Source organism: Streptomyces sp. NBC_00094 (assembly GCF_026343125.1).
In the GTDB taxonomy this organism is placed as follows: Bacteria; Actinomycetota; Actinomycetes; order Streptomycetales; family Streptomycetaceae; genus Streptomyces.
Window position 1 is genome coordinate 4,127,009 of the sequence record NZ_JAPEMB010000001.1, and the last position, 230,686, is coordinate 4,357,694.

The window sequence follows — 230,686 nt, forward strand, 5'->3', positions numbered from 1 at the left end:
CTCGCCGCCAGGGCCGGGGTCTACGTCCTCCGGGTCCGCTACACCAAGCAGTCCATGGGCGAGTCCTTCGCGGTCGCCGACGGCGGCACGCACCACCACATGGCGGCCGTCGGCATCGGCTCGTTCGTGAAGCGGAACTTCCCGTCCGTCCTGCTCAGCAAGGACAGCGCCGACCGGAACGCCCCGGACGCGGCGGGTCGGTGGACCGTGACCGGGCCGCTGTGCACGCCCAACGACACCCTCCTCAAGCAGGTCGGCCTGCCGGCCCTGGAGGCCGGTGACCTGCTCGGGGTCGAGCGGTCGGGGGCGTACGGCCCCTCCGCCTCGCCCGGCCTGTTCCTCAGCCACGGCTATCCGGCGGAGGTGCTGGTCATGGACGGCGTGGCCCACCTCGTGCGCAGCCGGGACGAACCCGACGACCTTCTCCGCAAGCAGCACCTGTTCGACCAGACCCGTACCGACGACCTCCAGGGAAGTTGACCCACATGAACCGCACCGACGTCATCGAGCACATCCGGACCGCCCTGTCGGGCGTCCTCAACCGCGAGGTCACCGGCATCAGCGAGGAGGTCCGCCTGTTCGAGGACCTCGCCCTCGACTCCACCAGCGTCATCGAGCTCCTGATGGGGCTGGAGGACACGGTCGGCCTGGAGATCGACCCCGACGAGCTGGAGCCGGAGGTCTTCCAGACCGTCGGCACCCTCACCGACTACGTCATCGCCGGCCTCACCAAGGTCTCGGCCTGATCCGATGGTGCTGCAGCAGGCGACGCAGGCCGCGGAATCCGGCGGCGGCGCTCCGAACCGGACCGGAGTGCGGCTGTCCCACGTGGCCGGCACGGTGTTCACGGAGCGCGGCGAACCTCTCGTCGGCTGCGCCCCGGGGCTGATGGAGGTCGCCCTGGCCTCCCATCGGCTGTCCGTCGACGACGAGCTCCTGGCGCGTCGCGGCAACGGCTTCATCACGATGAGCGAACGGCTGCTCGGGGGGTGGGAGGGCACCTGGCCGGAGACGGACGCGGTGTTCCTCACCTACCGGGCGCCGGACCTCGTCACCCATGACGTGGCCGGCTGCTACCTGGCCGAGCGGCTGCCGGGCACTCCGGTGCCGCTGGCCGTCGCCGACCAGGGAGTCGGCGCCCCGTTCACCGCGCTGCGCATCGCCGACGCGATGGTGCGCTGCGGCGAGCTGTCCCACGGCGCGCTCTTCGTCCTCGACCAGAACGCCACCGCCGACTGGCACGACCCCCTGGGGGGCGCCGCTCCCCGTGACACGGACGCGGCGGTCCTCATGGGCCTCGGCTCCACCGGCGGGGCGCGCGTGGAACACGTACGCGAGAGGACCGTCGACGATCCGCGGCAGGGACTGCGGGACCTGCTCGGGGAGTTCCCCGGAGTCCGCGTGGTGGCCGGGGACGCACTCCTGGCCGGTACGGATACGGAGACGGGGTCGGGTTCGGGGACGAGCACAGGGTCCGGTTCGGGTTCGAGCACAGGGTCCGGTACGGGGACGAGCACAGGGCCGGGTACGGGGACGAGCACAGGGCCGGGTACGGCGGCGGATGCCGAGTCGGGCGCGCTCGGGGCCGTCTCCGGTGTGCCCGCCGGCCACGACTGCACCGGGGTCTGGGCGGCGCTCGCCGCGCGGTGGCCCCTCGCCGAGGCGGTCGTCCTCGCCGACTACGAACCGGCCGCGCGCCGGCTCTACAGCTGCCTGGTCACCCCCGAGGTACCGGGGGACCCGACATGAGCGCCACCCCGCCCGCGGTCGGCCTGTCCCGGGTGGCCGTACGTCTCCCCCGGCACACGGAACCGGTGGACGAGGTGCTGGCCAGGACCGGGCACAGCATCACCGAACGGCGGATGTTCTCGCGGTTCTACGGCCTGCGGGACAGCACCGTGCTCGGCCCCGGGGAGTCCCTGGAGGACCTCCTGGCGGAGGCCGGGGCCGCCGCGCTCGACGGGGTCCCGCCGTCCCTGATCCTGTACGGACACACCCTGCTCGTGCAGGAGTTCGGGACCCGGCCGGGCTTCGCCACGCGCATGCGCGCACGGCTCGGAGCCCCCGACGCCGCCTTCCACGGGGTGTCACAGGTCGGATGCACCTCGGTGCTGCGCTCCGTCGAACTGGCCCGGCGCTATCTGGGCCGGCCCGGGAGCCTGCCGACCGACCGGGTCCTCGTCCTCGGCGGGGACCAGGGCAGCATCCTGGACGGCGCCCGGGTGCTGCCGCGCACCACCGTGGCCTCCGACACCGCGGTGGCCGCGGTGGTGACACCGGAACCGCCGGGTGGGGGCGGGCGCCCGATCCGCTACCGCCACCTGTCCACCGCGAACGCCCGGGACACCCGCTTCCACCGGAACCTGCGGATGTCCGAGGCGGAGTTCGCGGCGTACGGAAAGGTCTGCGGCGATCTCGTCCAGCGGGTGCTCGGCGAGGCGGCGGACCGGGCGGGGCTCGCCCTGGCCGACGTCGACCTGGTCATGCCCCACATGTCGAACGCCGTCTTCTGGAAGGCCGTCTGCCGCGCCACCGGCATCCCCCGTGAGCGCGTCTGCCTGGAGCTGCTGCCCGAGCGCGGCCACGGCTTCGGGACGGACGCGCTGATGGCGCTGGAGCACGCCGACAGCACGGGCCGGCTGCGCCCCGGCGACCGGTGCGCCCTGGTCTCCATCGGCCAGGGCGCCTATTTCACGGCGATCGTCGTCGAGGTCTTGGAGGAATCGTGACAACCGATCTCAGGGAGTGCGAGGAGGCGGCCCGGGCGCACGGTCTGGCGAAGGGACTCGACCGCGCGCTCGACGGCGTCGACGTGCGCCTCGCGGCCCCCGGACCGTACGCCGCCGTCCCCGCCGGCCGGGCCGGGGGAGCGGACGTCCACCGGCACCGCCTCGCGGAGCTGGAGGGCGTCGTCTTCGTCCGCCGCGACCAGGACGGGCCGCACGACGCGGAGGCCTGCGCGCGCGTCGGCCGACGGCTCGCCCACACCCGGCTGGGGCTCGCCCGTCGTCTGCTCGACCAGGCGACGGTCCACCTGTCCGCCCGTACCGGCGGCGGCGAGCCGCTGTCGCGCAAGCAGATGGTGATCGGCACGGTGGCCGACGTCATGAGCGGGATCGAACTGCTGCGGCACTACGCGCGGTCCCAGGACAGCCGTCGGGCCCTGGTCGATCTGCACCACCGACTGGACGTACTGGGATGGGAGATCGCCCGGCTCTTCGGAGCGGCCGGCTACATCGCGGACAACGAGGTGCGCGCGCTCCACGTCTCGGCGCTGGCCGCCAACACCTGGATCGACGGAGAGCTGAGCGATGATCGAGTTTGACCGGCGGCTGCGCGAGATACGGGGCACCGCCGCCGAGGCGGGCGCCGACCTCCGGGAGCGGGCCCTGGCCGTGGACGCGGACCCGCACTCCATGGAGCAGCACTTCGACTCCCCCGGATTCCACCTGATCCGGACCATCACCACCCCCGTCGAGCACCGGCCGAGCGCGGACCGGGGGACGGCGGGCTTCACCCCCGGCAGGAAGTCCCTGGAGACGGCCGTCTCCGTGGTGGAACTGGCCCGCGGCGACGCCGCGATGCTGCTGGCCTGCCCCGGTCCCGGACTCGCGGGCGTCATCGTCGACCTGCTCGGCGACGACGCCCAGCGCGAGCGGTTCTACGGGCGGCTCGCGGACGGGCGGACGTGGTCGTTCTTCGCGATGACGGAGGCCGAACGGGGCAACGACGCCACGGCCATGGAGACGCGCGTCGACTCCCGGGACGACGGTTTCCTGCTCACCGGGCGGAAGCGGTACATCGGGAACGCGGCGCGCGGCGGGATCGGCGTCGTGTTCGCGCGGACCGGCCGCTCGCCGATGTCGATCAGGGCACTACTGGTCGAGCCGGAGGCCGGGACCGGTGCCGCGGGCGGGACTGGGACTGGGGCCGGGACCGGGACTGGGACCGGGGCTGGGACTGGGGCCGGGGCCGCGGGCTGGCACCGTACGCCCCTGGAGATGGTCGGACTGCGGGGCGCGTACCTGAGCGAGATCGCCATGGAGAACGTCCCGGTCGCCGAGGACGCGTTCCTCGGCAACCACCTGCCGGTCACCCGCCGCGGCATCTGGGGCGCGGTGAAGACCTTCAACGAGATGCGGGTGCAGATCGCGGCCCTCGCCGTCGGGACCTCGCTGGCGATGGCCGAGTACGTCAGGGACCACAGCGCCGGTACGTCGCAGCCCGCCGGCCTGGACCTCGTGCTGGCCCGGGCCGAGGCCGCCCGTCACCTGGTGTACGACGCGGCGGCGTGCGTCGACCGCGACCCGGAGCGCAGCTACCCGTCGTCGGTCGCCAAGCTGGCCGCCAACCAGCTGGCCATGGACACGGCCCGCTGGTCGGCGCGCGCCCTCGGCCCGGCCGGGCACCTGACCCACCCCCTGCTGGAGAAGTGGGCCCGCGACGTGTGCGGCTTCGAGTTCATGGAGGGCACCGCCAACATCCAGCGGCTGCACGTCGAGAAGGGCTACCGCACCGGAGACGCGGATGCCTGACCTCTACGTCGACGCGGTACGCGTCGCCTGCCACGACCACCCGGTCCACGTACCGGCGGTCGCCCTTCCCGAGGACGACGACCGGCGCTGGCTCGCCGGGTTCGTCGCCCGGGTGGCCGGGGTGCCGCTGGAGGACCTCGGGGTGCTCGACCCGCTCGCATCCGGGCAGGGCGACGAGTCCGCGTTGTGTCTGCGGGTCCTCGACGCCCTCGGTCCGGCCGCCGCTCCGCAGCCGCTCGTCCTGGTCCGGTCCGGGCCCGTCCTGGACCCCAAGGTCTCGATGCTTGCCGGGCTCGTCCACGCCACGGACTGGGCCGGCGACGACCTGGGCCTCACCCACCTCGACGAGCAGGGCGGCACCGCCGTACTCGACCTGCTCGCCTGGACCCTGCCCGACGACGGCGGCGCGACGGTCCTCGTCATGGACGCACCACCGGTACGCCTCCTCGCCGAGCGCGGTCGTCGGTCGTCGGTCGTCGGTCTCCGGCTGACCCGCGGATCGGGCGCCCTGCGCTACCTGGACGGTGGCCGGGGTGACCGGACGCCGGCCCCGGGAGCGGCCCTGGAGTTCCGTGGCACCGGACCCTGCGACGCCTGGATCGCGCTGAGCGAGGCGCTTGCGGCCGGGGTCGTACGGGCGGGGGACCGGCTGCTGCTGAGCACCGGGTCCGAGACGTCGCCCGAGACGGGCTGGGTGCTGCTCGAAGCGGCCGAGCCGCTGGGCGGCGTCGCGGTCCACGGGCCGGCGGAAGGAGCCGTCGTCCGATGAAGGGCCACGCGGCGGAGTCGTACCGGCACATCCTTTCGACCGGGATCCCCATGGTGCTGTCGTCCGCGGCGGTCATGGTCTCCCAGCTCGTCATCACCGGCCTCATCGGCCGGATCGGGGACGGGGCGCTGTACCTGCGGTCCGTCTACTCGCCGGTCTCGTTCCTGCTCATCGCGGTGACGACCGGTCTCGCGGTCACCTTGCAGGTGGCCGTCGCCCGTGCCGCCGGCCGCGGCGAGGAACGGGACACGACCGGTCACCTGGCGAGCGTCGTCCGGGCCGGCGCCTGCGCGTACGCGGTGTCCGGCGCGGTCCTGCTCGCCCTCGGCGGCGTGCTGGCGGACGCGGTGCACACCACGCCCGCCCAGCGCGACGAGTTCCGTGACTTCCTCGCCGCCATGGTCGTCGCCACGTTCCTCGGGATGCTCGGCGAGCTGTGCGCGGCCACCCTGCGCGGTCTCGGCAGCGCCGGAACGGCCGCGCGCGTCACCGGCGTCACGCTCGTCGTGCACCTCGGGCTGATCGCCGTCTGCGGACTCGTCCTCGACGGGGGCCTGATGGTGGTGCCCGCGGCGGGAGCCGTCGCGGCGGTCGTCGAGGTGGTCCTCGGGCTGCGCGCCCTCGCCCGCCTCGGGGTGTTCCGCCGGGAGCAGCTCACGCGGTGGCGTCCGGAGACCCTTCCGCTGCTGCGCGGGGTCGGGCTGCCGGTGGGTGCCTCGTACCTCGTCCTCTTCGTCGTCAACCTGCTCATGCTGCGGATCGTCGCCCGGGGCGGCGAGGACGTGGTGGCCGGCTTCACCGTCGGATACACCCTGCAGACGGCCGTCGTCGTCCCCGCCGTCGCCTTCGGCTCGGCGGTCGCCGTCCTCATGAACCAGCGGCTGGGCGCGGGAGATCCGACCGGCGCCCGGGACGTCTACCGACGGGGGCTGCACCTCGCCCTCGGCGCGTACGGGACCGTCACGCTGGTCCTCGTCGTGGCGGCGGGGCCGGTGGCCGACGCCTTGGCGGGAGGCCCGGACGTCGCCGCCGCGGCACGCGACTTCCTGACCGTCGCGGGCCCCACCTTCGGCTGCACCGGTGTGGCGCTGATGCTCCTGACGGTCCTGGAGCAGATCGGCCGGGGGCTGGTGGCGATCGCGCTGAACGTCCTGTACTTCGCGGTCCTCGTGGGTGTGGGGCACGTGCTCGTGGAGAGCTCCGGGGACGTCACCCGGCTCTACTGGGTGATGTGCGTCGCCGCGGCGGTCGCGGTGGTCACGGTGGTGCCGTTCGTCGGACGGGTCGTGGCCCGCCCGGGCCGGCTCCTCGTCGCGAGCGGTGCGAGTGGTGCGAGCGGTGTAGGTGCCACGGGTGCCACGGGTGCCACGGGTTCCTCCGGTGCCTCCGGCGCCACCGGGCAGGAGGCCCGCCCATGAGGCTCGGTGTGGACCTGCAGTCGGTGTCCCGGTTCCGACGGATCGCCCAGCACCCCCGTATGCGGGGCTGTCTGTTCACCGAGCGGGAGCTCGCGCAGGCGGAGGGGCTGGCCCCCGAGCGGTACGCGGAGAGGCTGGCCGGGCGGTTCAGCGCGAAGGAGGCCACCTGCAAGGTCCTGGGGCGCGGATTCGGCCAGGGCGTGCGGTGGCGGGACATCGAGATCGTCAGCAACGAGTGGGGGGCACCGCTGGTGTTCCTGAGCGGCGGCGCCCGGGCCGTGGCCGACCGGGCGGGCCTGACCCGGTTCCAGCTCACCCTCAGCCACCAGGCGGACCTGGTGATAGCGGTCGCCGCGGCAGAAGAGCTGCCGGAGCGACGGCCGGACAACGGTTCCGGCGGCAAACCGACCCTGAAGAGAGAGGTATCACCCATCATGAGCACGCCCACCCTGAGCAACGAGACGTCCCGCCTGCACGAGATCGCGACGATCGCCGCGGACCTGTTCACCGTCTCCGTCGACGAGGTCAAGGAAGCGGAGTCGTTCGTCAACGACCTGGGCACCGACTCCCTGCTCGCCATCGAGCTGCTGTGCCAGCTGGAGAAGCGTTTCGACGTGCAGATCGACGAGGGCCAGGCGCCGCTCATGGTCAACCTGCGCGGCACGTACGACGTCGTGGCCGAGATTGCCGGCTGGTGATCTCGCCGTGAACCGACGCATCGTCATCACAGGGATCGGCCCCGTGTCGGGCATCGGCACGGGCGTGGCCGAGTTCACCCGGGGGCTGCGGACCGGACGCAACGGCGTCGTCCCCATCAGTCGCTTCGACTCCGCGGGCTTCGAGCGGAAGGTCGCCGGCGAGGTCGGCGACTTCCGGCCCGAATCCCTCCTGCGCCGACTCGACGTGGACGACTGGGGCAGCACGTCCCTCTTCGCCGCGGCGGCGGCCAGACTGGCCGTGGACGACGCCGGGATCGACCTCCCCGCCTCCCGGACCGCGGTCGTGATGGGAACGACGAACGGGGAGATCGCCCCGCTCGTCGACATCACCGCCGACTGGTTCCGGGACGGGCCCGCCGTCCCGGACCGGGCGTCGGTTCGCAAGCTGCCGGCCTCCCGGCTGGGTCTGGCGGTCTCCCGTGAACTCGGCCTGCGGGGCGAGGCGACGACCCTCGCCACCGCCTGCGCCGCGGGCAACTACGCGCTGGGCCACGCCTTCGACCTGCTGACCCTGGGCGAGGCCGACGTCGCGATCGCCGGCGGCGCCGACTCGGTCAACCGGTTCGTGCACGCGGGGTTCCACCGCATCGGTGCCCTCACCGCGGACCGGTGCCGCCCCTTCGACGCGGACCGCACCGGCATCGCGACCGCGGAGGGCGGCATCGCGCTGGTCCTGGAGACGCTGGACAGCGCGCGGGCCCGGGGCGCGCGCGTCTACGCGGAGATCCTCGGGTACGGCATGTCGTGCGACGCGATCCACCCCGTGGCCCCCGACGCCGACAGCATCGCCCGGGCCATCCGGTCCGCCCACAAGCGGTCCGGCATCGCGCCGGACCAGGTCGACTACATCTGCGCGCACGGCACCGGTACGCGCGCCAACGACGTCGTCGAATCCACCGCGGTACGCGCGGTGTTCGGAGCCGTCCCGCCGCCGATGAGCTCGGTGAAGTCGATGCTCGGCCACACCATGGGGGCGGCCAGCGGCTTCGGCGCGGCGGCCTCCGCGCTCAGCATCCACCACGGTTTCCTGCCGCCCACCATCAACCACGTCACCCCCGATCCCGAGCTGCAGGACATCGACATCGTGCCCAACGAAGCGAGGGACGCCGACGTGTCGATCGTCCAGAACCACGGCTTCGCGTTCTTCGGCAACAACGCCATCATCGTTCTCGGGAGGCCCGAGTGAGCTCGGTCGTGATCACTGGCACGGGCCTGATCACCCCTGACCCCGGTGGGCCCGTGACCGGGCTCCCGGAAGGGGCGAAGCCGTCCGTTCCCGCCCCGTCGACGCAGGCCTTCCAGGCCCGTTCGTTCGACGCCGTGGAGGAACTGGGCCGCCGCACCGCCCGGTTCAACCACCGCACCACGCTGCTGACCATCGCCGCGTGCGGTGCGGCGCTGCGCGACGCGGGGGTCGAGGTCACGGAGGCCAACCGGGAGCAGATCGGCGTCACCGTCGGCACGTTCTGCGGCAGCGTCAGCGGCTCCGTCGACTTCGGCTGGGACACGTACGCGCAGCCGCGCCCGGCCATGGTGAACGCGGCGGCGCTGCCCAACCTCGTGATCAACGCCGCGGCCGGCGCGGCGGCCATCCACCTCGGTCTGCGCGGCGCCAACACCACCGTCACCGGCGGTCCGATCGCCGGGATCAGTGCCCTGCGGCACTCCGCGATCACCGTGCGGGCCGGGCACGTGGACATGGTCCTCGCCGGCGCCACCGAGGAGTTCGGCAGCCACGAGGCCTGGGTCGCCGCGGCCGCCCGGCCCGCCGCCGTGCCGGGTGAGGCGGCGGCCGTGCTCGTCGTGGAGAGCTCGGACACGGCGGAGCAGTCGGGGCGCAGGCCACTGGCCCGGGTCGCCGCCACGCACATCCGGACCCTCGGCGAGGCCGGTGGGACCAGTGGGACCGATGGGACCGGCGCAGTCCGTGAGCAGGAGCTGACGGAGGTGGTCTCCGAAGCCCTGCGGGCCGCCGGGGTCGAGCCCCACCAGGTGGTACGGGTCGCCCTGCGGGTCACCGGGGTGGCGGCGACGGACGCCGCCGTGGCCGCCGTCGCCCGGATGTTCCCCGTACCGCCCGACTACATCGAGGACAGGGTCGGCGACACCCACGCGGCCCACGCCGCCGTCCAGCTCGTCGAGACGGTGCGGACGGCCGTGGACCGGCGGTGGTCCGAGGACGACGCCGGTGTGGTGATCGGTGTCGACCCCGACGGGGTCGCGGCGGTCGCCGTGCTCACGGGCCCGCCCGCGGCGGCCGCCCGATGACCTCCCGTACCGCGCCCCTCGTCACGAAGGACGGCCATGGCACCGATCGCACCTCCTGACACGTCGTACCGTCCTCCCGCGGCGGACGCGGTGCTGCACGACTGGTTCCGGCGCGGGCACGACCTGGACCCCGGCGCGGAGGCGCTCAGGATCGGTACCTCCCGGTACACCTACCGGGAGGTACGGGACCTCGCCCTGGCCCTGGCCGGCGATGTCGTCGCCGCCTGTCCCGAACGGCCCCGCCGGATCGGCCTCCTGGCCTCCCGGAGCGCCCAGGCGTACGCCGGGGTGCTCGCCGCGGGGTACGCCGGGGCGACGGTGGTACCGCTCCATCCGGACTTCCCCGTGGAGCGCACCCGGTCGATGATGACCGAGGCGGGGATCGACGCGCTGATCGTCGACACCGCCGGACGCCGGGTCGTCCCGCACCTGGCCGACCTCCTGGACGGTGTCCCCGTCGTCCAGGAACCCGTGGGGCAGCCGCTGGACGCCCCGCTGCCGGTGGCGCCCGACGACGTCGCGTACATCCTCTTCACCTCGGGGTCCACCGGGCGCCCCAAGGGGGTCCCCGTCCGGCACCGGAACGTCGACGCGTACCTGCGCTTCGTCCACGACCGGTACCGGTTCGGTCCGGACGACGTGTTCTCGCAGACCTTCGACCTCACCTTCGACCTGGCGATGTTCGACCTGTTCGCCGCCTGGGGGAGCGGCGGCACCCTGGTCAGCGTGCCGCCGCACGCCTACGCGAGCTTCCGCTCGTTCGTGGAGAACCACGGCATCACCGTGTGGTTCTCCTCTCCCAGCGTGATCGGGCTGCTCCGCCGGCTCGGCGAGCTGGCCCCGGGGACCCTGCCGGGCCTGCGGTGGAGCCTGTTCTGCGGCGAGCCCCTGCTCGGGCGGGACGCGGGCGACTGGCAGGCGGCGGCGCCGTTCTCGTCCACCGAGAACCTCTACGGACCGACCGAACTCACCATCTCGTGCAGTGTGCACCGATGGGATCCGGAGACGACTCCGGAAAGGTGTCTCAACGGGGTCGTTCCCATCGGGACGATGCACCCCGGGATGCGGTACGTGCTGCTCGACGCGGAGGGGAATCCCACCGTGGAATCGGGTGAACTGTGCGTCACCGGGGACCAGATGTTCCCCGGGTATCTCCAGGCGGAGGACGACCGGGGGCGTTTCGTCGAGCACGCGGGCGAGCGCTGGTACCGGACCGGGGACCTGGTGCGCCCGCTCGACGGCGGGGAGGACGGAGCGCTGGCCTACATCGGCCGCTGCGACCACCAGGTGAAGATCCGTGGCGTACGGGTGGAGCTCGCCGAGGTCGAGTGGGGGCTGCGGCGGTGCGAGGGCGTCGAGGAGGCCGTCGTGGTCGTGGTGCGCGACGAGCTGTTCGCCTTCGTCAAGGGAGCGCCCCGGACGACGGCGGAGCTCGTCGGGGAACTGGGCCGTTTCCTTCCGCGTGCCATCATTCCCCGGCGATTCCACCAGATCGACGAATTCCCCCTGAATGCCAATAGGAAGACGGACCGTCGGGAGCTGTCCCGTCGCGCTTCGGTCATCGTGGAATCCGGCTGACCGGATCAATCGGACAGGTACGGAAAAGAGATACGGAATGATGAAGCCCCCGGCGGCGGCGAATTACGCCCACCGGGGGCTTTTCCGCGCCTTTCGCAGTCCGGTCCCGACCGGGAAGTCCTGACCCGGATGTTTGGTGCGGGATGTCCATGGTGGGGCCTGTTCGCGCAGGTCGCCCATGACATCGGAATTGAGCTCTCCGCTTTACTGACCGGATGTGGCCAAGTCCACTTGAGTCCATCCGTCATCCCTTTCGCGGTCTCCGTCGAAACTGCAGAATCATCAGCGCAAAGGCGGGCCCGCCGGCACGGGCCAGGGGAGATCCGGTCGATATTCGCAAGGTTCCTTCTCAATTCCTGCCGCCTTCATTTCCTGCCCGTGAGTTCACCGCACAGAAAGGGTCCTCGCCATGTCGGCCCGTACGTTCCCCCTCTTCCCGCGCCACGGCTTCGCTCGCTACCCGCTGATCGCCCTCCTCGCCCTCGCCTTCGCCTTCGCCCTCGCGTCGGTGGCGGCGGCCCTCACGGCGCCCGCCGGGACCGGGGCAGGGACCGGGACCGCGGCCGCCGGGGCGCCGCTGCCGGAGAGCGCGGACCGCCTCGACGACATGGGCTGGCAGTGAGGTGACCCAGGACCGTGGTGAGACCGGCACGCCGGCCCCCGGTGCCTGGGCGGCGGCCGGTACGGACGCGGGGCCGCCCCGGATCAGCGTGGCCGTGATGCACCACCCGCACCGGGGCCCGTCCGTGACGGACCTGGTGGCGTCCTGCCTCCCGCTGGACGCCCGGGTCGTCATGGACCCCGATCCCGCCGGACCGCCCAGCCCCCTGCGTACCGCCAAGCTGGCCTGGGCGGCCGTCGGACCGGAGGCCACGCACCACCTGGTGCTCCAGGACGACGTCACGCTCTGCTCCGGCTTCGCCGAGCAGCTCACGGCGGCCGTCACCCAGCGGGACGACCACGCCCTCGCGCTGTACACGAACTGGAACAGCCCCCACAACGCCTACCTGGTGCGCTGCGCGGCCGTGGCCGGGCAGTCCTGGGCCCCGCTGGGACACCACGAGTGGGTGCCGACGCTCGGTCTCGTCCTGCCGGCCGAGGCGGCCCGGCAGCTCGCCTCCTACCTGGAACGCTTCCCCGACGACTTCCGCGACGACGACGAGCTCGTGGTGGGCTTCTGCGCGCAGGAGGGATACCCGGTGACCGCCTCCGTTCCGCACCTCCTCGAACACGGCGCCGGCCCCAGCCTCGCCGGCAACGACTCCCACGGACCGCGCCACGCCACCGTCCCGGTCGGCGACGCCACGCCGCCGGTCGAGCACTGGCGCCGGCCCGGGCCACGGGTCTTCCCGCCGCGTACGGGCACGGTCGAACGGCTCTACGCGGTGGAACTCCGTGACTCCCGCTGCTCGTTGAGGCTTCTGCGGCCGGAGGCGGAGGAGCCGCTGGAGCACCCCTTCGGCTGGGACTGGTCCGACTGGGCCGGGTGGGCGGGCGCCGACCCGGACCGGATGCGGTCCGATCTCGCCGCCGTGGAGGGCGGGTTGGGCCCGGACTCCCCGAAGGTCCTGTCCCGGCCGGCCCGCACCGAAGTGGCCGCCGCCGCCTGGCTCCTCGGCCACGACGTCTCGCGCACCGCGTGGGGCCGCCCGCCGGGCCCGGTGCGCACCCGGGACCGCGACGAGGCGCTGCGCTCCTGGATCCGTTCGGGGCTCGCGCCCCACGACACCGCCGGGATGACCCCCGAGGTGCTGGACGGGACCGTGGGGTGGGCGCTCGGCGCGCTGGACCTCGGCATGCGCGCGGGCGAGGGCTCGGGAGCGCGGGGCCGAGGCGGGAGCGGGAGCTGTTCCGACCGTCCCGCGCGGACGCGGGGCGAGGTCACGGTCACCGACCTGAACGTGTGGAACGCCGTGTCGGAGATGGCCGTCCGGGAGGCGACGGTCCTGACGGGATCGGCGTCCCAGCCCCCGCCCACCTGGGCGCTCGTCCACGCCTGCCCCTGGTGCGGGGCCACCCCCGTGGACCACCTGCCGGACCTGGCGGCCCGGCACTCGGGAGGTGGCGCGCTGTCGTACCTGGCCGCGTCGGACACCCTGGACATCACCGCGCTGCCGGGCGCCGACGAACAGGCCGCCGTCGTCGAGATGCTGGCGTGCGAACGGCCCACCGTGCGCGGCCTGCTGGCCCTGGCGCACGGACTCCGCGAGCACGGGATCACCTGGTACGAGAGCCGCAGCACGGCACTGCTGACGCTGCTGTCCGGCGCGTCCGGCGCGTCCGGCGCGTCTGGCGCGTCTGGCGCGTCCGGGGCGTCCGGCGGTCTCTGCGACTCGTTCTCCGCGGACCCGTCCCGCGTACTGGACCTGCTTCCCGGTCTCGCACGGGCGGAGGCCGTCTGGTGGGACTCGACCGATGCCGGGCGGCCCGCAGGGAAGGCCGTCCTGCCGGTCTCCTTCGGCTCGGCCGACGGAGAGTCGGACGCCGGACCCAGCCGGTTCCTGACGGCCCACGCGACGTCACCCGTGCTGGACGCGCTGGCCCGGACGTACCGCCGTATTCGTTTCGACGCAGCGAAAGGGAGACTGTGATGCCCGGGCCTCCGGACCCCACCGGCAGATCGTGGTCCGTCAGGGCCTTTCTGTTCGACCTCGACGGCACGCTCGTCGACTCCATGGCGGCGATCGAGCGCCACACGGTGCGCTGGGCACAGCGCGTCGGAGTCGCTCCGGAGCCGGTGCTGTCCCTCTCGCACGGCCGCAGGGACGAGGAGTTCATCCCCCTCGTCGCCCCCTGGGCCGACGCCGAGGAGGAGCTGCACTGGCTGCACCGGCTCTCCGTCGAGGACACCGAGGGCATCTCGCCCCTGCCCGGGGTGCGCGAACTCCTCGCCGCGCTGGGTCCGGAATCCTGGGCGGTCGTCACCTCGGCGGCGCGTGAGGTCGCCGAGAGCAGGCTGGCCGCGGCCGGTCTTCCCCGTCCGGTGCACTTGGTGTGCGCGGAGGACGTCACCCATGGGAAGCCGGACCCTGAGGGCTTCCTGCGAGGCGCCGCCCTGCTCGGCGTTCCGGCCGCCGCCTGTCTGGCGGTCGAGGACTCCAAGGCGGGGGTACGCGCCGCCCAGGACGCGGGGGCGTACGTGCTGGCGGTCGGCGAGGCCGCGGAGCACGCCGACCACGGCCGGCACCTGCGGGACGTGACCGTCCGGAGCCGGGCGGACGGCGGGCTCCAGGTGTGTACGCCGCTGGGCGGGACGACGGCGTACGAGGCCTGCCGCCCCCGCTCGTGACCGCCTGGCGCCGAGCGCCGCGGACAAGCACCTCCGTGCACGCCCCCCGTACAAGCACCTCCGTGCACGCCCCGTACAAGCACCCCCGTGCACCCCCCCCCGTACAAGCACCCCGTGCACGCCCCCCGGACGAACCTGACCAGAAACGGACTGCCTGATGTCTTCCGACGTCCCGCACAGGCCCGTCGCCCGCCGTCTGACGCTTCCCTTCACCGGGCCCACCAGCGGCCGTGGTCCCGCGACATGGGGCCAGACGGCCATCCGGCGCGCGTTGCGCGCGCTGGAACCCGACGACCACCAGTTCAACGTCGACTGGGGCGGCCCGGTCGACGGCGAACTGCCGCTCGACACGGCCCTCACGGCGCTCGCCGGCCTCATGGGCGTCCATGACTCGCTGCGCACCCTGCTGCACGAGATGCCTGACGGGACCTACGCGCAGGAGCTGCACGCCGGGGGCGAACTGGACGTCCACGTGGTCGAGGCGGACGACGCCGAGGACGTCGTCGCCGCCGTCGCCGATGCCCTCCATCAGGAGCTGTACGGGCGGCCTTTCGACTACGCCCGGGAGTGGCCCCTCCGCGCCGGCCTCGTCACCCGGGGCGGTCTCGTACGGCACGCGGTGTTCACCGTGTCGCACACGGCGGTGGACGGCTGGGGGCTGCCCCGCCTCCGGGAGGACCTGGCAAGTCTCGTCGCCGGAGCCGACGCCGTACGGCTCCGCGAGGGACGCGCGATGTGCGGGCCGCTGGAGGAGGCCGCCCACCAGCGGAGCCGGACCGCCCTGCGGCGCGACGAATCGGCCCGGTCCTTCATCCTCCGCAACCTCGCCCAGGCCCCGGCCCGCCTCTACGGCGAACCGGCCGACGCCCCCGCCGACGGGCCCCGTTACCGGCAGGCGGTGCTCCACTGCCCCGGCCTCGACGCGGCCGCCGACGCCACCGCGGGCCGCCTGGGCGTCACGTCCTCGACGGTCCTCCTCGCGGCGGCCTGCGCGGCCTCGGCGCGTTCGGCCGACCGCTCCGACTTCGTCTTCCAGGTCATGGTCAACAACCGTTTCGTGCCGGGCCTGGCGGACGTGGTCGCCCCCGTGGCTCTGGAGAGCGTGCTGTACGTACCGGACTGCACCGGTCCGATGGAGGCGCTGGTGCCCCGGATCTGGAAGGCGTCGGTCAACACCTACCGCTTCGCGTACTACGACAAGGACCGGCTCACCGAACAGCTCCGGGACGTCTCCGCAGCGGACACGACCTGCTGGTTCAACGACCGGCGCGGGGTGGCGGTCCTGCCGTCGGGAGCGACGGATGGAGCGGGAGAAGGAGCGGGGGAAGGGGCCGGCGGAGAAGGCCGTCTGACGTGGAGCGTTCCGTCGGACCGGCAGGGCGGTACGACGCTCGCCCTCCACGTCCTCGACGCACCGGGCGGCCTGGACCTCTCCCTCACGGCGGACACGACACGGCTGACGCCCGAGACCATGGCGGAACTGCTGCGGACGATGGAACGCCTCGTCGTGTCGACGGACACGAGCGCCCCGGCCGACGGGACGGTGCCGCGGTGACGGCCCCGATAGCCCCGGCAGCCCCGGTTGTCCCGGGAGTCCCGGCAGCCCTGGGAGCCCCGGTTGTCCCGGCAGCCCCGACAGCCCCGGTTGTCCCGACAGCCCCGGCCACCCCCGACTCGCTGGCCGAGGCGCTCTTCGGCGCACGCGAGGCCGCGTGCCTCACGCAGGAGGAACTGGCGGAGGTCTCGGGACTGAGCGTGCGGGCGATCCGGAACCTGGAGACCGGCCGCACCGCCCGCCCCCGCAAGCAGTCGCTGCTGCTCCTGGCCGAGGCGCTCGGGCTGCCGCCCGAAGAGGCCGGACGCCTGCTCACGCTCCCGCACGACAGGAGCCCGGCGGGCCCGCCCGGCGACCCGTGCGTCCCGGCCGAGCTGCCCGCCGCGCCGACGCAGCGGCTGGTCGGGCGGGAGACCCTGGTCCTGGCGCTGCGGACCTTCCTCATCGAGGGCGACGCGCACCGGGGGCGGCTCGCGGTGGTGGTCGGCGCGCCGGGCGCCGGGAAGACCTCGCTGGTCAGCCGTACCGCGCACCTGGTGCGCGACCACTTCCCCGACGGGCAGGTCCACGTCGACCTCGCCGCCCACCGCCCGCCCTCCACCATCCCCGCTCCCGGCCCGCTCACCCCCGACGCGATCGTCCGCCGAGTGCTCCGTTCGCTGGGATGCGCGCCGGAGCAGGAGTACGGAGAGGAGCGCGGGGAGGAGGCCGGCGCGCGGCTCCGGGACGTCCTCAGCCGGCGGCGGGTCCTCGTGGTCCTCGACAACGTCGACAGCGAGGCGCAGGTCCGTCCGCTGCTCGGGGGCGGGGCCTCCAGCGCCGTACTGGTCGCCGCGCGCCGCGAACTCAGCGCGCTGCCGGGCGGGTTCGCCGTCTCGGTGGGCACGCTCGCCCAACCCGACGCGTACCAGCTGCTCGAAGACCTGGTCGGCGCGGACCGTACCAGCGCGGAGCGGTCAGCGGCGCTGAGCATCACGCAGTCCTGCGCGGGCCTGCCGCTCGCCCTGCACCTCGCGGGGCTCTGGCTCACCTCCCGACCGCACCGTCCGCTGCGCGACCTCGCCGACCGTCTGGTCTACGAGCAGGACCGCCTCCGGCTGCTGCGGATCGGCGACCTGTCCCTGCCGGCGAGCGTGTCCGCCTGCCACCGGCTGCTGCGGCCGGCCGAGCGGGCCCTGCTGAGGAAACTCGGCGCGGCGCGCGGCGACTTCGGTCTGGACGACGTGCTGGCCCGGTCCGCGCTCTCCAGGGACGTGGCGACCGACCTCCTGGAGGAGCTGCTGCACCGCCAGATGATCCACCTCAGCCGGACGGGTCGCACGGGACAGATCCGCTACCGGTTGTACGACGCCGTGCGCCTGTACGTCTCGCACTGCGCCGTCCCGGACCCGCGGTCGGTCACCGCGGGAGAAACGTCCCTCTCTCAGGAATTGATGGTGTCATGAACGCTCAGACAGTCCGGCCCTCGGGCAGAGGCTTCCTCCTCTTCGACTCGCACCCCGCGGGCTGCGCGCGGTTCGTCGACGACCTGGCGCTCCAGGCGGGTGCGCCACTCCCCGTCGACCGGGACCGCGCCGACCGCGACCGTGCCGACCGGGACCGCGCCGACCGCGACCGCCCGGTCGTGCTGATCATCGGGGCCAGCGCCGGCTACGGTCTCGCGGCCACGGTGACCGGCATCGTCCAGCACGGCGTGAACGGTGTCGCGGTCTCCCAGGAGCGCCCGGGCCGAGGCCGGCGTACGGCCACCGCGGGCTGGTACCGGACCGCCCGGACGGCCGAACTGGCCGCGGAGCACGGCAGCGACCTCACCTTCGTCAACGCCGACTGCTTCGCCCGGGCGACCAAGGACGAGGTGCTCGACCTCGTCGCGGAGCGGTTCGGCCGCGTCGACCACCTCGTCTACAGCGTGGCCGCACCCCGCCGTACGGACCCGGCCACGGGTGTCACCCACGAGTCCGTGCTCAAGCCGATCGGCTCCCCCTACCTCTCCCGGGCGCTGGCCTTCGACGAGGACGCGAAGCCGAAGCTGAACGAGTCCGTGATCGAGCCGGCCTCGGACGAGGAGATCGCCGCGACCGTCGCCGTCATGGGCGGCGAGGACTGGGAGGCCTGGGTGCGGGCGCTGGTCGAACGCGGTCTGACGGGCGACCGGTTCAGCACCGTCGCGCTGTCCTACCTGGGCGCCGAGCCGACGGCCGCGATCTACCGCAAGGGGAGCATCGGAGCGGCGAAGGAGCACCTGGAGCGGACGGCGCACACCCTCGACGCGCTGCTCCGCGGCACCGGCGGATCCGCGTTCGTGTCGGTCAACGGCGCCACGTTCACCCAGGCGTCGGCGGCGATCCCGGGCATGGCGCTCTACCTCGCCCTGCTGCACCGGTCCCTGGCCGGTGGCCTGCAGACGCCGGTCGAACAGCTCACGCGCCTGTGGGGGCACCTGACCGGTACGAGCCCGCTGCCCCTCGACGCGGAGGGCCGGGTCCGGCTGGACGACTGGGAGCTGCTGCCGGACGTGCAGGCCGCGGTCGGCGAGGCGTGGCAGCGGGTGCGGTCGGAGGACGTCGCCGAGCACGCCGACACGGAGTGGGTGTGGAGGGAGTTCCGGCAGCTGCACGGCTTCGACCTCGACGGCGTGGACTACGAGGAACCGGTGCCGATCGACGTGGCCTGGCCGGCGCCCGACACGGCGGATTCCGTCCGCGTGGGGTGAGGCGCCCCGCCTCCGGTCCGGGCCGCTCCGCCGTGCCCGGACCGCCTTTTTCCTCTGTTTCCCCCGCGCTGTTCCCTCGATTCGGACACCCCCCTATTGGTCTAGACAATGGGATATCGTGCGTCCGTGCTCGATAAGGAACAGCATCACTTGTTGGCGGCCTTGGGTGTCACCGAGGACGCCGAGTCCGTGTATCGGTTGCTTCTGGAACACCCTCTGCGCACCACCAAGGCGCTGGCCGCCGAGCTGGCCCTGCCCCAGGAGCGGGTCGACGCCGCCGTGGCCGAACTGAGCAAGGACGGCCTGGTACGCAACTCCGCGGAGGACGCCTCGGCCTGGTGGCCCGTCCGCCCCGACCTCGCCCTGCACGTCCTGGTCGAGCGGCAGCGCGCGGAGATGGACGCGCAGCGGTCCCGGCTGTCCCGCTCCCAGACCGCCGTCGCCACGTTCGTCGCGCACACCGCGCGGCAGCGCTGCGACGAGGCCGCGGACGGGATCGAGACCCTGCGCGGCATCGACCGCATCCGGGAGTACCTGCGGGTGCTGACGTCCGAGGTCCGCAGCGAGATGATGGTGTTCGCGCCGGACGGCGCCCAGACCACGGACAACATGGAAGCGTCCAGGCCCCTCAACGACGAGCTGCTCGGCCGGGGCGTCGTGATGCGCACGCTCTATCAGGACAGCGCGCGGAACAACCCCGCGACCATCGCGTACGCGCGGTGGATCAGTGAGCGCGGCGGCAGCGTCCGCACCGCCCCGATCCTCCCCACCCGGATGATCATCGTCGACCGGAGCAAGGCGATCCTGCCGCTGGACCAGGAGAACTCGGCGGAGGGCGCCGTCGTCATCTCCAGCGCCTCGGTGCTCTTCGCGCTCTGCTCGTTCTTCGATCTGGTGTGGATGTCGGCGCGCCCGCTGACGGACATCCGCAGCCGTGACGAGTCGGGCCTCTCCACCCAGGAGGTCGCCGTGCTCCGGCTCCTGGCCGAGGGGCAGACCGACGAGGTCGTGGCCAAGCGCCTGGCCATCTCCACCCGTACGGCCCGGCGCATCGTCTCGGGACTCACGGAACGACTCGGCGCCCAGAGCCGCTTCGAGGCGGGGGTCCGCGCCGTGCAGTGCGGCTGGCTGCCGACGGTCGCCGGCGAGGAGTCCGCGATCTCGGCCTGAGCCGGCCGAACAGGGTCAGCGGACTTCGGGGTCGCCGGGCTTCGAGGTCGCCGGGCTTCGGGGTCGCCGGGCTTCGGGGTCGCCGGTCGAGCGGGTCAGCGGACCCGGGGGTCAGCCGACCCGGGGGTCAGCCGACCCGGGGGTCAGCGGACCTTGCCGTTCAGCCAGGGGGTGAGCGTGCTGTTCGGGATGAGTTCCTTGTACGTCGTGTCCCCGGGGAGCGGGACGACCAGCCACCAGCCGGGCGGGAAGAAGCGGCCCTTCACGTGGGCGAGGCCGCCGAGGACGGAGCGGAGGAAGGCGGGCACCGCGTCACGGGGCACGTCGGCGAACTCGACCCCGTCCACGATGATCTTCGCGTCGTCCTCGGGGAACAGCTGGACGGTGAGCACGGGGGAGCCGCCCAGCTCGACGTAGGCCTCGTGCGGCAGGGAGCCGTCCGGGTCGAGGACGGCGAACGCGCCGGCGGAGGTGCGCCGGGAGGTCCGGTCGGCGCCGATGTCGTCGGTCACCGTCATCTCCAGGTGGAACTCCTGGGCGATCTCGCGGATCGCGGTGACGGCCGATTCGGTGGTGGGCAGGTCCGGGTGTGCCATGGGAACGATCATGCCTCAGCCGCCGTGCCTCAAGGAAGGCGAAGGAACTCCGGCGGGACGGCGTCGGTCAGCCAGACCCCGTTGGCGCTGACGTGGAAGACGTGGCCGGCCCGGTGCATGGCTCCGGCGTCGACGCTCAGCACGACCGGCCGGCCGCGGCGGGCCCCGACGCGGGTCGCGGTCTCCCGGTCGGGGGAGAGGTGCACGTGGTGGCGGGCCATGGGGCGCAGCCCCTCGGCCCGGATCGCGGGAAGCCGGTCCGCGACCGTGCCGTGGTAGAGGTACGCGGGCGGCTCGGCGGCCGGCAGGTCGAGGTCGACCTCGACGGTGTGGCCCTGGCTCGCGCGGATGCGGGTGCCCTCGATCGCGAAGCGCTTCTTGTCGTTGGTCGCGACGACGTGGTCGAGCTCCTCGCGGGTGATCGGGAAACCGTGCCCGGCCGTCGCGCGGAGGAGCGCGTCGATCTCGGTCCAGCCCTGTGGGTCGAGGACGAGACCGATGCGCTCGGGCTGGTGGCGCAGGTGCTTGGAGAGGTACTTCGACACCTTCACCGTGCGTCGTTCGTCCATGGGTTGTCGTGTCATGCCGTCAGGATGCCGGAGCCGGTATCGCCGGACCAACGAATTGTCGTGAAGGTGTTTGATCCACAGCCAAGGCGACTTATCCACAGGCTAGTTGGCGATTCTGTGGACAACACGGCGACACGTACCGGCACATCGGGCACGTTAGCCCGTTATGTGCTGATTCGAGGCAAGGGTGTCCAATGTTCTCTTGTGGAGCTCTCGTTCGGTGGCTGCCATGACGAAGGCCGCCACCGACTCCGCGCCGACCAGGTTCTGTACGGCCCGGATCGTGTCGGCCGGCAGGGTCACCGCGCGGGGCTCGTCGTCCTTCGCCGGCGGGGTGTCGGGGGACAGATGGAGCTGGAGGTGCCGGGTGGCCAGCAGGCGCATCGCCCGGGCCAGTTCGGCGTCCACTGTCTGCTGGGCGAGCGGCCGGAGCCGCCGCACCATCGTCGCCGCCTCGGCGGCGTCCGCGTCCGTCGGCGGCCGGTGCTCCAGGTAGCGCGCGAAGACGTGCTCGGTCGTGAACTCCAGGAACCGTGAGGCGATGTGCTCGACCTGGTCGCGAAGCTCCCGCAAGTGCCCGGTGATCGCGGGGAGCGGGACCCCCGCCGCGTACAACTCGACCGCCACGGCGAGCTCTTGCGGGCTCGGTACGAGGTACTCCTCCGCCTCCCGGTCGGGGAGCCGTTCCAGTACGCCGAGCTCCACGGCCTCCCGGATGGCGTCCTCGTCCGGTGTGCCGCCGAAGCGGGCGTCCAGCTCCGCCCGGGAGATCCGGTCTGCCTCCTCGTCGGTCCACGGCCCGTGGACCTCCGCGACCAGGCCGAGTACCCCGCCGAGGCCCCGGCCGGTGTCCCAGGCCTCCAGGAGCTCCTTGATCGAGGCCAGGGTGTAGCCGCGGTCGAGGAGGTCGGCGATCTGCCGCAGCCGGGCGAGGTGCGCGTCCCCGTACACGTTGGACCTGCCGCGCCGCTCGGGGCGGGGCAGCAGACCGCGGTCCTGGTAGGCGCGGATCGTCCGGACCGTGGCCCCGCTGTGGTGCGCGAGATCCTCGATCCGGTACTCCGGCTGTGCTGACTGCTCGGACAAACCCGCTCCCACCGACCGCTTCCCGCCCCCCGTCGCGGCGAGGCCCCTCCTGGGAGGGATCGTACGACCGCCGGCCCTCCCCCGTTCCCCCGCGTGCGACATCCACGGACGGCACGACACCCACGGCCGTCCCTGCCCACACAGCCGCCCCGGCCTAAGCGACGGCCCTGCCGACACGGCCGATCCCGCGTAGGCGACGGCCCCGCCCACACGGCCGCCCCCGCCCACACGGCCGCCCCTGCCCACACGGCCGCCCCGCCTACGCGGGCGGCTGCCAGCGGGCGAACGCCCGCAGTGTGCCCGGGCTCAGCCGGGAGAGCGCGTGGATGCCCCGGGCCTCGGGGGTCACCGGGACGACGGCCCGGTCGTGCAGGACGGCCCCCAGGATCGCGTCCGCGACCTTCTCCGGCGGATAGTTCCGCAGGCCGTAGAGCCGGGACGCCTTCTTCTGTCGCCGCTTCTCCTCCGCCGCGTCCGTGACGCCCGCGAACCGCGTGGTCGCGGTGATGCCGGTGTTGACGATGCCGGGGCAGATCGCGGACACCCCGATGCCCTGGTCGGCCAGCTCGGCACGCAGGCACTCGCTGAGCATCAGCACCGCCGCCTTCGACGTGCTGTACGCGGGCAGGGCCCGGGACGGCTGGAAGGCCGCGGCGGACGCGGTGTTCACGATGTGGCCGCCCTGGCCGCGCGCCGTCATCTGCGCCCCGAATATCCGGCACCCGTGGATCACGCCCCACAGGTTGACGTCGAGGACCCGCTTCCACTCCTCGCTCGTCGTCTCGAAGAACGAGCCCGTGAGCCCGATGCCCGCGTTGTTGACGAGGACGTCGACGATCCCGTACTCGCTCGCCACCTTCGCGGCCAGCTTCTCCATCGCCTGCTCGTCGGCGACGTCGACGGTCTCGCCCCAGGCCTCGGGTGCGCCGATCAGCCGGGCCATCCCGGCCGTACGGGCAGCGCCCTCGGTGTCCCGGTCCACGGCCACGACCCGGGCGCCGGCCTCCGCGAAGGCGAAGGCGGTGGCCCGCCCGATGCCGCTGGCCGCCCCGGTCACCAGGACCAGCTGCCCGCCGAACCGCTCCGCGTACTCCGGCTTCACCCCGCTCTTCGCCGCCGTCGAGGCGACAGGACGGCGAAGACCTGACGCCTTGGCCGCCGGTTCCTCGTTGGCCCGGACGAACTCGGCGATCCAGGCCGAAAGCTGGTCCGGCCGGGTGCGCGGCACCCAGTGCTTGGCGGGCAGCGTGCGCCGGGTCAGGTCCGGCACCCAGGTGCCCAGGTCGTCGTAGAGCCGCTCGGAGAGGAAGGCGTCACCGGTCGGCGTGATCAGCTGCACGGGCACGTGCGCGAACGCGTCGGGGCGCGGCCTGCCGAGACGGGCGCGGACGTTGTCCCGGTAGAGCCAGGCGCCGTGGGCCGCGTCGTTCGGCAGGGAGGGCGTCGGGTAGTCGCCGGCCGGGACCTTCTCGACCCGCTCCAGGATCCTCGGCCAGCGCTTGCCGAGCGGCCCGCGCCAGGCGAGCTCCGGCAGCACGGGGGTGTGCAGCATGTACACGTACCAGGACTTGGTGCCCTGGCCGAGGAGCTGGCCGACCCGGCGGGGGGTCGGCCGGGCCATCCGCTGCTTGATCCAGTGCCCGAAGTGGTCGAGGCTCGGCCCCGACATCGAGGTGAAGGAGGCGACCCGTCCCTCGGTGCGCGCGACGGTGGCGAACTCCCAGGACTGCACCGAGCCCCAGTCGTGGCCGACGAGGTGGACCGGGCGGTCCGGGCTGACGGCGTCGGCGACCGCGAGGAAGTCGTCCGTCAGCTTCTCCAGGGTGAAGCCGCCGCGCAGTGGGGCCGGTGCCGTGGACCGGCCGTGGCCCCGGACGTCGTACAGCACCACGTGGAACTCCTCGGCCAGCCGGTTCGCGACCTCCGACCAGACCTCCTTGGAGTCCGGGTAGCCGTGCACGAGCACCACGGTCGGCCGGGCCGTGTCGCCGAGCTCGGCGACGCACAGCTCGATCCCGCCCGTGTGGACCCACCGCTCCCGCGCGCCCTTGAGCCCCGAGCCCTTGAGCCCTGCCATCAGACCGCCCCCTCGTTCCAGCGCCGCACGTGCGGCAGATCGTCGTCCAGCCAGAACGCGCTCTGCTCGGGGTCCTTCGAGTCGGTGACGACCAGGATCTCCTCGAACTTCGCGCCCGTCCCCCGGAACCCGAGGTGCGGCTCGACCGCCCACAACCCTGGCACGGGCGGGTGGTCGGAGAACGTGTAGGGCGACCAGAGCGGCGACCAGCCGTCCCGGTGGCCGTGGACCGCGTCGCTCGCCAGGCCCTTGATCGCCTGGGTGCCGAAGCCGAAGAGCGTCGGTGACCAGCGGCGCTCCTTCACCCGGTCGATCTTGTGGGCGATGACGCCGAAGGGGTAGGCGCGGTGCCGGTTCGCGTACCCCTGGCGGACCATGAGCCGGTCCACGTCCTCGTATATCTCGCGCAGCGTGCGGCGCTCGCGCACCTCGCGCAGGATCAGCTCGCGGTGGTCCCGGAGGTCGGCGAGCAGCTTGTCGTGCAGGGGGTTGAGCCCCAGGCAGCCGCTGTAGCCGATGTCGGCGGTGTGCCCCTTGTAGACCGGCGCCATGTCGAGGATGAACGGCATCCCCGCCTCAAGGCGCCGGTTCGTCGGGAAGAACTGCAGGGGGATCTTGAAGTCCACGAAGGCCGTGCGGTCCCCGAACCAGGCGAACGGCCGGTGGAACCAGTCCCGCACCCCGCGCTCGTACAACCACTCCCGCTGCATCCGGGCGGCCTCCCGCTCGGTCACCCCCGGCCTGAGCTGCGCCGCGACGGCTTCCGCGCACTCGTAGGAGAGCCGCTGCACTTCCCTGAACCCCCGCAGCTCCGCGGAGAGTTCGCCTGTCACTGCTGAGCCCATGCCATCCGCCGTCCCGTGTGAGCGCCCGATCGCACTACGCGTCCGTAACTTGACACCGATGAATGTGACAATGCTCGGCGGCTGAGTCAAGAGGTCGGACGCCGGCCTGTGGAAAAGGTCGGGGCAGGGCCTGTGGAAACAACTTTCGTCGCGACTCCCTTACGGGCTTGTACTCCTCTGGTCGGAGAAGGATCGAGCCGTTGGGCTGACGACCGCTGTGGCGCGCACCACTACCGTCGACAACGTGACTGTGATCGCGACCGAAAGCCTCAGCAAGCGGTTCCCCCGGGTGACCGCTCTTGACCGGCTCTCCCTGGACATCGGGCCCGGTGTGACCGGACTCGTGGGTGCCAACGGAGCCGGCAAGTCCACCATGATCAAGATCCTGCTCGGACTCTCCCCCGCCACGGAGGGCCGCGCCGAGGTGCTCGGCCTCGACGTCAGCACCTCCGGCGCCCGGATCCGCGAGCAGGTCGGCTACATGCCGGAGCACGACTGCCTGCCCCCCGACGTCTCGGCCACCGAGTTCGTCGTCCACATGGCGCGGATGTCGGGCCTGCCCGCGACCGCCGCCAGGGAGCGGACCGCCGACACCCTCCGCCACGTCGGCCTGTACGAGGAGCGCTACCGCCCCATCGGCGGCTACTCGACGGGCATGAAGCAGCGGGTGAAGCTCGCGCAGGCCCTGGTCCACGACCCGAAGCTGGTCCTCCTCGACGAGCCGACCAACGGCCTCGACCCGGTCGGCCGCGACGAGATGCTCGGACTGATCCGGCGCGTCTGGACCGACTTCGGCATCTCCGTCCTCGTGACCTCGCACCTCCTGGGCGAGCTGGAGCGCACCTGCGACCACGTCGTCGTCATCGACGGCGGTCAGCTGCTCCGCTCCAGCTCCACCAGCGACTTCACCCGGATCACCACGACGCTCGCGGTCGAGGTCACCGACTCCGACACCCACCCCGACGGCACGGCGGCGCTCCGCGCGGCCCTCACCGACGCCGGCGTGACGCTCCACGCGGGTGTCGAGGACGGCCTGCCCGGCGCCGGCCACATCCTGCTCCTGGAGGCGGCCGGCGAGGAGACGTACGACCTCGTGCGGGACACCGTCGCCGGTCTCGGCCTCGGACTCGTCCGCATGGAGCAGCGCCGCCACCACATCGCCGAGGTCTTCCGGCCCGAGACGCCCCCGCGGCACGAGGAGGTGCCGGCCCGATGAGCACCCAACCGCCCCAGCCCTCCCAGGCCGCTCCCGACACGACGCAGATCCACAACATCGGCTACCGGTCCTACGACGGCCCGCGCCTCGGCCGGGCCTACGCGCGCCGGTCGCTCTTCTCGCAGTCCCTGCGCGGTGCCTACGGCCTCGGCCGCAGCGCCAAGTCGAAGGTGCTGCCGATGCTGCTCTTCGCGGTGATGTGCGTCCCGGCGCTGATCATCGTCGCGGTCGCGGTGGTCGGGAAGCAGTCCAAACTCTCGATCGAGTACACGCAGTACGCGATCTACCTCCAGGTCGTCATCAGCATCTACCTGGCCTCGCAGGCACCGCAGTCCGTCTCCCGGGACCTCCGGTTCCGGACGGTGCCGCTGTACTTCTCCCGCCCCATCGAGCGCGCGGACTACGTCCTCGCCAAGTTCGGCGCGATGGCCTCGGCGCTCTTCGTCCTGACCGCGTCGCCGCTGCTGATCCTGTGGATCGGCTCGCTGCTCGCCAAGATGGACTTCGCCGAGCAGACCAAGATGTTCGGCCAGGGGCTCGTCTCCGTGGCGCTGCTCTCGGTGCTCTTCGGCGGCATCGGGCTCGTCATGGCGGCCCTCACCCCGCGCCGCGGCTTCGGCGTCGCCGCCGTGATCGCCGTCCTGACCGTCTCGTACGGGGCGGTCTCCACCCTCATGGGCATCGCCTTCGCGACGGACAACGCGGGCGCCATCCAGTGGCTCGGCCTCTTCTCGCCGATGACCCTCATCGACGGCGTGCAGAGCGCGTTCCTGGGCGCCCCTCCCGGCTTCCCCGAACTCGGGGGCCCGAGCACCGGCGCCGGCGTGATCTACGTGCTGGTCGTCCTCGCGCTCATCGCCGGCTCGTACGGCATCCTGATGCGCCGCTACCGAAAGGTCGGGCTGTGACCACGCTCCACATCGACCACGTCTCCCGCTGGTTCGGAAACGTCGTGGCCGTGAACGACGTCACGATGACGGTGGGCCCGGGTGTCACCGGCCTCCTCGGCCCGAACGGCGCCGGGAAGTCCACCCTGATCAACATGATGGGTGGCTTCCTCGACCCCTCCACGGGCAGCGTCACGCTCGACGGCGAGACGATCTGGGGGAACGAGTCGGTCTACCGGCAGATCGGTGTCGTCCCCGAGCGGGAGGCGATGTACGACTTCCTCACGGGACGCGAGTTCGTCGTGGCCAACGCGGAGCTCCAGGGCCTCGGCGACAAGGAGGCCCAGGAGGCCCTCGCCACGGTCGAGATGGAGTACGCCCAGGACCGGAAGATCTCCACGTACAGCAAGGGCATGCGGCAGCGCGTGAAGATGGCCTCGGCCCTCGTGCACCAGCCGTCCGTGCTCCTCCTCGACGAGCCGTTCAACGGCATGGACCCGCGCCAGCGCATGCAGCTGATGGACCTGCTGCGGCGGATGGGCGCGGAGGGCCGCACCGTCCTGTTCTCCTCGCACATCCTGGAGGAGGTCGAGCAGCTCGCCTCCCACATCGAGGTGATCGTGGCCGGGCGCCACGCGGCCTCCGGTGACTTCCGCAAGATCCGCCGGCTCATGACGGACCGGCCGCACCGCTACCTCGTCCGCTCCAGCGACGACCGGGCGCTGGCCGCCGCGCTGATCGCCGACCCGTCCACGGCCGGCATCGAGGTCGACCAGGTGGAGGGCGGACTGCGCGTCCAGGCGGTGGACTTCGGGCGGTTCACGGAGCTTCTGCCGAGGGTCGCGAAGGAGCGGGGGATCCGTCTCCTGACGGTCTCGCCTTCGGACGAGTCCCTCGAATCGGTCTTCTCGTACCTCGTCGCGGCCTGAAAGGAGCCTGACCGATGTACAACCCCACAGTCGCCCGGCTCACCTACCGGGCCCTTCTCGGCCGCCGGCGGGCGATGATCCTCTTCCTGCTCCCCGCCCTGCTGGTGCTCATCGCGGCGGCGGTCCGCGCGTTCAACGGGGCGGACGACCAGGTCGCCGCCGACGTCCTGGGCGGCTTCGCGCTGGCCACGATGGTGCCGCTGATCGGTGTGATCGCCGGGACGGGCGCGATCGGGCCGGAGATCGACGACGGCTCGATCGTCTATCTGCTGTCCAAGCCGGTGAAGCGGTCCTCGATCATCTTCACGAAGCTCATCGTGGCGATCGCCGTGACCATGGTCTTCTCCGCGGTGCCGACCTTCGTCGCCGGATTCATCCTCAACGGCAACGGCCAGCAGGTCGCGGTCGCGTACACGGTGGCGGCCCTGGTGGCCTCCATCGCCTACAGCGCCCTGTTCCTGCTGCTCGGCACGGTCAGCCGGCACGCCGTGGTCATCGGCCTCGTCTACGCGCTGGTCTGGGAGACCCTCTTCGGCTCCCTGATCTCCGGCGCGAAGACCCTGAGCGTCCAGCAGTGGTCGCTCGCCCTCGCGGAGAAGGTCACCGGCGACGGCCTGATCGACTCCGAGGTCGGACTCACCACGGCGACCGTCCTCCTCGTGGCGGTCACGGTCGCGGCGACCTGGTTCGCCGGCCACAAGCTGCGGACGCTGACCCTGGCGGGCGAGGAGTAGGCCCAGGGAGCGGGACGACCCGGCGGCGGTACGACTCCGAGGGTCGTCGCCCCGGCTCCGGGAGGCCCTCCCGGAGCCGCCCCGCCCCGCCCACCGTCAGACCGTGCGGTCCCGGGCCGCGAGGAGCCCCACGGCGAGGGCCGCCGCGCAGACACCCAGGACCAGGGCGATCGGCAGGGTCCAGGAGCCGGTGGCCTGATGCAGGGCGCCGGCGGCCAGCGGCCCCGCCGCCGCGACCAGATAGCCGACGGTCTGCGCCATCCCGGACAGCCGGGACGCGGTCACCGCGTCCCCCGAGCGCAGCACGATCAAGGTCAGGGCGAGGCCCAGCGCACCGCCCTGGCCGACCCCGAGCAGCGCCGCCCAGAGCCAGGCGCCCTCGGCCGGCGCGACGAGCAGACCGGTGTATCCGGCCGCGACCAGCATCGTGACCAGGACGATCAGCCGGCCCTGGCTCCGCGTCCTCCCCGCGAGCAGCGGCACCGCGAAGGCGCCCACGATCTGGGTCAGGGTGTTGAAGGCGAAGATCACCCCGGCGGCGGAGCGGCTCATCCCGTGGTCGGTGAAGATCGTCGGCAGCCAGGCGATCAGGACGTAGGACCAGAGCGACTGGCAGCTCATGAACAGGGTCACCTGCCAGGCCAGCGGCGAGCGCCAGACGTTCACCCGGCGGGCGCTGCCGGCCGGGACGGCCCGTACCTCGTGCCCCGTAAGCCCCCTGCCGATCACCACCTGCGGCAGCCAGGCCACCGCCGCGACCACGGCGAGCAGCGACCAGAAGCCGAGCGAGGCCTGCCAGCCACCACCGAGGGCCTCCTCCAGCGGCACCGCGGCCGCCGCCGCCACCGTCGCGCCCGCGATCATCGCGCCCGTGTAGACGGAGGTCATCGCCGCGGCCCGGTCCGGGAAGTCCCGCTTGATCAGCCCCGGCATCAGCACGTTGAGCAGGGCGATCCCGGTGCCCACGAGGATCCCGCCGGCGTACAGCGCGTACCCGGACGGCAGGACGCGCGCGAGGATGCCGACGGCGAGCAGGAGGAGCGCGGCGAACAGCACCCGCTCGGCGCCGAAGCGGCGCCCCAGCCACGGCGCGACCAGCGCGCCCAGGCCCAGGAAGAGCACCGGGACCGAGGTGACGAGCGAGCTCGCCGTCGACGAGAGACCGAGGTCGGCGGAGATCTCGCCGACCAGCGGCGCCACGCTCGCCAGCGCGGCCCGCATGTTCAGCGAGGCCAGCACGATCCCGACGAGGAGCACCACCGGGTGCGTGAGCAGCGCCCGCCGGGCCGCCACCCCTTCGGCGGCCGGGGCACGGACCCCGGCCTCGACGTCGGCCGGCACGCGCGCCGGCACCGCGACGGAAGCCCCGCGGCCCTCGTCCGCCGTCCGTATCTCGGCGCTCACGGGTTCGAACCCGACTGCCCCGACTGACCTGACGGCCCCGACTGCCCTGACGGCCCCGACTGCCCCGACTGGTCGGTCTGGCCCGCCCGGTCGCTCTGTCCCGCCCGATCCGACCGCCCCGGCTCGTTCGTCAGCGCCGCGACCGTCTCCATCGGCACCCGCAGCAGCTCCCGGGCCTGACGCTCCGCCTCCTCCGGGTCGCCCGCCTCGACCGCCGCCACCAGGGCCTCGTGCCCGTCTATGTCGACCGGCGGCATCTCCCGGTCGCCGAGCGCCTCCACCAGCACCTCGTGGACCTGCGCCGAGAAGAAGCGGTACACCTCCACGAAGGCCGCGTTGTGCGTGGCGCCGACGACCGCCAGATGGAAGGCGAGGTCCGCGTCCGCGTTCCGGTCGCCCTCCGCCCGCAGGGTGGTCAGGGCCGCCCGCAGCCGCAGCAGGTCGTGGGTGTCCCTTCGTACCGCCGCGAGCCGGGCGGCCTCCGCCTCCAGGGCGGCCCGCAGTTCGAGGACGTCCGCCGCGCCCGCGTGACGCATCCCGCGCAGCACGGCGGCCGGATCGGCGGTCGACCTGACGAAGGTGCCGTTGCCCTGACGGGACTCCAGGAGCCCCGCGTGGACGAGGACCCGGACCGCCTCGCGGACGGTGTTGCGGCCCACGCCGAGCTGCTGCGCGAGCTCGTGCTCGGTGGGGATCCGGTCGCCGACCGCCCACTCCCCGCCCGTGAGCTGCGCGCGCAGCTGCTCCACGACGGAGTCCACCAGCGAGGTCCGTCCCGCCGCCTTGAGTGCCATGCCGTCCGACCTCTCCATTCGCCCGGTTGCCCGGTCATCCTACAACTGACCGTGCGAGGGACACCGGACTACTGTGGGGCCGTACGCGGACCGAACACCCTCACCACCTTCGGGAGTCAGTCATGTCAGACCGCTTCGACGTCGTCGTACTCGGAGCTGGCCCCGGCGGCTACGTCGCCGCCATCCGCGCCGCCCAGCTGGGCAAGCGGGTCGCGGTCGTCGAGGAGAAGTACTGGGGCGGTGTCTGCCTGAACGTCGGCTGCATCCCCACCAAGGCGCTGCTGCGCAACGCCGAACTCGCCCACATCTTCAACCACGAGGCCAAGACGTTCGGCATCAAGGTCGACGGCACCGTCACCTTCGACTACGGCGACGCCTACCGCCGCAGCCGCTCGGTCGCGGACGGCCGCGTCAAGGGCGTCCACTTCCTGATGAAGAAGAACGGGATCACCGAGTTCGACGGCCGGGGCACCTTCCTCGACGCGAACACCCTCCAGGTCGCCAAGTCCGACGGCACCTCGGAGACGATCACCTTCGACAACTGCATCATCGCCACCGGTGCCACCCCGCGCCTGCTCCCGGGCACCGCCCGCAGCGAGCGCGTCGTGTCGTACGAGGAGCAGATCCTCGCCGAGGACGCCCCGAAGTCGATCGTCATCGCCGGCGCCGGCGCGATCGGCATCGAGTTCGCGTACGTCCTCAACAACTACGGCACCAAGGTCACGATCGTCGAGTTCCTCGACCGGATCGCCCCGCTGGAGGACGAAGAGGTCTCCAAGGAGCTGGCGAAGCAGTACCGCAAGCTCGGCATCGACGTCCTGACCTCCACCCGCGTCGAGGCCATCGACGAGTCCGGCCCGCAGGTCCGCGTCACCGTCACCGGCAAGGACGGCGTCCAGAAGGTGCTGGAGGCCGACAAGGTCCTCCAGGCCATCGGCTTCGCCCCGAACGTCACCGGCTACGGCCTGGAGGCCACCGGTGTCGCGCTGACCGAGCGCGGCGCGATCGACGTCGACGGCCGCTGCCGCACCTCCGTGCCGCACATCTACGCCATCGGCGACGTCACCGCGAAGCTGATGCTCGCGCACACCGCCGAGGCCATGGGCGTCATCGCGGCCGAGACCATCGGGGACGCCGAGACGATGGAGCTCGACTACCCGATGATCCCCCGCGCCACCTACTGCCAGCCGCAGATCGCCAGCTTCGGCTGGACCGAGGCGCAGGCCCGCGAGAAGGGCTTCGACGTCAAGGTCGCCAAGTTCCCGTTCGTGGCCAACGGCAAGGCGCACGGTCTCGGCGACGCCACCGGCTTCGTCAAGATCATCGCCGACGGCACCCACGGCGAGATCATCGGCGCCCACCTGATCGGCCCCGACGTCACCGAGCTGCTGCCCGAGCTGACGCTGGCCCAGCAGTGGGACCTCACGGTCCACGAGGTCGCGCGGAACGTCCACGCGCACCCGACGCTGGGCGAGGCCGTGAAGGAAGCGATCCACGGTATTGCCGGACACATGATCAATTTCTGAGGTTTCTCCCGGCTTCGGGTGATAGGCACTGAAAGGTGCCGAAAACGGAATCCCCAGACAGCGACACCTCACCGGGTGGCGAACCGTCCCGACCGATCAGGTCGTGGGTGCGTTCGTCACCCGGTACGCATGTCTGGCTGCTGGTCATCGCGCTCACGAGCCTCGTCATCGCGCTCGCCCCGGACGGCCTGGAGACGTATCTCCTCCACCGCAACAGCAGCAACCTCTACCAACTCGCGCACCACCCGATGCGGGCCCTGCTCGGCAGCGCGTTCTGGATCGAGAACCCGGCCGACCTGGTCCTCTACGCGGTCCTCTTCGAGCTCTTCCACGCTCCCGTCGAGCGGTGGCTCGGCACCCCCACGTGGCTCTTCACCGTCGCCACGGCGCACATCGCGGCGACCCTCGTCAGTCAGCAGGTCGTCCTGCTGGCCATTCGGACCCACGACGTGCCGCGCAGCATGGCGCACGTCGTCGACATCGGGGTCAGCTACGGGCTCGCCGCCTCGGTGGGCATCCTGACCTACCGACTGCCCCGCCCCTGGCGCTGGTTCTACCTCGCGGGGGCGGTCGCGTTCTTCCTCGTACCGCTCGTCACGGGACGTACGTACACCGACCTCGGGCACGCGATCTCGCTGGCCATCGGCCTGGCCTGCTACCCGCTGACCCGCGGAAAACCAGTCGCCCCCGAACAGCCTCCCGTCGCACACTAGTTGTGCGGGAGAAACGGGGGATCTCCCGAAACGGCCGCTTCGAGCGCGCGGACCTTGTCCGCGCGAGGCCGTGAACGACGAAGGCCCGCTCCCTTTCGGGGGAGCGGGCCTTCGCGCGTTGCCTCAGTACATCGCCTCGTACGTTGCCTCAGTCCGTCGCGCCGTACGCTGCCTCAGCCATCGCCTCGGACGCTTCCGGAGGCCGGCCGGCTCAGGCCGACAGCAGGCGCTCCAGTACGACAGCGATGCCGTCGTCCTCGTTCGACGAGGTCACCTCGTTCGCCACCGACCGCAGTTCCTCGTGCGCGTTGCCCATCGCCACACCGTGCGCGGCCCAGGCGAACATCGGGATGTCGTTCGGCATGTCGCCGAAGGCGATCGTCTCCGCGGCCTTCACGCCCAGCCGGCGCGCGGCCAGGGACAGGCCCGTCGCCTTGCTCAGGCCGAGCGGCAGGATCTCCACGATCCCCGGACCCGCCATGACGACGTCCACGAGCCCGCCGACCGTCTCACGGGCGATCCGCGTCAACTCGTCGTCGCTCAGCGTCGGGTGCTGGAGGTAGAGCTTGGTCAGCGGGGCCGCCCACAGCTCCGCCGGGTCCTCGTACGGCACGTACGGCAGGGGACCCTCCTGGGCCCGGTAGCCGGGGCCCATCAGGACCTCGCCCTCCAGGCCGTCGCGGCTGGCGGCCAGCGCGAGCGGGCCGACCTCCGCCTCGATCTTGGAGAGGGCGAGCCCCGCGAGCTGCCGGTCCAGGGTGAGCGAGGTCAGCAGCCGGTGCTCACCGGCGTGGTAGACCTGCGCGCCCTGCCCGCACACCGCGATCCCCTCGTAGCCGAGGTCGTCGAGGATGTGCCGGGTCCAGGGCACCGCCCGGCCGGTGACGACGATGTGCGCGGCGCCCGCCTCGGTCACGGCGGCGAGCGCGTCCCGCGTGCGGGCGGAGACGGACTCGTCGGCGCGCAGCAGCGTGCCGTCGAGGTCCGTCGCCACCAGGCGGTAGGGGAAGGGGCTCACTTGGCGATCGGCTCCAGGACCTCGCGCCCGCCCAGGTACGGCCGCAGGATCTCGGGCACCCGCACCGAACCGTCGGGCAGCTGGTGGTTCTCCAGGATCGCCACGATCGTGCGCGGTACGGCGCACAGCGTGCCGTTCAGGGTGGCCAGCGGCTGCACCGTCTTCTTGCCGCCCTGCTCGTCGCGCATGCGGACGGAGAGCCGGCGGGCCTGGAAGCTGTTGCAGTTCGAGGCGGAGGTGAGCTCGCGGTACTTGCCCTGGGTCGGGATCCACGCCTCGCAGTCGAACTTGCGGGAGGCGGAGGAGCCGAGGTCACCGGTGGCGACGTCGATGACCTGGAACGGCAGCTCCAGGGCGGTCAGCCACTGCTTCTCCCAGTCCAGGAGCCGCTTGTGCTCGTTCTCCGCGTCCTCGGGCGCGACGTACGAGAACATCTCGACCTTGTCGAACTGGTGGACGCGGAAGATGCCGCGGGTGTCCTTGCCGTACGTGCCGGCCTCGCGGCGGAAGCAGGGCGAGAAGCCCGCGTACCGCAGGGGCAGCTTGTCGGCGTCGATGATCTCGTCCATGTGGTACGCCGCGAGCGGGACCTCGGACGTGCCGACCAGGTAGAGGTCGTCGTTCTCCAGGTGGTACACGTTCTCCGCGGCCTGGCCGAGGAAGCCGGTGCCCTCCATGGCGCGCGGGCGGACCAGCGCCGGGGTCAGCATCGGGATGAAGCCGGCCTCGGTGGCCTGGGCGATCGCCGCGTTGACGAGGGCGAGCTCCAGGAGGGCGCCCACGCCGGTCAGGTAGTAGAAGCGCGAGCCGGAGACCTTGGCGCCCCGCTCGACGTCGATGGCACCGAGCGCCTCGCCCAGTTCCAGGTGGTCCTTGGGCTCGAAGCCCTCGGCCGCGAAGTCACGGATGGTGCCGTGCGTCTCCAGGACGACGAAGTCCTCCTCGCCGCCGACCGGGACGTCCGTGTGGACGATGTTCCCGAGCTGGAGCAGGAGCTGCTTGGCCGTCTCGTCGGCCTCGTTCTGCTCGGCCTCGGCGGCCTTGACGTCGGTCTTGAGCTGCTCGGCCTTCTGCAGGAGCTCGGCGCGCTCCTCGGGCGTGGCCCTGGGGATCAGCTTGCCGAGCGCCTTCTGCTCGGATCGGAGCTCGTCGAAGCGGACGCCGGACGACCTGCGCCGCTCATCGGCGGAGAGCAGGGCGTCGACGAGCGCGACGTCCTCTCCACGGGCGCGCTGGGAGGCGCGAACACGGTCGGGGTCCTCACGGAGCAGGCGAAGGTCAATCACCCCACCAGGCTACCGGTGCCCGCTTGCGCGCCCCCACCGGATAACGTCGCGCGTGTTGTTTCGCCCGAATTGCCGTCCGGAGAAAGAGGGCGAGGGGGTCACTGCATTCAGTTATCCACAGGCTGTGTGGAAGTTCTGTGGACTACGGAGGGATCGCAGGGATTCAGCACCCTGAACCTGGCAATTCCGTGATCAAACATCAATTGTCCACTCATTCGGGTGGGAATGACTCGCCCTAAAGGGTTGATCGCGGGAATCGCGGTGACGAGGCCGTCGGCGGGGTGTTGTGGACGGATCAGGGGCGACCGGAGCGATTTGTCGACCATGTCGGAATGCGTTGTCGACTTGTCCCCAGGTCGAGGGGAATCCCTGTGGATAACCTCTGTGGGTAACTGAAAAGTATGCAGGTAGGACTGTTATTCGTACCTGTGGACGACCGCTCCGCTAAGGGAGAGCGGTCGGTCGGTATCGGGTCAGGCCCGACCGTCCTGGACCCTCGCCAGCCAGTCGGAGGCCGCCGTGAACTCCCCGTCCGAAGTCCCGCGCCGCAGCGCCCGCACGTCCTCGACCGCGACGCCCGCCCTCGGGTACGAGCCGAGGAAGCGCACGTTGGGGCAGATCCGCTTGAGTCCCATCAGCGCCTCGCCCACCCGGCGGTCCGAGATATGGCCCTCGGCGTCCACGGCGAAGCAGTAGTTCCCGATCCCCGCTCCCGTGGGACGGGACTGGATCAGCATCAGGTTCACCCCGCGCACCGCGAACTCCTGAAGCAGTTCGAGGAGGGCACCCGGATGATCGTCACCCAGCCACAGCACCACCGAGGTCTTGTCCGCGCCGGTCGGAGCCGCCGGACGGGCCGGCCGACCCACGAGCACGAACCGGGTCTCGGCGTTCTCCGCGTCGTGGATCTCGGTGACCAGCGGCTCCAGGCCGTACGTCACCGCCGCGAACTCGCCCGCGAAGGCGGCGTCGAACCGGCCCTCCTGGACCAGCCGCGCCCCGTCCGCGTTGGACGCGGCCGACTCCCACACCGCGTCGGGCAGATGCGCCCGCAGCCAGTTCCTGACCTGCGGTTGGGCGACCGGGTGGCCCGTGACCGTCTTGATCTCGGAGAGCTTGGTCCCGGGCCGGACGAGCAGCGCGAAGGCGATCGGCAGCAGCACCTCGCGGTAGATCATCAGCGGCTCGCCGGAGGCCAGCTCGTCCAGCGTCGCCGTCACCCCGCCCTCGACCGAGTTCTCGATCGGTACGAGCGCGGCGGCGGCCTCCCCGTTCCGTACGGCGTCGAGCGCGGCCGGGACCGAGACCATCGGGACGAGCTCCCGGGTCGCGGCCTCGGGCAGCGTGCGCAGCGCGGCCTCCGTGAAGGTGCCCTCGGGGCCGAGATACGTGTACCGGGTGGCGGACATACCGTCACCCTAATGGTCTCCGGCCGCGCCGGGGGCTCGTGCGGACAGGCTCATGCCTCCAGGAGCCGCTGGCCCACGTACTCGCCCTCGGCCGGGCCGCCGGGGACCGCGAAGAGGCCGCTCGACTCGTGGCGGATGAACGTGGACAGCGCGTCGCCCCGGTCGAGCTTGCGCTGCACCGGGACGAAGCCCCGGAGCGGATCGGCCTGCCAGCAGACGAAGAGGAGCCCCGCGTCCGGCGTCCCGTCCGTACCGATCCCGTCGTGGAAGGAGAAGGGCCTGCGCAGCATCGCGGCCCCGCCGTTCTGTTCGGGGGCGGAGATCCGTGAGTGGGCGTTGTCCGGGATCACCGTCGTCCCGTCCGGCCCGATCTTGTTCAGGTCGAGCTCGGTCGTCTCGCCACCGCCCGTGAGCGGGGCGCCGTCGGACTTCCGGCGGCCGATCACCTTCTCCTGCCGGTCCAGCGGCAGCTTCTCCCAGTCGTCGAGCAGCATCCGGATCCGCCGCACCACCGCGTACGAACCGCCGGCCATCCACTCCCCGGCGCCGGTGGCCCCGGCCGGGACGAAGATCCGCCGGTCGAAGTCGGGTTCCGTGGGCTTCGGGTTGCCCGTGCCGTCGACCTGGCCCATCAGGTTGCGCGCGGTCATCGGCTCGGAGGTGGCACCGGCCGAGCGGTTGAAGCCGTTCATCTGCCAGCGGACCCGGGCCGCGTCGCCCGCGTCCTTCTGGACGGCCCGCAGCGCGTGGAAGGCGACGAGGGCGTCGTCGGCACCGATCTGCACCCACAGATCGCCCTCGGAGCGCCGGGGGTCGAGGGCGTCGGAGGAGAAGGCGGGCAGCGGGTCGAGTGCGGCGGGGCGGCGCGCTGCCAGTCCCGTGCGGTCGAAGAAGGTCCGGCCGAAACCGAAGGTGACCGTGAGGGAGGACGGTCCGGCGTCGAGCGCGATCCCGGTGTCCTCGGCCGGGGCCTTCCCCGCCATCAGTACCTTCGCCGTCGCCGACCAGCGGCGCAGCAGGGCGGCGGCCTCCTTGCGCCCGGCACCCGGAGCGAGGTCGAAGGCGATCAGATGACCCCGGGACTGGAGGGGGGTGGTGATGCCGGCTTGATGTTTCCCGTGAAACATCACCTCGGTCGCGCCGACGGAGGTCAGTGCCTGCGAGCCGCCCGCACCGGCGCCGGTGGTGCCGCCGTCGCCCGAGACCGCCCCGGAGATCCCGGCGCCGCCGGCCGCGCCGATGACGAGTCCGGCCGCGCCCGCCGCGCCCACGGTGCCGAGGAGGCGCCGCCGGGAGACGGCCACGGTGCCGCGGGGTTCGCTGGGTTCGTTGGTGTCGATGTCGGTCACGAGGGTCAGCCGATCTTCACGTTCTTGTCGATGGTGGTCTGGTCGATGTCGGAGGTGCGGACGGTCACCTGGATCGTCCACTCCCCGGGCATCGGGATCTGGACGCCGCTCGCGCTCCAGTGTCCGGTCTGGATGCGGTCGGGGGCGACGGGCAGCGGGCCGACGTCCTTGGCCTCCAGGGTGAAGGCGACCTTGACCTCGGGGACGTCCAGCGGTTTGCCGTTGGGGCGCTCGACGAAGAGGTGGAGCGCGTTGGCGCCGGTGCGGCCGGGGTCGAGGCTCAGCCGGACGACGCCCTTGCCGTCGACGCCGCCGGTGTCGAAGGGCAGCCGGATGTCGACGGGACGGTCGGGCACGGCGGCCGAGCCGGCGGCGGAGCCGGTCCGGCCGGCCTCCTCCTCGGTGCGACCGGGCTCGGTGGAGGTGAGGACGGTGGTCACGGCGAGGAGGACGACGGCGACGGCGGCCTCGGTCAGCACCGACCGGCGCAGCCCGGCCCGCTCGGGGTCGGCGTCACGCTCCCGCTTGCGCCGGGCGGTGGCGACGGCGGCCCGCTGCCGGGCGAGCTGGGCGGCGCGCGCGGGGTCGACGCCGGGGGTCACGTCGGGGTCGGTGTCGAGCGCGGAGCCGACGTCGGGGCCGAGCGCGGGCTCGGCGCCCACGAGGGCCCCGGCCTCCGCGGGCTCCCCCGCCTCCGCGGGCTCCACCTCCTCCGCGAGCTCCCCCATCTCTTCCGTCCCTTCCGTCTCCTCGACGGGAGCCGGGTCGGCGAGGCGTCGGATCCAGCGGCGCGAGACCCAGGCGATGCCGAGGAGCACGGCCATCAGGCCGATCTTGACGAGCAGCAGCTGCCCGTAGCGGGTGCCGGTCAGCGCGGACCAGGAGCCGACCTGGCGCCAGGACTGGTAGAGCCCGGTGGCCGCGAGGACGACGACGGAGCCGAAGGCGACCTTCGAGAAGCGCTCGACGGCAGAGCGTTCGACGGAGGGCGCTCGGTAGAGGGCGACGAGCAGCACCGTGAGGCCGCCGAGCCAGGCGGCGACGGCCAGCAGGTGCAGGATGTCGACGGGCATGGCGATGCCGGGCTGGATGCCGGTCGAGGCATGCTCCGCCAGTGCCCAGGTGCCGGCGATCCCGGCGGCGACGACGGTGCCGCCGAGGCCGAGTCCGAAGGCGAGGTCCTTCTTCTCCTTCGGGTCCGTCCGCCGGGCGTAGGCGCCGAAGAGGACGGCGACGAAGAGCGCGGCGGCGCCGAGCAGCAGCAGCCGGGAGGTGAGCGCGGCCCCGGTCTTCGTCTCCAGGACGGACTTCAGGCCCGCCAGGTCGAAGGCGTCGGAGAGCTCGCCGGAGCCGGTGTACGGGTTGCGCAGCAGGAGCATGACCAGCGTGGCGACCGTGAGGGTCAGCCAGCCGCGGACCACGGTCCGCTGGACGGGGCGGACGAGCGCACCGCGAGGCCAGCAGGCCAGGACGAAGGCGCCGCCGCCGACGAGAACGGCGAAGGCGGCGTACGAGAGGTAGCGCGCGATGCCGTAGAGGACGCCGACGAGCCCGCCCCCGGCGTTCTGCTCGGGCAGGGCGACGGAGGTGGCGGAGGGGGCGCCGATGGAGAAGGTGAAGGCGCCGGCGATCGGGTGGCTGTCGGCGGAGACGGTCTGCCAGGCCACGGTGTACGTGCCGTCCGGGAGCCCGGCGCGGAGCCCGACTCCGTACCGGACGACGGAAGCGCTGCACAGGTCGCGTATCTCGCCGGTGTCGGCCCGCCGGCCGGCCGGGTCGAGGACCCGGATCGAGTCGGCGCCCATGGCGACCTGCTCGGAGAAGGTCAGGTTGACCTCCCGGGGAGCGGTGGCGACCACCGCCCCGTCCTTCGGGTCGCTTCCGGTGAGCGCCGCGTGCGCGGAGGCGGGCGCGGCGCCGGCGAGCAGCGTGCCGAGCAGCGCGGCCGCGAGGATCAGCAGCCGTGCCACGGCGGTACCGAGGCGCGGGGCGGTGGTTGTCATCTCTGTGTCACTCCGTCAACGAGCTCAGTGCTGCTGCGGGTTGTGGCCGGCGGCCTCGACGGGAACGTCGACCGTGATGGGGTCGGACTTCTCGAAGTGGAGCTCGATGCTGACCTTCTCGCCCTGCTTGGGCTTCTTCTTCAGCTCCATGAACATGATGTGGTTGCCACCACGTGCGAGCTTCAGCTCCCCGTTCGCGGGGATGTCGAAGGACTCCACCTGCTGCATCTTCTGGTTCTTCGTCTCGTGGATCGTGACGTCGTCCGAGATCGGGCTGGTGACGGAGGTGAGCTTGTCCGCCGTGCCGCCGTCGTTGGTGATCGTCAGGAATCCGCCGGCCATGTCCATCACCGGCTGGGGCATGAACGCGCCGCTGACCTTCAGCTCGGGCTTGTCACTGTCGGACGAACACCCGGTCAGCACGAGCGAGGCGGCGAGCGCCACGGCGGCGGTCAGGGCGGTGGTGCGGCGGTTCACGGGTTCTCCCCCTTGATGAGCTTCGGCAGGTCGGCGGCGTACTCCTCGATGGTGGTGTCCTCGCCGTACAGGACGTAGCCCTGGTCGGTGGTGGGCGAGAAGGCGATCACCTGAGCGCCGTGCATGGAGACGACCGAGCCGTTCTTCTCCTTCTTCGGCGGGTCGATGCCGATGCCCATCGAGCGGGCGCCCAGCTGGATGGTGGTGAAGTCGCCGGTGAGACCGGTGAAGGAGGGGTCGCCGGCGGCGGGCAGCCACTTGCCGAGCTCGGCGGGGGTGTCCCGCTCGGGGTCGGTGGTGACGAAGACGACCTGGAGCTTGTCCTGGTCGGCCTTGGGGAGCTGCTTCTTGGCGATGGCGATGTTGCTCATCGTCATGGGGCAGACGTCGGGGCAGTGCGTGTAGCCGAAGTACACGAGGGTCGGCTTGCCCTTGGTGCGTTCGCGCAGGTCGTACGTCTTGCCCTGGGTGTCGGTGAGGACGAGCGAGGGCTTGGTGAACGGCCGGTCGAGGACGGTGGCGGCCTTGGTGGAGTCGCTGCCTCCGGAGACCTCGGCGAGCGAGCCGGAGCCCGCGCCGGTGGTCTTGTCGTCGTTGCCGCCGAGGCCGACGGCCGCGGTGATGCCGAGCGCGGCGACGATCGCGACGGCCGCGATGATCAGGGGCGTGCGCCGCCCGGGACGGGCCGTACCCGCCCCGGACGTCTTCTCTTCGGACATGGTGCTTCTTTCCGGTTCTCGGGTGAGGGTGCGGCCGTCAGGCCGAGCGGCGGCGGCCGGCGAGGACGCCGAAGGCGACGCCGGCGATGCCGACGAGGATGCCGACGACGCCGAGGATCCGGGCCGTGGTGTCGGTGGAGGACGAGGAGGCGGTGACCGTCTTCTCCTCGTGGGCGCCGGTCTTGTCGTCGTGCCCGGTCTTGCCGTCGTGTCCGGCCTTCGCATCCGGACCGGCCGAGGCGGAGGCCGAGGGAGCCGCGCCGCCGCCGTGGTGGTCACCGGACGCGGCGGAGAGCTTCAGGACGGGCGCCGGGTTCTGCGGCTCGTCCGCGCCGTCCTTGGGCTCCTCGATCCAGCGCACGACCTCCTTGTTGTCGTACGTCTGGATGGCCTTGAGCACGAGCTGGTCCACGTCCTCGGGCAGCTGGCCGAGGGAGAGCGGGAACTGCTGGAACTGGCCGGGGCCGATCTTCGAGCCGTCGGCGGTCCAGGTGACCTTGGAGACGGCCTCGTTGATCTTCTTGCCGTGCAGCTCCAGCGGCTTGCTGAGCTTGCTCTTCGTCACCTCGGCCTTCCAGCCGGGGACGGGCTGCGGCATGACGGAGGCCAGCGGGTGGTCGAGCGGGAAGTTGACCTCCAGCTTCACGGTGGAGGCGTTGTCGCGCTCGTTCGGGACCTTGATGTTGACGGTCGCGTAGCCGCCCTTGGCGGCCTCGCCCTCCGGCTGCACGCTGACGTGCGCGAAGGCCGTGCCGGACAGCAGCACGACGGAGGAGAGGGCGATGCCGCCGGCGAGGGCGACACGGGTGGCGGCGGCGCGCGAGGAGGTGCGACGGGAAACGTTCATGGCAGAGGACACTCCGGCTCGGAGAAGGACGGCGGGATCCGGCGCGCCGGGGGGCGGTTGCCCCGCACAGGCGTGCGGACGTGCGCGGCCCGCTCCTGGTGAGCGGTCCGCGTCAGGCTGCGAGGACGCAGTCGGCGGCCGGTGGGCCGCGCCTGATCACCGTGTCCCTGAGCGCCTCGGCCACCGGCGGCGGCGAGGAGTCGAAGGCCGTACGGGCGGGCCGCCGCGCTCTCGCGTGCGGGGCCGCGGACAGCCCGGCGAGCAGGCTCCGTACGAGGCGGAACGCGACCCGCAGCGCGCGCACGAGGGTGCACTCGGCGAGCTCCGTCGCGCCCTGCTCGGAGAGCTGGACGAGCCGGACGAGGGCCAGGTCGCCGCGGCGCAGCAGCCAGCCCGCGGCGAGGGCGGCGAGCAGGTGACCGAGGAGCATGGGCAGGCCGGGCAGCAGCCCGCCGGCCGGTGCCGTCGCCGTCGCGTGGCCCAGGTGGGCGTGGGCGGTGGCGGGGTCGAGGCCCGCGTCGCGGACGATCCTGGCGGCGTCGGCGGCGCTGATGGCCCCGGTGCCCGCTCCGCAGATCAGCTTGGCGGCCATCCGCACGAGGGCGTCGTCGGCCTCGGGGCTCAGCGCGAGAGGGCGCTGTCCCAGGCTGAAGAGGGTGTGCAGACCGAGCTGCCCGCCGGCGAGGGCGCCGACGACGAAGCCGAGGGAACGCTCGCGTCCGGTGAAGAGCACGGTGATCCCGAAGACGCCGAGGAAACCGGTGAGGAGGGTCCACAGGGCGATCCCCGCACAGGCGGCGAGGGCGTGTCCCAGCGCGGACAGCACGACGCAGACCGCGGTGAACACCGCGGCCCTCAGCAGCCGTGGAGCGAGCGCGGGGGCAGTCATGGCGGGCCCATCATCGCACCAGGGGCACCCGCGCCATGAGGCAGGTCCGTAAGGTCGTTCTTGGGGTTCTTGGGCGTCTTCGGGGTGACATACACCGGCCTACCGGCGCGGTGCATCCGCCGAACGAGCGCTCTTGTCGCCTTCGGGGGCTTACGAAGGGTTCCGTCCGGCAATAGGTATCGGTATGTCGAGCCGCTGCCGGGAGGCTGGAGCATGAGCATCTGGTGGTCACTGCATCTGCGGCGCGAGGCTGCGAGCGTGCCGCTGGCCCGCCGGCTGCTGCTGGGAACGATGGAGACGGCGGGCGTCGATCCCGACGTGTCCTACGAGCTGTCGATCGCGCTGACCGAGGCCTGTGCGAACGCGGTCGAGCACGGCGGTGGCGGCGAGGTCGGCGGGACGGGCAGGGCGGCGTACCGGGTGACGGCGTACCTGGACGGCGAGACCTGCCGTATCGAGGTCGCGGACTCGGGTCCCGGCTTCCCCGGCGTGGCCGCCGCGCTCCCCGGTGCCGAGACGGCGTCGGCGCCGATGGCCCCCTCGGACGACGCCGAGCACGGCCGGGGGCTGCGCCTGATCGAGGAGCTCGCCGACCACGTCCAGTTCGGCAACCGGTCGGGCCGGGGCGGCGCGGTCGTCAGCTTCGACAAGATCCTGAAGTGGAAGGACGGCCCGTCCCTGCTGATGGCCTGAGCCCTCCACGCGGGTACGGACACGGTGAAGGGCCCCCGCCGGTCGGTCGGCGGGGGCCCTTCACTTCCAACGTACGCGCGGGCGCGGTGGTCAGCCCTTCAGGCCGGCCATCCAGGCCTCGACCTCGGCGGAGGTGCGCGGCAGCGCGTCCGAGAGGTTCACGTTGCCGTCCTCGGTGACGAGGATGTCGTCCTCGATCCGGACGCCGATGCCGCGGTACTCCTCCGGCACGGTCAGGTCGTCGGCCTGGAAGTACAGACCGGGCTCGACGGTCAGGCACATGCCCGGCTCGAGGGTCGTGTCGACGTACGCCTCGGTGCGCGCGGCGGCGCAGTCGTGGACGTCCATGCCGAGCATGTGACCGGTGCCGTGCAGGGTCCAGCGGCGCTGCAGGCCGAGCTCGAGGACACGCTCGACCGGGCCCTCGACGAGGCCCCACTCGACGAGCTTCTCGGCGAGGACGCGCTGGGCGGCGTCGTGGAAGTCGCGGTAGGCGGCGCCGGGCTTCACCGCGGCGATGCCGGCCTCCTGCGCCTCGTACACGGCGTCGTAGATCTTGCGCTGGAGCTCGGTGTACCGGCCGTTGATCGGCAGGGTGCGGGTGATGTCCGCGGTGTAGAGCTCGGTGGTCTCCACGCCGGCGTCGAGCAGCAGCAGCTCGCCGGAGCGGACGTCGCCGTCGTTGCGCACCCAGTGCAGGGTGGTGGCGTGCGGGCCGGCGGCGCAGATGGAGCCGTAGCCGATGTCGTTGCCCTCGACGCGGGCGCGCAGGAAGAACGTGCCCTCGATGTAGCGCTCGCTGGTCGCCTCGGCCTTGTCGAGGACCTTGACGACGTCCTCGAAGCCGCGGGCGGTGGCGTCGCACGCCTTCTTGAGCTCGGCGATCTCGAAGTCGTCCTTGACGAGACGGGCCTCGGAGAGGCGGACGCGGAGTTCCTCGTCGCGCTCGGCGGTGACCTTGTCGGTCAGCGCGGCCTCGATGCCGGCGTCGTGGCCGCGGACGGCGCGGACCGGGCCGGTGGCGCCCTTGAGATGGGCGGCCAGCTTGCGGACGTCCTTCGCGGGGACGCCGAGGAGCTGCTCGGCCTCGGTGAGGGAGTGGCGGCGGCCGACCCACAGCTCGCCCTGGCCGTCGAGCCAGAACTCGCCGTTCTCGCGGTCGGAGCGCGGCAGCAGGTAGATCGTCGCCTCGTGTCCGCTCTTCGTCGGCTCCAGGACGAGGACGCCGTCCTGCGTCTGGTCGCCGGTGAGGTACGCGTACTCGGTGGAGGCGCGGAAGCTGTACTCGGTGTCGTTCGACCGGGTCTTCAGGTTCCCGGCGGGGATCACCAGGCGCTCGCCCGGGAAGCGGGCGGACAGCGCGGCGCGGCGCGCGGCGGTCTTGTCGGCCTGCGCGATGGGCGCCAGGTCATGCAGCTCGGTGTCGGCCCAGCCGGACTTCATGTTCTCGGCGAGCTCGTCGGACACGCCCGGGTACAGGCCGTTCTTCCGCTGCTCGATCGCCTGGTCTTCGCCCGCTGCGTCAGCAGCCAGGTTCGACTCGGTTTCCGGGGTCTCCGGCGTGAGCTCCTCGGCCACGGGTCTGCCTCCTCTTGGTACGACACTGAACCTTCACCATCGTACGGTCGCAAAGAGGGGGATACAGGGTCGGAAGGCCTAGTACCGGAGCGTCACGTTCCGCTCACGCGCAGGGGTCGGCCACACGCGGGGTCGAGGACCGCTCGTGCGTACGTGTCCCGCTTACGTGTCCCGCTGACGTGTCCTGCTTACGTGTCCCCGCGCCGCTCACTCGAACCGGGCCGCGAGCAGGACCACGTCCTCCTCGTCGTCGACCGTGTCGAGCCCCTCGGGCAGCAGGGTCCGCAGGACGTGGTCGGCGATCGCGCCCGGGTCACCCCGGTCCGCCTTCGGCACGCTCGAAGCGGCCGCGTGGAGCCGCGCGAAGGCCCGGTCCATGGCGTCGCCGGTACGGCGGAGCAGCCCGTCCGTGTAGAGAAGCACCGTTTCTCCCGGGGCGGGGGACAGCTCGACGCTCGGCGCCTCCCAGCAGGAGAGCATCCCGAGCGGAGCCGAGAGCGAGGTCTCGACGAACTCGGTGCGGTGCTCGCCGATGATCAGCGGCGGCGCGTGGCCGGCCCCGGCCAGGACGATCCGGCGCTGCGCGGGCTCGGCGTACGCGAAGAGCGCGGTCGCCGAGCGCGCGGGCTCGGTGAGCCGGAGCAGGAGCTCCAGGTCGGAGAGGACGGCGACGGGGTCCTCGCCCTCCATCACCGCGTACGCCCGGAGGGAGGCGCGCAGCCGGCCCATGGCGGCCAGCGCGCTGGGCCCGGTTCCGGAGACGGAGCCGACGGCGAGCCCGAGGGCCCCCTCCGGCAGCGGCAGCGCGTCGTACCAGTCGCCGCCGCCCCGGGGGCCGGTGCGGTGGCGGGCGGCGAGCTGGACGCCGGGGACGCGGGGGAGGCGGCTGGGGAGCAGCTCCTCGGCGACGGTGGCGACCTGGGCGCGGGCCCGCTCGACCTGGAGGAGGCGGGCGAGGTGCTCGGTGGCGAAGCGGCCGTAGAGCCCGATGAGGTGGCGCTGGCGGTCGGAGGGCTCGGCCGGCTCGTCGTAGAGCCAGACGGCCGCACCGAGCCGGCCCGCGTCCTCGGTGGCGAGGGGGAGGGCGTAGCTGGCGGCGTAGCCGAGGCGGGCGGCGACCTCGCGGTGGCGCGGGTCGAGGCCCTCCTCGGTACGGACGTCGGGGATGGCGATCGGATCGGGGACGCGGGCCGGGTCGGCGGGATCGGGGAGGCCGTCGAGGAGGCGGCCGTAGCTGGTGCCGCTGCGCGGGACGGTCTCGATGGTGCCGAGCTCGGCGTGGGCGAGCCCGAGGCCGATGGTGACGGCGGGGCCGAGGCCGTCGGCGGGTTCGAGGATGGCCATGCCGCGGCGGGCCCCGACGAGCGCGGCGCCCGCGTTCAGCACCTCGGGCAGGGCCGCGTCGAGGGACGCGGTCCTGATGAGGCGCTCGGTGAGTTCGTGGAGGGTCGTGAGGTCGGAGACCCAGCCGGCCAGCCGGTCCTGGATCAGCGCGCCGGGCGGCAGGGCCGCGTCGGCGGGAGTCGCTGCCGACGGAACCCCGGGAAGGGGCGCCGTAGTGTGCGGGGCGAGGGGAACCGTGGAATCGATTCCGGCCACTTTCGGCATGTGTGGGGCGCTCATGCCGGTCGGCTTTCCGACCGGTGCGTTTGAGGCCATAGCATCGCAAACCCCCATGTCATTCTGCGCCGCTCGATGCATCCACATGTACACGCACTAGAGGAGCGATGTCCAGCATTGTCCCCACGGGACTTGTGGTGTCCGTGAGGTTGGGCGAGAGGGTTGAAGTACGCGGGAAGTTGGCCGAAAATTGCCCCCGGTGTGCACCTTTTGCGGTCGACTGGCGTCGTTTGAAAGCGCGTCATTGCCCGTGTGCTGGGTACGTAATCGATGACAGGCAGGGGCAGTTGGAGCTGCCTCGGAACGCATCGCGGGACCCCGGCGTCTTTCGTGCCGCAGGCCGCGACCCGTCCCCCGATGGCGGGGAACGTGTTCTGACCCGGCTTGGATCTGGCATCGACACGGACCGACCCGGCGCGACCCGGTTCCACTGGCTCCGACCCGGTTCCACTGGTTCCGACCTGGCTCGACCTGGCTCCACCCCGGTTCGACCCGCTCCACCTGGTTCCTACCTGGCCGTCGGCCCTGCTTCGGTGCGGGGCGGCGCACCACCGACCTTGTACGCGCTGATACGCACGGTGAAGAGATCTGCACATGGTGTGATGTGGATTCGGCGTTCAACGGAAAGGAACGAGCGCTCATGCGCGAGATCCTCGGAAGGCGACGCAGGCTCCGGTTCCGGCGCAAGGCGAGGACCGCCCGGCTCGACGCGGCGGTCACCTTCGCCGTCGAGTGGGACTGGCCCGTCCTGCCGGGCGTGAGCCTGGCGACGACGACCCGTACGGCTGCGGGGGCGGCCTGTGCCTGCCCCGACCTCGAGTGCGCGGTGCCCGGAGCGCACCCGTACGACCCCGGGCTGCTCGCGGCCACCACCGACGAGCGGATGATCCGCTGGTGGTGGACGAGGCGCCCGGACGCCCCGGTGGTCCTGGCCACCGGCGGCGACGCGCCCTGCGCGGTGAGCCTGCCCGCGGTGGCGGGAGCCCGGGCGCTGACGGCGCTCGCCGCGATGGGCATGCGGCTCGGGCCGGTGGTGGCGACGCCGACGCGGTGGTCGATCCTCGTCGCCCCGTACAGCCTCGAACGGCTCGGCGAGCTGTTGTACGCGAAGGACAGCGTGCCCAGCTCGCTGCGGTTCCACGGCGAGGGCGGCTATCTGCTGCTGCCGCCCTCGGTCGCGGGGACCGGACAGGTGCGGTGGGAGCGGGCGCCGCTCGCGGGCTCGTCCCGGCCGTGGCTGCCGGACGTCGAGGCGGTGGTGGACGCCCTGGTCGAGGCGAGCACGAGCACACCGGGCGGCGGGAGCCGACTCACGTACTGACGGCGGTCGGGCCCGGGCGGTGGCGGGGTCGCGGTCGGGTCCTGGCGGCGGGTCGTTCACCCGAACGGGTGTGTCCTGGCCCGACTTGCAGGGGAAACGGGCGTGCGGCCGACCGGGCGCCCGCCGACCGCCGATATGTTCGCCCCACCCGTCGAAGAACCCGGGCGAAAGAGCAGGTGGGTCGCATGAGTCCGGTGATGAGCCCGGCGAAACTCCGCATGGCCGGACTCGGGACCGCCGTCGCGGTCGCCGTCCTGCTGCCGATCGTCGCGGTCGCCGGCCCGACGGGCCCGACGGCCGATCCCGTACGACCGGCCGGCGCGGGCGACGCGAAGCCCGGGGACGGGAGCGGGGGCGGGGACCTGTTGTCGGGCCTCGGGCTGGGACTCGGGTCCGGGCCCCAGCCCCGTACACCGGTCTCTCCCACCGCCGACCGCGCCGCGTCCCCCGCTTCCTCAGCCCCCTCAGCCCCCTCAGCCCCCTCCGCCCCCTCCGCCGCTCCGGCCACGCCGGAGCGGGTCACGCATTGTGGGCCGGAACTCGCCTCTCCCGAGGGGATCGAGGCGCAGACCTGCGTCCTGGCCGAGGGGCCGGACACCTGGGCGCGTACGTACTACCGGAACGCCACGGGCCAGGAGCTCGACGGGTTCCTCACTCTGATGGCGCCCGGCGGGCGGACCGTGCAAGTGCGGTGCCCCGTCCTGGCGCAGGACGAACCGGGAACCTGTGAAACGCCCAGGGAGCGCGGTCGTGGTGAGGCCAGGTCCTATACGGCGGTGGCGGAATTCGCGGGCGCCGGCGAGGGGGGCAGCACCCCGTTGCTGCTGCGATCGGGCAGCAACACGGCGGACTCGCAAGGAAGTTGACCGCCCAGCTCCGGCGCGGCCGGGAGCGGGCATGGAAACGCCCGGTCGCTGGCGACGGGGGATGCACCAGCGACCGGGCTTCCAGAACGGTAACAAGAGATCTGCGGTTCGCAAATTCGATCTCGGTTATTCGGACAGGGAATTACCGCCCGAAGACCGGGGTTGTGGCGGAAGTCACCGACTGGTCGGTCTGTCAGTCACCGATACCACCTGGGGTATCAGCTGAGAGTCACCTGACGGTTCGTGAGGCCGCCGCGCGCCCGACGCTCCTCGGCCGTGAGCGGGGCGTCCGAGGCGAGCGCCTCGGTGAGCCGCTCGGCGAACGCGGCGGCCGGCTTCTCGCACTCCTCGGCGGTCATGGCGGTCGGCAGGTCCCAGACCGGCACCATCAGACCGTGGGCGCGGAACGAGCCGACGAGCCGGGTGTCCTGGCCGAGGGAGGTGCCCTCGCCGGCCTGGAGGCGGGCGAGCGCGTCGAGGAGCTTCTCCTCCGGGTACGGCATGACCCAGCGCAGGTGGTTCTTGTCCGGGGTCTCGCACCAGTACGCGGCGTCGACACCGGTCAGCTTCACCGTCGGGATCGCGGCGGCGTTGGCCCGCTCCAGGGAGGCGGCGACCTCGGGGTCGGCACCCTCCGCGGACTGCGGGATCCAGAACTCGAAGCCGGTGTGGACCTCGGGGGCGAACGGGGCGTCCGCGTCGAGCAGCTCCTGCAGGCGCGGGCCCTCGGCCGGCACGCGACGCGGCGGGACGGGGGTGCCCGGCTCGGTCTCCAGGGCGCGCTGGAGGGTGTCGGCGAGGTCGCGGGCGAGGTCGCCGGAGGAGGAGTCGTTCTGCAGGGCGAGGAGGACGGAGCCGTCGTCGCGGCGCAGCGCCGGCCATGCCATCGGCAGCACGGTCGCGAGCGTCACGGACGGCACGCCCTCGGGCAGCCCGCCCTTCAGGGTGAGCGGCACGGTGGCGGCGGGCACCAGCTCGCGGAGCGCGACCCAGTCGCACTCGCCGGGCAGGCCCTCGAAGGGGCGCTGGACGAGCTCGGTCACGGCGTGCGAGGCGGTCCGGCCGTGACACGCCTTGTAGCGGCGGCCCGAGCCGCACGGGCAGGGCTCGCGCGCGCCGACGACCGGGATCTCCCCGCTCGTGACCTGTGCCTGGCCGGCCTTGCCGGCCTTCGTCTGGGGGCGCTTCTTGGCCATGGTGTGGCTTTCTCCCGATCGCGGCGGTGCTGTGTGCGTGCTGTATCGGGCGCGAGCCTAGCCGCACCGGACACCGCCGCCCCTCAGGCGGGGCGCGGTGAAGACACGGAGCCGGTGCGAGTCCGGATCGTCGTACGCGTCGGGAACGGTGCCTGCCCGGATCGTCGTACGCGTCGGGAACGGTGCCTGCCCGGATCGTCGTACGCGTCGGGAACGGTGCCGGCCCGGATCGTCGTACGCGGCCACGAAGGCGCCTGCCCGGATCGTCGTACGCGTCGAGAAGGATGCCGGCCCGGATCTCGCACGCATCCAGAAAGGCGACGGTCCGGATCTCGTACGCGTCGAGGAAGGTGTCAGTCCAGATCGTCGTACGCGTCGAGGAAGTCGAAGCCGGAGCCGCCGCCGACGCGCGCCGCGAAGTCCTCGCGGCGGTGTCCCTCGGTGACCACCACCCAGACCGTGACCTCGCCGGTCGCGCTGTCCCGTACGCCCCAGTCCTGGGCCAGCGCGCCGATGATGTTCAGCCCGCGTCCGCCGCGCGCGGTGACCGAGGGAGTGGACGGCACGGGTCTCGTCGGACCACCGCCGTCCGTCACCTCGACGCGCAGCCCACCCGCGGGGTCGACCCGCCAGGCCGCCCGGACATCGCCTTCGCCCCGCTCCGCCCGCCCCAGCGGCCTGCCGTGGCGACAGGCATTGCTGAGCAGCTCCGAAAGGATCAGTACCGCGTCGTCGACGACCGATTCGGACACCCCGCTGCGGTACAGCTCGTCCCGCATCCGGTGTCTCGCCTCACCCACGCCGGCAGGGCCATGGGGTACGGCCATGCTCGACGACGTGGGCACCTCTTGTGCCACCACCAACGCCACCCCCGAGACCTCCTTTGCCCCACGCACCGTGTGGATGCCCCGATGGCCTGGGCCGGAAACCGGCCAACGTACGTGGGGTGTCGCACTCGTGACGATCGCGTACGTGCCGAACGCGCCGGTGCACACCCCGTAAGCCCTGTGAAGGGTGTGACGGGTGGGGTGGAAGTTCAGCCGCGCCCCAGGTGGGCGAGCACCTGCTTGGGGCGGTTGGTGATGATCGCGTCCACGCCCAGGCGTACGCAGAGCTCGACGTCCTCGGGTTCGTCCACCGTCCAGACGTGGACCTGGTGACCGGCCTTCTGCAGCCGCAGGATCACGGCGGGATGGTGGCGGACGATCCGGATCGAGGGGCCCGCCACGCGCGCGCCCGCGGGAAGGCGTCCGTCGCGCAGCCGCGGGGAGACGAACTGGGAGAGGGAGACGGTCGGCAGGGTCGGCGAGGCGGCGGCGATCCGGTGCAGGGAGCGGGCCGAGAAGCTCATGACCCGTACGGGGGAGTCGGCGGGGGCTGACGGGGCGTCGAGGCCGAACCGCTTCAGGAGCTGGAGGAGCCGCTCCTCGACCTGGCCCGCCCAACGGGTGGGGTGCTTGGTCTCGATGGCCAGCTCGACCCGGCGCCCGGCGTCGGAGACGAGCTCCAGGAGGCGCTCCAGGGTGAGCACCGAGGTGTACCCGGGGTCTCCCCAGTCGGGACTCTCCGAGGTGTCGTCCCGCTCCTCGCGTTCCTTCCAGGCGCCGAAGTCGAGCGCGGCGAGGTCGGCGAGTTCGAGGGCGGAGACGGCTCCGCGGCCGTTCGACGTCCGGTTGACGCGACGGTCGTGGACGCAGACGAGGTGCCCGTCGGCGGTGAGCCGGACGTCGCACTCCAGGGCGTCGGCGCCGTCCTCGATGGCCTTCACGTAGGCGGCCAGGGTGTGCTCCGGGGCGTCCTCGGAGGCTCCGCGGTGGGCGACGACCTGGACGGGTGCGCTGTTCGGGTGCTGCCGTGCGTGAGTCACGGCGCCATGGTGCCATTGGCGGGGTGTGGCGAGCACACCGGAAGCTGTCCGTTCTGTCCGTATATAAAGGATGGAGCGTGAATGCACAGCTCCGCCTTACGGCGGCCCGACGCCCTGTGGGAAAAGCTGGTGACGACACCCTGAGCCAGGCATGACCACCCCGCGCAGTGATCGAGCAGTGAACGAGGAGAGCGAGCTGTGAGCACCGAGAACGAGGACACGGCGGTTCCGGCGGACTCGACTGCCCCGTCCGCCCCTCCGACGCCTCCCGTCCCTTCGGCACCGCCGGCGGAGGTGGTGACCCAGGGGCAGGCCCCGGAGCCCGCCCCGAGACCGACCACTGAACCGACGGCCGAACCGACGGCGACGATGAAGATGCCGACGTCCGCACCGACACCCGCACCGACACCCGAACCGACACCCGAACCGGCTCCCGAACCGACGCCTGCACCGACGCCCGCACCGGCTCCCGCGCCGACGACCGCTCCCGTGCCGCCCGCTCCCGCGGCGGCTCCGGCCGGTGCCGGCGGCTGGCCGCCGCCCCCGCCGGCCGTACCGGCCTGGGGCGCACCCCTCCCTCCCGTACCCGAGGCGCCCCGCAAGCGGACCGGCGGCCTCGTCGCGGCCGTCCTCGTCGCGGCGCTCGTCGCGGGTGGCGTCGGCGGCGGCATCGGATACTGGGCGGCCGAGCGCGGCGACAGCGGCACCGGTTCGACCACGGTCTCCTCGGGCGAGGCCCCGGCCTCCTTCAAGCGCGACCCGGGCACGGTCGCCGCGGTCGCGGCGAAGGCGCTGCCGAGCGTCGTCACCATCCAGGCGAAGTCCGGCGGGTCGCAGGGCGAGAGCGAGGGCGGTACGGGTACCGGCTTCGTGTACGACCAGGAAGGCCACATCGTCACCAACAACCACGTGGTGGCGTCGGCGGCGGAGGGCGGCACGCTCTCCGTGACCTTCTCCGACGGCAAGACGTACGACGCGGAGGTCGTCGGCCGGGCCCAGGGCTACGACGTGGCGGTACTGAAGCTGAAGAGCGCGCCGAAGGGGCTGAAGCCGCTGCCGCTCGGCAACTCGGACCAGGTGGCGGTCGGCGACTCGACGATCGCGATCGGCGCGCCCTTCGGTCTGTCGAACACCGTGACGACCGGCATCATCAGCGCCAAGAACCGCCCGGTGGCCTCGGGCGACGGCTCGGGCGGCGGCAACTCGTACATGAGCGCGCTGCAGACCGACGCCTCGATCAACCCGGGCAACTCCGGCGGCCCGCTGCTCGACGCGAGCGGCGCGGTGATCGGCATCAACTCGGCGATCCAGTCCACCGGAAACGGCTTCGGCCAGTCCCAGGCGGGCTCGATCGGCCTCGGCTTCGCGATCCCGGTCAACCAGGCGAAGAACGTGGCCGAGCAGCTGATCAAGACGGGTAAGCCGGTCTACCCGGTGATCGGCGCGACCGTGAACATGACCGAGCAGGGCGAGGGCGCCACGATCGCCGCCCAGGGCTCCGGCGGCACCGCCTCGGTGACCCCGAACGGCCCGGCGGCGAAGGCGGGCCTCCGGGCCGGCGACGTGATCACGGGCTTCGGCGGCCACGCGATCGACAGCGGCCCCACGCTCATCAGCGAGATCTGGACCCACGAGCCCGGCGACTCGGTCAAGATCACCTACGAGCGGGACGGCAAGACGGCGACGGCCACGGTCACCCTCGGCGAGCGCACGGGCGACAGCTGACGGACGGGAGACGACGGGAGGGGAGCACCGGCGACACCGGTAGCTCCCCTCCGGCACGTCGTTCCGACGTCACGTCATCCGGATCTCACGTCATCCCGACCTCACGTCCGGATGACCTCACGGCCGCCGGTCGTACGAGGACGTGTAGGGCCCGGCGAACGTCTCCCGGCTCCACGGCCCCCCGTCGGCGGTGCCGACGTCCTCGATGTCGATCCGCGAGGCGTCGAACTCGCCCGCCCGGTCGGCGGCCCGCCCGCCGGACGCGTGGCCCTTCCGGTGTGCGGGACGGCGCGGCTCGTCGTCGCCCATGATCAGCAGCGGGTCGAGCATCACGACGGCGGCGGCCAGGACGAGGAAGATCAGGGGGCCGACGAGCATGGGCAGCACGTTCAGGAGGGAGGACCCCTCGGCCGAGTGCGAGGCGTCGTTCACCTGGACGCTGACGGCGGCCATGCCCGTGTAGTGCATGCCGGTCACGGCGACGCCCATGACGACACTGGCGCCGAGGCTGGCGAGGAAGCCGCGGATCGAGACCGCGGCCCACAGCGCGGCGGTCGCCGCCACGACGGCGATCACGACGGACAGGACGACGACGGCGGAGTCGTAGCCGAGCCGCCCGTTCATCCGCATGGCCGCCATGCCCATGTAGTGCATTCCGGCGACGCCGAGCCCGGTGAGCACGCCCGCGACGAGCAGCGGGGTCGGCCGGGTACCGAAGTAGCCGACGATGAAGACGCCGATGCCGACCACGACCACGGCCACCAGGAGGCTGAGGAACGTCAGGGACGCTTCGTACGAGATCGGGGTCTCCCGCACCTGGAAGCCGAGCATGGCGATGAAGTGCATGGTCCAGATGCCACACCCGATGGACGTCGCACCGAGCGCCAGCCAACCGGGCTTCCGCGCACGGTCGGTACTGAGGGATCTGACCGTGCAGCGCAGGCCCAGGGCGCTTCCCAGACAGGCCATCACGTAACCCACCAAGGGCGTGACCATGCCGTAGCTGAAGCCGTCGATCGTGCCGTGCACCCTGCAACCCTTCGGGAATCGCGCGGCGCACGCCGCGAAACTCAATTGTGGAGATCTTGTGAACAAGGGACTCTAACTCAGCCCCCTCCTGGGCCGACCAAGCCCCACCCCGCTCCCCAGCCGGTACGCTGTAGCCCGCTCCACCCCAGGTGGGCTGGGGCGAGGGTGGGTTGCCCGAGCGGCCTAAGGGAACGGTCTTGAAAACCGTCGTGGCAGCGATGTCACCGTGGGTTCAAATCCCACACCCACCGCAGGCGAACGGCCCCTGACCGGATGGAACGGTCAGGGGCCGTCGGCGTTCCCGGTGCCGTGGTGAGGGGAGCGGGTGGGTTCAGGGGTGGGTGCGGGCCTGTGGGTCGTTCAGGCAGAGGGCGATGTTGCGGACCGCCGCGGTGAGTTCCTCGATCACCCGGGCCGCCTGCTCCGCGTTGTGGAAGACCGGGCGGCCCGTGAGGGAGCGGCTCAGCTCCTCCGCGGCCCGGACGGCGGGGCCGGCGTCCCCGGCGACTACGGGAGGGGCCGCGGGCGCGGGCGCCGCGCCCTGAGGGGGAGGCGGAAGGGCGGAGGGGTACGACTCGGGCTCCGTCCGGTAGCCGCCGAAGGACGGCGAGAAGGCGCCGGAGCCGACGGCCAGGGAGGTGTGCGCCTCCTCCTGGATGTGCGGGGCCGCGAAGTGGTTTTGCTCGTGCTGGGGGACCGCGAAGTGATCCTGTACGTGCTGGGGAACTGAACCCTGTCCGTGCTGGGGTGCCTGAGCCTGGTCGTGCTGCGGGACTGGGGCCGGGGCCGGGGCCATCCCGTGCTGGGGGGCCGAGGCCGGGGGTTGGTACTGGGGGGCCGGGGCCGGGGCCGGAGCCGGGGGCTGGTACTGGGGGGCCGGGGCCGGGGTCTGGTACTGGCGGGCCCGGGGCAGGGCCAGGTGGTCGAAGCCCGGGAACGCCGGCGTGGTCGGGTGCGCGGCGGGCTGGGGGTACTCGCTCTGCCACTGCGCGCGGTAGTACTCCACCTGGTCCTCGCAGGAGGAGCGGGCGTGGAAGACCGCGGTGTCGTCGCCGAGGTCCGGGTACCAGAGGTTGGGGCCGGGGAAACGCACGGTCCGCATGCGGGGTTTGATCTGCTCGGCGCACCCCATGCAGCAGCCCTCCGGCACGATGAGCGGGATCCCGCCGCTCTGCTCCGGACGCCGGGGGCCGCCCTCCGGGCAGTACTCCCCGTGGTGGCAGGGCGGCAGTTCGCCGCAGGCCCGGCAGACGGCGTAGTGCTCGGGGAGGACCTGCCAGTCCAGGCTGGCGGGGGCGCACCAGTGCTTCACCGCCGACCGGGGCAGGTTTTCGTCGCGCAGCACGAGCACCACCGGTCGCCTGTAGAACTCGGCGCGCTCGGGGGCCGGTTTGAACGCCTGGTTCTCGGCCCGCCGCAGTTCGTTGGCGTGCCACCACAGCTCCACGTGGTCGCGCCATGCCTTCTCATAGGATTTCGGCCATGAGTTGTCCGGGTAACCGGTGATCTCCAGGACACGCCACGCCCGCCGGTCCAGCACGACGATGGAGCCGACCCGGAGCCGCAGATGTGTTCCCTTGCCGTCCTCGTCCGGCCAGTCGTGACGGCCGATGAGAGTGGGCTGGTCCGGGAGCCACCTGCGAATCTGCATGACACGCTCCTAGGCGACGAAACCTCATAGTTTCAACTGGGGCAGTAGGTGACATTCTGAACAATTTAGGCGTCGACTTGGGATTAGACACGCACACAGCGCTGATCGATTGAGGGCCGGAAGCACCTTCTGGGCCAGGCATTTCGCTTCTCCCGCCCGACGGGATCCGGAGGCGCGCGTCCCCACGGGGCGGCTGCGCGGAGCCGGGCGCGGCGCCCCGACACCCACTCGTACGCGTGACACCGCTTCCGCCGCCGTCAGCCCGTACGTATGCATCATCCCGTGCGGTGGCCGCCGGCTGCTTCGGACGGGGGTTTCCCGGTCCGGAGAGGTGGTAAAGCGGCCCCCCTCCCCGCGGACGGGGCCGGTAGGGCCGGGAACCGCGGAGACGGGAGTGTGGCTGATGACCTGTGGGATCGTGTTGCCCGCCTCGCCCGCCTCGCCCGTCGCGATACTCGGTGGCGGCACCCTCGACCGGGATGGGAAGCTCTCGCCACACCAAAGGGGTGTAGCTCAGATGGCCAGAGCGCCGGTCTCCAAAACCGGATGTCGCAGGTTCGACTCCTGTCACCCCTGCCATGAAGCTGACGCCGGAGCGCTGACCCCGGAGCGCTGACGCCCGAGTGGGAGAGTTTTCGGCATGGTGCGGATCGTGCTCGTTCAGGGGGACATCACCGTCGAGGCGGCGGACGCGGTGGTCAATGCCGCGAACTCGTCGCTGCTCGGGGGCGGTGGTGTCGACGGGGCCATCCACCGGAAGGGCGGGCCGGAGATCCTCGCCGCCTGTCAGGACCTGCGGCGCTCCCACTACGGGAAGGGCCTGCCGACCGGTCGGGCCGTGGCGACCACCGCGGGGCGGCTGCCGGCCCGGCACGTGATCCACACCGTCGGACCCGTCTGGTCGCGGGACGAGGACCGGTCGGCGCTGCTGGCCTCCTGCTACCGAGAATCGCTCCGGGTGGCCGACGAGTTGGGCGACCGTACGGTCGCGTTTCCCGCGATCTCCACCGGGATCTACGGCTGGCCGATGGAGGACGGGGCCCGGATCGCCGTGGAGACCGTACGGGCGGCCCGTACCGAGGTGGAGGAGGTGCGGTTCGTGCTGTTCGACGCGGGGGCGTACGCGGCCTTCGAAGCGGCGGTGGGCAGGCGGGACGTTCCGTAGAACAGGGCAGCCCGGGTGGTTGACGCGTTCGAATGCGCCGTCCCCGGGACGCGCCGGGCCGTCTTTCCGAGAGAAGGATTGGCGGAAAATCTGCCGGAACGCTTCCTCCCTTGGCGCGCACCGATTTCTTCGGCCACGCACCCCTTCGCGGTCGCCTGAGCTGCGCGCTTCTGCTTCGCCGGGGTTTATCGACCTGTCCTCACGCTTGCGGGGGAATAAGCCGCTCCGGGGTGGTTCGACGGGGATTCGGTGGGCAACTCTGGATTCGCGACGTCGAGCACAACGACCGAGGCGGACGGCCAACCGCCTTGGTAATGGCTGAAGTTCAGAGCAGTTACTCGAGGCAGTCACTCGAAGCAGTTCTCGAAGCAGTTCCGTGCAAAGCATCAGTTTCAGTTCCCGGAGGAACAGACATGGCAAGCATCCGTACCGCCCGCGTTCTCGCCGCTGCCGCCGCCCTGCCCCTCGCCGCCGCGCTCTTCACCGGGGTGGCCCAGGCCGACAACGGTGGGTTCGCGGACGACGGATCGAACACGAGCGTCGCCACGATCATCGGCAGCGGCGTGGGTGGGGACAACAACGGAAACTCGACCACCACGCAGCAGGTGGCGACCGGTTCCGGTGCCTCCAACCAGAACAACACGGCGAGCGTGAACGGCTCCGCGTTCACCCACATCGACCAGTCGAACGCGGTGGTGAACTTCTACCCGTGGTGGTAGTCGGCAGCAGCACGGGAGCCGGCCCGGCGGGGGGTGTGACCGCGGTGTGAACGACGGCCTGTGCGCCGGTACTTCGGTACCGGCGTGCGGGCCGTCCGGCGTTCGCGCGCCCGGGGCGTACGGTCGCCGACCTTGACAGGGGTCCTGAATCTGACGGACAGTCAGAAACCTCAGTCGTCCCACGGGAGGCCGTCGCCGTGCACCTCGCCCCGACCGAGCGGCAGCTACGGCTGCGCGCCGAACTCCGCGCGTACTTCCGCGAGGTGATGCCCGACGGCCCGCCTCCTTCCGAGGACACCGCGGCCCAGCGCCTCCTGCTCCGCCGGATCGGTGCGGACGGGCTGCTCGGCCTCGGCTGGCCCGAGGAGTACGGCGGGCAGGGGCGCGGCCCCGACGAGCAGTTCGTCTTCTTCGACGAGGCCTACCGGGCTGGCGCCCCCGTCTCCATGGTCACCCTCAACACCGTCGGACCCACCCTGATGAGGTACGGGAGCGACGAGCAGAAGGCCTACTTCCTGCCCCGCATCCTGCGCGGCGAGACGGTCTTCGCCATCGGCTACAGCGAGCCCGAGGCCGGCACGGACCTCGCCTCCCTGCGGACCCGAGCGGTACGGGACGGAGCGGGAGAGGGAGCGGACTGGCTGATCGACGGGCAGAAGATCTTCACCTCCAACGCCCAGAACGCCGACTGGATCTGGCTCGCCTGCCGCACCGACCCCGACGCGCCGCCGCACCGGGGCATCTCCATCGTCCTCGTGCCCACCGACGCGCCCGGCTTCTCCTGGACCCCGATCGCGACCGTCGGCGGGCTGACGACGACCGCCACCTACTACGACGGGATCCGGGTCCAGGCCGGAAACCTCGTCGGTCCCGAGCACGGTGGCTGGGGTCTCATCACCGAGCAGCTCAACCACGAGCGGGTCGCGCTCGCGGCGATCGGTATGCAGGCCGAGGACTTCTTCGCGGCCGCCCTCGACCGGGCGCGTACCCCCGATCCGGTGACGGGGCGGCGCCGCATTGACGAGCCGTGGATCCGGATCCGAGCCGCCGAAGCGCATGCCCGACTCGCGGCAACGCGCCTGCTCAACTGGCGTTTGGTGGGGGACGTGGGGGCCGGCCGGCTGGCACCCGGGGACGCGAGCGGGGTGAAGTTCGCGGGAACCGAATCGGCGGTCGAGGTGTATCGAATATGTCAGGAGATCGCGGGCGGGGCGGGGACGGTGCGGGCGGGTTCGCCGGGTGAGTTCGACGGCGGCGAGCTGGAGCGCATGAACCGGGCCGCGCAGATCAACACCTTCGGGGGAGGGGTGAGCGAGGTGCAGCGCGAGATCGTCGCGAGGATGCGGCTCGGCATGAAGGGGAGGGGGCGGCGATGAGCGGTAAGGAGACGGCACCGGACGAGTTGTACGAGCGGCTCGCCGCCTACGAGGGGCGGCCGGCAGCCACCGCCGGCATCGGCAAGGACGCGGTCAACCTGCCCATGATCCGGCACTGGTGCGAGGCCATGGGGGACGCCCACCCGGCGTACGAGGGGCCGGGGGCGGTCGCGCCCCCGACGATGCTCCAGGCCTGGACGATGGGCGGTCTCTCCGGGCACACCGACCGCTCCGGCGCGTACGACGAGCTGTCCGCGCTCCTCGACGGCGCCGGGTACACCTCGGTGGTCGCGACCGACTGCGAGCAGGAGTACCTGCGACCGCTGCGGCCGGGGGACGCGATCACCTTCGACGCCGTCATCGAGTCCGTGTCCCCGCGCAAGACCACCAAGCTCGGGACCGGGCACTTCGTCACGACCCGGATGGACGTCCTGGCGGACGGCGAGCTCGCGGGCACCCACCGCTTCCGGATCCTCAAGTACGCGCCCGCCGCCCGCCCAGCGAAGCCGGGCGTGAACCCCCCGGAGCCCGCCGCGCATCCCCTGGAGTCCGCCGCCCATCCGCCGGAGTCCGCCGTGCGGGCCCCGGAGCCCGCCGTCGTGACACCCCGGCGGCCCCGTCCGGTGATCAACCGGGACAACGCCGGATTCTGGGAGGGCGTGGCCGCGCACCGGCTGCTCGTCCAGCGCTGCGGCGACTGCGCGACCCTGCGCTTCCCCTGGCTGCCGGGATGCGCCGACTGCGGCTCGCGGGAGTGGGACACGGTCGAGGCGAGCGGCGCCGGGACCGTCTACTCGTACGTGGTGATGCACCACCCGCCCTTCCCGGCCTTCGACCCGCCGTACACGGTCGGGCTGATCGAACTGGCCGAGGGCGTGCGGATGGTCAGCAACGTGGTGGGCGTGCCGTACGACAAGGTCCGGATCGGGATGCCGGTGCGGCTGGAGTTCCTGCGGGTCGACGACGAGTTGGAGCTCCCCGTCTTCCGCGCCGACACGGAAGCACGTACGGAAGCGGAAGCGGAAGCAGGACCGGAAGCGGAAGGGGAGGGCTGAGATGGACTTCACCCCCACCGAGGAGCAGGAGGCCGCCCGGGACCTGGCCGCGCGGATCTTCGGCGACCTCGCCACCCACGAGCGGCTCGCGGCGGCCGGCACCGGCAGTGACGCCGAGTTGTGGAAGGCCCTCTGCGCGGCCGGGCTCCCCGGCGCCGTCGAGGAGATCGGCATGCTCGGCCTCGTCCTCCTCCTGGAGGAGCAGGGGCGTACGACGGCGCAGGTGCCACTCGCCGCGAGCGGGGTGTACGGGATCCTCGCCGTCGCCCGGCACGGCACCGAGGAGCAGTGCGCCCGGCTCCTGCCGGGCCTCCGCGACGGTACGACGGTGGTGACGGGCGCCCTTCCCGCGACCGGCGGGGTCGTGGCGGACGAGGGGCGGCTCGGCGGGACCGTCGACTGGGTGCCGTGGCTCAGGGACGCCACCCACGTCCTCGTACCGGACGCGGAGCGCGGACTGTGGCTGGTCCGCACCGAGGACGCGGCCCGGGTCGAGACCGTCGAGCTCACCGCACCCTGGTCCGCCGGGCGGCTCGTGCTCGACGGGACACCCGCCGAGCGGATCGGACGACCGGACGATCCCGGGCCCTACGAGGAGGTGCTCGCCGCCGCCCGTACCGCCTTCGCCGGGCTGCAGGCCGGGGTCTGTGCCGGTTCGCTGGCCAGGGCCGTGGCGTACACGTCGGTGCGGGAGCAGTTCGGGCGCCCGCTCTCCACGCACCAGGCGGTGCAGCTGCGGGCAGCCGACGCCCACATGGACACCGAGGCGATCCGGGTCACGACCTACGAGGCGGCCTGGCGGTACGACGAGGGGCTGGACGCCGGCGGGGCCGCGCTGACCGCCGCCTGGTGGGCCTCCGAGGCGGGCAAGCGGGTCGTGCACACCGGGCAGCACCTCCACGGCGGCATGGGCGCCGACCTCGACCACCCCGTCCACCGGCACTTCCTGTGGGGCCGGCAGCTCGACGCCTATCTGGGCTGCGGCACCGAACTCCTCGCCGAACTCGGCGACCTGCTCGCGAACGGAGACCTGTCATGAGCCCTGCCACCGGCCCCGGTGTGCGGCCCGGGGACGAGCTGCCGCCGCTGCGGATCCCCGTCACCCGCACCCTGATCGTCGCCGGGGCCGTGGCCTCCCGTGACTACCAGGACGTGCACCACGACGCCGAACTCGCCCGGGAGAAGGGCTCCCCGGACATCTTCATGAACATCCTCACGACCAACGGACTCGTCGGCCGGTACATCACCGACCACTTCGGGCCCCGGTCGGTGCTGCGCAGAGTCGCCATCCGGCTCGGCGCCCCCAACTACCCCGGGGACACGATGACGCTGACCGGGACGGTCACCGGGGTGGCCGGGGACACGGCCACGGTCCGGGTCGTCGGGGCCAACGGCCTGGGACACCACGTCACCGGGACGGTCACCGTGGAGGTGGCGCCATGAGCGTCCGTACCCGGGACAGCCTCGGCGGGCGGGCGGCCGTCGTCGGCATCGGGGCGACGGAGTTCTCCAAGGACTCGGGCCGCAGCGAACTCTCCCTCGCCGTCGAGGCGGTCCGGGCAGCCCTCGACGACGCCGGACTCACCCCCGGCGACGTCGACGGCCTGGTCACCTTCACGATGGACACCAACCCCGAGATCACCGTCGCCCAGGCGTCCGGCATCGGTGAGCTGTCCTTCTTCTCCCGCGTGCACTACGGCGGCGGAGCCGCCTGCGCCACCGTCCAGCAGGCCGCGCTCGCCGTCGCCAGTGGCGTCGCCGAAGTCGTCGTCTGCTACCGGGCGTTCAACGAGCGCTCGGGGCGCCGCTTCGGCTCCGGCGTCCAGCAGCGCGAACCCTCCGCCGAGGGCACCGCGCTCGGCTGGCAGCTTCCCTTCGGGCTGCTCACCCCGGCCTCCTGGGTCGCCATGGCCGCCCAGCGCTACCTCCACACCTACGGGCTGACCCCGGACGCCTTCGGCCATGTCGCCGTCACCGACCGGCGGTACGCGGCGAACAACCCCGCCGCGTACTTCCACGGGAAGCCGATCACCCTCGCGGACCACGCGGCCTCGCGCTGGATCGTCGAGCCGCTCCGGCTCCTCGACTGCTGCCAGGAGACCGACGGCGGCCAGGCGATCGTCGTCACCTCCGTCGAGCGCGCCCGCGACCTGCCCCGGCCGCCCGCCGTGATCCTGGCGGCGGCGCAGGGCGCCGGACGGAAGCAGGAGGCCATGACCAGCTTCTACCGGGACGAGTTGGCCGGGCTCCCCGAGATGAGCGTGGTCGCCCGACAGCTCTGGCGGACCTCGGGGCTCGCGCCGGCCGACATCGACGTGGGCATCCTCTACGACCACTTCACCCCGTTCGTGCTGATGCAGTTGGAGGAGTTCGGCTTCTGCAAGCCGGGGGAGGCGGCGGAGTTCGTCGCGGCCGACGCCCTGCCGATCAACACCCACGGCGGTCAGCTCGGCGAGGCCTACCTGCACGGCATGAACGGGATCGCGGAGGCGGTGCGGCAACTGCGCGGCACCTCGGTGAACCAGATACCCGGCGCGGCCCGGACCCTGGTCACGGCGGGGACGGGGGTTCCCACGTCCGGGTTGATCCTGGGCGCGGACGGCTGACACGACGGCCCCAGCGGTGGCCGGGCGGCTCTTCACTCGCGCCATGAGCACCCACGTACCACCTTCGCCGTCACTGTCACCGTCACCCTCTCCTTCGTCCGCGCCTGGAACCGGGAGGTGCGGCGCCTCGGCTACCTGCCCGGCTACTACAGCAGCGCCGAGACCGGGATCCGGCACATCGAGGGGGAGCGGAAGGCGGGCACGCAGGATCTGCCGTCGGTGCTGTGGTTCGCGCGCCGGCGGGGCCGGCCCGCGCTGTACACGGAGGCCGTGCTGCACCCGCAGGCCTGGGTGCCGCACGCCCGGATCCACCAGCACACGGGCAACGTCACCGAGTCGTACGGAGGGCGCCGGATGCCGATCGACCGCAGCGCGGTGGACGCGCCCGTGGCCCGGGTCACGGGCGCCGGAACCTGACGACGGAGAAGCCCCCGAACCCCCACTCCCCTCCGCCCGCCCCTCCACCCCGACCCTGACGCCGACGGCGGGCGACTCCACCCAGAGGAGGTGTGACCGCCGCCGTTCCTCCGACCTGAGGCGGACCCCGGTTCGGGACCTGGGGCCGATCCGCAGGGCGCGGCGCGCTCCTAGCGTGGAGTCATGACTCCGCCACCCTCTGGCCCCGTCTGCGCCGGCGCCTCCACGGTCGCCCTCGGCCACGCGCCGTACCCGTCGTTCTCCTCGTACGTACGGGCGCGCGGCCCCGTGCTGCTGCGCACCGCGCGTTCCCTGACGGCCAACCCGTCCGACGCCGAGGACCTCCTCCAGACCGCGCTCGCCAAGACCTTCGTCGCCTGGGAGCGCATCGAGGACCACCGCGCCCTGGACGGCTACGTCCGCCGCGCGCTCCTGAACACCCGTACGTCGCAGTGGCGCAAGCGCAGGGTCGACGAGTTCGCCTGCGAGGAACTGCCGGAGCCCGTCGGCCTCCCGGAGCCCGACCCGGCCGACCGCCAGGTGCTGCACGACGCGATGTGGCGCGCGGTGATGAAGCTGCCGGAGCGCCAGCGCCAGATGGTGGTCCTCCGGTACTACGAGGACCTCAGCGAGGCCCAGACCGCCGAGGTGCTCGGGGTGTCGGTCGGCACGGTCAAGAGCGCGGTGTCCCGGGCGCTCGGCAAGCTCCGCGAGGACCCGGAGCTGACTCCCGTACGGTGAAAACCGGTGGAAACCCGCTGTGAACGAGGCGGTCGAGAGGGGGAAGAGCGGCTTCCGCCAGTGATCACTGGCAATTTACGTACTCCCGGGTAGTGACATACCGCGCGGTACGTGCGCAGAATCGCCACACCCTTTTCTGCCACGTAGCGCCCACCGGGAGGACGCCCCGTGTACAGCACCATGCAGGACGTACAACTGACCGTGAGCCGCATCCTCAAGCACGGGATGACGATCCACGGGAAGTCGACCATCACCACCTGGACGGGCGAGCCCGAGCCGCAGCGCCGCACCTTCGCGGAGGCCGGAGCGCGCGCACACCAGCTGGCCAACGCCCTGCGCGACGAACTCGGGGTCACCGGCGACCAGCGGGTGGCGACCCTCATGTGGAACAACGGGGAGCACGTCGAGGCGTACTTCGCGATTCCCTCCATGGGTGCGGTCCTCCACACCCTCAACCTGCGTCTTCCTCCCGAGCAGTTGGTGTGGATCGTCAACCACGCCGCCGACCGGGTCGTGCTCGTCAACGGCTCCCTGCTGCCCCTCCTCGCCCCGCTGCTCCCGCACCTTCCGACGATCGAGCACGTCGTCGTCGCGGGCCCCGGCGACCGTTCCGTCCTCGACGGCATCGCGCCGCGCGTGCACGACTACGAGGAGCTGATAGCCGGTCGTCCGACCACCTACGACTGGCCCGATCTGGACGAGCGCTCCGCCGCCGCCATGTGCTACACCTCCGGCACGACCGGCGACCCCAAGGGCGTCGTCTACTCCCACCGTTCGATCTACCTGCACTCGATGCAGGTGAACATGGCCGAGTCGATGGCCCTGACCGACAGGGACACGACCCTGGTCGTCGTGCCCCAGTTCCACGTCAACGCCTGGGGCCTCCCGCACGCCACCTTCATGACCGGCATCAACATGCTCATGCCGGACCGTTTCCTCCAGCCGGCCCCGCTCGCCGACATGATCGAGCGCGAGCGGCCGACCCACGCGGCCGCCGTCCCCACCATCTGGCAGGGCCTGCTCGCCGAGGTCACCGCGAACCCCCGCGACCTCTCCTCGATGGCCCAGGTCACCATCGGCGGCGCGGCCTGTCCGCCCTCCCTCATGGAGGCGTACGACCGGCTCGGTGTCCGTCTCTGCCACGCCTGGGGCATGACCGAGACCTCCCCGCTGGGCACGATGGCCCACCCGCCGGCCGGTCTGAGCGCCGAGGAGGAGTGGCCGTACCGGGTCACGCAGGGACGTTTCCCCGCGGGTGTCGAGGCGCGGCTCGTCGGTCCCGACGGCGACCACCTGCCCTGGGACGGCGAGTCGGCGGGCGAGCTGGAGGTGCGCGGCGCCTGGATCGCGGGCTCGTACTTCGGCGGCGTCGACGGCGAGGAGATCCGGCCGGCCGACAAGTTCAGCGAGGACGGCTGGCTCAAGACGGGTGACGTCGGCGTGATCAGCCCCGACGGCTTCCTCACCCTCACCGACCGTGCGAAGGACGTCATCAAGTCCGGCGGCGAGTGGATTTCGAGCGTCGAGCTGGAGAACGCCCTCATGGCGCACCCGGATGTCGCCGAGGCCGCCGTCGTCGCCGTGCCGGACGACAAGTGGGGCGAGCGCCCGCTCGCGACGGTCGTCCTCAAGGAGGGCGCCACGGCGGACTACGAGACGCTGAGGTCCTTCCTCGGCGGCGAGGGCGGCATCGCCAAGTGGCAGCTGCCGGAGCGCTGGGCGATCGTGCCGGCGGTGCCGAAGACGAGCGTCGGCAAGTTCGACAAGAAGGTCATCCGCAAGCAGTACGCGGAGGGCGAGCTGGACGTGACCGAGCTGTAGTCACGGCGCCGGACGAGCGAGGGGGAGGGCTTCGGCCCTCCCCCTTCGCGTGCAGTACCTACGGGGTGTCTTGCCGATCCGGCCGGATCGGCAAGACACCCCCTAGTTGGTGCCGATCTTCGCGAGCAGGTCGACGATCCGGGCCTGCACCTCGGTGCTGTTCGAGCGCTCGGCGAGGAAGAGGACCGTCTCGCCGGAGGACAGCTTCGGGAGCTCGTCCTCGTCCAGGTCGGCCGAGGTGTAGACGACGAGCGGGGTGCGGTTCAACTGGCCGTTCGCACGCAGCCAGTCGATGATCCCGGCTCGCCGGCGGCGCACCTGCATCAGGTCCATCACCACGAGGTTCGGCCGGGTCTCCGTGGCCAGTGCCACCGCCTCCGTGTCCGTCGCCGCGCGTGAGACCTGCATCCCGCGCCGCTCCAGGGTGGCCGCGAGCGCCTCCGCGATGTCGTCGTGCTCCTCGATCAGCAGGACCCGGGACGGGTGCTGCTCGCTGTCGCGCGGCGCGAGCGCCTTGAGGAGTACGGCGGGGTCGGCACCGTACGCGGCCTCCCGGGTCGCCTGCCCGAGCCCGGCCGCGAGCAGCACCGGCACCTCGGCGGCGACGGCGGCCTGACGCAGTGACTGGAGCGCGGTACGGGTGATGGGGCCGGTCAGCGGGTCGACGAAGAGCGCCGCGGGGAAGGCGGCGATCTGGGCGTCGACCTCCTCGCGGGAGTGCACGATCACCGGGCGGTAGCCGCGGTCGCTCAGCGCCTGCTGGGTGGAGACGTCGGGCGCGGGCCAGACGAGCAGCCGGCGCGGGTTGTCGAGCGGTTCCGGCGGCAGTTCGTCGTCGACGGGCCGGGGCGCGGGGCGGTTGGCGACCTCGACCGCGCCACCGGGGCCGTCGAGCGGCTCGGGGCCCTCGGCGGAGCCCTCGGCGGGCGCCCCTATGGCATACGCGCGGCCCTCGGGGGCGGCGGGGGAGAGCCCCAGCGCGGCCTCGGGCGAGGACTGCGGGTGCGGCTTGGCGTCGTTCTCGGCCGCGGCCGGTACGGGGATCGCCGCGGGGACCGGCGGGTCGACCTCCGGCGGGGTGGCGAGCTTGCGCCGCCGCCCGGAGCCGTTGGAGGGCGCGGGGGCGACGGGGGCCGCGGGGGCCGCAGGGACAGCGGGGGCGGCAGGCGCCACAGAGGTCATGGGCGTTGCCGGGGGGACGAAGGGAACGCCCTGCCCGAGGGTGCGGACGCTGAACGCCCGCCCCTGGGTGGAGTCCTTCGGCATGGGCAGCTCGGGCGGCAGCGGTACGGACCCGGTGCCCGTCCCGGAACCGGTACCGCTCTGCGGCGCGGGCGCGGGAAGCGGAGCCGGAGCAGCCGGATTCGATACCGGTACCGACACCGGGGCCTGGGCCTGGGCCGGAGCCGGAGCCGGAGCCTGAGCCTGAGCCTGAGCCGGCAGCGGCATCGGGGCCGGCGGCGCCATGGCACGGCGGCGGCCGCTCGGCTCGGGCTGCGGCAGGGGCAGCGGCTGCGGCGCGAGGTGCGGGTGGGGCTGCGGAGGCGTGTGATCAGAGCCAGGGACGCTCCGTACGGCCTCGTGCTGCCCCTCGCCGGAGGCGAAGGCGGCGACAGAGGCAGAGGCGGCGACAGAGGCGGAGGGAGCCACGGGGAGCGCGGCAGACGCCGGAACAGGCACGTCGGCCGGTTCGGGCTCGGGGCGGTCGGCTTCGGCGGGCGGGAGCGCGAACGGCGTCCGCGGCCCGGCCTCGGCCGCGGCGGCCCGCTCCTGCGCGGCGGCCAGCGCCCGACGGCGGCGCCCGCTCGGCTGGGCTGCGGGCACGTCACCACCGGAGGCGACGGCGGGCAGGGCCAGGGCGGGACCGGACACGTGCGCGGCGGGCGCGCTCAGGTGCTCGGCGGCGACACCCTGCGGAGGCACGGCGGCCCCCAGCGCGGCCCGCCCCTGCGCGCCCTCGGCGGCGGTCACCACGGAGCCCTCGGCGGGACGGCCCCGACGACGCCCGGTGGGCTCGACGACCGGCCCGCCCCCGGGAAGGGAACCGGGCACGGAGCCGGCCACGGAAGCCGACACAGGCGCGGACAGTGGCGCCGACAGCGGCGCCGACACAGACGCGGACACCTGCGCGGGCGGAAGCGCGGCCACGGCCGCCGCCTCACCCGAGGCGGCGTTCTGCTGGGCGGGGATCAGCTCGGCGGGGCCGGACGCCTCTCCCGTACGGGCACGGCGACGCCCACCGGCCTCGGTGCCCTCCGGGGCGACCGGGCTCTCCAGGAACGCGTCCGTGGAAGCACGCCGGGCCCGGCGGCGCCCGCCGCCCGAGGTGTCCCCGTCCGTGCCTGTCGCCTGCGCGGGCAGCGCGGGCATGTCCCGCACAGCGGCGTCCTGCGGCTTCGGCTCGGACGCGGGGACCGTACCCCTGCCCGCTCCGAGCGGGACTTCGAGGACGTACGCGCCACCGCTCGTCCCCGGCACCTCGTGGGTCTGCACGACACCGCCGTGCGCCGCCACGATCCCGCGCACGACCGGCCCGTGGACCGGGTCGCCGCCCGCGTACGGGCCGCGGACCTCGATGCGTACGACGTCACCGCGCTGTGCGGCCGCGACGACGATCGTGGAGTCGGCCGGCCCCGCGCCCGGGGCGGCGGCCCTGTTCCGGCCGGTCGCGTCGACGCCGGCGACGTCCGCGACGAGGTGCGCGAGCGCGGTCGCGAGCCGGTCCGGGTCCACCTCGGCCTCGATCGGCGGCGCGTGCACGGCGAACTGCGCGCGGCCGGGCCCGATGAGCTCGACGGCCCCGTCGATGCCGGCCGTCACGACGCCGTCGAGCAGCGCGACCCTGCGGTCGAGCTCCTCCGTGCCGGCGTCCAGCCGCTGGTAGCCCAGGACGTTGTCCACGAGCGCCGTCATCCGGGCGTACCCGGCGGTCAGGTGGTGCAGCACCTGGTTGGCCTCGGGCCACAGCTGCCCTGCGTCGTCGGCGGCGAGCGCGCCCAACCGGCCGCGCAGTTCCTCCAGGGGCCCGCGCAGCGACTCGGCGAGGACGGCGGTCAGCTGCTCGTGCCGGGCGGCCAGCGAGGCGTACCGCTCCTGCTGTGCCTCCCGCTCGGCCGCGTGCCGTTCGGCGCGGTCGGCGAGCTCGGCGGCGTGCTCCTCGGCGAGCTGCTCGTACGGCCTGCGGTCGGTGAAGGTCATCACCGCGCCGACGAGCTGGTCCCCGTCCCGCACCGGGGCGGTCGTCAGGTCGACCGGTACACGGTTGCCCTTCTTCGCCCACAGCACCTGTCCGCGGACCCGGTGCTTGCGCCCGGACTTGAGGGTGTCGGCGAGCGGCGACTCCTCGTACGGGAAGGGCTCGCCGTCCGCGCGGGTGGCGAGGATCAGCGGGTGCAGTTCCTGGCCGCCGAGCTCGCCGGCACGGTAGCCGAGGATCTGCGCGGCGGCGGGGTTCACCAGGACGACCCGGCCGTCGGTGTCCGTGCCGACGACGCCCTCGGCCGCGGCGCGCAGGATCATCTCGGTCTGGCGCTGCGAGCGGGCGAGTTCTGCCTCGGTGTCGAGGGTGCCGGTGAGGTCCCGGACGACGAGCATGAGCAGCTCGTCACCGGTGTAGCCGCTGTACGAGTCGTACGCCTCGCGGCCGTCCTCCAGGCTGGCGCTGGTCACCTCGACGGGGAACTCGCCGCCGTCCGTGCGGCGGGCGACCATCCGGGTCGGCTTGGTGCGGCCGCGCTCGTCGGTGCCCTCGGGGCGGCGCATGGAGCCGGGGATGAGGCGCGAGTCGAAGCCGGGGAGCAGGTCGAGGAGGCCGCGGCCGACCAGTGCGGTGCCGGGGGTCTCGAACATGCCGAGGGCGATCGTGTTGGCGTTGACGACCGTGCCGTTGCAGTTGACGAGCACGAGGCCGTCGGGGAGGGCGTCGAGTATGGCTGCGAGGCGAGCAGCGCCCCGGGATGGCCTGCTGCTCACGACGACGGTTCCTCCCTGACCCACTGCACGTGCTTGCCTGTCGGCAGGCGGGCCCCATCTTGCCCCTCGGGCCGCAGCCTGTCACTGAGGGAGTCTAAGGGAGGCGCCGCCCGTCGTTCCTGCGGTCACCCTCTCCGCCGGTCGCGGGGTTCACCGTCCGAGCATGGGGAGGACCGGCTGAAGGTTCGTCCAGCGGTCGATCTCGCAGCCGTTGACGCGGGAGAAGCGCGCGTCGATCTCGCGGCCCTGCCAGGTGCCGGTGATGTGGGCGACGGCGGGTCCGCCGTACACCTGGGTGCAGAACGCGTCCCCGGGGACGGCCTTGAACGGGTTCGTGCCCGCCTTCGCGAGCTGCTCAAGCCGCTCGCAGGCGTCGTCGGCGGCCGGGTGCGTCCCGCCGGCCTGGTCGTCGCAGGTCAGCTCGTAGGTCCCGTCGGCGGCCGGAACGCCGCTCTCGGCGATCGTCACGGTCAGCGTGTCGGGCGGGGAGAGCAGGGGCAGTGGCGGCAGGGGGCCGAGCCCGGTGGCCCCGGCGGCGGTGGTGGCGAGGGTCGCGAGGACGAGTCGGCGCAGCATGGGGATCTCCAGGAACGGGGGAAGGACGGCGGGGCACGGGTGCGGGGCGATGCACGGTGTGTCCCGCCCTCTCTAACGCTCCGGGCGGCAGGGCGTTGCGCAAGCGGGGTGCGCCGGGTGGGCGGCACGACGGGTCCGCCGGGTCCGACGGGCGAGGCGGGCGAGGCGGGCGCGGCCGGGGTCTGCGTGGTCCGGGGACGGCGCGGCCGGGTCCGCCGGGCTTTGCCCTGGACCCCTGAGGCCTAGTACGGTGAGAATCGATTGGTGACACCCGGTTCGCCTGTGTCATCATCTGCACGCACCACTCGCGTATGCGCGGGGTGCATGGAGGCGTCGCCTAGTCCGGTCTATGGCGCCGCACTGCTAATGCGGTTTGGGTTTTAAAGCCCATCGAGGGTTCAAATCCCTCCGCCTCCGCCACCGAAGCCCCGGCCCACAAGGCCGGGGCTTCGCTCGTTCCCGGACCCCGCCGACCCCGCCGACCCCGCCGAGCCCGCCCGGGACCTCCCCGCGCACCCCTCACCCCAGAGGGTGTGACCCCGGTCTCTTTCCGCGCGTTTTCGCCACCGGGACCCCCTCGGCGACCATCCGTCCGCCGACTCCCCGTCCGCCCCTTGCGGGGCGTTTTCGCAGGTCACAAGGGGTGGGGTGAATGGATTTCACATGGCGGCGGCAGTCATGTAATGTTCTTCCTGTCGCCGCGAGCGGGTCGAAAGACCGGGGAGCGAAGACAAGAAAATAGAACAAGCACTCGTAGCTTAACGGATAGAGCATCTGACTACGGATCAGAAGGTTGCAGGTTCGAATCCTGCCGAGTGCACATAGGTGAGAGGCCCCGGACGAGAGTCCGGGGCCTCTTGCGTGAGGTCCGTACAGCAGCGAAGTACGGCAACCGCGTCAGCCGTCACCACCCATGGCGTCGGACAGCTTGCCGATCGCGGCGCGCACCTGGTCCTCGCTCGCCTCGGCGTACACCTCCATCGTCATCGCGATCTGCGAGTGCCGCAGGATCCGCTGTGCCACCTTCGGGTGGACCTTGAGCGCGACCAGGAGCGAGCTGCACGTGTGCCGGGTGTTCCGAAGCGGGATCACGCGCACACCGGCGCGGCGGGCCCGCAGAGCGAACATCAGGTGGTCGACGGTGCCGGTCGTCTCGGCGGCTTTGGTGGCGCACTTGGCGACGTAGGAGGCGACGGCCTGTTCCGTGAGGTCCTCGCCGTCTCCGAAGGCTCCGATGGGCTGGACGTCGGTGCTGTACGCGTGGAGCACGGTCCGGGTATTCGGTGGCCAGCCGCTTGACCTGTGGCTTCGGATCAGCGGTCCGATACATCCGTACCGCGCGATCACGCGACTCCTGCGGGTACTTCCTCGGTACGGCCATAGCCAGAGTTCCTCTCATGAGAACCGTCTGACCCGCTGTCACCACGCACCGCATTCCGGGAGAACCTCAGGTTCGAAGGTGGTCTCGCCGCTGGCGATCAGCTCGTCGGCGGGGCCGCAAAGGACCAGGCCGACGGCGCGTTGAATGTCCGGCTTCCGGGACTCCCGCTGATTTCGCCCGCTGATTTCGCCCGCGCCCATCGGCTCGGAGGGGGAAATCGCGTCGCCGACGCCAGTGGAGGGACAGCCTTTCCGGGGTTTCCTGACGGCTGTCCAGATATCCGAGGAGACCGCCCGCCGTGACGGCGACCGGTCTGCGGGCGATGAGCGGCAATTACCCAGGCGGTGGGCGCTCCTTCGCCGAACGGGCGGGTGGCAAGGCCCGATACGCCGAGCGGCCGGCCGCGATGCGCCCCCGTTCGAGGGGCGCTCTTTCGGGCCCTTCACGGAGCGCTGCTCCCGATCACATGCCCGCCGATCGCGAATTCATCAACACGTCATGCGCCCGGGACATTGTGTTCATCCGCTTGCGGCTCCCCGAATCAGCGGGGGAGGACGGTGAAACCGAGCAGCCGGGCGCCGGATTCGGTGCGCGGGCGGTGCCGGCTGCCGGGGGCGAAGACTACGTAGCTGCCGGCGCCGTGGCGCTCTTGGCCCTCGATGATTTCGCCGCTCAGCACGTAGTACCGCTCCTCGGAGGCGTGGACGTCCACCTCCGGCCATTCGGTGCCGGGGGCGAAGTCGATCAGCCAGCTGCGGGCGTGCTCGGTCTCCGGCAGCAGGCGGCGCACGATCCCGGGGACGACTTCCTCCGTGGGCACCTCGCTGACCTGGACGACCGTCTTGTCGATGGCAGTTGTGTTGCTCATGGAGCCAGTCTGGTGCGGGCCGACCCGCCGGCCAAGTGTCAAGAAAGACACGGGCGGGTATTTTCCTGCCATGAACCTCCATCGAGTGGTGGCCCTCCTGCATCCGCCCCAGTCGCTCTTCGAGCTCGCCTGCGCCGCCGAGGTCTTCGGCACCACCCACCCGGAGGTGCCTGCGCGCTACGACTTCCGGGTGTGCGCCGAGCGTTCGGGGCCGCTGCCGACCGCCATCGGTTACGAGATGCTCGTCGAGCGCGGGCTGGACGCGCTGGAGGAGGCGGACACCGTGGTCGTGCCCGGCTGGCAGTCGCCCGGTACGCCCGCGTCGGCTGCCGTCGTGACGGCGCTGCGGGGCGCGCACCGGCGCGGGGCCAGAATCGTCGCCATATGCACGGGCGCGTTCGTACTCGCTCAGGCCGGGCTGCTCGACGGCCGCGGCGCCACCACCCACTGGCGCCGCACCGGGCAACTGGCGGAGGCCTTTCCGGAGGTGCGGGTGGAGGCGGACGTGCTGTACGTGGACCACGGGGACGTGGCGACCAGCGCCGGCATCGGCGCCGGCATCGACCTGTGCCTGCACCTCGTACGCTCCGACCACGGCGCGGCGTACGCCGCCCAGGTGGCCCGGAGCATGGTGCTGCCCCCGCACCGCGAGGGCAGCCAGCTCCAGTACGCAGAGCGGCCCGCCCCCGCGCGGGCGGACGAATCGCTGGCGCCGCTGCTGGAGTGGGCCACCTCGCGGCTCGACGACCAGCTGACCCTCGACCGGCTCGCCGAGCGCGCCCAGCTGTCGAGCCGGACCCTGGCGCGCAGGTTCGCCGACCAGCTCGGCACCAGCCCCGGTCAGTGGCTGCTCAGCCAGCGCCTCTACGCGGCCCGGGTTCTGCTGGAGCAGACCGACCTGCCGGTCGAGGCCATTGCCCCCCGGGTCGGGCTGGCCTCCGCCGTCAACCTGAGGCGCCGCTTCCGGGCTGCGTTCGGCACCTCGCCCGGCGCGTACCGGCGGGTCTTTGGTGAAGCCGGGCCGACTCAGGGCGACGGATCGGGGCCGGTCTCGTCGAGCATTCCGGACCGGGCGATCAGGTAGCCGAGCTGGCCTCTGCTGCGACTGCCGAGCCGGAGCGAGAGGGCGCTGATCCGCTTGGCCACCGTGCGGCCACCCATGCCGAGCCGCTGGCTGATGGATTCGTCGGTGTGCCCTTCGACGAGCAGTTCGGCGATCCGCAGCAGCACGGCGTCGTCGTTTTCCTTCCGGGTGAGCCGCGGGTCGTTCGCGGGAATGGGGCTCGCACCCTCCCAGGAACGCTCGAATCCGGCCCGCATGAAACGGATCAGTGCGGGGTGCCTGATCTCCAGGGCCTCGTTGGCCCGGAGGTCGCTGGTGGGGATGTAGGCGACCGTGTCGTCGCAGATGATGAGCCGCTCGAAGATCTCGGTCACGGTCCTGACTTCGGCGCCGGCCTCGATCACCTGGCGGCAGTAGGCCATCGTGACCGGGTGTTTCCGGATCGAGTGCTGGTACAGGGTGCGCTGTCGGATGCCCTTGGCCAGCAGGGCCAGGTTGAGTTCGATCGTTTCGGCGACCAGCTCGGGCGGGCGGCTGCCGCCGGGCTGGACGGTGAGGATTTCCCGCGTGCTGTTGCGTACGGAACTCGCCACGGACGTGCTGATGACCGGTCCGCCGGTCAGTAGCGTGAGCGGAACCGCCTCCTTGCTGCGGACCTCGGAGTGCACGGCCTCGAAGGCCGCCAGCGTCGACCGGATGCCGTTGATCATCGAGCGGAGCTTGAGCTGCTCCTGCTCTAACGGCGCGACGAGCGCCTCGGCGGCGGAGCTCGGGGACACCGGCACGTACACGTCCGACCCCTCGGACACGGGGTGCAGCAGGCGGAGGCTGATCAGTGCGTCCGAGGCCTCGCCCCGGGGGCGTCGTCCCTCTTCGAGTGCCTTCTGGTATTCGGACAGGTCGGCGGCGTTGATTTCGGGAAGTCCGGAGTGTCTGAGTGCGCTCGGGTTAGTCATCTTTTGAGCCCTGCGAGTTCCTGCACTGCGATTTCGTGCCGCACCGACTCTGTTCCGTACCCAGGGGCGGGCAAGGCACGATCTTCATGAACGGCGGGAAGATCCCTTGCCGTTTTCGGGGAGGGAAAACCGTGTTCAGCAAGATCGATGTACGGTCTCTGCGTGTACTGGTCACGGCTGCGGCCGCCGCGGCCCTGGTCGCCATTTCGCTGGGGTCCTGTTACGGCACTGACGGAGCGAGCTCCACCACGTACGTCCTGGCGGACTTCGCGTGGGGTGCGCAGCCTCTGAAGCCGTAGGACAGCCGCCGATTTTCGGCCAAGCGGGGTATGTGTCTGGAAATCTCGCATGTCATGCGGGCCACGACCTGCTCCTGGAGCGTCCTCGAACGCGGGTATTGAGCGGATGCACTGGTCAAGTGCTCCGGCTCGCAGGGTGTGGCCCAGCCCCCCTTTTTTTTCGGTCAGGTCCGGTGCTCTGTCACGCGGGCATCGATGAATCCACTTTTGGTACCGACTGATTCACCGTGCCCCCGTTCGGTATCGATACGTGCAGTTCAGGTACACGGTAGATCAGCTTCGGTCGCTTCCACCACCGCTATGCGCGGTTTCAGAAGGAGACACCCCATGCCGACTCTCAGTGCCTCCACCCCAGGACAGGGCCAGAAAATGACATTTGCCGAAATCGTTGACGAGGTCTCCTCCTGGCTGCCCAGGGAGCCTGTCGAACTCGACGCCGCTGTCACGGGCGAGCAGCGTGAGCGGATCCTCGGCGCCGTTCGCGCCCTCAACGAGTCCGCGCGCCTCGGCGACTCCGAGGCCTTCTACGCGCAGCAGCGTCTGCTCGCCCGCATCTACGGGGTTCACACCCTGATCCCCGAAGGCCCGTCCGCCGAGGGCTCGGTGCTGCTGCACACGATCACCCGGCTGCTGGAAGAGGCCACCATCGAGGTCGAGGACGGCTACATCGAGCCGGGCCTGATCGACCAGGCGCCGACCGAGCCGGCCGCCTACCTGTCGTGGCTGAAGAAGCTGGCCCGTCAGCACCGCGTCTTCAAGCACCCGTACTACGGGGAGTTCATCCGCGACCACGCGACCGCGGACGACCTGCGCACCTACGTGATGCAGGAGTCGGTCGTCGACGGCCGGTTCGACGACCTCCTCGCGATGATGCAGGTCGGCACCAGCGGCGCCGCGAAGATGGAGATCGCCCAGAACTTCTGGGACGAGATGGGCAACGGCAAGCCCGAGCACGTGCACACGCACCTGTTCAACAAGATCTTCGAGGTCTTCGACATCCCGGCCGACGAGCTGGAGCGCTCGCTGACCGCCAACGCGCTGCTCTCCGGCAACCTGGCCGTGCTGCTCTGCCGCTACCGGCAGTTCTACCCGGAGGCCGTCGGCTTCCTCGGCATGACCGAGTGGCTGGTCCCCGACCGCTTCGTGCAGGTCGTGCACGCCTGGGAGCGGCTGGGTCTGGCGGACGTCGGCATCGTCTACCACCGTCTGCACATCACGGTGGACTCGCAGCACGCCGCCGGCTGGTTCCACAACGTGGTCATCCCCGCGGCCGAGTCCGAGCACATGCGCCGCGCCATAGCCCGCGGCACCCTGTGGCGGCTCAACTCCTCCGCCCGCTACCTGGACGAGCGCATGCCCGCTCTCGCCGTCTGATTCGCGACCGATCCACAAGGAGTCAGCCATGCCGCTCAATGAGCAGAAATTCGCCGTGCTCGCGCTGCCCGAGGTCTCGCAGGCCCTCCTCGACAGCTACGAGGACCTGCCGGTCGACGAGTACATGGGCAACGGCACCCGCTTCAAGCGGTTCTCCCAGTACCGGCTGCGCCCCGAGGGCACCGCGGACTGGACCTTCGAGCTGCTGGAGCACCGCGACTACACCACCTTCACCAAGTTCAACAAGGTGGGCGGCGGCATCCGCCGCGTCTACCAGCCGATCAAGGCGGACTTCACCCCACTGATCTCCTACGGGATCAAGGAGCTGGGCCTCGACCGCTCCGAGGACTGGCAGATCAACGTCCACCAGAACCGCACCCGCGCCGACGGCGACTACGCGGGCCCGCTGACGCCGGAGGGCGTACACCACGACGGACACGAGTTCGTCATGATCGCCGTCCTGGCCAAGCACAATGTCGCGGGCGCGGAGACCCGCCTCTGGGAGCCGGGCGCCGACGCTCCGTTCTGGTCCGGGACGCTCGAGCCCGCCCAGGCGGTCCTCCTCGACGACCGCGGGCTGGCCCACGACGTGACCGACGTGCAGTCGGCCGACGGCGGCCCCGCCAACCGCGACATCGTGATCATCGCGTTCTCCCGCTGGGCCGAGAAGTGGTACGGCGAGGACCACGACCAGGCGGCGCTCAGCGCCGACTCGGCTAGCTGACGGGGAGCCCCGGGGCAGAGGGACAGGAACAGGACAGGGCATGAACGACTTCTCGGCGCACTCGGTGTTCTCCACGTACCACGCGCTCGGCAACGACTACGTGGTCATCGACCCGCGCGACAGCGACTTCACGCCCGGCCCCGAGGCCGTGCGGCTGCTCTGCGACCGCCACTTCGGGGTGGGAGCGGACGGGGTCCTCTTCGGGCCGCTCCAACCTCCGGTCGGAGGTGAGCCGGTGGACCTGAGGATGTTCAACTCTGACGGCACCGAATGCGAAAAGAGCGGCAACGGGCTGCGGATGTTCGCGCTCTACCTGGCCGAGGCGTACGCCGAACCATGGAGCGCGAACGGGGAGTTCCTGCTCCGCACCGCGGCCGGTGACGTACCGGTGCGCATTCTGGACCTCGCCGCGGGGCTCGTCCGCGTCGGCATGGGGCGGCCCGAGCTCGGTGAGCTCGGCGAGACCCTCGACGCGGGCGGTCGCCGCCTGGCGGTGACCACGCTGAACAACGGGAACCCGCACGCCGTCGTCCCGCTGGAGGAGGTCTCCGCGGACCTCGCCCGCGAGCTGGGACCCCTGATCGCGGGGCACCCCCGTTTCCCGAACCGCACGAACGTGCAGTTCATGCAGGTGATCGACCGCCGGACCCTCGCCATCGAGGTCTACGAACGCGGCGCGGGCTACACCCTGGCCTCCGGCAGCAGCGCCTGCGCCGCCGCGTCGGCCGCGCACGCCCTCGGTCTGATCGACGGGGACGTCGAGGTACGGATGCCCGGTGGCCGACTCGACGTGGTGATCGACGCCGACGGAGCCGTCACCATGTCCGGCACCGCCGAGCGGATCACCAACGGCACCTTCTCGCCCGCCTTCCGGGACAGGCTGGTGGCGGCCCGATGACCCATGCCGTCTCCACCTATCCCATGCGCCGCTGGGTGTTCGAGGATGCCGCCGGGCGCTTCGACATCGACCTCGGCGACAGCAATCTGCCGTGCGGCACCCTCGACGAGCTGAGTCCTCTCGGGGACCTGGAGCTCGACTACGGCCACAACCGAGGAATCCCCCGGCTGCGTGCCCTGGTCGCCGACCTCTACGGCTGCACCGACGACCGCGTCCTGATCACGCACGGCGCCCAGCAGGCCCTCTACCTGGTCTACAACGCGCTGCTGCGCCCCGGCGACCAGGTGATCACCTGGTCGCCGGGCTGGCAGCAGTCCTGGGACATGCCGACCGCGCTGGGCTGCCGGGTCGAGGTGCTGGACCACCGTCCGGACCTGACCGTCGACGTGGCGGCCGCGGCCGCCGTCGCCGGCCCGGACCTGAAGCTGATCGTCGTCAACACCCCGTGCAACCCCACCGGGCAGCAGATCTCCGATGCGGACCTGCAGGCACTGCAGGACCTGGCCGCGCGCACCGGTGCGTACATCCTGCTGGACGAGGACTACGCGCTGGACCTGAAGGACTCCGCGGCCACCCGCTTCGAGCGGACCCTCTCCGTGTCGAGCCTGTCCAAGGTCTACGGCTACCCCGGCCTACGGGTCGGCTGGCTGTACGGCCCGCCCGAGCTCGTGGCGGCCTGCACCGAGCGCAAGTTCCTGTCCAACATAGGCAACTCCGTGCTGTGCGAAACGCTGGCGTGCGACGTGCTGGAGCGCCGGGGCCACTACACCGACCGGTACCGCAGGCTCACCGGCGAGGGGCTCGCCGTGGTCCGGGACTGGGCCGCGCGCAACACCGACGCGGTGCAGCTCACCGAACCGCAGGGCACCCCGTTCGCCTGGTTCCGGCTGACCACCGGTGAGGCGCCCCTGGACCTTTGCCGCCGGGTGCTGGAGACCGGAGTCATGCTCATGCCGGGCGAGACGCTCGGTGGCCCCGACGGATTCCGCCTGTGCTTCGCGCGGGATCCCCACGTCATCACCGAAGGCCTGCGGCGGATCGACCCCGTCCTGCGGCCGCAGCCCGTGCGCAATACGACCAGTGGAGCAGTGTGACCATGAGCCAGCCCAACGCCAACGACCAGGCTCCGGACGAGATCCGCACGCCGCTCTCCTTCGCGCAGGAACAGCTGTGGTTCCTCGACCAGCTGACCCCCGGCGAGATCACCTACAACGTGCCGATGGCCTACCGGCTGCGGGGCCCGCTCAACGTCGGGGCCATGCGGCAGGCGCTGAGCTCGCTCGTCACGCGCAACGCCGTGCTGCGCACGACCTTCCACTCCGCCGACGGCGCCCCGTACCAGGTCGTAGCCCCGGCCGGCGAGGTCCCGCTGGAGGTCATCGACCTGGCCGACGGCGACCTCGCCGAGCTGCTGCGCGTCTACTTCGAGACGCCGTTCGACCTGGCGGCCGGGCCGATGTACCGGTTCAGGCTGATCCGCACCGGCGCCGACGAGCACGTCCTGGCCCTGTCCTTCCACCACATCCACACCGACGGCTGGTCCTCGACGCTGATCAACCGGGAGATCTCCGGCGCGTACAACGCGTTCGCCCGCGGCGTGGAGCCGGAGCTTCCGGAGCTGCAGGCCACCTATGCCGACCACGTCGTCGCGCAGCGCGAGCAGCGCGAAGGCGGCGGCTGGGACGAGCAGCTGAAGTTCTGGGAGGGGAAGTTGGCGGGGCTGCCGGTGGTCGAGATGCCCGCCGACCGGCTTCGTCCGGCCACGCCCACCCAGAACGGCGAGACCCTCACCTTCGACTTCCCGGTCGAGCTCCTCCAGCAGGCGCGCGCGCTCGCGCAGCAGGAGGGCGCCTCGCTGTTCATGGTGCTCACCGCCGCCCTGAACGTCGTGGTCGGCCGCTACACGGGCCAGGACGACATCCCGCTGGGCATCCCCATGCTGGGCCGCACCGAGCCGGAGCTCGAAGACGTCGTCGGCCTGTTCATCAACATGCTGGTGCTGCGGACCGACCTGTCCGGCGACCCCACCTTCGCCGAACTCGTCGAGCGCGTCGCGGACGCCAACATGGACGTGTACGACAACCAGGACGTGCCGTTCGACCAGATCGTCAGCCACGTCCAGCCGGTCCGCGAGGCGGGCCGCAACCCGCTGTTCCAGATCGGCACCCAACTGCTCGGCGGCGGCACGGCCGGCTCCGACCTGGGCCTGTTCGAGCTGTCGGACGAGGCGCTGGACGTCGCCGTCCCGCGCTCCCGCTACGACCTCTCCCTGACGTTCATGGAGACGGTGGATCAGCTCCGGTTCGTCGCCGAGTACACCACCGACCTCTTCGACGGCTGGCGCATCGAGGCCATGGCCCGGCACATCCAGAACGTGCTGGCCGCCGCGGTGGAGAACGCGGAGCAGCCGATCTCGAAGCTCGCGATGGTCGGTGCGGACGAGCGGGAGCTGCTGCTGGAAGCGGGTCGCGGCGCGGACTTCGCGTTCAGCCCGGACCCGGTGCACGTCACCGTCATGGAGGTCGCCGAGCGCACCCCCGAGGCCGTCGCCGCAGTCTGCCGCGGCGTGGAGATGACGTACGGGGAACTGGCGCGCCGCTCCGGCCTGCTCGCCCGCCATCTGCGGGACCGCGGTGTGGTCCCGGGCCAGATCGTGGCCATCTCCATGGACCGTGACCTGGACGCCCTCGTCGCCATGCTGGGTGTCATGCGGGCCGGCGGTGCCTACGCGATGATGGACCCCGCGCACCCGGCCGCCCGTCTCGAGTACATGCTGCAGGACACCGCGGCACCGGTGGTCATCACCCGGGCCGATGTGGCCGACCGCCTGTCGGCGGGCGTGAATCTGCAGGTCGTGCTCATCGACGCGCACTGGGCGGAGATCGAGGCCGCGTCCGACGCCGAGCCGCTGGAGGAGCTGGCGGACCGCGAGTCGCTGGCGTACGTCCTCTACACCTCCGGCTCCACGGGCCGCCCCAAGGGCGTGATGATCGAGCACCGCAGCCTGCGGGTGTTCATCGAGGCATACCGCCACACGTTCGGTGAATTCACCGCCGAGGACCGGCTGCTGCAGCAGCCCGCGCTGATCTTCGACATGTCGCAGGGCGAGATCTACACGGCGCTGATCACCGGCGCGACCCTCGTGCTGGTCTCCCCCGAGGACGCCTCGTCGCCCGAGGCGCTCGGCGCGCTCATACGCGAGCAGCGGGTCAACTACGTGGGCCTGTCGCCGACGCTGCTGTCGCTGCTGGACGGCGGCCCGTACCCGGACCTGAAATACATCATGGGCGGCGCCGAGGTCCTCCCGGCCGAGCTCGTCAACAAGTGGAATCAGCCGGGCCGCAAGTTCGTCAACCTCTACGGTCCGACCGAGGCGGCCATCGCCTCCACCGAGTACCTCTGTGAGCACATCGAGTGGCAGACCTCGCCCCCGATCGGCCGCCCCGAGTACGGCCGGCTGCACTACGTGGTGGACGCGCACGGGAACCTGGCGCCCGTCGGCGTCCCCGGCGAGCTGCTGATCGGCGGTGACGACGGCCTGGCCCGCGGCTACCTCAACCTGCCCGAGCTGACCGACGAGAAGTTCGTCCCCAACCCCTTCGAGCCGACCGGACGCGTCTACCGCACCGGCGACCTCGTCCGCTGGACCCGGGACCACCAGGTGGACTTCATCGGCCGGATCGACAACCAGGTCAAGCTCCGCGGCCTGCGCATCGAGCTCGGCGAGATCGAGTCCGCTCTGGTCTCCCACCCCCAGGTGCGCATGGGCCTGGTGCTGCTCCGCGAGGACCGGCAGGGCGAGAAGCAGCTGGTCGGCTACTACACGGTGCTCGGCGACGAGGCCCCGAACACGGCCGACCTGCGCCGTCACCTCGGCGAGTCGATGCCGGAGTACATGGTCCCGACCGCCTGGGTCCGGCTGGAGGAGTTCCCCCTCACGCCGTCCAAGAAGATCGACCGCAAGATGCTGCCCGAGCCGCAGGACAATGCCGACGGCACTGACGGCCGCGCGTACGTGGCCCCGGCCACGCCGTCCGAGGAGAAGGTCGCCGAGGTCTTCGCCACGGTCCTCAAGGCCGAGCAGGTGAGCGCCGACGCGGGCTTCTTCGAGCTCGGCGGAAATTCGCTGCAGGCCATGCGGGCGGTCAGCCGGATCAACAAGACGTTCGGCGTGAAGATCAACGTCCGGATGCTCTACGGCGGTGCGAACGTCAGCGGCGTCGCCGAGGCCATCGACGCCCTGCTGGCCGACAAGGCCGGCGCGTGAGCGACCACGGCACCCTGGTACCGCTCCGCACGGACGGCAGCCTGACCCCGCTGTACTGCGTCCACCCGGTCTCCGGGTCGGGGTACGTCTACGCGGGGCTCGCCGAACACCTCGACCCGGAGCAGCCGCTGTACGGGTTCGAGGCGCCGGGATTCGATGACGGGGACCTGCCCCTGACCTCGATCGAGGCACTCGCGGAGCGGCATCTGGAGTCCCTGCGGTCGGCTCGGCCGCAGGGCCCGTACCTCCTGCTGGGCTGGTCGCTGGGCGGTGTGGTCGCGTACCACATGGCCCAGCTGCTGGCGGAGGCCGGCGAGGAGGTGCCGCTGCTGATCGTCGTCGACGCGACGGTACCCAAGCGGTTCCCCATGCCGTCGGAGAAGACCTTCCTGCACGGCTTCCTGCGGGACCTGGTGATGGCGACCGGCGAACCCCTCGACGCGGTGGACGCGCTGGTCCTGCCCCACCCCGAGGACGTCACCGCCGAGGCCGTGTGGGCCGCGGTCACCGCGTCCGAGGTGCTCCCCGAGGAGTTCGACGAGGAGTTCCTGCAGGAGCGCTACGACGTCTTCCGGGCGCACGCCCAGGCGCTGTTCGTCTACGACCACCGCGGCGCGTACGCGGGTCCGATGCTCCTGCTGCAGGCCGCGGACTCACCGGACGAGCGCATGCGCTGGGAGACGCTCGCCGACCGCCTGGAGAAGCGGAAGGTGGCGGGAAACCACAACTCCATCTGGACCGGCGAGGCCCTCGGGACGCTCGCCGGGCTGATCGGCCAAGGACTGGAGCGGGCCCGGTCCGCTCCCGCCTCCGTGGAGGGATGACGATGTCCGAGGACACGACGACGAAAACCGCGGAGCCGTCGCCGCAGGACGCGGCGCCGCCCAAGCGCGGCGCCCTGTGGCGCGACCGGGACTTCCTGGTCTTCTGGACCGGGGAGACGCTCTCCCTGTACGGCACCCAGGTCACCACGCTCGCGCTGCCCCTGGCAGCCGTGTTCGTCTTCGACGCCACCGCCGAGGAACTGGGCCTGCTGCGATTCGTGCAGCTCGTGCCGTTCCTCGGGCTCGCGATGCTCTTCGGGGTGTGGGTGGACCGGGTCCGCAAGCGGCCGGTGATGATCGGCGCCAACGCGGGCCGCATGCTGCTGATCGGGCTGGTCCCGGTGCTGTCCGCGACCGACGTGCTGAACATGCCGCTGCTGTACGCCATCGCGTTCGGCATCGGCATCGCCCAGGTGCTGTTCGACGTGAGCTGGATGTCGTTCGTCCCGGTCCTGGTCAAGGACCGCCGGAACCTGCTGGAGGCCAACACCAAGCTCAGCACCACCTCTTCCTCGGCCGACGTGGCCGGGCCAGGTGTCGCGGGTGTGCTGGTCAACGCGCTCTCCGCGCCGACGGCCATGGCGGTGAACGCCGTCACCTACCTGCTCTCGATCGTCTCCCTGCTGGCCGTCCGGACATCGGAGCCGGCGCCGCCGAAACCGGAGCACAAGCGCAGGATCTGGCCCGAGCTGGTCGAGGGACTGCGCTTCGTGTTCCACAGCCGCTACCTGCGGGCCATCGCCCTCGTCGGCTGCTGCTGCAACTTCTTCAGCGTGATGATCCTGTCGCTGTTCCTGCTGTACGCCGTCCGGGAGCAGGACCTGTCCGCCGCGACCATCGGCCTCGTGCTGGGCGTCGGAGCGGTCGGCGGGCTGGTGGGCTCGGCCCTGTCGGGCACCGTGATCCGGCGCGTGAGCGTCGGCAAGGCCTATCTGGTCTCGGTCTCCGGGATCTTCATCGCCCCCTTGCTGATCCCGGCCGCGTCCGGGTCCACGTTCATGGTGACCGCGGTCTTCATCGCCTCGTTCGTCATTTTCTACGCCTCGCTCAGCGTGGCCAACGTGGTGATCGTCAGCCTGCGGCAGACCATCACCCCGGACGCGCTGATGGCCCGGATGACCGCGGGGATGCGCACGATGATGCACGGCGGCGGCGCGCTCGGCGGTCCCGTCGGAGGCCTGATGGCCGGCGTGCTGGGGCTGCACGAGGCGCTGTGGCTGGCGACCGCGCTGTCTGCCGTGATGCTCGTGCCGATCGCACTCTCCCCGGTCAGCCGGCTCCGTGAGATGCCCGCCCAGGCGGAGTGACACCGCCCGTGTGAGACGCGTTCCCGCATTTCCCCGCAGTAGCTCAACAGTGCCCGTACGCAAGGTCATTCCGTCGATCAAGCCGGGTTGATGGAGGAATGGAGAATCGTGAGCCACCCTGATATCGCCGCGTGGAACGACACGGCGCGGGAACTCCCCGGCGACGGCGCCACACTGCCCGAGCTGTTCCGTACGCAGGTGTCCCGGACCCCGGACGCCACCGCCCTGGTGTTCCGGGACACCCGGCTCAGCTATGCGGAACTGGACGAGCGGTCGGACCGCCTCGCCCGGCTGCTGGCCGGGTACGGAGCCGCCGCGGACCGGGTCGTGGCGCTGACCGTGCCGCGCTCGGTGGAACTCGTCGTCGCGCTGCTCGCGGTGCTCAAGACCGGCGCCGCGTACCTCCCGGTGGACCCCGACTACCCGGCGGACCGGATCGCCTACCTCCTCTCCGACGCCGATCCCGTCCTGGTGCTCAGCCACTCCGATGTGGAGGCGGCCGCGCCGGCCGGGGCGCGGCCGGCGCAGCTTCCGTACCTGGTGCTCGACTCCGCGCCGTCCGCCGACGCGCCGGCGCCCGGTGCGGACGGCCCGGCCGGGGCCTTCGCACCGCTGCGGCCGCCGGTCGCGCAGGACGCGGCGTACGTCATCTACACCTCCGGCTCCACCGGGCGGCCCAAGGGCGTGGTGATCCCGCACAGCGGAATCGTCAACCGCCTGCACTGGATGCAGGACGAGTACCGGCTGACCGCGGACGACCGGGTGCTGCAGAAGACCCCCTCGGGCTTCGACGTCTCGGTCTGGGAGTTCTTCTGGCCTCTGATCACCGGCGCCGCGCTGGTCGTCGCCGAGCCCGGCGGCCACGAGGACCCCGCGTACCTGGTCGAGCTGATCCGCGCCGAGCGGATCACCACGGTGCACTTCGTCCCCTCGATGCTCCAGGCGTTCACCGACGAGCCCGCCGCGGCCGAGTGCACCGGTCTGCGCCGTGTGGTCTGCAGCGGCGAGGCCCTGCCCGTGGAACTCGCCGACCGCTTCGCCGCGTTGCTGCCGGACGTCCCGCTGCACAACCTGTACGGACCGACCGAGGCCTCGGTGGACGTCACGTACTGGCGGCACAAGACCGAGCCCGGTGCGGCCTCGGTGCCGATCGGCCTCCCCGTGTGGAACACCCGCCTCCACGTGCTGGACGCGCACCTGCGGCCGGTCGCGGCGGGTGAGGCCGGCGAGCTGTACCTGGCCGGCGTGCAGCTGGCCCGCGGCTACGTGAACCACCCCGGGCTGACCGCCGAGCGGTTCGTCGCAGACCCGTACGGCCCGCCCGGCAGCCGGATGTACCGCACCGGAGACGTGGCCCGCCGGCGAGCCGACGGCGCACTGGACTACGTCGGACGGGCCGACCGCCAGGTGAAGATCCGAGGACTGCGGGTCGAGCTCGGCGAGATCGAGGCCGTACTCGCGGCACTGCAGGACATCGGCCAGGCGGCCGTGCTCGCCCGGCAGGACCGGCCGGGCTCCCCCCAGCTGGTCGCCTACGTGGTGCCCGCCGCGGGAGCCTTGGTCGACCCCGCCGAGGTACGCGCCCTGGCGGGCGAGAAGCTGCCGGAGCACATGGTCCCGGCGGCCGTCGTGATCCTGGACGCCTTCCCGCTGACCCTCAACGGCAAGCTCGACCGCAAGGCCCTGCCCGCGCCCGCCGCCGCGACCGTCTCCCGCGGCCGGGCCGCGCGCACCCCGCGGGAGACGCTGCTGGCGGATCTCGTCGCGGGAGTCCTCGGCCTCGAACGGGTGGCGGCCGACGACGACTTCTTCGAGCTCGGAGGCGACAGCATCACCGCCGCCCAGGTGGTCGGCCGGGCCCGCCGGGCCGGGCTGGTGCTCAGCCAGCCGGACGTCTTCCGCCACCGGACCGTGGCGGCGCTGGCCGCCGCGTGCGGCAGCCTGGACGAGGACCGGCGGGGCGACCGGACACCGCGGCTCGCTGCGGTCCCGCTGTCCGCAGCCGAGCGGGAGAGCCTGAAGGCGGCGCACCCCTCCGCCACCGAGATCTGGCCGCTGGCCCCGCTCCAACAGAGCCTGCTGTTCCACGCCACCTTCGACGCGCAGGCCCTCGATGCCTACTCCATCCAGCTGGCGTTCGACCTCAAGGGCAGGACCACCGTCGGAGTGCTGCGGCAGGCCGCGCGCGGGCTGCTGCGCCGCCACCCCAACCTCCGTGCGGGATTCACCCAGCAGGTCCTCGACCACCCGGTCCAGCTCATCGCCGAGCGCCTCGAACCCGCATTCGAGGTGGTCGATCTGACCGCCGTGGACGCGGACGACCGCGGGGCGCGGGCGGACGAGCTGTTCGACGCCGAACGGCTGCGCCCGTTCGACCTCGCCCGGCCGCCGCTGATCCGCTTCACCGTCGCCGACCTCGGCGACCGGGGACTGCGGGCCGCGATCACCCTGCACCACATCCTCGCCGACGGCTGGTCGCTGCCCCTGCTCCTGGACGAGTGGCTGAGCCTCGCCGCCGACCCGGCCGCCCACCTGGAGCCGGTCACCCCGTACCAGGACTACCTGGCCCTGGTGGCCCACCACGACCACCGAGCCTCCGAGGACGCCTGGGCCGAGTTGCTCCAGGGCGTCGACGAGCCCACCCTGCTGGCGCCGTCCGCGTCCGCGTCCGGGGACGACCGGCCCATGACGCTGCCCGAGCACTGTGACACCGAACTCTCCGAAGAGCTCACCGCCCGCCTGGACGGCTTTCTGCGCGGCAGCGGCCTCACCCTGAACACCGCCGTCAACACAGCCTGGGCCCTGCTGCTCGGCGGCGTGCTCGGCCGCAACGACGTGGTGTTCGGCAGCACCGTCTCCGGGCGCCCTCCGGAGCTGCCCGGCATCGAGTCCATGATCGGCCTCTTCATCAACACGCTGCCGGTACGGGTCTCCCTGGACCCCGCGGAGCCGCTGGCCGATCTGCTGCGGCGGGTCCAGGACCAGCAGTCCCGGATGTCCGCCCACCCGTACACGGGCCTCGCCGGCATCCAGCGGCGCGCCGGACACACCGAACTCTTCGACACCGTCACGGTGCTCGAGAACTTCCCCGGCGAGCTGGACGCCGCCGGCGGGCGGCTGCGCGCCACCGGGGTGGAGAACCGCTGGGCCACTTACTACCCCGTCACGCTGATCACCTACCCCGGGAAGCGGCTGCGCCTGCGGATCGGCTTCCACGCCTCCCGTTACGAGCGTGCGCTCGCGGAGCGGCTCGGCGAGCGCCTGGCGATGCTGCTGGAAGCGATCACCGAGGACCCGGCCCGGCCGGTGGGCGCGGTACCGCTGCTGTTGGCCGCCGAGCGCGAACAGGTGCTGTCGCGCTGGAACGACACCGATCACCCGGTACCCCGGGCCGACGTCGCCGAGCAGTTCCAGGACCGGGCAGCCCGCCACCCGGACGCCGTCGCCGTGGTCTCCGGGGCCGGGGAGCTCGACTACGCCGGGCTGAACGCCCGGGCCAACCGGCTGGCCCGCCGCCTCGTCGCGGCCGGCGTCGGTCCGGAGGACTTCGTCGTGGTCGCGCTGCCCCGCACCGCCGACCTCGTGGTCGCGCTGCTCGCCGTACTGAAGTCGGGCGCCGCCTACCTCCCGCTGGACCCCGACTACCCGGCCGACCGGGTCGCCTACATGCTGTCCGACGCGGCGCCCGTGCTCGCGCTGACCACGGACGACACCTCCGCCTCGCTGCCCGGAGAGGACACGCTGCCCCGGCTGTTCCTGGACCGGCCGGAGACCGCCGCGGAACTCGCGGCGCTGCCGGCCACCGACCTGGCCGACGCCGAGCTGGTGCGCCGTGTCTCCCCGGCCACCGCCGCCTATGTCATCTACACCTCGGGATCCACGGGCCGCCCCAAGGGCGTCGTCGTCCCCCGCTCGGCCCTCGTCAACTTCCTCGCCTCGATGCGGGAGCAGTTCCCCATGGACTCCGGCGACCGGCTGCTGACGGTGACGACCATCGCCTTCGACATCGCCGCACTGGAGATGTACGTGCCGCTGCTCAGCGGCGCGGGCCTGGTGATCGCCGAGCGGGAGACCGTACAGGACCCGACGGCACTGGCCACGCTGATCGAGCGGACCGGCGCCACCGTGATGCAGGCGACTCCGTCCTTGTGGCAGGCCCTGGCGGCCGGCCATCCCGAGGCGCTGCGCGGCCTGCGGACCCTGGTCGGCGGAGAGGCCCTGCCGGTCGCCCTCGCGGACCGGATGCGCGAACTGGCGGACCAGGTCAGCAACATGTACGGGCCGACCGAGACGACCATCTGGTCGACCTCGGCGGTGCTCGGCGACCGGCCGGGCGCCCCCACCATCGGGCGGCCGATCCACAACACCCGCCTGTACGTCTTGGACGGCGCCCTGCGGCCGGTTCCGCCGGGCACCATCGGAGAGCTGTACATCGCGGGGGAGGGCCTGGCCAGGGGCTACTGGCGCCAGCCCGGCCTGACCGCCACCCGGTTCGTCGCGGATCCCTTCGGCCCGGCGGGCAGCCGGATGTACTGCACCGGTGACCTGGTGCGCTGGGCGGTGGACGGCAACGTCGAGTACCTCGGCCGCTCCGACCACCAGGTGAAGCTGCGCGGATTCCGGATCGAGCTCGGTGAGATCGAGGCGGTGCTCGGTGGGCACCCCGCCGTGGCGCAGGCCGCCGTCCTGGTCCGCGAGGACCGCGCGGACGACAAGCGGCTGGTCGGCTACGTGACCTCGGTGCCGGGCGGCGCCGCCGACCCGGTCGAGCTGCGCGCCCTCGCCGCCGCGGAGCTGACCGAGTACATGGTGCCGTCGGTGGTGGTCGTCCTGGAGCGCCTGCCGCTCACCCCGAACGGCAAGCTGGACCGCAAGGCGCTGCCCGCGCCGTCCGACGCGGACTACGAGGCCGCGGCCGCCGGCAAGGGCGGCGGCAGCCGGACAGCCGGAGCGGAGCCGCGCAATCCGAAGGAAGCGCTGCTGTGTGAACTCGTCGCCGAGATGCTGGGCCTGTCCCAGGTCGGCATCCACGACAGCTTCTTCGAACTCGGGGGCAACTCGCTGTCCGCCATCCGGCTGGTCAACCGGATCAAGGCGGCGTTCGAAACGAATCTCAAGATCCGCCAACTCTTCAAGACCCCGACGGTGGCCGGGCTGGCCGGGTGCCTGGAGCTCGACCATCACGCAGCGACCGGGCGCTGACCCGGACGGAAGGACGAACCATGGACACCAACCCCTTCGAGGACGAGAACGGCACGTACGTCGTGCTGATCAATGACGAGGGTCAGCACTCGCTGTGGCCGTCGCGGACGGCCGTGCCCGCCGGATGGACCGTGACGTTCGGCCCGGACACCCGGCAGGCCGCGCTGGCCCACACCGAGTCCACCTGGACCGACCTGAAGCCGCGCAGCCTGGCGGCGACGTACCGCTAGTGTCCTGAGTCCTTGATCCGTCGCTGTACAGCAGCTCCGTACCGCAACCAGAGCAACCGATCCCGTCCCTCCGGGGCCTCTTGCGTTGTCGCGGGTCAAGGTCTGATGATCGTCCTTTCTCTTCATCAATGGGGGTAGGGGCATGGCGCTCTTCGGGAACGCGCACGCGATCGATCCGGCGCAGGCGCAGCAGGACTTCGCGCGGCTGCTGGGGCAGGGGGAGCAGGTGCACGCCGCGTACCTGCTGATCCGCGACACGATCTTCTTCACCGACCGGCGACTGGTGCTCGTCGACAAGCAGGGCATCACCGGGAAGAAGGTCGAGTACCACTCGATCCCGTACCGGAGCATCACGCACTTCGCCGTCGAGACGGCCGGCACCTTCGACCTGGACGCCGAGCTGAAGATCTGGATCTCCGGCAGCCCCATGCCGGTCCAGAAGACCTTCACCAAGGGCGTCGACATCTACGAGGTGCAGGCGATCCTCACGCAGTTCGTCGCGAAGTAGTCGAAGTAGTCGAAGTAGTCGACGTGGTCGGATAGTGCGGACTCGCGGTGACGCGGGTCCGGTGGAAGCCCCCGGGAATCCCGGGGGCTTCCCCTTTTGGGTGAACCTGTCTTATTTGCATGTCAGTTGAATATGCCTTCGGCCTAGCTTGCGAGGTGGAGGTGATGATCGATGGACGCGATCGACATCGATGACATGGTGTACGTCGCCACGGGGGCCCGGCTGCGGCGGCTGACCGCGCCGGACGGGACGCACTGGTTCCCGGTCGTGGACGTGGCGAAGCGGCTGGGGTACGCGGGGACGCGGGAGGCGCTGCGGACGGTGGTGCTGCCCGAGGGGTGTCTGGCGGGAGCGGGGGAGCTCGCCGGGAGCGCCGCGATACTCGCCCTCGGCGGCGTCAGGGCCTCGGTGCGGATGGTGAACCTTCCGGGGCTCGTCCAGCTCGTGGGGGCGTGCCGGAGACCGGAGGCCGGGCCGTTCCGGGCGTGGGTCGCGGAGGTCGTGGCGGCGGTCCAGCGGGACGGCGGTTACGGGCTCGAACCCTCGCCGGTCCACCCCGGGTTCCTCCTGCCGCCGGACCTCGTCGACGTGCTCGTACGGCTGGAGGGCGAGTTCGACGAGCAGGCCGCCGTGTACGCCGCGTGCGAGGAGTACGCCGACCGTGCGGAGCTGCTCCGCGAGACGCGGGAGAACCTCGCAAGGGCCGCCGACTCCCTTGCGCGTCTCTCCGTGCCCCGCCAGCGCTCCGGCGCCGCCGTCGTCGCCCTCACCCCGCAGCAGCTCGTGGAGTCCTGGGCCATCACCGGCGACACCCGGACCGTGGCCTCCTGCCTGGCGCCCGCACTCGTCCGGGGCGGGGTCCGCTACCGGCCCCAGGACGTCACCCGCCGCACCGGCCTGTCGGGCGACCGCGTCCGCGCCTGCGTCCGGATCCTTCTGGAACGCGGCTGCATGCGCGAGGTGGGTTCCCCGGATCCGGACGGCGCCAGGATCTACGTCCTGCCCTGATGCTTCCTGCCCAGGCCAGGGCACGAAGCGCCTGTGGCGGAGACTGGACACCACGGCGGGCGAGGGAGGCGTGGACGTGGAGTGGCGGTGTCGGGGGCTCGGGTGGGCCGGTGGCGTGCCTGGGTTGCGGTGGCGTGGTGGGCGGGTGAGTGCCCTCGTCTACGGGCAGGAGCTGGGGTTTCGGGCCGTCGGGGTGCGGCGGTGTCCCGGGGCTCGGGGCAATGCCTGTCCCCTGGAGGCCGTCGTGTCCGGGCGGGCCACCGGGGGCCGGTGCGGTGAGTGTGCGCGGCTCGACCGGGCCCACTCCGTCGCGGCGGACACCCTCCTCGACGACCCTCAGCCGTACCGCGTCTACCTGGCCTGGTTCGGGCCCGGGATGACCAAGGTCGGGATCACCGCGGAGGCCCGTGGCGAGGCACGGCTCCTGGAACAGGGAGCCGTGGCGTTCAGCTGGCTCGGCCGGGGGCCGCTGATGGCCGCGCGCCGGACCGAGGAGGTGCTGCGGCAGGCGCTCGGCGTGCCCGACCGGATCGCGTACGAGCGGAAGCGGGCCGTACGGCACGCCCTCCCGCCCGTCGAGGAGCGTGCCCGGGAGGTCGAGGAGCTGCACCGGCGCGCCCGGGAGGTCGGCGGGTGGACGGAGACCCTGGAGCCGCTGGAGTTCGCCCCGCGCGACCACGTCGGGGCCTTCCGGCTCGACGGGCTGCCGCCGCTCGACGGGACGGTCACCGAGCTCGTCGACGGCGGTGTCGTCACCGGGCGGCTGCTCGCCGCCGCCGGGCCCGACCTCCACCTGCTCGACCCCGGTGGCCGCTGCCTCGCCCTCGACACCCGTCTCATGGGTGGATGGGCGCTTCAGGGAGTGCAGGGAGCGGGGGAGGGGGCCGTGTTCTCGGTGCCGGTGGCTCCGAGGGTCGTCGCGGAGGCCGAGGGTGCTCAAGGCGAGCTCTTCTGACGCTTCGTAAAGTCTTGGATCCCTTTGGCCCGCTGCCGTGGACATCCCGGCCCGGCCCCCGCGAGGGTGATCACATGACCCCGAAACTGGTGGCGGGCCTCGAACCGCCCTACTACACCGCTGTCTTCACCTCCGTCCGCGCGGAAGCTCCCGAGGGCTACGCCGAGACCTCTTCCCGGATGCAGGAGATCGTCAAGGACATCCCCGGGTTCCTCGGCTACGAGACCGCCCGCACCCCCGGCGGCATCGGCATCACCGTCGCCTACTTCCGCGACCTGGACTCCCTCGACGCCTGGCGTCTCGACACCGAGCACCAGGCCGCCAAGGCGCACGGGCGGAAGCACTGGTACCAGAGCTACAGCGTCCATATCGGCAAGGTCGAACGGAGCTACGGCTTTGAGCGAGAGTGACATCCCCGCGCTCGTCGACCGGCTCGGGATTCCCGGGCTCGTCGACGTGCACACACACTTCATGCCGCAGAACGTCCTCGACAAGGTCTGGGCCTACTTCGACTCCGCCGGCCCTCTGACCGGCCTGGAGTGGCCCATCACCTACCGCGAGGAGGAGGACCACCGGCTCGCGATCCTGCGCGGGTTCGGGGCCGTCGCCTTCACCGCGATGCTCTATCCGCACAAGCCCGGCATGGCGACCTGGCTGAACGCCTGGGCCGCCGACTTCGCCGCCCGCACCCCCGACTGTCTGCACACCGCGACCTTCTTCCCCGAGCCGGGCGTCGACACGTACGTCCGCGAGGCGCTCGACGCCGGCGCCCGCGTCTTCAAGGTGCACCTCCAGGTCGGTGCGTTCGACCCCACGGACCCGCTGCTCGACACCGCGTGGGGAACCCTCGCCGACAGCGGTACGCCCGTCGTCGTCCACTGCGGCTCCGGACCCACCCCCGGGAAGTTCACCGGGCCCGGGCCCATGGAGCGGCTGCTGGCCCGCCACCCCCGGCTGCGGGTGATCGTCGCGCACATGGGGATGCCCGAGTACAGCGACTTCCTCTCCATGGCCGAGCGGTACGAGGGCGTCCACCTGGACACCACCATGGCCTTCACCGACTTCAGCGAGCGGCTCGCACCCTTCCCCACGGCGGAGTACGGGCGGCTCGCCGAGCTCGGCGACCGGATCCTCCTCGGCTCCGACTTCCCGAACATTCCCTATCCGTACGCCCATCAGCTCCACGCTCTCGAACGCCTCGGGCTCGGGGATGCCTGGCTGCGTCGGGTCCTGTACGAGAACGGGGCCGCGATGTTTCACGTGAAACACCCCTGAAGGTCTTTCTCAGGGAATTCACAGGAAAGGGAAAGAGGGCTCTCAGCGGCTGCGGAGAGCGTGGGTGCCATGACCGTCACCACACGCCGCCCCGGCACCCGCGCCGACATGCTCCGTGCCGACGGCACCGCCGTCCGCGTCCTCGTCGTCGACGACGAGGCCTCGCTCGCCGAGCTCCTCTCCATGGCCCTCCGGTACGAGGGCTGGCAGGTGCGGAGCGCCGGGGACGGCGCCGCCGCCCTCCGCTCCGTACGCGAGTTCCGGCCCGACGCCGTGATCCTCGACATCATGCTTCCCGACGTCGACGGGATCAGCCTGCTGGGCTCGATCCGGCGCGAGATCCCTGACGTTCCGGTGCTCTTCCTGACGGCGAAGGACGCCGTCGAGGACCGGATCGCCGGGCTCACCGCCGGTGGCGACGACTACGTCACCAAGCCTTTCAGCCTGGAGGAGGTCGTCGCCCGGCTGCGCGGCCTCATCCGTCGGTCCGGGGCGGCGCAGGCGCGCAGCGAGTCGCTGCTCGTGGTCGGCGACCTCACCCTCGACGAGGACAGTCACGAGGTCGTCCGTGGCGGGGACTCGATCCACCTCACCGCCACCGAGTTCGAGCTGCTGCGCTACCTCATGCGCAATCCGCGACGGGTGCTCAGCAAGGCGCAGATCCTCGACCGGGTCTGGTCGTACGACTTCGGCGGCCAGGCCAACGTCGTCGAGCTCTACATCTCCTACCTGCGCCGGAAGATCGACGCGGGCCGTTCCCCGATGATCCACACCCGGCGCGGGGCCGGATACCTCATCAAGCCGGGGGAGTAACGCCCGTGCGTGGACGACGTCGGCGGCCGTGGTCGCTGCGCACCCGGCTCGTGGTCTCGGCGGTCGCGCTCATCGCGGTCGTCGCGGCCGTGATCGGGACGGTGACGACCATCGCGTTCCGTTCGTACCTGTACGACCAGGCCGACGAACAGCTCCACAACGTCTCGGTACGGGCGTCGGGCCCGCCGGCCTCCATGGCCTCGCTGCCCGGCATGCCCGACCCGGGCCGGGTGCAGGACCCGCTCGCGTTCGTCCAGGGGCCGGGTGCCCCGATCGGCACCCTCGGCGCGGTCCTCGTGGACGGCGAGGTGACCACGGCCCGGTACTCCACGGAGGCCGAGTCGGAGAACGGCGAGGCGTACGGGCGGAACGTCCGGAACACGGCGCTCGACGAGGCCCAGCGGGCCGCGCTCGCCACCGTCCCGCGCGACCACGAGGCGCACACCGTCGAGCTGCCAGGCGGCCTCGGCTCCTACCGGGTCGAGTACGCCGAAGGGGTCCACGGCGAGTTCCTCACCGGCATCCCGCTCACCGAGGTCGAGGACGCCCTCTCCACCCTCGTCCTCGTCGAACTGAGCGTCACCGGCGCCGGGCTCGTCGCGGCCTCGATCGCCGGGACCGTGCTCGTCCGGGTGGCCCTGCGCCCGCTGCGGCGGGTCGCCGCCACCGCCGGGCAGGTGGCCAAGCTCCCGCTGCACAGCGGTGAGGTGGCGCTCCATCAGCGGGTCCCCGAGACGGAGGCCGATCCGCGTACCGAGGTCGGCCAGGTCGGCGCGGCCATCAACCGGATGCTCGACCACGTCCACTCGGCGCTCGACGCCCGCCAGCAGAGCGAGACCCGCGTCCGGCAGTTCGTCGCGGACGCCAGCCACGAGCTGCGCACCCCGCTGGCCTCGATCCGCGGGTACGCGGAGCTGACCCGGCGCGGCCGGGAGGAGTGCGGCCCCGACACCCGGCACGCGCTGGGCCGGATCGAGTCCGAGGCGACCCGGATGACGGGCCTGGTGGAGGACCTCCTGCTGCTCGCCCGGCTCGACGCCGGGCGCCCGCTCTCGTACGAGCGCACCGAACTCGTCCCCCTCGTCGTGGACGCCGTGAGCGATGCCCGAGCGGCCGGACCCGAGCACCACTGGCGCCTCGAACTCCCCGAGGACGGAGGGACGCCCGTACGGGCCGACGGCGCCCGGCTCCAGCAGGTGCTCGTCAACCTCCTCGCCAACGCCCGTACCCACACCCCGCCCGGCACGAAGATCACGGCCCGCGTCCGCACCGAAGGACCGAGCGTGCTCGTCGACGTCGAGGACGACGGGCCCGGCGTCCCGGCCGAGCTCCTGCCTTCCGTCTTCGAGCGGTTCGCGCGCGGCGACGCCTCCCGTTCCCGGCATGCCGGCTCCACCGGCCTCGGCCTCGCCATCGTCCGAGCGGTCGCCGTCGCCCACGGCGGCGACGTCACCGTCACGAGCGCCCCCGGCCGGACCGTGTTCACCGTCCGGCTCCCCGCCGACGAGGACGCACGGCGGGGCGCAGCGCAGGACACGCGCCAGGACACGCGCCAGGACACACCGCAGGACGCATCGCGGGACGCGCAGCGGGACTCACAGCGGGACTCACAGCGAGGGCACAGGCGCATCACACAGCCGTGACAGCGGCCCCGGCGAGTGTCGTCGGTATGCGAACCCCAACGATCGCGGGCCCCGCGTCCGGGACTCCCGGCGCCCTCCCCGCCCGGGAGCACCTGCCGGTGAGTGTCGCCGGAAGGCCCGTCCTGGACGTGGTGATTCCCGTCTACAACGAGGAGAAGGACCTGGAGCCGTGCGTCCGCCGGCTCCACGAGCACCTCCTCCGGACCTTCCCGTACGGCTTCCGCATCACCGTCGCCGACAACGCCTCCACCGACACGACCCCCGTCGTCGCCGCGGCCCTCGCCGACGAGGTGCCCGAGGTGCGCTCCGTACGGCTGGAGCAGAAGGGGCGCGGCCGGGCGCTGCGGACGGTCTGGTCCGCCTCGGACGCCCCCGTCCTCGCCTACATGGACGTCGACCTCTCGACCGACCTCAACGCGCTGCTCCCGCTGGTCGCGCCGCTCATCTCGGGCCACTCGGACCTGGCGATCGGCTCCCGGCTCGCCCGCTCCTCGCGGGTGGTGCGCGGGCCGAAGCGGGAGTTCATCTCGCGGGCGTACAACCTGATCCTGCGCGGCTCGCTCGCCGCCCGCTTCTCCGACGCCCAGTGCGGGTTCAAGGCGATACGGCGGGACGTCGCCGAGCGGCTCCTCCCGATGGTCGAGGACACCGGCTGGTTCTTCGACACGGAGATGCTGGTCCTCGCCGAGCGCGCCGGGCTGCGCATCCACGAGGTGCCGGTCGACTGGGTCGACGACCCCGACTCGACCGTGCACATCGTGAAGACGGCCACCGACGACCTGAAGGGCGTGTGGCGGGTCGGCCGGGCCCTCGCGACCGGCTCGCTGCCGCTCGACCGGCTGGCCCGGCCCTTCGGGGACGACCCCCGGGACCGCGACCTCAGCGGAGTGCCGGGCGGACTCGCGCGCCAGCTCGTCGGATTCTGCGTCGTCGGCGCGCTGTCCACGCTCTTCTACGTCGCGCTGTACTCGGCCTTCCGGCTCGGCGTCGGCCCGCAGCTCGCCAACGCCGCCGCCCTCCTCGTCTCGGCCGTCGCCAACACGGCGGCCAACCGGCGCCTCACCTTCGGCGTACGGGGCCGGGACCGGGCCGTCCGCCACCAGGCGCAGGGGCTCGTCGTCTTCGCCATCGGCCTGGCCCTGACCAGCGGTTCGCTCGCCGCCCTGGGCGCGGCGACCGGCGATCCGGCGCACTCCACGGAGCTCGCCGTCCTGATCGTCGCCAATCTCGCCGCGACCGTCCTGCGCTTCCTCCTCTTCCGGCTCTGGGTCTTCCCCGAGCGGCCCACCTCAAGGAACGACCGATGACTTCGACCTCCCTGGCCGCGTCGGCCGGTGCGGCCCACGCCGCACCGGCCCGTGACGGCCGTCTCGCCCGGCTCTGGCGCGGGCGCGCCGAGGACGCTCCCTGGGTCCGGCCCGCCTTCCTCGGCCTGCTCGCCGTGACCACCGCGCTCTACCTCTGGAACCTGAGCGCGTCCGGCTACGCCAACTCCTTCTACTCCGCCGCCGTGCAGGCGGGCGGCGAGAGCTGGAAGGCCTTCTTCTTCGGCTCCCTCGACGCGGCCAACGCCATCACCGTCGACAAGCCCCCGGCCGCGCTGTGGCCGATGGCGCTCTCCGTCCGCCTCTTCGGACTCGGCTCGTGGCAGATCCTCGTGCCCGAGGTGCTGATGGGCGTGGCCACGGTCGCCGTGCTGTACGCGGCCGTCCGGCGCCGCTTCAGCGCCGGCGCGGGTCTGATCGCGGGCGCGGTCCTCGCGCTGACGCCGGTCGCCGCGCTGATGTTCCGCTTCAACAACCCGGACGCGCTCCTCGCGCTGCTCATGACGGTCGCGGTGTACTGCGTGCTGCGCGCCCTGGAGCAGGAGAAGGGTGCGGCGAAGTGGCTGGTGTGGGCCGGGGTGGCCTTCGGCTTCGCGTTCCTCGCGAAGACCCTGCAGGCCTTCCTGATCCTGCCGCCGCTCGCGCTCGTGTACGGGGTGTGCGCGCCGGGCGCGATCGGCCGCCGCATCGGCCGGCTGGCCCTCGCCGGGCTCGCGATGATCGTGTCGGCGGGCTGGTGGGTGGCCCTGGTCGAGCTGTGGCCGGCGTCCTCCCGCCCGTACGTCGGAGGCTCGCAGAACAACAGCTTCCTGGAGCTGACCTTCGGCTACAACGGCCTCGGCCGGATCAACGGCAACGAGACAGGCAGCGTCGGCGGCGGCGGTCGTGGTGGTGGCCAGGGCGGCGGCTGGGGCGAGACCGGGATCGGCCGGATGTTCAACGACTCGGTCGGCGGTCAGATCTCCTGGCTGCTTCCGGCCGCGCTGATCCTGCTCGTCGCGGGGCTCGTCGTCACCTGGCGGGCGCCCCGGACGGACACGGCACGCTCGGCGTTCCTGGTGTGGGGCGGCTCGCTGCTGATCACGCTCGCCGTCTTCAGCTTCATGGCCGGCATCTTCCACGAGTACTACACGGTGGCCCTGGCCCCGTACCTCGCGGCGCTCGTCGGCATGGGCGCGGCGGTGCTGTGGGAGGAGCGCACGCGGTGGCTCGCCTCGGCGGCGCTCGCGGTGACGGTCGCGGCGACGGCGGTGTGGGGCTGGACGCTCCTCGGCCGTACGCCGGACTGGCTGCCGTGGCTGCGCTGGACCGTCCTGGTGGCGGGTTCGGCGGCCGCGCTCGGGCTGCTCCTCGCGGGCCGGATCGACCGGCGACTCGGGCTCGCGGTGGCCGGCCTCGGCCTGGCGGCGGGACTCGCGGGACCGTTCGCGTACACCCTGGAGACGCTGAGCTCCGGACACCAGGGCTCGATCGTGACGGCGGGTCCTGCGGGCGGCGCGATGGGCGGCCGGGGTCCGGGCGGCGGTGGAATGCGGTCGTTCGAGAGGGGGGCGATGCCTCCGGGCGGCCAGGGCCAGGGCCAGGGCCAGATGCCCGGCGGGCAGGGTGGCCAGGGCGGTCAGATGCCCGGTGGCCAGGGCCAGGGCCAGGGCCAGATGCCCGGTGGCGCCGGCGGTACCCCGCCTCAGGGCATGCCTCAGGGCATGCCCCAGGGGATGACCCGGGGCGAAGGCGGCCCCGGCGGTGGCATGGGCGGCGGCGGCATGGGCGGCCTCCTCAACGGCGCCAGCGTCGGTACGGAGGCGAAGACCGCGCTCCTCGCGGACGCCGACGACTACACCTGGGTCGCGGCCACGGTCGGCGCCCAGAACGCGGCCAGCTACCAGCTGGCCACCGAGAAGCCCGTGATGGCGATCGGCGGCTTCAACGGCAGCGACCCGTCCCCGACGCTCGCCCAGTTCAAGCAGTACGTCGCCGAGGGCAGGATCCACTACTTCATCGGCGGCAGCGAGAGCGGCACCGGCGAGAGCGCCACCGGTAACGGCGGCACCGGTAACGGCGGCACCGGTAACGGCGGCACCGGTAACGGCGCCACCGCTAACGGCGCCACCGCTAACGGTGCCACCGGTGAAGGCGGCGGCCGCATGGGCGGAGGCCCCGGCGGCGGCAACTCGGAGATCTCCACGTGGGTCTCGGCGACCTTCGAGAAGGTCACGATCGGCGGCGCCACCTTCTACGACCTCACCCAGGAGAAATAACCGCTATACAGCGTACGAGGCTCCTTGTACGGTGTACGAGACCTGGTCCCGTACACCGTACAAGGAGCCCTGCCCATGACGGCGCCGACCACCGCCACCGAACAGACCAGAGCCCCCACCGGCGGCCACCCCCATCGCTGGCTGATCCTCGGCGTCATCTGCCTCGCCCAGCTCACCGTGCTGCTCGACAACACCGTGCTCGGCGTCGCCATCCCCTCGCTGACGTCCGAACTCCACGCGACCACCACCGACATCCAGTGGATGATCAACGCGTACTCGCTCGTCCAGTCCGGCCTGCTGCTCAGCGCGGGCAACGCCGCCGACCGCTACGGCCGCAAGAAGCTCCTCGCCGCCGGCCTCGCGCTCTTCGGCCTCGGCTCGCTCGCCGCCGGACTCGCCGACTCCACCACGCAGCTGATCGCCGCCCGTGCGGGCATGGGCGTCGGCGGCGCGCTCCTCATGACCACCACCCTCGCCGTCGTCATACAGATCTTCGACGACTCCGAGCGGGTCAAGGCCATCGCGCTCTGGTCCACGGTCGCCTCGCTCGGCTTCGCCGGCGGGCCGCTGATCGGCGGCGTGATCCTCAACCACTTCTGGTGGGGAATGATCTTCCTCGTCAACATCCCGGTCGCGGTCGTCGCCCTCGTCGCCGTCCTCAAGCTGGTCCCCGAGTCGAAGAACCCCCAGGGAGACCGCCCCGACCTGCTCGGCGCGCTGCTCTCCACGATCGGCATGACCGCCGTGGTGTACGCGATCATCACCGGCCCCGAGCACGGCTGGCTCTCCACCGAGGTGCTGGTCCCGGCCGCCATCGGCGTCGCCGGCCTCGGCGCCTTCGCGCTGTGGGAGCTGCGCACCCCGTACCCGATGCTCGACATGCACTTCTTCCGCAACCAGAAGTTCGTCGGTGCCATCGGCGGCTCGATCCTCGTCGTGTTCGGCATGGGCGGCTCGCTCTTCCTGCTCACCCAGCACCTGCAGTTCGTCCTCGGGTACGAGCCGCTGGAGGCGGGTCTGCGGATGGCGCCGCTCGCGCTGACGATCGTCGCCCTCAACCTCACGGGCGTCGGGCCGCGGATCGTCATGAAGCTCGGCACCCCGCCCACCGTCGTCCTCGGCATGAGCCTGGTGGCCGGCGGCCTCACCTCGATCTCCCTGCTCGGCGGCGGTACGGACGGCAGCTACTGGGGCATGCTGCTCGGCCTGGTCATGATGGGCGGCGGCATAGCCGTCTCGTCCCCGGCCATGGCCAACGCGATCATGAGCTCGATCCCGCCGGAGAAGGCGGGTGTGGGCGCCGGTATCAACGGCACCCTCGCCGAGTTCGGCAACGGCCTCGGCGTCGCCGTCCTCGGAGCCGTACTCAACGCCCGCTTCGCCGCCCTCGTCGCCGTCACCGCGACCTCGCTCCCGGCCGCCCTGGCCGCCGCGGGCAGTGACGCCGAGCGCCAGGAGATCTCCGACGCCTTCGCCTCCGGCCTCCAGACCAGCCAGCTCGTCGGCGCGATCGCCGTCTTCGCCGGCGGTCTGCTCGCGGCGGCCCTCCTCAGGCGGGCCGAGCGGACGGAGGCCAGGACCGCGCGGACGGAGGCCAGGACCGCGCGGGCGGCGGAGGCGAGGGAGGCGGTACGGACCGGGCCGGCTGCTTAGCATGGTGACGGACCGCTGACAGACGGAGGAACGCGATGGTCAAGGCAGCCGAACGGGCCAAGAACCCGACGCGTTCCAGCGTCTGGCTGGAGAACCGGGCCGCCCGCAGCGGCGGCGGCCCGGCCGGTCTTGACCGGGACCGGATCGTCGCGGCCTCGGTCCGCATGCTCGACGAGGAGGGCCTGGCCAAGCTCTCGATGCGCAGGCTCGCGACCGAGCTCGGCGTCACGGCGATGTCGCTCTACTGGTACGTGGACACCAAGGACGACATCATCGAGTTCGCCGTGGACACGGTCTACGGGGAGATCGACCTCGCCGCGGTCGACGCCGCAGGGGACTGGCGGAACCGGATCCGGGTGCTCGCCCTGGACTACCGCCGGATGCTGGTGAACCACCCGTGGATGTCGCCGTGCGCGGGCCAGTACCTGAACATCGGCCCCCACGCGATCGCCGTCGGCTCCAAGATCCAGGAGGCGATCGGGGACACCGGGCTGCCGATGACCCGCCGGCCGAGCGCCATGTCGGCGGTCTTCCAGTTCGTGTACGGGTACGGGACGATCGAGTCCCAGTTCGGGCGCCGGGCGGCCGAGGCCGGTATGTCGCAGGACGACTTCTACGGGGAGTCGGTCAAGGCCTTCCGCGACGATCCGCAGTTCGTCGAGGTCCTGGAACCGATGGCGGAGCTCCTCGACGAGCGCGCCTCGCACGGCAGCGTCAGCGCCATCTGGGACCGCGACTTCGCCTACGCCCTGGACGTGCTGATCGCGGGCATCGAGGTCATGGTCGAGCGGAGCCGTACGGACGAGGACCCGGGGACGACATGACGGAGCGGCGGGCCGTCCCCTGCCCGCCGCTCCGTTCCGACCCGGCCGCGCCTCCGCTCGAAGCACGGCCGTTCCGACCCGGCCGCGCTTCCGCTCGAAGCACGGCCGGGAGTTCTTGTTACTCGTCGTCAGCCGTCGCCGTGCTGCTCTTGAGGGCGACTTCCTTGATGAACAGGGTCACCACGAAGGCGAGCAGCGCGAACGGTGCCGAGTAGAGGAAGACGTCACCGACGCCGTGTCCGTACGCACTCTCCATGACCGTACGGATCGGGACCGGCAGCTTGTCCATGTCCGGGATCCCACCACCGGAGCCGCCCTGGGCCATGGCGCCCGCGGCCTTCGGACCGAGCTCGGCCAGGCCCTCCTTGACGTAGTCCGTGACCCGGTGGGCCATGACCGCGCCCAGCGCCGAGACGCCGATCGCACCGCCGAGGGAGCGGAAGAAGGTGACGACGGAGGAGGCGGCGCCGAGGTCGGCGGGGGCCACCTGGTTCTGGGTGCAGAGCACGAGGTTCTGCATCATCATGCCGAGGCCGAGGCCGAGGACCGCCATGAAGATCGCGATGTGCCAGTACGTCGTGTCGTAGCGGATCGTGCCGAGCATCCCGAGCCCGCCGGCGGCCAGGGCGCCACCGGCGACCAGCCACGCCTTCCACTTGCCGGTCTTCGTGATGATCAGGCCGGAGGCGGTGGAGGAGACGAACAGGCCCGCGATCATCGGGATGGTGAGGACGCCGGACATCGTCGGCGACTCGTTCCGCGCCAGCTGGAAGTACTGGCTGAAGAAGACCGTGCCGGCGAACATCGCGACGCCCACGAAGAGCGAGGCGAGCGAGGCCAGGGTGATCGTGCGGTTGCGGAAGAGGCGGAGCGGGATGATCGGCTCGCTCGCCTTCGACTCGACGAGCACGAAGATCCCGCCGAGCGCGATCGAACCGAGCACCATGGCGGCGGTCTGCCAGGACATCCAGTCGTACTTGTCGCCCGCGAAGGTGACCCAGACGAGGAGCAGGGAGACGGCGGCGCTGATGAAGAAGGCGCCCGCCCAGTCGACCTTGACCTGACGCTTCACGACCGGGAGGTTCAGGGTCTTCTGCAGGACGACCAGCGCGATGATCGCGAACGGCACGCCGACGTAGAAGCACCAGCGCCAGCCGAGCCACTCGGTGTCCGTGATGACACCGCCGAGCAGCGGGCCGCCGACGGTGGCGACGGCGAAGGTCGCGCCGAGGTAGCCGCTGTACCGGCCGCGCTCACGCGGGGCGATCATCGCGGCCAGGATGATCTGGGAGAGCGCGGTCAGACCACCGACGCCGATGCCCTGGACGACGCGGCAGGCGATGAGCATGCCGGTGCTCTGCGAGAGCCCGGCGACGACCGAGCCCGCGACGTAGACGACCAGGGCTATCTGGACGAGCAGCTTCTTGGAGAAGAGGTCGGCGAGCTTGCCCCAGAGCGGGGTGGTCGCCGTCATCGCCAGGAGCGCGGCCGTGACCACCCAGGTGTACGCGGACTGGCCGCCGCCCAGGTCGGTGATGATCTGGGGGAGGGCGTTGGAGACGATCGTCGAGGACAGGATGGCGACGAACATGCCGAGCAGCAGCCCGGACAGTGCCTCCATGATCTGCCGGTGGGTCATCGGGGCGCCGTCGCCGGTGCCGCCGGCGGCGGTGTCCCCCTGTCGGGCGCTCCCGCCGCGCACACCGGTGGCAGGTGTGGTGGTAGCCATCAACTTCCTTCGTTCTCAAGCGTGGTGGGCCCGGCAGTCCCCGAAGGAGTCGCGGAGGCGGGCGAGCAGGTCGGTGAGGAGTTCGACGTCGTCGTCGGACCACTCGGCGAGGGTGCGGGCGAGCATGTCCGTCAGCCGTCGGTCGAGGACGGCGAGCATGGACTCGCCCGCGGGGGTCAGGTGCAGGATGCGGGAGCGCTTGTCGGCGGGGTCGGGCAGTCGCTCGACCCAGCCGCGGTCCACGGTGTGGGCGACATGACGGCTGCTGACCGACATGTCGACGGCCATCAGTTCGGACACGCGGCCGATCCGCATGTCTCCGTGGTGGTGGAGCAGGGCGAGGACGATCGCGGATCCGCCGGGGCACTCGGCGGGCAGGGTCCGCGTGAGTCCGCGTTTCACCGCTCCGATCGCGCTCACCTGGCGGGCGAGGTTCTCGTAGCGCCTGCCCCTGTCCGACTGGTCCATCCGGTCCTTCTGGTTCTCCGGGTCCATCCGGTCCTTCGGATCCATCGGGCACTCCACAGATGTTGTTGCTTAGGGCAACCATAGAGATGGATGGTTGCTTCAGGCAAACTAAATCGGTCAAACGGCGCTAAAGAATCGGCAAAGGGCGGTCGGGGACCACGGGGCTTGGGCCCCTCACCCGGACTTCGCTAGGGTCCTGGCCCATGGCACACAACCCCCAAGCACCGTACGGCCAGGGCCAGGGCCCCGAGGGCTCCTACGACCCCGCCGGAAGCACGCAGATGTTCCGCGCCTTCGTCGACGAGGGCACCCCGCAGCGGCAGCAGCCGCAGGCCCCGGCCCCCGTGGCCGGGCCGCGCGTCGGCCTGATCGTCGGCGTCGTCGCGGTGATCGCCGTCCTGGCGGCCGTCGCCTGGCTGGCCCTGGGCTGACCGCCCGTATCCTCCGCACACCCCCGGTGGGCCGGGTCCGCGTCACGTGGACCCGGCCCACCGGCGTTCTCACTGCCAGGTGGCGGTGACCTGCCGGGTGTCGATCCGCATCCCGAGCGGCACCCGCCAGGAGTCCACGCACACGCTGTACGTCTCCGTCCGCGCGGTCCCGGCGGCGATCGGCGCGGGCAGCGGCCGGCTGGAGGTGATCGTCGCCCAGTCGACGCCGAGGCCGCCGATGACGTGCGTGGCGAAGGTGACCGTGCCCGAGCGGGCCGCGGAGCCGCCGGTGTTCCGGAAGGTGACGGTCACCTGCTCGCACCACCGCCGGTCGGAGTCCGCGAGGACGGGTGCGGAGACGGTCAGCAGGGCGGGCCCGGGGGAGGGCGTGGGGGACGCCGAGGGCGAAGAGGGCGGCGTCGTGGGCGACGGGCCGGGGTCACCGCTCCCAGGGGCGGTGGTGGGCGTACGGGGCGGGGTGCCGCCGCCGGTGCCGGGAGCGGCACTGGAGGGGCCGGAGCCACCGGCACCGCCGGTACTGCCGGTACTGCCGGACGCGGAGCCCACCGGAGCCGTACCCGACCCCGTACCGGCAGACCCGGAGCCCGAAGCCCCTGACCCCGAAGACCCGGAAGCCTCTGACCCCGAAGACCCCGCGCCAGAAGCCCCCGCACCCGAGGTCCCCGAGCCGCCCGCCGTGCCGGAGGACCCGGATTCAGGGGCCGCGCCCCCTCCCGCCGTATCCGAAGAGGACGGCGCCGGTGCCGGTGAGGACGTGCTGGAGGTCGTACCGCTCGCCGTGGGGCTGTCCAGGGGGACCAGGGTGACCGCGCCCGAAGGGGCGACCGCGCCCTTCGGGGCGGGGCCGGCGCCGACCGCCGCGTACCCCTCGCCGTCTCCTCCGCCGCCACAGGCGGTCAGCGCCCCGCCGAGGCAGAGCGCCACCGCCACGAGTCCCGGCTTCCTTCGCCTCATGGCCCCCAGTCTGGCTGACAGACCGTCAACAAGGCGGGGTTTTCCGGAAGTCGGCCCCACCGGTCAGTCCGCGATGAGGCCTTCCCGCAGCTGGGCGAGGGTGCGGGTGAGCAGTCGCGAGACGTGCATCTGGGAGATGCCGACCTCCTCGCCGATCTGCGACTGGGTCATGTTGGCGAAGAAGCGCAGCATGATGATCTGCCGCTCCCGGGGCGGGAGTTTGGCGAGCAGCGGCTTGAGCGACTCGCGGTACTCGACGCCTTCGAGCGCGGTGTCCTCGTAGCCGAGGCGGTCGGCGAGCGAGCCCTCGCCGCCGTCGTCCTCGGGCGAGGGGGAGTCGAGCGATGAGGCGGTGTACGCGTTGCCCACCGCGAGGCCGTCGACGACGTCCTCCTCCGACACCCCGAGCACCACGGCGAGTTCGGGCACGGTGGGGGAGCGGTCGAGCTTCTGGGCGAGCTCGTCGCTGGCCTTGGTGAGGGCGAGCCGCAGCTCCTGGAGCCGGCGCGGCACGCGCACCGACCAGGAGGTGTCACGGAAGAAGCGCTTGATCTCGCCGACGACCGTCGGCATGGCGAACGTCGGGAACTCCACGCCCCGTTCGCAGTCGAAGCGGTCGATCGCCTTGATCAGGCCGATGGTGCCGACCTGGACGATGTCCTCCATCGGCTCGTTGCGGGAGCGGAAGCGGGCCGACGCGTACCGCACGAGGGGGAGGTTGAGCTCGATGAGGGTGTCGCGGACATAGGTCCGCTCGGGGCTGTCGGCGGCCACGCCTTCGTCGTCGAGGGCGCGCAGCCGCAGGAACAGGGAGCGCGAGAGGGTGCGGGTGTCGAGGGCTCCGGACGGGACGACCACGGGCGGCGGAGGCGTGGCCTCCGCGCTCTCGGCCGCGGTCGGAGCCGTCGTCTGCGTGGGCACGGGAACGGGCGTGAGCGTGAGCACCTTCGAGCTGCCCAGTTCTGTGGACATGCCACCCCCTTGAGGTCGCGGACGGTCGCGGTGGCCGCGACCATCTGAGGAACGCAGCCACCACCTGAATACCGGCGGGGGGGCTGCGGCAAACTCGGTTCCAGCAGAATGTCACATGTCGGCAACACGCTGTAGTGACTTGTCGACAAGCTGACGGTGCATATCCGCAGGAAACAAGGGGTGTACGGCATTTGGGGCGCCGCAGAACTGCTCCGAACCGGTCTACCCGTTCCGGTTACGCCTCGATTCTGTTTGCGGATCTCAAACGCGCGAAACTGCGGGCGAGGAGCCTTGACACATGCATCTGGGAGACGCCGAGTTCCTGGCTGATCTGAGATTGCGTCAAGTTGTTGTAGTAGCGCAGCATCAGGATCCGCTGCTCGCGCTCGGGCAGCTGGACGAGCAGGTGCCGGACGAGGTCGCGGTGCTCGACCCCGGCGAGCGCGGGGTCCTCGTACCCGAGACGGTCGAGCAGTCCGGGCAGCCCGTCGCCCTCCTGTGCCGCCTCCAGGGAGGTCGCGTGGTACGAGCGCCCGGCCTCGATGCAGGCGAGCACCTCGTCCTCGCCGATCCGCAGCCGCTCGGCGATCTCCGCGGTCGTGGGGGAGCGGCCGTGAGCCGTCGTCAGGTCCTCGGTGGCGCCGTTCACCTGGACCCACAGCTCGTGCAGCCGGCGCGGCACGTGCACGGTCCGGACGTTGTCGCGGAAGTACCGCTTGATCTCGCCGACGACCGTCGGCATGGCGAAGGTCGGGAACTGCACGCCCCGGTCGGGGTCGAAGCGGTCGATGGCGTTGATCAGGCCGATGGTGCCGACCTGGACGACGTCCTCCATCGGTTCGTTGCGCGAGCGGAACCGGGCCGCCGCGTACCGCACGAGCGGCAGGTTGGCCTCGATGAGGGCCCCGCGCACCCGGTGGTGCTCGGGAGTGCCCGGTTCCAGGTGCTTGAGCTGCCCGAAGAGCACCTGCGTGAGGGCCCGGGTGTCGGCACCGCGCGTGCTCTGGGGGCGGGGGCGCGGGGTCTCCGTCCCGCCTGCCTCGTGCTGGGGCGGGACCTGAGGCGCTGTACTGGCCGGCACGTTCACGCCACCCCTTTGGCTGGTCTTGCTGGTCGACTGGGTCAACTACGGTCAACTCATCCGTCAAAAGCGGTCATAGCATCACAAGACATGTCCACTGTGTGCAAGCACCGTATAGCCACGTGTTGAGGGCATGTTGGCGGAAAAAGGGGAGGCCAGAAACCCACGAGGCCCCCCGCCGTGACGGCGGGGGGCCTCGAAGGCGGTCCGATCAGAACGCGTAGTCGGCGATCACCCAGGTGGCGAACTCGCGCCATTGGGCGACGCCCGCCTGGTGTGCGGGGTGCTCCAGGTAGCGCTGGAGGGCGTCCGTGTCCTCGACGGCCGAGTTGATGGCGAAGTCGTACGCGATCGGCCGGTCGGTGATGTTCCAGTCGCACTCCCAGAACCTCAGCTCCGGGATCTGCCCGCCGAGCGCGCGGAACGCCTCGACGCCGGCGACGACGCGCGGCTCGTCGCGCTCGACACCCTCGTTGAGCTTGAAGAGGACCAGATGGCGGATCACTGAGTTCTCCTAAGTGAAAGAGACGTTCCGTTATCCAGCGTAGTCGATCTCGCGGCGACCTATTTTGACGTGATTGTCATAATTAGGCTCATGGTATGGCGTGGTGAGTGAGTATCAATGAGCGAGGGGAGGTGATGATGCGGGTGGCGGAGGCGCGGAGATTCCGGGGGAGGGACAAATCCCCGAAGTGGGCGAAGCCTGACGGTGGGGTGGTGTCCGTGATGGTGTTGCCGCTGGCCGTCACCGACCCCGTCGACCTTGATCGACTGAAGAACCTGTTCGGGGCGATGTGGTCGGTCAAGCGGGCCGTTCAGCGGGATGCCCGTGCCAGGGTGGACGCCTACTGGGATGCCAGGCACGAGCGTGCGGGACGGGGTGCGAAGGCCGTGCGGCAGCGCCTCGGCCTGTCTCGTGAGGCCCTGGAGCGCGGCGCCTACAGGCACCTGGACGGCGCCGGGCACGTGAAGCATCACGCCACCAAGGCCCTCGCGATGCACATGGCCGATGAGGTGTGGATCGGCGTGCAGCGTCACCTGTTCCCTGATGCGACCGGTCGGCGTTCCGGACGGCCGAAGCCCGGCCGTCGGCACGACCTCACCCGCATCCCCGGCCGGGCTCGGTCGCACATGAGCGAGAACACATGGGAGACCTTCCGCCTGGTCGGCACGCTCGACGGCCACTTCGCGGCCTACGCCGGCGATGGGCAGCACGTGCTGATGCAGCCCCGCCGGATGCCGAAGCCCGCCATCCCCGAGGGTCGTGTGCCCACGGGGAGGCAGACGGCCACCGGGAAGCCGGGCATGCGCAAGGCGAACTGGTGGGACCACAAGGGCCCCCTCGCCGTGGTGTTCGCCGGAGGGTCGGACGGCAAGCGGGGCGACCTCGTGCTCCCGGTCCGTATCCCTCAAGGACCGGGCCAGTGGGTACGCGTACAGCACTTCCTCGGCCAACCGGTCCGCTGGCACAAGGTGGATCTCGTGCGGCGCCGGAAGGTGTCCGCGCCGGGTGGCTGGGCATACGAGGCGCACCTCATGGTGTTGGGCCCCGGATACTCTTCCCCGGCCGTCCGTGAGATGCGTGACCGCGCCGGGCGGCTCGACCGGATCGGCGGGGTGGATGGCAACGTCTCCAACCTGTCGATCGTCTCCTTCCCGGCCCGGCTCGACGGCGGCGCACCCAAGTCCACCGAGATCGCACTGACCATCGCCGAACGGGCCCGGCTGGAGAAGGAAACGAAGCAGCTGCGGGGTCGGGCGCGGGCGCTCGAACGCTCCCGGCGGGCGACGAACGCCAAGCAGTACGGGTTGTCGGACAAGCAGGCCGCACGTGCCCAGCGCCGAGCCGAGAACGGCCTCGTGCCCAAGACGGTGACCGTTCCCGGTGGCATTCGCGCCGCACGCTCCGACGGCGTCCCGCAGCAGGCGTACCGTCGCGATCGCCTGTCCGCCAACTACCGTGAGAAGCGTGCCCGGCAGGCCGAGTGCACCGCATCGGTCGCCGTGCGCCGCCGCCACCGCGCCCGTCGAGTGGCCCGCGAGATCATCGCCGTCCATGGCCCTGTTCACGTGGTTGAGGACTGTGACATCCGGACCTGGTACCGGCTCTGGGGCAAACGCTTGTCTCAGACCGCACCCGGCATGCTGATCTCCACGCTCAAGGCGGAGTGCGAGGCTGCCGGCGGCAGGCTGGTCCGGGCCTCCACCTGGTCAACGGCCCTGTCCCAGTACTGCCTCTGTGGCGAACGCGTGAACAAGAAACTCCGCGACCGTGAGCACGAGTGCACCGCGTGCGGCCTCACCGGCAAGCGCGACCTCGTATCCGCAGCCCTCGCCGCTTTCGTCCGGTTCACCGACGTGGACGACCCGAAGACCGCGTACCTGGACACCGCGTTGTCCCGGCAAGCACGGATCACTTACGCAGAAGCGCTGGAAGAAGCGCTGCGGGAGTCAACCACACCGAGCCCGAACGCCCCTTGGGGTGCGGGACGCGTGGCAGTACCACGGCAACGTGGTGCCTCTGCTCCCCGAACCGCCGGACAGCGGAACCGAGCAACCCCGGATGAGACACGCCCCCGGCGTGACCACGCCGGAAAGCTCGGTCCCCGCACCGGCTGCGGCCCGCAGCTCACTCTCTGGTGAATGACGGGATCAAGTCTTAGTTGATGAGTTCGGTCATGAACTCGCCGACACCCTGGGCGGCGCTGGAAATGCCCTCGAACCCTACCTGCACGAGATCGGCCGCCCGGTCAGGGGAGGTGATGATCGTGTAGGCCACAAAGACCATGACCGCGTACAACGCGACCTTCTTCGCCTGCACCACTGCTCCGCCCTCCCCAGTCCCCCGCCGTACGACCGCGCCACTCTAACCGAGGCTTTATGGACCAAGGACCCGGCGATCGGGGTCTTTCGCCGCCCCCCGGAAGGGTGACGGGCGAGCAGTATGGATGTCGAGCCCGGAGGATCTGGCAGGAATCCGAAGGGCTTCTGGAACCGGCCCGCACTGCGGGGTCCGCGCCGTGAGCTTCCCCCCTGACTGCGGCGCAGGACTTGCAGGTCCGGTTCTCATCGGGGGGAACGGCTTGTCCCCCCGATGCCGTTCCCCCCGTCCTACGGAGAAGGCCCCGGTCCACGCCTCGAGCGCGGACCGGGGCCTTCTGCGTGCCCCTTGCTCCGCACCCCTTGCTCCGCACCCCTGACCTCGTGCCGGGCACCCCTGAGTCGGATCGCGCGAGGTCCGTCGCGGAACCGCCCGGTTCTACGCTGCGGCCGTCCGTTTCGAAGACCGCCCAGGCGCGGGGCAGACGACTTTCGCCGACATGCCGTCAGTTCGCTCCTGACCCGCGAGGGCCACTCGACTCGATGGAGCACCCTGATGAGACCCGCATGGGTTCTGGCCGCGGCCGTGTCGGCTGCCCTGCTGTTCAGCGCGATACCCGCGCACAGCGCCGCCCCCCTGTCCGACGACCTCACCCCCACCGCCGACGGCCCGGTTCCCTCGGCCCTCTTCGATCAGGCGGCCACCGCCGGCACCGTCCGCGTCAACGTCGTCACGGACCTGCGCACCGACCTGGCCGCCGCCTCCGACGCGGGTTCGACCGTCGTCTCGTACGACACCCTGCCGATGGTCACGCTCAAGGTCGACACCGCGGGCCTCCAGGAGCTCAACGCCCAACCCGGCGTCGTCAGCGTCGCCGAGGACGTCCCCGTCCCGCCCTCTCTGAACGAGTCGACCGTCAAGATCGGCAGCGACAGGACGGCCGCCGCCGGGAAGACCGGAGCCGGGACCGCCATCGCGATCCTCGACACCGGCGTCGCCACCCACCACCCCTTCTTCGGAGGCCGCGTCACCACCGAGGCCTGCTTCTCGGTCAACGACGAGGCGTACGGCGCCACGAGCCTCTGCCCCAACGGCACCGGCTTCCAGGAGGGCACCGGCAGCGCCGACGCGGACGCGGGCCTGTGCGCCACCCTGGGCTCCGCCTGCTCCCACGGCACCCACGTCGCGGGCATAGCCGCCGGCGACGGCACCGGCATCACCGGAGCGCCCGCCCGTGGCGTCGCGCCGGGCGCCGACATCATCGCCCTCCAGGTGTTCTCGTACATCGACTCCGAGGCGTACTGCGGCGCCGGAAGATCCCCCTGCGTCCTCAGCTTCACGAGCTCGCAGATCAAGGCCCTGGAGAAGGTCCAGTCCCTGAAGCAGGCGGGTGTCGACGTCGTCGCCGCCAACATGAGCCTCGGCGGCAGACCCGTCGCCACCGCCTGCACCGGCGACCCCCGCCTGCCGGTCATCGACAGTCTGCTCGCCGCGGGTGTCGCCACCGTCGCCGCGGCCGGAAACGACGGCAACACCGGAGCGGTCTCCGCTCCCGGCTGCGTCCCCTCCGCCATCGCCGTCGGCTCCACCACCGACGACGACCAGCTGTCCAGCTTCTCCAACCGGGGTCCGCTGCTCGACCTCCTCGCCCCCGGCACCGGCATCGTCTCCTCGGTGCCCGGTGGCACGTACGTGGGCAAGAACGGCACCTCCATGGCCGCCCCGCACGTCGCCGGCGCCTTCGCCGTCCTCCGACAGACCTTCCCCACCAAGACGATCGCCGAGCTCGAAGCGCTCCTGAAGACCACCGGCGCGCCCATCGCCTACACCGGCGCCACCACGCCCCGTATCGACGTCAACGCCGCCGTGGGCGGCGGCACCGGCACACCCAAGCCGGAGGACCCGCCGGCCGGCAAGCCCCTGGCCCACCGCTTCGACAACGACGTGCCGGTGGCCATCCCCGACAGCCCGGGCACGAACGTCCCCGGCACCCCCGCCCACTCCCCGATCGTGGTCACCGGACACCCGGAGGGCGCACCGAGCGACCTCTTCGTCAAGGTCGCCTACGCCCACGCCTGGATCGGCGACGTCCGCCTCGAACTCGTCTCCCCGACGGGCAAGACGTACCTGCTCAAGAGCGCGAACCTGAACACCGGCGGCACCACCTACTCCGGCACCTTCACCGTCGACGCCACCGGGCAGCCCTCCGACGGTGAGTGGCGTGTGCGTGCCACCGACATCGACGACGGCTCCACCGGAAGCCTCAACACCTGGTCGCTGACGTTCCCCACCCCGTTCAAGAGCAGCACGGTCAAGACGATCCCCGACACGGGCTCCGTCACCTCGGACATCGCCGTCTCGGGCATCACCGGCAACGCCTCCGGCCCCTTGCAGGTGTACGCCGACCTCACCCACGGCAAGATCGGCGACCTGTCCCTGACCCTGACCAGCCCCGACAGCAGGACCTTCACCCTCAAGCCCTACGGCTCCGAGGCCGGCGGCACGCTGAAGACCACGTACGGCATCGACGCCACCGCCGCGACGGCCTCCGGCACCTGGACCCTGAAGGTCACCGATGCGACCGGCGGCTCCACCGGACAGCTCAACGGCTGGTCGCTCACGTTCCCGTCCTACGAGAACCAGACGGTCAAGCAGATCCCCGACGTCAACTACGAGGAGATCTGGACCAGGACCGCCGCCCTGACCGGCAACGGCTCGGCCCGCACGCAGGTCTACGCCCACATCGAGCACGCCAACCTCGCCAACCTCAAGATCGACCTGGTCACCCCGAACGGCACGCTGCTGCCGCTCAAGGGCTCCGGTTCGCCCCAGGGGCCGGGCGTGATCAAGAAGACGTACCTCGTCGACACCAGCGCCCATCCGGCCAACGGCACATGGAAACTCCGCGTCGACGACGTCATGTCCGGCAACACGGGCACCATCCACACCTTCGTCCTGAGGTTCTGACGGACCGTTCCCCGGGCATGCAAAACGCCCCTCCGATCAGGTTTCCCTGATCGGAGGGGCGTCATCAGCGGTAGCGGAGGGATTTGAACCCTCGGTGACTTGCGCCACACTCGCTTTCGAGGCGAGCTCCTTCGGCCGCTCGGACACGCTACCGAGAGAGAGCTTAGCCGAAACTGGCGCTGCGATGAAATCCGTATCGACGCGCAGGTCGGACGGGGGCCGGGACGGGCCTCAGCGGGTGCGGAAGAAGGCCGTCAGCTGCGCCGCGCACTCCTCGCCGAGCACGCCGTGGATGACCTCGGGACGGTGGTTCAGCCGACGGTCCCGTACGAGGTCCCAGAGCGAGCCCGCCGCGCCCGCCTTCTCGTCGAGCGCGCCGAACACCACCCGCTCGACCCGCGACTGGACGAGGGCGCCCGCGCACATCACGCACGGCTCCAGGGTGACGACGAGCGTGCAGCCCGTCAGGCGCCACTCCCCGGTCGCCAGGGCCGCCCGCCGCAGGGCGAGGACCTCGGCGTGCGCGGTCGGGTCGCCGACCGCCTCCCGCTCGTTGTGCGCGCGGGCGAGGACCGTGCCGTCGGGGCCGAGCACGACCGCGCCCACCGGTACGTCACCGGCGGGCGCGGCCGCGTCGGCCTCGGCGATGGCGATCCGCATGGCGTCCCGCCAGGGGTCCCGTACGGGGTCGGTGCCGGAGTTCCGCACGGGGGCGGTCCCGGGGTCGGGGGCGGAGGCGCTCCCGCCCCCGGGGTCGAGGTCGGTCCCGGGCTCGGGGACGGGGTCGGGTACAGCGTGTGCCACTAGCGGACGGCCTCCAGGACCTCCGCGGCGCCCAGGGCGTCCGCGATCACCGCGAGTGCGTCGCTGTCGAGCGCCCGGAGCTCGCGCTCCGAGAGGCCGAGGTCCGCGAGGACCAGGACGTCGCCGACAGGGGCGGACGGTACGGCCTCGGCGGCCGCGCCGGTCGGTTCGTCGTCCTCGTCGGCGTCGTCGGCGAGCGGTTCCCCGTCCTCCGTACCGTCGAGGTCCAGCGACTCCAGCTCGTCGAGCTCGGCGTCGAGGTCGTCGCCGAGGATCTCCCGGGTGAGGATCTCCCCGTACGAGGAACGGGCGGCGGCGGCGCCATCCGAGACGTAGATCCGAGGGTCTTCCTCACCCTCGATCCGGACGATCCCGAACCACGCGTCCTCCTGCTCGATGTAGACGATCACCGTGTCGTCGTCCGAGGCCTCACGGGCGAGCTCGGCCAGATCCGACAGGGTCTCCACGTCGTCGAGCTCCGTGTCGCTCGCTTCCCACCCGTCTTCGGTGCGCGCGAGCAGTGCGGCGAAGTACACCTGACTCTCTCCCACTGATCAGAGGTGTGACGTTCCGGCGGCGCGCTTCCGGTGCCCCGCCCAATCGGCATCGTGACAGAAACAGGGCGCTCAGGAGAGGTCTTCGGCTCTTGAGTCGTGCATCAGTCTGAGCGACACCGCCATCGGGCGGGCGTGCGACCCCGGCGCACACAGGGGGCGCACACACGGCCTCGTACGGGCTCCGCGCGGGTCCCCGCCGCCGGCCGGCGCGGGCCGCCTCACCAGCGGAAGGTCCGCATGCGCATGGCCTGGCGCATCCGGGCGGCCCGGGCGCGCCGCGGCTGCACGCGCTCGCGCAGCGCCTTGGCCTCGTTCAGCTCGCGGAGGAACTGGGCACGGCGCCTTCGGCGCTGCGCGTCGGTCTCCGGTGCCGGTCGGTCGGCCGCCCCCTCGGCGGCTTCGTCGGCCGGTTCTTCCAGGTCGGGCATCGGCCACACCACCCCATCGCTGGGTCCCTGTGCCCCCACCTTCCCTCAGCGGTGTGGGTCGACGCCAGTGCGCGGCGGGCTACTGTTGAGTCATGCGTCTCCACGTCGTCGACCACCCTCTGGTCGCCCACAAGCTCACCACCCTGCGCGACAAGCGCACGGACTCCGCGACCTTCCGCCGTCTCTCCGACGAGCTGGTCACCCTGCTCGCCTACGAGGCGACCAGGGACGTGCGGACCGAGCAGGTCGACATCGAGACCCCCGTCACGCCGACGACCGGTGTGAAGCTCTCGTACCCGCGTCCGCTGGTGGTCCCGATCCTGCGCGCCGGGCTCGGCATGCTCGACGGAATGGTCCGCCTGCTCCCGACGGCCGAGGTCGGCTTCCTGGGCATGATCCGCAACGAGGAGACGCTGGAGGCGTCGACCTACGCCACGCGGATGCCGGAGGACCTCTCGGGCCGCCAGGTGTACGTCCTGGACCCGATGCTGGCGACCGGCGGCACGCTGGTCGCGGCGATCCGGGAGCTGATCCGGCGCGGCGCCGACGACGTGACCGCGGTCGTGCTCCTCGCCGCCCCGGAGGGCGTCGAGGTCATGGAGCGCGAGCTTGCGGGCACCCCGGTGACCGTCGTGACCGCCTCGGTCGACGAGCGTCTCAACGAGAACGGCTACATCGTCCCGGGCCTGGGCGACGCGGGTGACCGCATGTACGGCTCCGCCGAATAACAGCAGGGGTCGGCTCCGCCGAATAACAGCAGGCGTCGGCTCCGCCGAGTAGTAGCCCCTCAGCACTTTCCGGTCGGTACGGGCGCGGGCTTGGTCAGGGCGACCAGGGCCGCGTCCGCCGTCGTCTTCGGGGACAGCGTCTTGAACGCGTTCCCGATGATCAGGTCCACGTCCGCCGTGCCCCGGGTGTCCGTCTTGGTCGTGGCGCCCGTGAGCTGGGTGCCGAGGACCGGGAAGGCGCCCTTGGTGGCCGTGGGCGCGCCGAGCAGCAGCCCCGCGCCGGGGACCTTCTTGTCGAAGGCGGCGGGGGCGTTCCCCACCTTGCCGATCTTGAAGCCGCGCTTCTTGAGCTCGTCCGCGGTCGTCTTCGCGAGACCGCTGCGCGGGGTCGCGTTGTAGACGTTGACCGTGATCTGTCCGGGCTTCGGGAGGGCGGCGGCAGGCGGGGTCGTCGCCTTGGCGACGGGCTTGCAGTCGGCCTGCTTCCCGGCCGTCGTCTTCGTGCCCTCGTCGCCCGAGAAGACGTCGACGAGCTGGAGTGTCCCCCAGCCGGCGGCGCCGAGCACGACCACGGCGGCCGCGGCCGCGAGGACGATCCTGCGCCTGCGGTGGGGGCGGCGCATGCGCGGGTAGACATCCCCCGTGATGCGGTACTTTCCGCCCATGCCGGGGGGAGTGAGCATGCTCATGAACGCAGCGTAATGCCGCCCGTCGGCGATGCCTACTTGATGATCATGTGATCGCGTCCGGATGGGGGCGAACTGACCCCGAAAGGGTCAGCGGTGTTCCGCCGGGTGGGGCCCGCTCAGTCCATTTCGAGGACGCGGGCGTGCAGCACCTGGCGCTGCTGGAGTGCCGCGCGGACGGCGCGGTGCAGTCCGTCCTCGAGGTAGAGATCGCCGCGCCACTTCACGACGTGCGCGAAGAGGTCGCCGTAGAAGGTGGAGTCCTCGGCGAGCAGCGTCTCCAGGTCCAGCTGGCCCTTGGTGGTGACCAGCTGATCGAGGCGGACCGGGCGCGGCGCGACGTCCGCCCACTGCCGGGTGCTTTCCCGGCCGTGGTCGGGATACGGCTTTCCGTTTCCGATGCGCTTGAAGATCACACGGAAAGCCTACCGGGCAAGCGGCTCCCGGCGCAGCCACGCCAGGGCAGTGGGATGCTGGTGCGAACCGTGACAGAACCGACATTGGGGTGTCGTCATGAGCGTGAGCGAGCAGCCGCCGACGCCGGCGACGCAGGCGGCCCTCCCCGGGCCCGTCGCCGAGATCGCCGCCGGATACGCCTTCGACGGCGCCGCGCTCGATCTGGGGGCGCTGCTCTGGGACGGCACCTGCCACCCGGCCGCGCCGGTCCGCATCCCGCTGCCGATGCTCAACCGCCACGGTCTGGTCGCGGGCGCCACCGGCACCGGCAAGACGAAGACGCTCCAGCTGGTCGCCGAGCAGCTCTCGGCGCAGGGCGTGCCGGTCTTCCTCGCCGACATCAAGGGGGACGTCTCCGGGATCTCGGCGCCCGGCGAGGACGGAGAGAAGGTCCGGGAGCGGGCCGCCCAGGTCGGCCAGGAGTGGCGGGCGACGGGCTTCCCCTGCGCGTTCTACGGGCTCGGGGGCATCGGCCCGGGCATCCCGGTGCGTGCCACGGTCACCAGCTTCGGTCCCGTACTGCTCTCCAAGGTGCTCCAACTCAACCAGACGCAGGAGCAGTCGCTCGGCCTGATCTTCCACTACGCCGACGCCAAGGGGCTCGAACTGGTCGACCTCAAGGACCTGCGGGCGGTGGTCGCCTTCCTGGTCTCGGACACCGGGAAGGCCGAACTGAAGGGGATCGGCGGGCTCTCGACGGTGACGGCCGGGGTGATCCTGCGGTCGATCACGGCGTTCGAGCAGCAGGGCGCGGGCGGTTTCTTCGGGGAGCCGGAGTTCGACACGAGCGAGTTCCTGCGGGCGGCACCGGACGGGCGGGGCACGGTCTCGGTCCTGGAACTGCCGGCCGTACAGGACAAGCCGCAGCTCTTCTCGACCTTCCTGATGTGGATGCTGGCGGACCTCTTCCACGACCTGCCGGAGGTCGGCGACCTGGAGAAGCCGAAGCTGGTCTTCTTCTTCGACGAGGCGCATCTGCTCTTCAAGGGGGCGTCGAAGGCGTTCCTGGAGTCGATCACGCAGACGGTCCGGCTGATCCGCTCGAAGGGAGTGGGGATCTTCTTCGTCACGCAGACCCCGAAGGACGTTCCCCCGGACGTGCTGGCCCAGCTCGGCAACCGGGTGCAGCACGCGCTGCGCGCCTTCACCCCGGACGACGCGAAGGCCCTCAGGGCGACGGTGCGGACCTTCCCGAACTCCGCGTACGACCTGGAGGAGGTGCTCACGGGGCTCGGCACGGGCGAGGCGGTGGTCACCGTACTGAGCGAGAAGGGTGCCCCGACCCCGGTGGCGGCGACCCGGCTGCGGGCCCCGGAGTCGCTGATGGGCCCGGTCGACGCGGCCGTACTGGAGGCGGCGGTGAGGGCTTCGCCGCTGTACGGGCGGTACGCGGAGGCGGTGGACCGGGAGTCGGCGTACGAGCGGCTGACGGCCGAGCAGCAGGCGGCGGAGGCGGCGGCGCTGGAGGCCGCGGCGGCGAAGGAGGCGGAGAAGGCCGAGAAGGAGGCAGGGAGGGCTGCCGAGAAGGCCGGGAAGGCTGCCGAGAAGGCAGAGAGGGCTGCCGCGAAGGACGGAGCGAGGGCTCCGAAGCCGGAGCCCTCGCTCGCCGAACAGGTGGTGGGCAGTGGGATCTTCACGTCCCTCGCCCGGTCGATCGGCACCCAGCTGGGCCGGGAGATCAGCCGCTCGATCTTCGGGACGGCCCGCCGCCGCAGGTGATCGCGGCGGTGATTACTCGGTGACCTCGTGGTGGTCGTCGTGCAGGCCGCCGCCGCTGCCCGCGTCGCCCGTGGTCGGGGTGGAGACGACCGGCTTGCGCAGCGAGGAGATGTCGTGGGCGTAGGTGCCCACGGCGTTGGCGATGACGTCGATGTTGACGTCGAAGGCCGTCATGTTGACGTTGTCGAGGTTGTCGCCCTTGGCGTGGTAGTTCACGTCGTACGCGACACCAGCCTCGCCGCCGTACTTGGCGGCCTGGGCGGCGGTCTTGATGCCTTCGGCGCCGGTGAAGGTGCCGCCGGAGGGGATGCCGACCGCGATGAACGGGCCGTAGTCGGAGCGGCCGGTGAAGTCGGTGCCCTCGTGCGGGACCCCGCGCTTGTCCATGAAGTCGTTGATGTCCCGCTCCAGTTGGGCCGAACCCTCCGGGCCCGCCTCGGCGCCGACGCCGTCGGAGTTGTCACCGTCGTACACGAACAGGCTGTAGTTCGGCGAGGCGATCATGTCGAAGTTGAGGTAGAGCTTGATCTCGCTCTTGTCGAGCGCGGTGAGGTTGTCCACGTAGTGCTCGGAGCCGAGGAGGCCGTTCTCCTCCGCGGACCACCAGGCGAAGCGGACCTTGTTGCGGACCTTGTCCTTCGACTGGGCGAGTTCCAGGGCGGTCTGGAGGAGACCGGCGGAGCCCGAGCCGTTGTCGTTGATGCCGGGGCCGGCGGTGACGGAGTCGAGGTGGGAGCCGAGCATCACGGTGTTGGCGGCGTTGCCGCCCCTGGTCTCCGCGATGACGTTGTTGGTGGAACGCTTCTCCTGGAGCTGGCGGATCTCCAGCGAGAGCGAGACCGGGCCGTTCGCGAGGTCGGCGGCGAGCTGCGTGCCCTCGGCCAGGGTGATGCCGCCGGTCGGGAGCTTCCCCGAGGCGGGGTCGCCGAGGGTGCCGGAGAGGACGCCGTCGACGTTGTTGTAGACGAGGGCGGCCGCGGCGCCGGCCGCGGCGGCGTTCTGCTGCTTGATGGCGAAGCTGCAGCCACCGCGCTTGATCAGGGCGATCTTGCCGGTGAAGGTGTCGGAGGCGAAGTCGCCCGGCTCGCAGCCGGTGGTGCCGTCGGCGTCGACGGGCACGGCCGCGAGGGCCGCCGTGAGGCCGCCGACCGGGGTGGACTTGGTGTACGTCATCGCCTTGACGCCGAGCTCGCGGGGCGCGGGCGAGACGACGGAACCCTTCTCGGCGAGCGTCTCCGTGAAGAGGAACTCGAACTTCTGGTACCTGACGTCGTAGCCGGCCTTCTTGAGCTGCGTGTACACGTACGCGGCGGAGGCGTCGTGCCCGAGCGAGCCGGCGGCGCGGTGGCCGCCGGAGGAGTCGGCTATCGCCTGGAACTTCTGCAGGTGCTTGTAGGCGTCCTGGCCGGAGGTCTCGCGGACCAGCTTCTTCGCCAGCTTGGCGGCATCACGGGCGGGTGCGGCCGTGGGGTCCTGCCCCGCGGTGGCGGGTGAGGAGAGGACCAGCGGGGTGGCGAGGGCTGCGGCAGCCAGAATGGCCGCGGCACGGCGCTGGGTTGCGTTCACAGAAGTCCTTCCCGGTACGGACGAGGTTGAGGGGAAGTTAGCGATCTCAGGGGGATTCTGTGAACAGGTTCTGCGTAATTCCTGTCACCTTGAGCAGGATTGACATCTGGAATTATCAATTCCATGATGCTTACGCCCCATTGGAGGCTTTCGTCGGCTTCGTGGCCGACTTCGCCGCCGCCTTCGTCTCCTGCTTGTGGGCGCGCACCTTCGCGAGCGATTCGGGCCCGGTGATGTCGGCGGCCGAGCGGTACGAGCCCTGCTCGCCGTACGCGCCCGCCGCCTCCCGCCAGCCCGCGGGCCGCACCCCGTACTGCTTGCCGAGCAGGGCCAGGAAGATCTGCGCCTTCTGCTTCCCGAAACCGGGCAGCGCCTGGAGCCGCGCGAGCAGCTCCTTCCCGGTCGCGGCGTCCGCCCAGACGGCCTCGGCGTCGCCCCCGTACTCCTCGGCCAGGAAGCGGCACAGCTGCTGCACGCGCTGGGCCATCGAGCCCGGGTAGCGGTGCACGGCCGGCTTCTCGGAGAGCAGCGCGGCGAACTCCTCCGGGTCGCGGGCGGCGATCTCGTGTGCGTCGAGATCGTCCGCGCCGAGCCGTGAGGCGATCGTGTACGGCCCCGAGAAGGCCCACTCCATCGGAACCTGCTGGTCGAGCAGCATGCCGACGAGCGCGGCGAGCGGGGAACGGGCGAGGAGCGCGTCGGCGTCCGGCTGCTGGGCGAGGTGGATGTCGGGCGTCGTGGACTTGGGGCTCATGGTTCGATCATCCCGCCGGGGCGGGACGCGCGCCCGACGGATTCACCCTCCCCCTGCTCTGGGCTTCGCCCGAGCAGGGGACCCCCCTCGCGAACCGGTCCAGGGCCGCGAGGAGCAGGCCCTGGTCGTACGGTGAGGTCACGGAGTACATCCGCCCGAGACCACGACCTCCCGCCCACCCGTGCCGGTTCCTACAGGCCCTTGACCCGCACCGCCGGGTCCTCGCACCACGCCAGGAGCGAGGCCCACTCCCCGTACCCGGAGTCGGGGTTCAGATGCGCGCCGCCCGGGACGTGGTCGACGTCGAGGCCGAGCGGGGTGCCGTAGTGGACGTCCGCCCCCTCGGGGCAGTACGGATCGCCGTCCCCGTACACGAGCCGCGCCCGCACTCCCGTCTCCGCCAGGTCGAGCCCGTCGGCGAAGGCGGCGATCGCGGGGATCGACGCGGTCACGGGCGGCGAGGGCGGGGCGACGAGCAGCACCCGGTCGGCGGCGGGCCTGCGCGCCCCGGCCCGTAGCCACAGCAGCACCGACAGGCTGTGCGCGAGCACCACGAACTCGCCGTCGTCCGGCCGCTCTCCGTGCTCCTCCAGCGCCGCGAGCCACTCCTCCAGGACGGGCGCGTCGGCCTCGGGTAGCTGCGGATACCGCACCTCGTGCCCGCGCGCCCGCAGCTCCCCGGCGAGCCAGTGCTGCCAGTGACCGGGCGGACGGTGGTTCTGGAAGCCGTGGAGGATCAGATACGTGGTCATGGGCACGATCCTGCGACCGGCGCCCGCGTCCGGTCCACCGCCGTCCACGGGATGGTCGGCCGCCCTCGCCGTCGCCGCCGCCCTCGCCGTCGCCGCCGCCCTCGCCGTCCCCGTCGTCGTCCTCGCCCCCGTGCCCGTGCCCGCCGGCTCTCAGCCCCGCAGGGTCAGCAGTTCCCGTATCCCGGCCTTCAGGCGGTCGCTCGGCAGCTCCTGTTCGACCGTCAGGTGGTGGATGACGTCCGGGGAGAAGGGGGCGAGCAGCAGGTGGGCGAGGAGTGTGGCGTCGGCTCCCGGCCTCAACTGCCCGATGAGCAGGGCGACATGCGTGTGCATCACTCGGTAGGCGCCGCTGAGGTAGCGGGCGCGAGGGGCCGCGGAGTGGGCGGCGAGCAGGATCTCGCGCTGTTCGCCGACCCGGTCGACGAGCGCGTCGAGGAAGGCGTCGAGCCGTTCGGCGGCCGGGGCGCCGGGGCCGAGCGGCGGAGGGCCGCTCATGTACGCCTCCTGGAACTGGCGCTCGCGGTCGTCGAGCAGGGCCCACAGGAGCTGGGAGACGTCGCCGAAGCGACGGTAGACGGTGCCGACGCCGATGCCGCTGGCGTGGGCGACCTGGTTCATGGTGACGGCCTCGGGGCCGTCCTCGGCGACGATCCGGGCGGCCGCGTCGAGGATCTTCCGCCGGTTGCGGGCGGCGTCGGCGCGCTCGGGGGCGGGGCCGCCGCCGATGGTGGGGAGCAGGCTGAGCATCGGCGCCGCCGCGTCTCCGGCCTGCGGTTCTCTCGTGCTCATGCGCCGACTCCTGCCCTTCGTCCGTGTCCCCCCTCGTTTGCTCCCCAGGTGTGAGCATACCCGTTCCCCCTGCTAAGCGGATAGTAATCCGTTTAGCAGGGGGTGTCCGGCGGGTCGTGGCCGGGGTCGCGGGGCCTGTCCGGCACCCGTACCCGCACACGGAAACACCCTCGGGGGCGTCCCCCGAGGGTGTTTTCGCGTACGGGTACGTGACGGCCCTACGCCAGCGACAGGAAGAGCTTCTCCAGGCGGGCCCGCATCGCGTCGCGGTCCTCGCCGTTCTTGCGGCCGTCGTCGATGTCGGTCAGACACTGCTGGAGCCCGGTCGCGATGATCGCGAACCCGGCCCGGTCGAGGGCCCGTGAGGCGGCGGCGAGCTGGGTCACGACCTCCTCGCAGTCCCGGCCCTCCTCGATCATCCGGATCACGCCGGCGATCTGGCCCTGGGCCCGGCGCAGCCGGTTCAGCACGGCCTTGAGCTCCGCGCCCGCGAGATCGAGTTCCACGACAACTCCTCCACAGATACCCCAGGGGGTAATTTACTCCCCAGCACGGGGCTCCGTCGAAGACCAAGGATGACACCTGCCATGAACGCACCTCTCTCGCTCGACGCCGACCAGGCGCGCACCCGGCTGGACGACCTGACCGTCGTGGACGTGCGGACTCCCCGCGAGTACGCCTCCGGGCACGTCCCCGGGGCCCTCAACGTCCCGCTCGACCAGCTCGGCCGCGCCGTGCCCGGACTCCGCGAGGCGGCGGCCCGCGGCGAACTGCTCGTGGTGTGCCAGTCGGGCGGCCGCTCGGCCGCCGCCTGCGCCCGGCTCGCCTCGCACGGCATCGCCGCGACGGACCTCGACGGCGGGACGAAGGGCTGGGTGGCGCGCGGGCACGGCCTCGACCGCCCGGCCGGCGCCCCGGCGAAGCCGGTCTGGGCGATGGACCGGCAGGTCCGGCTGGTGGCGGGTTCGCTCGTCCTGCTCGGCCTGGCGCTGGGGCTCCTCGTCCACCCCGCGTTCCAGCTCCTCTCGGCGGGGATCGCGGGCGGGCTCGTCTTCTCGGCGCTCACCGACACCTGCGGCATGGCCCTGATGCTCGGGAAGCTCCCGTACAACCGCGGCGGGCGCGCCGCCGGGGCGAGCCTCGACGAGACCCTCGCGCGACTGCGTCAGGGGAAGGGTGAGGGGGAGGGGGAGGCTGCTCAGGGCGTGTAGCGGCGGAGGAACATCTCGACGCCGTCGGTGACGAGCCGCTCGCTCAGTTCCTCGCTCAGCTCCGTCCCGTACTGCTCGAAGACCATCTGCGGGAAGACGAGCAGCGAGTAGAGCTGGAGGACCGCGACCTCCAGGTCGGGGATCTCCAGGAGGCCCCGGTCGGCGAGGGTGCGCAGGGCGTCCGCGACGGCGGGATGGTGGCCGGCCGGGCCGTGGGCGCGCCAGGCGCGGCCCAGCTCGGGGAAGCGGTGCAGTTCGGTGGCGACGAGGGTGCGCAGCGCGCGGCCCTCGTCGTCGGCGCGTACGGCCCGGGCCCAGGCGTGGCCGGCGTCGGTGAGGGCGGCCTTGAGTGCTCCGGGTCCGTCGGCGGCGACGAGCAGCGCGAGGTCCGGGCCTTCCGTGTGCCCGTCCCCGGCGGCTTCCGACAGGGGCTCGTCGAGGGCGCCGGCGACGACGGCGGTGAAGAGGGCTTCCTTGCTGCCGAAGTGGTTGTAGACGGTGACCTTGGAGACGCCGGCCTCGGCGGCGATGGCGTCCATGCCGACGCCGAAGCCCTCGCGGAGGAAGAGATCGCGGGCGGCCCGCACGACGGCCTGCCGCTTACGGGCGGCGCGGGCCCCGGTCGGCGCGGACTTGGGCGCGGACGGGGCGTCCGAGGGCTGCGCGTTCATACCCGTAACCCTACAGCCCAACTGTACCGTTGAGTTCAACTGTACTGTGCCGTACAGTTCAGTTATGACGCCTGACCCTGACGTGCGAGCCCACACCCCTGCCCACGCGCACCCCCACACAGCCCCCCACGCAGCCCCCCACACAGATCCCCACTCACCGCCCGACCCCCGCCGCTGGACCGCCCTCGGGCTGATCTGCGCGGCCCAGTTCATGCTGATCCTCGACGTCACCGTCGTGAACGTCGCGCTGCCCGCCCTCGCCGCCGACCTCGACCTCGGGCGGGCCACCCTGACCTGGGTCGTCACCGCGTACACCCTCTGCTTCGGCGGGCTGATGCTCCTCGGCGGCCGGCTCGCCGACGCGCTCGGTGCCCGCCGCGTCCTCCTCGCCGGACTCGCGCTCTTCACGGCCGCCTCCCTGGCCTGCGGCCTCGCGCCGAACGCCGGTGTGCTGCTCGGCGGCCGCGTCGCCCAGGGCGTCGGCGCCGCGCTCCTCTCGCCGGCCGCGCTCGCGCTCGTCACCACCGCCTTCCGGGGCGGCGCCGAACGGGCCAAGGCCCTCGGCGTGTGGGCGGCGATCGGCGGCACCGGCTCGGCCGTCGGCGTCCTGCTCGGCGGAGCCCTCACCGAGGGACCGGGCTGGCCCTGGATCTTCTACGTCAACGTCCCGGTCGGCCTCGCCCTGCTGGCCGCCCTGCCGAGGGTGCTCCCGGACCACCGCCCCGGGCGTCCGGCCGGCGGCGGCCTGGACGTCCCCGGCGCGCTCCTCGTGACCACCGCCACCGGCGCGCTCGTCTACGGCCTGGTCCGGGCGGGCGACTCCGGCTGGACCTCCGCGGCCACCCTGCTGCCGCTGCTCGGCGCGTTCGCCCTCTACGGGGCCTTCGCCGCGGTCGAGCGGGCGAGCCGTGCGCCGCTGATGGACCTCAGGATGCTGACGCGGCGCCCGGTCGTCGCGGGCTCACTCCTCATGCTGGTCGCGACCGCGCTCCTGATCGCCTTCTTCTTCCTGGGCTCGATGCAGCTCCAGCACGTGTACGGCCTCGGGGCCTTCCGCACCGGACTGCTCTTCCTCCCGGTCGCCCTCACCACCGCGATCGGCGCCCATCTCGGCTCGCGCCTGGTCACGACGGCCGGCCCACGCGCCTGCTCCGCCGGCGGGCTGGCCCTGGCGGCGCTCGGCTGCCTGCCGCTGACCTTCGTCACCGCGGGCGCCAACCCCTGGGCGACCCTCCTGCCGGCCCTCGCCGTCGCGGCCCTCGGCCTCGGCGCGGTCTTCGTCGCGGCGACCACGACCGCCCTGGGCCTGATCGCCCCGCGCGAGGCCGGCCTCGCCTCCGGCATCGTCAACACCTTCCACGAACTCGGCGGCTCCCTCGGCGTGGCCGTCGTCTCCACCCTGGCCCTCACGGCCGGCACGGAACCGCCCCCGCCCGGCGGCTTCACGACGGCCTTCACCTTCTGCACCGTCACTGCGGCCGCCGCCGCCCTGACGATCCCCTTCCTCATCCCCCGAGGCACCCCCCGCCTCACGGGCGGCCCCCACGGGGTGCACTGAGGAGCCGTCCGCGGGCGGCAGGTGTGACGGCCGGCTCAGAGGTCGCCGGAAGGGGCGGCGGCGGTCCTGGCGCGGGAGGGCCGCCGCTGCTCGAACTGGCCCACGTGTGCGACGACCGACCCGTAGAAGCGGTCGACGGCCTCGTCGATGCTGCGGATGAACCCCGACTCCGTACTGCCCCGGCTTCCGCCCATCCCCTTGAAGAGCGAGAGCCTGAAACCGGTGATGGCCACACCGTCCTTGGGTAGCAGGTCCCCGGGCTCGGGACGCAGTCGCTCCAGCGTCCCGCGGGCCCCGCTCCGCCCCTCCACGAGGGTCTCCACGTGCAGATCGGCGGGTGCGTCGTCCAGCACCCGGAGGAGCCGCTTCGCGACCGAGAGGGGGTACGAGCCCTCCGGTGCGGAGACGTCGATGGACGTACGGATCTTCCCGGTGCGGAGGTCCGCGGTGATGGCCAGGATGCTCTGCGCGCCGTCGACCCGCAGCTCGGCGGAGAGCTTCCCCTCCTCGCAGAGCAGGTCGGCGAGTTCCGTACGCCGCGACTTCGGGTCCGTTCCCCGCTTGGCCCGCTGCACAGGCAAGGCCTTCTGTCCGAGCTCGCCGCCCAGACGCAGGCAGACCTGACGGATCAGCCGCTCCCAGCTCTCCACGACCTCCACCGCGCGAGGGTCGCCCTGGCACAGGGTCTCGGAGTCGATGCCGTTGCGTACGGGCACCCAGGACGGCCCCATGTTCTGGAAACCGTGACAACCGGAGTTCTCATGCTGGAGGTAGTGGAGCAGCTCCTGCAGGAGCCAGGCGTGCGCGGCGTTGCCCACGCCCTCGTGGCGGATCAACATCTGCGCCTGGTGGGCTACTTCGGCCCAGGAGAGGTGCCAGAGCGAGACCTTGTGCTTGCGCCGTCCGTCCGTCTTCACGGCGACGAGTGGGCTCCCTTCCAGCGCCACGTCGTTGGAGAGGGTGATGACGGCCTCGTACCCCCGTCTGGCGGCGATGTCCATGTAGTTCTGGACCTGCTCGGACTTCAGCGGGTTGCCGTTGGTCTTGGTCTCCACGAGCGCCGTCCAGAGCTTTCCGGCCCGCTCGACCCGGATGACGCCGTCCGGACGCTTCGGGCTCTCGCCGTGCGGGAGGGAGACCTCGGTGAACGTCTGCATCCGGCCCGCGGGGGCGCCGAAGCCCGCGGTGAGGCGACGGCCGAACTCCGGCACCTCTGCCATGACGGAGAGCAGGACCGAGGTCGCGCGCATTTCGCGCTCCCGGTCGCTCTTGTAGGAGGGGACGGGGAAGAGCCGGGCGGGCTTCCAGGAGTCGTTCTCCGCCAGGGACTTCTTCGGGGCCTTCGGGAGAGTGACCTTCTTCTTGGCCGTCCGGGTACCCCGGCGCCGGACGGGATCCGGCTTGTCGCCGGGCGAGGTCGGGGCCGGGGCGGAGGCGACGCGGTCGGCGGAGGAGGTGGCTTGGGCGGGCAGGGTGACGAGGGCGGCGTCGGCACCGGCGCCGGTACCCACACCCGCTTCCGCTTCCGTACCCGCACTCGTCCCCGCGGCATCGCCCTCGTCGTCCTCGACGACGGTGATGCCGAAGTCCGTGGCGAGACCGGCGAGACCCGTCTCGTAGCCCTGCCCCACGGCACGGAACTTCCACTCGTCGTTCCGTCGGTACAGCTCGCCGAAGATGAAGGCCGTCTCGACGGTGGCATCCGAGATGGCGAAGCCGAGCAGCGGCTCGCCCGAACGGTCGGTGACCGACATGCGCAGGTCGTCCAGATCACCGAAGCAGGCACCGCCGTACTGGCTCGCCGCCACCACGATCCTGACGACGTCCGCGGGGATCGCCGTGAGGTCCAGACTGATCCGGTCCTCACTGCCGTTCTCCGTCGGGACCTTGCCCAGCAGTTGCACGCTGCCGTCGTCGGCAGCGGGGTGGTTGTAGAAGTAGAAGTCGGTGTCGCCGCGCACCTTGCCGGTGTCGTCGACGAGCAACACCGAGACGTCCGCGTCGCCGTCGCCCGCCGCGCTGCTCCAACTCAAGCCGACGATCACCGAGCCGGCGTCGTCACTGAGGGCGGCCAGTCCGACGTTGGCGCCCTTGGGCATCTCCTGCATGTGTCCCCCCGGACCCTCGCGATGTGATGTACGCCCCCGGGGGGAACCGTAGCGTCCACAAAGCGAGGTCGGGGAGGCAATGTGAAAGTTGGACGAAACGCGTGGGGTCAGGCCCGGGGTCCGGCGCTCAGTCCTGGCTCGGGCCCCTCTCGTCGACCGGGCGGATCACCACCGCGTACTCCGGTGCTCCGGGCGGCGCGGGGCAGCGGGCCACCTGGGCGGCGATCTCCGTGACGCGGTCCAGGGAGGCGCAGTCGAGGAGCCAGTAGCCCGCGAGGACCTCCTTGGTCTCCGCGTAGGGGCCGTCGGTGACGACCGGCCCGCCCTCGCCGTCCACCGTCACGAAGCGGGTCGTGGACGGGGCGGCGAGGCCCTGGCCGTCGAGCATCTCGCCCTTCGCGGTCAGCTCTTCGTTGATCGCGTTCATGTGGGCGAACATCGTCGTGAGCTGGTCCTTGTCCCAGGCGGGGCTCTCGGCCGAGCCGCGGCCCGACATCGCCTCGTAGTCGGCCTGCGAGCCCTGCACCATCACCAGGTACTTCATGACGTCCTCCTTGCTTCCGGTCTCGTACTGCCTCTCGCAGGAGAGTCGGATCCGGGGGACGGTTCTCGACACCGCGCGGGGCTTGGACGGAAAAACAGGAGAAATCACCCGACCGTCCCATGAACCTACGCGGCGAGCTCCCGCTCCAGCGGGGTGCGGAACCGGGGCGTCACCCGTACCTCCCCCACCCAGGCGGCGAGCCGCGCCACCTCCGACCCGATCGCCCGCTCCGCCTCCCCGCCCACATCGGCCAGGAGCCGGTGCGTGACCTCACCGTCCGGGCGCTGCGCCCAGACGCCGACGATCCGGCCGTCCCACCACACCGTCGGCGCGATGTTCCCGCTGCGGTCGTACAGCGCCGCCCGGTGCTCCGGGTCCTGGTACCAGTCCCGGGCCTGCCACCCCATCGCCGTCGGGTCGAGCGCGGGCAGCAGCGCCGCCCACGGCTCCGGTGCCGGTACGGGGCCGAGGTCGTCCGGCAGGACGAAGCCGGTGCCCTCGGCCAGCGCCACCGGCACCGCCCCGACGGCGGCGAGCGCCCCGCGCACGTCCGTGACCTTCCACCCCGTCCACCACTTGAGGTCCGCCTCGGTCGCCGGCCCGCAGGCCGCCAGCCAGCGCCCGAGCAGCTCCGCCCGCGCCTCCGCCGGCGCGACCGGCGGGTGCTCCTCGGCGAGTGCCCAGCGGAAGCGGCTCGACGTCCACGACCCCTGCGGCCGCCCCCGTACGATCCGGCCCTCCATGCCCAGGACCCGCAGCACCCGGCTCGCGACGGACTGGACCCCCTCCTGGCGGGTGCCCGGCCCGTACACGTAGGTCTCTCTCAACCTCGGTACGGCCGTGCCCAGTTCGGTGCCGGTCGCCTCTCCCCGTACGGCCAGCTCGGCGAGGACCAGACGCTCCGTCTCCGCCAGCCAGGCGGCGTCGAAGGTGCTGCCTTCCGCCAAGTGCCTGAGGAGCACGGCCCGTTCGCGCACGGCGGCCGGGTGCGTCGTCGAGGAGTGCACGGCCGCCGCGAGGGAGGCCGGGAAGACGAAGAGCGTATGCCGCATCCCGTGCATCCGGACCAGGGACCGGTCCTCGTACAGCGCCCGCTCCATCTCCCCGACGGGCCCGGCGTCACCGCCCAGCCGCGCCCCCACCGCGAGGAACACACTCGCCGGGTCCGTGCCGTGCAGCGCCACCAGGGCGTCCCCGACCTCCTCCGCCGTCGCGGCCCGCGCGGACGCGGCCAGCCGGTGCCGTACCGCGAGCCGGGCCCTGCGCTCGGCGTCGCCGATCGTTCTCGTACGCGTCTCACTCATGGGTCCCAGCATGGAGCCGGGCGCGGGCGCACCGGGGGAGAACCGTCACCGCCGCCACGAACTCGTCCTCCTCCCGGAAGGGGACGGCATGCCGGGGCCGTTCACCACCGGGGCCGTTCACCACCGGGGCTGTTCACCACCAGGGCTGTTCACCACTGGAGCCGTTCACCACCAGGGCTGTTCACCACCAGGGCTGTTCACCACTGGAGCCGTTCACCACCGGTGACGGTCGCGCCCCGCGCCCTGGGCCCGCGCCCCGCGTCTGCGCTCAGCCCGCCGCCCGTTCCGCCAACGGCCGCCGCCGCAGCGCCGGTTCGGTGAGGGAGCGGGGACGCCAGACGCCGTCCGGCGGGTAGAGGTTCGTCCCCGGCGGCACGATCGCGTCGATGCGGTCCAGGACCTCGTCCGTGAGCACGACCGGCGCGCCCTTCAGCAGCCCCTCCAGCTGGTCCATCGTGCGCGGCCCGATGATCACGGAGGTCACTGCCGGGTGCGCGGTGACGAAGGCGATCGCCAGCTCGGGCAGGGTGCACCCGATCTCGTCCGCGAGGGCGACGAGCTCCTCGACGGCTTCGAGCTTGGCCGCGTTGACGGGCAGCGCGGGGTCGAAGCGGTGCGGGGTGAGCGCGGCCCGTCCGCTGGTCAGGTCGATCGGCGCACCCTTGCGGTACCGGCCGGTGAGGAAGCCGGACGCGAGCGGGCTCCAGGTCAGCACCCCCATCCCGTACCGCTGGGCCACGGGCAGCACGGTCGCCTCGACGCCCCGCGCGAGCAGCGAGTACGGCGGCTGCTCGGAGCGGAAGCGGCGCAGTCCGCGCCGCTCGGCGACGGCGTGCGCCTCGACGATCTCCTCGGCCGGGAAGGTGGAGCAGCCGAAGGCCCGGATCTTCCCCTGGGTGACGAGGTCGCCGAGGGCGCCGAGGGTCTCCTCGATGTCCGTACGGGGGTCGGGCCGGTGGACCTGGTAGAGGTCGATCCAGTCGGTGCCGAGCCGCCGCAGGCTGTTCTCGACGGCGCGGGTGATCCAACGCCGGGACAGGCCGCCCTTGTTGGGGCCCTCGCCGCCCACCGGGAAGTACACCTTGGTGGCGAGGACGGTCTCCTCGCGGCGCCGGGAGTCGCGCAGCGCCTTGCCGACGATCTCCTCGGACTCGCCGGCCGAGTACATGTCGGCGGTGTCGACGAAGTTGATGCCCTGGTCGAGGGCGGCATGGATGATCCGTACGGAGTCCTCGTGGTCCGGATTGCCCACGGCACCGAACATCATGGTGCCGAGGCAGTACGTGCTGACGTCGATCCCGGTCCCGCCGAGCGTTCGATAGCGCATGCCCGCACTCTAGGGGGCGTCTTGTCGATCAGGCCGGGCTCGCGGGGCCTGGCACGCACGGTCGCCGCGTTGTCGTCAGTCGCCAACGCTCCGCGTTGACTCCCTCCTCCGCCTTGCGACCGCACGCACCAGGCCCCGCTCCCTGATCCGGCCTGATCGACAAGACGCCCCCTAGGAATTGGAGTGCGCTCCAAGGCAAGGGAACGCCCGCCTGGCCGCACGTCTGACCGGCCGGCCGAGGAATCCGGTCACCAGGGCGTGCAGGACGTCGGGCCGCTCCAGGTGCACGTCGTGGCCGGTGCCGGGCACGCCGACCCCGTACAGCCCGGGCCGGAGCCGGGCCATCTCCGCGTACTCCTCGTCGCCGATGATCCCGCCCTGCTCGCCCTGGCCGAGGACGGCGAGGGTCGGGCAGGTGATGGCCGTCCACTCGTCCCAGAAGGCGCGGGTGGCGTTCTCGTCGAGCGCCCGGACCATGACGTCGGCGTCGAAACGCGGCCACAGCCCGTCGCCGCGCGTGTCGAGTCCGTCGGCCCACCCCTCCCCGACGGGCCGCTTCCCGCCCCCGAGGTACGCGACGGCCGCCTCCCGCGACGGGAAGGGCACCGGCCAGGCGGCGAACCAGTCGCCGATGGCGGCCTGGACGCCGGGGTTCGAGCCGCCGGGACCGGCCTCGACGAGGACGAGGGCGGCCGGCAGCCCGGGGTGGGCGGCGGCGGTGAGGAGGGCGGTGTGGCCGCCGAGCGACTGCCCGACCAGCACGGGACGGTGGAGCCCGAGTTCCCTCACCACGGCCACCACGTCGGCGACGTAGGCGGCACGCGAGACGTCCGCGGGCCGCCGCTCGCTGCTCCCGTGACCGCGCTGGTCGAGGGCGAGGACCCGGTATCCGGCGTCCCGCAGGGCGAGGGCGGTCGCGTCCCACTCCCCGGCGTGCCCGGCGAGCCCGTGGAGGAGGAGGACGTCGGGCCCGGAGCCGCCCCAGTCGCGGCAGGACAGCCGTACGCCGTCCCGTACGACGACCCGCTCGGTCCAGCGGGAACTCAAGGAATCCGTCATCCCCCGATCCTCCCCTACGGGTTGAGGAGCTGGTCGGCGACGGCGGTACGGGCGTAGAGGACGGAGCGCCCGCTGCGGTGGGCAGTGACGAGGCCGGCGTTCCGCAGGGCGATGAGGTGCTGGGAGACCCCGGCGGCGGACAGCCCGCAGTGGGTGGCGAGCTGGGTGGTGGAGGCGGGGGTGTCGAGCTCGGTGAGCAGCAGGGTGCGGGAGCGGCCGAGGACGGCGGCGACGGCGTCCGTGGCGGCGGTCGTACGGGGCTCCCACAGGGTCCCGATGCCCCGGGCCGGATAGGCGAGTTGGGGCGGATCGGGGTGGACGGAGCGGGTGAGGACCTTGGGCCAGGCGAAGGCGGAGGGGATGAGGAGCAGCCCGGAGCCCGCCTGGTCGCGGGTGAGCGCGCAGTGGCGCCGTACGAGCCGCAGGGTGCCGTCGTCCCACCGTACGGTCTCGTGGAGTTCGCTCAGGACCCGCGCCGAACCGTGCTCGGCGACCTGGCGGGCCCGGTGGAAGACGTCGGCCTCCAGGAGCTTCTGGACCCGGGCCCAGTAGGGGGCGAGGGCGAGCTCCCAGTACGCCTCGATCTCGTCGGCGACCTTGGCGAGGGCGGCTTCGGGGGCCTCCCGCAGCAGACGGATCCGGGGTCCGTCGACGCCCTCGACCCCGAGCCGCCGGAGGTCGTCGCGCACCTGCTCGGGCGGGGTGCGGCGGATGGCGTCGACCTCGGCGTCGAGGGTGGGGAAGGGGCCGGTGGGGGTGGGGGTGAGGAAGTCGGCGAGGTAGCCGTGGGCGGGAACGAGCGCGGCGAGCCAGCCACGGTCGAGCCCGGCGCGGACGACGCGGGGACGGACCTGGGCGGCCCAGCGGCGGTGCGGGGAGGTGTCGGACGGCCGGGAGAGGACGCGGAAACTCGTGACGGTCTCCCACATGGGGGAGACGGCGAAGCGGGTCTGGGCGAGGTCGGCGGCGGAGAAACTGAGCCCGGAGTCCATGAGTGCGTGCCCGTCCTTCTTCAGCCTGTCCGAACGAATGGATTCGTGCTGAGCTTAATCATTGGAGGCGGGATGCGGGCCGGCCGCAAGATCGGCCCATGCCCTCCTCCTTCCGCGGTCTCCCGCCCGTCGTCTGGACGATCTTCGCCGGAACGATCGTCAACCGTCTCGGCTACCTCGTCACCCCGTTCCTGGTCTTCTTCCTGGCCTCGCGAGACGTGACCGGCGCCGACACCTCGTACGTCCTCGGCGCCCTCGGCGCGGGCAACCTGATAGGCCCCGCCGTCGGCGGGATCCTCGCCGACCGCATCGGCCGCCGCCCCACGATGCTGATCGGCCTGATCGGCGCGGCGGCGGCGCAGGGAGCACTGTTCCTGGCGCCCGGGGTGTGGACGATGGCGGCGGCTTCGCTGCTGATCAGCACGGCCGGCAGCGCGGTCTCCCCGGCGGCGTACGCGTTGCTGGCCGACGCGGTCGACGGCGAGAACCGGCAGCGGGCGTACGCGCTCTTCGGCTGGGGCGTGAACATCGGCTCAGCCGTGGCGGGCGTCCTGGGCGGCTACCTCGCGGCGCACGGCTACTGGCTGCTGTTCGCGGTGGACGCGGGCTCGATGCTGATCTTCGCCGGGGTCGTGGCGGTCCGCCTGAAGGAGCCGGCCCGCGCGGCGACTCCGGAGGACGGGGCCGAGGCGAAGAAGGACGGCACCGGCTACGGAGTCGTCCTCCGCGACCGCCTCGCGCTGCTCCTGCTCCCGCTGTTCGGCATCCAGCTCTTCGTGTACTCGCTGACCGAGGTCGCCCTGCCGCTCGCCGTCCACGACAGCGGCCTCTCGCCGGCGGTGTACGGGGCGATGGCGGCGGTCAACGCGGTCCTGGTCGTCGCCCTCCAGCCCTTCGCGACGGCGCGGCTGGCCAAGCTCCCGCAGCTCGCGGTGCAGAGCGCCGGCAGCGTCCTGATCGCGGTGGGCGTGGCGCTCACCGGCCTGGCCGACGGGATCGTCGGCTACACGGTGTCGGTCGTGGTCTGGTCGCTGGGCGAGGTCGTCGTCGCGGGGATCGCCGCGGGCGTCGTCGCGAACCTGGCCCCGGCACACGCCCGCGGCCGCTACCAGGGAGCCTTCAGCTGGACCTGGGGCACGGCCCGCTTCGCGGCCCTGACGGTGGGCGTCGCGGCGTACACGACGCTGGGCCCGGCGGCCCTGTGGTGGACGGCCCTGGTGGCGGGCACGGCGGCCGCGGCGGCGACGGTGGCCCTGACGACCCGGGTCCAGCGCCGCACGGCCCACGAACTGGCGGCCTGAGGCGCTACGCTCCGCCGCCCTCCGCCAGCGTATGGGCGACGAGGGCGTTGGCGTGTCCGTGCCCGAGACCGTGCTCGGTCTTCAGCCACGAGACGAGCTCCATGTGCTGGGTGAGGGGCGAGGAACGGATGAGCTCCTGCCACTCGGAGACGGGCCGCCCGTACTTCTTCTCGATGGAGGGAAAGTAACTGGCGGGACCCTTGGCGACGGCGGGGTTCTCGGACACGGCATTCTCCTCACGGCCTGTACACATGGACTCGACATGAACGTAGACCGCCGCCCCCGGCAGAACTCATCGCCGGGCGAGGATCAATCCCGTCGAATGTGCTCGGGATCGATGTGCCGCCGCACCATGGGTACGGAGGCGAGGGCGGCCGCGAGGAGCACGGCCAGCGCGCAGGCGAAGAGCCACGGCAGCCCTTCCCAGTCCCAGTGCACGGCACCGCCCCCGGTGATCAGATAACTGGACTCGGCGAGCCACCCGGTGACGATGGCCGCCCCCAACCCCACCACCAGCGGCAACACCACCTGCACGACCTGCACCACCCGCAACGTCCCGGCCCGAGCCCCCAACAAGGCGAGCGCGGTGACCTGCCCCCGCCGCTCCATGGCCCGATCGGCAACGGACACGACGAACGCGGCAACCCCGATGACCAGCCCGAGCACCATGCCGACGACCAGCAGACTCCGAATCACGGTGAGCTGAGCGAGCGCATCGATCACGATCCCGACGGGCTCGACGGACGCGGTGGGCGCGATGGCCCCGACCCCGTCGAGAACGGAACGGATGGTGGCGGGGTCGGCGTCACTGACGAGGGTGAGGGTGCCGGCCGAATCCACCAGATTCGGAGGCACGAGCGCAGGCGGCACGAGCAGGGTGCCCGAGTCGAAGACGGACACGTCATAGGGGTGCACGTCGACACGCTCACGCGGGACGGTGAACACGACCTTCCGCCCGCCCGCCACCTCGAAGGGGTAGCGCTCTCCCGGTTTCGGGTCGTATTCGAAGGTGGTGCGGTCGTCGCGTAGTTGCATGATCTTCCCGTCGACACAGCCCGACACCCGCTGGGTGTAGTCGGTGAGCTGCGCGCAGGTGGCGACGACTAGGTCGGTGCCCGGTACGTAGCTCTCGCTCGGCGAACTCCAGGAGCCGTACGAGACCAGCTCGGTCCGGACGCCCGGAACCTTCGCCAGAGCCTGGCGCTGCGCAGGCTCGAGTTCACTCAAGCTGATGTTGTACTCCTGGAGAGGAGCGGTCCTCCGGCTGACCTGGTCCAGCTCGACGAGCACCCCCTGCGTGAGTGAGGCCCCGAACAGCAGCAGCACGAGCCCGGTGGCCACCCGCAGCGAGGACCCCGGATCGACCTCCGTACGCCGCATAGCCAACGCCACGGGAAGCGACTTCGCCACCCCGGCCAGCCGTCGCGCGAGCCAGGCGGTGATCGGCGCCAAACCGAAGACGAGCCCGGCACCGGTCAACAACACGGCGCCGGGCACGAGTACGGAACTGGCCGAGCCTCCGGACGGGTCCCGCCCCATCACGCTGAGCACGCAGTACCCGCCGATGACCCCGATCCCCGGGATCAACAGCAGAGTCCCGTACTTCCTCGGCGGCTTGCGCTCCCCAGTCCGCCGGACGCTGATCGGCGACAGGGCCGCCCGCCGCGCACTGAACAGTCCGACGACCCAGGCGAGGGCCGGACACCCGAGCAGGCACACGGCCACCGTCGAGGCTTCGGGCCGCCCGTCCGCCGGGTACCAGTGCAGCCCGGGCAATCCGACCCGCGCCATGACCTCGTTGATTCCGAGGTACCCCACGACCCCGAGTACGGCCCCGACAAACGTGGCGACCAGGCTCTCCCCGGCATTGACGCGAAGGGTGTCCCTGAAGCTGAGCCCGACGAGACGGAGAGCGGCGAGGCGACGGGCCCGGGATTCTCCGGAGAGCCGTGCGCAGACGGAGAGGAAGATGACGAGGGGGAGTAGCACGATGCACCCGAGGGTGAACCGCAGGATGTCGAGGGTTGAGGACTCGATGATCCTCTGTGAGGAGTGCGCGCGGCCGAACCCGCCGAGCGGGATCGCGTCGGGAAGCGCAGTGGGAGTAGTACCGATGTACGCGTAGAGGTCATCGGGGCTACCCAGCCCCTTCGGCCCGATTGTTCCGGTCACGCGACCAGGCACAAGGCCAGTTGCCTTCGGGTTGGCGGAGAGGATGTCGCGCAACCTGGGTGATACGACGGCCTCGCCGGCCTCCGGGAGTCTGTCGACGCCCGGAGCGACAGGCGCGAGACCTGATGTCGTGCGGGCGACGAAGACGCGACGGAGCGGCTGCACACCGTACGGATCCTTGCGTTCGAGGTGAACGAAGGATCCTCCTTCGCCAGTTCTGGTTTCCCTGGCAGCGGTGCGGGCGTCGTGCACGGCGAGGATCGAAGGAATGGTGAGAACAGCAGCCAGACACGCTACGCCGAGCGCGGAGCCGAGTGCCATGAGGAGGAAGCGAACCCGCCCCCTGCGGTCAGTGCCCCACAGTAGGTGCATCCCAAGGACGAATGCGTTCACACTGCCACCCGCTGGGCCAGGACGCCGTCGGACATTGTGTACTGGGTGTCAGCCTTTGCTGCGACGTCCGCATCGTGCGTGACGATGACCACAGCCGTCTTCTGCCGACGTGCCAGGTGGAGGAATTCCTCCAGGACAGTCGCCGCGTTGGCGCTGTCGAGGGCTCCGGTCGGCTCGTCCGCGAACACGATGTCGGGTCGGTGCACCAGGGCGCGTGCCACCGCCACGCGTTGGCTCTGCCCACCCGAAAGCTTCGAGGTCCTGCGCCGCAGCAGATCGCTCATCCCGAGTCGCCCCAGCACCTGGCCAGCCATCGCATTCGCATGTGACCTACTGATGCCAGCGAGTCGCAGGGGAAGAGCCGTGTTTTCCTCGACGGTCAGCTCCGGCAGCAATTCTCCGTACTGGAAGACGAAACCCAAGCGCGTCCTGCGCAGGGCGCTCAGCTCTCCATCGGGGAGAGAGGAGAGCTGTACCCCATCGAAAGACACCGTGCCGCTGGAGGGTGGCAGAACCCCGGCGAGGCAGTAAAGCAAGGAGGACTTCCCCGAGCCGCTGCTGCCCATGATGGCGGCCACTTCGCCACGCTTGAGCGTGAAGTCGGCACTGCTGACGGCCTGGTGTGTGCCGTAGAAGAGATCCACGCCCTCGGCGTGGAGGATGACATCCATCGTGATGCGCTCTCCTTTGGGACGGGAGCCGCCTTCCGACGGCTCCCGGAACCGTCGACTGTTAGCGCTCGAACTTTCGAAGATCGGAGCAGTTATCCGGCCGCAAGGATCCGCGGTCACGGCATAGCTGCACTTCTACGAAGTCAGTCACCAGCAGTGCACCGTCGAAGAAGACTTTGTCGACAGCAACGGTCTTTCCCTGAATACCCTTGGTGCGGATCCACGGGTATCCCTCCACCTTTGAGTTGATGTAGACGTTGTGGCCGTCGTTGCTAATGAGGTCCTCCAACCGCCCCTTCACGCGGAGTCCACCGTGCTTCTGGAGCTGGGGCTCCCACATGTAGCGCCCCGTGAACTTGGCGCCGGTCGTGGTCATCGTCAACCCATGCCACGAGTCCGCCACCGCCACCCCCATCCCCCCGAAGAACAGCCCCGCGGCCACCACCGCCGTTGCCAACTTCCTCATCGATAACCCCTGTTTGGTTGAACCAGCCGGTCATCACAGAAAGTATCGGCATCACTACACACCGGATACCGCAGTAACGTCCCTCCCGCTCAGCACCCCTCGATCCGGTGAACGGACCCTTGGAAGGGCAGCGCGAGGTAGGCCCGGTGGCGGGATGGGCGACGGCCGTAGGGCAGTGAGCAGGCAGCCGGGTGCGGCTACGGGCGGGCCGCCCGTTCCTCCGGCACCGCATCGGCAGGTGCCGTCACGCCGCCTTCGGTGTCGCCCCGCGGTGGCCGCGGAACGTGCGGCGGTACACGTCCGGCGGGACGCCGAGGGCGTTGTGGAAGTGGCGGCGCAGCGTCGCCGCCGTGCCCATGCCCGTGCGGGTCGCGATGAGTTCGACCGTGTCGTCCGTGGTCTCCAGGAGCTCCTGGGCCCGGTGGATCCGCTGTGTGTGCAGCCAGCGCAGCGGCGTCGTGCCGGTGGTGGCGGTGAAGCGCCGGGTCAGGTTGCGGGTGCTCATGTTCGCCCGCCGGGCCAGATCCGGGACCGTCAGCGGCTCGTCGAGTCGGCCGCTCGCCCAGTCCAGCAGGTCCGAGAACGCGTAGCCGCTCTCGACGGCCGTCGGCGCCGCGACGAACTGCGCCTGGGCGCCCGCCCGTCGGGCCGGGACCAGCAGTCGCCGGGCCAGCTCGTTCGCGACGGCGGCGCCGTGGTCGGCGTCGACGAGGTGCAGGCACAGGTCCATGCCGGCCGCCTTGCCGGCCGAGGTCAGGACGTTCCCGTCCTCGATGTAGAGGACGTCCGGGTCGACCTCGACGCGCGGGTACCGCGCCGCGAGGGCGTCGGTGTGCGCCCAGTGCGTGGTGGCCCGGCGGCCGTCCAGGACCCCGGCCGCGGCGAGGACGAACGCCCCCGTGCACAGCGACACGATCCGCGCCCCCCGGTCGTGCGCCGCGCGCACCGCGGCCACGAGGTCGGCCGGAGGTTCGGCGTCGACGTCGTCCCAGGACGAGACGATCACGGTGTCCGCCTCCGCGAGGGCGTCGTAGCCGTGCGGGGTGTCGATGCGCAGCCAGCTCCCGAGCCGCCCCTCGCGACGGTCTCCCGTGGTGTCCGGTCCGCAGACGCGGAAGTCGTACCAGGTGTCGGTGAGTTCGCGGTCGACGCCGAACACCTCGCAGGCCGCGGCGGTCTCGTACAGCATCGCCCCGTCGTACAGCGCCAGCACCACAGACGTCATGCCGCGAGTGTACGCATCCCGCCGGCGCTCACCGCTGGGCCGACGTGTCGTCGGTGCGCCCCGGTGCGCGCGCGGCGTCGGCCAGGGCGCGGTCCAGGGGGGCGAAGAGGGTGTGCTCGGCCGGGAGGATCCCGCCGGGGCCGAGGTCGCGGTCGAGGCCGGTCGCCTTGAGGGTGCGTACGAGGCCGGGTTCGGCGCCCGCGATGACGAGGCGGCCGCCGTGCCGGTGGAGCTCGGCCACGTACCGGCGGAGGAGTTTGACGACGGTCGAGGACGGGACGTCCGGGACGCCGCGCATGACGAGGACGAGGACGGCACCGTCCGCGTCGTCGGTGCGCGGCAAGGCGGCCTCGATGTGGGGGAGTTCGGCGAAGAAGCCGATGCCGTCGTAGTAGAGGACGGTGGTCTCGCCCGCGGTGAGCCGTTGCGGCGGCTCGGCTGTGTGCCAGCGGCCCTCCGCGTCGCGGACGAGGGCGACGAGACGGGCGCGGCGGGCGGCCTGGGCGCAGTAGAGGAGCAGGGAGAGGACCGCGCCGAGCACGATGGCCTGCTGGAGCGGGAGCTGGGTGGTGGCGAGGAAGGTGAGGATCATCGCCGCCGACGACAGGCGCGAGGTGCGGAGCACCAGCAGGATGTCGTGGCGCTTCCCCCAGATCAGCTCGCCGCCGACGACGAGGATCAGCCCGCCGATGACGGGCATCGGGATGCGCTCGGCGAGCGGGGCGCAGACGAGGACGATGAGGGCGAGCAGGATGCCGGAGAAGATGCCGGCCCAGCGGGTGCGTGCTCCGGCGGACACGGCGACGCCCGTACGGGACAGGGAGCCGCCGGAGGGCAGCGACTGGAAGAGGCCGCCGGCGAGGTTGGCCAGGCCCTGGGCGGCGAAGTCGCCGTTGACGGAGGAGCGGGAGCCGTCCGGGTTGGGTACGGAGGGGCCGATGCTCGCCGCCTGGGCGAGGGCCACGAGGGCGACGGCGACCGCGCCGCCGAGCAGCTCGGGTACGACGGACAGGTCGGGCGCGGAGAAGCCGGGCAGCGAGGCGGGGATGTGGGCGATGTCGCGGACGAGTTCGACGTCCGTGCCGAGGACGGCCACGGCGACGCTCGCCAGGACCATCGCGACGAGCAGCGCGACGGGTTCGAGGCGCTTCACGAGCCGGGTCACGGCCCAGACGGCGATCGTGGCGACGGCGACGAGGGTGGCGCCGAGCGCCCAGTCCCCTATATGGGCCAGCCAGTCGACGAGTTGGTAGAGGCGGTTGTGCCCCTGGGGCTTGTAGCCGGTGGCGTCCTTCAGTACGCCGGTGACGATCTGGAGGGCGATGCCGGTGGCGAAGCCGGTCATGACGGCGTTCGACACGAAGCTCATCACCGCCCCGAGACGCAGTACGCCCATCAGGAGCATGACGAGCCCGGCGAGGAGCGTGAGGGTCGCGATGTTGCCGGGGTCCTTCGCGTCGAGGCCCGCGTCGGACAGCACGCTCTGGGAGGTGAGGGCGATGGCGCTGGTGAGGGTGGTGACCATGAGGACGGTGCGGGCGGTGAAGGAGCCCACGATCGCGGGGACGACGCCGGCGTAGAGACCCGCGACGGGGTTGAAGCCGGCGATCGCCGCGTACGCCATGCCTTCGGGGATCGAGAACAGGCCGGTGACGAGACCGGAGCCCACGTCCGCGGGCTGGGGCCGTCCGAGCCGTCCGAGCCGTCCGAAGGTACGGGCACGGAGCCGCCGGAACCCGCTCGACGGCGGCTCGCCGGCCCCGCTCGCCGACTCCGCTCCCGGCTGCCCCGGCCCTTCCTCGGGGTCCGCCCCCTGCCGCCCCGGCCCTTCCGTGGAGTCCGTGGAGCCCGTCCCCTTCTTCTCGGGTCCGGGCTCCCGCCCCCCTACGGTCATGCGGCCAGCCCGCTCAGCGCGTCGCCCACGTACTTCGCGCCGAGGACCACGAGCAGCGTCGTCATGATCGCCGCGTTGTGGCGGGACATCCAGGTCTTCCAGCCGCCCAGGATCTGCGCGGACCGGTCACCGCCGAGGAGGAACACGGCGAGCGGTGCCAGGGTGCAGAGGGAGGCGATCAGCACCATCAGGACGGCCGCGAGGGTCTTGCCGCCGGCCGAGGCGCCGCTGCCGGCGATCGAGACGGCGCCGCCGACCGCCAGGACCAGGTTCTTCGGGTTGGCGACCGCGAGGGCCGCGGCGAGACCGGCCGCCTTGGCGGGCGTGAACCGGTCGATCGCCTTCATCCAGCCCGGCGGCTCGGGCTCCTGCCCCTCCCGGGGGCGGTCCTTCCACTGCTTGGCGCCCATCAGGAGGAACAGCAGACCGAGTCCGAGCTTGAGCCACAACGTCCAGTCGGCGGGCCCGTCGTCGCCGGAGGCGTCCGCGCTCGATCCGAGCAGGACGACCGCGGTCACCACGACCGAGAGGGAGACCACCCAACTCACGGTGAAGGCCGTACCGTTGCCGCGCCCGCGTGGGGTGGCCAGCATCAGGACGACCGCGATGAGCGGGATGGGGCTGATGGCGATGCCGACGGCCGAGGCCAGCATCTGTCCGACGGCATCACCCATGAAGCCTCTGCCCTTCCCCTGTGCTTACGTGAACTCGGCTCAGGCGGAGAAGACTTCGCGGAGCTTGGCTTCCTTCTCGCCGTCCAGGTTCGACTGGATCAGCTCGGCGTGCCCGGTGGGGAAGGCGTTCCGGACGCGGTCGACGACGGCGTCCGAGGAGAGCAGGAACAGCGCGGAACTTCCGGGCGTGACCTTCGACTTGACCGAGTCGATGAAGTCGTCGTCGATGCCGACGTCGGCCATCTTGCCGCCGAGGGCGCCGGCCGCCGCGCCGACCGCCGCGCCGAGGAGCGGCATGAAGAAGAGGAGGCCGAAGAGCATGCCCCAGAAGGTGCCGGAGAGCGCGCCGGCGCCGGTGAGGTTGTTCAGCTGCTTCGTCTTCGGCTTGCCCGCCTCTTCGGGCCAGCTGACCGTGGCTGCGTCGAGGACCTTGATCAGCCCCTGCTTCTGCAACTGGAGCAGGGTGTCCTCCACCGCTCCGGCGCCCTCGGGTCCATCGAACTTCCATACGGTCAACGTGGCCACGTTCAGCCTCCACAAGCTCGCCCTACGGCGATCGGCAACAGGTAGGCCTAAGTAAATGCGGTGATCATGAAGTGCGCATCTCGGACATATGGGTGATGGGTCGAGAGGGGGTCGGCCCTCCGGCTTCCTCGTAGGAGTGATCATCGGTGCGCCTGCGTGAAGGCGTGCGGCGCCCTGGCCAAGGTGGCGCGCATGCACCTTTCCCCCTCTCCTTCCTCCCTCCTCCGCAGGGGCCTGCTCCCGTTCGTGGCCGCGGTCGCCCTCCTGGGTACGGCCGGCGCCTCCGTGGGCACGGCGGCGGAGTCGTGCGGGTCGATCATCACGGCTCCGCTCGCCTCGCCCGTCTCGGCGGACGACCCGTGTCCCAGCGCGGACCCGGTCGTGTGCCGGATCCGCGTCCTGCCGATGGACGAGAAGGTCGAGGCCCAGCGGACGCGGATCCGGTACCACGGGCTCCTGGAGGACATGCACCGCACGGAGGCCGACATGCGCGAGGCCGGCTTCACCGACGAGGAGATCGCCCGGGAGCTGGTCGACATGCGGAACCAGGCGAAGGAGATCACCCGCGCGGGCATGAGTCCGGAGGAGGTCCGCATCCTGGAGGAGCGGAACCTCGCCAAGTACGGCAACCCGCTCGGCCCGAACGCGGACCAGCTGTACGCCAAGTACGGCTCGTGGCAGCAGGTCATCGACGCCTCGATGCGTACGAGCTACGCCGTCGACCGCGAGCTCAGCCTCGAGTACCGCCCCTGCCCCGTCTGACGGGCTCGTCGGGAGCGCACCCCGGACATGCCGAAGGGCCCCACCGCGAACGGTGGGGCCCTTCGACAAAGTGAGACTGTGAACAGAGCGGAGCTCGGCGTCTTTCTGCCTTACTTGCCGGTGTCCGGTCCGTACCACTGAAGGGCCTGGCCGGTGACCGCCGCGATGCATTCGAAGTCGCGGTCGCAGTGCAGGAGCGTCAGCCCTTGCAGTTCCGCCGTAGCGGCCACGACCAGATCCACGGCTCCGGCGCTGCGGTGCTGTCCTCGCTTGGTGAGCGCTTCCTGTACCTGCCAGGCGCGGCCGTAGGCGCGGTCATCGACCGGCACCCATCCGAAGAGCAGGCGCATGTCCTCGATGCCTTGAGCGCGGTCTGCCGCGGAGCGGGCGCTGTAGAAGAATTCGAGCTCCGTGATCGGGCACGTCGCGATGAGTCCGGCGGCGGCTGCCTGGTCCCAGCCGAACTGCTCGGCGTCGGTGCGCATGAAGCGTGCCAGGGCGCTGGTGTCGATCAGGAACTGCGCGGCGTTCACCGACGGTAATCGCCCTTCTCCTGGAAGAGCTCCAGGTCGAAGGCGCCGTCGGCGGAGGCCGCGCGCAGTCGGGCGAGTGCGAGCGCCCTCCGCCGGTTTTCGAGTACCTCGCGCAGCGCGGTGTTGACCGTCTCCTTCTTGGTGCTGGTGCCGAGTGCTCGGGCGACATCGGCCAGCAGCTCGTCGTCGAGGTCGATCACGGTTCGACTCATGGGGCATCCCTCCTGATATCACCTGTGCCATCAAATATATCTCGATGGATGTCCGGTGTCCCGGCTTCCTCGGGGAGTGATGCCGCCGCTCCTCGGCGTGGGCGTACGCCAGGTCGTCTGCCTACGCCGGCATGACACCGTGGATGCGGGAGAGCGTGAAGACGCGTTCGGCGTCGCGTAGGTGGCACCACGCTTCCAGGTAGGGCGGGTCGAGTTCGAGGCGGCCGAGGGTGCGCACGGTGCGGCTGCCCGAGGCGGCGACGTACTCGACGGTGATGGCCGCGCCCGTGGTGATGGCGTGGGCGAGTTGGCGGACGTCCGTGTACGTCAGCTGCTTTGCGTATCCGGCGACGATCTCCTCGGTGTCCGTGCCGAAGGGGACTCCGTTGCCGGAGGGGTCGGGCTTCGGAGCGGTCGGCGGGGTGGCCAGCAGTCGGACCGCCAGGCCGAAGGAGTCGACTGCGGCAGGCGCCTCCGCCGCTCGGTGTGCCGAGCGTCCGGTGCCGGCCTTCGTGGTGGGCTTCCGAGGGGCAGGAACGGCGGCGGCCCGTCGAGGCGGCACCTTCTCGATGCGTACGGTCCCGTCCGTGCCCTCGGCGACGGGCGCATAGCCCTGGTCCCGGAGCGCGGCGAGGGTCTTGTCGGGCGAGCTGCCGCTGACGAGCACCGTCGGGGCGAGCTGCCGCAGCCCGAGCGCGGCGAGTGCCCGGTGGGCGGCGAGCTCGGCCAGGAGCGCGGGTTCGTCGCTGTGGATGACGCAGGCGGCGGGGGCGACGCGCATACGGCCGTGACGGCGGGCGGCGTCGGCGACGAGATAGGACAGGGGCTGCGGCAGGGGGCCGTCGGCGACGGCGGTCAGCTCGGCCGAGATCTCGTCCGGAGCGCGACCGGTGTCCAGGGCGCGGCGGACGCTGTCGCCGCTGAAGCGCCATACCGAGGCCGTGCCGCTGGTCTCCCGGTCGGCGGTCGAGTCCAGGAGCTCGGCCAGGCGTGCGGAGGGCGTACCGGTGACGATGGCGGTGAGGTCGCCACCGAACCGGGCTGTTCTCGTGGCCTCCGGCAGCAGCCGTCGACATGCGACGGCCAGTTCCTCCCGGTCACCGGTCACCAGGGCCGCACCGAGCCGGGTGAGAGCGCCTCGGGCGATGACGCCCGTCAGCTCGGCCTCGCGGACCGTCGCGGCGAAGGGCGTCTCGTCGTGGGACGACGGATGAGCGAGCGGACGGTGCCAGGCGACGAGCGGACCCAGATCGGTGCCGACCTGCACACCCTGACCCTCGGGAAGCGCTGCCGCCCCTGCGAGCAGCCCGCGCCGGGCCTGCAGGCAGGCGCTGCAGCGAGGGGCCCCGGCCGCGACAGGAAGCGACTTGTCGTCCTCGTCGCGGGACTGCGAGGGAGTGAACTGCAGGTTCCACCATGCGTGGAGCAGGTCGACGAACTGCGCTGCCGGTTCCTGCACCGCCCAGGTGTCGTACACCGCGGTGGGTGCGATGCGGTCGCCGTCGGCGCCCAGCAACCCGACCGAGTAGGCGATCTCCAGGGTGATGCGTACCACCGCGTCGTCGGCCTGCGCGGCCTTGCCGATCCGCCCCAGTTCACGCGCGCCGATCCCGCCGGACTTCAGCCGGGCCGGTGGAGCCGCCGAGCAGGCGGACAGGACCGAGGCGGCGTGGGCAGCGAACGCCGTGGCCGCCGCCGCTGCCTCCCGTTCCACCTCCACCGCGGGGACGGGCACCAGCTCCGCCACGGGCGGTACGGGATCGAACGGCGCACGCCAGTCCGGCCCGCGCAGCGCGAGTGTCACTTCGGCGGGCATGCGGGCCGGCCCGTATCCGTGGCGGTTGCGGATCAGGAACCCCCTGTCCAGGGCCCATCGCTCACCCGGCGGGACATCGGTCGTGGGAGCTCCGAACACGACGAATTCCGTGTGCTGAGGTGCGGACTTCGCTCGTCGCTCCAGCAGCCGCCGGGCGGCCGAAGGGGCCTTCGCGATCACCGCGGCGACGTGTTGCGGATCGCCATGGTGTTCCAGGACAGCGGCCGTGCGCTGCTGCCTGGTGCCGGGCGGCTTGATGCCCAGTGCCACGAGCATGCCGCGCAGCTCCTCGGAGGTCACGCCTTCCAGCAGCTCCTCCAGCGGTGCGTCCAGCCCGAGAGGCGCGTCCCACGCCTGCCGCAAGGGGGCGGCCATGTGGAGGTTCCCGTCGCCGTCCGGCCAGACCAGTGCGTGATCGGCCAGAGCCTCCAGAACGGCGTCCAGTTCCCGAGCGGCAGTGGGTGCCGTCGCTCCCAGCGCCCTCGCCAGGGCGCCGCGCGACAGGGGAGTTCCCGAGGCGGCCAGGGCCTCGGCCACTTGGAGGCAGGGCAGCGGTAGCTGTGGCAGGACGAGCGCCACCGAGCCTGGCCGCAGAAGACGTTCCGCCGACTCCTCCATGGAACGTGGCTCCGGCGGCGCCACGGCGTCCTTCCGTATCCCGAGTACGTGCGACAGCCGTGGGGCGTCGAGGCCGGCCAGCCAGGCCGTCAGCGTGGATCGGGACGTCATGGGGAGCACCTCGCGAGGCCGGGAAGCACGGCGGGGGACCGGAGCGGTCCCGAGCGGAGCCAAGAATCGCGCATTCGATGGGTCCACCGTCGCCACTCGGCGGGGAGTTCACCCGCAGAGGGCGGGCTGTCGATGGAGCTGGAGTGCGGGCGATCCTGGCGCGCCGTACGAGATGTCGTGAATGCCCGAGATAAACGAGACGGGAACTGAGACCAGGACGTGCCGAAGGGCCCCATCGCGAACGGTGGGGCCCTTCGACAAATTGCCCGGTGAGAGCAATGGCGGAGGATACGAGATTCGAACTCGTGAGGGGTTGCCCCCAACACGCTTTCCAAGCGTGCGCCCTAGGCCACTAGGCGAATCCTCCGGTCGGAACATTACATGACCGAGGAGGGTGCTCGCGAACTCGATCCGATCAGGGTCCGGAGAGATCGGTACGGGGGTCGGCGTGGGGGTCGGCGCGGGGCCCGGAGGGCGAGGCGGGCGGGAGTCAGTGGGGAGGCCGGAGAGAGGGCCGGGCGGGAGGCCGGAGAGGGTGTCGGGCAGGCGGCCGAGAGGGGAGTCGGAGAGGGGGTGGTCGTGGGGGTCCCGGGATCGGGTACGCTGGGCGGAGCCCCTCACGCGGCGCTATCTGACTGAACTCCCCCAGGGCCGGAAGGCAGCAAGGGTAGGTTGGCTCTGGCGGGTGCGTGGGGGGCGCTTGCGTTCCCGGATCGGGGCGCGTGGGCCGGGGTGCGGAAGCGGTCCCGGCCGGGTTCTGCCCGGTGGTTTTTCCCGGGTTGTCGGTGGGCGCCTATAACCTCGTATACGTGTCGTCTCTCGCGCTGTACCGCCGCTATCGCCCCGAGTCCTTCGCCGAGGTCATCGGGCAGGAGCATGTCACCGACCCGTTGCAGCAGGCCCTGCGGAACAACCGGGTCAATCACGCGTACCTGTTCAGCGGGCCTCGCGGGTGCGGAAAGACGACCAGTGCGCGGATTCTGGCCCGGTGCCTGAACTGCGAGCAGGGTCCGACCCCGACGCCCTGCGGCGAGTGCCAGTCCTGCCGCGACCTCGCGCGGAACGGGCCGGGTTCGATCGACGTCATCGAGATCGACGCCGCGTCCCACGGTGGTGTGGACGACGCCCGTGACCTGCGGGAGAAGGCCTTCTTCGGGCCCGCCTCCAGCCGGTACAAGATCTACATCATCGACGAGGCCCACATGGTCACCTCGGCGGGCTTCAACGCCCTCCTGAAGGTGGTCGAGGAGCCGCCGGAGCACCTCAAGTTCATCTTCGCCACGACCGAGCCCGAGAAGGTCATCGGGACCATCCGGTCGCGGACCCACCACTACCCCTTCCGCCTCGTGCCGCCCGGCACCCTGCGGGAGTACCTCGGCCAGGTCTGCGGGCAGGAGGGCACCCCCGTCGAGGACGGCGTGCTGCCGCTCGTCGTCCGCGCCGGCGCCGGGTCCGTGCGTGACTCGATGTCCGTGATGGACCAGTTGCTCGCCGGTGCCGCCGACGACGGTGTGACGTACGCCATGGCGACCTCCCTCCTCGGGTACACGGACGGCTCCCTGCTCGACTCGGTGGTGGACTCCTTCGCCGCCGGTGACGGCGCCGCCGCCTTCGAGGTCGTCGACCGGGTCATCGAGGGCGGCAACGACCCCCGGCGGTTCGTCGCCGACCTCCTGGAGCGGCTGCGCGACCTGGTGATCCTGGCCGCCGTGCCCGACGCCGCCGAGAAGGGGCTCATCGACGCCCCGGTCGACGTCATCGAGCGCATGCAGGCCCAGGCGTCCGTCTTCGGCGCCGCCGAGCTCAGCCGCGCGGCCGACCTGGTCAACACGGGCCTGACCGAGATGCGCGGTGCCACCTCGCCCCGGCTGCAGCTGGAGCTGATCTGCGCCCGCGTGCTGCTGCCCGCCGCCTTCGACGACGAGCGTTCCTTCCAGGCGCGCCTCGACCGCCTGGAGCGCGGGGTCGCGTCCGGCGTCGGCCCCGGTGCCGGGCCCGTCTTCACGCCGGCGCCGCCGTCGCCCGCGATGGCGTACGTGCCCGGGCCCGATGCCCATACCCCGATGGCCCCGCCCCCGCCCGCCCCGGCACCCGCGCAGCCCGCCCCCGCCCCGGTGGCGGCTGCCCCCGCCCCCGCCGCCGAGCCCGCCCCCGCGCAGGCCCAGCCCGCCGCGCCCCGGCCCGGTGCCTGGCCCGGAGCCGCCGCGCCCGGCAGTGGTGCGCCCGGCGCCTGGCCCGGTGCTGCCGCCCCGGCCGCCCAGCCCGCGCAGGCCCCGGCGCCCGCCGCCCCCGCCCCCGTACACGCGCAGCCCGCGCCGCAGGCCCCCGCACCCGCCGCGGGCGGTGGCGGCGGTGACACGGCGCAGGTGCGGAACCTGTGGCCGCAGATCCTCGAAGCCGTCAAGAACAAGCGCCGCTTCACCTGGATCCTGCTCAGTCAGAACGCGCAGGTGGCCGGCTTCGACGGCACCACCCTCCAGCTCGGCTTCCTCAACGCCGGCGCCCGGGACAACTTCGCGAGCAGCGGCAGCGAGGAGGTCCTGAAGCAGGCCCTCGCCGAGCAGTTCAACGTGCAGTGGCGGGTCGAGGCGATCATCGACCCGTCGGGTGGCGCCGCGCCGCCGCCCGCCGCCGCCAACTTCGGCGGTGGCCGCCCGGCCGCCCCCGCCTTCCAGCAGGCCCCGCCGACCGCACCCGTACAGGCGCAGTCCGCCCCGGCCGCCGCCTTCCCGCAGGCGTCCGCCCCCGGCTTCGCCCCCGCTCCGGCGCAGGCCCCCGCGCCGGAGTACGCGCCGCCCGCGCCGCAGCCCGTGGCGCCCGAGGACGACGTGCCGGAGGAGGACGATCCCGACCTCGTCGACTCGGCCCTTTCCGGGCACGACCTGATCGTGCGCGAGCTCGGAGCCACCGTTGTGGAGGAATACACGAACGACTAGGGCCGTCTCGCTCGGTGGCCCGCACAAGGGGCATCCCGCCCCGCGGGCTACTCTGGCAGGCGTGAAGGTCCTCGTCATCGGCGGCGGCGCCCGCGAACACGCCCTGTGCCGCTCTCTCTCCCTCGATCCCGACGTCACCGCTCTGCACTGCGCGCCCGGCAACGCCGGAATCGCGGAGGTCGCCGAGCTGCACCCCGTCGACCAGCTGGACGGCGAAGCCGTCGCGCGCCTCGCCACCGAGCTCGGTGCCGAGCTGGTCGTCGTCGGCCCGGAGGCCCCGCTCGTCGCGGGTGTCGCCGACGCCGTCCGCGCGGTCGGCATCCCCGTCTTCGGCCCCTCGCGGGAGGCGGCGCAGCTGGAGGGCTCCAAGGCGTTCGCCAAGGACGTCATGGCCGGCGCCGGTGTGCCGACCGCCCGCAGCTACGTCTGCACCACCCCCGAGGAGATCGACGAGGCGCTCGACGCCTTCGGCGCTCCGTACGTCGTCAAGGACGACGGCCTCGCCGCCGGCAAGGGCGTCGTGGTCACCGACGACGTCGAGCAGGCCCGGGCGCACGCCCTCGCCTGCGACCGCGTGGTCATCGAGGAGTACCTCGACGGCCCCGAGGTGTCCCTCTTCGCCATCACCGACGGTGTCACCGTCCTCCCGCTCCGGCCCGCGCAGGACTTCAAGCGCGCGCTCGACGGCGACGAGGGCCCGAACACCGGTGGCATGGGCGCCTACTCGCCGCTGCCCTGGGCCGACCCGAAGCTGGTCGACGAGGTCATGGACTCCGTCCTGCAGCCGACGGTCGACGAGCTGCGCCGCCGCGGCACGCCGTTCTCCGGTCTGCTGTACGCGGGTCTGGCGATCACCAGCCGCGGTGTCCGGGTCATCGAGTTCAACGCGCGCTTCGGCGACCCCGAGACCCAGGTCGTGCTGGCCCGGCTGAGGACCCCGCTCGCGGGCGTCCTGCTGAACTCCGCCAACGGCACCCTGGACGACCAGGCGCCGCTGAGCTGGAGCGACGACGCCGCCGTCACCGTGGTCGTCGCCTCGCACAACTACCCGGAGACCCCGCGTACCGGCGACCCGATCGAGGGCCTGGACGCGATCGCGGAGCAGGACGCCCCGCACGCGTACGTGCTCCACGCGGGGACGAAGCGGGACGGCGACGCGATCGTGAGCGCGGGCGGCCGGGTCCTCTCGGTCACCGCGACCGGAACGGACCTGGCGCAGGCCCGCGAGCGCGCGTACGCGGCGGTCGGCCGTATCCGCCTCGACGGTTCCCAGCACCGTACGGACATCGCGCGGAAGGCCGCCGAGGCCTGATCCCCCACGGCGTTCCGCCGTTCTCTCCTGCGGCCGTGCGGTGAACCGTACGGCCGCACGAGCGCCATCACCTTTGCCCAAAGCCATTCCATCGAGTGACGGCTGGGCCATCCGGATGACGACCGCCACCGCCCCAACTAGGGTGCGGCGAAGGCGTTCCGGCACTTGGCCCACCGGCATTGCGATGTCAGCGGCGGGTGCCACAGTGGGGGAGTGAGCAACACCGCCACAGGCAGTCCCGACATGGGCAGGAGGGGGTGATGGACGGCGTGTCCGGTACCGGTGCCGTTGTCGGCGAGGAGTGGGGTGCGCGCGCCGCGCGCTCCCGGGCCCTCGCCGTCCTCCGTGTCCGAGGCAGGGCCCTGGGCCTCGCGGTGCTCCCCGCCGCGGTGGCCGTCGTCCTGTACGCGGGAGGGGTCACCGGCCACTTCACGGGGACAGGCTGGGACACCGCCCGCTGGGTGGTGACCGTCCTCGCGGTCCTCGTCCTCCTCGCCGCCACGGCCGTCGCCCTCGTCGTCGCCCGCGCCCGCCCGGCCGCCACACCCACCGTGGAGCTCGCCGAGGAGGCCGCCCCCGACCTGTACCGGCTCGTGCGGGACCTGGCCGACCGGCTCGACGTCCCCGCGCCCTCCTCGATAGCCCTGACGCCGGACTGCGACAGCTGGCTGGAGGACCGCACCCACCGGGCCCACCGGAGGCACCGGGCGCACCACGGGCACGGCGCCCGTCGGGCGGCCGACGGGGACGGGGCTCCGGTCCTCGTCATAGGTTCACCCTTCCTGTGGTGGATGAGGGTCGGCGAACTGCGCGCGGTCCTCGCCCCCGTCGTCGCCGGTACGGGCCCGGCCGCGCACCCCGACATAGCCGCCGCCCGCCGTTTCGTCCGCGGCCTCGACGCCGCCGTCGCCGTGCCCGACACCCCCGGGCTCGACCCGGTCCGCCGGCTCGGCGCCCGTGGTGTCGGGCAGGTCGCCCGCGTCCTGCTGCGCGCCTGCCGCGGGCACGTCGGCGAGATGGAGCGCGGGGTCGCCGCGGCCGGTTCGGAGCGCGCCCAGGCCGTGGACTACGGCGTACGGATCGTCGCCCAGGAGCAGGTCGGCCTGGCCTACGCGGGCTGGGACCGGCTGCTGACCCGGGTCGCGCTGCCCGCCTGGCGCATGGGTCGCTGGCCCGCCAAGCTCGACGCGGGCGTGGTCTCCGCGCTGACGGAGCTCTCCCGCCGCGACCGGCTCGCGGAGGGCTTCTCCTCCCGGCTCGGCGACCGGCCGGCCTGCGACCTCCTGGAGGAGCCGGGCGCGGTCGACGAGGCCACCTCGCTGCTCGCCGCCCGCCTCTTCCACGGCGGACCGGCCGAGCACGGTCCGGACTGGTCCCCGGTGGAGTGGAGCCAGTACCCGGAGGAGGTCGTCGACCGGAAGTGGCGTACGGACGCGGCCCGTCTCCACGAGGTCCTCGACCGGCTGGGGGTGGCCGACGCCGCCGCCGGCTCCTCGTCCGCCTCCGACGGCCCCACCCTCACCCGCGTGATCGCCCACCTGTCGTCCGCCGAGGCGGACGGAGCCCTCGCGCTCGCAGCGACCACGGAAACCGCTGCCGCCGCCGGGGACCCCGACGGTGAGGACTCCGCCGGCGAGGACTCCGAGGCCCACGATCCCGCCGCCCAGGGCTCCGACGCCCCGGATCCCTCCGACGTGGACTCCGACGCCCCGGATCCCGCCGACGAGGTCTCCGCCGCCCAGGACTCCGACGACGAGGACCCCGACGCCCAGGACCCCGACGACGAGGACCCCGCCGTTAACCCGGCCGCCGAGGCCCTCGCTGCCGCGCTCAGCGCCTGTGTCGCGCGGGAGGAGGCGGCGCGGGAGGACCGGGTCGCCGCCGCGGCCGAGCTCGCCCGGGGCAAGGTCGCGTCCGCCCCGGAGCCGGCCACCCCGCACCCGGCCGTCAGCGGCCCCGACGGCCCTCTGCCGCTCTTCCCGCTCCAGCCGCCGCGTACCGGCCGCGACCTGCTCGCCGACCACGTGACCGCGATGGTCTGCTGCGCGGCCGTCGACACCGCGGAGGCCGTCCCCGGTCTCGACTGGCTCGACGGACCCTCCCTGCTGGTCGGCGGCGAGCGTGCCGCGGACCTCGGCCCCCGGGTCCTCGCCCTCGTCGAGGACGGCGACCCGGAGCCCCTGCGGCTCTGGCTCGCCCGTACCGGAGTCCGCCCGGAGAAGCCCGTACGCCTCGTCTGAACCGATTCCGGAAGGTTCCGGAACACCTCCGGAGCCGCTCCGAAGGGGCCCCCGACCCCCTTCCGGAGCCGCCCCGAAAGCCCCCTTCCCGGAGGCTCGTCTTCCACTCTCGTCAATTCGCGACGAACGGTGACGGAGTGCGTGCGTTATGTGATGTGCTGGAGACCGTCACTGACAAAGGCAAGAACCAGAGGCACTGACCAGCCGACCGGGGGAGTCGAGGGAGGGGCGCAGCATGGGGGCCGAGCAGATCAGACGGTGGGAGTCCGGCGCGCTCGCGCACGCGGTGAGCGATCCCTTCGGTCAGGGCCCGCTGCCCTGGCTGCGCGGCTCGGAGAACTACTTCGACGACACGGGACAGATGGTCCCCTGGTACGCGGACGAGATCCTGGCCCGCGGCGGCAGCGGCGGCCCGCGCACGGCCGACGACGTCAAGCGCCAGATCAAGGGCTTCGCCTCGGGCGGGGCCGTGGCGCCGGGCGAGTCGATCGACTTCCACATCACCGTGGACCCGCCGCAGCAGTTCCTCGTCGACGTCTACCGGATCGGTCACTACGGCGGCGACGGCGCCGCGAAGATCACCACGAGCCCGCGGCTCTCGGGGATCGTCCAGCCCGCCCCGCTCACCGCCGACCGCACGGTCTCCTGCCACCACTGGTGGCAGTCCTGGCGGCTGCAGGTCCCGACGTACTGGTCGATCGGCGCGTACGTCGCCGTCCTGACCACCGCCGACGGCTATCGCTCGCACATCCCCTTCACGGTCCGCGACAACCACCCGGCGGACCTCCTCCTCGTCCTCCCGGACGTGACCTGGCAGGCGTACAACCTCTACCCGGAGGACGGCCGCACGGGCGCCAGCCTCTACCACGCCTGGGACGAGGACGGCCGGCTGCTCGGCGAGGAGGACGCGGCCGTCACCGTCTCCTTCGACCGCCCCTACGCGGGCGCGGGTCTCCCGCTCCACGTCGGTCACGCCTACGACTTCATCCGGTGGGCCGAGCGGTACGGCTACGACCTCGCCTACGCGGAGACCCGCGACCTGCACGCGGGCCGGGTCGACCCGAGCCGCTACCGGGGCCTCGTCTTCCCGGGCCACGACGAGTACTGGTCGGCGCCGATGCGCAGGACCGCCGAACTCGCCCGCGACCAGGGCACGTCCCTCGTCTTCCTCTCCGCCAACACCATGTACTGGCAGGTGGAGCTCGGCCCGTCCCCGTCGGGGGTGCCGGACCGCCTCCTCACCTGCCGCAAGCGGCGCGGCCCCGGCCGCCCCGCGCTCTGGCGGGAGGTCGACCGGCCCGAGCAGCGCCTCCTCGGCATCCAGTACGCGGGCCGGGTGCCCGAACCGCACCCGCTGGTCGTGCGGAACGCGGAGCACTGGCTCTGGGAGGCCACCGGCGCCGGCGACGGCGACGAGCTCCCGGGCCTGGTCGCGGGCGAGGCCGACCGCTACTACCCGCGCACCGCGCTCCCCGAGCACCAGGGCCGCATCCTGCTGGCCCACTCGCCCTACCGGGACGGCGACGGGGCGGTACGCCACCAGGAGACCTCGCTCTACAGGGCCCCCTCGGGAGCCTGGGTCTTCGCCTCCGGCACCTTCGCCTGGTCTCCCGCGCTGGACCGCCCGGGCCATGTCGACGCCCGGGTCCAGCGTGCCACCGCGAACCTCCTCGACCGGATCTGTAAGAGGGACTAGGGGGCGAGCCGCCCCCGGGAGGCGGCGAGCCACCTCCCCGAGGGGTCGCCGCGGGGCCCGGCCGTCGTACCCGTGTCTCCGTGCGAGAGAATCGGACACGCTCCTGGATCAACCTACGCGGAGGAACCGTGTCCGGATTCGTAGAAAAGCCCGAGCCTGTACAGGTCCCGGGCCTCACCCATCTCCACACGGGCAAGGTCCGCGACCTGTACCGGAACGAGGCCGGGGACCTCGTCATGGTGGCGAGCGACCGCATGTCCGCCTACGACTGGGTCCTGCCCACCGAGATCCCCGACAAGGGCCGGGTCCTCACCCAGCTCTCCCTGTGGTGGTTCGACCAGCTCTCCGACCTGGTCCCGCACCACGTCCTCTCCACCGAGGTCCCGGCCGGCGCCCCCGCCGACTGGGCCGGCCGCACCCTCGTCTGCAAGTCGCTGGCGATGGTCCCGGTCGAGTGCGTCGCCCGCGGCTACCTCACCGGCTCCGGCCTCCTCGAGTACGACGAGTCCCGCACGGTCTGCGGCCTCGCGCTCCCCGAGGGGCTGACCGACGGCTCCGAGCTGCCCGCGCCGATCTTCACCCCGGCCACCAAGGCCGCCGTCGGCGACCACGACGAGAACGTCTCGTACGAGGAGGTCGCCCGCCAGGTCGGCGCCGAGACGGCCGCGCTGCTGCGCCAGACGACCCTCGCCGTGTACGGCCGCGCCCGGGACATCGCCCGCGAGCGGGGCATCATCCTGGCCGACACCAAGTTCGAGTTCGGCTTCGAGAGCACCCCGGACGGCGACCGCCTCGTCATCGCCGACGAGGTCCTCACCCCGGACTCCTCGCGCTTCTGGCCGGCCGACCAGTGGCAGCCGGGCCGCACCCAGCCCTCGTACGACAAGCAGTTCGTCCGGAACTGGCTGACGTCCCCGGCCTCGGGCTGGGACCGCAAGAGCGAGACGCCGCCGCCGCCGCTCCCGCAGGAGATCGTCGACGCGACGCGCGCCAAGTACCTGGAGGCGTACGAGCTGCTGACCGGCAAGACCTGGTCGGACAGCTTCTAGAGCACGAGAAAGCCCCCCGGTCGGATCGACCGGGGGGCTTCTTCATGGAGCGGACGACGAGATTCGAACTCGCGACCCTCACCTTGGCAAGGTGATGCTCTACCAACTGAGCCACGTCCGCATGCGCCGTAGCGCGGGGCTAACTATACCCATCCTTTCGCCTGTGCGAGACGCACCGCCGTGTGCCGGTTCTCGGCGCCGAGCTTCGCGGCGGCCGAGGAGAGGTAGTTCCGGACGGTCCCGGGAGAGAGCGAGGCCCGCCGGGCGATCTCCGCGACGGGCGCTCCGTCGGCGGAGAGTTCGAGCACTTCGGCCTCCCGGGCGGTCAGCGGGGAGTCCCCCGCGGCGATGGCGTCGGAGGCCAACTCCGGGTCCACGTAACGGTTTCCGGCATGCACGGTACGGATGATCTCGGCGAGCCGCTGGGCGCTGACCGTCTTCGGGACGAAGCCGCGGACGCCGGCGGAGAGGGCCCGCTTGAGGTGCCCGGGCCGGCCGTGACCGGTCACGATCATGGTGCGGCAGTCGGGCAGTTCGTCCCTCAGGAGCGTGGCGACCGTCACACCGTCCGCGCCCGGCATCTGCAGATCGAGGACGGCGACGTCGGGCCGGTGGGCGCGGGCCATGGCGAGCGCCTCGGGTCCGGTCGCGGCCTCGGCGACGACGACGAGGTCGTCCTCCAGACCGAGCAGGGCGGCGAGCGCGCCGCGGATCAGATGCTCGTCGTCGGCGAGCAGGAGACGTACGGGCGAGGTCACCCGGTCACCTCCGTACGGGGCACGGGGACCCGGGCCGTCACCCGGAACGTGCCACCGTCGCCCGGTCCGGCCTCCAGGGTCCCGCCGACGGCCGCGAGCCGCTCCCGAAGCCCGGCGAGCCCCGAACCGGGCCCGGACGGCGAGGAGCTCGTGTCCCCCGTGACCCCGTCGTTCTCCACCCTCAGCAGCACGGCACCCTCCTCTTCGCGGACGGCGATCGCGCAGTGCCGCGCGTCCCCGTGCCGGAGTACGTTCGTCGTGGTCTCCCGGACCACCCAGCCGAGCGCCGCCTGCACCTCGTCGGGCAGGAGCAGGCCGGGGGAGCCCAAGGGGGAGCCCAAAGGGGAGCTCAAGGGCGAGTCGAAGGGGGAGTCGACCGCGCAGTCGATCCCGGCCGCGTCGAGGACCCCTCGCGCGCCCTCCAGCTCCACCCGCAGGTCCGCCTTGCGGTAGCCGCGTACGACGTCCCGCACTTCCCGCTGGGACTCCCGCGCGATGCGCTGCACCTCGATCATCTGGTCCACGGCCTCGGGGCGTTCGCGCCGTGCGAGCTGCACGGCGAGCTCGCTCTTGAGGGCGATCACGGACAGGTTCCGGCCGAGGATGTCGTGCAGGTCCCGCCCGAACCGCAGCCGCTCCTCGGCGACCGCGAGCCGGGCCTGCACGTCCCGGGAGCGCTCCAGCTCCCAGACGATCTTCATCAGCCAGGCGGAGAAGCCGCAGGCGGCGGCGAGGCCGCCACCGCTCAGGGTGATCCCGATCGCGTAGCCGAGGCCTTCGCCCGGGTGGATGCCCATCGCCACGACCGCGGTCCCGGTCGCGAGCCCGGCCGCCGGGACGACGTACAGCATGCGCCGTGGCCGGCGCGCGCAGAGCACGAGGCCGCCCATGGTGAAGGTGACCAGGCCGGTGACGACGGCGGCGACGATCGAGGGGTCGTCCAGCACGCCCGTGGCCCGCAGCGCGAGCACCGTCAGTGAACCGCTCGCGGTCAGGAGGACCAGCGCGGTCGCGAGCCTGACCGGCCGGTCACGCCGGTCCAGGGCCCAGTCCAGGGCGCGTGAGGAGAGCACGGCGTTCAGCACGGCGTGCGCGCAGACCAGCAGCGTCAGCGCGAGCCCGAGCGGGGTGACGAGCGGGTTGTACCGGGAGTTCGAGACCGGTACCAGGCCGATGGCGGCGATCTCGATCACCAGGAAGAAGTGGAAGCTCCACCGGGTGTACAGCTCGACCTTGGCCGCACTGCCGCGCCCGCTCCACCACCCCGTCAGCCTGGACACGCGACCGGCCCCCTTTTTGTCCCTGATTCACCGGCGAGGTTCCCAGCGGAACCACCTGCGGACAGCAAACACGGTGAGGACGCCCCAGGCCAGCGTGGTGAGCGCGGCGGTCACGAGGTCCTTGGTGTCGCCGGCGCCGAGCCACCCGGCCCGGACGAACTCCATGACCCCGCTGAGCGGCAGCAGCCGGGCGATGTTCGCGGCCGGGTCCGGAAGGACGTCGACCGGGACCATCAGCCCCGATCCCATGGCCGAGATCAGGAAGAACGGCAGGGTGGTGAGGCCCGCGCTCTCGACGTTCCGCGTGATGGCGGTGGTCGCGGCCGCCAGTCCGGCGAGCAGCAGGATCGCGGCGAGCAGGCCGAGCACGAGCAGGTCCGGCCGCTGGGGCGCGGGGACGTCGAGGACGAGGACGCCGCCGACGGCGAGGACGGCGCACTGGACGAGCGCGATGGCGGCGGACGGGAGCGCGGCGCCGCCGAGGATCTCCAGGTCGGTCGCCTCGCCCGTGCGCAGCCGCTTGAGGACGAGTTCCTCGCGCCGGGCCACGAGGGCGGAGACGAGGCCCATGTAGACGACGAGGACGAGGACAAGACCCGTCCCGCCGATGACGGTGGTCCCCGCCATGCCGCCGGGCAGCTCGTCCGAACTCATCTGCCCGAGCGAGGACCGCAGCGCGAAGATCATCATCAGCGGCATGAGGAGGGCGATGAAGAGATTGTTCTTGTTCCGCCCGAGGAGCGTGAGTTCGGCCCGTCCGAGCGAGGTCATCCGGCGTGCGGTCGCGTTCATCGGGCGGTCTCCAGGTCCAGGTCCAGGGCTTCGGCGCGGGAGGCGATCTCCAGGAAGGCCTCTTCGAGAGTGGCCGAGCGGGCGTCGAGCCCGTCGAGCCGTACGCCCGCCTCGCGGGCCCAGCCGAGGAGTTCGCCGAGCGCGTCCTGCAACGCGTGCGTTCGGATCTCCACGCGCCGGCCCTGAGCGGCGGCCTTCAGCGTGAGCGGCAGCCGGGCGGGCGCGACTCCCTCGGGGAGGGTGAAGCGGATCCGGGCGGGCTGGGCGGCGGTGACCTCGGACGGGGTGCCGGAGAGTGCGATTCGCCCCTGGTGCATGATCGCGAGCCGGTCGGCCAGGGACTCGGCCTCTTCCAGGTAGTGCGTGGTGAGGAGCACGGTCGTCCCCTCGTCGCGCAGCGCCCGCACCAGTTCCCAGGTGTCGTGCCGCCCTTCCGCGTCGAGGCCGGTGGTCGGTTCGTCGAGGAAGAGGACCTCGGGCCGGCCGAGGAGCGCGAGGGCGAGGTCGAGGCGCCGCCGTTCGCCGCCGGAGAGCTGCTTGATCCGGACCCGGTCGCGGGAGCCGAGTCCGACGGCCTCCAGTGCCTCGCCGGCGGGCCGGGCGCCGGTGGTGCAGCCCGCCCACATCCGTACGGTCTCGGCCACGGTCAGATCGCCGGGGAAGCCGCCCTCCTGGAGCATCACACCGATGCGGGGGCGGACTGCGGTCCGCTCGCGGTACGGGTCGTGGCCGAGGACGCGGGCGGTTCCGGCGCTGGGGGCGGTGAGGCCCTCCAGGAGTTCGACGGTGGAGGTCTTGCCGGCGCCGTTGGTGCCGAGGAGGGCGAAGATCTCGCCGCGGGGGACGGTGAAGGAGACGCCCCGCACGGCCTCGAAGCCGCCGGAGTAGCGGCGGCGCAGGCCTTCCGCTTCGATCGCGTTGGTCATGTGTCCAGGCTTCCGCCGGCCGGGGCCGTCCGGCAGTGCGCGCTGTCATCGCGGCTTCTGACAAATGTCATGGGCTTCACGGCGTGACGACGTCCGGGGACACGACGAAGGCCCCGGTTCGTGAGAACCGGGGCCTTCGACTTCCTGAGCGGACGACGAGATTCGAACTCGCGACCCTCACCTTGGCAAGGTGATGCTCTACCAACTGAGCCACGTCCGCATGCCTCCGACCAGCTTTCACTGGGCGGCGCGAGCACCACTCTACCTGATGCACCGGAGTGCTTGGTAAGGCGATGCAGAGCGGGTGACAGGAATTGCACACTGCGCCTTCCCCCTGGAAGGGGGATGTTCTGCTACTGAACTACACCCGCACGCTGCGTGAGGTTCGGCCCTGCGGCCTCGCCCCTCGGCGTGTTCCAGACTCTAGCGGATCATCGGGGGTGGAACGCAAATCGGCTCAGCCGGCGGCCCTGAAGGCTTCGTAGACCCGCTTCGGGATGCGGCCGCGGGCGGGCACGTCCATCTTGTTGGACTGGGCCCAGGCGCGGACCGCCGCCGCGTCGGGCGCGAGCGCGGTGTGGGTGTAGGACTCGGCCATGGGCCGTCGGGCGGACCCGGTCCCCGCTCCGAATCCGGCTCCGCTTCCGGCCGCCGATCCGCCCCTGGCCGAGGCCGACTGCTTGCGGCCGGCGGCGAGGTAGGGGGCGAGGGCCTTGCGGAGTTTCTTTGCATTGGCAGCATTCAGGTCGATCTCGTACATCTTCCCGTCGAGGCCGAACGCGACCGTCTCAGCAGCTTCTCCGCCGTCGATGTCGTCGGAGAGAGTGACCACCACACGCTGAGCCACGGATATCGGTCCTTTCCTGCGGCCGCCGGGGTCGCGAGGTCGCTTGTGGCGCCTCTGACGTGCGGCGATGCCGACCGTTCGGCTGTGCCGGGACAATGCTGCTTTCCTCTGCATTCCTTTGTACAGCGGTAGGCGTCGCATTGTGAAGCCCCGGCAATTGTTTCAGCGTGTCCCGGCGGATTGGGACGCGCAATATTTCAGTGGAATTTTGCGCGCGGATGTGCGTGTGGGGTGTGGTGGCGTTCGCGGTCCGTTCGTGGTCCGTTCACGGTCTCTTTGGAGGATCCTTCAGATCTCTACCCGCGTAGAATTTGGAGGCAGGTACGCTGAGGGAACCGCCCACGCAACACACCACCGGGAGTGCCAGTGGCACGCGTCGTAGTCGACGTCATGCTCAAGCCGGAGATCCTCGACCCTCAGGGGCAGGCGGTGCAGCGTGCACTGCCCCGCCTGGGATTCGCCGGAATCGCCGACGTCCGTCAGGGGAAGCGCTTCGAGCTGGAGGTGGAGGGGCCGGTCGACGACGCCGCCCTCGCCCGCATCCATGAGATGGCCGAAACCTTCCTTGCAAACACCGTGATCGAAGACTTCGTCGTGAAGGTGGAGTCGTGACCGCACGCATCGGCGTCGTCACGTTCCCCGGAACCCTCGACGACCAGGACGCGCTGCGTGCCGCCCGCCTGGCGGGCGCCGAGCCCGTCTCGCTCTGGCACCGCGACAAGGACCTCAAGCAGGTCGACGCCGTGGTCCTGGCCGGCGGCTTCTCCTATGGCGACTACCTGCGGGCCGGAGCCATCTCCCGCTTCTCGCCGGTGATGGAGAGCATCATCGAGCAGGCCAAGGCCGGCATGCCGGTCCTCGGTATCTGCAACGGCTTCCAGATCCTCACCGAGGCTCATCTGCTGCCGGGCGCGATGCTGCGCAACAACCACCTCCACTTCATCTGCCGCGACCAGAAGCTGCGGGTGGAGAACGCGGAGACCGCCTGGACGTCCGACTACGAGCGGGGCCAGGAGATCGAGGTCCCGCTCAAGAACATGGACGGCCGGTACGTCGCCGACGAGCGCGTGCTCGACGAGCTCGAGGCCGAGGGGCGGGTGGCCTTCCGCTACCTGGACGTCAACCCCAACGGCTCGCTGCGCGACATCGCGGGCATCACCAACGCCGCGGGCAACGTGGTCGGCCTCATGCCGCACCCGGAGCACGCCGTCGAGCCGCTGATCGGCACCGGCAAGACGGACGGCCTCGGTTTCTTCACCTCGATCCTCAAGAAGCTGGTCAACGCCTGATGAGCCTCGACACCGTCAAGCACGCGAGCGAGACGCCGGACAGCGAGCAGCCCTGGAAGGAGCTCGGCCTCAAGGAGGACGAGTACGCGCGCATCCGCGAGATCCTGGGCCGCCGTCCCACCGGCGCCGAGCTCGCCATGTACTCCGTCATGTGGTCCGAGCACTGCTCCTACAAGAGCAGCAAGGTCCACCTGAAGCAGTTCGGCGAGAAGGTCCCGGAGAACGACGCCATGCTCGTCGGCATCGGCGAGAACGCCGGCGTCGTCGACGTGGGCCAGGGGTACGCGGTCACCTTCAAGGTCGAGTCGCACAACCACCCCTCGTACATCGAGCCCTACCAGGGCGCGGCCACCGGTATCGGCGGCATCGTCCGCGACATCCTCGCCATGGGCGCCCGCCCGATCGCGGTCGTCGACCCGCTGCGCTTCGGCGCCGCCGACCACCCCGACACCAAGCGCGTGCTGCCCGGTGTCGTCGCCGGCATCGGCGGCTACGGCAACTGCCTCGGCCTGCCGAACATCGGTGGCGAGGTCGTCTTCGACTCCTGCTACCAGGGCAACCCGCTGGTCAACGCCGGCTGCATCGGCGTGATGAAGCACGAGGACATCCACCTCGCCCAGGCCTCCGGCCCCGGCAACAAGGTCATCCTCTACGGCGCCCGTACGGGTGGCGACGGCATCGGCGGCGTCTCGGTCCTCGCGTCCGAGACCTTCGACGACACCAAGCCCACCAAGCGCCCCGCCGTCCAGGTCGGCGACCCCTTCCAGGAGAAGCTCCTCATCGAGTGCACCCTGGAGATCTTCAAGGAGAAGCTGGTCGCGGGCATCCAGGACCTCGGCGGCGCCGGGCTCTCCTGCGCCACGTCCGAGCTGGCCTCCGCCGGTTCCGGCGGCATGCACGTCGACCTCGAGAAGGTCCACCTGCGCGACGCGACGCTCTCGCCCGAGGAAATCCTCATGAGCGAGTCGCAGGAGCGCATGTGCGCGATCGTCGAGCCGCAGCACGTCGACCGCTTCCTGGAGATCTGCGAGAAGTGGGACGTCATCGCCACCGTCATCGGTGAGGTGACCGAGGGCGAGCGCCTGGAGATCTTCTGGCACGGCGAGCAGATCGTCGACGTGCCGCCGCGCTCCGTCGCCCACGAGGGCCCGACCTACCACCGGCCGTTCGCGCGCCCGGACTGGCAGGACGCGCTCCAGGCCGACGACGCCGGCAAGCTGCCCCGGCCGCAGGACGGCGCCGAGCTCAAGGACCAGGTCCTGAGGCTCGTCTCCTCCCCGAACCAGGCCTCGAAGTCCTGGATCACGGACCAGTACGACCGGTTCGTGCAGGGCAACACGGTCCTGGCGCAGCCCGAGGACGCCGGCATGGTCCGCATCGACGAGGAGACCAACCTCGGCGTGGCCATGGCGACCGACGGCAACGGCCGGTACGCGAAGCTCGACCCGTACACGGGTGCGCAGCTCGCGCTGGCGGAGGCGTACCGCAATGTCGCCGCCTCCGGTGCCAAGCCGCTCGCCATCTCGGACTGCCTGAACTTCGGTTCGCCCGAGGACCCGGCCGTGATGTGGCAGTTCGCCGAGGCCACCCGTGGTCTCGCGGACGGCTGCCTGCAGCTGGGCACCCCGGTCACCGGCGGCAACGTCTCGCTCTACAACCAGACGGGCGAGACCGCGATCCACCCGACGCCGGTCGTGGCCGTGCTCGGTGTGATCGACGACGTCAACCGCCGTACGCCGATCGCCTTCGCGGAAGAGGGCCAGCTCCTCTACCTGCTCGGCGACACGCGTGAGGAGTTCGGTGGCTCGGCCTGGTCCGAGGTCATCCACCAGCACCTCGGCGGCATGCCGCCGGCGGTGGACCTGGACCGGGAGAAGCTGCTCGGCGACATCCTGATCTCGGCCTCCCGCGACGGCATGATCGACGCGGCGCACGACCTGTCCGACGGCGGTCTCGTGCAGGCGGTCGTCGAGTCCTGCCTGCGCGGCGGGAACGGCGCGCGCCTGGTCGTCCCCGAGGGCCTGGACGCCTTCACGTTCCTCTTCAGCGAGTCGGCCGGCCGTGCGGTCGTCGCCGTCCCGCGCAGCGAGGAGCTCCGCTTCACCGACATGTGCGGTGCGCGGGGTCTGCCGGCGACCCGGATCGGTGTCGTCGACGGCGACGCCGTGGACGTCCAGGGCGAGTTCGCGCTCTCCCTCGAGGAGCTGCGCACGGCCCACGAGGCGACGATTCCGGCCCTGCTGGCCTGATAGTCGGTCGTACGGGAGCCCCCGTCGGGACCTTCGGGTCCTGGCGGGGGCTTCGTCGTTCCCGGGGGCGTTACTCGGCCTGGCCCCAGAAGGCGTCGGACTGCGCGATGTCCTCGACGCACTCGTCGATGTCGGTGATCTTGCCGCCCATGATCGTGAAGATCAGCGCGCCCTTCATCTCGATGCCCCGGTCACCGCGCTCGGCGAAGAACGTGTTCGCCGCCACGGCGTGGCCGCGGCCGTCGACGGAGACGCTGTCGAGCTGCACCTGCATCTTGCCGCCGGTGAGCTCGAACATCTTTCCGTACATGGCGAGGATGTTGTCGCGGCCCTTGAAGTGCCCGGATATCTGGCTTTCGCCGGGCGAGTGGTGCGTACAGTCCGCCGTCATCAGGGTGCCGACGGTCTCCATGTCTCCTCGGGTCCACGCCTCGAAGCCCCGGCGGACCAAGGCGATGTCAGGGTGCTCGGTCATGGCTGCTCGACCCCTCTCGTACGCGTCGGGTGTCTGCGAAAAGCCTTCCCTCTCCTCTCCAGTCTCCGGCTACCCTCGCCCCCATGCCACCGGCCAAGAACCGCCCTCGCCGCTACGATTCCGCCAAGACCCGGGCCGCCGTGCTCGCGCAGTTCCGGAACCTGCGGGACGGGGTGGTGGCGCTCACGCCCGAGCAGCTCGCCGGGCCGACCCGGCTGGGGGAGTGGACCGTTCGGGAGCTGGTGGCCCACGTGACGATGGCCATGGGGGCCACCGCGCGGCACCTGGGCGAGCCCGAGCCCGCGCGACAGGAACTCGCCCTCGCCGACTGGCCCCTGGCCACCGCCACGGCCGCGGCGCGGATCGACGAGGACACCCGCGCGATCGACACGAGCGACCTTCCCGGTCTGTACGAGCGGACGGCCGCCCTGTACGAGGAGCGGGTCGCGGGCGCCGCCGACGGACGACTGGTCGCGGCCAGGCTCGGCGCCATGACCCTCGCCGACTTCCTGGTCACCCGGACCGTCGAGATGGTCGTCCACACCGACGACCTGAACGCGGCGACCGGCGCCGGCATCCCGTACGACCGGCAGGCTCTCGCCGCCTGCACCCGGCTGCTCGCCGACGCCCTCGCGGCGAAGGCCCCCGGCGGCGCCGTCGAGGTGCGGATCCCGCCGTTCGCGGTCGTGCAGTGCGTGGAGGGCCCCCGGCACACCCGGGGCACCCCGCCCAACGTCGTCGAGACGGACCCGCTGACCTGGATCAGGCTCGCGACCGGGCGCGCGGAGTGGGCGACGGAGAAGGAGGCCGCCCGCGTGAGCGCGAGCGGCGAACGCGCGGACCTGAGCGACGTGCTCCCGGTCCTCTCCTAGGGGAACCGGCGCAGCGGCCCGCCCGTCCCACCTCCATGCCGAAGCCACGCGCCGCCCTCACCGCCCTGGTCCCGCTCCTGCTGCTGCTCACCGCCTGCGGTACGGAGCAGGGTCCAGGCGCCGCGCCGGCCGGGACCGTCGACCCCGGCCTGCCCGTCAGCGGTACGCACTGGACGATCGACGCGGTGACGGTCGACGGCCGCAGGTCGGCCGCTCCCGCCGCCGCCCGCGTCGAGTTCAAGGAGAACGGCCGCGCCCAGGGGAACACCGGCTGCAACCACTTCGGCGCGACCGTCGCCGTGAACGGTGACACCCTCACCGTCACCCAGGACGAGATCACCGAGATCGGCTGCCCCGGCGACCGGGAGCGCTTCGAGAAGGAGCTGGTCAAGGCCTTCTCGGGCCCGCTGAAGGGCACGATCAAGGGGGAGCGGTTCACCCTCGCCTCGGGCGACGGCCGGAACGGCCTGGAACTGACCTCGGAGCCCGGCGCCCCGCTGCGCGGCACCACCTGGAAGGTCGACTCCCTCGTCTCCGGCGGGACGGCCGCCTCGCTGCCCGCCGGCAGCGGGAGCAAGGCGCGCTTCACCCTCGGCGAGGACGGCCGGGTCACCGGCAACCTGGGCTGCAACAACTTCTCCGCGACTGCCCGGGTCGAAGGCACCACCCTCACGGTCGAAGGCCCGGCCGCGACCACGCGCATGATGTGCACGAGTCCGGAGATGCAGCTGGAGACGAAGCTGTACGAGCTCCTCGACGGCCCGCTCACCTACCGTCTCGACCACCGCACCCTGACCCTCACCGACCCCTCGGGCGAGGGCCTCACGGCCACGGCGGCGGGGTAGCGCCCTCGGAAGAACTCGAAAGAAGGTGCACTCCGTCACATCGCGGGGGGCCCCGGCGCCTGGTACGAGCGTCCGCTCATGAGGGCCCCGGGGGCGGAATCCCTTCGCGCACCTGCTTCGTAGGCCCCTCCAAGCCAGAGATGATCATTTCGTGCGATCGCACGAACGGCGGGGACCCGGGTTTTCTCCAATTCGGACCAGTGGTCGAGCCCGACTACACTCGGAAACGTGCCACGTGGTGACGGTCGACTCAATCACGACTTGCTCCCCGGAGAGAAAGGCCCCCAGGACGCTTGTGGCGTCTTCGGTGTCTGGGCTCCGGGTGAAGAGGTCGCAAAGCTCACGTACTTCGGGCTCTACGCCCTCCAGCATCGGGGCCAGGAATCCGCGGGTATCGCGGTTAGCAACGGCTCCCAGATCCTCGTCTTCAAGGACATGGGCCTCGTGTCCCAGGTCTTCGACGAGACCTCTCTCGGCTCCCTCCAAGGTCATATCGCGGTCGGTCACGCCCGCTACTCGACCACCGGGGCCTCCGTGTGGGAGAACGCGCAGCCGACGTTCAGGGCAACCGCCCACGGCTCGATCGCGCTCGGCCACAACGGCAACCTGGTGAACACGGCCCGTCTCGCCGAGATGGTCGCCGACCTTCCCAAGAAGGAAGGCCGCTCGACCCGAGTGGCCGCCACCAACGACACCGACCTGCTCACCGCGCTTCTCGCGGCCCAGGTCGACGAGGACGGCGAGCCGCTCACCATCGAGCAGGCCGCCGCGAAGATCCTCCCCGACGTCCGGGGCGCCTTCTCCCTCGTCTTCATGGACGAGCACACGCTCTACGCGGCCCGTGACCCGCAGGGCATCCGCCCGCTGGTCCTCGGCCGTCTCGAGCGCGGCTGGGTGGTCGCGTCGGAGTCCGCCGCCCTCGACATCTGCGGCGCCAGCTACGTCCGCGAGGTCGAGCCGGGCGAGATGATCGCGATCGACGAGAACGGCATGCGTACCTCGCGATTCGCGGAAGCGAAGCCCAAGGGCTGTGTCTTCGAGTACGTGTACCTGGCTCGCCCCGACACCGACATCGCCGGACGGAACGTCTACCTCTCCCGCGTGGAGATGGGCCGCCGTCTCGCGAAGGAGGCGCCGGTCGACGCCGACCTGGTGATAGCGACTCCGGAGTCCGGCACCCCGGCGGCCATCGGCTACGCCGAGGCCTCGGGCATCCCCTTCGGTGCCGGCCTGGTGAAGAACGCCTACGTCGGGCGCACCTTCATCCAGCCCTCGCAGACCATCCGCCAGCTGGGCATCCGGCTGAAGCTGAACCCGCTCAAGGAAGTCATCAAGGGCAAGCGCCTGGTGGTCGTCGACGACTCGATCGTCCGCGGCAACACCCAGCGCGCGCTGGTCCGGATGCTCCGCGAGGCCGGTGCGGCCGAGATCCACATCCGGATCTCCTCCCCGCCGGTGAAGTGGCCCTGCTTCTTCGGCATCGACTTCGCCACCCGCGCGGAGCTGATCGCCAACGGCATGTCGATCGAGGAGATCGGCAAGTCGCTCGGGGCGGACTCGCTCTCGTACATCTCCCTGGAGGGGATGATCGAGGCGACCACCATCCAGAAGCCGAACCTCTGCCGTGCCTGCTTCGACGGCGAGTACCCGATGGAGCTCCCGGACCCCGAGCTCCTCGGCAAGCAGCTCCTGGAGACCGAGCTGGCCGCCGGCCCGGCCGCCACCGCGGCCGCCGACGCCCTGCGTCGCCCGTAAGACCCCGCTGCAACCCCGCAGTACGACACGAAAGTTCTTCAGCATGTCTGAGTCCACCAGTGCCGGAAGCGGCGCCAGCTACGCGAGCGCGGGCGTCGACATCGAGGCGGGCGACCGCGCCGTCGAGCTCATGAAGGAGTGGGTGAAGAAGACGCAGCGCGCCGAGGTCCTTGGTGGCCTCGGCGGTTTCGCCGGCCTCTTCGACGCCTCCGCCCTCAAGCGCTACGAGCGGCCGCTGCTCGCCTCCGCGACCGACGGCGTCGGCACGAAGGTCGACATCGCCCGCCAGATGGGCGTGTACGACACCATCGGCCACGACCTGGTCGCGATGGTCATGGACGACATCGTCGTCTGCGGCGCCGAGCCGCTCTTCATGACCGACTACATCTGCGTCGGCAAGGTCCACCCGGAGCGGGTCGCCGCCATCGTCAAGGGCATCGCCGAGGGCTGCGTCCTCGCCGGCTGCGCCCTCGTCGGCGGCGAGACCGCGGAGCACCCGGGTCTCCTCGGCCCGGACGACTTCGACGTCGCCGGCGCCGGCACGGGTGTCGTGGAGTACGACCGGCTGCTCGGCGCCGATCGCATCCGTACGGGGGACGCGGTCATCGCCATGGCCTCCTCGGGTCTTCACTCCAACGGGTACTCGCTCGTCCGGCACGTGGTCTTCGACCGCGCCGGCATGACCCTGGACCAGCGTGTCGAGGAGCTCGGCCGGACCCTCGGCGAGGAGCTCCTGGAGCCCACCAAGATCTACTCGCTGGACTGCCTGGCCCTCACCAGGACCACGGACGTCCACGCGTACAGCCACATCACGGGCGGCGGTCTCGCCGCCAACCTGGCCCGGGTGATCCCGGACGGCCTGCACGCCACGGTCGACCGCTCCACCTGGACCCCCGGCGCGATCTTCGACCTGGTCGGCAAGGCCGGTCAGGTGGAGCGCCTGGAGCTGGAGAAGACCCTGAACATGGGCGTCGGCATGATGGCCGTCGTGCCGGCCGACTCCGTGGACGCGGCCCTGACGACCCTCGCGGACCGCGGGGTCGAGGCGTGGGTCGCGGGCGAGATCACCGAGCGCGGCGCGCACACCACCGGCGCGGAGCTGGTCGGGGACTACGCGAAGTAGAGCGGTCCCGGACGCAGGCATACGGCAGCGGCCCGGCAGCGCCCCTCAGGGGCTGCTGCCGGGCCGTTCCCGTACGGTCTCGTCCCCGCGTACCCCCAGGGGTGTGCGCGGACAGCACGGAAACCCGGCCGGTTGTACCGGACCGGGTTTCTGTGATTCAGAAGGTCAAGCGCGACGTGGGGACGACGGACCGGACTCGTCGTCCTCGTCCTCGTCCTCGTCGTCGTAGAGAGACGCGTACTGCGCGTACGGGTCGTCTTCCTCGTCGTCGTCCTCGAACGGCTCGCCATTCGGCGGCTGGTTCGAAGTCGAAGCGCCCAGCTCATTGGCCAGACGCGACAGGTCAGTCCCGCCGCTGCTGTACTTCAGCTGGCGGGCGACCTTGGTCTGCTTGGCCTTTGCCCGGCCGCGCCCCATGGCTCGACCCCCTCGGTGACGGGGCTCGATGACCCCAGAGTCTTGACACGCGTTCATGATTCGGAACGGACTCTCGAAAGAGAGACCGGCCCGTAGGGCTTCAACGGTACCTGTTTCCTCGGGTCTACGGTACGCCGTGCGCATCACATACCTCGGTACAGAACCTTCGAGGAGCCCTTTCCTCGCTGGTCAATCGCGATTTTAACCTCTTCTTGAGGGCCGACCCGCCGAGGGGCGTGAGCGAAGTCTCGCCGAGGTGCCCCCGGCGTCTCCTCGATGCCTCCCCGGCGGCGGGGCGGCCCTCCGTGCAAACCCGGCGGGCTCAGGCGCGCAGGGCCTCCGCCATCCGCTGCTCGGCGATCCGGTCGGCCGCGGCGGCCGGCGGAATTCCGTCCGCCTTCGCACGTGCGAATATGGCCAGCGTGGTGTCGAAGATCTTCGTGGCCTTCGTCTTGCACCGGTCGAAGTCGAAGCCGTGCAGCTCGTCGGCGACCTGGATCACGCCACCGGCGTTGACCACGTAGTCGGGCGCGTAGAGGATCCCGCGGTCCGACAGGTCCTTCTCGACACCGGGGTGCGCGAGCTGGTTGTTGGCCGCACCGCAGACGATCTTCGCGGTGAGGACGGGCACGGTCTCGTCGTTCAGGGCGCCGCCGAGCGCACAGGGCGCGTAGACGTCCAGGCCCTCGACGCGGATCAGCGCGTCCGTGTCGGCGACGACGGTCACCTGCGGGTACTTGTCGGTGATCCGGCGCACCGACTCCTCGCGCACATCGGTGATCACGACCTCGGCGCCGTCCTCCAGGAGGTGCTCGACGAGGTAGTGGCCGACCTTGCCGACGCCCGCGACACCGACCTTGCGGCCGCGCAGGGTCGGGTCGCCCCAGAGGGTCTGCGCGGAGGCGCGCATTCCCTGGAAGACACCGAAGGCGGTGAGGACGGAGGAGTCGCCGGCGCCGCCGTTCTCGGGGGAGCGGCCGGTGGTCCACCGGTTCTCGCGGGCGACGACGTCCATGTCGGCGACGTAGGTGCCGACGTCGCAGGCCGTCACGTAGCGGCCGGCGAGGGAGGCCACCATGCGGCCGTAGGCGAGCAGCAGCTCGTCCGTCTTGATCTTCTCCGGGTCCCCGATGATGACGGCCTTGCCGCCGCCGTGGTCGAGGCCGGCCATGGCGTTCTTGTACGACATGCCGCGCGAGAGGTTGAGCGCGTCGGCGATCGCCTCGGCCTCGGTGGCGTACGGGTAGAAGCGGGTCCCGCCGAGGGCCGGGCCCAGGGCGGTGGAGTGGATGGCGATGACGGCCTTGAGGCCGGTGGCACGGTCCTGGCAGAGCACGACTTGCTCGTGGCCACCCTGCTCCGAATGGAACAAGGTGTGCAGCACGTCTGCGGGAACGACAGGAACGCCGGTCACATCGGTCACGGTGGTGACTCCCAAGTACGAAGCGGCGGTTTCGGCCCTCCCTATGGGTGGGGGAGGACCAGTTCGGCAAGAGAGTAAGTCCTACCTGGGCGTAGATCAGCCGCAGTGCTCAGGATCACCCCCTCTCGCTCGGGAACACCCCCTCCCGGAGTACCCCCGTGGAAGGATTCGCGACATGACGGTCGCCTCTTCGGTCCTCGTCCCCTACGCGTCCTACCTGCGGGTGTACGAGCCGCTGGCCGCGTTCCCCGAGCCGGAACGGAGCCACTGGGCCCGGTACGCCCGCAGGCCCCGGACTCCCGGGGCGCAGGAGGAGCTGCGGCGCTCGCTCGCCGACCTGCTGCCGACGCCCCCGGTGCCGGTGCCGGTCCACGAGAGCGGGGAGGCCTTCGTCGCACACCTGGACGGGGTGGTGGTGATCTGCCCGTGGCGGACGCGGCTGCGGGGCTGGCTGGCCCTGGAGGAGCTGATGACCGACGGGTACCCGGAGGCGGTGCTCGACGCGATGCTGCCGCCCGTGGTGCGCGTGCAGGTGGCCGGCGACTACGAGCGGTGGTCGAGCCGGAACCCGGACGCGCGGCCGTGGATCCGCACGGCGGTCTGGCAGGTGCCGCTGCGCTGGTTCGCGCTCTTCGGGGACGAGGACCGGCAGTACGAAGCGGGGGCCCCTCAGGGCGCAGCGGGTGCGGAGGGCGCGGCGGGGGCACGCCGGGCGCCGGTGCTGCGCTACCGGACGACGATGGCGCAGGCGCGGCGGCGGCTCGCGCGGGCGCTGCGGGCGCTGCGGGAGTCGATCGACGAGGGACCGATGACGGAGGGCCTCGTCGACGTGGGGCGCTGGCTGGAGGAGTTCCATCCGCGGGCGCTCGTGGAGCTGGACTTCGGCGGCCTGGTGCACGCGGTGTCGGAGGAGTGGCTGGCCGGGGAGCGGTCGGCGGCGGAGATGTCGGAGGGCCTCGCCGCGCTGCGGGCGGGCGACGGCGAGCGGGCCGGTGAGGTGTACGGGCGGCTCGCGGAGCGCTGGCGGGCCATCAGGGACCTGCAGAGCGCGAATTGACATCAGTCGGGCATCTTCGTCAGGTCGCCATCGACAAGACATGTCCGACTGGGGTAAATGATCTTCAGGCATCCGGACCCGAGGGCTCCGGAGGTCTCTCGGCCGACCCGGTTCCTTCGGTGCGTGCGGGGCGAAGGACGTTGGTCCCGATCCGGGCCTTTGGCTCAAGCGTGACGGACAGCACTTAACGCACCCTTGCGTCCATCACCCACCCTCGTGCCAAAATAGGACAAGGAGTCCGGGGAGGGTTCCTTCCGTCCAACTTTGGGCGGAACGCTCGGCATTGCACTCTATGGGGGGTCTGAGGACTCCTGATCGCTCTGTGACTGATCGTCACAGGCGCGTGACTGTCCGTTATGGCATGGTCCATCGACTTCCGCCGCTGATGAACACCTGCGAGGGCAATTCCATCGGTTTGGCCGACGTGGCTGGACGGATGGTGTAGTTGTAGTGCCGAGGACAAGCCGTTCGTCCTATAACCGACTCGGCCCGCTTCTGCCATTTCGGGCAACGCGGGTCAAGGTGCAGAATTTAGAGGAAAGAACCGAGATGGTTCGGTTCTCCCGAGGAGGCCGCTCATGACCGCTCGCACCCCTGATGCCGAGCCGCTGCTGACCCCTGCCGAGGTTGCCACGATGTTCCGCGTGGACCCTAAGACGGTGACTCGTTGGGCGAAGGCGGGCAAGCTGACGTCCATCCGCACCCTGGGTGGGCATCGCCGATACCGCGAAGCCGAGGTTCGCGCACTGCTCGCGGGTATTCCGCAGCAGCGCAGCGAAGCCTGAAGCTCGCTCAACACCCCGCAGCACCCTGTAGCACCGGGCCTGTCCGGATCCCCCAATCCGGTCGCCCACCCCTAGTACTGCCGACGGATTCCTGCCCCAACAGGCCTTCGTCAACGATCGCGCTGGACTCCGCCGGGTCTGGCGCGATCTTTTTTGTGCCCGGCGCCACTCTGTTGTTGGTGGTGCAATTGCACATATTAAATGGGGTCGGTGTAGGAGGGGTGTAAGTGAAGCGGTTTCTGAAACTCTTTCAGTGACACCCGTCACACTGACGAAGTCTTGCCAACAACCAGCCTCCCACCCGCGGGATCGACCCCAACCCGCCGTTGGTCACGGACCGATGGGACTTTCGTCCCCCGGGGCCGGCTCGACGCCCGCGCCGCCCTCGTCACGCTCGTTGCCCTCTGCGGGCTCTGCGGGCTCTGCGGGCTCTGCGGGCCCTGTGGGCAGCTCTCCGGGCCCTCTGGGCTCCACGGGCGGCTCCACCCGCTCCACGGGCTCCGGAAGCTCCATGGCGAGCCGCAGGAGGCGATGACAGACCACGCAGTGGCGTGTGAGGTGTCCGTAGCGGGATGCGGCCGCCAGATGGGCGCGCAGCAGCGCGCGCGTGTCGTGTCGTGCCGCCGACGCCCCCGCCATGCGCGACCACCTCCGGTGTGGGCCCCCGATTCCCTGACTCCGGGGTACCGGCGGGCGCCCCGCGCCGTCAATACACGGGAACACGACGAAGGCCCGCATCTCACGATGCGGGCCTTCGGTAAAGCGAACCTGACGGGACTTGAACCCGCGACCTCCACCTTGACAGGGTGGCGAGCTAACCAACTGCTCCACAGGTCCTTGCTCGCAGCCCCTCGTAAGTGGCTGCGAGAGAGACTGTACAGCAGGTCAGCGGTCGGGTCGAACCGGCCGCCGGAATCGCCGACGGTCAGGGCGCCGCCGCGTCGATCGCCTTCACGATCCGCTTGTCCGAGACCGGGTGCGCCGTGCCCAGAGCATGGGCGAAGTAGCTCACCCGCAGCTCCTCGATCATCCAGCGGATGTCGGTGACCTCGGACGGCACGGGGCGGCCCTTCGGGAGCTGTTCGAGCAGCCACGCGTACTCGTCCAGCATCTCGTGGACCTTCTCCATGCGGGTGGTGTCCCGCTGGACCCCGGTCGGCATCTGCTGGAGCCGCCGGTCCACCGCCACCAGGTACCGCATCAGGTCCGGGAGCCGCTTGAGGCCCGTACGGGTGACGAAGCCCGACGGCACCAGCCAGGCCAGCTGCTCGCGCACGTCCGTCAGGTTGTTGATCAGGGCCAGGCTGTTGGTGGACTTGATCCGGCGCTCGCAGGCGTGCCAGGCCGCCAGGATCTGCTGGACCTGGCCCACCGTCCGTACCGTCGTGTCCACGAGGTCCGCGCGGACCTTGTCGTACAGCTTCCGGAAGGACTCCTCGTCCCAGGCCGGGCCGCCGTGGTCCGCGATCAGCTTGTCGGCGGCGGCGGTGGCGCAGTCGTCGAAGAGGGCCTGGATCGAGCCGTGCGGGTTGCTGGAGAGCGCCAGCTTCTGCTGGTTGGTCAGCTTGTCCGAGGCGAACTTCGCCGGGTTCACCGGGATGTTCAGCATGATCAGCTTCCGGGTGCCCCGCCACATCGCCTGCGCCTGCTCGGCCTCCGTGTCGAAGAGCCGTACGGCGACGGTCGCGCCCTCGTCCACGAGCGCCGGGTACGCCTTGACCGGCTGGCCCGCCCGACGGGTCTCGAAGACCTTCGTGAGGGTGCCGATCGTCCACTCCGTGAGCCCCGCACGCTCCAGGGACGGGCCGGAGCCGTCCGGGCCGCCCGTGGCCGCCGCCGCGGCCTGGGAGAGGGCCTTACGGGCCTTGGGGCGCAGCTGCAGCCGCAGCGTCTCCAGGTCCTTGTCCTCGGCCAGCTTGCGGCGCCGCTCGTCGACGATCCGGAAGGTGATCTTGAGGTGCTCGGGCACCTTCGCCCAGTCGAAGTCCTCGGCCGTGACCGGGACGCCGACCATCCGCTGGAGCTCGCGCGCGAGCGCGCCCGCCAGTGGCTCCTGCACGGGGACGACCGTGTCCAGGAAGCGGGTCGCGAAGTTCGGCGCGGGTACGTAGTGGCGGCGGATCGGCTTCGGCAGGGAGCGGATCAGCTCCGTGACGACCTCTCCGCGCAGACCCGGGATCTGCCACTCGAAGCCCTCGTCCGTCACCTGGTTGAGCACCTGGAGCGGGACGTGGACGGTCACGCCGTCCGCGTCCGCGCCGGGCTCGAACTGGTACGTCACCCGGAACTTGAGCGGGCCCTGCCGCCAGGAGTCCGGATAGTCGTCCTTGGTGACGCCGGCGGCCTTCTCGTTGATGAGCATCTCGCGCTCGAAGTCCAGGAACTCCGGTTCGTCGTGGCGCTTGTGCTTCCACCAGGAGTCGAAGTGGGCGCCGGACACGACGTGCTCGGGGACGCGCTTGTCGTAGAAGTCGAAGAGCGTCTCGTCGTCGACGAGGATGTCGCGGCGCCGGGCGCGGTGCTCCAGCTCCTCGACCTCGGTGAGGAGCTTGCGGTTGTCCGCGAAGAACTTGTGGTGGGTCCGCCAGTCGCCCTCGACCAGCGCGTTCCGGATGAACAGGTCCCGGGAGACCTCGGGGTCGATCCGGCCGTAGTTGACCTTGCGGTCGGCGACGATCGGCACGCCGTACAGCGTCACCTTCTCGAAGGCCATCACGGCCGCCTGGTCCTTCTCCCAGTGCGGCTCGCTGTACGTCTTCTTCGTGAGGTGCTCGGCGAGCGGCTCGATCCACTCGGGCTCGATCCGGGCGTTGACCCGGGCCCAGAGGCGCGAGGTCTCCACCAGCTCGGCGGACATGACGAAGCGCGGGGGCTTCTTGAAGAGCGCGGAACCGGGGAAGAGCGCGAACTTGGCGCTGCGGGCACCCAGGTAGTCGTTCTTCGCTGTGTTCTTCCCGCCCTCCCCCCCGGCGTTCTTCACGTCCTTCAGCCCGATGTGGGAGAGAAGGCCGGCGAGGAGCGAGACGTGGACGGACTGCTCCGGGGCGTCGTCCTCGTTCAGATGGATGCCCATCTGCTTGGCGACCGTACGGAGCTGGGTGTAGATGTCCTGCCACTCCCGGATGCGCAGGAAGTTCAGGTACTCCTGCTTGCACATCCGGCGGAAGGAGCTGGATCCCCGCTCCTTCTGCTGCTCGCGGACGTACCGCCACAGGTTCAGGTAGGCGGAGAAGTCGCTCGCCTCGTCCTTGAACCGGGCGTGCTGCTGGTCGGCCTGCGTCTGCTTCTCCGCGGGCCGCTCGCGCGGGTCCTGGATGGAGAGCGCGGCCGCGATCACCATGACCTCGCGGACACAGCCGTTCTTGTCGGCCTCCAGGACCATGCGGGCGAGCCGCGGGTCCACGGGCAGCTGGGCGAGCTTGCGGCCCTGCGGGGTGAGCCGCTTCTTCGGGTCCTTCTCCGCCGGGTCGATCGCGCCGAGCTCCTGGAGGAGCTGCACGCCGTCCCGGATGTTGCGGTGGTCCGGCGGGTCGATGAAGGGGAACTTCTCGATGTCGCCGAGGCCCGCCGCGGTCATCTGGAGGATGACGGAGGCGAGGTTCGTCCGGAGGATCTCGGCGTCCGTGAACTCCGGACGCGACAGGAAGTCGTCCTCCGAGTACAGGCGGATGCAGATGCCGTCGGACGTACGGCCGCAGCGGCCCTTGCGCTGGTTGGCGCTGGCCTGGCTGACCGCCTCGATCGGCAGGCGCTGGACCTTGGTCCGGTGCGAGTAGCGGGAGATGCGGGCGGTGCCCGGATCGATCACGTACTTGATGCCGGGGACGGTCAGGGAGGTCTCGGCGACGTTCGTGGCGAGCACGATCCGGCGGCCGGAGTGGGCCTGGAAGACGCGGTGCTGCTCGGCGTGCGACAGGCGGGCGTAGAGGGGGAGGACCTCGGTGTTGCGGAGGTTCCGCTTCAGGAGCGCGTCCGCGGTGTCCCGGATCTCGCGCTCACCGGAGAGGAAGACGAGGACGTCGCCCGGTCCCTCGGACTGGAGCTCGTCCACGGCCTCGCAGATCGCGGTGATCTGGTCGCGGTCCGACTCCTCGGAGTCCTCTTCGAGGAGCGGGCGATAACGGACCTCGACCGGGAACGTACGGCCGCTGACCTCGACGATCGGGGCCTCGCCGAAGTGGCGGGAGAAGCGCTCCGGGTCGATCGTCGCGGAGGTGATGACGACCTTGAGGTCGGGGCGCTTCGGCAGCAGCTGGGCCAGGTAGCCGAGCAGGAAGTCGATGTTGAGCGACCGCTCGTGGGCCTCGTCGATGATGATCGTGTCGTAGGCGCGCAGCTCGCGGTCCGTCTGGATCTCGGCGAGCAGGATGCCGTCCGTCATCAGCTTCACGAAGGTCGAATCCTGGCTCACCTGGTCGGTGAAGCGGACCTTCCAGCCGACGGCCTCGCCCAGCGGAGTCCGCAGCTCCTCGGCGACCCGCTCGGCGACCGTGCGGGCGGCGATCCGGCGGGGCTGCGTGTGCCCGATCATGCCCCGGACGCCCCGGCCGAGCTCCAGCAGGATCTTCGGGATCTGGGTGGTCTTACCGGAACCCGTCTCACCGGCGACGATCACGACCTGGTGGTCACGTATCGCCTCCAGGATCTCGTCCTTCTTCTGCGAGACGGGCAGCTGCTCGGGGTACGTGATCGCGGGCACGCGAGAGGCGCGCCCGTCGACGCGCTCCTTGGCCTTGGCCGCCTCTGCGGCGATCTCGTCCAGGACGGCCTCGCGGGCCTCGGGCTTGCGGATGCGGCGGGCGCCTTCGAGTCGGCGGCCGAGCCGGTGGGAGTCCCGCAGCGAGACCTCGGCCAGGACGGACTGGAGGGCGGCGAAGGAAGTAGACATACGGACCCCAGGATCGCACCTGCGGCCGAGAAGCGGCGAACCCATTTACGAGCACGGGGTGCGTACTATTTCGGGCACGTCGACCGGACCCGAGGGGTTTCGTATGTTCCGCACCACCCGCGCCCTGGCGGCCTTCGCCGCGCTGGCGGGTCTGGTGCTGGCTCTGCTGGTGTGCGGGACGGCGACGAGCGCTCCTCTCGCACCGCCGGGGACCAAGGCCGTCGCCGCCGCCGTCGTGCCGGGCTGCGGCCCGGGCCACGCGGCCGACGTGGGCGCCTCGGGTCCCCTCGTACCGCCGCGCGCCTCCGGCTTCGCGGAGCTGCTGCCCGCGCTCGCCGCCGACCGGACGCCGTGCGCGGTCCGGCACGGGGAGCCGGGCGGACGGGGCGCCGGGCCGGGACGGGAGCCGCCCGAGCGGGTACCGCCGTCGCCGGTGGAGCTGTCGATTTTGATGAGGGTGTAGACGGGCGGCCGCCCTCCGCCGTCCTCCCTTCCTTTCCTCTTCCTCCGCAGGAGCGCTTCCGCATGTCCACGCCCAAGGCCACGTCCAGGTCCACGTCCAGGTCCAAGCCGGTCATGATCGTCTCCGGGGTGGCGGCCGCCGCCGTGCTGCTCGGCGTCGTCTCGTACACCGCCACCAAGCCGTCGTCCCCCGGCGCCTCCGGTTCCTCCGCCGTCGCCGAGGTCTCCGCAGACCCGTCCGCCGGCGTCTACCCCGAGCTGGAGGCGTACGCCCGCCGCGACGCCTCCGACAAGCTGGCGATGGGCCGTGCCGACGCGCCCGTCGTCCTGATCGAGTACGCCGACTTCAAGTGCGGCTACTGCGGGAAGTTCGCCCGCGACACCGAGCCGGTCCTCGTGAAGAAGTACGTGGAGGACGGCACCCTGCGCATCGAGTGGCGCAACTTCCCGATCTTCGGCGAGGAGTCGGAGGCCGTCGCCCGCGCGTCCTGGGCGGCCGGGCAGCAGGGCCGGTTCTGGGAGTTCCACAAGGCCGCGTACGCCGAGGGGGCCAAGGAGAAGGGCTTCGGGAAGGACCGGCTCGCGGCCCTCGCGAAGGAGGCGGGCGTCCCCGACGCCGCCCGCTTCGCGAAGGACACGGACGGGAAGGCGGCCCGCGAGGCCGTCCGCGAGGACCAGGAGCAGGGGTACGCGCTCGGCGCGACCTCCACCCCCTCCTTCCTGGTCAACGGCCGTCCGATCGCGGGCGCGCAGCCGCTGGAGACCTTCACCGAGGCCATCGAGGCGGCGGCCAAGGCGGCCGAGGGGGCGAAGGACACGAAGGCCACGAAGGACACGAAGGCCGGGCAGTGACCTCCGGCATCGGCTACTTCGCCGCGTTCCTCGGCGGGCTGCTCGCCCTCCTCAGCCCGTGCAGCGCCCTGCTCCTGCCCGCCTTCTTCGCGTACTCGATCGACACGCGCGCGAAGCTCGTCGCCAGGACCGGGATCCTCTACGCGGGCCTGGCGACCACCCTCGTGCCGCTGGGCGCGGCCGGTTCCCTCGCGGGCCGGTTCTTCTACGGCCACCGGGACCTCCTGGTGACCGTCGGGGGCTGGCTGATCATCGGGCTCGGCGTCCTCCAGCTCCTCGGCCTGGGCTTCGCCTCCCGCCGTATCGCCGAGGCGAGCGGCCGCATCCGGCCCACGTCGGCGCTCTCCGTCTACGCCCTGGGTCTGGTCTACGGCCTCGCGGGCTTCTGCGCGGGTCCGATCCTGGGCAGTGTCCTGACGGTGGCGGCGCTGAGCGGCAGCCCGGCGTACGGCGGGCTGCTCCTCGCCGTGTACGCGCTGGGCATGGCGGTCCCGCTCTTCGTCCTCGCGCTGCTCTGGGAGCGGTACGACCTGGGCCGGCGGCGCTGGCTGCGCGGCCGGCCCCTCCGGGTCGGCCCGCTCACGCTCCACTCGACCTCGCTGCTCTCGGGCCTGTTCTTCATCGCCCTCGGCACGCTCTTCCTGGTCTTCGACGGGACGACCGCGCTGCCGGGGCTGCTCTCGGTGGACGAGTCGTTCGCGGTGGAGGAGCGGGTGGCCGAGCTGGGCCGGGCGGTGCCGGACTGGGCGCTGCTCGTCGCGGTCGTGGCCGTGGTGGCGGTGGCGCTCACGCTGCGGGGCCGGCGGGGGAGCCGTACGCGGGAGCGCGAGGAGGCGTGACCGTACGAGGGGAAGGGGCGCGGGCCCCTTCCCCTTAGGGGCGCCGTCGGGGAAGGGCCCGGAAACGACGAAGGCCCCGTTCTTTCGAACGGGGCCTTCTGTTTGTGGCTGGGGCCGGGGTCGAACCGGCGACCTATCGCTTTTCAGGCGATCGCTCGTACCAACTGAGCTACCCAGCCACGAGACTGTTTCCAGCCTCAGCGACTCTGACGGGACTTGAACCCGCGACCTCCACCTTGACAGGGTGGCGAGCTAACCAACTGCTCCACAGAGCCTTGCAATGTGCGAGACAAGTCTCGCACACGTTAATGCGTACCCCCAACGGGATTCGAACCCGTGCTACCGCCTTGAAAGGGCGGCGTCCTGGGCCACTAGACGATGAGGGCTAAGGGCCCGCCGGGGCGCTTTGCAGCGCGTCGGGGACGTGAGAAGCATATGGGATGTCGGCCGGGATCGCCAAAACGGTTTCCCCGTACCCCCGGCGAGTCCCTCCACCAGGGGGACAATGGGCGCGTGCTGGAGATGACGCGCGAGGAGTTCGAGGAACTTGTCGCCGAGGCCCTGGACCGGATTCCTCCGGAACTCGCCCGGCTGATGGACAACGTGGCGGTGTTCGTGGAGGACGAGCCCGACCCGGAGGATCCCGAGCTGCTCGGGCTCTATGAAGGGACGCCGCTGACCGAGCGTGGTGAGTGGTACGCCGGCGTGCTGCCCGACCGGATCACGATCTACCGGGGCCCGACGCTGCGGATGTGCGAGGCGCGCGAGGACGTGGTCGCGGAGACCGAGATCACGGTGGTGCACGAGATCGCCCACCACTTCGGCATCGACGACGAGCGGCTGCACGCGCTGGGCTACGGCTGAGCGGGGGTGCGGCCGGGCGGGGTCGGGTCGTGGCCGACCGGGTGAGGTCGGGAGGGTCGTGGCCGGGCGGGGCCGGGAGGGTCGCGTCCGGGCGGGGTGACGCCCGAGGCGTCCCGGGCGTGTCCCTTGCGACGCAAAGGGAGTTGGGCAGGACAACGCGTTCCGTCCCTGCCTGTTGTGTCCTGGAGGTGCCCCCGTGCGCCATTTGCCCACCCGTGTGCGATGGGCCGCCGCCGCGCTGGCCGTCGCGGCCTGCGCCGGCCTGAGCGGCTGTATGAGTGTGAGTGACGAGGGGGCCAAGCCGGTGCCCGGCGCGTCCGGGGGGAAGCGGGGCGTGGCGGCCGAGTCCGACGGCGGGGCGGGACTCCCGGACGGGGGCGCCGGCTCCTGGAACGGGCGGCCCGGCAAGAGCGGGCCCGAAGCGGCCGGTGGCGGTGCGAAGTCCCCGGTGCCGAGCGGCTCGCCGTCGGCCTCCGCGGAGCCCTCGCGGGGCGCGGTGCTGCCGGTGGAGGGCCCGGCCGGTACCGGCGGCGTCACCCCGAAGCCCGGCCCGACGTCGAGCGGCGGCAACGGCGGTCAGGGCGGGGGCCCTGTCGACGGCGGGAACAACGGAAACGGCGGCGGCGGTGCCGGCGGCGCGGGGAGCGGCGACAACGGGGGAGGGGCGGGCGGCCCCGGTGGGGGCGGAGTGACGCCGCCCACAGTGGAACCGACGCCGGAGCCCACCGTGGAGCCGACGCCGGAACCGACCGTGGAGCCGACGCCGGAACCGACCCCGGAACCGACCTCGAATCCGAGTGATCCGCCGACCCCCGGGCCGGAGGCGCAGCTGGGTGCGATGCGGGCGGCGGACGGGCCGGGAGCATCTCCGGAGCCGACGGCATCACCGCAGGTCGGACCGGTGTGACGGAGTCCGGTTTGCCATAGGCGGGGGAGGGTGCGTATGGTAGTAGATCGTTTGATCCCATTGCCCGGCGCCGACACAGAAGAGCGCCGCGTGGCGCGTACTCTCCCTAGCCGTGGCTGACCGCATTGAGGCGGTCGATTTGCGAATTCACGGAGTTGACGGGCGCGTGCCGAGACTCCGGAAGGTTTCGCATTTCGCATGTCCATTTTCAGTTCTGACCACGCCGTCATGCCCGAGAACGACGAGATCGTCGAGGCCGTAGAGGCCACCGAGATCGTCGCCACCGAGGCTGCGGCCCCCGCCGAGGCCCTCGTCGACACCGACGACACCACCGACTTCGACGACGTCGAGGACTCCATCGAGGCCATCGAGGCCGACGAGGAGCCCGCCGAGCCCACCATCACCTTCGGCGACCTCGGTCTGCCCGAGGGCGTCGTGCGCAAGCTCGCGCAGAACGGCGTCACGACCCCCTTCCCGATCCAGGCCGCGACCATCCCGGACGCCCTGGCCGGCAAGGACATCCTCGGCCGTGGCCGTACCGGCTCCGGCAAGACCCTCTCGTTCGGTCTGCCGCTGCTCGCGGGTCTGTCCGGTGGTCACACCGACAAGAAGAAGCCCCGCGGCATCATCCTCACGCCGACCCGTGAGCTCGCGATGCAGGTCGCGGACGCCCTCCAGCCGTACGGCGACGTGCTCGGCCTCAAGATGAAGGTCGTCTGCGGCGGTACGTCGATGGGCAACCAGATCTACGCCCTGGAGCGCGGTGTCGACGTCCTCGTCGCCACCCCGGGCCGTCTGCGCGACATCATCAACCGCGGCGCCTGCTCCCTCGAGGACGTCAAGATCGCCGTCCTCGACGAGGCCGACCAGATGGCCGACCTGGGCTTCCTGCCCGAGGTCACCGAGCTGCTCGACCAGATCCCCGGCGGCGGCCAGCGCATGCTCTTCTCCGCCACCATGGAGAACGAGATCGGCACCCTGGTCAAGCGCTACCTGACCGACCCCGTCACGCACGAGGTCGACAGCGCGCAGGGCAACGTCACGACCATGACCCACCACGTCCTCGTCGTGAAGCCGAAGGACAAGGCCCCGGTCACCGCGGCGATCGCCGCCCGCAAGGGCCGCACGATCATCTTCGTCCGCACCCAGCTGGGCGCCGACCGCATCGCCGAGCAGCTGCAGGACTCCGGCGTCAAGGCCGACGCCCTGCACGGCGGCATGACGCAGGGCGCCCGTACGCGCGTTCTCGAGGACTTCAAGAAGGGCTACGTCAACGCGCTCGTCGCGACCGACGTCGCCGCCCGAGGCATCCACGTCGACGGCATCGACCTGGTCCTGAACGTGGACCCGGCCGGTGACCACAAGGACTACCTGCACCGCTCGGGCCGTACCGCCCGTGCCGGCCGCTCCGGTGTCGTGGTCTCCCTGGCCCTGCCGCACCAGCGCCGCCAGATCTTCCGCCTGATGGAGGACGCGGGCGTCGACGCCTCGCGCCACATCGTCGCCGGTGCCGGCGCGTTCGAGCCCGAGGTCGCCGAGATCACCGGTGCCCGTTCGCTGACCGAGGTCCAGGCCGACTCCGCGAACAACTCGGCCAAGCAGGCCGAGCGCGAGGTCGTCGACCTGACCAAGCAGCTGGAGCGCCTGCAGCGCCGTGCCGTCGAGCTCCGCGAGGAGGCCGACCGCCTGGTGGCCCGTGCCGCCCGTGAGCGTGGCGAGGACCCGGAGGCCGCTGTCGCCGAGGTGACCGAGGCCGCCGAGGCCGAGGTCGCGGCCGCCGCCGTCGAGGCCGAGCGTGCCGCTCGCGCCGAGGAGCAGCGTCGTGAGGAGCGCCCGGCGTTCCGCGACGACCGCGGCAACTTCGAGCGCCGTGACCGTGGCGGCGACCGCGGTGGCGACCGTGGCGGTGACCGTGGTGGCTTCCGTCGCGACAACGACCGTCCGTCCGGCGGTTTCCGTCGCGACAACGACCGTCCGTCCGGTGGCTTCCGTCGTGACGACCGCCCCTCGGGTGGCTTCAACCGTGACGACCGTGGCGGCGACCGTGGCGGTTTCCGTCGCGACAACGACCGTCCGTCCGGTGGCTTCCGTCGTGACGACCGCCCCTCGGGTGGCTTCAACCGTGACGACCGCGGTGGCGACCGTGGCGGTTTCCGTCGCGACAACGACCGTCCGTCCGGTGGCTTCCGTCGTGACGACCGCCCCTCGGGTGGCTTCAACCGTGACGACCGTGGCGGCGACCGTGGTGGCTTCCGTCGCGACAACGACCGTCCGTCCGGCGGTTTCCGTCGCGACAACGACCGTCCGTCCGGTGGCTTCAACCGTGACAACGACCGTCCGTCCGGTGGTGGCTTCCGTCGCGACGACCGCCCCTCGGGTGGCTTCAACCGCGACGACCGTCCGGCCGGCGGCCACCGTGGCAGCGACCGTCCGTTCAACCGCGACCGTCGCGACGACCGCCCCTCCGGCGGCTTCCGCTCGGGTGGCGGCGACCGTCCGTTCGCCCGTCGTGACGACCACCGCGGCACCGGCTCGACCGGTTCGACCGGCGGCTCCTTCGGCCGTCGCGACGACAAGCCGCGCTGGAAGCGCAACGGCTGAGGTCGACTGACCTGACAGGGAAGGGCCCGTACGAGACTCCGGTCTCGTACGGGCCCTTCCGCGTGTCCGGGAAACCCCTGGCGCCGACTCGCCACACCGTTCGACCGGATACGCTCAGCCGGTCGACGCGGGTGAGGAGTGCCGGCCAGGGGGCCCGGCCCATACTTCTCCCCGACTTCCGGATGTCCGGGCTTCAGGTTGCCCCGGGGAGGGACCTCCTTGTCTCGTTACGCACGCGCGCGGCGCCCCCGCGCGCGTCTCGCCGTCCTTGCCGCAGCGCTCCTCGCCTCCGGCGCGGGCCTCTCGCCCGCCGGGACCGCGCAGGCCTCGCCGGTCGTCGGGATCGACCAGCTGGACATCACGCCGAACTGGCGGGGAGTCCCCCGCCACGACACCGTCACGGCGGTCGGCCCCACGGGCTACGTCCACGCGACGGAGGACTCCGGCGGGAACGTCGACGGTCCGCTCGCGTGGACCGACTTCGCGAGCGGGACGAGCACTCCCCTCGGATACGACAGCGGGTACGGGGCCTTCGCCGAGTCCGGCACCGGCGGCCGGTACCTGTACGTCCGGCCGGGCATCGGCGTCCACGCCCTCCGCGACCTCACCACCGGCGTCGAGCGGCCGCTCGACGTGCCGGGGGACGCGGGCTACCGGGGGCTCCTCGGCTCCACGCTGCTCTTCCAGCAGTACGCGTCGGCCACGGACACCTCCACGACGACCGGCTACTACCTGCGGAGCGCCGACGACCTCGCCGCGGCCCCGGTCCCGGTGACCGGCTGGCCCGCGGGGGCCGACCTGCACCTGGCGCGGCTCGTGGCGGGCGACGACTCCGTGGCCGTGATCCGTTTCGGCCGCTCGGCCGACCCGTACGACTACTCCGACCTCGGTGTCGTCGACCTGCGCACCGGCCGTATGACCGTCATCGAGGCCCCCACCCCGACCGGAACCGTGCTCGTCGCGCCCGTGGCCGTGAGTCCCGACCGGATCGCCTGGGTCGACGGGAACCGCACGGTCCACGTGCGGGAGCGCGCCGACCTGACCGGCGGGGAGCGGACCTTCCCGCTCCCCGCGGACCTGGGCACCGCCCGTATCGGCCTCGTCGGCGACTGGGTCCTGGCACTCGGCGAGACCTCCGGCGGCTCCTTGGCCCGGCGGCTCGTCGCACTGCACCCGGACCAGGGCGCGCAGACGCTCCTGACGGCCGCCGAGGCCGAGCTCACCCAGGTCGGCGGTGGCGGCGGGGGCGTGGCCGTCGTCGGCGGGACGTCCGCCGACGACTGGGCCCTCCTGAAGGCCGTGCCGGGCAAGGAGGGCGGCGCGCCCGTCCTGGAGAAGGTGCGCCGGGTGGAGCCCCTTCCGGCCGCGGTCGCGTCGCTCGCGCTCGGCTCGGGCCGGCTGTCCACCCTGGAGCCGGACGCCGGAAAGGCGGGCTTCCACGCGCGCACCCTGCCGGTCGGCCCGATGCACACGGGCCAGTCCGGGCCCGCGTACGCCGGTGCGGAGCCGGGACGGCTGGAGGCCACCACCCCGCTCTTCGACAGCGGTGACGGGCGCACGGTCCACCTGGCGCGGACCGGTACCGGGCCGCTGGAGGTCGTCGCCCGCCGCTCCACCGGGCAGGCGGTCCGCGTCTCCACCGGGATGGACGAGGGCCGGATCGCCGACGCCTTCGGCCGCTGGGCCGTCTTCCAGGAGGGCCGCACCAGCGCTCCCGGGCAGATCCTGCCCGGCAAGAACATGCTCGTCGTCGACCTGGACGCGGGGAGGACCGCCCTGACCAGGACGCAGACGGCGGCGGCCCTGTGGGGCGACACGCTGTACGGGGGCACGGCCACGGACCAGGTCACCCGCACGGACCTGGCCACCGGCAGGACGCTCGCCGCCGTCGACACCGACGCGCCCTGCCAGGTGACGGAGCTCCAGACGGCGGGCCGGTGGCTGTACTGGGCGTGCTCCCAGTTCGCCCAGCAGGGCGTCGTGGACCTGCGTACGGGCGCGAAGTACGCGTTGAAGCCCGGGGTCGCCACCGGGGCCCTGCTCGGCGACGGCTATCTGATGGAGCGGGGAGTCGACTCGTACCTCCGGATCACCGAGTTCCGGAGGGAGAGGAACCCGGAGACGGGACAGGAGACGGGCAAGGTCGTGATCGACCCCGCCCGTAGGCTCGTCGACTCCACACCGGTGTCCGGTGCGCGCCGCGAGGCCTGGACGGTGGACCGCTTCGGCGGTGCCGTCGCGTACAAGGACGGCGGGAACCTCGTCCACGCCGTGTGGACGGGCGTGCCGGCCTCCGACCTGACGGCCGCCTCGGCGAGCGCGCCGACGACCATGCGGTCGAAGGACGGCTGGAAGGGCGCCTGGGTGCTGTCGAAGCCCGCCTCGTACTGGGAACTGACGATCCGGGACCTCCACTCCTGGGACCTGGTCCGCACCTACCGGGGCGGTGAGACCCGGGGCCGTGTCGACGTGGCCTGGGACGGTCGGACGGCGGCCGGGAAGCCGGTCACGAACGGTCCGTACTCCTGGGACCTGACGGTGCGTACGGCGGACGGGCAGGGCCGGGACCTGGTGGCCTCCGGGGGCATCACCGTCTCCGGCGGTCCGCCGGCCTGGCGTGACCTGGCCGGGAACGACGCCCGGGGCGATCTGCTGGTGATGGACACGGCGGGTCTGGTGTCGATGTACCGGGGTGACGGGTTCGGCGGGCTGGCGTCGCGGATCGCGGGCACGGGCGCGAAGTTCGCGACGACGTCCGTGCCGGTGCCGTTCGGCGACGTGGACGCCGACGGGTGCGCGGACGTGCTGGTGCGCGTCGGGGAGCAGCTGCGGGCGTACCGGCCGGGGTGCGGAAAGGTGGTGTCGGCGTCCTCGCCGTACACCGTGATCGGCTCGGGCTGGGGCCAGTACGACGTGCTGACGTCCCCCGGCGACGTGAACGGTGACGGGTTCGCCGACCTGGTCGTACGTCAGACGTCGACGGGCGACATGTACTTCTACGGGGGGACGGCCGACCACCGGCTGAAGGCCCGGGTCCGGATCGGCACGAACTGGAAGCTGTACAAGAAGATCGTCGGCGCCGGAGACCTGAACGGCGACGGGCGCGGCGACCTGCTGGGCACGGACGCGGCGGGCGTCATGTGGCGGTACTACGGCACGGCCACCGGCGGTGTGGCGGCGCGTGCGCGCGTGGGCTCCGGCTGGGGCATCTACTCCACCCTGACGGGCATCGGCGACATCTCGGACGACGGCTGCCCCGACCTCGTCGCCCGCGACACCTCGGGCCGGCTGTACGCCTACGACGGCACCTGCGCCGGCGGGTACTACTCACGCAGGCTGGTCGGCGGCGGCTGGAACGCCTTCAAGGGCCTGTACTGACCGGGGAACTCGGGGAGGGGGCGGCCGTCGAGACCGACCCCTCCCCGACGCCACGGGCCACGCCTCGTGTCGGATACCCGATCGGTTCCGGGGATCTCTCGGGCTATGCTGCTCGGGTGTGCTTGTCCATGGGCCGTTAGCTCAATTGGCAGAGCAGCGGACTTTTAATCCGTTGGTTGTGGGTTCGAGTCCCACACGGCCTACCGAACTGCTGCAGAGCGCCCCGACCGGTTTCGACCGGGCGGGGCGCTCTTGCGTGTGCGGGCGCCGGGACGCCGGGACGCCGGCGTCAGGCCACCGGGTGGGTGGTGCGGAGGAGTTCACGGCCGCGGAGTTCGTTGGCCTCGCGCCAGGCCTGGACGCGGTGCGGGGTGATGCGGAACCAGCGGTACGGGGTCGACTGGGTGCGCGGGTCGAAGCCGGTGCGTTCGGCGAAGCGGTCGCCGAGGGACCGCGGCAGGGCGTCGAGGTCCAGGGGTTCGACGGATCCGTCGATCATGGACACGTCGCGGGTGTGCCCGAGTGCCAGGCGGACACGCCGGGTGGCGGTCATGTTCCTGCCGGTAGGGCTGTTCGCCGGCGTGGACACGAGCAGGGTCTCGCCGTCCCAGTCGAAGGAGAGCGGTACGAGGTACGGCGCGCCGTCCGGCGAGGCGGTGGCGACCCAGACGTCGACGTCGTGGGCGAGCCGGTGCCCGGTGTCGCGGCGGCGCTGGTCGCGGGAGCGGGGGGCGGCCGTCATCGGACGCTCAGCTGTCCTGGAGCAGGCCGAGGAGGTTGCCGTCGGGGTCGACGACGGTGGCCACCAGGCGGCCGCCGCCGACGTCCTGCGCGGGGTCCTTCACGGTGGCGCCCGCGGCGGTCACCTCGGCGAGCTTCGCCTCGATGTCCGGGACGTGCCAGTACGCGAGGGACGAGGTCAGGCCCTGCGGGCCGCCGCCCGGCAGCAGGCCGATGTGCTGGCCCGCGGCCTCGAAGGCGACGTAGTAGGGCTCGTCGATCTGCGGCTGGGTGCCGAGCAGGGCGGTGTACACGGCCTTGGCCTTCGGCAGGTCGGACACGGGGTGCAGCACCGTCTTGATTCCCTGGGTGGGCGTCGCGTTCATGGTTGCTCCTGTGGGTGTGTGGGGCGGTGGGTTCCGGCTTGTTCGCTCTGGTTCCACTGTCCTTCAGCTCGACGGTCCGCGCCTCCGTGGTGACCACGGAACGCACCACGGAACGCACCACGGACGGACCACCGACGCGCCGATAATGAGGCGGTGTCCACTCCAGTGATCTCGTCCCGGGAAGCCGACGTGCTCGCTCTCCTCGGGGAGCACCTCAGCAACGCGGAGATCGCCGCGCGGCTGTTCATCTCCGTACGGACCGTCGAGTCGCACGTCTCCTCGCTGCTGCGCAAGCTGGCCGTGCCGGACCGGCGTGCGCTCTCCCGGCGCGCGGCCGAGTCGGCGCCCGCCGACCCCGTTCCCGCCGATGCCGTTCCCGTCGATGCCGTTCCCGTCGCGCTGCCCGGGCCCCTCCTGCCCGCGCCTCTGACGGCGTTCGTCGGGCGGATGCGGGAGCGCGGGGAGCTCACCGAGGCCGTGAAGACGCACCGGCAGGTCACCGCCGTCGGGCCCGGCGGAGTGGGCAAGACGCGGCTCGCGTTGGCCGTGGCGGCCGAGCTGGCCGGAGACTTCGCCGACGGGGTGTGGTTCGTCGACCTGGCCCCGGTGACCGATCCGGGCAGGGTGGGCGCGGCCGTAGCGGCCGCCGTCGGTGTGGGCGAGCAGCCCGGGCGCGGTGTCGACGAGTCGGTGCTCGCCGCGCTGGCCGACCGTCAGGCGCTGCTCGTGTGGGACAACTGCGAGCAGGTACGCGACGGGGTCGCGCCCTTCCTGGAGCGGCTGCTCGCGGCCTGCCCGCGGGTGCGGGTGCTCGTGACGAGCCGGGCCCGGCTGATGGTGCCGTTCGAGCGGGTCTTCCCCGTCCCGCCGCTCTCGCGGGCCGGGGGCGGCGACTCCGAGGCCGTGGAGCTGTTCCTGGAGCGGGCGGCCGCGGTCGGTCTGTCGCCGGATCCCTCGGTACGGGACACGGTCGTGGAGCTCTGCGAGCGGCTCGACGGCATGGCGCTGGCCATCGAACTGGCCGCCGCGCGCTGGCCCACGCTCGGTCTCGACGGGCTTGTCGCGGGGCTCTCCGACCAGTTGAGGATCCTCGCCGGCGGGCCCCGCGCCGCCGACCGGCACCGGTCGGTGCGGGCGGTCCTCGACTGGAGCCACGACCTGCTGGAGCCGGCGGACCGGGCGCTGCTGCGCCGGGTGTCGGTGTTCGTGGTGCCGTTCACCGCCGGCGCGGCCGCGGAGCTCGCCGGGTTCGCCCCGCTCGACCCCGGTGCGGTCGCCGACGGGCTCGGCAGGCTCGCCGAGCAGAGCCTGCTCACCGTGGTGCCGTCCGCCGCGGGCACCCGCTACCAGGCCCTGGAGACCATCCGTCAGTACGGGGCCGAGCGGCTCGCCGACGCCGGTGAGACGGCCGCCGCCCGGACGCGTCACCTGGAGTGGTGCCTGGCCGGGGCGGCCGACCTCCTCGACACCGGCGGCGCGGACTGGCGCGCCCGGTTCGACGCCGTGGCGGAGGACCTCAGGGCCGCCCTCGCCTGGGCCGCCGAGCAGCCGGAGCGGCGCGCGGACGCCCACCGGCTGGCCCTGTCCCTTGCGGAGTCCGCCTTCACCCGCAACCTCCTCGGCGAGGCCCAGCAGCGGTACGAGCAGGCCGCCGTGCTCGCCGGTGCCGAAGGGGAGGCCGGGGAAGCGTTGCGGCTCGCCGCCGCTGTCGCCGGGTGCCGGCGGCTCGGCGACGACATGTTCCGGCTGCACCGGGCCGCTTCCGAGGCCGCCCGCCGGGCCGGGGACCTCGCCGGTGCCGGCCGTGACCTGGCGGCCGCCGCCACCGTCGCGTACCGCTTCTCCAGTGAGTTCACCCGGATTCCCCCGGTGGAGGAGGTGGCCGTCCTGCTGGGGGAGGCGCGGGAGTTGTCCGATGCGGCCTCCGACCCCGCCGCGTCGGCCGCCGTCGCGCTCGCCGAGGCCGCGGTCGTCGCCGACGCGTTCGGTGCGGTCCAGGGCTCCACGGACAACACCGTGGAGGAGACGGCCGCCCTCGCCGAGCGGGCCGTCGCGCTCGCCCTGAGCGCCGGCGACCCGGTGGCCGAGTCCGCGGCTCTCGACGCGCTCTCCGGCGCCCGGAGCTGGGCCGGTGACGCCTTCGCCGCCGCGGCCGCCGCCCGCCGCAGGATCGGCCTCCTGTCTCCCGTACCGCACACTCCCGCGCGGACGCACGAACTCCTCGACGCCCTCGCCATGGCCTCCGGGACCGCCCTCGGCGTCGGCGGGCTGCCGGAGGCGAGGCAGTGGGGCCGGGAGCTCGCCGATCATCCGATCCTCGCCGAGGTGGGCCACCACGCCACGTCCTGGCTCCTCGTCGCGGACGCCTTCGCCGGCCGCGTCGGCGAGGTGCTGACCGCCAGCGGGAGGTTCCTCGACGCGTGGGAGCGGAGCGGCCGTCAGCAGTCGTTCTCCCTAGGCCCCGCCGCCGCCTCGGTCGCCATGGTCCACGGCCTGCGCGGCGACCGCGCCGCCCGGGCGGAGTGGCTCGTGATCGTCGAACGGGCCGGTACCGCGGACGAGTACCGGCACGGCTACGGCGCGATCCTCGACGCCATGGTCCTGCTCCACGACGGGGACGCCGACGCGGCCCTCGGCCGGATCGCGCCGGAGCCGGAGCAGGTGTGGAAGTGGGTCACCTGGATCTGGCTGCACTGGTACGTGGCCCTCAGGGCGGAGGCGTCCGTGCTCGCCGGGCACCCGGACGCCCGGGAGAGGATCGCCGCCGCCCGGGCCACGGTCGCCGGCAATCCGGTGGCCACCGCCCAGGTGGACCGGGCGGAGGCGCTGCTCGACGGGGACCTGCCCGGCCTGCTCGCCACGGCGGCGGCGTTCGACGCGGCCGGCTGCCGCTACCAGTCGGCCCGCACGCTGCTGCTCGCCGGAGGCGCGCATGCCGCGGCCGGGACGGCGGCCCTCGCCGAACTGGGTCTTGGGCGGGAGCGGTAGGACGCCCTCGGCGGGCTTCGGCGCTCGCCGCCGGCCTCTCCCCTCGAAGATCTTTTTCCTCCGAACGGGTCTCCCCGGGGCGCGCGGTGGGGGAGCGTGGGGGAATGTGGATCCGAGCGTGGAGGTGGGGTCGGTGACGGCGAGTGGTTCCGGTGATCCGGCGGGGACGGCCCGGCGGCTGGCCCGTTGGGCGCTGCTGGCCGCGGCGGCCGCGGTCGTCGCGCTTCTGACCGCCCTGGCCGGCGGAGTGTTGATCCTGTTGAGCGGGCTCGTGGGGCTCGCCGTCTCGGCCGTGGGCATCTGGTGGTTCCTCGCCCATCGCGGGCCGCTGCGGGTGCTCGGAGCCCTGCTCGCCGTGGGCGCGCCGGTCGCGGTCCTGATCCTGTACGTCGTCGGCGGCATCTGGGTCAACGCGCTCGTGGCCCTCGCGCTGTGGGGCGTGGCGCTGGCCTGCGCGCGGTCCGCGCTGCGCCGTCCGGACCGGGAGCGCGACGCGGTCATGCGCGGCGAGCCCGCCGCCCGCCCTCGACGGCCCGTCCTGATCATGAACCCGAAGTCCGGGGGCGGGAAGGTCGGCCGCTTCGACCTCGTCGCCCGCGCCGAGGCGCTGGGCGCCCACGTCGTCCTGCTCGACCTGACCGCTCAGACGGACGTCACCGCGCTCGCCCGGAAGGCCGTGGCCGACGGCGCCGACCTGCTCGGCGTGGCCGGCGGCGACGGCACCCAGGCCCTGGTCGCCGAGGTGGCCGCCGAGTACGACCTGCCGTTCCTCGTCATCTCGGCCGGCACCCGCAACCACTTCGCCATGGACCTGGGCCTCGACCGCACCGACCCGGCGACGTGCCTGGCCGCGCTGACCGACGGCGAGGAGCTCCGGGTCGACCTGGGGTCGGTGGCCGGCCGGCCGTTCGTCAACACCGTCTCCTTCGGGGTGTACGCGGAGGTCGTCCAGCGCCCCGAGTACCGCGACGCGAAGGCGGGCACCGCCGTCGACGCCCTGCCCGACCTGCTCCAGGGCGGCGAGGGCGACCGCCTCGACGTGACCGTCGACAGCACCGTGCTCAAGGCCCAGCAGGCGCTCCTCGTGAGCAACAACCCCTACGCCGCCCCCGATCCCTTCGGTGTCGCCTCCGCCCATCGGCCGCGCCTCGACCGGGGCGAGCTGGGGGTGATCGGCATCCGCGTGGACGGCGCCGCGCAGGCCGCCGAGCTGGCGGTACGGGGTACCCAGGCGGCCGGTCTGAACGTGCTGACGGCCCGTAGGGTCGAGGTCGTGGGAAGCCACGGCAACGGCCACGGCAACGGCACCAACGGCAGCAGCAGCAGCAGCGGCAGCGGCACCAACGGCAGCAACGGCAACGGCAACGGCAGCGGCACTGGCACCAACGGCAACGGCACCATCTCCGTCGCCGTGGACGGCGAGGCGCTCAACCTGCCCACGCCGGTCGTCTGCACCCTCCGCCCCGGCGCCCTGCGGGTCCTCGTCCCCCGCGACCGGCCGGGGACCGTACCGCCCCGGCCGCCCCTCGACTGGCGGCGGATCACCGTACTCGCCTTCCACACCCCTCGTACCCCTCGTACCCCTCGTACCCCTCGTACCCCCTGAACCCCCAAGGAGCCGGCGCATGACGGACATGACAGCGGAGATGGCGGAGCCCGGGAGTCTCCAGGCGGTCCTGCACGACCTCCGGGCCGTCGACGGCGCCGTCTACGCGGCCGTGGCCGCCACCCCGACGCCCACGCTCGACACGCGGCTGCGCCGGCTCTCCACCGCGGCGAACCACTCCAAGATCTCGCTCACCGTCGCCGCCGTGCTCGCCCTGGTCCCGGGCCGGCCGCGCAGGGCCGCGCTCGCGGGCGCCGGGGCGATCGCCGTGGCCTCGGCCTCGGCCAATCTGCTGGGCAAGCGGCTCGTCCGCAGGCCGAGGCCGGACCGGGAGGCGGCCCGGGTGGTGGTGGGCCGTCACGTGCCCATGCCCGAATCGGCCTCGTTCCCCTCCGGGCACACCGCTTCGGCGGTGGCCTTCGCCACCGCCGTGGGTGTCGTGCTGCCCGTCGCCGCCGTACCCCTCGCGGTGCTGGCGTCGGCCGTGGGTTACTCCCGGGTCCACACCGGGGTGCACTACCCGGGTGACGTCGCCGCCGGCGCCGTCCTCGGCGTCGCGAGCGCCGCCGTCTCCCTGGCGGCCGTGACCTGGGTCCACGCCGGGGAGAGGTGACCCGTCGTCAGTCGGCGACGGCGAGCGGCGGGAGCTGCCAGCCGCCGTCCAGGACGGAGGGGTCGGGGCCGTAGACCCTGATGACGACCGTGAAGGGGCCGTCGGGCGCGGGCAGCCAGTTCGCGGCCTGCTTGGGGTCGGCCGGGCGGTCCTTCCGTACATACAGGGTGAGGCCGCCGTCGTCGTCGTACACGAGCCCGGGGGTCCGGTCGCCGATCGAGTACCGGGCGATCTCGTTGTCGACGAGCAGCCGTTCGGGCAGCCGGTACATGGTGGCCGACCAGAAGAAGCGGGCCGGGGGCAGCTGTCCGGCGGGGAAGTGGACGACGTGGTCGTGGTCGGCGGCGTCCGGCGGCTGGTGGCCGCGGTCGTCCGCCAGCCAGCCTCCGTACCAGGCCTCGGCCGAGGGGAGCCCGTACAGCCCCATTCCGGCGGCGACCGACCGGACGAGGGGGGCGTCGCCCACCTCCGCGCGGGTGCCGAAGAGGTGGGTGGAGACCCGGGTGGTGCGCTCGGCGTCGTCCAGCCGGGCGCGGGCGTCGGTGATGCCCTGCTCGACGGCCGTACGGAGCTCGGGGGCGAGCGCGGACGGCTCGAACTCGCCCGTGCCGGAGACCCCGAGCGCCGTCAGGCGGTCGCGCAGGTCACGCTCCTGCTCCAGGACGGGGAAGAACCGGAGCAGGAAGTCGAGGAGCGTGAAGAACTCGACGTTCCCGAGGTCCTCCTCGCGCCAGACCGGCCAGACCGGCTCGTCGACGGGATGCGGCGCGGCCGTGTCCGTGTACGCCGAGAGGGGACGCAGCAGGTACTGCTCCTGGATCGCGCGCAGGGCGGGTACGTCCTCGGGGCCGGACAGGTAGGTGCGGCCGACGACGCCGACCAGGAAGGTGTCGGCGCGCAGCACGCCCGCGACGCCCTCGGGGACGGTGCCGCTCCAGCCGGGGCCCGCGAGCAGGTGGTCGCCCGCGGCCTGGCCGGTCGTCCGGGCGCCGACGTAGCCGACGTACGAGGTGTCGAGGTCGTGGAACGGCAGCACGTAGTAGCGGTCGACGGCCGGGACGGAGACCACGACGGGCTCGGCTCGCAGATCGAGCCAGGCCCAGGAGTACGGGGTGTCGTTGTTCGGGGTCACGACGTCGGTGTTGGCCGCGGTGAACGGCTCCGAGTAGTGCCGGAAACGGCCGAAGCCGCCCACGTACCGGGGGTCGTCGGAGTCGATCGCCTGCGCGTACATCGTGCGGTAGTTCTGGAGGAGCGGGTAGCCCCAGATCCAGGCCTCGGCCGCCGTCCGGCGGGCCTCCTCGGGGGTCATCTGCACAGTGGCCACCTTTACGGGACAGGAGGGAACCAACTCGTACAAAATCGCACGAATGGTTCCCTCCCGCATGCGGTGCGCCCGCCGCCCGTACCGCCCGTACCGCCTGTACCGCTCGTACCGCTCGTACCGCTCGTACGGCTCGTACGGCTCGTACCGCTCGTACGGCGAGGTCGCCCCGCCCCGGAGCCGCCCCGGTCGGCGCAAGCGGCCTCAGAAGGTCGCGCGGGCCAGGTCCTCCGCCGAGAGGTCGAGCGTGGCCAGCCGTTCCGCGTCCGCGAGGATCTGGAGCCCGACGATCCGGTCCCCGGCGATCGTGAACGCCATGAGCACGGCCGGGCGGCCGTCGACGACCGACAGGAACGCGGGCGCGCCGTTGACCACGACCGGCATCACCGCCTGACGGAACTTCGCGTACAGCAGCGCCTGCGAGATGACCGCCTCGGCGCCCCGCACCACCTTGGAGGCGGCGGCGAGGACCCTGCCGCCGTCGGCCCGCAGCACCACGTCGGGGTCGAGGACCGCGAGCAGGCCCTCGAAGTCGCCGCCGTTCGCGGCGGCGAGGAAGGCGTCGGTGATCTCCCGCTGGCGGCGCGCGTCCGGCCCGGGGGCGGGGGAGGCGTCCTGCACCCGGCGGCGGGCCCGGCTGGCGAGCTGGCGGGTCGCGGCCGGGGTGCGGTCCACGATCCGCGCGATCTCGTCGAAGGAGACGGCGAACATGTCGTGCAGCACGAACGCGAGGCGCTCGGCCGGCGAGAGGGTCTCCAGGACGACGAGGAGCGCGAGGCCGACGGACTCGGTGAGCTCCGCCGCGCGCTCGGGGTCGCCGGCGTCGGGGAGGCGGACGACCGGGTCGGGGACGTAGTACTCGAGCGGGTCCTCGCGGCGCGAGCCGCGGGAGCGCAGCATGTCGAGGCAGACGCGGCCGACGACCGTGGTCAGCCAGCCGCTGAGGTTCTCCACCGCGCTGATGTCGGCGCGGCTGAGCTTGAACCAGGCCTCCTGGACGGCGTCCTCGGCCTCGCCGAGCGAGCCCAGCATCCGGTAGGCCACGGCCCGCAGATGGCCCCGGTCGGCTTCGAAGCGCCGCGCGAGAAGCTCCTTGTCGGCACCGGCACCGACGTCGGTCCTGGTCGTGGTTCCGGCCCCGGCCCCGGCCCCGGCTCCAGCCCCGGCCCCGGCCCCGATGCCGTCGTTCGGGTCGCCGTTCATCGGATCACCGTTCACTCGTCGATCTCCCCCTTCGCGTCCCGTCATGCCCTCATGACGGAAGAAACCCTGCCGATGTGACAGCGGAGACGTGGTGAAACGGTTCCGGTACGTGAGATCCCCGCCGCCGCGCGGCGAGCGCCCGGGATTCCCCGGCCGAAGCCCCCGACCACCGTGATTCCCTACTTCAACACGATGATCTTCGTCCGTAGATTGATCACCATGACGACGACAACGACGCAGGTCAACCCCGTACTCCGCACCCCGCCGGCCTCTCCCGCCGCCGCTGCCGCGTACTTCTCCGCCAGCCTCGCCTTCCACGCCGACGTCTCCGACGTGGCCTCCGCCCTGGCCACCGCGACCGCCGAGGGCACGGACCCGGGCTTCGTCGTGATCGACTCGCGCTCCACCGCCTCCTGGGACCAGGGGCACGTCCCCGGCGCCCTCCACCTCCCGACCGCGCTCATCCCCGAGCAGGCCGAGCAGCTGCTCGACACGTCCGTGCCGGTCGTCACGTACTGCTGGGGCCCCGGTTGCAACGGCGCCACGCGCGCCGCGCTGGCCCTCGCCGAGCTGGGCTTCCAGGTGAAGGAGATGCTCGGCGGCTTCGAGTACTGGGTCCGTGAGGGCTTTGCGTACGAGACGTGGGAAGGGCCCGCGGAGAAGGCCGCGGACCCGCTCACGGCGCCGGTGGATTCCGACGACTGCGGCTGCTGAGAAACCGATTTCACGTTTGCGCCGGTCATGACGTAGAGTCGTGTTTACCGACGCGGGGTGGAGCAGCTCGGTAGCTCGCTGGGCTCATAACCCAGAGGTCGCAGGTTCAAATCCTGTCCCCGCTACTCAGTAGCAAACGAAGACCCGGATCCTTGTGGATCCGGGTCTTCGTCGTTTGCCCGCAGGGTCGCGGCGAAGTCCGCTTGACCTTGACGCGACGTCAAGATTTAGCGTTCTCGGCATGGAGTGGTCGATCCAAGAGATCGCCAGGAAGGCCGGCACCACCAGCCGCACCCTCCGCCACTACGGCGAGCGGGGACTGCTGGAGCCGAGCCGGATCGGCGCGAACGGTTACCGGTACTACGACCAGGCGGCGCTCGTGCGGCTGCAGCGCATCCTGCTGCTGCGCGAGCTGGGGCTCTCACTGCCCGCGATCGCCGGGGTCCTGAAGGGCCAGCGCGACCCGTCCGCCGCGCTGCGCACCCATCTGCTCCTCCTGGAGCAGGAGCGGGAGCGCATCGGCCGGCAGATCGAGGCCGTGCGCACCACTCTCCACAAGACCGAGAAGGGAGAAGAGCTCATGGCAGAGGAAGTCTTCGACGGCTTCGACCACACGCGGTACGAGGGTGAGGTCACCGAACGCTGGGGCCGCGAGGCGTACGAGAAGGGCGACCGCTGGTGGCGCTCGCTCGACGCCGAAGGGAGGAAGGCGTTCCTGGACGAGCAGGCCGGCATCGCCCGCGACTTCGGGCAGGCGGTACGGGACGGCCTGGCCGCCGACAGCGACGAGGTGCAGGCGATCGTGCGGCGTCAGGTCGCGTGGCTGTCGGCCACCGCGACCCCGACCAAGGAGTACGTGATCGGGCTCGGCCGGATGTACGTCGACGACCCGCGCTTCACCGCGAACTACGACAAGCACGGCGAGGGCACCGCGATCCTCGTCCGGGACGCGATGGCGGTCTACGCGGAGCGGAACCTCTAGGGGGTGTCCGGCGGATCAAGGTCGGAAGGCCCTGGCCCCGACTGCCGGAAGTAGGGGGAAGTAAACGGTGGCCAAAACCGTGCCCGTCGCTTTGCCGGTGCACACTCCCCCACCGTAGTCTCACGCGCACCATGAGTGACGGCAGCGTGAGTGACGTGCGACGGCGGGCGCCCGCCGTCCTCGTCCTGTTCGCGCTCCTCGCCCTCCTGGTGAGCGTCTGCCACGGCACGCACGGGCACCTGCTGCCCGCCTCCGGCACCGCGACCGTCTCCGCTCCCGCTCTGCCGCACGGCTGCGAGCGGTCCGGGGAGGCCTGGTCCTTCGACGCCCACCTGCCCGCGCAGACCGCCGCCTCGCAGCTCGCCGCGCCGGACGCCGGCGGGGCCGTGACCCTGTCGTCGTACGCGGCGGACCTCCGCACCGACCCCCGCGCGCGCTGCGTCCGGGGCCGAGCGGGACCCGGCCCGGAGCCGGGCCGTCTGCTGATCGCCCTCGGAGTGAACCGGAACTGAGCCGGGCCCCGGGCCGGAGCGTGCACGGCACGCCCCGGCACCCGCGCGACCAGGCTCCTTTCGGCGTACCACCTCAAGGACGTGTCCCCCATGCGCAATCCGCTCCTCGGCACCACGCTGCCCGCCGCCGTGCAGACCGTCGGCAACACTCCCGTCCTGTGGACGGACGACGGCTACTGGGCCAAGCTCGAAGGCTTCAACTTCGGCGGCATCAAGGACCGTGCCGCCCTCTACATGGTCGAACAGGCCCGCCGCCGCGGTGAGCTGCGGCCCGGCGCGCCGATCGTCGAGTCGACCTCCGGGACCCTCGGCCTCGGACTCGCCCTCGCGGGCGTGCTCCACGGCCATCCCGTGCACGTCGTCACCGACCCCGGCCTCGAACCGATCGTCGAGCGGATGCTCGTCGCCCACGGCGCGCGGGTCCACGTCGTCCGCGAGCCCAGCCCGCGGGGCGGCTGGCAGCAGGCCCGGATGGACCTGGTCGCCGAGCTGCTCCTGCGCCTCGACGGGGCCTGGTGGCCCGATCAGTACGGGAACCCCGACAACTGCGACGCCTACGCCGGGCTCGCCGCCGAGCTGTCCGAGCAGCTCGACCGGGTCGACGTCCTCGTCTGCGCGGTCGGCACCGGAGGCCACTCGGCCGGGATCTCCCGCGCGCTGCGCGCCGGCGGCAGCCCCGCCCTGGAGCTGGTCGGCGTGGACTCGATCGACTCCACCGTCTTCGGCCTGCCGGCCGGGGAGCGGCTGATGCGGGGCCTCGGCTCCTCCATCCACCCGGCCAACGTGGACCACGGCGCCTTCGACGAGATCCACTGGGTGGCTCCCGCGGAGGCGGTACGGGCGGCCCGCCGACTGGCCTCGCGTCAGTTCGCCACGGGAGGCTGGAGCGTGGGCGCGGTCGCGCTGGTCGCCGGGTGGCTGGCCCGCACCCGGCCGCGCGGGACCCGGATCGCGGCGGTCTTCCCCGACGGGCCGCAGCGGTACTTCGACACCGTCTTCAACGACGAGTTCTGCGCGGCGCACGGGCTCCTCGACGGGCCGGTGCGGGAGGACCCGGCCGCGTACGCGCCGGACACGCCCGTCGACGGCTGGACCCGCAAGGGCCTGGACCGGAAGGGGCCGGGGCGTTGAGCACCACGACGGCGCCCTCCCGGGGCGGCATCTGGAAGCAGAGCCGTACCTTCGACCCCGCGGTCCGGCTGCTCTTCCTCAACCAGCTCACCATCAACCTCGGCTTCTACATGCTGATGCCGTACCTGGCCGCGCACCTCGCGGACGGGCTCGGCATGGCGGCCTGGGCCGTCGGTCTCGTCCTCGGCGCCCGCAACCTCTCCCAGCAGGGCATGTTCCTGGTCGGCGGGGCGCTCGCCGACCGGCTCGGCTTCAAGCCGCTCATCGTCGCCGGTTGCGCCCTGCGGACGGTCGGCTTCGGGGCGCTCGCCTTCGCGCAGTCGCTGCCGATGCTGATCGCCGCCTCGCTCGCGACCGGGCTCGCGGGGGCGCTGTTCAATCCGGCGGTGCGGGCCTGCCTCGCGGCGGAGGCGGGGGAGGAGCGCCGGGTGGAGGCCTTCGCGCTGTTCCACACGTACTACCAGGCGGGCATCCTGCTCGGGCCGCTCGTGGGGGTGGCGCTCACCGGGGTGTCGTTCCGGCTGACGTGCACGGTGGCGGCCGTCCTGTTCGCCGGCCTGACCCTCGTACAGCTCAGGCACCTGCCCGTGCGCGGCGGGGCGGCCGCACCGGCGGAGAAGGGGGAGCGGGGGCAGTTCCGTACGGTCCTCTCCCACCGGACCTTCTGGCTCTTCTCGCTCGCGATGACCGGTTCGTACGTGCTGTCCTTCCAGGTCTACCTGGCGCTGCCGCTCGCGGCGGACGGCACGGGGCTCACGACGGCGCTGTTCGTCGTCTCGGCGCTGGTCGCGCTCGCCGGGCAGCTGCGGATCACGGCCTGGTGCCGGCGCCGGCTGAACCGCGAGCGGTGCCTGGTCCTCGGACTCGCCCTGATGGGCGGGGCGTTCCTGGTCCCGGCGGCCCTGGGCCGGGGCGCGGTGGGGCTGCTGCTCTGCGCGGCGGTCCTGGCCGTCGCGAACGCGGTGCTCTACCCGTACGAGATGGACACCGTCGTCGCCCTCGCCCGGGGGCGCTGGGTGGCCACCCACTACGGGCTCTACAACACCGTCTGCGGGATCGGGATCACCCTCGGGAACCTGGGGACGGGCGCGCTGCTCGACGTCACGGGGTGGTCGGCGGTGCCGTGGCTGGCGCTGTGCGCGGTCGGTCTCGTGTGCGCGGCGGCGGTGGCCCTCCTGGCCCGCGGCGGCCGCCTCGCGGAGGCGGGGGCGGGGGTCGGGGCGGGGGCCGGGGACGCCGCCTAGGGGATACGCCAGTCGGCCCCGTGGAGGTCGCCGCCGGGTGCGGCGGCGGCCACCCTGGGAGGACGCGGTACGGAGGCCGCGGCCGGTACGGAGACCGCGGCCGGTACGGACAGCGCAGCCCGTACGGACGGGTCAGGAGAGCACAGGTGGGGCACCCCCTCAAACCAGCGGGCGCGGCGGGCGGCGGGCGCGGCGGCCCGTACGGCGGTGCCCGGCGTTTCCTCCGTGCGCTGCCCACGTTGCTCATCATCGGCGGGGTCGCCTTCGACGTGTCGACGCCGCCCTCGTACACCGCCGCGCCGCTCTTCTCCGCCGCGCCGCTGATCGCCGCGCCCTTCTTCTCGACGCTCACGACCCTGGTCACCGGGATCGCCGCCGTCCTCGCCTCGATCGGGCTGCACCTCTACAACGGCACCGCCACCGAGGTCTCGGCCCTCACCGAGACCCTCACCGTCGTGACCGTCTCCGTGCTCGCGATGCTCGTCAACCGGGTCGTGCGGCGCAGCGGCGAGCGGCTGGCCTCGGCGCGGGTCATCGCGGAGACCGCGCAGAAGGCGGTGCTGCCGATGCCTGCCGAGCGGATCGGCGGGCTGCAGTGCGCGGCGCGGTACGAGGCGGCGCAGGCGGACGCGTTCATCGGCGGTGACCTGTTCGCGGTGCAGGACACCCCGCACGGGGTGCGGCTCGTGGTCGGGGACGTACGGGGCAAGGGGATGGAGGCGGTCGAGGCCGTCGCCGTCGTGATCGGGGCCTTCCGCGAGGCGGCCGAGCAGGAGCGGAGCCTGGAGGGCGTGGCGCAGCGCCTCGAACGGGCGCTGGCCCGGGAGGGGACCCGCAGGGACGGGCTCGACGCCTTCGAGGGGTTCACCACGGCCGTCCTGGCGGAGATCCCGCGCCGGGGCGAGGGCGACGCCGGGGTCGTACGGGTCGTCAACCGCGGTCATCCGCCGCCGCTGTTGCTGTACGTGGACGGGGGCCTGGACGTCCTGGATCCGGCGGAGTCGGCGCTGCCGCTCGGCATGGGCGAGCTGGCGGCGTGGCCCGACCGGGCGGAGGAGCGGCCGTACCCGCAGGGCGCGACGCTGCTGTTCTACACGGACGGCCTCTCCGAGGCGCGGAACGCGGCGGGCGTCTTCTACGACCCGGCGGAGCGGCTCGCCGGGCGGATCTTCCCGGGGCCGGAGGAGCTGCTCGACGCGCTCGTGGACGACGTACGGCTCCACACGGGTGGCGGGTCGACGGACGACATGGCGCTGCTCGCGGTGAGCAGGCCGGCGACGGGGCAGCCGGAGAGGCGCCGGACGATGACGGTGGTGCCGCCGGGCGAGCCCGGTCACCAGGCGTAGTCGAGGGGTGTCACTGCGATAACAATTGACATAACGTCAGATCGCGGCGGTTCGGCCATGCCTTTTCTGAAGGGGGGTCAACTCGGGCGATTCCCCACCAATTCAATGAACGATCACCGGGAACGGCTTGGAATCGGGACCCCCTGTCTATTAACGTTCGATAACGCAGCGCGGTCGTCCCAGCCGTCGCAAGAGGCGGCACCGTGCGCACGCGCCGAATCCTGAAAAGGAACCGGGGAACCACTACTTGGGGTGAATCGGGCCTTTCGCACCTGTGCGACCGTGCCCGTAGGAGACCTTCCTGCTCCGAACCCGTCAGCTAACCCGGTAGGCGAGAAGGAAGGAAAGGAGCGCGCCTTCGTGGCGTCCAACACCCCCGCACCCGAAGCCCCCTTCGATGCTTTCGGTGGCGGTGCGGGTCCTGCCGCTCCGGACACCGAGTGGAACCCCACCGAGGGCTCCCTCCGCGCCGAGAGCCGCTCCGGCGGCCGGCACCGGGTCGTCAAGCAGCGCTCGAACTTCGCCCGCTCCTCCACCGTGCTCGGCGTCGGCGTCATCGCGGCCGTCGGTGCGGGCGGCCTCGCCACCGCGCAGGACAAGCCGCCGGTGGCGATATCGCTCCCCGACCTCCCGGACCTCGACCTCCCGGACGCCAAGGACCTCCCCGGCGTCGGCGAGTTCTTCGCGGACGACAGCGACGAGCAGTACCGCGACTACGCCGAGGGGACCGGCGCCAACGCGAACCCGCTGACCGCCGCCACGTACGTCACCCCGGCCGGCGAGAACACCGACGGCACCGTCCGGACGGCCCAGGCCACCGACACCACCCGGACCACGGTCGGCACCACCGACGCCGGCGAGGTCCTGCGCGCCCGCATCCTCCAGCAGGCCGAACAGCAGCAGGCCACCGCCGACGCCGCCGAGAAGGCCGCGGCGGAGAAGGCGGCGGCCGAGAAGGCCGCGGCCGAGGCCGCTGCCAAGGCCGAAGCCGCGGAGAAGGCGGCCGCCGAGGCGAAGGCGAAGGCCGAGGCGGAAGCCAAGGCCAAGGCGGAGGCGGAAGCCAAGGCGGAGGCCGAGCGGCAGGCCGCGGCGGCGGAGGCCGAGCGCCTCGCCCAGCTCGCCGCGAGCTACTCGATGCCCCTCTCCTCGTACAGCATCAGCGCCACCTACATGCAGTCCGGCTCGATGTGGTCCTCCGGCTACCACACGGGTCTCGACTTCGCCGCCCCCACGGGCACCCCGCTCAAGGCGGTCCACAGCGGCACCGTCAAGTCGGCGGGCTGGTCCGGCTCCTACGGTTACCGGATCGTCCTGGAGCTGGAGGACGGCACCGAGGTCTGGTACGCCCACCTCTCCTCGATGACGGTGGGCGCGGGCCAGACCGTGACCACCGGCGAGACGATCGGCCGCGTCGGCGCCACCGGCAACGTCAGCGGCGCGCACCTCCACCTGGAGATCCACCCCGGCGGCGGCGACGGCATCGACCCGGCGGCCTGGCTCCGTTCCAAGGGCCTCTCGATCTGACGCCCTGAGGTCCCGAGGGACCGAACGGAATAGTCCCGGCGTCGCGGAGGGTTGACCACCTCATGGCCTCCCTCCGCCCGCTGGGCTCCTCCGACCTGCACGTCTTCCCGCTCGCCCTCGGCGGCAACGTCTTCGGCTGGACCGCCGACGAGGCGCAGTCCTTCGCCGTCCTCGACGCCTACGCCGCCGCCGGCGGCAACTTCGTCGACACCGCGGACATGTACTCCGCCTGGGCCGAGGGCAACGAGGGCGGCGAGTCCGAGACCGTCATCGGCCGCTGGCTCGCCTCCCGGGGCAACCGCGACGACATCGTCGTCGCCACGAAGGTCGGCGCCCACCCCCACTTCAAGGGGCTCTCCGCCACCACCATCAAGGCGGGCGTAGAGGAGTCGCTGCGCCGCCTCGGCACCGACCACATCGACCTGTACTACACGCACTTCGACGACGAGACGGTCCCGGTCGAGGAGATCGTCACCGCTCTCGACCAGCTCGTGAAGGACGGCACCGTGCGGGCCGTCGCCGCCTCCAACATCTCCCCCGAGCGGCTGCGCGCCTCGCTCGACTTCGCGGAGGCCGAGGGCCTCGCCCGGTACGTGGCGCTCCAGCCGCACTACAACCTGGTCTCCCGCGACACCTACGAGGGCCCGCTCCTGGAGACCGTAGAGAGCGCCGGACTCTCCGCCGTCCCGTACTACGGGCTCGCCTCCGGCTTCCTCACGGGCAAGTACCGCCCCGGAGCCGCAGTCGACAGCGTCCGGGCCGCCGGGGCCGGCGGGCACCTGGACACCGAGCGGGGCCGGGCCGTGCTCTCCGCGCTCGACACGGTCGCCGAGGCGCACGAGGCCGAGCTCGCCACCGTCGCCCTCGCCTGGCTCGCCTCCCGGCCGACCGTCGCCGCGCCGATCGCCTCGGCCCGTACGGTCGAGCAGCTCCCGGCCCTGGTCGCGTCCACGGAGCTGACCCTCACCGAGGCGGAGCTGACGCTCCTGACGGAGGCGTCGGCCTGACGGAGGCGTCGGCCTGAACGACGGCGCCCCCGGCCCGGCGGGTGCCGGGCCGGGGGCGCCACCGCACCGGATCAGGTCAGGTGGGTGGGGACGCCCATGGCCCCGAGCCGCCAGTCGCTGGGCAGGTACCAGTAGCAGTGGCCGTACTCACCGCCGTAGTCCTTGTCGCCGAAGAAGAGCAGGAGGTTGCCCGTCTCCGGCCCGACGATCCCGTCGACCTCGCTGCCGGTCCACTGCTGGTACCAGCGGATCTGGGCATCGGTCTTGGGGCCCCACTGGCCGTCCTCGGCGATCTGCGCGCGGCCGGCCTTCCTGGCGGCGTCGTTGACCAGGGTCTGGGCGCACCAGACCGCCCCGCCGCTGGTGGTGTACCCGTATCCGACGTACCCGGCGCCCTCGACGGCGCCGGCCGTGCCGCTCGTTCCCCCGACGACCAGGGCCGCCACACCGAGTGACAGGCCCACCTTGGCCGCGATCTTCTTGAGCACGTGTGTCTCCGTTCTCGGATGATCTTCGAGAACGACGGTACTTACGTTCGACATCCGTGGGGCTGTCCCACGGCCATGAGACGTCCCGGGACGGTCCCGATCAGCTCCGGTACGGGTTGTAGCCGCCGTAGTCCAGGTACTGGGGCGGCGCCCACACCCGGCCCGTCGCCCGCGCCGCGTACGTGAGCGCGGGCGAGGCGACCGCCCGGCGCTGCCAGAGGTGGTGCAGCAGCTCCTGCTCCCGGGCCGGGAAGTCCGGGCCCGCCGTGCCGCGCCGGGCCCGGTCCCGGAGGAACGCGAGGGTCGTCGCGAAGGACTCGTACTCGCCGACGGCCTGCGCCGCCGGAGGACCGTACGTCCGGGCGGCGAAGGCGCGGGCCAGCTGGCGGGCGTGCATCGAGGAGAGCGCGAGGGGCTCGGCGGGGGAGAGCCAGCCGGCCGCCGCGTACGCCGGGAGCTCCCCGGATATCGTGCGCAGCTCGCGCTGCCGGCTCCACACCGCGAGCCAGGTCAGCAGCCCGAAGGCGGGGACCATGAAGCCCCCGTACACCGCGAAGAAGGCCAGCGGGCCGCCGAAGGTGGCCGCGCCGTTCCACGCGGCGTGCATGCCCATGGCGAGCAGCAGCCCGGCGATCGGCAGCAGTACCCGCCGGATCCGCTTCCCGCGCGGCGCGAGCGCGGCGAGGCCGAAGCCGATGCCGGTGAGCACGGTGAAGAGCGGATGCGCGAACGGCGACATCACGACCCGTACGAAGAAGGTCGCGACGGTCACCGAACCGAGGCCGGAGGAGCCGAACTCCTGGTCCTCCCCGAAGGCGTTCCCGAGGTAGAGGATGTTCTCGGTGAAGGCGAAGCCGGTCGCCGTGAAACCGGCGACGACGACCCCGTCGACGAGCCCGCCGAAGTGCCGTCGGCGGAAGAGGAAGAGCAGCAGGATCGCGACGGCCTTCGCGCTCTCCTCCACGACCGGCGCGATCACCGTGGCGCCGAGGGATTCCGCCGAGTCCGGGTCGGCGGTGGCCGTCGCGATCCAGCGGACCGCGAAGGAGTTCGCCAGGATCGCGACCAGCGCGGCCGCGAAGGCGCCCCACGCGAAGGCGAAGAGCAGGTTCTTCCAGGGGCCCGGCTCGACCCGGTCGAGCCAGCGGAACGTGGCCATCAGCAGCGGTACGGGAAGCACCGCGAGGCCCAGGCCGACGAGGAAGCCCTCGGTGCCGGTCTGCTCGCGGACCATCGCCAGGATGATCAGGGCGCAGAGCACGAGCAGGGTGACCACGGCGACGGCCCGGACCAGCCGGCTGCGCCAGAAGGTGCGGCGGGGCCGGTAGCGCCACTGCGACCGGTCGGCGGCGGCCGGGAACGCCGGCTCGTCGCTGTCCCGGTGCGGAACGGGCGCGGTCACGCTGTCGGCTTCGGCTCTGCCGTCGGTCTCGGCTTCGGCGGGGGCGGGATTCGACACGTGAGCGACCCTAACGACCCCCACCGACACCGGGCGACGGAGTGACGCACTCCCTGTCACTTCCTCCGGAAGAGGAGGTCGTGCACGACGTGCCCCTTGTCCAGGCCCTGGCCCTCGAAGCGGGTCAGGGGCCGGAAGTCCGGGCGGGGCGCGAAGCCGCCGTCGGCGAGCGTGTTCTCGAAGTCCGGATGCGCGGAGAGCACCTCCAGCATCTGCTCGGCGTACGACTCCCAGTCGGTGGCGCAGTGCAGCACTCCGCCGGGCTTGAGCCGGGTCGCGAGCAGGCTGAGGAACTCGGGCTGGATCAGGCGCCGCTTGTGGTGGCGGGCCTTGGGCCACGGGTCCGGGAAGTAGACGCGGCAGCCGTCGAGGGAGTCCTTGTCGAGCATCTCGCGGAGCAGGATGATCGCGTCGCCGTTGGCGACCCGGACGTTGGTGAGGCCGTTGCGGTCGGCGAGGCCGAGGAGGTTGCCCTGGCCGGGGGTGTGGACGTCCACGGCGAGGATGCCGGTGCCGGGGTCGGCGGCGGCCATCTGCGCGGTCGCCTCGCCCATGCCGAAACCGATCTCCAGGACGACCGGAAGCCCGTCGAACATCTCGCCCAGGTCGAGGATCCGCTTGCCGTCGATGTCGAGGCCCCAGTCGGGCCACCGCTTCAGCATGGCCTCGGCCTGCCCGTAGGTGACACGGCTCCGCCGAGGCTGGAAGCTCCGGATCCGCCGCTCGTGATGAGCCCCGGCGGGATCGGGCAGGGGCCCCTCACCGGGGGCGAACATCCGACTGCCCCGCCGCGCGACAGGCTGGGCGGGTTCGGCGGCGGACTGCGGGGCGTTCTCTGGCTGCTCGGACACAATGTCCGATTCTACGATCGCGACGCCCTTGCCCGGGGCCACGGGGGAGAGGGCGCGGGCCCGGGCGGGGCTCACGGGCCGCAACCCGCCGCCGTCCACCACCCGCGGAGCTACAACCGCGGAGCTGCAACCGTGGAGCTACAACCGCGCCAGCGCCCGCCCCGCCACCTCCCGCCCGATCGGCAGCGAAGCCGTCGCCGCCGGCGACGGCGCGTTCAGCACGTGCACCGTCCGCGGCGCCTCCCGGATCAGGAAGTCGTCGACCAGCGTCCCGTCCCGCAGCACCGCCTGCGCCCGCACCCCCGGCGCCGCGCGCCGCAGGTCGGACTCCTCCACCACCGGCAGCAGTCTCCGTACCGCCGCCGTGAAGGCCCGCTTCGACACCGAGCGCCGCAGCTCACCCGCCCCGTACCGCCAGTGGTCGCGGGCGATCGCCCACGAGCCGGGCCAGGCCAGCGTGGCGCCCAGCTCGCGCGGGCGGACGACGGACCAGCCGTACCCCTCGCGGGCGAGCGCCGGTACCGCGTTCGGCCCGACGTGGACGCCGCCGTCGACGCCCCGGGTCAGATGCACCCCGAGGAACGGGAACGCCGGGTCCGGCACCGGATAGACCAGGCCCCGCACGAGCGAGGGGTCCGCCAGCTCGTAGTACTCCCCACGGAAGGGGACGATCCGCATCCCCGGGTCGTCGCCCGCGAGCCGCGCGATCCGGTCGCAGTGCAGCCCCGCGCAGTTCACCAGGACCCGCGCCCGCACGACCCGCCCGTCCGCGGTCCGCACGGCGACACCCCAGGGGCGCCGGTCGATCACGGCGACCTCCGCCCCGTACAGGATCCGCGCCCCCGAGGCCTCCGCGAGCCGCTCGGCGACGGCGGTGTAGTCGCAGATTCCGGTCGTGCCGACATGGATCGCGGCCAGCCCCCGCACCCGCGGCTCGTACTCGCTGATCTGCGCCGGGCCGAGCTCCCGCACCGGGATGCCGTTCTCCCGGCCGCGCTGCACGAGTGCGTGCAGCCGGGGCAGTTCCTCGCGCGCGGTGGCGACGACGAGCTTCCCCGTCACCTCGTACGGAATGCCCCACTCCGCGCAGAACTTGACCATCTCGGCCGCGCCCTCGACCGCGAACCGCGCCTTGAGCGAACCGGGCCGGTAGTAGATCCCGCTGTGGATCACCCCGCTGTTGCGCCCGGTCTGGTGCCGCGCGAGGGCGTGCTCCTTCTCCAGGACCGTGACCCGGGTGCCGGGGGCGGCACGCGTCAGCGCGTACGCCGTCGACAGACCGACGATCCCACCGCCGATCACGAGCACGTCACAGTCAAACACCAGCGCCACCTCCCACCCCCGATAGTGCACTGGCCCACTGACAATCCCGTGAAACCTCGCGCGGCCTCACGAGACGCGCGTCACGTGGATCGCACACGCGCCACAGACGCCACAGACGCCACAGGCGACACAGCCCACGCGGGCGACACAGGCCACGCGAGCCGCACAGCCCAGGCGAGCCACGCGGTCCACGCGAGCCGCGCAGCCCAGGCGAGCCGCGCGGCCCACGTGAGCCGCGCAGCCCACACAGGGCCTCACACCGGCGCGACGAGGAGCGGCCGGGCCCGCTCCCGCAGCTCCACGACGCGCGGCTCGTCCCCGTACGGTTCGAGCCGGTGCAGCAGATCCCGTACGTACTCGGTCGTCCGTGCAGAGGAGATCCGCCCCGCCACCTCCACCGCGCGCGTGCCCGCCGCGCAGGCCGCGTCCAGATTGCCCGACTCCAGCTCGGCGACGGCGGAGACGACGAGCCGCAGCCCGTGCGAGCGGACGAACTCCTCCGTCGGCCGGGACAGCGCCTGCTCGGTGAAGCGACGCACCTCGCGGGGTGCCTTCAGGTCCCGGTAGCACTCGGCGGCGTCCGCGCAGAACCGGTCGTACGAGTAGAAGCCCAGCCACGTCGGGTCGGCGTCGCCCGCCCGGGACCGCTCCAGCCACCCCTCGGCGGCCTTCAGCGCGGCGGCGGCGGCCGGCCCGTCGCCGGCCTTGGCGTGCGCACGGGCCTCGACGAGCCGGAAGAAGGACATGGTGCGGGCGGTGGCGAGCCCCCGGTTCCGTTCGAGAGCGGCCTGGGCGAGGTCGACGCCCTCGTCGGCGAAGCCCCGGTAGGTGGCCTGGAGGGACATGGAGGCGAGGACGTAGCCGCCGAGGGGCACGTCGGCGGCGGCGCGGGCGAGCCGCAGGGCCTGGATGTAGTAGCGCTGGGCGGCCTCCTGCTGCCCGGTGTCGAAGGCCATCCAGCCGGCCAGGCGGGTGAGCTCGGCGGTCGCCCCGAAGAGCGCGCGGCCGACCTCGTCCGAGTACGAGCCGAGCAGCAGCGGTGCCGCGTCCACGCGTAAGCACTCGGGGACCATCGACGAACGCCAGTCCCCACCCCCGTACTTGGAGTCCCAGCGGCGCGCGTCCTCGGCGGCCTCGCGCAGCTTGGCGACGTCGCTGTGACCCACGCGCGCGTGCTCCGCGGCCGCCGCGACGGCGGAACCCCGGCCCGCCCCGGAGCGGGGGGCCTCGCGCTCCACCGACGGGTCGGCGGGGGTTATCAGCCAACGGGAGGCGGGCGTCGCGTACGCGCTCACGGCGAAGGACCCGGCCAGCGACTGCCAGATGCCGCCGCCTCCGGCCCGCCGACCGGCGAGATCCAGCCGGTACAGGTCGGTGGCCGAGCGGACCGCCTCACCCACGTCACGCGGGAAGGCGAGCCCCACCTCGGGCGCAGGGTCGGCGTCCGCGAGCCCGATCTCGTGCAGCGGCACGGGCCGGCCGAGCTTCTGGCCGATCGCGGCGGCGATCAGATGCGGGGCGGCGCCCTGCGGCACCATGCCCTTCGACACCCACCGGGCCACCGAGGTCTTGTCGTACCGAAGCGTCAGGCCCCGCTGTGAGCCGAGGTCGTTGACGCGCCGGGCGAGCCCGGCGTTGCTGATTCCCGCGAGGGCGAGAACCGTGCCGAGCTTTTCGTTCGGCCCGCGTTGCTCCCTGGACATGACGCCACCCCTCGACAACCCAGACGGCCGCCACGACGCCGGGCATAGGCGTGCGGCATTCGTAAACACAGCGTAGTTCGCCGCATCCCCACCGTTAAGGGGCGGTGTTCCGTATGGCGAGATTGTTGTGTGAACGTCCGGCGACGGGCGTCGTCGACCCGCGCCGCGCTCCGGCCGTGTGGCCGTGCGCCCGGCCGTGCGCTCTCGTCCGGCCGGCGGGGGAGCGCTTCCATGGATGGTGCGTGGGTCGGCCCGCTCGGCCGGGAACGGTGTCCCGGACCAGTGGGCTGGGGGACACCGTCGCCCCATTCCCCGCGGGCGGCGGACGGCGCCGGGAGGCGGGAGCGCCTCCCGGGCTGCCGGTGACGCATGAGCGCGGGGGGTGAGCCGGGCGGACGCCCGGACGCCTCCCAACCCTCCGGGGAGGGTCGATATTTGGCCGAATGACGCCGGTGTCCAACTGGCCCATGCCAGGGGCGCATTCAGCTTTCGCCCGCGTGCACCCGGACTCCACCCCGTGCGCCGTTGCCGTGGCAGCATGTCTTCCACCGGAACGGACGTGGAGGCGCCGATGCGATGGCTGGTGGGCTGGAGCAGCGTCGCCGCGAGCTTCGCGACGACCGCCGGGGCGCGGGCGGGAGCGGTGAACGGCGGCTACGGCTCCACGGCGAGCTACGGCTCCACGACGGGCTACGGCTCCACGACGAACTACGGCTCCACGACGAACTACGGCTCCGGCGCGGCCGACTACGGCTACGGCCCCGGCTCCGCCACCGCGAACTCCGGCCGCACGGCAGCCGAGGGGCGCACGGTGCAACCCGTGGGCGCGCAACTCCTCTGGGGCGACCCCGATCCCCTGTGGGCGGTCGGCGACTGGCGCCCCGACGAGGTGCGCGTGGTGGCCGTCGACGACCACACCCGCCTCGCCGTCCTCGGCTGTTGCGCCGCCACCGACGAGGAGCTGCGGCTCGGCCTGCTCACCGCGCGAGGGGGCGCACTGAGGCATCTGACGGCGTGGCCCGGCAGTTACACCGCCGTCGTCAAGGCCGGCCGCCGTGTCACCGTCACCGGTGATCTCGCGGGCGCCCGGCCGGTGTTCCACACCCCGTGGGCCGGCGGTACGGCCTACGCGACCGCCGCCCTGCCGCTCGCCGACCTCGTCGAGGCCCAGCTCGACATCGGCCACCTGGCCGCCCTGCTCGCCTGCCCCGAGACCCCGGAGGCGCTGCGTGACTCCACCCCGTACGAAGGAGTGCGGCGGGTCCCGCCGGGCCACGCGCTGATCCTGCGGGAGGGTTCGCGGGAGATCGCCGGGTACGAGACGGTGGCCTCGCTCGCCGTCGCGGCGCCCGAGGCAGACGCCCGGCAGTCCGTGGAGGCGGTACGGGACGCCCTGGTCGAGGCCGTCCGGGCCCGGCTCACCGCGCCCCGGCACGCGCCCGAGGCCCCGCTGCCCGATCCGGGCCCGGTCCCCGGGATGGGGCCCGCCGACCGGCGCGCGGCCCGGGGCGGCGGCCCGGCGCCCGGCATCGGCGCCGACCTGTCAGGCGGCAGCGCCTCCGGCACGCTGGCCCTCCTCGCGGCGGGGCTTCCGGGGCGGCCGGGCACGATCCTGGGCCACGGTACGGGCGCGGGGGAGCGGCTCCTCGCGGTCACCTTCAACGACCTGGCGACCCGGTCCGGTTCGGGCCGCGAGGACGAACTGAAGCGGGCCGGGGAGATCGCGGCCGACCCGCGCCTGCACCACGTGGTCGTCGCCGCGGGCGAGGAGGCGCTCCCGTACGCCGCCCTGGACGGACCGCTCACCGACGAACCGGGCCCCGCGCTCGTCACGGCGGAACGCCACCGCAGGCGCCTCGCGGGCGGCAGCGCCGACCACTTCACCGGCATGGGCGCCAAGCAGGTCCTGGACGCCCACCCGGCGCGCCTCGCCGACCTCCTGATGGACCGCAGGCGCCGCTCCCTGGTGCGCCCGGTGACGGCGCTCGCCAGGGCCTCGGGTGCGTCGGCTGGCGCGTTCCTGGTGCCGCTCACCGTGTACAGGGCGGCGCGGAAGCTGGCCCGTACCCCGTACCGGACGGGTCTGGAGGCGGCGGCGCGTCGGGTCCTGGAGGCCAACCGCACGGCCCCGGACGGCTTCGGCCCCCTGGAGGCCTCGCTCTCCGCGCTGGCCTGGTCGCGGCCGGGTCCCGCGGCGCACTGGCTGACGGGGGAGGCGCTGGCCGAAGTATCGGTTCGCCTGAACCGTGCGGCGACGCTCCCCGCCTCCGTACAGCGTCCCGGCGAGGCACGCGCGCGTGCCGCCCTCGCCCGGGCGGCGGCCGACCACCGGGTCCTGGAGCAGGCCGCGGAGATCCGTGGCCAGCGGCTGCACGCCCCTTTCCTCGACAACCAGGTGGTACGGGCCTGCCGCGAGCTCCCCGAGTCGCTCCGGGTCCAGCCGGACGCCCGGGCCGGCGTCCTGCGCACGGTCCTCGCGGGCGCCGGCGTCCACGACCTCCCGCCCGGCTGGGGCGCACCGCACCCGGCGGTCCCGGCCGCCGCCGCCCGCGCGGGCCTGCGCGCCGCGCTCCCCCACCTCCTGGCCCTCTTCGACGCCCCGCTCCTCGCGGACGCGGGCCTGATCGAGGCCCGCGTGGTCCGAGACGCCCTGCGCGCGGCCGCCGACGGCGAACCGGTCCCCCTGGACGGCCTCGCCGACCTGGTCTCCACCGAGCTCTGGCTCCGCCGCCTCCTGGCCCGCCGCGGCTCCTGCTGGACGAACACGACGGAGCCGCGCGCCCACCGGGCGGTCCAGGGGCCGCTGATCCCGGCGTCGAGGTCGCTTCCGGCGTGAGGGCGGGTGACCGCCTTCGGGTGAAACGCCACAGCACGCTCGTTCGAGTGAGCGACTCCCTGATCTGCCCACACGATGGACCTCCGCTGAGAACGTCTCACCGAGCGAAGGAGGCCCGTCATGGCGATGGCGCTGCCGGCGCCGGAGGACGCGTTCTCCGAGGGCATGCCCGGCCGTGAGGGCGCGAGCGTGCAGGAGATCCGGGCCTACGCTCGCGCCGGGATTCCCGTCCACCTGCTCATCGACCGTGGGGCCGGCGAGGCCGTCGTCTGCTCCGAGCCCGTCGGGGACGCCTACGCCCACAAGTTCATCCACACGTTGGGGACAGTCGTCCCGCTTCCCTACCCGCTCGGCTTCGAGCTCGACACATCGGCGTTCTGACGGCCGCGCCCTCAGGGCCCCACCCGGGTAAACCCCGAGGCGCACCCGCACGCCACCGGCCACAATGAGCCGGTGCGGTATCTCATCCTCGGCACCACCGAGGCCCTCGACCCCCGCGGCATCCCCCTCCCCCTCGGCGGCGCCCGCCTGCGCGCGCTCCTCGCCGCGCTCGCGCTGCGCGGCGGACGGGCCGCCTCCACCACCGAGCTCGCGGACGACGTGTACGGGGACGACCCGCCGCAGGACGCGCCCGCCGCCCTCCAGGCCCTGGTCGGCCGCCTCCGCCGGATCCTCGGCGCGGAGGCCGTCGCCTCCACCCCCGGCCCCGGCTACCGCCTCGTCGCCGGCCCCGACGACATCGACCTGTACGTCTTCGAGCGCCGCGCCCGGGACGCGGGCGCCCTCCTCGACGCCGACGACCCCGACACCGCGGCGGCCCTCCTCCGGGAGGCCCTGGCCCTCTTCCGCGGCCCCGCCCTCGCCGACCTGCCGGCCCCGGCGGGCGTCAGGCCCGAGGCCCAGCGGCTCGCGGCCCTGCGCCGGCGCGTCGAGGCGGACCTGCGCCGGGGCGCCACCGACGGACTCGTACCGGAGCTGACGGAGCTCACGACCACGTACCCGTACGACGAGGCCTTCCGCGCCCACCTCATCCGCGCCCTGTGCGCCGAGGGCCGCCAGGCCGACGCCCTCGCCGCGTACGAGTCGGCCCGCCGCACCCTCGCGGACGCCCTCGGCACCGACCCGGGCCCCGAACTCACCGCCCTCCACCACGAACTCCTGACGGGCGGTACGGGGGGAGGCCCGGCCCCGACGGAGGCCCGGCGCGCCACCCCACAGCACACGGAACCGAATCGGCGACCCCACCAGGAACCCCCAGCCCCCACCCCCACCCCCGCACCCCCGGCCCCCGGCAACATCCGCCCCCGCCTCACCTCCTTCGTCGGCCGTGAGCCCGAGATCGCCGCGCTCCAGGACGACCTGGCCCGCTCCCGGCTCGTGACCCTCACCGGCCCCGGCGGCTCCGGGAAGACCCGGCTCGCCGAGGTGGCCGCGCTCCGAGCCGTCGGCCCCGCCGCCTGGATCGCCGAGCTGGCCCCGCTCGACGACCCCGACGCGCTCCCCGGCGCCGTCCTCTCCGCGCTCCGCCTCCGCGAGATGAACCTGATCAACCGCGACGGCCTCCCCCTCCAGGACGACCCGACCGCCCACCTCGTGGAGCACCTCGCCCGCCGCCCCTTCCTCCTCGTCCTCGACAACTGCGAGCACGTGATCGACGCGGCCGCCGCCCTCGCCGAGACGCTCCTCACCCACTGCCCGCAGCTCCGCATCCTCGCCACCAGCCGTGAACCCCTCGGCGTCCCCGGCGAATCGGTCCGCCCCGTCGAGCCGCTGCCGCCCGACCCCGCCCACCGCCTCTTCGCCGAGCGCGCCCGCGCGGTACGGCCCTCGTTCGACCCCGCCGCGGACGCCGCGACCGTCGACGAGATCTGCCGCCGGCTCGACGGTCTGCCGCTCGCCATCGAACTGGCCGCCGCCCGCCTCCGGCTGCTCACCCCGCGCCAGATCGCCGACCGCCTCGACGACCGGTTCCGGCTCCTCACCTCCGGATCGCGCACGGTCCTGCCCCGCCAGCAGACCCTCCGCGCCGTCGTCGACTGGTCCTGGGACCTGCTCGAACCCGCCGAGCGCACGCTCCTCCGCCAGGTCTCCGTCTTCGCCGGCGGCTGGGACCTCGCCGCGGCCGAGGCCCTGGCCCCGGGGGCGGCGGACACCCTCGGCGCACTGGTCGACAAGTCCCTGGTCGTGGCCACACCCACCGACCCGAGCGGGCCCGGCACCGAAGCAGGCAGCACCCACCCGAGCGGGCCCGGCACCGACGCCGACAGAACCCACCCGAGCGGGCCCGGCACCGAAGCAGGCGGCACCGGCCCGCGCGGACCCGGCGCGAGCGAGATGCGCTACCGCCTCCTGGAGACCATCCACGAGTACGCCGCCGAGCGCGCCGCAGAGACCCCCGCGCTCCTCGCCGCCGCCGGCGCCGCCCACACCGCCCACTTCACGGCTCTCACCGAGGAGGCCGAGCCCAAACTGCGTTCAGGGGAGCAGCTCCCCTGGATCGGGCGGATCGAGCGGGACCTCGACAACATCCGCGCCGCCCTCCACCGGGTCCTCGTCGCCACCCCCGACGAGCCCGCCGCCCACCGGCTCGTCTTCGCCATGGGCTGGTTCTGGTGGCTGCGCAACTACCGCGCCGAAGGCCTGGTCTGGGTCGAGCGGGCGACCGCACTCGGCGAGGACCCGGACGACCCGGAGGACCCCCGCTACTGGCCGCGCATGCACCTGCGGATGCTCCACTTCTTCCTCGCCGTCGAGAACCACACCGCCGACCACTTCCGCGACGATCCCGAGGCCGCCGCCCTGGTGGGACGGGTGCGTGCCGCGTTCGGCACCGAGCCCGGCCCCGAGGCCGCCCGCTTCCCGGGCCTGCTGTGGCCGTTCACCGCGTATCTCACCGAGGATCCGCTCCGGATCCGCGCCCTGCTCGACGAGGCCGTCGCCAACTGCCGCCGCCACGGCGGCGACTGGGAGGTCGGTGTCATCCTGATGTTCCGTACGCACCTGGTCGTCGACATGCCCGGCGGCATGACGGGGGTCGACGAGGACCTGGTGGAACTCCGCGCCCTCTCCCGCCGCGTCGGCGACCGCTGGATGGGCGCCCAGATCGCGAGCGCCGCGGCCGAGGCCCACATGATGCGCGGCCGTCACGCGGAGGCCGGGGAGGCGTACGAGGAAGCTCTCGGCCTCGCCCGCGAGGTCGGCGCCCACGCGGAGACCCCGTTCCTCATCGCCCGCCTCGCCGAACTCGCCTACCGCGCCGGTGACATGGAGGCTGCCCGGAACGGCCTCGACGAGGCCTCGCGGGAGGCCGAGCGCTACCACGTACGGGACACCGAGACGTTCGTGTGCTTCCTGGGAGCTGCCATCGCCTTCCACCTCGGCGACGTCGAGGAGGCCCGCGCCCAGCTGGAGACGGCGGGCAGTCTGGCCTACACCGGCACCCCGCCGCCGCACTTCGCGGCGGTGATGACCGGTCTGGCCGCCCGCGTCGAGGCGTACGAGGGCGGGGGCGCCGCAGCCGTGGCCTCCGCCGCGGACGCGCTGCGCGCCGCGCGGGACGCCCAGTGCTCGGACCTCATCTCGGCGGCGCTCGGGGAGGGCCTCGCGGTCACCCTGATCGAGGCGGACGAACCCGCCCTCGCCATGACGGTCCTGGCCGCCGTCGACGGCTGGCGTCACGAGATGCCCCGCTCGGTCCCGGAGCTGCGGGAGGTCGAGGAGGTGACGGCGCGGGCGCTGGCCGCCCTCGGCGCGCCCGCCGTCACCGAGGCCCGCGCCACCGGCACGGACCTCGGCCTCGACGACGTCCTGACGCTGACCGCGACCTACGTCGGTACGCGGCCGGAGCAGGTCAGGAGCAACTGATCCGGGACTCCGCCCAGTCGGCGACGGCGGCCCGGCCGAAGGGGGTGTGCTCCTCCACCACGAGCCGGATCGTGGAACGGCCCGTGATGTCGACGTGCACCGGGAGCGGCGGGTCGCCCGCCCGGACCACGGCGGAGCGCCAGAGCCGCTCCCCGTCCCCGTAGACGGAGAAGCGGACGCCGCCCTGGCCGATCAGGGCGCTCATGTCGTCGACGCCGACGGTCGCGTCGTAACTCGTGCACTGCCGGTTGAGGTCGATGAACAGCGAGGACGGCGCGTGGACGCTGACCCCGTGCCCGTACCGGGTGTCGCTGATAGAGAGGCTGTTCCGCGGCCACATCCAGCTGCTGTCGGCGAGGGACAGCTCGGGCTTGGTGCCGTCACCGAAGATCCCGTACTCCAGCTCGTCGACCTGGTAGACGGCGGGCGGGGCCGGCTTCGGGGAGGGCTTCTCCGGGCTCGGCGTCGGCTTCGGCATGGGCGTGGGCGTCGGCGTCGGCTTCGGCGTGGGGCTGGGTGTCGGCGTGGGCTTCGGAGTCGGAGTCGGCGTGGGGCTCGGCTTGGGGGAGGGCTTCTCCGGGCTGGGCGTCGGCGTCGGTGTCGGCGTGGGCTCGGGCGTGGGCTCGGGCGTGGGCTTCGGCGGGGCGGACGGCACGGGTGGCGGTACGGGCGTCGGCTTCGCCGGGGGCGCGGGTTCCTGCGGTACGACGGGGGTGACGACCGGCTGCGTGGGCTTGGGCGAGGCCACGGGCTGGGGATCCCCGGCCATGGCCCAGACGAGCCCGGCGGCCGCGGCGACGGCCATGGCGGCCGCGAGGCCCGCCTTCGCGGGCATACCGAGCCCCTCGGCGGCGGCACCGCCCGAGGCCGTGCCGCCGGAAGCCCCGCCGGAGGCCGCGGCCGCCGCGGCCGCGCCGGCGGCGCCGACGGCACCGCCCGCGACGACACCGGCGGCCTTGAGCGAGTACCCGGCGGCGAACCAGCCGATGACGGCGATCGGCAGCAGCGCGGGGATCCCGGCGTTGACGTGGGCCAGTTCACCGGCGGCGAGCCGACACTTGGCGCACTCGTCCAGGTGCTTGCGCAGCCCGCGCTCGGCCCGCATCCGCAGCCCGCCGCGCGCGTAGGCGCCCAGCCGGTCCGCGTACCGGGCGCAGTCGCCGCCCGAGGTGAGGGACTGGCTGACATGGGCCTGGAGGTAGGCCTGCTTGAGGCCCTCGCGGGCCCGGCTGGCGAGCACGGCCGTGGCGTTGGCGGTCAGTCCGAAGAGCGGGGCGACGTCGCTCGGCGACTCCTCCTCGACGGTGGTGTGCCACAGCACGGCCTGCCAGCGCTCGGGCAACGAGCGGAAGGCCTGCATGGCGAGCGACTGCTCGGCCTCGTGCATGGCCCGCACGTCGGCGCCGAGGTCCATGGTGTCCTGATCGGAGACCTCGGACGTACGGGAGGCCTCCGCCGCGAACACGGCGAAGTCCTCGACGAGATGCTCCCGCTTCTGCGTCCTGGCCCAGTTCGCCGCGACCCGCCGGACGGTGGTCATGAGGTAGGCGCGCACGGCCTGTTCGGGCCCGGCCCCGCCCCGGACCGCCTGGAGGGTACGGGCGAACACCTCGGCGGTCAGGTCGTCGGCGGTGTGCGCGTCCCGGCAGCAGGTCCTGGCGTACCGCCGGACGGCATCGGAGTGGCGCCGGAACAGTTCCTCGTACGCGGAGTCGTCGCCGTCCCGCATGAGCTGGACGAGCTCGGCGTCGGAGGGCGGCAGCTCGACGGCCGGCGGGAGGACACCCTCGGCCTCGTCACCGAACCCGTCCCCGCCCTGGTCCGTCCCGGCGGCGGCAGCCCCCGCGACGACCCCGGCGCCCTGTCCGGTAACGGACTTGACCGCGCGCTGCGGCGGAACGCTCACGTCGACCGTCGCGGGCCCGCTCGACGGCGCGCTCACCGACGCGGCACCGGAGAGGCCGCCCGGACCACCCTGGCTCGGCACCTGCCGGGAGGGCGGGTCCCCGGTCTCCGCGGCACCGCCGCCGCCCAGCGGATCGTCCCGACCGTCACCGCTCATCGCGGAAGCCCCCGTATGCACGCCCAGACCCGAACACCGGCCAAGACTGCCACAGAGCGCGGGCACGCCGAAGCGCCGCGTCCACTTACCACTCGTCCGGGGCGAGTTCCTGTATCCAGGCGTAACCGCTCACACGTTCGTGCGATGCTCGTTGGTCCGCCCGGAGCACAGCGACGCCGACTCCCCGCGCGGGTCTCCTACCGGGAGCGCAGCCCCTCGAGCAGGATGTCGAGGAGCCGGGTCGAGGCCGCCGCCTGCTGCGCCGCGTCCGGCAGGGCCGGGGCGGCGGTGGCGATGACGAGCAGGACGTCGGCCACGGTCACATCGGCCCGCAGCTCACCCGCCTCACGCGCCCGGTCGACGAGCCGGCCGACGACGTCGAGCAGCTCCGCCGCCCCCGCGTCCTCCCGCTCCTCGGCCGGCACCGAACGAGGCGCGACCACACGCGCGTCGGGATCTGCGACACCCCGCTGGGACGGCACCCGGGCCGCGTCCTCACCGGCGTCGGCGCCCGACCCCGCGGGGTCGTCCACGCCCACCCGCAGGACCTGCGGCGGCAGCAGCCGCCCCGCACCCGAGGCCACCGAGGTCCGCAGGAACCGGGAGAGCGCCGACCACGGCTCGTCCTCCTGGCCCAGCGCGGCCCGCGCCTGCTCGGTCAGCCGGGAGGTCTCCTCCTCGGCTATCCGCCGCACCAGCACGTCCTTGCTGGGGAAGCGGCGGTAGACCGTACCGACACCGACCCGGGCGCGGCGCGCCACGTCCTCCATCGGAGCCCCGTAGCCGAGCTCGCCGAACACCTCGCGCGCGGCGCGCAGCACGTGCTCCAGATTGCGCTGGGCGTCCACCCGCAGCGGTGCGGACCTGCCGCCCGGCATCGGGGACACCGTCCCGTGGCGCAGCTCGGAGCCGGCGCCCTGGGGCACCAGCCCGGCGCTCCGGGCGTCGTCGGCGGTGGCCGTCCCGACGACCGACTGCCAGTGTGAATCCTGAATCTGCATAAGCGTTCCCCCGCTCATGATGTCTCCCCCCGGAGACTCCCCGCCCTGACACGGGGCTTCCGGCCGGCGAGCGCTTCGGTCCACGCGCTCTCCTCCGACACCCCGACGAAGTACGAACATAGTTGAGTCGGGGTCAATTCAGAAGGGGGAGTTCCGTACGGTGCGCCCCCCGATCGGAGCAAGGCCCGGAAGACTCCCGATTCCGACCCCGCTCCCCACCCCTCACGCCCACCGTGACCTGCGCCGTTTCCCCGGCACGCTCCTCGCGCGCCACCCCACGCCTCCGTACCCCTCCGGTCACACAATTTGCCGGGGCTGTGGACAAACCACGGATGGCGTTGCGTCATGGGACAGTGACCGAACCTGCGCGCATTCTCGTGGTCGGCGGTGGCTACGTCGGCATGTACACCGCGCTGCGCCTCCAGCGGCAGCTCAGGGCCGAGCTCAGAGCCGGCGCCGTCGAGATCGTGGTGGTCACTCCCGATCCCTACATGACGTACCAGCCGTTCCTGCCCGAGGCCGCGGCCGGCTCGATCTCCCCGCGCCACGTCGTCGTCCCGCTCCGCCGGGTCCTCGACCGCTGCCGGATCCTCATCGGCGAGGTCGGCTCCATCGACCACGCCAAGCGGACGGCGACCCTCTCCACCCTCGCCACCGAGGAGGAGGGCACCGGTGACATCGAGCTCACCTACGACGAGCTGGTCCTCGCCCCCGGCTCCGTCTCCCGCACCCTCCCGGTCCCCGGCCTCGCCGACCACGGCATCGGCTTCAAGACCGTCGAGGAGGCCATCGGCCTGCGCAACCACGTCATCGAGCAGATGGACGTCGCCTCCTCCACCCGCGACCCCGCGCTCCGCGACGCCGCCCTCACCTTCGTCTTCGTCGGCGGCGGCTACGCCGGCGTCGAGGCCCTCGGCGAGCTGGAGGACATGGCCCGCTACACCGCGCGGTACTACCACAACCTCAAGCCCGAGGACCTGCGCTGGGTCCTCGTCGAGGCCTCGGACCGGATCCTCCCCGAGGTGGGCGAGGAGATGGGCCGGTACGCCATCCGCGAGCTGCGCGGCCGCAACATCGACGTACGCCTGGAGACCCGCCTCGAATCCTGCGAGGACCGCGTCGCCGTCCTCAGCGACGGCACCCGCCTGCCGACCCGCACCGTCGTCTGGACCGCCGGCGTCAAGCCCGCCCCCGTCCTCGCCGCCACCGACCTGCCGCTCAACGGACGCGGCCGGCTCCGCTGCACCGCCCACCTCGCCGTCGAGGGCGTCGCCCACGCCTGGGCCGCGGGCGACGCGGCCGCCGTCCCCGACGTCACCGCCGACGCACCCGGCACGGAATGCGCCCCCAACGCCCAGCACGCCGTCCGTCAGGCCAAGGTCCTCGCCGAGAACATCGCCGCCTCCCTGAGCGGCCGACCGCTCACGGAGTACGCGCACACGTACGCGGGGTCCGTCGCCTCCCTCGGCCTCCACAAGGGAGTGGCCCACGTCTACGGACGTAAACTCAAGGGCTACCCGGCCTGGTTCATGCACCGCGCCTACCACCTCAGCCGGGTCCCCACCTTCAACCGCAAGGCCCGCGTCCTCGCCGAATGGACCCTTTCCGGCCTGTTCAAGCGGGAAATCGTCTCTCTCGGCTCGCTGGAACACCCGCGCGCCGAATTCGAACTCGCCGCCGCACCGCCACCCGACCACGGCGACAAGCCGTCGTCCTGACATCACTGTCAGTGCACTCGTCCACACTGGACGTGTGACCATAGGTGGGCTCACACCTGCACAGCGTGACTCTGCACGGCACCGACACCACGAGGCATACAGATCCGTGAACTTCACCCGTTGGAGCGCCCGGCTCCCCGGCACGCAGCGCCGCGCGGCGCGGGGGACCGAAGGCTCCGTGCCCGCCGCCCGCGGTGAGTACGGGCAGCAGCTGGAGCACCCCGGCACCGAGACCGCCGACGCCGACCACGCCGCCGAGGTACCCGCCCTCGAGGACTTCTCCGTACGGGAGCTCCTCGGCCGCCTCCCCGGCCTGGTCGCCCTCGTGTACGGCCCGGAGCACCGCATCGCGTACGTCAACGACGCCTACGCGGCGGCGTTCGGCCCCCGCCCCGCGGGCGCCACCGTCGCCGACACCTGCCCCGAGGCCGAGGACCTCGGCCTGCTGCCCCTCATGGACCAGGTCCTGCGCAGCGGAAAGCCCCGTACGGTCAAGTCCCGCCGCACCCAGGACGGCGGCTCGTACACGGTCACGTGCCTGCCCGTCGACAGCCCCCACATCGACGGCGGGGTCCTGGTCCACGCCACCGACGTCACCGACCACGCCGAAGCCGCCGAGCGGCTCCGCGCCAGCGAGCGCCGCCACCGCGAGACCGCCGTCACCCTCCAGCGCTCCCTGCTCCCGCAGGAGCTGGAGCAGCCCGACGACCTGCGGATCGCCGCCACCTACCAGCCCGGCGGCACCGACGCGGCCGTCGGCGGCGACTGGTACGACGTGATCACCCTCGGAGCGGGCCGCACCGCCCTCGTCATCGGCGACGTGATGGGCCGCGGCGTCCGTGCCGCCGCCGTCATGGGTCAGCTCCGCACCGCCGTCCGGGCCTACGCCCGCCTGGACCTGCCCCCGCACGAGGTGCTTCAGCTCCTCGACGGCCTCGCCGCCGAGATCGACGCCAGCCAGATCGCCACCTGTGTCTACGCGATCCACGACCCCAGCGAGGGCAAGCTCGTCTACGCCTCCGCCGGCCACCTCCCGATCCTCGTACGGGACGAGGACGGCACCGTCCGCCGCGCCGAGGACCCCACGGGCCCGCCGCTCGGCACCGGCGGCTGGCTGCACGCCTCGGGCTCCATCGCCCTGCCGCCCGGCTCCACCGCCGTCCTCTACACCGACGGCCTGGTGGAGCGCCGCCGCGAGGACATCGACGAGGGCGTCGCCGCCCTGGCCCGCGCCCTCTCCGGCGCGAGCGGCACCCCGCAGGTCGTCTGCGGCCGGCTGCTCCGCGCCCTGGGGGTCACCGCCGAGCACGACGACGACGTGGCCGTCCTGGTCGTCCAGCACCCTTCCCGGGAGGGCTCCGACGCCGAGCTCTTCCACAACGCGGCCCTGGAACTCCTCGGCGGAGTGGAGGCCGCTCCCCGCGCGCGTGCCTTCGCCTCCGGCGTCCTGTCGAGCTGGCGCTTCCCGGTCGAGCTGCGCGACCTGGGCGTCCTCGCCACCAGCGAGCTCGTGGCGAACTCCCTCCAGCACGGCACGCCACCCATGCGGCTGCGCCTCCGCCGTACGGACCGCCGCCTGATCATCGAGGTGACGGACGGGGACGACCACCTGCCGCGCCGCCGCAGGGCGGAAACGGAGGACGAGGCGGGTCGCGGTATCTCGATCATCGCGACGATCGCCTCGTCCTGGGGGAGCCGCCGCACACCGGGCGGCGGCAAAGCGGTGTGGTGCGAGTTCGCCCTCCCGAACAAGCAGGGCTAGTGATCTGGTTGTGAGTTCGCTGGGCACCACGTGAGTTGCTTTGCGTACCACTTTCGTGGGTTTGGCTGACGGGTGTCGGTTGGCTTCGGTCTGCTGTGGGTTGTGGGTGACAACAGGCTGGAGCCGCTGGTCCTGAGTGAGACCGAGCGGCAGGTGTTGAACAACTGGGTCAAGCGCCGGACGACCGCGCAAGGTCTGGCCCTGCGGGCTCGAATCGTGCTGGCATGTGCGGAGAGTGGCCCCAACCTGGCGGTCGCCGCCCGCCTGGGAGTCAGCCGGGGCACCGTCGCCAAGTGGCGCACGAGGTTCCTGCGGGCCAGACTCGACGGACTCGCCGACGAGCCGAGGCCCGGGGTGCCGCGGACCATTACAGACGCCCAGGTCGAAGACGTGGTGGTCCGCACTCTGGAGGAGACGCCTCCGGGCGGAACCCACTGGTCCAAGCGGGAGCTGGCCAAGGCCGTGGGCATCTCGCCGGCCAGTGTCCTGCGGATCTGGCACGCCTTCGGTCTGCAGCCATGGCGGACCGAGACGTTCAAGATCTCCCCGGACCCGTTCCTGATCGACAAGATCCGTGACGTCGTGGGCCTGTATCTCGCCCCGCCGGCGAACGCGGTGGTGTTCGCGGTGGACGAGAAACCGCAGATCCAGGCCCTTCAGCGGACCGCGCCGGTGCTGCCCATGGTCCCGGGAGTGCCCGAGCGGCGGAGTTTCGACTACATCCGGCACGGCACCGTCGACCTGTTCGCCGCGCTGAACACCGCCACCGGCAAAGTGATCACGAAACTGTCCGCCCAGCACCGGGCCGTGGACTTCCGCGACTTCCTCGACAAGATCGACCGCCAGACCGATCCCGGCCTGGCGGTCCACGTGATCTGCGACAACCTCTCCGCCCACAAGGCACCCGTGGTGCACAAATGGCTGCTCGCGCACCCCCGGTTCCAGCTCCACTTCACCCCGACCTACTCGTCGTGGATCAACCAGGTCGAGCGGTGGTTCGCCGAGCTGGAACGGCGCTGCCTGGAGCGTGGGGTGTTCTGTTCCCTCGACGACCTGAAGGCCGCACTCGAGGACTGGATCAAGGTCTGGAACGACGGGGCCCGGCCCTTCAAGTGGACCAAGACCGCCGACCAGATCCTCGACCGCATCTGCCGCTACTGCTCACGTATCTCCGAACCGGGTCACTAGGCGGAAGCCGCCACCTTCTGCTCGGGCTGGTGACGCGCGACCACCTTCGACGGCTTGGCACCGGCGAGCGACGGCTGGTTCTGCTCGGGGGTCAGCTGCTTGCCGAGCCGGACCGCGAGGAACGTGATGCCGAGCGAGAAGAGCACGAAGGTCACGATGTACGGACCGTGCAGCGCGGCCCCCATGGGCCCGCCGACGGCCGGACCGACCGCCAGCGCGAGCTGCTTGACCAGCGCGAAGGCCGAGTTGTACTGCCCGACCATCGACTCCGGCGCAAGATCGGCCACCAGCGGCGCCACGGTCGGCGACAGCATCGCCTCACCGAGTCCGAACAGGGCGTACGTGGCGACGAACGCGGCGGTCGCCATGGCCTGGCTGCCGTGCCCGAGCCCCGCGTACCCGGCGATGAGCCACGCCACGGTCCAGATCAGCCCGACGGCCGCGATCACCCGGCTCCGCTTCCGGCGCTCGACGAACTTCAGCACCAGGAACTGCGCGGCGACGATGACCGCCGTGTTGGCGGCCAGCGCGATCCCGAGCGTCGACGGCTCGATCCCGGCGGCCTCCGTGCCGTACGCGGCGAGACCCGACTCGAACTGTCCGTAACAGGCGAAGAAGAGGACGAAGCCGAGGACGCACAGCTGCACCATCGCCTTGTGCCCGAGCAGCGCGCGGACACCGCCGCCCTTCCCGCCCTCGGAGGGACGGGCGCCCCGGAGCGCGGGGGAACCCGGCAGCCGGACGGTCCCCACGACCGCGCCGAGCACGAGGAACATCGCCGCCTCGATCGAGAACAGCAGGATGAAGCTGCCCGGCCGGCTCGTGTCGACCAGCAGACCGCCGATCAGACCACCGACACCGAGGCCGAGGTTCTGCAGGAAGAACTGCATGGCGAAGGCCCGGGTCCGGCCCACCGGCGTCGAGCACCACACGATCATCGTGGCGAGCGCCGGCTGCAGCACCGCCGTACCGGCACCGAGCAGCGCCGCGGCCCCCACGGCCGCCGGCACGCTGGACGCGAAGCCCATGCCGACCGCGCCCACGGAGGCGACGACGGAGGCCACGAGCAGCACGGGCACCGGCCCGCGCCGGTCGATGGTCCGCCCGCTGAAGGGCAGCACCACGAGCGCGGCCATGGCGAAGACGGCCAGAACGATGCCCGCGGTCGCCGCGCCCAGATCCCGCACCTGTGCGACGTACACATAGAGGTACGGCACGGTGAAGCCGAGTCCGAACGCGCTCAGCGCGCTGCCTGCCTGAATCCGGCGCATCGCAGCGCCCCTCGCCTTGGTCACACTCACCCACTTCACTCGCAGATTCAGAGGTGTAGCTCTGAACCCTGAAGACTTAAACCCTAAAGTTAACTCCTTAACAGTACACACCGAAGGACTTCAACGCCAACGGGAGGCGTGGGATACTCCCCGCATGTCCGACACCCCCGAGCGGTCCGGCCCGCAGGCCCCCCAGGAACCGACCCTCGACGAGCAGATCGCCGCCTACCAGCGCGAGTACCGCGACCTCGACCCCCAGGTAGAGAAGGTCGTCTCCGCCCTCGGCCGGCTGAACCGCCGGATGAACGTGGCGTACGGCCGCCAGCTCGCCGACCTCGGCATCAGCAACGCGGAGTGGGAGGTCCTCAAGACCCTCGTCCTCGCGGGAGCGCCCTACCGCCTCGGCCCGGGCGAGCTGGCCAAGCGACTGGGCCTCACCCCGGCCGCGATGACCCACCGCATCGACCGGATGGCCGGCGAGGGCCTGGTCACGCGCGACCGCGACGAGAACAACCGCGTCCGCGTCATCGTCGAGCTCACGGACGAGGGCCGCTCGAAGTGGCTGGAGGCCATGCGGATGGCCACGGACTTCGAGGAGGAGCTCCTCCAGGACCTCACTACAGAGGAGAGGGGAGTCCTCGGCGAGGTCCTCATCCGCCTCCTGCGCCGCGTCGAGCTCACCCAGCCGGACGCCGGCGGCCGCCTGACGGACCTGGACTGAGGCCACCCCCTGGCGCCACCGGACAGGGGTTGACACGCCCCCACCGGATGCGTAATGTTCTCCGAGTTGTCACGGAGCCGGAACGGTTCTTCGACAGCCACTCCCGCCGCTGATGCGGCACCTCTACTCAGCACGATCTCCCCACCGGGAAGAATTTCGGCATGCCGAAATTCAATTCGAAAGACTCGATTATGAGTTGACGGGGAAATCCGCTAGAGTTCGAGACGTCGGAACGGCCCAACAGCCGGAAAGACAAACCCCGCTGACTGGGGGTCAGACGCCGAAAGGATCTGATAGAGTCGGAAACGCAGGAAGGGCCCGGAGCGAAAGCGAATGGGACCGGAAAGCACCGAGGAAATCGGATCGGAAAGATCTGATAGAGTCGGAAACACAAGAACGAAGGGAAGCCCGGAGGAAAGCCCGAGAGGGTGAGTACAAAGGAAGCGTCCGTTCCTTGAGAACTCAACAGCGTGCCAAAAATCAACGCCAGATTAGTTGATACCCCGTCCATCTTCGGATGGTCGAGGTTCCTTTGAAAAAAGTCCACCCTTAGCCGGGTGGCGCACAGCGAGGACGCTGTGAACGATCGGTCTTATTCCGACTCGATCGTTCCGCTCTCGTGGTGTCGACCCGATTACGGGTAAACATTCACGGAGAGTTTGATCCTGGCTCAGGACGAACGCTGGCGGCGTGCTTAACACATGCAAGTCGAACGATGAAGCCCTTCGGGGTGGATTAGTGGCGAACGGGTGAGTAACACGTGGGCAATCTGCCCTTCACTCTGGGACAAGCCCTGGAAACGGGGTCTAATACCGGATAACACCGGCTTCCGCATGGAAGCTGGTTAAAAGCTCCGGCGGTGAAGGATGAGCCCGCGGCCTATCAGCTTGTTGGTGGGGTAATGGCCTACCAAGGCGACGACGGGTAGCCGGCCTGAGAGGGCGACCGGCCACACTGGGACTGAGACACGGCCCAGACTCCTACGGGAGGCAGCAGTGGGGAATATTGCACAATGGGCGAAAGCCTGATGCAGCGACGCCGCGTGAGGGATGACGGCCTTCGGGTTGTAAACCTCTTTCAGCAGGGAAGAAGCGAAAGTGACGGTACCTGCAGAAGAAGCGCCGGCTAACTACGTGCCAGCAGCCGCGGTAATACGTAGGGCGCAAGCGTTGTCCGGAATTATTGGGCGTAAAGAGCTCGTAGGCGGCTTGTCACGTCGGGTGTGAAAGCCCGGGGCTTAACCCCGGGTCTGCATCCGATACGGGCAGGCTAGAGTGTGGTAGGGGAGATCGGAATTCCTGGTGTAGCGGTGAAATGCGCAGATATCAGGAGGAACACCGGTGGCGAAGGCGGATCTCTGGGCCATTACTGACGCTGAGGAGCGAAAGCGTGGGGAGCGAACAGGATTAGATACCCTGGTAGTCCACGCCGTAAACGTTGGGAACTAGGTGTTGGCGACATTCCACGTCGTCGGTGCCGCAGCTAACGCATTAAGTTCCCCGCCTGGGGAGTACGGCCGCAAGGCTAAAACTCAAAGGAATTGACGGGGGCCCGCACAAGCAGCGGAGCATGTGGCTTAATTCGACGCAACGCGAAGAACCTTACCAAGGCTTGACATATACCGGAAAGCATTAGAGATAGTGCCCCCCTTGTGGTCGGTATACAGGTGGTGCATGGCTGTCGTCAGCTCGTGTCGTGAGATGTTGGGTTAAGTCCCGCAACGAGCGCAACCCTTGTCCTGTGTTGCCAGCATGCCCTTCGGGGTGATGGGGACTCACAGGAGACCGCCGGGGTCAACTCGGAGGAAGGTGGGGACGACGTCAAGTCATCATGCCCCTTATGTCTTGGGCTGCACACGTGCTACAATGGCCGGTACAAAGAGCTGCGATGCCGCGAGGCGGAGCGAATCTCAAAAAGCCGGTCTCAGTTCGGATTGGGGTCTGCAACTCGACCCCATGAAGTCGGAGTTGCTAGTAATCGCAGATCAGCATTGCTGCGGTGAATACGTTCCCGGGCCTTGTACACACCGCCCGTCACGTCACGAAAGTCGGTAACACCCGAAGCCGGTGGCCCAACCCCTTGTGGGAGGGAGCTGTCGAAGGTGGGACTGGCGATTGGGACGAAGTCGTAACAAGGTAGCCGTACCGGAAGGTGCGGCTGGATCACCTCCTTTCTAAGGAGCACAGTACCGATTGCAGGCAAACGTTCTGCACGGTCAGCTCATGGGTGGAACGTTGATTAGTTGGCACAGTCGCTGTCTGAGAGATCGTGAGTACTGCTTCGGCGTGGAAAACGGGATCGATGAATCGGCTGTGCTTGGCACGTTGTTGGGTATCTGAGGGTGCGGCCGTATGGT

190 protein-coding genes, 15 tRNA genes, 1 rRNA gene, 1 other RNA gene, 3 pseudogenes and 1 riboswitch (1 of these 211 only partly in view) are annotated in these 230,686 nt (G+C 72.0%); of the genes and pseudogenes, 116 read left to right on the forward strand and 94 right to left on the reverse strand.

Translation table 11 applies throughout. From position 1 onward, the window contains the following. The 19 genes from OG580_RS18125 to OG580_RS18215 all read left to right on the forward strand — a co-directional run. A protein-coding gene (locus OG580_RS18125; protein WP_267044720.1) for a type III PLP-dependent enzyme crosses the window boundary here: on the forward strand, positions 1 to 480 show its final stretch. It extends 816 nt beyond the left edge of the window; the window shows 480 of its 1,296 coding nt (coding positions 817–1,296); the start codon falls outside the window, past its left edge; it ends in the stop codon at positions 478 to 480. A 5-nt stretch (positions 481 to 485) separates the two neighbouring features. Further along, a complete protein-coding gene (locus OG580_RS18130) occupies positions 486 to 746 on the forward strand; it encodes an acyl carrier protein (protein ID WP_267044721.1) in 261 nt (86 codons plus the stop codon). A gap of 4 nt (positions 747 to 750) precedes the next feature. Continuing rightward, positions 751 to 1,749: a hypothetical protein gene (locus OG580_RS18135; protein ID WP_267044722.1), complete on the forward strand. Its 999-nt coding sequence runs from the start codon at positions 751 to 753 to the stop codon at positions 1,747 to 1,749. Then, positions 1,746 to 2,729: a 3-oxoacyl-[acyl-carrier-protein] synthase III C-terminal domain-containing protein gene (locus OG580_RS18140; RefSeq protein ID WP_267044723.1), complete on the forward strand. Its 984-nt coding sequence runs from the start codon at positions 1,746 to 1,748 to the stop codon at positions 2,727 to 2,729. The genes OG580_RS18135 and OG580_RS18140 overlap by 4 nt, the downstream gene beginning before the upstream one ends. Continuing rightward, positions 2,726 to 3,325: an acyl-CoA dehydrogenase gene (locus OG580_RS18145; protein ID WP_267044724.1), complete on the forward strand. Its 600-nt coding sequence runs from the start codon at positions 2,726 to 2,728 to the stop codon at positions 3,323 to 3,325. The genes OG580_RS18140 and OG580_RS18145 overlap by 4 nt, the downstream gene beginning before the upstream one ends. After that, positions 3,312 to 4,535 carry an acyl-CoA dehydrogenase family protein gene (locus OG580_RS18150; protein ID WP_267044725.1) on the forward strand — a complete coding sequence of 408 codons (1,224 nt, stop codon included), beginning with the start codon at positions 3,312 to 3,314 and terminating at the stop codon, positions 4,533 to 4,535. The genes OG580_RS18145 and OG580_RS18150 overlap by 14 nt, the downstream gene beginning before the upstream one ends. Beyond that, the gene (locus OG580_RS18155; protein ID WP_267044726.1) at positions 4,528 to 5,304 is read left to right on the forward strand and encodes a hypothetical protein; all 777 of its coding nucleotides are present in this window, start codon (positions 4,528 to 4,530) and stop codon (positions 5,302 to 5,304) included. The genes OG580_RS18150 and OG580_RS18155 overlap by 8 nt, the downstream gene beginning before the upstream one ends. Then, positions 5,301 to 6,722, forward strand: a complete 1,422-nt coding sequence (locus OG580_RS18160) for an MATE family efflux transporter (RefSeq protein ID WP_267044727.1) — start codon at positions 5,301 to 5,303, stop codon at positions 6,720 to 6,722. The genes OG580_RS18155 and OG580_RS18160 overlap by 4 nt, the downstream gene beginning before the upstream one ends. Further along, complete coding sequence (locus OG580_RS18165; protein WP_267044728.1) at positions 6,719 to 7,420, forward strand: 4'-phosphopantetheinyl transferase superfamily protein; 702 nt, start codon at positions 6,719 to 6,721, stop codon at positions 7,418 to 7,420. Before OG580_RS18160 ends, OG580_RS18165 begins: the two co-directional genes overlap by 4 nt. Before the next feature lie 7 nt (positions 7,421 to 7,427). Then, positions 7,428 to 8,627 (forward strand): beta-ketoacyl synthase, encoded by a 1,200-nt coding sequence (locus tag OG580_RS18170; RefSeq protein WP_267044729.1) that lies wholly within the window; start codon positions 7,428 to 7,430, stop codon positions 8,625 to 8,627. Positions 8,628 to 8,635: 8 nt separating this feature from the next. Continuing rightward, positions 8,636 to 9,709 carry a beta-ketoacyl synthase N-terminal-like domain-containing protein gene (locus tag OG580_RS18175; RefSeq protein WP_267044730.1) on the forward strand — a complete coding sequence of 358 codons (1,074 nt, stop codon included), beginning with the start codon at positions 8,636 to 8,638 and terminating at the stop codon, positions 9,707 to 9,709. Positions 9,710 to 9,745: 36 nt separating this feature from the next. Further along, positions 9,746 to 11,287: an AMP-binding protein gene (locus OG580_RS18180; protein ID WP_267044731.1), complete on the forward strand. Its 1,542-nt coding sequence runs from the start codon at positions 9,746 to 9,748 to the stop codon at positions 11,285 to 11,287. 409 nt (positions 11,288 to 11,696) lie between these two features. Further along, positions 11,697 to 11,909, forward strand: a complete 213-nt coding sequence (locus OG580_RS18185) for a hypothetical protein (protein ID WP_267044732.1) — start codon at positions 11,697 to 11,699, stop codon at positions 11,907 to 11,909. Between the two features lies 1 nt (position 11,910). Beyond that, the gene (locus OG580_RS18190) at positions 11,911 to 13,878 is read left to right on the forward strand and encodes a hypothetical protein (RefSeq protein WP_267044733.1); all 1,968 of its coding nucleotides are present in this window, start codon (positions 11,911 to 11,913) and stop codon (positions 13,876 to 13,878) included. Next, a complete protein-coding gene (locus tag OG580_RS18195) occupies positions 13,878 to 14,576 on the forward strand; it encodes an HAD-IA family hydrolase (RefSeq protein ID WP_267044734.1) in 699 nt (232 codons plus the stop codon). Before OG580_RS18190 ends, OG580_RS18195 begins: the two co-directional genes overlap by 1 nt. A gap of 157 nt (positions 14,577 to 14,733) precedes the next feature. Next, positions 14,734 to 16,131 (forward strand): condensation domain-containing protein, encoded by a 1,398-nt coding sequence (locus OG580_RS18200; protein WP_267044735.1) that lies wholly within the window; start codon positions 14,734 to 14,736, stop codon positions 16,129 to 16,131. Beyond that, positions 16,128 to 17,576: an NB-ARC domain-containing protein gene (locus OG580_RS18205; protein WP_267044736.1), complete on the forward strand. Its 1,449-nt coding sequence runs from the start codon at positions 16,128 to 16,130 to the stop codon at positions 17,574 to 17,576. Before OG580_RS18200 ends, OG580_RS18205 begins: the two co-directional genes overlap by 4 nt. Further along, positions 17,573 to 18,844 carry an enoyl-[acyl-carrier-protein] reductase FabV gene (gene fabV, locus OG580_RS18210; RefSeq protein WP_267044737.1) on the forward strand — a complete coding sequence of 424 codons (1,272 nt, stop codon included), beginning with the start codon at positions 17,573 to 17,575 and terminating at the stop codon, positions 18,842 to 18,844. Before OG580_RS18205 ends, fabV begins: the two co-directional genes overlap by 4 nt. A 150-nt stretch (positions 18,845 to 18,994) precedes the next feature. Then, positions 18,995 to 20,014: a LuxR family transcriptional regulator gene (locus OG580_RS18215; protein WP_267044738.1), complete on the forward strand. Its 1,020-nt coding sequence runs from the start codon at positions 18,995 to 18,997 to the stop codon at positions 20,012 to 20,014. Positions 20,015 to 20,157: 143 nt separating this feature from the next. Here OG580_RS18215 and OG580_RS18220 read toward each other — a convergent pair whose 3' ends face one another. The 5 genes from OG580_RS18220 to OG580_RS18240 all read right to left on the reverse strand — a co-directional run bounded on the left by OG580_RS18220 (position 20,158) and on the right by OG580_RS18240 (position 25,187). Next, complete coding sequence (locus OG580_RS18220) at positions 20,158 to 20,610, reverse strand: hypothetical protein (RefSeq protein ID WP_267044739.1); 453 nt, start codon at positions 20,608 to 20,610, stop codon at positions 20,158 to 20,160. Between the two features lie 29 nt (positions 20,611 to 20,639). Then, entirely contained in the window at positions 20,640 to 21,179 is a 540-nt protein-coding gene (locus OG580_RS18225; protein ID WP_267048046.1) for an RNA 2'-phosphotransferase, read from the reverse strand. A 156-nt stretch (positions 21,180 to 21,335) separates the two neighbouring features. Beyond that, complete coding sequence (locus tag OG580_RS18230; protein ID WP_267044740.1) at positions 21,336 to 22,265, reverse strand: MerR family transcriptional regulator; 930 nt, start codon at positions 22,263 to 22,265, stop codon at positions 21,336 to 21,338. Between the two features lie 259 nt (positions 22,266 to 22,524). After that, complete coding sequence (locus tag OG580_RS18235) at positions 22,525 to 24,342, reverse strand: SDR family oxidoreductase (RefSeq protein ID WP_267044741.1); 1,818 nt, start codon at positions 24,340 to 24,342, stop codon at positions 22,525 to 22,527. Beyond that, positions 24,342 to 25,187 (reverse strand): M24 family metallopeptidase, encoded by an 846-nt coding sequence (locus tag OG580_RS18240; protein WP_267044742.1) that lies wholly within the window; start codon positions 25,185 to 25,187, stop codon positions 24,342 to 24,344. Before OG580_RS18240 ends, OG580_RS18235 begins: the two co-directional genes overlap by 1 nt. 250 nt (positions 25,188 to 25,437) lie before the next feature. Here OG580_RS18240 and OG580_RS18245 point away from each other — a divergent pair, with 250 nt between their 5' ends. Genes OG580_RS18245 through OG580_RS18260 form a run of 4 tightly spaced genes read left to right on the forward strand, consistent with a single transcriptional unit; the run spans position 25,438 to position 28,953 of the window. Beyond that, positions 25,438 to 26,403: an ABC transporter ATP-binding protein gene (locus tag OG580_RS18245; RefSeq protein WP_267048047.1), complete on the forward strand. Its 966-nt coding sequence runs from the start codon at positions 25,438 to 25,440 to the stop codon at positions 26,401 to 26,403. Then, positions 26,400 to 27,311: an ABC transporter permease gene (locus OG580_RS18250; RefSeq protein WP_267044743.1), complete on the forward strand. Its 912-nt coding sequence runs from the start codon at positions 26,400 to 26,402 to the stop codon at positions 27,309 to 27,311. Before OG580_RS18245 ends, OG580_RS18250 begins: the two co-directional genes overlap by 4 nt. Beyond that, complete coding sequence (locus OG580_RS18255; RefSeq protein WP_267044744.1) at positions 27,308 to 28,219, forward strand: ABC transporter ATP-binding protein; 912 nt, start codon at positions 27,308 to 27,310, stop codon at positions 28,217 to 28,219. Before OG580_RS18250 ends, OG580_RS18255 begins: the two co-directional genes overlap by 4 nt. A 14-nt stretch (positions 28,220 to 28,233) precedes the next feature. Continuing rightward, complete coding sequence (locus tag OG580_RS18260; RefSeq protein ID WP_267044745.1) at positions 28,234 to 28,953, forward strand: ABC transporter permease; 720 nt, start codon at positions 28,234 to 28,236, stop codon at positions 28,951 to 28,953. A gap of 96 nt (positions 28,954 to 29,049) precedes the next feature. On the opposite strand, the gene OG580_RS18265 is transcribed toward OG580_RS18260, so the two are convergent. Beyond that, positions 29,050 to 30,294: an MFS transporter gene (locus OG580_RS18265; protein WP_267048048.1), complete on the reverse strand. Its 1,245-nt coding sequence runs from the start codon at positions 30,292 to 30,294 to the stop codon at positions 29,050 to 29,052. 59 nt (positions 30,295 to 30,353) lie between these two features. Then, positions 30,354 to 31,151, reverse strand: a complete 798-nt coding sequence (locus tag OG580_RS18270) for a FadR/GntR family transcriptional regulator (RefSeq protein WP_267044746.1) — start codon at positions 31,149 to 31,151, stop codon at positions 30,354 to 30,356. A 122-nt stretch (positions 31,152 to 31,273) separates the two neighbouring features. On the opposite strand from OG580_RS18270, the gene lpdA reads away from it, so the two are divergent. Then, on the forward strand, positions 31,274 to 32,677 hold the full coding sequence (lpdA, locus tag OG580_RS18275; protein WP_267044747.1) for a dihydrolipoyl dehydrogenase: 1,404 nt from the start codon (positions 31,274 to 31,276) through the stop codon (positions 32,675 to 32,677). Positions 32,678 to 32,772: 95 nt separating this feature from the next. Further along, positions 32,773 to 33,390, forward strand: coding sequence for a rhomboid-like protein (locus OG580_RS18280; protein ID WP_267048049.1), 618 nt, complete (start codon positions 32,773 to 32,775; stop codon positions 33,388 to 33,390). A 211-nt stretch (positions 33,391 to 33,601) separates the two neighbouring features. Here the strand turns inward: OG580_RS18280 and OG580_RS18285 are convergent, their stop codons facing one another. From OG580_RS18285 to OG580_RS18325, 9 genes are all read right to left on the reverse strand, one after another. After that, positions 33,602 to 34,408: an HAD family hydrolase gene (locus OG580_RS18285; protein WP_267044748.1), complete on the reverse strand. Its 807-nt coding sequence runs from the start codon at positions 34,406 to 34,408 to the stop codon at positions 33,602 to 33,604. Then, positions 34,405 to 35,694: a serine--tRNA ligase gene (gene serS, locus OG580_RS18290; protein ID WP_267044749.1), complete on the reverse strand. Its 1,290-nt coding sequence runs from the start codon at positions 35,692 to 35,694 to the stop codon at positions 34,405 to 34,407. The genes OG580_RS18285 and serS overlap by 4 nt, the downstream gene beginning before the upstream one ends. A gap of 473 nt (positions 35,695 to 36,167) precedes the next feature. Next, positions 36,168 to 37,103: a prephenate dehydratase gene (gene pheA, locus OG580_RS18295; protein WP_267044750.1), complete on the reverse strand. Its 936-nt coding sequence runs from the start codon at positions 37,101 to 37,103 to the stop codon at positions 36,168 to 36,170. Positions 37,104 to 37,153: 50 nt separating this feature from the next. Continuing rightward, on the reverse strand, positions 37,154 to 38,452 hold the full coding sequence (efeB, locus tag OG580_RS18300; RefSeq protein ID WP_267044751.1) for an iron uptake transporter deferrochelatase/peroxidase subunit: 1,299 nt from the start codon (positions 38,450 to 38,452) through the stop codon (positions 37,154 to 37,156). Between the two features lie 5 nt (positions 38,453 to 38,457). Further along, a complete protein-coding gene (locus OG580_RS18305; protein WP_267044752.1) occupies positions 38,458 to 40,455 on the reverse strand; it encodes a copper resistance protein CopC in 1,998 nt (665 codons plus the stop codon). A 24-nt stretch (positions 40,456 to 40,479) separates the two neighbouring features. After that, positions 40,480 to 40,932 (reverse strand): copper chaperone PCu(A)C, encoded by a 453-nt coding sequence (locus OG580_RS18310; protein ID WP_267044753.1) that lies wholly within the window; start codon positions 40,930 to 40,932, stop codon positions 40,480 to 40,482. Next, positions 40,929 to 41,651, reverse strand: coding sequence for an SCO family protein (locus OG580_RS18315; RefSeq protein ID WP_267044754.1), 723 nt, complete (start codon positions 41,649 to 41,651; stop codon positions 40,929 to 40,931). Before OG580_RS18315 ends, OG580_RS18310 begins: the two co-directional genes overlap by 4 nt. 37 nt (positions 41,652 to 41,688) lie before the next feature. Next, positions 41,689 to 42,498: a YcnI family protein gene (locus OG580_RS18320; RefSeq protein ID WP_267044755.1), complete on the reverse strand. Its 810-nt coding sequence runs from the start codon at positions 42,496 to 42,498 to the stop codon at positions 41,689 to 41,691. Between the two features lie 112 nt (positions 42,499 to 42,610). Further along, entirely contained in the window at positions 42,611 to 43,387 is a 777-nt protein-coding gene (locus OG580_RS18325; protein WP_267044756.1) for a hypothetical protein, read from the reverse strand. A gap of 213 nt (positions 43,388 to 43,600) precedes the next feature. Here OG580_RS18325 and OG580_RS18330 point away from each other — a divergent pair, with 213 nt between their 5' ends. Beyond that, on the forward strand, positions 43,601 to 44,080 hold the full coding sequence (locus tag OG580_RS18330; protein WP_267044757.1) for an ATP-binding protein: 480 nt from the start codon (positions 43,601 to 43,603) through the stop codon (positions 44,078 to 44,080). A 90-nt stretch (positions 44,081 to 44,170) separates the two neighbouring features. Here the strand turns inward: OG580_RS18330 and OG580_RS18335 are convergent, their stop codons facing one another. Beyond that, positions 44,171 to 45,658, reverse strand: coding sequence for an aminopeptidase P family protein (locus OG580_RS18335; RefSeq protein WP_267044758.1), 1,488 nt, complete (start codon positions 45,656 to 45,658; stop codon positions 44,171 to 44,173). A 207-nt stretch (positions 45,659 to 45,865) separates the two neighbouring features. Next, on the reverse strand, positions 45,866 to 47,257 hold the full coding sequence (locus OG580_RS18340; RefSeq protein WP_267044759.1) for a PP2C family protein-serine/threonine phosphatase: 1,392 nt from the start codon (positions 47,255 to 47,257) through the stop codon (positions 45,866 to 45,868). A gap of 661 nt (positions 47,258 to 47,918) precedes the next feature. On the opposite strand from OG580_RS18340, the gene OG580_RS18345 reads away from it, so the two are divergent. Together OG580_RS18345 and OG580_RS18350 are read left to right on the forward strand one after the other, a co-directional pair. Beyond that, positions 47,919 to 48,599 carry a bifunctional DNA primase/polymerase gene (locus OG580_RS18345; protein WP_267044760.1) on the forward strand — a complete coding sequence of 227 codons (681 nt, stop codon included), beginning with the start codon at positions 47,919 to 47,921 and terminating at the stop codon, positions 48,597 to 48,599. Positions 48,600 to 48,784: 185 nt separating this feature from the next. Continuing rightward, positions 48,785 to 49,465, forward strand: a complete 681-nt coding sequence (locus OG580_RS18350; protein ID WP_267044761.1) for a hypothetical protein — start codon at positions 48,785 to 48,787, stop codon at positions 49,463 to 49,465. Positions 49,466 to 49,683: 218 nt separating this feature from the next. On the opposite strand, the gene OG580_RS18355 is transcribed toward OG580_RS18350, so the two are convergent. The 3 genes and pseudogenes from OG580_RS18355 to OG580_RS18365 form a co-directional block, all read right to left on the reverse strand. Further along, positions 49,684 to 50,661, reverse strand: a complete 978-nt coding sequence (locus OG580_RS18355) for a DUF5926 family protein (RefSeq protein ID WP_267044762.1) — start codon at positions 50,659 to 50,661, stop codon at positions 49,684 to 49,686. 353 nt (positions 50,662 to 51,014) lie between these two features. After that, positions 51,015 to 51,616: pseudogene (locus OG580_RS18360) on the reverse strand (ATP-binding protein). A gap of 81 nt (positions 51,617 to 51,697) precedes the next feature. Beyond that, on the reverse strand, positions 51,698 to 52,528 hold the full coding sequence (locus OG580_RS18365) for a glycerophosphodiester phosphodiesterase (RefSeq protein WP_267044763.1): 831 nt from the start codon (positions 52,526 to 52,528) through the stop codon (positions 51,698 to 51,700). 198 nt (positions 52,529 to 52,726) lie between these two features. Between OG580_RS18365 and OG580_RS18370 the strand changes: the two genes are divergently transcribed. Continuing rightward, positions 52,727 to 54,253, forward strand: coding sequence for a S1C family serine protease (locus tag OG580_RS18370; protein WP_267044764.1), 1,527 nt, complete (start codon positions 52,727 to 52,729; stop codon positions 54,251 to 54,253). Between the two features lie 117 nt (positions 54,254 to 54,370). Here OG580_RS18370 and OG580_RS18375 read toward each other — a convergent pair whose 3' ends face one another. After that, positions 54,371 to 55,282: an MHYT domain-containing protein gene (locus OG580_RS18375; RefSeq protein WP_267044765.1), complete on the reverse strand. Its 912-nt coding sequence runs from the start codon at positions 55,280 to 55,282 to the stop codon at positions 54,371 to 54,373. Between the two features lie 164 nt (positions 55,283 to 55,446). Here OG580_RS18375 and OG580_RS18380 point away from each other — a divergent pair. Next, positions 55,447 to 55,533: transfer RNA gene (locus OG580_RS18380), tRNA-Ser, on the forward strand. Between the two features lie 80 nt (positions 55,534 to 55,613). Here the strand turns inward: OG580_RS18380 and OG580_RS18385 are convergent. Beyond that, a complete protein-coding gene (locus OG580_RS18385) occupies positions 55,614 to 56,933 on the reverse strand; it encodes a hypothetical protein (RefSeq protein ID WP_267044766.1) in 1,320 nt (439 codons plus the stop codon). A gap of 502 nt (positions 56,934 to 57,435) precedes the next feature. On the opposite strand from OG580_RS18385, the gene OG580_RS18390 reads away from it, so the two are divergent. The 11 genes and pseudogenes from OG580_RS18390 to OG580_RS18440 all read left to right on the forward strand — a co-directional run bounded on the left by OG580_RS18390 (position 57,436) and on the right by OG580_RS18440 (position 66,833). Beyond that, positions 57,436 to 57,512: transfer RNA gene (locus tag OG580_RS18390), tRNA-Trp, on the forward strand. Positions 57,513 to 57,573: 61 nt separating this feature from the next. Next, entirely contained in the window at positions 57,574 to 58,098 is a 525-nt protein-coding gene (locus tag OG580_RS18395) for an O-acetyl-ADP-ribose deacetylase (RefSeq protein ID WP_267044767.1), read from the forward strand. Between the two features lie 413 nt (positions 58,099 to 58,511). Further along, a complete protein-coding gene (locus OG580_RS18400) occupies positions 58,512 to 58,817 on the forward strand; it encodes a hypothetical protein (protein ID WP_055642378.1) in 306 nt (101 codons plus the stop codon). A gap of 197 nt (positions 58,818 to 59,014) precedes the next feature. Then, positions 59,015 to 60,193: an acyl-CoA dehydrogenase family protein gene (locus tag OG580_RS18405; RefSeq protein WP_267044768.1), complete on the forward strand. Its 1,179-nt coding sequence runs from the start codon at positions 59,015 to 59,017 to the stop codon at positions 60,191 to 60,193. Further along, entirely contained in the window at positions 60,190 to 61,248 is a 1,059-nt protein-coding gene (locus OG580_RS18410) for a bifunctional MaoC family dehydratase N-terminal/OB-fold nucleic acid binding domain-containing protein (protein WP_267044769.1), read from the forward strand. Before OG580_RS18405 ends, OG580_RS18410 begins: the two co-directional genes overlap by 4 nt. A gap of 1 nt (position 61,249) precedes the next feature. Next, positions 61,250 to 62,287, forward strand: a complete 1,038-nt coding sequence (locus tag OG580_RS18415; protein ID WP_267044770.1) for an acyl-CoA dehydrogenase family protein — start codon at positions 61,250 to 61,252, stop codon at positions 62,285 to 62,287. Positions 62,288 to 62,307: 20 nt separating this feature from the next. After that, entirely contained in the window at positions 62,308 to 62,691 is a 384-nt protein-coding gene (locus OG580_RS18420) for a MaoC family dehydratase (protein ID WP_323182685.1), read from the forward strand. Continuing rightward, complete coding sequence (locus OG580_RS18425) at positions 62,688 to 63,854, forward strand: lipid-transfer protein (protein WP_267044772.1); 1,167 nt, start codon at positions 62,688 to 62,690, stop codon at positions 63,852 to 63,854. Before OG580_RS18420 ends, OG580_RS18425 begins: the two co-directional genes overlap by 4 nt. An 84-nt stretch (positions 63,855 to 63,938) precedes the next feature. Then, positions 63,939 to 64,271 (forward strand): annotated as a pseudogene (locus OG580_RS18430) (glycoside hydrolase domain-containing protein); the annotation flags it as partial. A gap of 183 nt (positions 64,272 to 64,454) precedes the next feature. Next, positions 64,455 to 65,012, forward strand: coding sequence for a SigE family RNA polymerase sigma factor (locus tag OG580_RS18435; protein ID WP_267044773.1), 558 nt, complete (start codon positions 64,455 to 64,457; stop codon positions 65,010 to 65,012). A 168-nt stretch (positions 65,013 to 65,180) separates the two neighbouring features. Then, positions 65,181 to 66,833 (forward strand): long-chain fatty acid--CoA ligase, encoded by a 1,653-nt coding sequence (locus OG580_RS18440; RefSeq protein WP_267044774.1) that lies wholly within the window; start codon positions 65,181 to 65,183, stop codon positions 66,831 to 66,833. Between the two features lie 102 nt (positions 66,834 to 66,935). On the opposite strand, the gene OG580_RS18445 is transcribed toward OG580_RS18440, so the two are convergent. Further along, positions 66,936 to 70,805 carry a PAS domain-containing protein gene (locus tag OG580_RS18445; RefSeq protein WP_267044775.1) on the reverse strand — a complete coding sequence of 1,290 codons (3,870 nt, stop codon included), beginning with the start codon at positions 70,803 to 70,805 and terminating at the stop codon, positions 66,936 to 66,938. 150 nt (positions 70,806 to 70,955) lie between these two features. Then, the gene (locus OG580_RS18450; RefSeq protein WP_267044776.1) at positions 70,956 to 71,381 is read right to left on the reverse strand and encodes an SSI family serine proteinase inhibitor; all 426 of its coding nucleotides are present in this window, start codon (positions 71,379 to 71,381) and stop codon (positions 70,956 to 70,958) included. 326 nt (positions 71,382 to 71,707) lie between these two features. Here OG580_RS18450 and OG580_RS18455 point away from each other — a divergent pair. Both OG580_RS18455 and OG580_RS18460 read left to right on the forward strand, forming a co-directional pair. Then, positions 71,708 to 71,801, forward strand: a tRNA-Ser gene (locus tag OG580_RS18455). Positions 71,802 to 72,128: 327 nt separating this feature from the next. After that, positions 72,129 to 72,201 (forward strand) — tRNA-Arg (locus OG580_RS18460). Positions 72,202 to 72,278: 77 nt separating this feature from the next. Here the strand turns inward: OG580_RS18460 and OG580_RS18465 are convergent. Beyond that, positions 72,279 to 72,509, reverse strand: a pseudogene (locus tag OG580_RS18465) (site-specific integrase); the annotation flags it as partial. Positions 72,510 to 73,303: 794 nt separating this feature from the next. Beyond that, positions 73,304 to 73,630 carry a cupin domain-containing protein gene (locus tag OG580_RS18470; protein ID WP_267044777.1) on the reverse strand — a complete coding sequence of 109 codons (327 nt, stop codon included), beginning with the start codon at positions 73,628 to 73,630 and terminating at the stop codon, positions 73,304 to 73,306. 70 nt (positions 73,631 to 73,700) lie between these two features. Here OG580_RS18470 and OG580_RS18475 point away from each other — a divergent pair, with 70 nt between their 5' ends. Continuing rightward, a complete protein-coding gene (locus OG580_RS18475) occupies positions 73,701 to 74,714 on the forward strand; it encodes a helix-turn-helix domain-containing protein (RefSeq protein ID WP_267044778.1) in 1,014 nt (337 codons plus the stop codon). Here the strand turns inward: OG580_RS18475 and OG580_RS18480 are convergent. Then, positions 74,657 to 75,649, reverse strand: a complete 993-nt coding sequence (locus OG580_RS18480) for a LuxR family transcriptional regulator (protein ID WP_267044779.1) — start codon at positions 75,647 to 75,649, stop codon at positions 74,657 to 74,659. The two genes, OG580_RS18475 and OG580_RS18480, sit on opposite strands and share 58 nt — an antisense overlap. 668 nt (positions 75,650 to 76,317) lie before the next feature. Between OG580_RS18480 and OG580_RS18485 the strand changes: the two genes are divergently transcribed. The 20 genes from OG580_RS18485 to OG580_RS18580 all read left to right on the forward strand — a co-directional run bounded on the left by OG580_RS18485 (position 76,318) and on the right by OG580_RS18580 (position 103,036). Then, positions 76,318 to 77,322 (forward strand): iron-containing redox enzyme family protein, encoded by a 1,005-nt coding sequence (locus OG580_RS18485; RefSeq protein ID WP_267044780.1) that lies wholly within the window; start codon positions 76,318 to 76,320, stop codon positions 77,320 to 77,322. Between the two features lie 28 nt (positions 77,323 to 77,350). Beyond that, entirely contained in the window at positions 77,351 to 78,046 is a 696-nt protein-coding gene (locus OG580_RS18490) for a 2OG-Fe dioxygenase family protein (RefSeq protein WP_267044781.1), read from the forward strand. A 40-nt stretch (positions 78,047 to 78,086) separates the two neighbouring features. Further along, complete coding sequence (gene dapF / locus OG580_RS18495; protein ID WP_267044782.1) at positions 78,087 to 78,944, forward strand: diaminopimelate epimerase; 858 nt, start codon at positions 78,087 to 78,089, stop codon at positions 78,942 to 78,944. Then, positions 78,941 to 80,038 carry a pyridoxal phosphate-dependent aminotransferase gene (locus tag OG580_RS18500; RefSeq protein ID WP_267044783.1) on the forward strand — a complete coding sequence of 366 codons (1,098 nt, stop codon included), beginning with the start codon at positions 78,941 to 78,943 and terminating at the stop codon, positions 80,036 to 80,038. The genes dapF and OG580_RS18500 overlap by 4 nt, the downstream gene beginning before the upstream one ends. Before the next feature lie 2 nt (positions 80,039 to 80,040). Beyond that, positions 80,041 to 83,211, forward strand: coding sequence for an amino acid adenylation domain-containing protein (locus OG580_RS18505; protein ID WP_267044784.1), 3,171 nt, complete (start codon positions 80,041 to 80,043; stop codon positions 83,209 to 83,211). Beyond that, positions 83,208 to 84,035: an alpha/beta fold hydrolase gene (locus tag OG580_RS18510; RefSeq protein WP_267044785.1), complete on the forward strand. Its 828-nt coding sequence runs from the start codon at positions 83,208 to 83,210 to the stop codon at positions 84,033 to 84,035. Before OG580_RS18505 ends, OG580_RS18510 begins: the two co-directional genes overlap by 4 nt. Before the next feature lie 2 nt (positions 84,036 to 84,037). Next, positions 84,038 to 85,342, forward strand: a complete 1,305-nt coding sequence (locus tag OG580_RS18515; RefSeq protein ID WP_267044786.1) for an MFS transporter — start codon at positions 84,038 to 84,040, stop codon at positions 85,340 to 85,342. Between the two features lie 108 nt (positions 85,343 to 85,450). Beyond that, on the forward strand, positions 85,451 to 90,544 hold the full coding sequence (locus OG580_RS18520) for a non-ribosomal peptide synthetase (RefSeq protein ID WP_267044787.1): 5,094 nt from the start codon (positions 85,451 to 85,453) through the stop codon (positions 90,542 to 90,544). A gap of 20 nt (positions 90,545 to 90,564) precedes the next feature. After that, positions 90,565 to 90,774, forward strand: coding sequence for an MbtH family protein (locus tag OG580_RS18525; RefSeq protein WP_267044788.1), 210 nt, complete (start codon positions 90,565 to 90,567; stop codon positions 90,772 to 90,774). Positions 90,775 to 90,916: 142 nt separating this feature from the next. Next, the gene (locus OG580_RS18530) at positions 90,917 to 91,282 is read left to right on the forward strand and encodes a PH domain-containing protein (protein WP_267044789.1); all 366 of its coding nucleotides are present in this window, start codon (positions 90,917 to 90,919) and stop codon (positions 91,280 to 91,282) included. A 171-nt stretch (positions 91,283 to 91,453) separates the two neighbouring features. After that, a complete protein-coding gene (locus OG580_RS18535) occupies positions 91,454 to 92,290 on the forward strand; it encodes a BRO family protein (RefSeq protein WP_267044790.1) in 837 nt (278 codons plus the stop codon). Positions 92,291 to 92,366: 76 nt separating this feature from the next. Then, positions 92,367 to 93,245, forward strand: coding sequence for a DUF2797 domain-containing protein (locus OG580_RS18540; protein ID WP_267044791.1), 879 nt, complete (start codon positions 92,367 to 92,369; stop codon positions 93,243 to 93,245). A 74-nt stretch (positions 93,246 to 93,319) separates the two neighbouring features. After that, positions 93,320 to 93,655: an antibiotic biosynthesis monooxygenase gene (locus OG580_RS18545; RefSeq protein ID WP_267044792.1), complete on the forward strand. Its 336-nt coding sequence runs from the start codon at positions 93,320 to 93,322 to the stop codon at positions 93,653 to 93,655. Then, positions 93,642 to 94,520, forward strand: coding sequence for an amidohydrolase family protein (locus tag OG580_RS18550; protein WP_267044793.1), 879 nt, complete (start codon positions 93,642 to 93,644; stop codon positions 94,518 to 94,520). The genes OG580_RS18545 and OG580_RS18550 overlap by 14 nt, the downstream gene beginning before the upstream one ends. A gap of 69 nt (positions 94,521 to 94,589) precedes the next feature. After that, positions 94,590 to 95,333, forward strand: coding sequence for a response regulator transcription factor (locus OG580_RS18555; protein ID WP_323182574.1), 744 nt, complete (start codon positions 94,590 to 94,592; stop codon positions 95,331 to 95,333). Positions 95,334 to 95,338: 5 nt separating this feature from the next. Next, positions 95,339 to 96,976 carry a cell wall metabolism sensor histidine kinase WalK gene (locus tag OG580_RS18560; RefSeq protein WP_267044794.1) on the forward strand — a complete coding sequence of 546 codons (1,638 nt, stop codon included), beginning with the start codon at positions 95,339 to 95,341 and terminating at the stop codon, positions 96,974 to 96,976. A 26-nt stretch (positions 96,977 to 97,002) separates the two neighbouring features. After that, positions 97,003 to 98,283, forward strand: a complete 1,281-nt coding sequence (locus tag OG580_RS18565; RefSeq protein WP_267044795.1) for a bifunctional glycosyltransferase family 2/GtrA family protein — start codon at positions 97,003 to 97,005, stop codon at positions 98,281 to 98,283. Beyond that, positions 98,280 to 100,559, forward strand: a complete 2,280-nt coding sequence (locus tag OG580_RS18570) for a glycosyltransferase family 39 protein (protein WP_267044796.1) — start codon at positions 98,280 to 98,282, stop codon at positions 100,557 to 100,559. Before OG580_RS18565 ends, OG580_RS18570 begins: the two co-directional genes overlap by 4 nt. Before the next feature lie 75 nt (positions 100,560 to 100,634). Then, on the forward strand, positions 100,635 to 102,212 hold the full coding sequence (locus tag OG580_RS18575; protein WP_267044797.1) for an MFS transporter: 1,578 nt from the start codon (positions 100,635 to 100,637) through the stop codon (positions 102,210 to 102,212). Between the two features lie 35 nt (positions 102,213 to 102,247). Next, a complete protein-coding gene (locus tag OG580_RS18580; protein WP_267044798.1) occupies positions 102,248 to 103,036 on the forward strand; it encodes a TetR/AcrR family transcriptional regulator C-terminal domain-containing protein in 789 nt (262 codons plus the stop codon). 118 nt (positions 103,037 to 103,154) lie between these two features. On the opposite strand, the gene OG580_RS18585 is transcribed toward OG580_RS18580, so the two are convergent. Then, entirely contained in the window at positions 103,155 to 104,765 is a 1,611-nt protein-coding gene (locus tag OG580_RS18585; RefSeq protein WP_267044799.1) for an MDR family MFS transporter, read from the reverse strand. 15 nt (positions 104,766 to 104,780) lie between these two features. Continuing rightward, positions 104,781 to 105,233: a MarR family winged helix-turn-helix transcriptional regulator gene (locus OG580_RS18590; RefSeq protein WP_267048051.1), complete on the reverse strand. Its 453-nt coding sequence runs from the start codon at positions 105,231 to 105,233 to the stop codon at positions 104,781 to 104,783. 203 nt (positions 105,234 to 105,436) lie between these two features. Here OG580_RS18590 and OG580_RS18595 point away from each other — a divergent pair, with 203 nt between their 5' ends. Continuing rightward, positions 105,437 to 105,664 (forward strand): hypothetical protein, encoded by a 228-nt coding sequence (locus OG580_RS18595; RefSeq protein WP_267044800.1) that lies wholly within the window; start codon positions 105,437 to 105,439, stop codon positions 105,662 to 105,664. Between the two features lie 69 nt (positions 105,665 to 105,733). On the opposite strand, the gene OG580_RS36155 is transcribed toward OG580_RS18595, so the two are convergent. The 4 genes from OG580_RS36155 to OG580_RS18615 form a co-directional block, all read right to left on the reverse strand. Continuing rightward, the gene (locus tag OG580_RS36155) at positions 105,734 to 106,231 is read right to left on the reverse strand and encodes a hypothetical protein (RefSeq protein WP_323182576.1); all 498 of its coding nucleotides are present in this window, start codon (positions 106,229 to 106,231) and stop codon (positions 105,734 to 105,736) included. Positions 106,232 to 106,702: 471 nt separating this feature from the next. Then, positions 106,703 to 107,611, reverse strand: coding sequence for an RNA polymerase sigma factor SigF (locus OG580_RS18605; protein ID WP_267044801.1), 909 nt, complete (start codon positions 107,609 to 107,611; stop codon positions 106,703 to 106,705). A 235-nt stretch (positions 107,612 to 107,846) separates the two neighbouring features. Further along, on the reverse strand, positions 107,847 to 108,692 hold the full coding sequence (locus OG580_RS18610) for an RNA polymerase sigma factor SigF (protein ID WP_267044802.1): 846 nt from the start codon (positions 108,690 to 108,692) through the stop codon (positions 107,847 to 107,849). 211 nt (positions 108,693 to 108,903) lie between these two features. After that, on the reverse strand, positions 108,904 to 109,197 hold the full coding sequence (locus OG580_RS18615; RefSeq protein WP_267044803.1) for a Dabb family protein: 294 nt from the start codon (positions 109,195 to 109,197) through the stop codon (positions 108,904 to 108,906). A 221-nt stretch (positions 109,198 to 109,418) separates the two neighbouring features. On the opposite strand from OG580_RS18615, the gene OG580_RS18620 reads away from it, so the two are divergent. Beyond that, positions 109,419 to 111,335, forward strand: a complete 1,917-nt coding sequence (locus OG580_RS18620; protein WP_267048053.1) for a zinc ribbon domain-containing protein — start codon at positions 109,419 to 109,421, stop codon at positions 111,333 to 111,335. Between the two features lie 16 nt (positions 111,336 to 111,351). Here the strand turns inward: OG580_RS18620 and OG580_RS18625 are convergent, their stop codons facing one another. After that, positions 111,352 to 111,516, reverse strand: coding sequence for a hypothetical protein (locus tag OG580_RS18625; protein WP_267044804.1), 165 nt, complete (start codon positions 111,514 to 111,516; stop codon positions 111,352 to 111,354). Between the two features lie 552 nt (positions 111,517 to 112,068). On the opposite strand from OG580_RS18625, the gene OG580_RS18630 reads away from it, so the two are divergent. After that, the gene (locus OG580_RS18630; protein WP_267044805.1) at positions 112,069 to 114,480 is read left to right on the forward strand and encodes a proprotein convertase P-domain-containing protein; all 2,412 of its coding nucleotides are present in this window, start codon (positions 112,069 to 112,071) and stop codon (positions 114,478 to 114,480) included. 68 nt (positions 114,481 to 114,548) lie between these two features. Here the strand turns inward: OG580_RS18630 and OG580_RS18635 are convergent. The 4 genes from OG580_RS18635 to OG580_RS18650 all read right to left on the reverse strand — a co-directional run bounded on the left by OG580_RS18635 (position 114,549) and on the right by OG580_RS18650 (position 116,269). Further along, positions 114,549 to 114,633: transfer RNA gene (locus OG580_RS18635), tRNA-Ser, on the reverse strand. Between the two features lie 78 nt (positions 114,634 to 114,711). Further along, on the reverse strand, positions 114,712 to 115,140 hold the full coding sequence (tadA, locus tag OG580_RS18640) for a tRNA adenosine(34) deaminase TadA (protein ID WP_267048054.1): 429 nt from the start codon (positions 115,138 to 115,140) through the stop codon (positions 114,712 to 114,714). Positions 115,141 to 115,283: 143 nt separating this feature from the next. Continuing rightward, entirely contained in the window at positions 115,284 to 115,820 is a 537-nt protein-coding gene (locus OG580_RS18645; RefSeq protein WP_267044806.1) for a hypothetical protein, read from the reverse strand. Positions 115,821 to 116,059: 239 nt separating this feature from the next. Further along, positions 116,060 to 116,269 carry a hypothetical protein gene (locus OG580_RS18650; protein ID WP_267044807.1) on the reverse strand — a complete coding sequence of 70 codons (210 nt, stop codon included), beginning with the start codon at positions 116,267 to 116,269 and terminating at the stop codon, positions 116,060 to 116,062. Between the two features lie 92 nt (positions 116,270 to 116,361). Between OG580_RS18650 and upp the strand changes: the two genes are divergently transcribed. Then, on the forward strand, positions 116,362 to 116,997 hold the full coding sequence (upp, locus tag OG580_RS18655; protein ID WP_267044808.1) for a uracil phosphoribosyltransferase: 636 nt from the start codon (positions 116,362 to 116,364) through the stop codon (positions 116,995 to 116,997). 59 nt (positions 116,998 to 117,056) lie between these two features. Here the strand turns inward: upp and OG580_RS18660 are convergent, their stop codons facing one another. After that, positions 117,057 to 117,686, reverse strand: a complete 630-nt coding sequence (locus tag OG580_RS18660; protein WP_267044809.1) for a LytR C-terminal domain-containing protein — start codon at positions 117,684 to 117,686, stop codon at positions 117,057 to 117,059. A 116-nt stretch (positions 117,687 to 117,802) separates the two neighbouring features. Then, positions 117,803 to 118,099 carry a type II toxin-antitoxin system VapB family antitoxin gene (locus OG580_RS18665; RefSeq protein WP_017240525.1) on the reverse strand — a complete coding sequence of 99 codons (297 nt, stop codon included), beginning with the start codon at positions 118,097 to 118,099 and terminating at the stop codon, positions 117,803 to 117,805. A 97-nt stretch (positions 118,100 to 118,196) separates the two neighbouring features. Here OG580_RS18665 and OG580_RS18670 point away from each other — a divergent pair, with 97 nt between their 5' ends. Continuing rightward, complete coding sequence (locus OG580_RS18670) at positions 118,197 to 119,858, forward strand: helicase HerA-like domain-containing protein (RefSeq protein WP_267044810.1); 1,662 nt, start codon at positions 118,197 to 118,199, stop codon at positions 119,856 to 119,858. 12 nt (positions 119,859 to 119,870) lie between these two features. Here OG580_RS18670 and OG580_RS18675 read toward each other — a convergent pair whose 3' ends face one another. From OG580_RS18675 to OG580_RS18695, 5 genes are all read right to left on the reverse strand, one after another. Next, positions 119,871 to 121,424: a M28 family metallopeptidase gene (locus tag OG580_RS18675; protein WP_267044811.1), complete on the reverse strand. Its 1,554-nt coding sequence runs from the start codon at positions 121,422 to 121,424 to the stop codon at positions 119,871 to 119,873. Positions 121,425 to 121,554: 130 nt separating this feature from the next. Continuing rightward, complete coding sequence (locus OG580_RS18680) at positions 121,555 to 122,178, reverse strand: HhH-GPD-type base excision DNA repair protein (RefSeq protein ID WP_267044812.1); 624 nt, start codon at positions 122,176 to 122,178, stop codon at positions 121,555 to 121,557. A 191-nt stretch (positions 122,179 to 122,369) separates the two neighbouring features. Continuing rightward, complete coding sequence (locus OG580_RS18685; protein WP_267044813.1) at positions 122,370 to 122,930, reverse strand: alpha/beta hydrolase; 561 nt, start codon at positions 122,928 to 122,930, stop codon at positions 122,370 to 122,372. Between the two features lie 150 nt (positions 122,931 to 123,080). Beyond that, positions 123,081 to 123,719 carry a TetR/AcrR family transcriptional regulator gene (locus OG580_RS18690; RefSeq protein ID WP_267044814.1) on the reverse strand — a complete coding sequence of 213 codons (639 nt, stop codon included), beginning with the start codon at positions 123,717 to 123,719 and terminating at the stop codon, positions 123,081 to 123,083. A 218-nt stretch (positions 123,720 to 123,937) separates the two neighbouring features. After that, a complete protein-coding gene (locus OG580_RS18695) occupies positions 123,938 to 124,225 on the reverse strand; it encodes a metal-sensitive transcriptional regulator (RefSeq protein ID WP_056653994.1) in 288 nt (95 codons plus the stop codon). A gap of 81 nt (positions 124,226 to 124,306) precedes the next feature. On the opposite strand from OG580_RS18695, the gene OG580_RS18700 reads away from it, so the two are divergent. Further along, entirely contained in the window at positions 124,307 to 124,930 is a 624-nt protein-coding gene (locus tag OG580_RS18700; RefSeq protein ID WP_267044815.1) for a rhodanese-like domain-containing protein, read from the forward strand. On the opposite strand, the gene OG580_RS18705 is transcribed toward OG580_RS18700, so the two are convergent. Continuing rightward, positions 124,918 to 125,601 (reverse strand): TetR/AcrR family transcriptional regulator, encoded by a 684-nt coding sequence (locus OG580_RS18705; protein WP_267044816.1) that lies wholly within the window; start codon positions 125,599 to 125,601, stop codon positions 124,918 to 124,920. The two genes, OG580_RS18700 and OG580_RS18705, sit on opposite strands and share 13 nt — an antisense overlap. Before the next feature lie 64 nt (positions 125,602 to 125,665). On the opposite strand from OG580_RS18705, the gene OG580_RS18710 reads away from it, so the two are divergent. Further along, positions 125,666 to 127,159 carry an MFS transporter gene (locus OG580_RS18710; RefSeq protein WP_267044817.1) on the forward strand — a complete coding sequence of 498 codons (1,494 nt, stop codon included), beginning with the start codon at positions 125,666 to 125,668 and terminating at the stop codon, positions 127,157 to 127,159. 35 nt (positions 127,160 to 127,194) lie between these two features. On the opposite strand, the gene OG580_RS18715 is transcribed toward OG580_RS18710, so the two are convergent. From OG580_RS18715 to OG580_RS18740, 6 genes are all read right to left on the reverse strand, one after another. Next, positions 127,195 to 129,267 carry a TerD family protein gene (locus OG580_RS18715; RefSeq protein ID WP_267044818.1) on the reverse strand — a complete coding sequence of 691 codons (2,073 nt, stop codon included), beginning with the start codon at positions 129,265 to 129,267 and terminating at the stop codon, positions 127,195 to 127,197. A 127-nt stretch (positions 129,268 to 129,394) separates the two neighbouring features. Continuing rightward, a complete protein-coding gene (locus OG580_RS18720) occupies positions 129,395 to 129,811 on the reverse strand; it encodes a YciI family protein (protein ID WP_267044819.1) in 417 nt (138 codons plus the stop codon). A 125-nt stretch (positions 129,812 to 129,936) separates the two neighbouring features. Then, a complete protein-coding gene (locus OG580_RS18725; protein WP_267044820.1) occupies positions 129,937 to 131,115 on the reverse strand; it encodes a winged helix DNA-binding domain-containing protein in 1,179 nt (392 codons plus the stop codon). 268 nt (positions 131,116 to 131,383) lie between these two features. Continuing rightward, entirely contained in the window at positions 131,384 to 132,442 is a 1,059-nt protein-coding gene (locus tag OG580_RS18730) for an aldo/keto reductase (RefSeq protein ID WP_267044821.1), read from the reverse strand. A gap of 171 nt (positions 132,443 to 132,613) precedes the next feature. Then, positions 132,614 to 133,501, reverse strand: a complete 888-nt coding sequence (locus OG580_RS18735) for an alpha/beta fold hydrolase (protein WP_267044822.1) — start codon at positions 133,499 to 133,501, stop codon at positions 132,614 to 132,616. Positions 133,502 to 133,515: 14 nt separating this feature from the next. Further along, the gene (locus OG580_RS18740) at positions 133,516 to 134,493 is read right to left on the reverse strand and encodes a DUF5937 family protein (protein ID WP_267044823.1); all 978 of its coding nucleotides are present in this window, start codon (positions 134,491 to 134,493) and stop codon (positions 133,516 to 133,518) included. A 98-nt stretch (positions 134,494 to 134,591) separates the two neighbouring features. On the opposite strand from OG580_RS18740, the gene OG580_RS18745 reads away from it, so the two are divergent. Beyond that, positions 134,592 to 135,794, forward strand: coding sequence for an MFS transporter (locus tag OG580_RS18745; protein WP_267044824.1), 1,203 nt, complete (start codon positions 134,592 to 134,594; stop codon positions 135,792 to 135,794). A 4-nt stretch (positions 135,795 to 135,798) separates the two neighbouring features. Here the strand turns inward: OG580_RS18745 and OG580_RS18750 are convergent, their stop codons facing one another. From OG580_RS18750 to OG580_RS18785, 8 genes are all read right to left on the reverse strand, one after another. Continuing rightward, positions 135,799 to 136,020: a DUF4287 domain-containing protein gene (locus OG580_RS18750; RefSeq protein WP_267044825.1), complete on the reverse strand. Its 222-nt coding sequence runs from the start codon at positions 136,018 to 136,020 to the stop codon at positions 135,799 to 135,801. 83 nt (positions 136,021 to 136,103) lie between these two features. Beyond that, on the reverse strand, positions 136,104 to 138,287 hold the full coding sequence (locus OG580_RS18755; RefSeq protein WP_267044826.1) for an FtsX-like permease family protein: 2,184 nt from the start codon (positions 138,285 to 138,287) through the stop codon (positions 136,104 to 136,106). A 68-nt stretch (positions 138,288 to 138,355) separates the two neighbouring features. Then, on the reverse strand, positions 138,356 to 139,030 hold the full coding sequence (locus tag OG580_RS18760) for an ABC transporter ATP-binding protein (RefSeq protein ID WP_267044827.1): 675 nt from the start codon (positions 139,028 to 139,030) through the stop codon (positions 138,356 to 138,358). 61 nt (positions 139,031 to 139,091) lie between these two features. Next, complete coding sequence (locus OG580_RS18765) at positions 139,092 to 139,496, reverse strand: hypothetical protein (protein WP_267044828.1); 405 nt, start codon at positions 139,494 to 139,496, stop codon at positions 139,092 to 139,094. A gap of 244 nt (positions 139,497 to 139,740) precedes the next feature. Continuing rightward, complete coding sequence (locus OG580_RS18770) at positions 139,741 to 140,721, reverse strand: helix-turn-helix domain-containing protein (protein ID WP_267044829.1); 981 nt, start codon at positions 140,719 to 140,721, stop codon at positions 139,741 to 139,743. A 28-nt stretch (positions 140,722 to 140,749) separates the two neighbouring features. Next, the gene (locus OG580_RS18775) at positions 140,750 to 142,615 is read right to left on the reverse strand and encodes a SulP family inorganic anion transporter (RefSeq protein ID WP_267044830.1); all 1,866 of its coding nucleotides are present in this window, start codon (positions 142,613 to 142,615) and stop codon (positions 140,750 to 140,752) included. Beyond that, a complete protein-coding gene (locus OG580_RS18780; protein WP_267044831.1) occupies positions 142,612 to 143,289 on the reverse strand; it encodes a GAP family protein in 678 nt (225 codons plus the stop codon). The genes OG580_RS18775 and OG580_RS18780 overlap by 4 nt, the downstream gene beginning before the upstream one ends. A gap of 39 nt (positions 143,290 to 143,328) precedes the next feature. Continuing rightward, complete coding sequence (locus tag OG580_RS18785; protein ID WP_267044832.1) at positions 143,329 to 143,814, reverse strand: DUF1269 domain-containing protein; 486 nt, start codon at positions 143,812 to 143,814, stop codon at positions 143,329 to 143,331. Between the two features lie 192 nt (positions 143,815 to 144,006). On the opposite strand from OG580_RS18785, the gene OG580_RS18790 reads away from it, so the two are divergent. Then, complete coding sequence (locus OG580_RS18790; protein WP_267044833.1) at positions 144,007 to 144,576, forward strand: hypothetical protein; 570 nt, start codon at positions 144,007 to 144,009, stop codon at positions 144,574 to 144,576. A 110-nt stretch (positions 144,577 to 144,686) separates the two neighbouring features. Here the strand turns inward: OG580_RS18790 and OG580_RS18795 are convergent, their stop codons facing one another. The 4 genes from OG580_RS18795 to OG580_RS18810 all read right to left on the reverse strand — a co-directional run bounded on the left by OG580_RS18795 (position 144,687) and on the right by OG580_RS18810 (position 148,233). Further along, positions 144,687 to 145,109, reverse strand: coding sequence for a PIN domain nuclease (locus tag OG580_RS18795; protein WP_267044834.1), 423 nt, complete (start codon positions 145,107 to 145,109; stop codon positions 144,687 to 144,689). Then, the gene (locus OG580_RS18800; RefSeq protein WP_046777527.1) at positions 145,106 to 145,321 is read right to left on the reverse strand and encodes a type II toxin-antitoxin system VapB family antitoxin; all 216 of its coding nucleotides are present in this window, start codon (positions 145,319 to 145,321) and stop codon (positions 145,106 to 145,108) included. Before OG580_RS18800 ends, OG580_RS18795 begins: the two co-directional genes overlap by 4 nt. 121 nt (positions 145,322 to 145,442) lie before the next feature. After that, positions 145,443 to 147,866: a helicase-associated domain-containing protein gene (locus OG580_RS18805; RefSeq protein ID WP_267044835.1), complete on the reverse strand. Its 2,424-nt coding sequence runs from the start codon at positions 147,864 to 147,866 to the stop codon at positions 145,443 to 145,445. Positions 147,867 to 148,145: 279 nt separating this feature from the next. Beyond that, positions 148,146 to 148,233, reverse strand: a tRNA-Ser gene (locus OG580_RS18810). Positions 148,234 to 148,474: 241 nt separating this feature from the next. Here OG580_RS18810 and ffs point away from each other — a divergent pair. From ffs to OG580_RS18840, 6 genes are all read left to right on the forward strand, one after another. Continuing rightward, positions 148,475 to 148,573, forward strand: an RNA gene (gene ffs, locus OG580_RS18815) — signal recognition particle sRNA small type. Between the two features lie 102 nt (positions 148,574 to 148,675). Then, positions 148,676 to 150,802: a DNA polymerase III subunit gamma and tau gene (locus tag OG580_RS18820; RefSeq protein WP_267044836.1), complete on the forward strand. Its 2,127-nt coding sequence runs from the start codon at positions 148,676 to 148,678 to the stop codon at positions 150,800 to 150,802. A gap of 61 nt (positions 150,803 to 150,863) precedes the next feature. Further along, positions 150,864 to 152,114, forward strand: a complete 1,251-nt coding sequence (gene purD, locus OG580_RS18825; protein ID WP_267044837.1) for a phosphoribosylamine--glycine ligase — start codon at positions 150,864 to 150,866, stop codon at positions 152,112 to 152,114. A 260-nt stretch (positions 152,115 to 152,374) separates the two neighbouring features. After that, entirely contained in the window at positions 152,375 to 154,354 is a 1,980-nt protein-coding gene (locus tag OG580_RS18830) for a hypothetical protein (RefSeq protein ID WP_267044838.1), read from the forward strand. Positions 154,355 to 154,589: 235 nt separating this feature from the next. Next, positions 154,590 to 156,050: a N,N-dimethylformamidase beta subunit family domain-containing protein gene (locus OG580_RS18835; protein ID WP_267044839.1), complete on the forward strand. Its 1,461-nt coding sequence runs from the start codon at positions 154,590 to 154,592 to the stop codon at positions 156,048 to 156,050. Positions 156,051 to 156,178: 128 nt separating this feature from the next. Then, the gene (locus OG580_RS18840; protein ID WP_267044840.1) at positions 156,179 to 157,099 is read left to right on the forward strand and encodes a phosphoribosylaminoimidazolesuccinocarboxamide synthase; all 921 of its coding nucleotides are present in this window, start codon (positions 156,179 to 156,181) and stop codon (positions 157,097 to 157,099) included. Positions 157,100 to 157,144: 45 nt separating this feature from the next. On the opposite strand, the gene OG580_RS18845 is transcribed toward OG580_RS18840, so the two are convergent. The 8 genes from OG580_RS18845 to OG580_RS18880 all read right to left on the reverse strand — a co-directional run bounded on the left by OG580_RS18845 (position 157,145) and on the right by OG580_RS18880 (position 161,702). Then, positions 157,145 to 157,220, reverse strand: a tRNA-Gly gene (locus OG580_RS18845). A gap of 22 nt (positions 157,221 to 157,242) precedes the next feature. After that, complete coding sequence (locus tag OG580_RS18850) at positions 157,243 to 157,857, reverse strand: response regulator transcription factor (protein ID WP_267044841.1); 615 nt, start codon at positions 157,855 to 157,857, stop codon at positions 157,243 to 157,245. Beyond that, complete coding sequence (locus tag OG580_RS18855) at positions 157,854 to 159,137, reverse strand: sensor histidine kinase (protein WP_267044842.1); 1,284 nt, start codon at positions 159,135 to 159,137, stop codon at positions 157,854 to 157,856. Before OG580_RS18855 ends, OG580_RS18850 begins: the two co-directional genes overlap by 4 nt. Positions 159,138 to 159,164: 27 nt before the next feature. Beyond that, positions 159,165 to 159,929, reverse strand: a complete 765-nt coding sequence (locus OG580_RS18860) for an ABC transporter permease (protein WP_267044843.1) — start codon at positions 159,927 to 159,929, stop codon at positions 159,165 to 159,167. Next, on the reverse strand, positions 159,926 to 160,855 hold the full coding sequence (locus OG580_RS18865; protein ID WP_267044844.1) for an ABC transporter ATP-binding protein: 930 nt from the start codon (positions 160,853 to 160,855) through the stop codon (positions 159,926 to 159,928). The genes OG580_RS18860 and OG580_RS18865 overlap by 4 nt, the downstream gene beginning before the upstream one ends. Before the next feature lie 147 nt (positions 160,856 to 161,002). Beyond that, positions 161,003 to 161,075: transfer RNA gene (locus tag OG580_RS18870), tRNA-Gly, on the reverse strand. 79 nt (positions 161,076 to 161,154) lie between these two features. Beyond that, positions 161,155 to 161,226 (reverse strand) — tRNA-Gly (locus OG580_RS18875). A gap of 86 nt (positions 161,227 to 161,312) precedes the next feature. After that, on the reverse strand, positions 161,313 to 161,702 hold the full coding sequence (locus OG580_RS18880) for an Lsr2 family protein (protein ID WP_267044845.1): 390 nt from the start codon (positions 161,700 to 161,702) through the stop codon (positions 161,313 to 161,315). Between the two features lie 366 nt (positions 161,703 to 162,068). On the opposite strand from OG580_RS18880, the gene purS reads away from it, so the two are divergent. From purS to purL, 3 genes are read left to right on the forward strand one after another with little or no spacing between them, the layout of a single operon-like run. After that, a complete protein-coding gene (purS, locus tag OG580_RS18885; protein WP_015035032.1) occupies positions 162,069 to 162,314 on the forward strand; it encodes a phosphoribosylformylglycinamidine synthase subunit PurS in 246 nt (81 codons plus the stop codon). Further along, positions 162,311 to 162,991: a phosphoribosylformylglycinamidine synthase subunit PurQ gene (gene purQ, locus OG580_RS18890; RefSeq protein WP_267044846.1), complete on the forward strand. Its 681-nt coding sequence runs from the start codon at positions 162,311 to 162,313 to the stop codon at positions 162,989 to 162,991. The genes purS and purQ overlap by 4 nt, the downstream gene beginning before the upstream one ends. Then, on the forward strand, positions 162,991 to 165,240 hold the full coding sequence (gene purL / locus OG580_RS18895) for a phosphoribosylformylglycinamidine synthase subunit PurL (RefSeq protein ID WP_267044847.1): 2,250 nt from the start codon (positions 162,991 to 162,993) through the stop codon (positions 165,238 to 165,240). Before purQ ends, purL begins: the two co-directional genes overlap by 1 nt. Before the next feature lie 70 nt (positions 165,241 to 165,310). On the opposite strand, the gene OG580_RS18900 is transcribed toward purL, so the two are convergent. After that, positions 165,311 to 165,715 carry a nuclear transport factor 2 family protein gene (locus OG580_RS18900; RefSeq protein WP_267044848.1) on the reverse strand — a complete coding sequence of 135 codons (405 nt, stop codon included), beginning with the start codon at positions 165,713 to 165,715 and terminating at the stop codon, positions 165,311 to 165,313. Between the two features lie 83 nt (positions 165,716 to 165,798). Between OG580_RS18900 and OG580_RS18905 the strand changes: the two genes are divergently transcribed. The 4 genes from OG580_RS18905 (at position 165,799) to purM (ending at position 170,310) form a co-directional block, all read left to right on the forward strand. After that, positions 165,799 to 166,587: a maleylpyruvate isomerase family mycothiol-dependent enzyme gene (locus tag OG580_RS18905; protein WP_267044849.1), complete on the forward strand. Its 789-nt coding sequence runs from the start codon at positions 165,799 to 165,801 to the stop codon at positions 166,585 to 166,587. Between the two features lie 35 nt (positions 166,588 to 166,622). Then, entirely contained in the window at positions 166,623 to 167,432 is an 810-nt protein-coding gene (locus OG580_RS18910) for an META domain-containing protein (RefSeq protein ID WP_267044850.1), read from the forward strand. A 228-nt stretch (positions 167,433 to 167,660) separates the two neighbouring features. After that, positions 167,661 to 169,187, forward strand: coding sequence for an amidophosphoribosyltransferase (gene purF / locus OG580_RS18915; protein WP_267044851.1), 1,527 nt, complete (start codon positions 167,661 to 167,663; stop codon positions 169,185 to 169,187). 43 nt (positions 169,188 to 169,230) lie between these two features. Next, positions 169,231 to 170,310: a phosphoribosylformylglycinamidine cyclo-ligase gene (purM, locus tag OG580_RS18920; protein ID WP_267044852.1), complete on the forward strand. Its 1,080-nt coding sequence runs from the start codon at positions 169,231 to 169,233 to the stop codon at positions 170,308 to 170,310. Between the two features lie 165 nt (positions 170,311 to 170,475). Here the strand turns inward: purM and OG580_RS18925 are convergent, their stop codons facing one another. Next, positions 170,476 to 170,727: a DUF3073 domain-containing protein gene (locus tag OG580_RS18925; RefSeq protein ID WP_024756846.1), complete on the reverse strand. Its 252-nt coding sequence runs from the start codon at positions 170,725 to 170,727 to the stop codon at positions 170,476 to 170,478. Between the two features lie 322 nt (positions 170,728 to 171,049). Then, a complete protein-coding gene (locus tag OG580_RS18930; protein ID WP_267044853.1) occupies positions 171,050 to 172,150 on the reverse strand; it encodes a Glu/Leu/Phe/Val dehydrogenase dimerization domain-containing protein in 1,101 nt (366 codons plus the stop codon). A 175-nt stretch (positions 172,151 to 172,325) separates the two neighbouring features. On the opposite strand from OG580_RS18930, the gene OG580_RS18935 reads away from it, so the two are divergent. Together OG580_RS18935 and bldC are read left to right on the forward strand one after the other, a co-directional pair. Further along, positions 172,326 to 173,207, forward strand: coding sequence for a hypothetical protein (locus tag OG580_RS18935; protein WP_267044854.1), 882 nt, complete (start codon positions 172,326 to 172,328; stop codon positions 173,205 to 173,207). A 578-nt stretch (positions 173,208 to 173,785) separates the two neighbouring features. Further along, a complete protein-coding gene (bldC, locus tag OG580_RS18940; protein WP_003949541.1) occupies positions 173,786 to 173,992 on the forward strand; it encodes a developmental transcriptional regulator BldC in 207 nt (68 codons plus the stop codon). Between the two features lie 330 nt (positions 173,993 to 174,322). Here bldC and OG580_RS36270 read toward each other — a convergent pair whose 3' ends face one another. The 3 genes from OG580_RS36270 to hrpA form a co-directional block, all read right to left on the reverse strand. Next, the gene (locus tag OG580_RS36270; RefSeq protein WP_354006208.1) at positions 174,323 to 174,730 is read right to left on the reverse strand and encodes a DUF6274 family protein; all 408 of its coding nucleotides are present in this window, start codon (positions 174,728 to 174,730) and stop codon (positions 174,323 to 174,325) included. Positions 174,731 to 174,755: 25 nt separating this feature from the next. Next, positions 174,756 to 174,829, reverse strand: a tRNA-Asp gene (locus tag OG580_RS18945). 88 nt (positions 174,830 to 174,917) lie between these two features. Next, positions 174,918 to 178,880, reverse strand: coding sequence for an ATP-dependent RNA helicase HrpA (hrpA, locus tag OG580_RS18950; protein ID WP_267044855.1), 3,963 nt, complete (start codon positions 178,878 to 178,880; stop codon positions 174,918 to 174,920). A 103-nt stretch (positions 178,881 to 178,983) separates the two neighbouring features. Here hrpA and OG580_RS18955 point away from each other — a divergent pair, with 103 nt between their 5' ends. From OG580_RS18955 to OG580_RS18965, 3 genes are all read left to right on the forward strand, one after another. Next, positions 178,984 to 179,343 (forward strand): hypothetical protein, encoded by a 360-nt coding sequence (locus OG580_RS18955; protein ID WP_267044856.1) that lies wholly within the window; start codon positions 178,984 to 178,986, stop codon positions 179,341 to 179,343. A gap of 62 nt (positions 179,344 to 179,405) precedes the next feature. Beyond that, positions 179,406 to 180,194 carry a thioredoxin domain-containing protein gene (locus OG580_RS18960; RefSeq protein ID WP_267044857.1) on the forward strand — a complete coding sequence of 263 codons (789 nt, stop codon included), beginning with the start codon at positions 179,406 to 179,408 and terminating at the stop codon, positions 180,192 to 180,194. Continuing rightward, positions 180,191 to 181,033, forward strand: coding sequence for a cytochrome c biogenesis CcdA family protein (locus tag OG580_RS18965; RefSeq protein ID WP_267044858.1), 843 nt, complete (start codon positions 180,191 to 180,193; stop codon positions 181,031 to 181,033). The genes OG580_RS18960 and OG580_RS18965 overlap by 4 nt, the downstream gene beginning before the upstream one ends. A gap of 105 nt (positions 181,034 to 181,138) precedes the next feature. On the opposite strand, the gene OG580_RS18970 is transcribed toward OG580_RS18965, so the two are convergent. The 3 genes from OG580_RS18970 to OG580_RS18980 all read right to left on the reverse strand — a co-directional run bounded on the left by OG580_RS18970 (position 181,139) and on the right by OG580_RS18980 (position 181,419). After that, positions 181,139 to 181,212: transfer RNA gene (locus OG580_RS18970), tRNA-Phe, on the reverse strand. Positions 181,213 to 181,234: 22 nt separating this feature from the next. Next, positions 181,235 to 181,308: transfer RNA gene (locus OG580_RS18975), tRNA-Asp, on the reverse strand. A 38-nt stretch (positions 181,309 to 181,346) separates the two neighbouring features. After that, positions 181,347 to 181,419 (reverse strand) — tRNA-Glu (locus tag OG580_RS18980). Positions 181,420 to 181,546: 127 nt separating this feature from the next. Between OG580_RS18980 and OG580_RS18985 the strand changes: the two genes are divergently transcribed. The 5 genes from OG580_RS18985 (at position 181,547) to OG580_RS19005 (ending at position 188,986) form a co-directional block, all read left to right on the forward strand. Beyond that, positions 181,547 to 181,897 carry a metallopeptidase family protein gene (locus OG580_RS18985; protein WP_267044859.1) on the forward strand — a complete coding sequence of 117 codons (351 nt, stop codon included), beginning with the start codon at positions 181,547 to 181,549 and terminating at the stop codon, positions 181,895 to 181,897. Between the two features lie 196 nt (positions 181,898 to 182,093). Further along, positions 182,094 to 182,804: a hypothetical protein gene (locus OG580_RS18990; protein WP_267044860.1), complete on the forward strand. Its 711-nt coding sequence runs from the start codon at positions 182,094 to 182,096 to the stop codon at positions 182,802 to 182,804. A 198-nt stretch (positions 182,805 to 183,002) separates the two neighbouring features. Then, on the forward strand, positions 183,003 to 185,405 hold the full coding sequence (locus OG580_RS18995) for a DEAD/DEAH box helicase (RefSeq protein ID WP_267044861.1): 2,403 nt from the start codon (positions 183,003 to 183,005) through the stop codon (positions 185,403 to 185,405). Between the two features lie 219 nt (positions 185,406 to 185,624). Beyond that, positions 185,625 to 188,783 (forward strand): VCBS repeat-containing protein, encoded by a 3,159-nt coding sequence (locus OG580_RS19000; protein WP_267044862.1) that lies wholly within the window; start codon positions 185,625 to 185,627, stop codon positions 188,781 to 188,783. Between the two features lie 130 nt (positions 188,784 to 188,913). Continuing rightward, positions 188,914 to 188,986, forward strand: a tRNA-Lys gene (locus OG580_RS19005). A gap of 86 nt (positions 188,987 to 189,072) precedes the next feature. Here OG580_RS19005 and OG580_RS19010 read toward each other — a convergent pair. Next, on the reverse strand, positions 189,073 to 189,525 hold the full coding sequence (locus OG580_RS19010) for a pyridoxamine 5'-phosphate oxidase family protein (protein ID WP_267044863.1): 453 nt from the start codon (positions 189,523 to 189,525) through the stop codon (positions 189,073 to 189,075). 7 nt (positions 189,526 to 189,532) lie between these two features. Next, on the reverse strand, positions 189,533 to 189,889 hold the full coding sequence (locus OG580_RS19015; RefSeq protein WP_267044864.1) for a VOC family protein: 357 nt from the start codon (positions 189,887 to 189,889) through the stop codon (positions 189,533 to 189,535). 153 nt (positions 189,890 to 190,042) lie between these two features. Between OG580_RS19015 and OG580_RS19020 the strand changes: the two genes are divergently transcribed. The 3 genes from OG580_RS19020 (at position 190,043) to OG580_RS19030 (ending at position 195,096) form a co-directional block, all read left to right on the forward strand. Beyond that, positions 190,043 to 192,877 (forward strand): LuxR C-terminal-related transcriptional regulator, encoded by a 2,835-nt coding sequence (locus OG580_RS19020; RefSeq protein ID WP_267044865.1) that lies wholly within the window; start codon positions 190,043 to 190,045, stop codon positions 192,875 to 192,877. Between the two features lie 133 nt (positions 192,878 to 193,010). Continuing rightward, complete coding sequence (locus OG580_RS19025; protein ID WP_267044866.1) at positions 193,011 to 194,483, forward strand: diacylglycerol kinase family protein; 1,473 nt, start codon at positions 193,011 to 193,013, stop codon at positions 194,481 to 194,483. A 19-nt stretch (positions 194,484 to 194,502) separates the two neighbouring features. Continuing rightward, complete coding sequence (locus OG580_RS19030; RefSeq protein WP_267044867.1) at positions 194,503 to 195,096, forward strand: phosphatase PAP2 family protein; 594 nt, start codon at positions 194,503 to 194,505, stop codon at positions 195,094 to 195,096. Between the two features lie 7 nt (positions 195,097 to 195,103). On the opposite strand, the gene OG580_RS19035 is transcribed toward OG580_RS19030, so the two are convergent. Both OG580_RS19035 and OG580_RS19040 read right to left on the reverse strand, forming a co-directional pair. Then, positions 195,104 to 196,618, reverse strand: a complete 1,515-nt coding sequence (locus tag OG580_RS19035; RefSeq protein ID WP_267044868.1) for a DUF1254 domain-containing protein — start codon at positions 196,616 to 196,618, stop codon at positions 195,104 to 195,106. 6 nt (positions 196,619 to 196,624) lie between these two features. Next, entirely contained in the window at positions 196,625 to 197,623 is a 999-nt protein-coding gene (locus OG580_RS19040) for a sigma-70 family RNA polymerase sigma factor (protein WP_267044869.1), read from the reverse strand. Positions 197,624 to 197,842: 219 nt separating this feature from the next. On the opposite strand from OG580_RS19040, the gene OG580_RS19045 reads away from it, so the two are divergent. The 9 genes from OG580_RS19045 (at position 197,843) to OG580_RS19085 (ending at position 206,083) form a co-directional block, all read left to right on the forward strand. Continuing rightward, on the forward strand, positions 197,843 to 198,337 hold the full coding sequence (locus OG580_RS19045) for a rhodanese-like domain-containing protein (RefSeq protein WP_267044870.1): 495 nt from the start codon (positions 197,843 to 197,845) through the stop codon (positions 198,335 to 198,337). A 51-nt stretch (positions 198,338 to 198,388) separates the two neighbouring features. Next, positions 198,389 to 198,462 (forward strand) — tRNA-Met (locus OG580_RS19050). A gap of 116 nt (positions 198,463 to 198,578) precedes the next feature. Further along, positions 198,579 to 199,319 (forward strand): MerR family transcriptional regulator, encoded by a 741-nt coding sequence (locus OG580_RS19055; RefSeq protein ID WP_267044871.1) that lies wholly within the window; start codon positions 198,579 to 198,581, stop codon positions 199,317 to 199,319. Between the two features lie 131 nt (positions 199,320 to 199,450). Continuing rightward, entirely contained in the window at positions 199,451 to 199,831 is a 381-nt protein-coding gene (locus tag OG580_RS19060; RefSeq protein WP_267044872.1) for a hypothetical protein, read from the forward strand. 90 nt (positions 199,832 to 199,921) lie between these two features. Next, positions 199,922 to 200,962 (forward strand): PLP-dependent cysteine synthase family protein, encoded by a 1,041-nt coding sequence (locus tag OG580_RS19065; RefSeq protein ID WP_267044873.1) that lies wholly within the window; start codon positions 199,922 to 199,924, stop codon positions 200,960 to 200,962. Beyond that, a complete protein-coding gene (locus OG580_RS19070; protein ID WP_267044874.1) occupies positions 200,959 to 202,206 on the forward strand; it encodes an MFS transporter in 1,248 nt (415 codons plus the stop codon). Before OG580_RS19065 ends, OG580_RS19070 begins: the two co-directional genes overlap by 4 nt. Positions 202,207 to 202,352: 146 nt before the next feature. Beyond that, positions 202,353 to 203,552, forward strand: coding sequence for a PP2C family protein-serine/threonine phosphatase (locus tag OG580_RS19075; protein WP_267044875.1), 1,200 nt, complete (start codon positions 202,353 to 202,355; stop codon positions 203,550 to 203,552). Between the two features lie 202 nt (positions 203,553 to 203,754). Then, positions 203,755 to 203,901, forward strand: a riboswitch (cyclic di-AMP (ydaO/yuaA leader). Between the two features lie 11 nt (positions 203,902 to 203,912). After that, a complete protein-coding gene (locus OG580_RS19080; RefSeq protein ID WP_267044876.1) occupies positions 203,913 to 205,076 on the forward strand; it encodes a M23 family metallopeptidase in 1,164 nt (387 codons plus the stop codon). 62 nt (positions 205,077 to 205,138) lie between these two features. Beyond that, on the forward strand, positions 205,139 to 206,083 hold the full coding sequence (locus OG580_RS19085; protein WP_267044877.1) for an aldo/keto reductase: 945 nt from the start codon (positions 205,139 to 205,141) through the stop codon (positions 206,081 to 206,083). Between the two features lie 71 nt (positions 206,084 to 206,154). Here OG580_RS19085 and OG580_RS19090 read toward each other — a convergent pair whose 3' ends face one another. The 5 genes from OG580_RS19090 to OG580_RS19110 form a co-directional block, all read right to left on the reverse strand. Next, entirely contained in the window at positions 206,155 to 206,571 is a 417-nt protein-coding gene (locus tag OG580_RS19090; protein ID WP_267044878.1) for a peptidoglycan-binding protein, read from the reverse strand. 100 nt (positions 206,572 to 206,671) lie between these two features. Then, complete coding sequence (locus OG580_RS19095) at positions 206,672 to 207,973, reverse strand: PrsW family intramembrane metalloprotease (RefSeq protein WP_267048055.1); 1,302 nt, start codon at positions 207,971 to 207,973, stop codon at positions 206,672 to 206,674. 113 nt (positions 207,974 to 208,086) lie between these two features. Then, positions 208,087 to 208,806, reverse strand: coding sequence for a tRNA (guanosine(46)-N7)-methyltransferase TrmB (gene trmB / locus OG580_RS19100; protein WP_267048056.1), 720 nt, complete (start codon positions 208,804 to 208,806; stop codon positions 208,087 to 208,089). A gap of 213 nt (positions 208,807 to 209,019) precedes the next feature. Then, a complete protein-coding gene (lhgO, locus tag OG580_RS19105) occupies positions 209,020 to 210,204 on the reverse strand; it encodes an L-2-hydroxyglutarate oxidase (RefSeq protein ID WP_267044879.1) in 1,185 nt (394 codons plus the stop codon). 254 nt (positions 210,205 to 210,458) lie between these two features. Then, the gene (locus OG580_RS19110; protein WP_267044880.1) at positions 210,459 to 211,907 is read right to left on the reverse strand and encodes an MFS transporter; all 1,449 of its coding nucleotides are present in this window, start codon (positions 211,905 to 211,907) and stop codon (positions 210,459 to 210,461) included. A gap of 538 nt (positions 211,908 to 212,445) precedes the next feature. Between OG580_RS19110 and OG580_RS19115 the strand changes: the two genes are divergently transcribed. The 3 genes from OG580_RS19115 (at position 212,446) to OG580_RS19125 (ending at position 218,607) form a co-directional block, all read left to right on the forward strand. Next, complete coding sequence (locus OG580_RS19115) at positions 212,446 to 214,743, forward strand: asparagine synthase-related protein (RefSeq protein ID WP_267044881.1); 2,298 nt, start codon at positions 212,446 to 212,448, stop codon at positions 214,741 to 214,743. 120 nt (positions 214,744 to 214,863) lie between these two features. Continuing rightward, positions 214,864 to 215,124, forward strand: a complete 261-nt coding sequence (locus OG580_RS19120; RefSeq protein WP_267044882.1) for a hypothetical protein — start codon at positions 214,864 to 214,866, stop codon at positions 215,122 to 215,124. A gap of 72 nt (positions 215,125 to 215,196) precedes the next feature. Further along, a complete protein-coding gene (locus OG580_RS19125; protein WP_267044883.1) occupies positions 215,197 to 218,607 on the forward strand; it encodes a BTAD domain-containing putative transcriptional regulator in 3,411 nt (1,136 codons plus the stop codon). Here the strand turns inward: OG580_RS19125 and OG580_RS19130 are convergent. Both OG580_RS19130 and OG580_RS19135 read right to left on the reverse strand, forming a co-directional pair. Then, positions 218,594 to 220,669 (reverse strand): sigma-70 family RNA polymerase sigma factor, encoded by a 2,076-nt coding sequence (locus OG580_RS19130; protein ID WP_267044884.1) that lies wholly within the window; start codon positions 220,667 to 220,669, stop codon positions 218,594 to 218,596. The two genes, OG580_RS19125 and OG580_RS19130, sit on opposite strands and share 14 nt — an antisense overlap. A 197-nt stretch (positions 220,670 to 220,866) precedes the next feature. Then, complete coding sequence (locus OG580_RS19135) at positions 220,867 to 221,670, reverse strand: TetR/AcrR family transcriptional regulator (protein ID WP_267044885.1); 804 nt, start codon at positions 221,668 to 221,670, stop codon at positions 220,867 to 220,869. 332 nt (positions 221,671 to 222,002) lie between these two features. On the opposite strand from OG580_RS19135, the gene OG580_RS19140 reads away from it, so the two are divergent. From OG580_RS19140 to OG580_RS19150, 3 genes are all read left to right on the forward strand, one after another. Further along, on the forward strand, positions 222,003 to 223,388 hold the full coding sequence (locus OG580_RS19140) for an NAD(P)/FAD-dependent oxidoreductase (protein ID WP_267044886.1): 1,386 nt from the start codon (positions 222,003 to 222,005) through the stop codon (positions 223,386 to 223,388). Positions 223,389 to 223,494: 106 nt separating this feature from the next. Continuing rightward, a complete protein-coding gene (locus OG580_RS19145) occupies positions 223,495 to 225,150 on the forward strand; it encodes a SpoIIE family protein phosphatase (protein ID WP_267044887.1) in 1,656 nt (551 codons plus the stop codon). A 102-nt stretch (positions 225,151 to 225,252) separates the two neighbouring features. Next, entirely contained in the window at positions 225,253 to 226,338 is a 1,086-nt protein-coding gene (locus OG580_RS19150; protein ID WP_267042103.1) for an IS630 family transposase, read from the forward strand. Here the strand turns inward: OG580_RS19150 and OG580_RS19155 are convergent. Then, entirely contained in the window at positions 226,335 to 227,609 is a 1,275-nt protein-coding gene (locus OG580_RS19155) for an MFS transporter (RefSeq protein ID WP_267044888.1), read from the reverse strand. The genes OG580_RS19150 and OG580_RS19155 overlap by 4 nt on opposite strands. Positions 227,610 to 227,763: 154 nt before the next feature. On the opposite strand from OG580_RS19155, the gene OG580_RS19160 reads away from it, so the two are divergent. Together OG580_RS19160 and OG580_RS19165 are read left to right on the forward strand one after the other, a co-directional pair. After that, positions 227,764 to 228,330, forward strand: a complete 567-nt coding sequence (locus tag OG580_RS19160; RefSeq protein WP_267044889.1) for a MarR family winged helix-turn-helix transcriptional regulator — start codon at positions 227,764 to 227,766, stop codon at positions 228,328 to 228,330. A gap of 647 nt (positions 228,331 to 228,977) precedes the next feature. Continuing rightward, positions 228,978 to 230,503, forward strand: a 16S ribosomal RNA gene (locus OG580_RS19165). Positions 230,504 to 230,686: the final 183 nt, after the last annotated feature.

Excerpts from the sequence above, each read along its gene's own strand:
- OG580_RS18130 (WP_267044721.1), top strand. The coding sequence starts at position 486 with ATGAACCGCACCGACGTCATCGAGCACATCCGGACCGCCCTGTCGGGC.
- OG580_RS18135 (WP_267044722.1), top strand. The coding sequence starts at position 751 with ATGGTGCTGCAGCAGGCGACGCAGGCCGCGGAATCCGGCGGCGGCGCT.
- OG580_RS18140 (WP_267044723.1), top strand. The coding sequence starts at position 1,746 with ATGAGCGCCACCCCGCCCGCGGTCGGCCTGTCCCGGGTGGCCGTACGT.
- OG580_RS18150 (WP_267044725.1), top strand. The coding sequence starts at position 3,312 with ATGATCGAGTTTGACCGGCGGCTGCGCGAGATACGGGGCACCGCCGCC.
- OG580_RS18155 (WP_267044726.1), top strand. The coding sequence starts at position 4,528 with ATGCCTGACCTCTACGTCGACGCGGTACGCGTCGCCTGCCACGACCAC.
- OG580_RS18160 (WP_267044727.1), top strand. The coding sequence starts at position 5,301 with ATGAAGGGCCACGCGGCGGAGTCGTACCGGCACATCCTTTCGACCGGG.
- OG580_RS18165 (WP_267044728.1), top strand. The coding sequence starts at position 6,719 with ATGAGGCTCGGTGTGGACCTGCAGTCGGTGTCCCGGTTCCGACGGATC.
- OG580_RS18180 (WP_267044731.1), top strand. The coding sequence starts at position 9,746 with ATGGCACCGATCGCACCTCCTGACACGTCGTACCGTCCTCCCGCGGCG.
- OG580_RS18185 (WP_267044732.1), top strand. The coding sequence starts at position 11,697 with ATGTCGGCCCGTACGTTCCCCCTCTTCCCGCGCCACGGCTTCGCTCGC.
- OG580_RS18195 (WP_267044734.1), top strand. The coding sequence starts at position 13,878 with ATGCCCGGGCCTCCGGACCCCACCGGCAGATCGTGGTCCGTCAGGGCC.
- OG580_RS18200 (WP_267044735.1), top strand. The coding sequence starts at position 14,734 with ATGTCTTCCGACGTCCCGCACAGGCCCGTCGCCCGCCGTCTGACGCTT.
- fabV (WP_267044737.1), top strand. The coding sequence starts at position 17,573 with ATGAACGCTCAGACAGTCCGGCCCTCGGGCAGAGGCTTCCTCCTCTTC.
- OG580_RS18220 (WP_267044739.1), bottom strand. The coding sequence starts at position 20,610 with ATGGCACACCCGGACCTGCCCACCACCGAATCGGCCGTCACCGCGATC.
- OG580_RS18225 (WP_267048046.1), bottom strand. The coding sequence starts at position 21,179 with ATGGACGAACGACGCACGGTGAAGGTGTCGAAGTACCTCTCCAAGCAC.
- OG580_RS18235 (WP_267044741.1), bottom strand. The coding sequence starts at position 24,342 with ATGGCAGGGCTCAAGGGCTCGGGGCTCAAGGGCGCGCGGGAGCGGTGG.
- OG580_RS18240 (WP_267044742.1), bottom strand. The coding sequence starts at position 25,187 with ATGGGCTCAGCAGTGACAGGCGAACTCTCCGCGGAGCTGCGGGGGTTC.
- OG580_RS18250 (WP_267044743.1), top strand. The coding sequence starts at position 26,400 with ATGAGCACCCAACCGCCCCAGCCCTCCCAGGCCGCTCCCGACACGACG.
- OG580_RS18260 (WP_267044745.1), top strand. The coding sequence starts at position 28,234 with ATGTACAACCCCACAGTCGCCCGGCTCACCTACCGGGCCCTTCTCGGC.
- OG580_RS18270 (WP_267044746.1), bottom strand. The coding sequence starts at position 31,151 with ATGGCACTCAAGGCGGCGGGACGGACCTCGCTGGTGGACTCCGTCGTG.
- lpdA (WP_267044747.1), top strand. The coding sequence starts at position 31,274 with ATGTCAGACCGCTTCGACGTCGTCGTACTCGGAGCTGGCCCCGGCGGC.
- pheA (WP_267044750.1), bottom strand. The coding sequence starts at position 37,103 with ATGTCCGCCACCCGGTACACGTATCTCGGCCCCGAGGGCACCTTCACG.
- OG580_RS18305 (WP_267044752.1), bottom strand. The coding sequence starts at position 40,455 with ATGACAACCACCGCCCCGCGCCTCGGTACCGCCGTGGCACGGCTGCTG.
- OG580_RS18315 (WP_267044754.1), bottom strand. The coding sequence starts at position 41,651 with ATGTCCGAAGAGAAGACGTCCGGGGCGGGTACGGCCCGTCCCGGGCGG.
- OG580_RS18320 (WP_267044755.1), bottom strand. The coding sequence starts at position 42,498 with ATGAACGTTTCCCGTCGCACCTCCTCGCGCGCCGCCGCCACCCGTGTC.
- OG580_RS18325 (WP_267044756.1), bottom strand. The coding sequence starts at position 43,387 with ATGACTGCCCCCGCGCTCGCTCCACGGCTGCTGAGGGCCGCGGTGTTC.
- OG580_RS18330 (WP_267044757.1), top strand. The coding sequence starts at position 43,601 with ATGAGCATCTGGTGGTCACTGCATCTGCGGCGCGAGGCTGCGAGCGTG.
- OG580_RS18345 (WP_267044760.1), top strand. The coding sequence starts at position 47,919 with ATGCGCGAGATCCTCGGAAGGCGACGCAGGCTCCGGTTCCGGCGCAAG.
- OG580_RS18350 (WP_267044761.1), top strand. The coding sequence starts at position 48,785 with ATGAGTCCGGTGATGAGCCCGGCGAAACTCCGCATGGCCGGACTCGGG.
- OG580_RS18355 (WP_267044762.1), bottom strand. The coding sequence starts at position 50,661 with ATGGCCAAGAAGCGCCCCCAGACGAAGGCCGGCAAGGCCGGCCAGGCA.
- OG580_RS18385 (WP_267044766.1), bottom strand. The coding sequence starts at position 56,933 with ATGCAGATTCGCAGGTGGCTCCCGGACCAGCCCACTCTCATCGGCCGT.
- OG580_RS18395 (WP_267044767.1), top strand. The coding sequence starts at position 57,574 with ATGGTGCGGATCGTGCTCGTTCAGGGGGACATCACCGTCGAGGCGGCG.
- OG580_RS18400 (WP_055642378.1), top strand. The coding sequence starts at position 58,512 with ATGGCAAGCATCCGTACCGCCCGCGTTCTCGCCGCTGCCGCCGCCCTG.
- OG580_RS18410 (WP_267044769.1), top strand. The coding sequence starts at position 60,190 with ATGAGCGGTAAGGAGACGGCACCGGACGAGTTGTACGAGCGGCTCGCC.
- OG580_RS18415 (WP_267044770.1), top strand. The coding sequence starts at position 61,250 with ATGGACTTCACCCCCACCGAGGAGCAGGAGGCCGCCCGGGACCTGGCC.
- OG580_RS18425 (WP_267044772.1), top strand. The coding sequence starts at position 62,688 with ATGAGCGTCCGTACCCGGGACAGCCTCGGCGGGCGGGCGGCCGTCGTC.
- OG580_RS18435 (WP_267044773.1), top strand. The coding sequence starts at position 64,455 with ATGACTCCGCCACCCTCTGGCCCCGTCTGCGCCGGCGCCTCCACGGTC.
- OG580_RS18450 (WP_267044776.1), bottom strand. The coding sequence starts at position 71,381 with ATGCTGCGCCGACTCGTCCTCGCGACCCTCGCCACCACCGCCGCCGGG.
- OG580_RS18470 (WP_267044777.1), bottom strand. The coding sequence starts at position 73,630 with ATGAGCAACACAACTGCCATCGACAAGACGGTCGTCCAGGTCAGCGAG.
- OG580_RS18475 (WP_267044778.1), top strand. The coding sequence starts at position 73,701 with ATGAACCTCCATCGAGTGGTGGCCCTCCTGCATCCGCCCCAGTCGCTC.
- OG580_RS18480 (WP_267044779.1), bottom strand. The coding sequence starts at position 75,649 with ATGACTAACCCGAGCGCACTCAGACACTCCGGACTTCCCGAAATCAAC.
- OG580_RS18485 (WP_267044780.1), top strand. The coding sequence starts at position 76,318 with ATGACATTTGCCGAAATCGTTGACGAGGTCTCCTCCTGGCTGCCCAGG.
- OG580_RS18490 (WP_267044781.1), top strand. The coding sequence starts at position 77,351 with ATGCCGCTCAATGAGCAGAAATTCGCCGTGCTCGCGCTGCCCGAGGTC.
- dapF (WP_267044782.1), top strand. The coding sequence starts at position 78,087 with ATGAACGACTTCTCGGCGCACTCGGTGTTCTCCACGTACCACGCGCTC.
- OG580_RS18500 (WP_267044783.1), top strand. The coding sequence starts at position 78,941 with ATGACCCATGCCGTCTCCACCTATCCCATGCGCCGCTGGGTGTTCGAG.
- OG580_RS18505 (WP_267044784.1), top strand. The coding sequence starts at position 80,041 with ATGAGCCAGCCCAACGCCAACGACCAGGCTCCGGACGAGATCCGCACG.
- OG580_RS18515 (WP_267044786.1), top strand. The coding sequence starts at position 84,038 with ATGTCCGAGGACACGACGACGAAAACCGCGGAGCCGTCGCCGCAGGAC.
- OG580_RS18525 (WP_267044788.1), top strand. The coding sequence starts at position 90,565 with ATGGACACCAACCCCTTCGAGGACGAGAACGGCACGTACGTCGTGCTG.
- OG580_RS18530 (WP_267044789.1), top strand. The coding sequence starts at position 90,917 with ATGGCGCTCTTCGGGAACGCGCACGCGATCGATCCGGCGCAGGCGCAG.
- OG580_RS18535 (WP_267044790.1), top strand. The coding sequence starts at position 91,454 with ATGGACGCGATCGACATCGATGACATGGTGTACGTCGCCACGGGGGCC.
- OG580_RS18545 (WP_267044792.1), top strand. The coding sequence starts at position 93,320 with ATGACCCCGAAACTGGTGGCGGGCCTCGAACCGCCCTACTACACCGCT.
- OG580_RS18555 (WP_323182574.1), top strand. The coding sequence starts at position 94,590 with ATGACCGTCACCACACGCCGCCCCGGCACCCGCGCCGACATGCTCCGT.
- OG580_RS18565 (WP_267044795.1), top strand. The coding sequence starts at position 97,003 with ATGCGAACCCCAACGATCGCGGGCCCCGCGTCCGGGACTCCCGGCGCC.
- OG580_RS18570 (WP_267044796.1), top strand. The coding sequence starts at position 98,280 with ATGACTTCGACCTCCCTGGCCGCGTCGGCCGGTGCGGCCCACGCCGCA.
- OG580_RS18575 (WP_267044797.1), top strand. The coding sequence starts at position 100,635 with ATGACGGCGCCGACCACCGCCACCGAACAGACCAGAGCCCCCACCGGC.
- OG580_RS18580 (WP_267044798.1), top strand. The coding sequence starts at position 102,248 with ATGGTCAAGGCAGCCGAACGGGCCAAGAACCCGACGCGTTCCAGCGTC.
- OG580_RS18585 (WP_267044799.1), bottom strand. The coding sequence starts at position 104,765 with ATGGCTACCACCACACCTGCCACCGGTGTGCGCGGCGGGAGCGCCCGA.
- OG580_RS18590 (WP_267048051.1), bottom strand. The coding sequence starts at position 105,233 with ATGGACCAGTCGGACAGGGGCAGGCGCTACGAGAACCTCGCCCGCCAG.
- OG580_RS18595 (WP_267044800.1), top strand. The coding sequence starts at position 105,437 with ATGGCACACAACCCCCAAGCACCGTACGGCCAGGGCCAGGGCCCCGAG.
- OG580_RS18605 (WP_267044801.1), bottom strand. The coding sequence starts at position 107,611 with ATGTCCACAGAACTGGGCAGCTCGAAGGTGCTCACGCTCACGCCCGTT.
- OG580_RS18620 (WP_267048053.1), top strand. The coding sequence starts at position 109,419 with ATGGTGTTGCCGCTGGCCGTCACCGACCCCGTCGACCTTGATCGACTG.
- OG580_RS18630 (WP_267044805.1), top strand. The coding sequence starts at position 112,069 with ATGAGACCCGCATGGGTTCTGGCCGCGGCCGTGTCGGCTGCCCTGCTG.
- tadA (WP_267048054.1), bottom strand. The coding sequence starts at position 115,140 with ATGCGGATCGCCATCGCCGAGGCCGACGCGGCCGCGCCCGCCGGTGAC.
- OG580_RS18650 (WP_267044807.1), bottom strand. The coding sequence starts at position 116,269 with ATGCCCGACCTGGAAGAACCGGCCGACGAAGCCGCCGAGGGGGCGGCC.
- upp (WP_267044808.1), top strand. The coding sequence starts at position 116,362 with ATGCGTCTCCACGTCGTCGACCACCCTCTGGTCGCCCACAAGCTCACC.
- OG580_RS18660 (WP_267044809.1), bottom strand. The coding sequence starts at position 117,686 with ATGAGCATGCTCACTCCCCCCGGCATGGGCGGAAAGTACCGCATCACG.
- OG580_RS18670 (WP_267044810.1), top strand. The coding sequence starts at position 118,197 with ATGAGCGTGAGCGAGCAGCCGCCGACGCCGGCGACGCAGGCGGCCCTC.
- OG580_RS18680 (WP_267044812.1), bottom strand. The coding sequence starts at position 122,178 with ATGAGCCCCAAGTCCACGACGCCCGACATCCACCTCGCCCAGCAGCCG.
- OG580_RS18685 (WP_267044813.1), bottom strand. The coding sequence starts at position 122,930 with ATGACCACGTATCTGATCCTCCACGGCTTCCAGAACCACCGTCCGCCC.
- OG580_RS18690 (WP_267044814.1), bottom strand. The coding sequence starts at position 123,719 with ATGAGCACGAGAGAACCGCAGGCCGGAGACGCGGCGGCGCCGATGCTC.
- OG580_RS18700 (WP_267044815.1), top strand. The coding sequence starts at position 124,307 with ATGAACGCACCTCTCTCGCTCGACGCCGACCAGGCGCGCACCCGGCTG.
- OG580_RS18705 (WP_267044816.1), bottom strand. The coding sequence starts at position 125,601 with ATGAACGCGCAGCCCTCGGACGCCCCGTCCGCGCCCAAGTCCGCGCCG.
- OG580_RS18710 (WP_267044817.1), top strand. The coding sequence starts at position 125,666 with ATGACGCCTGACCCTGACGTGCGAGCCCACACCCCTGCCCACGCGCAC.
- OG580_RS18715 (WP_267044818.1), bottom strand. The coding sequence starts at position 129,267 with ATGCAGGAGATGCCCAAGGGCGCCAACGTCGGACTGGCCGCCCTCAGT.
- OG580_RS18720 (WP_267044819.1), bottom strand. The coding sequence starts at position 129,811 with ATGAAGTACCTGGTGATGGTGCAGGGCTCGCAGGCCGACTACGAGGCG.
- OG580_RS18725 (WP_267044820.1), bottom strand. The coding sequence starts at position 131,115 with ATGAGTGAGACGCGTACGAGAACGATCGGCGACGCCGAGCGCAGGGCC.
- OG580_RS18730 (WP_267044821.1), bottom strand. The coding sequence starts at position 132,442 with ATGCGCTATCGAACGCTCGGCGGGACCGGGATCGACGTCAGCACGTAC.
- OG580_RS18735 (WP_267044822.1), bottom strand. The coding sequence starts at position 133,501 with ATGACGGATTCCTTGAGTTCCCGCTGGACCGAGCGGGTCGTCGTACGG.
- OG580_RS18740 (WP_267044823.1), bottom strand. The coding sequence starts at position 134,493 with ATGGACTCCGGGCTCAGTTTCTCCGCCGCCGACCTCGCCCAGACCCGC.
- OG580_RS18745 (WP_267044824.1), top strand. The coding sequence starts at position 134,592 with ATGCCCTCCTCCTTCCGCGGTCTCCCGCCCGTCGTCTGGACGATCTTC.
- OG580_RS18755 (WP_267044826.1), bottom strand. The coding sequence starts at position 138,287 with ATGGCACTCGGCTCCGCGCTCGGCGTAGCGTGTCTGGCTGCTGTTCTC.
- OG580_RS18760 (WP_267044827.1), bottom strand. The coding sequence starts at position 139,030 with ATGGATGTCATCCTCCACGCCGAGGGCGTGGATCTCTTCTACGGCACA.
- OG580_RS18765 (WP_267044828.1), bottom strand. The coding sequence starts at position 139,496 with ATGAGGAAGTTGGCAACGGCGGTGGTGGCCGCGGGGCTGTTCTTCGGG.
- OG580_RS18770 (WP_267044829.1), bottom strand. The coding sequence starts at position 140,721 with ATGACGTCTGTGGTGCTGGCGCTGTACGACGGGGCGATGCTGTACGAG.
- OG580_RS18775 (WP_267044830.1), bottom strand. The coding sequence starts at position 142,615 with ATGACCGTAGGGGGGCGGGAGCCCGGACCCGAGAAGAAGGGGACGGGC.
- OG580_RS18780 (WP_267044831.1), bottom strand. The coding sequence starts at position 143,289 with ATGGGTGATGCCGTCGGACAGATGCTGGCCTCGGCCGTCGGCATCGCC.
- OG580_RS18790 (WP_267044833.1), top strand. The coding sequence starts at position 144,007 with ATGCACCTTTCCCCCTCTCCTTCCTCCCTCCTCCGCAGGGGCCTGCTC.
- OG580_RS18800 (WP_046777527.1), bottom strand. The coding sequence starts at position 145,321 with ATGAGTCGAACCGTGATCGACCTCGACGACGAGCTGCTGGCCGATGTC.
- OG580_RS18805 (WP_267044835.1), bottom strand. The coding sequence starts at position 147,866 with ATGACGTCCCGATCCACGCTGACGGCCTGGCTGGCCGGCCTCGACGCC.
- OG580_RS18830 (WP_267044838.1), top strand. The coding sequence starts at position 152,375 with ATGGACGGCGTGTCCGGTACCGGTGCCGTTGTCGGCGAGGAGTGGGGT.
- OG580_RS18835 (WP_267044839.1), top strand. The coding sequence starts at position 154,590 with ATGGGGGCCGAGCAGATCAGACGGTGGGAGTCCGGCGCGCTCGCGCAC.
- OG580_RS18860 (WP_267044843.1), bottom strand. The coding sequence starts at position 159,929 with ATGAACGCGACCGCACGCCGGATGACCTCGCTCGGACGGGCCGAACTC.
- OG580_RS18865 (WP_267044844.1), bottom strand. The coding sequence starts at position 160,855 with ATGACCAACGCGATCGAAGCGGAAGGCCTGCGCCGCCGCTACTCCGGC.
- purL (WP_267044847.1), top strand. The coding sequence starts at position 162,991 with ATGAGCCTCGACACCGTCAAGCACGCGAGCGAGACGCCGGACAGCGAG.
- OG580_RS18900 (WP_267044848.1), bottom strand. The coding sequence starts at position 165,715 with ATGACCGAGCACCCTGACATCGCCTTGGTCCGCCGGGGCTTCGAGGCG.
- OG580_RS18905 (WP_267044849.1), top strand. The coding sequence starts at position 165,799 with ATGCCACCGGCCAAGAACCGCCCTCGCCGCTACGATTCCGCCAAGACC.
- OG580_RS18910 (WP_267044850.1), top strand. The coding sequence starts at position 166,623 with ATGCCGAAGCCACGCGCCGCCCTCACCGCCCTGGTCCCGCTCCTGCTG.
- purM (WP_267044852.1), top strand. The coding sequence starts at position 169,231 with ATGTCTGAGTCCACCAGTGCCGGAAGCGGCGCCAGCTACGCGAGCGCG.
- OG580_RS18925 (WP_024756846.1), bottom strand. The coding sequence starts at position 170,727 with ATGGGGCGCGGCCGGGCAAAGGCCAAGCAGACCAAGGTCGCCCGCCAG.
- OG580_RS18935 (WP_267044854.1), top strand. The coding sequence starts at position 172,326 with ATGACGGTCGCCTCTTCGGTCCTCGTCCCCTACGCGTCCTACCTGCGG.
- bldC (WP_003949541.1), top strand. The coding sequence starts at position 173,786 with ATGACCGCTCGCACCCCTGATGCCGAGCCGCTGCTGACCCCTGCCGAG.
- OG580_RS36270 (WP_354006208.1), bottom strand. The coding sequence starts at position 174,730 with ATGCGGGCCTTCGTCGTGTTCCCGTGTATTGACGGCGCGGGGCGCCCG.
- hrpA (WP_267044855.1), bottom strand. The coding sequence starts at position 178,880 with ATGTCTACTTCCTTCGCCGCCCTCCAGTCCGTCCTGGCCGAGGTCTCG.
- OG580_RS18955 (WP_267044856.1), top strand. The coding sequence starts at position 178,984 with ATGTTCCGCACCACCCGCGCCCTGGCGGCCTTCGCCGCGCTGGCGGGT.
- OG580_RS18960 (WP_267044857.1), top strand. The coding sequence starts at position 179,406 with ATGTCCACGCCCAAGGCCACGTCCAGGTCCACGTCCAGGTCCAAGCCG.
- OG580_RS18995 (WP_267044861.1), top strand. The coding sequence starts at position 183,003 with ATGTCCATTTTCAGTTCTGACCACGCCGTCATGCCCGAGAACGACGAG.
- OG580_RS19010 (WP_267044863.1), bottom strand. The coding sequence starts at position 189,525 with ATGACGGCCGCCCCCCGCTCCCGCGACCAGCGCCGCCGCGACACCGGG.
- OG580_RS19015 (WP_267044864.1), bottom strand. The coding sequence starts at position 189,889 with ATGAACGCGACGCCCACCCAGGGAATCAAGACGGTGCTGCACCCCGTG.
- OG580_RS19030 (WP_267044867.1), top strand. The coding sequence starts at position 194,503 with ATGACGGACATGACAGCGGAGATGGCGGAGCCCGGGAGTCTCCAGGCG.
- OG580_RS19040 (WP_267044869.1), bottom strand. The coding sequence starts at position 197,623 with ATGAACGGCGACCCGAACGACGGCATCGGGGCCGGGGCCGGGGCTGGA.
- OG580_RS19045 (WP_267044870.1), top strand. The coding sequence starts at position 197,843 with ATGACGACGACAACGACGCAGGTCAACCCCGTACTCCGCACCCCGCCG.
- OG580_RS19055 (WP_267044871.1), top strand. The coding sequence starts at position 198,579 with ATGGAGTGGTCGATCCAAGAGATCGCCAGGAAGGCCGGCACCACCAGC.
- OG580_RS19060 (WP_267044872.1), top strand. The coding sequence starts at position 199,451 with ATGAGTGACGGCAGCGTGAGTGACGTGCGACGGCGGGCGCCCGCCGTC.
- OG580_RS19065 (WP_267044873.1), top strand. The coding sequence starts at position 199,922 with ATGCGCAATCCGCTCCTCGGCACCACGCTGCCCGCCGCCGTGCAGACC.
- OG580_RS19085 (WP_267044877.1), top strand. The coding sequence starts at position 205,139 with ATGGCCTCCCTCCGCCCGCTGGGCTCCTCCGACCTGCACGTCTTCCCG.
- trmB (WP_267048056.1), bottom strand. The coding sequence starts at position 208,806 with ATGTTCGCCCCCGGTGAGGGGCCCCTGCCCGATCCCGCCGGGGCTCAT.
- OG580_RS19110 (WP_267044880.1), bottom strand. The coding sequence starts at position 211,907 with ATGTCCAGGGAGCAACGCGGGCCGAACGAAAAGCTCGGCACGGTTCTC.
- OG580_RS19115 (WP_267044881.1), top strand. The coding sequence starts at position 212,446 with ATGTCTTCCACCGGAACGGACGTGGAGGCGCCGATGCGATGGCTGGTG.
- OG580_RS19120 (WP_267044882.1), top strand. The coding sequence starts at position 214,864 with ATGGCGATGGCGCTGCCGGCGCCGGAGGACGCGTTCTCCGAGGGCATG.
- OG580_RS19130 (WP_267044884.1), bottom strand. The coding sequence starts at position 220,669 with ATGAGCGGTGACGGTCGGGACGATCCGCTGGGCGGCGGCGGTGCCGCG.
- OG580_RS19135 (WP_267044885.1), bottom strand. The coding sequence starts at position 221,670 with ATGCAGATTCAGGATTCACACTGGCAGTCGGTCGTCGGGACGGCCACC.
- OG580_RS19140 (WP_267044886.1), top strand. The coding sequence starts at position 222,003 with ATGGCGTTGCGTCATGGGACAGTGACCGAACCTGCGCGCATTCTCGTG.
- OG580_RS19155 (WP_267044888.1), bottom strand. The coding sequence starts at position 227,609 with ATGCGCCGGATTCAGGCAGGCAGCGCGCTGAGCGCGTTCGGACTCGGC.
- OG580_RS19160 (WP_267044889.1), top strand. The coding sequence starts at position 227,764 with ATGTCCGACACCCCCGAGCGGTCCGGCCCGCAGGCCCCCCAGGAACCG.